Source organism: Rhizobium sp. 32-5/1 (assembly GCF_029537235.1).
GTDB lineage: Bacteria > Pseudomonadota > Alphaproteobacteria > Rhizobiales > Rhizobiaceae > Pararhizobium.
On the sequence record NZ_CP120638.1, the window covers coordinates 1033797 to 1262840 of the forward strand.

A 229044-nucleotide genomic window follows, 5' to 3' on the forward strand; every position below is an offset into this window, starting at 1 on the left:
GTTTCTTTCACCGTGCCGACAGGCAATTTCGGCGACATCTTTGCCGGCTACGTCGCCAAGAAAATGGGCCTGCCGATCGATCGCCTCGTCGTTGCCACCAACGAAAACGACATCCTGGCGCGGGCTCTGAAGACCGGGCGCTACGAGATGCGCGGCGTCAAGGCCACGACCTCGCCCTCCATGGACATCCAGATCTCCTCGAATTTCGAACGTCTGCTGTTCGAGGCCAACGACCGCGACGCCTCCAAGGTGCGCGCCGCCATGGAAAGCCTGACGCAGTCGGGCGGTTTCGAACTGGGTGAAACGGCGCTGAAGGCAATCCGCAAGGAATTCCGCGCCGGTCGCGCTTCGGAAAAGGAAGTTGCCAGAACCATCAGGGAAACACTTGCCGCAACCGGCTATCTACTGGATCCCCATACGGCCATCGGCGTGTTCGTCGCGGCGAAACACGAAAAACCCACCTCGCCCATGGTGACGCTTGCCACCGCCCATCCGGCAAAATTCCCGGCTGCGGTAAAATCGGCCAGTGGTATTGACCCGGCGCTTCCAACGTGGCTTGCTGATCTGATGGATAGGGAGGAGCGTTTCGACATTCTGGAGCCAGAGCTTGAAGCCGTTGAAGACTATATCAACGCGCATGCTCGCATCCGGAAATAGGAATGCAGAAAGACGGATCATGAAAGTTGAATGCACCCGGCTCGCGTCGGGGTTGACGGTGGTGACCGAGACCATGCCGCATCTGGAGAGCGTTGCTCTTGGCGTCTGGATCAAGTCCGGCTCGAGGAACGAAACAGCCGACGAGCACGGGATCGCCCACCTTCTGGAGCACATGGCCTTCAAGGGCACCGCCAGGCGCAGCGCCCGGCAGATTGCCGAGCAGATCGAAAATGTCGGCGGCGAAGTCAATGCCGCGACATCGACCGAAACAACGTCCTATTATGCGCGCATTCTTCAGGACGATGTCCCGCTTGCGGTTGATATCCTCGCCGATATCCTGACGGAATCCTCCTTCGACGAGGAAGAACTGCAGCGCGAAAAACACGTCATCCTGCAGGAAATCGGCGCGGCCAACGACACGCCTGATGACGTCGTGTTCGACAAGTTCGCCGAAACCGCCTTTGCCGACCAGACGATCGGACGTCCGATCCTCGGCACGCCGGATACCGTCCTGTCGTTTACGCCGGACCAGATCCGCGCATATCTCGACCGCAACTACACCACCGATCGCATGTTTGTCGTCGGTGCCGGTGCGCTTGATCATGACAGCTTCGTGCGACAGGTTGAAGACAGGTTCTCCAGCCTGCCGCAGACGCCGGCCTCGCCGCCTGTTTCAGAGGTGGCCCAATATACCGGCGGCGATGTCCGCGAAGACCGCGACCTGATGGACGCGCAGGTGCTGCTCGGTTTCGAAGGCAAGGCCTATCACGCCCGTGATTTCTACTGTTCGCAGATTCTGGCCAATATTCTCGGCGGCGGCATGTCGTCCCGGTTGTTTCAGGAAGTGCGGGAACATCGCGGGCTTTGTTATTCGGTCTACGCATTCCACTGGGGCTTTTCCGATACCGGCATTTTCGGCGTGCATGCCGCGACCGGCGGCGAGAATCTGCCGGAACTGATGCCTGTTATTCTCGATGAACTGCGCAAGTCCTCGATGAAGATCGAACAGCAGGAAATCGACCGCGCCCGCGCCCAAATCCGCGCCCAGCTTCTGATGGGTCAGGAGAGCCCCGCCGCTCGCGCCGGACAGATTGCCCGGCAGATGATGCTCTATGGCCGCCCGATCCCCAACGAAGAACTGATGGAGCGGCTGTCCGGCATTACCGTCGAGCGCCTGACCGATCTCGCCGGCCGCCTGTTCTTCGACACGGTGCCGACGCTGTCGGCCATCGGTCCCGTCGAGAAGCTGGCGCCAATGCAGGACATTCTCTCGTCGCTGTCCAACAAGGCAACCCGGCCGCGCGCCGCCAACGGCTGAAGCAAGGCATCATAACTGCAGCAGGACTTGTCGACTGGCCCTGCTGCGAAAAACCTTAACGCTCGGGCTCGCCCGGCGTATTACGTAGTGGTCCGTTAATCCGAGATCCGGAGGCTCGCATGGCAAGATCGGTGTTTCGGTTCCTGTCGCGGCAGCCGGATCCGATGGAGATTGCCAGCGCCAACCATTTCCTGCGCCTTCCCCGCACATCCGATTATCGCCAGTGGTTCACCTTGCGAAGCGAAAGCCGGACGTTTCTGGAACCCTGGGAGCCGACATGGCAAAGCGGCGAGATGAGTGAAAGCGCCTTTCGCGCGCGGGTGATCCGCAACGAGCAGGAATTTTCTTCTGGACAGGCCGTGCCGCTGCTCCTCTTTTCTCGGACAGACGCCACGCTTCTGGGCGGGATCACCATTGGATATATCCGCCGCGGCTCCGCGCAATGCTGCATGATCGGCTACTGGATGGGCGAGCGTTTTTCCGGCCAAGGCCATATGGCGCAGGGTGTCAAGCTGGTCATCCCCTATATCTTTTCCAGCCTTCAGTTGCACCGTATCGAAGCAGCCTGTATTCCCGAGAACCAAAGAAGCATAAGACTCCTTGAAAAGGCCGGCTTTCAGCGTGAAGGCTACCTGCGGGAGTACCTGAAAATCAACGGGCAATGGCGCGATCACCTGATGTTCTCTCTGCTTTCGAAGGACATCACGCCAAACAGGAATTTGAGTATCTGATGTCTTTCACCCGAGGGTCGTTTCACTCGTCAGCAGCAGGCATGCTTGCCGTGTTGTTCGCCTTGACGGCCGCCCTTTTATCCCTTGTCGCGACGCCTGCGCAGGCGACCGAGCCAGTGAAAATCTCGCGCGAGGATACGGCACTCGACCTGACGGCCACCACCGAAATCTACACGGGACGCGGCGAAGCCTTCCAGGTTTCGACGGCACCTGGAACGGACGGCATCGTGCGGCGCATCGAGGTGCGCTCCAGCGCCGAAAACCACCAGGGCGACTGGGCCGTCTTCGCGCTCGCCAACGTCTCGGAAGAACAACTGGAGCGCGTCATCGTCGCCCCACACTTTCGCCTGGTGAATTCCAAGCTGTTCTGGCCGGACCTCGGCTCGCAGCGCATCTTGTCGATCACGCCGTCCGAAGGTTTCGCGCTCGACCGCCAGCCGAGCGAGGAAGCCGACGTCTTCCGCATCACGCTCAACCCCGGCTCCGTCATCACTTTCGTCGCAGAGCTTGCCACGCCCGACCTGCCGCAGATCTATCTCTGGGAACCGGACGCTTACAAGGACACGGTCAACGCCTTCACGCTCTATCGCGGCATCGTGCTCGGCATTGCCGGCCTGCTTGCGGTGTTCCTGACCATCCTTTTCGTGGTCAAGGGCACCTCGATGCTGCCAGCGACAGCCGCACTCGCCTGGGCGGTGCTGGCCTATATCTGCGTCGATTTCGGCTTCCTGTCGAAACTGATCGCGATCACCGCCGGCGACGAGCGAATATGGCGCGCGGGAACCGAGGTGTTCCTCGCGGCCGGTCTCGTCATCTTCCTGTTCACCTATCTCAACCTCAACCGCTGGCACCAGCACCTGTCTTATGCGACGCTGGCTTGGATTCTCGGCCTTGGCCTTTTGTTCGGCGTCGCCATCTACGATCCGGCGATTGCGGCGGGCATTGCCCGCCTGTCCTTTGCACTCACCGGCACTGCCGGCATCGTGCTGATCGCCTATCTCGGCTTCAACCGCTACGACCGCGCCATCCTTCTGGTGCCCGCCTGGCTGCTGATCCTCGTCTGGCTGTTCGGCGCCTGGCTGACCGTGACCGGACAGCTCGCCAACGACATCGTCCAGCCGGCGCTCGGCGGAGGCCTCGTACTCATCGTGCTTCTCATCGGCTTCACGGTTATGCAGCACGCCTTTTCCGGCGGCGCCTACAGCCAGGGCCTGTTTTCCGACCTCGAGCGCCAGTCGCTGGCGCTGACCGGTTCCGGCGATACCGTCTGGGACTGGGACGTGGCCCGCGACCGGGTGGTGACCATCCCTGATATCTCGGCGCAGCTCGGCCTTTCGCCCGGCACCATGCACGGTGCTGCCCGCAACTGGCTGCCGCGCCTGCATCCGGATGATCGCGACCGGTTCCGCGCGACGCTCGACGTGCTGCTCGAACATCGCCGCGGGCGGCTCAACCATGAATTCCGGGTTCGCGCCGAAGACGGCCACTATCACTGGCTCGCCATTCGCGCCCGTCCGGTCCTTGGGTCGAACGGCGAGATCATCCGTTGCGTCGGCACGATCGTCGATATCACCGAGCAGAAGAATTCCATCGACCGGCTGCTCCACGACGCGCTGCACGACAACCTGACCGGACTGCCGAACCGGCAGATCTTCCTCGACCGGCTGCAATCCATCCTGTCGCTGGCGCCCGGTTCGAACTCCGTGCGTCCGACCGTGATCGCCATCGATATCGACCGCTACCGGAGCGTAAACGAGAAGTTCGGCATCGCTGCCGGTGACAATATCCTGATCGCGCTGACCCGCCGCCTGCGCCGCCTGATGAAGCCGCAAGACACACTTGCACGCCTGGGCGGCGACCATTTCGGGTTGGTGCTGATGTCCGAGCGCGATCCGGCCAAAGTCGCCGACTTCGCCGATGCAGTCTCCAAGGCCATCATGGTGCCGCTCAATTTCGGCAAAAACGAAATCAACCTGACGGCCTCGATCGGTCTCGTCTCCTGGGTCGACCAGCAGGAAAATGCCATCGGCCTGCTCGGCGATGCGGAACTGGCGATGTTCCGCGCCAAGAAGGCCGGCGGCAACCGGGTCGAGCCGTTCCGTCCGGCCTTCCGTGCCTCGGGCACGGACCGCCTGCAACTGGAAAGTGACCTGCGCCGCGCCATCGAGCGCAAGGAACTCTCGCTCGTCTACCAGCCGATCGTGCGGCTTCATGATGCCGAAATCGCCGGCTTCGAGGCACTGATGCGCTGGGATCATCCCAAGCGCGGCAATATCTCGCCGACGGAATTCATCCCGATCGCCGAAAATTCCGATCTGATCAATCAGCTCGGCATGTTTGCGTTTGAAAAGGCGGCGAGCGACCTGACCGAATGGCAGATCCAGACCGGAGACCTGCCGATCTTCGTTTCGGTCAACCTGTCGAGCGCGCAACTGCTCAACAACGATCTCTACGACGACATTCGCGCCGTTCTGAACAAGAACCGCTGCGACCCGCAGAAGATCAAGATCGAAATCACCGAATCCGTCGTCATGGAAAATCCCGAACAGGCGCGGCTGGTGCTGGAAAAACTCAAGGAGGCCGGGCTAAAGCTGGCGCTGGACGATTTCGGGACAGGCTACTCGTCGCTCGCCTACCTGACCCGCTTCCCCTTCGATACGATCAAGATCGACAAGGCGCTGGTAAAGGATCCAAGCGACAAGCGCACGATCCTGTTGCGCTCAGTCATCACCATGGCCCGCGACCTCGACATGCAGGTGGTTGCCGAAGGCATCGAATCGGAAGAGGACGCCATCCAGCTCGCCCAGATGGGCTGCGACTTCGGCCAGAGCTTCCTCTTCGGCCCACCGATCGGCGCGGAATCGATCCAGCGCTTGCTGAAGGAACGGTTTCCGTTGATGAAGAGGGCGTGAGTTAGCGAATAGCGAATAGCGAATAGCGAATAGCGAATAGCGAATAGTTCGAAGTCCTCGACCCATGGTCAATTAGAAAGTGTGAATTCGAACTCGAAAGCCTTCGTATTCTTCGTTTTCCGATTCGCTATTCGCTATTCGCTATTCGCTCCCTTTCTACGGCCCATTCACCAGCTCCAGCACCAGCTGATGGACGTTGCCGCCGTCGTTAAGCTCGACCTGGTCGAAGTCCCGGCTTTTCTGACGTTGCGCCATGGAGAGAGCACCGAGACGCTTGGTCATCTCGGTCTTGATCGCCTGGCATTTCGGATCGCCGGGGATCGTCAGCCCCACGGTCGCCGCCTCGATCTTGCGCACCATGTCCTCGATGATATCGCCGTGCACGCGCTCATGAGCCTCCACACCGGTGATGAAGGTTTCCCAGCCTGCCTTGACGGCTTTCGGAAGCGTGCCCGTCACTTTCGGCAGGTGGTAGGTGACGATCAGCTTCGGCCGCGCCGAGACGAGCACGCAGGCATCCCCTGGCGCTCGTATTTCCGCGTCCAGGTCAGCTTGAAGTTTGTGTAGGCAATGACGCGCGCAAGGCCACCAATCTTCGGGCCGTTCTCACCGATCGATTGATAGAGTTCGGCGCCGGAATTTCCGCGCACGGCATAGGTCTTTACAGCTTCACTGCGCTTCCAGTCCGCCTGCGAGGGAATGGCCGACGACGCGAAAAGGGCGAGAGCCCAGATCAAATTTTTCGGCGCCGTCATTCCGCTTACCTATCTATCATTTTCGCAGCAAACTATCCGACACGCGTCAAGCTTCCTAGCGGGAAAGTTTTGCAGTGCGCTTGTGGCTAGTGTTTGGCGTTTCACTTGACGTCATATCAGACTCACTCTCTAGCTGTAATGGCGTCGGCGAGGAGACCTATTTGGCAAACGTTCCGCTCTACTGCCCCCATTGCGGCGCTGTGTCGTCTGGACGTGGCGGGATCAATATCAGCAACTCTACAGGTATTACCGTTGTCGGTGGTGGGATGCCGTGTCCGCGGTGCGGACGAATGGCGCAGTTTGCAGAGGGTCGGTTCAGAGAGAGAGGTCGGGGACTTGAACTGGAGGCAGGCCCACCGTTAACAAAAGCAATCCTAGAACGCCTGCAGACGATTGCCGAACGGGCCGCTGCGAAAGAAATTAGTGTCCAGCAAGCGATACGAGAGATCAAGGAAGTAAACCCCGAGCTTGGTAAGACACTTTACTCGTTCGGTAACCTTCTCACTGCTCTGACCATTTTGTTAATGGTCGTGCAAATGTACATGCAATACCAGGATTCAAAAACGACTGCCGAATTCAATAGTGACGTTAAAAAGTACCTCGAGCGGCAGACAGTTGCGACTGAACAGTTAGCCCGGCAGGACCAAATTCGTAGCGATGCTCAACGGAAGCGAACAGCAAAGCCCAAAGATGAAGCTAAGCCCGAAAAGGCAGTCGTCTTAAAGAAGTCCGATCGCCGTGCTGATGTAGGCAAAGCCCGGCGACGATCGCTTCTCGAATATCGGAAAAGCTTTAAGCCACGTCCAAAATGACTTCATTCATTTTCTGCTTATCTAGACCAGACAAGGCAAGCCCGATTTCCCAGTCTCCTCAGAATTTTGGCTATGAGCTACGGCTCTCTGATCGAATTTGAACGCCGATTGCATTTCCCGACCCCGCGTACTTTCGTGCACCCTTTACCCAGTCAATTCCCACCGGCGCGGCGGATCAGACGGTTGATAAAAACAAGCTTTTCGACCACCGGCGGCGAGAGCACGAAGGGGTAGCTGTCGGGCTGGCCCATGCTGCGCTGGATGCTGTTCATGGCAACGCTGAGCGGGATCCATGCGTCGGCGAGCACCTGTGCATCCCAGACGCGGTAGGGATCGAAATCGACCGCTGCCGCCATGGCGCTGTGGCGCCATGGGTCAGTCGACAGGCCGAAGGCGCGCGCTGTTTCGAGCACGTCGACGATGTGAAAATAATGCGCCCAGCATTCAGCGAAATCTTCCGCAGGATGACTGCTGGCATAGGTGGATATAAAGCGGCTCTGCCAGTCGGCGGGTGGCCCCTGCTCGTAATTGCGCTTGAGGGCTTCCTCATAGTCCTCGCGCTCGTCGCCAAAATAGGAGCGCGCTTCGGCAAGCGTCGCCTCGTCGCGACATAGCTGGGCAAAATAGAAATGTCCGATCTCGTGGCGGAAGTGGCCGAGCAGCGTCCGGTAGGGTTCGCCCATCGATACGCGCACACTCTCGCGGGTGGCGTCGTTTGCCTCGGCCGCGCGCAGGCTAATCAGCCCGTCCTCGTGCCCGGTCATCGCCGGCACGACCGAACCATCGGCCTTGACTTCGTCTGCCAGGAAATCGAAAACCAGTCCGCCTTCGGGATCGACGTCACGCCCCGGGCGAGGCAGGTTCCAGCGGATCAGCGAGTAAAACAGGTAACGCTGGGCCCGGCCGATGTTCTGCCAGCGTGAGAGGCCCTCCGGATTGTTGGTCACCGGCACGATGCGATTGTAGCGGCAGGCCTGGCAATAGATGTTGCTGTCTGCCTCGGTGATCAGCCAGTTGCAGATGTCCTCGGCAGCATTGGCGCAGAAGCGCAAGGTTCCAAGCGACCAGGACGAAGTCTGCCATTGCAGATCCCCAGCCGGTGTGAGCGCGTGAACCGCTGCCGTTTCCGGGAGAAAGCCAAGCTGCGAACCGCAACTGATGCAGACGCGATTGTCGAAATGCACGGGCTGGCCGCAATTATCGCATTGGTAGAGTTTCATGAAGGGTAGCCCATGGTGATAGTCGATTAAAAAGGAATTGTCTCATAACAGAGAAATGCCCGCCGGTGCGAAGCACACAGCGGGCATCGGCGCGAACTTCTACCCCGTTGAACCCGTCGGAGCCGAAGCGCTGCGCACTGCGTGGCCCGGACATGCCTCAGCGTGCCCGGACAATCGCTAAATTACATGCGGTCAACAGCACCCTTGACGGCATCCTTGGCCTTGCCAGTGGCGGACTGCACCTTGCCCTTGACTTCCTGACCCTTGCCTTCAGCGCGCAGCTTGTCGTTGTCAGTCGCCTTGCCTGCGGCCTGCTTTGCCTTGCCGGCAACCTGATTTGCGGCGCCAGAAATCTTGTCAGATGTGCTACCCATGTTCAGTCTCCTTGAGATGTTTGGGACACGATCTTTTTTCGTCGTGGCCTTGCGACTTGAAAACGGCGATAGACCGAAAAGGTTCCAGCAGCTGGAATGAATTTGGAGATTTCGCTTTCGGCGGGGCAACAGGTCAGGCGCGCTCAGGCGTGACCGGCATCCATGGACAGCATGGCAGGCGTGACGCCCATCAGGGCCAAGGCCCGGTCATATTTGTCGCCGAGACTGCGATCGAAGATCAGATCCTCCGAGGCGGGGCAGTTGAGCCAGCCATTGTTGGCAATCTCGTTTTCGAGCTGGCCTGCGCCCCAGCCTGCATAACCCAGCATCATCATCGCCTTGTTCGGCCCGTCGCCGCGCGAGATTGCGCGTACGATGTCGAGCGTCGCCGTAAGGCAGATATCGTCGCTGACGGGGATGCTCGATTCGCTCAGATAATCATCCGAATGCAGCACGAAGCCACGGCCGGTCTCGACGGGACCACCGGTCTGGATCTGAAAATCGCGGGCCGTCGAAGGCAGGCGGATGACCTGGTTCTTGTCGATGATGTTGAGATGCAGGAGCACGTCGGGAAAGGTCAACTGCTGCGGGCGGTTGAGCACAAAGCCCATCGCGCCATCGCCGGAATGGGCGCAGACATAGATAACGGTGCGGGAAAAATTGCTGTCGAACATGCCCGGCATGGCGATCAGGAACTGACCGTCAAGCAATCCGCGCTCACGTTTCTTCTGGAACGTCGCCATCGTCACCATGCCAACAGCCTATCAATTCGCGGCCAAATGAAAAGCGTCTCTCCTGATCTTTTCCGATTTTTTCGCAATTGCGTGATCAGCGCCGATCACGATCCATCAAGCGGATATGATGGCGTGCGGATCGCGTGGCTCTGGCAGAACAGAGCCAGACAGGTTATTTCTCGTATCATGGAACACCCTTGCCTCCTCCCCGCTTTTCGTCGCGCCGCCGGCCTGCTGGTCACTGTCCTGTGTCTGGCTCTTCTGGCCGCCATGCCGCGGGAGGCACAGGCCGGCGCAAGCGAATGGGTGCAGGTGGAGGGCGGCGAAGTGCGGATCGTCGCGGCGCGGCCGCTTTCGGATGGCACCATTCCGGCGATCCTCGATATAAGGCTGAAGCCCGGCTGGAAAACCTACTGGCGCGAGCCGGGTGCAAGCGGCATTCCACCGCAAGTCACCGTCAATCCGCTGTCGGGCATCATCTTCACCGGCCTGCTTTTCCCAGCACCGAAGACCTTCGACGATGGCGTGGTGCATTACACTGGCTATGACCGCTCCGTGGCACTGCCGATGCAGTTGCAACAGCTCAAGCCGGGCAGCGCCGTTGATCTCAAGGCCTCGGTATTTTTGGGGATCTGCAAGGATATCTGTATTCCGGTGCAGGCTGAGCTTGCAGTTTCGCTTCCAGCCGGAGCCGCTGGCAACCCGCTGGAGCAGGCGCGCATCGACGATGCGAAAGCCGCCCTGCCCGGCGCGCCGGCTGCCGATTTTAAGGTGACGGAGACCATTGTTGATACTGCGGCAAAGACTCTGCAGATCCGTTTTATGGTGCCAGACGGGACGCAGGACGTACCGGAGATTTTCCTCGCCGGCCCCGCCGGATTTTCCTTCGGCAAGCCACTCGTCAAGGTCGCGTCCGGTGGCGGCTTCACTGCCGATATCCCGTATCGTTCATCTAAAAAGGGCGGAAACCTGACGGGCAGGACGGCCGTTCTTGTCCTGCGGGCTGGTCCGCGAAGCATCGAAACGTCGCTTGCCTTTGAGTGAGCGAAATCTATATTTCCACCCGACGTCGAAAGACCTTTCGATCTCATCTGTGCATCCCGCGCCCGCCACCCATATCGAGGAGCCACCATGACAATTGCCGTCGGAGACAAGCTGCCGTCCGCCACCTTCAAGGAAAAATCTGCTGCCGGCCCGGTGGAAGTGACCACCGAAGAGCTGTTTGCCGGCAAGAAGGTCGTTCTCTTTGCCGTTCCAGGCGCGTTTACGCCAACCTGCTCGCTGAACCACCTGCCGGGCTATCTCGAAAATCGCGACGCGATTCTGTCGCGCGGGGTGGATGACATCGCCGTTGTCGCGGTCAACGATCTGCATGTCATGGGCGCCTGGGCAACTGCATCAGGCGGAATGGGCAAGATCCACTTCCTCTCCGACTGGGATGCCGCCTTCACCAAGGCACTCGGCCTCGACATCGACCTGTCCGCAGGCACCCTTGGCGTGCGCTCGAAGCGCTATTCGATGCTGGTCGAGGACGGCGTGGTAAAGACACTGAACATCGAGGACAGCCCCGGTCAGGCCACGGTATCTGCCGCAGCAGCCATGCTGGACCAGCTCTGATTGTTTGATCAGAATTTGCATCGGGTCGGTAACCGGCCCGGTGCAAACAATAAGAGTGCGATCGCAGCCCTTTTATTCAGGATGACCGCTCGACGAGGCCGGCAAGCTGCCCGATGGCGGTGCCCCAGCCGTCGTAGAAGCCCATTTCATCATGCTTGGCCCGCTCAGTGCTGGTCCGGTGCATGACATGGGCCGCATAGTCGGTGCCATCGGCATGATCACGCAGCGTGATGATCGCGGTGATGAAGGGCTTTTCGGCGGGCCGCCAGCCGCCCAGGAGCGCATTGGTGAAGACGATGCGCTCCATCGGATCGACAGCGAGGAAACAGCCGCTGACATGCGGACCAAATTCACCGCCATTCTCGCTCATCCGGGTGATGAAGGCGCCGCCTGGACTAAGGTCCATCTGCTCGACCTGGCAGCGTGCCGGCGCGGGGATCCACCATTGTTCAAAGCGCGACGGCGTCGTCCACGCGCTCCAGACGGCGGCGCGCGGTGCCTTGATGATGCGCGCGATCTTGAGGTCGAGGTCAGGGTTGAAAGCTTCGGTCATTTCGAGATCTCCATGTTTCTATCCTTGTCCTTGTCCTTCTCGAGGTCGGCGATGACGAACTGCTCCAGCCGATCGGTCCGCGCTTCCCACAGCGCCCGCTGCTCCGACAGCCAGTCATCGACGGCCGCAAGCCGCGCTTTTTCGAGCGTGCAGGTGCGCACCCGGCCATGCTTGCGGGTGCGGATCAGACCATTGTGCTCAAGAAGGTGGATGTGCTTCATGAACGACGGCAAGGCCATCGCGAACGGCTGCGCGAGTTCACCGATGCTGGCCGACCCCCGCCCCAATTGCCGCAGCACCGCCCGACGCGTCGGGTCCGCAAGGGCCTGAAAGATACCGTTTAACTGATCCGAATAGTGTTCCATAAGGCTAAGTATCAACATTGAATACTTAGTGCAATGGCTAACTAAATGAATTCCAATTCGTCCTGCCGGTAGAACTGACTATCTTGCCGACAGATGGGTTTCAGGCCATTTTCATCTATGGGGGGCTGTGATGGACGATCGTAATCATGTCTGGAAAAGTCGGGGCACGGGCAAGATTGCGCCGGCACTGGTCGATGACATCCGTGCCCTCGCGCTCGCCGCCCATCGCAAGCAACTGGACGCGCAACGGTTGCGCCTCTTGCTTGCCCGCGTGGATGCCGAACCGGTCGGCAATGCGCCGGCGATTGCCCGTGTGATCGGCCGGGCGCTCAACACGGCGCGCTGGACAACGGCGCCGACGCCCACAGGCCTTATCGAGAGAGTGAAAACGATCTGGCAAACGCCCGAACCGACGCTGCCGACGCCGGAGGATTTTGTCTGGTTCTGCCTTTGCGATACCGACGGTTTTGCGCGGGAGCGGGCACTGCGTGGCATAACCATGCCGCCGCCAAGCGCCATGCGGCTCGCTTTGCTGATGATCCGGCTGAACGACTGGGTGCCGCAGGTGCGCGCCGCGGCACAAGACTGCCTACGCCGCGTCGAAGCCGGGATCACCCCGGCGGTGTTCGTCGATGCCCTGCCCTACTGCCTGCAGGCCCTGCCGCTTGCCAGCCGCATGGACGATGGCGGCGCGGCCTTGATCGCGCTCGTCAGCCGCCCGGATATCCACGCCCTCATTGCCGAGCGGCTGATGCACGGCGAAGGCGGGGCGATCGTCCGGATTTTCCGTGACCTGATGTCGACGGATCTATTTGATGCGCATCTGCCGGCGCTCGCCATTTCAGCCCGTGACACGACCATCCGCGCCAGGGCGCTGCGCATCCTGCTGGATGGCGCGGTTGAGGATATCCCGGTGATCCGCGAGTTCTGGATCAGCCGGAAGCTCGGGATCAAGCGCCCGGTGGCAGGCACCGCATCAAGACCCATTGCCCATGTTCCGGCGGCGCAAGCACTGATAACGCGCGCCGCCCGCGACCGGACCGTTGCCGTGCGCAAGGCGGCCGCCCAGGGCCTGGTGCGCCATCGCGACGACATCGATGACCTCGACGCGCTGGTCGCTCTTTTCAAGCATGAAACGAATGCAGCCGTCCTCGATCGCATCGCCTTCGTGAAAAAACACCGTCCTGCCTGAGGCCTGTTCCATCGGAAACAGCGCGGTTGTGAAGCACATGGCATTGTCGGGTCACTGGATGAGACGAACTCATCCGCAACCCGGATCAAAGGATAGACCCATGCGCAAGTTCATCATCTCCGCCATCGTCGCCGCTGTCGCCGCCGTCTCGTTCGCCGCCCCTTCGCAGGCCGGCGGTTATGGCTACAAGTCCTACGGCTATTCCAAGAGCTACGGCCACAAGTCCTACGGCTACAAGAAGAGCTACGGTCACAAGCAGTACGGCTACAAGAGCCATGGCTACGGCCACAAAAAGCACTACTTCGTCAAGAAGAGCTACAACAGCCATAACAGCTACGGCTACTGAGCCGCCGCCCACGACCAGCTGACCTCCCCCGAAACCCGGTCGTCCCTGCGGCCGGTTTTTTGGTCGTGGAATGCTCTTTTTGGTTCCCCCTTTAACCGTTGATCGGCAGGGTGAAAGCCCGGCCTGCTCATTAACATAGGAAAGAGCGACAATGCCCGCACAGCATGTCGCAAACGACCGTATTCGCCCCTAGAAGTCCGTTGCGTCTTCAACCCAATTCAAATTCGGCATGTAGCTGCGCCAGATTGATAAAAGACTGTCGCTCACCGCTCGGTCGCTAACACGTTTGACTATAAGCGCAGGGCGTTTCTCCTTGCGGGACCAATTCTCTGGCTTGTCGTTCACTTCAAGTTTAAACGCCTTCGACAACTTATGTTTGTGACCAGGGGTAAAAAGGTCCTCGTATTCAATCTTAAGCAAGAGGTAATATTCGGTGGCTCCGCTCGTTATACTTTCCAGAGCATCTTGTTCCAAGGACCCGGAAAATCGCCCAATTTTTTCTGAAGCACCAACGCTGAACATATTTAGACGGTGCCCATCAGAGCTGTAAAAAAGTCCGTCGCTATTTCGTGCCGCAGTCATCCACTCAAACGTACACTTTGCTGCGGGTGTGGCACCCTGATTTTTAATTGATGCCTCAATAGAGATGCTCTTCAAGACTGACTGAGCATCCGGGTCCCATTGACGGGAGTAATCCAAGTCAAGCGCTAGGAATGCCCTCTGCCCTAATTCTAGTCCCTTCTCGGATGCAACCGCAGCGCGTGTCGCAGCCTTAGTTGCCTTGACGCCTATGAGTATAGTCCAAACAAGCAGCAGGTTGCCCATTAGGGCCACTAGTACCGCTGACCAACCGGACGGATTCTCCCAAAACCAACTCATTCAGATCCCCAAGGTTCGCCGACGCCAGTTCTGAAGAACGCATGGCTGAAGATGTTCACCCGCAATCTGCAATAATGCAAGCCGGATTCGTCGTCCGCGCGCAAGCACATCGACGGTGCCAATTGCTCCACCTAAATATTAGACCTGATAGCCGCTGCTGTCTTGGGCGATGCCCGCAAGCGAGACAAACCTTGCGCCGATAATCTAACCTTGGGCCCCTTAATAGGAAGCGTCCAGATATAACTCACCGCCCCTTCTTGAACGGCTCCATGCCCTTGCGCGCCAGTTCATCGGCGCGTTCATTTTCCGGGTGGCCGGCGTGGCCTTTGACCCAGTGCCAGGTGACCTTGTGGCGCTGGTTGGCGGCGTCCAGCGCCTGCCAGAGTTCGCCATTCTTCACCGGCTTCTTGTCGGCGGTCTTCCAGCCGTTTTTCTTCCAGCCGAAGATCCATTTGCCGATGCCGTCCATGACATATTTGGAATCGGTGTGGAGATCGACCTCGCACGGGGTCTTCAGGCTGTTGAGCGCGGTGATGGCGGCCAAGAGTTCCATGCGGTTGTTGGTGGTATCGGCCTCGCCGCCGCAGAGGTCCTTTTCGACCTCGCCGTAGCGCAATACCGCGCCCCAGCCGCCCGGCCCCGGATTGCCCGAGCAGGCGCCATCGGTGAAGATATCGACATGTTTCATGGAACCAAGCTTTCACGCACGAGACCGTATTCGGCGGCCGTTGCCACCGAGCGGTGGAATTGCAGTTTTTTCAGGTATTCGAGCGGGTCCTTCTTCATGACAAGGGCGCCGGCCGGCGTCATCAGCCAGTCGTAGAGCCGGGTCAGGAAGAAGCGCATGGCCGAGCCGCGCGACAGGAGCGGCAGCGTCTCGACCTCCGCATCGCTGAGCTTCCGCACGCTTTGATAGCCTGAAAGCAGCGCCATGCCCTTGGTGATGTTGAAGGCGCCGTCCTTCTCGAAGCACCAGGCATTCAGGCAGATCGAGACGTCATAGGCGAAGAAATCATTGCAGGCGAAATAGAAGTCGATCAGCCCGGAGAGGTCGTCGCCGAGGAAGAAGACATTGTCGGGAAACAGATCGGCATGGATGACGCCGGACGGCAGCGCCTTTGGCCAACCTGCCTCGAGATGATCGAGTTCCGCGGCGATCTCGTCAGCCAGACCCGGCTGGACCTCGTCGGCGCGCGCCACCGAATTGTTCCAGAGCGGCCGCCAGCCGGAAACAGACAGCGCGTTGCGGCGCGTCAGTTCAAACCCTTCGCCGGCCACATGCATGGCGGCCAGCGCCTTGCCGACCTCCCGGCAATGATTGGCATCGGGCTTGCGCAGCCAGACGCCGTTGAGGAAGGAAATGACCGCAGCCGGCCGGCCGGAGAGTTCGCCGAGCAGCGCGCCGTCGAAACGCGGGATCGGCAGCGGGCAGGAAAGGCCGTTTCCGGCCAGATGGTGCATCAGCCCGAGGAAAAACGGCAGGTCGTTCTGGTCCACCCGCTTTTCATAGAGCGTCAGGATGTAGGCGCCCTTGGTGGTCTGCAGCAGGAAGTTTGTGTTTTCGACGCCCTCGGCAATGCCCTTGTAGGCGGTGAGCGTGCCGACGTCATATTGCGTGAGGAAGCCGCTGAGATCGTCTTCGGTGATGTCGGTGTAAACGGCCAAGGTTTGTTCTCTCGGTTAACAGTGGCGAACAGATTCTGCTTGAGTATGGATCCTCTGGTCAGACCCGAGGATATCTATCCTGGATTTTGTAGCATTGAGAAACAGAGCATCTTGGCTGAGAGCGCCCTCCCCAAGGTCATCCTAGGGCTTGACCCGAGGATCCATGCCACCCAAGCCCTTGATTATTCCCCGTTCACAAACGCCATATCCGCCGCTGTCAAAGGCACGTGGCGCAGTTCGCGGTTGACAAGGAAATTCTCGGTTTCCTCAACGGTATCGGCAAGCTCGACGCGCGCATCATAGCGCTCGCGGAACGCCTCGATGATCTCATCGACGATCACTTCGGGCGCCGACGCGCCGGCCGACAGGCCGACGATAGAGAGATCGCCGACATTTTCCCAGTCGATTTCCGACGCGCGCTGGACAAGCACGGATTTTTTCGCACCGGCCCGCAAAGCGACCTCGACGAGGCGCTTGGAATTGGAGGAATTCGGCGCACCGACAATCAGGAACAGATCGCAGCCGGGGGCTGCCTGCTTGACGGCTTCCTGCCGGTTGGTCGTGGCATAGCAGATCGAATCGGCGGCGGGCGCCGTGAGGTTCGGGAAGCGCTCGTGCAGCCGCTTGATGACGCCGGCCGTGTCATCGACCGAGAGCGTCGTCTGGGTGACGAAACCGAGATTGTCCGGGTCAGGCGGCATATAGACGTCGGCATCCTCGATCGTCTCGATCAGCGAGACGGCGCCATCAGGCAATTGCCCCATGGTGCCGATGACCTCAGGATGTCCGGCATGACCGATCAGGACCACGTGGCGGTCGAGCTTCTGGTGGCGCATGGCCTGTTTGTGAACCTTGGAGACCAGCGGACACGTTGCATCGAGATAGAACAGGTTGCGGCTTTGCGCATCCGCCGGAACCGACTTAGGCACGCCATGGGCAGAGAAGACCACCGGCTGCTTGCGATGCTCCGGCGGGATTTCGTCCAGTTCCTCGACGAAGATCGCGCCCTTGGCCTCCAGCCCTTCCACGACGAAGCGGTTGTGGACGATCTCGTGGCGAACATAGACGGGGGCGCCGAATTCCTTCAGCGCCAGAACGACGATCTGGATGGCGCGATCGACGCCGGCGCAGAAGCCGCGCGGCCCGCAAAGCCGGATGGTGATAGGCGTTTTTACCGGAAGCAAGGAAGCCATTGATCAGGAAGCCAGAAGCAGGAACAAAAGGGCGGCGATGGCCGGGCCGCCCTGGATGAGCAGGATGCGCGGCTTGACCGACCATGCGCCATATATAGCCGCTACGATGACGCATACAAGAAAGAACAGCTTCAGCTGGAAGGCAAAATCGGGCTGCGGGTGGATGAGCGACCAGACGAGGCCGGCAGCGAGAAAACCGTTGTAGAGCCCCTGATTGGCCGCCAGCACCTTCGTCGTTTCCGCCTGTTCCGGCGTCATGCGAAACACCTTGCGCCCCTGCGGCTTTGTCCAGAGAAACATCTCCAGCACAAGGAACCCGATATGGGCAAGCGCCGTCAGGGCGATGAGGGTGTTGGCTATGATGGTCATGGCTGGAGCTCCTATGAACTTTTCCCGATATGGGCGAGCAAAGGCGTTCCGGTCAACAGGTCGCGATCGCAGATTTCATTTCTGGCTTTTCTTCCGGAACACGAAAACACCGCTGATCACCACGAGTGCCGCGGCCAGCCCATACCAGGTGACGGCATATTGCAGGTGGTTGTTGGGCAGTTCGAACTGGGTGACACCGCCCAGAGGCAGCGTGCCGGGATTGGGCGTGGCGTCGGCATCGACAAAGAAGGGCAAGACCTTGTCTTTCGGCAGGCCATCCGTCTCGGCCATCGCGTCTAGGTCTTTCCAGTAGAAGATGTTCTTGGCGAGGTCGTTGTCCGGCACCACCCAGGAGGGCTTTTCGGCGAGGCGCGCGCGGGCAAGGCCGTTGACGGTCTGTTGCCCCGTCAACTGCCCAAGCTTGCGCATCTCCGGCTCCTTCGCATCGAAAGGCGCAAAACCTCTGTTGACGAAGAGGTAACGCCCGTCGGCAAGCTGAAGCGGCGTATAGATGTAATATCCGGTTCGCCCCTGATGGGTAGCAAAGAAGTGCCGTTCCCTGTTGTTGAGGAAACGGCCGGAGACGGTGACGGTCCGGTATTCGATATCGCCGCCGGACGAAACGAGCGCTTCGATGGCTGCGAGATCCACCGGCGGCGCGTTGCGGCGCTCGGCGATGGCGGACAGCAGGCTTTCCTTCCAGGCAAGTCTCTGCATCTGCCAGGTGCCGAGCGAAACCAGCGCCGCAAAGGTCGCGAGGACCACGGCGATACCGGCCAGACGGGCAAGGCTTGCGCCAGTCGACAAACGCACACGTTCAGCCACGATCGATCTCGCCTGAGCGCGCATTGTTGCGGAACTGCAGGTTGATCAGGACGCCTTTCAACATGCGCATGGTGACCAGCGTCAGCACAGTCGCCAGCGGAATCCACAACAGGAAATGGAGCCAGAGCGGCGGATTGACATTGACCTCCATCCACAGTGCCGAACCAACGACGATGAAGCCGACGATCAGGATGACGAAGACCACCGGCCCGTCGCCGCTGTCGGCAAAGCCGTAGTCGAGCTCGCAATTGCTGCAGGCCGGCTTCAGCTTGATGAAGCCGTCGAACAGCTTTCCCTGGCCGCAGCGCGGGCAATGCCCCTTGAGGCCGCTCGCTACCGGATCGACAGGGGGATAATGGGCGCGGTCTTCGGTCATGGTCTTCACTTGTTATCTGGCACCGACGACTGTCTTGGGGTCACAACGGTGCGGTTTCGCTTGCGCGTTGTATGGTCAGTTTCAAGCCGAGAGTACCGACGATCTTCTGCATTGTTTCGAAGCGAAGTTTCGATCCCGGTCGCAACGACTTGTAGAGGCTTTCACGGCCCAGTCCAGTTGCGCGCGCGATATCGGCAACACCGCGCGCCTTTGCCACATCGCCCAGCGCGGCGAGAAAGACGTCCGGGTTCTCGTCTTCGATGGCGGCGGCAAGATATTCGATCATCAACTCCTCGCTATCAAGGAAGAGCGAAGCATCAAATTTAGTCGTTTTCATCGCTTCACCTCAAAGGTTTTTCGACATTTCAATCGCCTGCGCGATATCGCGCCGCTGTGTTGACTTGTCTCCTCAAACCAGCAGCAAAGACACGACCTCACCAGATCGCTTGAAGTAGAGCCTATATCCCGGCCCCACATGGATTCTCATCTCTGAAACGCCCGCACCGACCGGTGCGCAATCTCCGAAATTGCCGAATTCGGCCGATCGTATATGTGCAAGGATCCGCGCCTTGCCCGTGTTGTCCTTCAATGCTCGAAGCCAAGCATCGAATGTTTCTGTCATTTCGAAACGGTTCGCCATTTGTATCCTTCTGGATACTCCTTGTAAAGCACAGACGTCTACTCAAACAAAAAAGCGGGTGCACTACACCCGCCTTTCTCAATGTCAGATGACCAACCGTCTCAGTGGGCGATCGGGGCGCCCCAGCTTCCCCAGATGTAGATCGAGAAGAACAGGAAGAGCCAGACGACGTCGACGAAGTGCCAGTACCAGGCAGCCGCCTCGAAGCCGAAATGCTGCTTCGGGGTAAAGTCGCCCTTCAGCGCGCGGATCAGGCAGATTGCCAGGAAGATCGTGCCGACGAGAACATGGAAGCCGTGGAAACCGGTCGCCATGAAGAAGGTCGCGCCGTAGATAGAATCCTTGAAGGCAAACGGTGCGTGGGCATATTCATAGGCCTGCACGAAGGAGAACAGCACGCCCAGAGCCACCGTCAGCGTCAGGCCGTTGATCAGGCCCTTTCTGTCGTTGTGCAGAAGCGCGTGGTGCGCCCAGGTCACGGTCGTGCCAGACAGAAGCAGGATGACCGTGTTATAAAGCGGCAGGTGCCAGGGATCGAGAACTTCGATGCCCTTCGGCGGCCAGATCCCGCCGGTATAGGCGGCACGCGCGGCCTGGATCGGCTCGGCGGCAAACAGGCTGGCATCGAAGAAGGCCCAGAACCAGGCGACGAAGAACATCACCTCGGAGGCGATGAACATGATCATGCCGTAGCGCAGGTGCAAGGAGACGACGCGGGTATGATGGCCCTCATGCGCTTCCTTGATCGTATCCGCCCACCAGCCGTACATGGTGTAAAGAACCAGAGCGAGGCCGATATAGAACATCCATGGGGTGGCAAGTTCGAGGCCGAACATCTTGAACGAGCCGCCGGCAACGTAGCGCATGTAGGCAACACCGCCGAATGCCATGACGAAGGCGCCGATCGAGGCGAGCAAAGGCCAGGGGCTCGGGTCGATGATGTGGTAGTCGTGGTTTTTCTGGTGCGCATCGGCCATGTTGGTCAATCCCCGGATATGTCTGCTCTTGTCGTCATTTCCGGCATAGCCGAAAACAGTGATGAATCAAAGTCTCTTGTCGGTCTCGTCTGCCGTGGTCTTCAACGAGACCAAAGGCTTGGACGGTTCGCGGGCGTAGAAGGTGTAGGACAGGGTCAGTGTGCGAATGTCCTTGGTCTCGACCGATTTGACGATCTCCGGATCGACGAAGAAGATGACCGGCATCTTCAGTTCCTCGCCCGGCTTCAGCGTTGTTTCGGTGAAGCAGAAGCACTCGACCTTGTTAAAATAGGCGGCCGCCGCCATCGGCGTGACGTTAAACACCGCCTGCCCTGTGGTCGGCTTGCTCGCGAGGTTCTTTGCTGTGAAATCCACCTGCACGGTTTCGCCGATCCTGATCTCGATCTGCCGCTGCACCGGTTTGAAATCCCAGGGAAGATCGGACGCAGTGTTGGCGTCGAACGTCACCTTGATGGTCTTGTCGAGAATGACGTCGGAGGCCTGCTCCACGCGTTTCGTCGTGCCGTTATAGCCGGTGACCCTGCAGAACATGTCGTAAAGCGGAACGGCGGCATAGGCCATGCCGGTCATCGCCACGACAAAGGTCAGGCAGGCTGCGACGACCGCGCCATTCGACCTGTCCTTGTTGTGCAGCGTCGGCTGTGTCACGTCCGCCCCTCCGCTCTCAGTTGGCCATGCCGTTGCTGAACTTCACCAGCGTCACGACGTAAAAGGCGGCGACGAGGCCGAACAGCACCAGCCCGAGCGCGATGTTGCGGCCGCGGCGGGATTTCTTCTGGGCTTCGCTGAGTGTGATCATGTCCATCAGGCAGCGCCTCCGGTGGTAAGCCACAGCGTGGCGACAAGGTGATCGATCATCAAGGCCGAGAAGATCGCAAACAGGTAGAGGATGGAAAAAGCAAAGAGCTTTTTGGCCGGCAGCATCTTTTCGTCACCCTCAGGCATGCGCCAGACGCCAACCGAATACCAGATGAACCCGACCCCCAGTGCTGCGGCAAAAGCGCCGTAGACCGCACTCGAAAAGCCAAGCGTGGTCGGCACGACGCCGATGATTGCGGTCAGCACCGCATAGATGACGATCTGGTTCTTCGTGGTCGCCTCGCCGCTGACATTGGGCAGCATCGGCACGCCGACGGCACCATAGTCACGCATCTTGAAGAGAGCGAGCGCCCAGAAATGCGAAGGGGTCCAAAGGAAGGTGATGAGGAAGAGGACGATGCTTTCGATGGCCACGCCACTGGTAACGCAGGCCCAGCCGATCATCGGCGGAAAAGCGCCGGCAGCGCCGCCAATGACGATATTCTGCGGCGTCGAGCGCTTCAGCCACATCGTATAGACGACGGCATAAAAGAAGATCGTAAACGCCAGTAGCCCGGCCGACAGCCAGTTGACGACAACACCGAGAATGCAGACCGAAAAGGCCGACAGCGTCAGACCGAAGGCCAGCGCCTCTTCCGGACGGATCTTGCCCGCAGGGATCGGCCGCGAGGCGGTGCGGGTCATGACCGCATCGATATCCGCGTCATACCACATGTTCAGCGCGCCGGACGCTCCCGCGCCGACGGCAATACAGAGGATGGCGATGAAGCCGATGAAGGGATGGATATGACCGGGGGCCAGCACCATGCCGGCCAGCGCCGTGAAGACGACGAGCGACATGACGCGCGGTTTCAGCAGCTCAAAGAAATCCCGCGCAGAGGCTTCCGAGAGCCGCACTGCAGCCTCCGGGCCATTTGCTTCGTGATGGTCGATGATCGTCATCCGTTTCCGTACCGTTTCAGACGCGACGGTCGCCCGCGCGCCTCTGTTGCTCCGTCATCCTCGGGCCTGTCCCGAGGATGACGCAGGTCCAAAGCTTACTTACTTGATGCGCGGCAGCTGTTCCCACTGGTGGAACGGAGGCGGCGACGGCAGCGTCCATTCCAGCGTGTTGGCGCCTTCACCCCACGGATTGTCGCCAGCAACGCGCTTCTTGGAGAAGGCTTCGAAGACGCCGAAGAGGAAGATCAGAACGGCAACGGCCGAGAGGTAAGAGCCGTAGGACGAAACCGCGTTCCAGCCGGCATAGGCATCCGGATAGTCGATATAGCGGCGCGGCATGCCGGCGAGGCCGAGGAAATGCTGCGGGAAGAACACCAGGTTGACGCCAACGAACATGACCCAGAAGTGCAGCTTGCCGATGAATTCCGAATACATGTAGCCGGTCATCTTCGGGAACCAGTAGTACCATGCGGCGAAGATCGCAAAGACGGCACCAAGCGACAGGACGTAGTGGAAGTGGGCAACCACGTAGTAGGTGTCGTGCATCGAGCGGTCGAGGCCGGCATTGGCGAGCTGGACGCCGGTGACGCCGCCGACCGTGAACAGGAAGATGAAGCCGATCGCCCAGACCATCGGCGTGGTGAAGCGGATCGAACCGCCCCACATCGTCGCGATCCAGGAGAAAATCTTCACGCCGGTCGGAACCGCAATGACCATCGTCGCGAAGACGAAGTAGCGCTGCGTGTCGAGCGACATGCCGACGGTATACATGTGGTGCGCCCAGACGATGAAGCCGACGGCGCCGATTGCGACCATGGCATAGGCCATGCCGAGGTAGCCGAAGATCGGCTTGCGCGAGAAGGTCGAGACGATATGGCTGACGATGCCGAAGCCGGGCAGGATCAGGATGTAGACTTCCGGGTGACCGAAGAACCAGAACAGATGCTGGAACAGGATCGGATCGCCGCCGCCTTCAGGCGCGAAGAAGGCCGTACCGAAATTGCGGTCGGTGAGCAGCATCGTGATGCCGCCGGCCAGAACCGGCAGGGACAGAAGCAGAAGGAAGGCGGTGATCAGCACCGACCAGGCAAACAGCGGCATCTTGTGCAGCGTCATGCCGGGAGCACGCATGTTGAGGATGGTGGTGATGAAGTTGATCGCGCCGAGGATCGAGGACGCGCCGGCAATGTGCAGGCCGAGGATCACGAGATCCATGGCTGGTCCAGGCTGTCCCGACGTCGAGAACGGTGGATAGATCGTCCAGCCGCCCCCTGCCCCGTAACCGCCAGCCGGGCCTTCGACGAACATCGAGAGAAGCACCAGCAGGAAGGCCGGAATGATCAGCCAGAAGGAGATGTTGTTCATGCGCGGAAACGCCATGTCAGGCGCGCCGATCATGATCGGCACCATCCAGTTGGCGAAGCCGCCGATCAGCGCCGGCATGACCATGAAGAAGATCATGATGAGCGCGTGCGCGGTCGTGAACACGTTGTACATGTGCTTGCCGCCGTCGATGGCAGCGTCGCCCTCGAAGCCGTAGACCATGGACGCCAGTCCGTGGAAGATCTGGATGCCCGGCTCCTGCAGCTCCATGCGCATGACCACCGACAGCGTACCGCCGATGATGCCGGCGAAGATCGCAAAGATCAGGTAGAGCGTGCCGATGTCCTTGTGGTTGGTCGACAGGAACCAGCGCTGGAAAAAGGACAGCGGCTTGTGGGCGTGGTCGTGATCATGGTCGTGCGCGTGGTCATGCGCATGATCATGAAGGTGATCGGTATGAGCGGGTGTTCCGGCCATTGTTATAGCTCCCCTTCGAATTCTTTAGGGCGAATTACTGTGCGGCGTTTGCAGCGACGTCGACGGTCTTTGCCGCGCCGTCGGTTGCAGCCATGAGCGCCTTGTTCGCGTCACCGATATTGGTCGCGGCAGCAGCAAGCCAGGTGGCGTACTTATCTTCGCTGACGACCCGGATGGCGATCGGCATATAGGCATGATCCTTGCCGCAAAGCTCGGAACACTGGCCGTAGTAGAGACCTTCGCGGTCCGCCTTGAACCATGTTTCGTTCAGGCGACCGGGCACGGCATCGATCTTGACGCCGAAGGCCGGCATGGCGAAGGCGTGAATGACGTCTGCGGCAGTGACGAGCAGGCGAACCGTCTTGCCGACCGGGACGACGACTTCGTTATCGACGGCCAGCAGGCGCGGATAGGCACCCACGTCAGCCTTGCCCAGCGACGCACGGTCCTCGTCCTTCAGCAGCAGACTGTCGAAGGACAGCGGGCTTTCGCCGACTTCATATTCATAGGACCAGTACCACTGGTTGCCCGTTGCCTTGACCGTCAGGTCCGGATTCTGCGGCGGCGTCAGCTGCGCGGTCAGGAGCTGGAAGGACGGAATGGCCAGGAAAAGCAGGATAATGACCGGACCCAGCGTCCAGGCGATCTCGATGCCGGTGTGGTGGCTTGTCTTCGACGGCACCGGGTTTGCGCTTTCGCGAAATTTCACAACGACGATAACCAGAAGAAGCAACACGAACAGCGTGATCGGCACGATGAACCAGAGAGTATAATGCTCGAACCAGGTGATTTCTTCCATGATCGCCGTCGCGGCAGGCTGGAAATTTGTCTGCCAGTCCACCGGCTTGTCAGCCAGCGCGCTCGAAGCAAAAAGCAGACAGGCAATCGCCGCCAGAACTGCATAAGCCTTGTTTTTCACGATAGTGTCTCCCACATGCGCTTGATCAGGATCAAACCAAAACGCAGAATCCCTGCGATACTGAAGCGCTTCAAACCACAGTTTGATGGCCGCCGCAACATCTGTCCATGGAAGCCCGTGCGGCATTTTTGCGCAAAATGCGCATTCTCCACCGGCCATCATGGCCGGCCGCTTTTTTGTAGCATGAAAAGCGCGGTTTGCGTCAACGGCATTCGCCCATTTTCCGCCAGAAAGTCGTTTGCCGTAAAGGTGATAGGTTCGACGAATATCCGGAAGTGAATGTGGGAATTTGGCTGCTTCTATTGTCACACGATCGGCTTCGTGCACGCAGACGTCTCCCGTTGTATTTCGGCCTCTCGGCCCGCACGAGGACACGCCTGAAGATTATAAGGACGCCGTTTCGATTGCAACTCGCTTTCCAATAGGAGAGCACATCGTTCAATGCTATTCCGGAACTGTTGTACGGCCCAATTTCGGCCATACCCGACTGAAAGGACACTCGGGGCTTTTCATTTCGGCGCATGCGCTTCAAGAATAGCCGCACTGATTCTTACGTATTGAGGTTTTCATGGGCCTGCCCCTCGTTTCCCGTCTGACGGCTTTGGCGCTTTTGTCGATTGCCGCGCTCGGACTGTCGGCTGCCGCATTTCCGCAGCAAGCTCTGGCCCAGCAGCAACCGGGCACGCCGGGAACAGTAAAATCCAATCACGGCGCCTGGTCGATCGTCTGCGACCAGCCAGCAGGGGCCACGGCGGAACAATGCGCCCTGATGCAGAACGTGATTGCCGAGGATCGGCCAGAGGTCGGGCTTTCCGTGGTTGTGTTGAAGACCGCCGACCGCAAGGCGAAGATTCTGCGTGTTCTCGCACCGCTCGGCGTGCTTCTGCCCAACGGGCTGGGGCTGAATGTTGACGGCAAGGATATCGGCCGCGCCTATTTCGTCCGTTGTTTCTCCGACGGTTGTTATGCCGAGGTGGTTCTCGAGGAAGAGCTACTGAAAACCTTCCGCAGCGGCACGACGGCCACCTTCATCGTCTTCCAGTCGCCGGAAGAAGGCATCGGTATACCGGTCGATCTCAAGGGTTTTGGCGAAGGTTACGACACGCTACCCTGATTTGGGCGCGCAAACTGGCCGGATAATCAAGGTTAGAGCCCGCGCAGTGTAACGCACTGGTGTTGAGAGCCGTGCTTGCCCAAGGCTGAACCTGTCCCTACATCATGCATCATCTCTGCAGCATCTGGAGCCACGTCCATGAACACTGATCTGATCAAACTCTTCGACAGCGACGAAGATGCGGTGCGGCGGGTTCTGGCAGATACGCTCCAAGGTGCCGACGACGGTGAATTATTCATTGAGCATGGCCAGTCGGAATCGCTTTCCTTCGATAACGGCCGGCTGAAAGGCGGTAGTTTCAACACCGACCAGGGTTTTGGCCTGCGCGCCGTTGCCGGCGAAGCGGTGGGTTACGCGCATGCGGGCGAGCTTTCGCTTTCGGCGCTGAAGCGCGCGTCGGATGCCGTCGGCGCTGTCACGCGCGGTTATTCCGGCTCCTATGCCGCCGCGCCCCAGGGTACCAACAAGAAGCTGTACGGCGACGAAAACCCAATCGGCGAACCGAGCTTTGAGGCAAAGGTTGCGCTGCTGTCGGAGATCGACGCCTATCTGCGCGGCAAGGATGCAAAGGTCCGCCAGGTCTCGGCCTCGATTGCCGCAAGCTGGCAAGTTGTCGATATCCTGCGCGCCGACGGTCACCGAATGCACGACGTGCGGCCGATGACGCGGCTCAATATTTCCGTCGTTGTCGGTGATGGCGACAGGCAGGAATCCGGCTCCTACGGTGTCGGTGGGCGGCGCGGGTTTGGTGATTTCATTGCCGCCGACAATTGGCGCCATGGCGCCGACGAGGCGTTGCGACAGGCGCTGGTCAATCTCGAGGCGATCGACGCGCCGGCCGGTACAATGGACGTCGTACTCTCCTCCGGCTGGCCGGGCGTGATGCTGCACGAAGCGGTCGGGCATGGCCTGGAAGGCGACTTCAACCGAAAGAAGACGTCGGCCTTTGCCGGCCTGCTCGGCAGCCAGGTCGCTGCCAAGGGTGTCACCGTCGTTGATGACGGCACGATTGAATCGCGCCGGGGATCGCTGACTATCGACGACGAAGGCACGCCCTCCGCCTACAATGTTTTGATCGACGACGGCAAACTCGTCGGCTACATGCAGGACCGTCAGAACGCCCGCCTGATGGGCATGAAGCCAACCGGCAACGGCAGGCGCGAATCCTACGCGCATGTGCCGATGCCGCGTATGACCAACACCTACATGCTCTCCGGGGGCAAGACGCCGGACGAGATCATTGCCTCGGTGAAGAAGGGCATCTATGCCGTCTCGTTCGGCGGCGGACAGGTGGACATCACCTCCGGCAAGTTCGTCTTCGGCTGCACCGAGGCCTATCTGATCGAGGACGGCAAGATCGGCGCGCCCGTCAAGGGCGCGATGCTGATCGGCAACGGCCCGGAGGCGATGCAGCGCATCTCGATGATCGGCAACGACATGAAGCTCGACACCGGCATGGGCAACTGCGGCAAGGGCGGCCAATGGGTTCCCGTCGGCGTCGGCCAGCCGCATCTGCGCATGAACGACATGACAGTCGGCGGCACCCGGGCTTGAGCCAACGCGTAGTGCAACACTTCGGCGGCCCTGCACTCTCTGGCCAGTCACTTCTGAAATATTGATTATCGTTCCCGCGCCCTGTGCGCATGTCCTGCCTTACGCAAAACTCTCCTCTGGAACCAAACGTCTCGACCAGAGTTCTCCTCCCGAGCTGCAAATCAGTGAAATCGCAGCCGGTTATTCCAAAGGAGAGACATCATGGGACGTGGAATTCTACTCTGGCTGATCGGTGTTCCGATCCCCATCATCATCCTTCTCGCCCTCTTTTTCCGATAGGGGGAACGCATGACAATGCCGGTTTCCACAGGGCACGTCTCCTCATACGCGCCAGCCGTTGAATCTTCGCGCTCAGCTGTCAGCTGGGGCGCGATCATCGCCGGGGCGGTTGCCGCCGCGGCCCTTACTTTACTTTTGACCCTTCTCGGTTCCGGCCTCGGTCTTACAATGGTATCGCCCTGGTCATCGGAAGGCGTTTCCGCCACGACCTTCGCGGTCTCGACGGCAATCTGGATCGTCATCGTTCAGTGGCTTGCTTCCGGCATGGGTGGCTATATCACCGGTAGGCTCCGGACGCGCTGGACGGGGACGCAAACGGATGAAGTCTTCTTCCGTGATACAGCGCACGGCATTCTTGCCTGGGCGCTTGCCACGTTGATTGTTGCGGGAACGCTGACGTCTGCCATCACCTCGACCATCAACAGCGGCGTGCAGGCGGCTTCAACCGTGACATCCGGCGCAGCGTTGGCGACCGCATCAGCCACGACCAACGCTGAGGGCGGGCCGATGGCCTATTTCGTCGATTCGCTTCTGCGTCCGGCCGATCCGGGTGCGAGCACAGCCGAAACGAATGCACAGGATGCGGCGCAGGTGTCGCGTATCCTGATCAACGGCGCTACGGCTGGCGAAATTCCGGCAGACGACCGGGCCTATCTCGGGCGCCTCGTCGCCGTGCGCACCGGCCTGTCGGAAGCCGAGGCCAATGCCCGGGTCGATACCGTGCTGAAAAGCATCGAGGATGCCAAGGTTGCGGCGCAGGAAGCAGCCGACACCGCTCGCAAGGCCGGCGCGACACTAGCCCTGCTGACCGCGCTTTCCTTCTGATCGGTGCCTTCATCGCCGGCGTAAGTGCTGCCCTTGGCGGTCGTGAACGCGACGCAATCGACGAAGCCTTCATCAAGGGTTAGTCTGGTCGATAGAAGCAGGCAAACGGCGGTTCGCGAATGTGAGCCGCCGTTTCCGTTCAAGAAGGCTTAACACCCCGCCCCCTAAAGTCCCATTGAGCAGCCTCGCCACCGCGAGGCGAGAAATTCACAGGTCGGGAACATGGTTGCCAGGATCGTCAAGCGCGCAGTCATCACCGGGGGCCTTGGGGCTGCGGGCCTGCTGAGCGCCGCCGGACTGATGCGTTCGGCCCGCGGTCGCGGGGCCATCTTCACCCTCCATCATGTACGCCCGAAGCAGACCCGCATCTTTGACCGTAATGCGCATCTCGAGATCGCGCCGACTTTTCTCGATGCCGCCATCCGTCGCATGAAGCACGATGGTTACCGCTTCCTTGCCCTCGATGCCGTCCCTGAACATCTTGTCTCGGACGACCCTCGGCCTGTCGCTGTTTTTACACTCGACGATGGCTATCGCAACAATTTGGACTATGCCGCCCCGGTCTTTACCCGGCACGACGTTCCCTTCACCGTCTTCGTTACCAGCGGCTTTATAGACCGCACCCATACGCTTTGGTGGGAAACGCTCACAGACCTGCTGGAGGCCCGGCAGAGCCTTGCCTTCGATTTCGGCTGCGGCGTCGAGACTCTCCCGCTTTCGGGTTTTTCGGAAAAAGACGTGGCTTTCGACCGCATCGCTGCATTCATCCGTAACGGCAACGAAGCATCCGCTGTGGAAGTGTTGAATACGGTTGCGTCAGGCGAGGGTATCAATCCACTGCGCATAACCGAACGGCTGACTCTCGGTGAAGCGGGGCTAAAGACGCTGGTGCAAAACCCGCTGGCGAGCCTTGGCGTGCATACGATCAGCCATCGCGCGCTGGCCCGGCTGACGCAGGAGGAGGCCCATCTGGAACTTGCCGCTTCCGCCGAACGGATCCGGACGATCACCGGCACCCGGCCAACAACGCTTGCCTACCCTTACGGCGATCCGGCCGCGGTTTCGCCGCGGGACTATAGCCTGGCCGCAGACCTCGGGCTTACCATCGCGGTTACGACGCGGCCGGGCACGCTGACATCCAAGGCGCCGCTCACCGCCCTGCCCCGCATCTCGCTGAACGGCTACTACCAGAAGCCGGAATATGTCAGCGCGCTCGCATCGGGCATCCCTTTCCGGCTGATGGGCCGGGGCTGATTTCAAACAGCATTACGGATACATCCGCACCTTTTCCCAATCGGCGTCACCGTCCTTGCGCCGGAACTCTATGCGGTCGTGCAGTCGGAAGGCGCCGTCCTTCCAGAACTCGATCGAGGTCGGCCTGATACGGAAACCGGACCAATGGTCGGGGCGCGGAATGTCGCCGATGGCATACCGCAGGCCGTATTCAGCCACGGCCTTTTCCAGCGCGAAACGGCTTTCCAGCGGGCGGGACTGTTTCGAGGCCCAGGCGCCGATACGGCTGCCGCGCGGCCGGGTCTTGTAGTATTCATCGGCTTCCGCGTCCGTGACGATCTCGACGGGACCGCGCAGGCGCACCTGCCGCCGCAATGATTTCCAGTGGAAGCACAGCGCGGCCTTCATGCTGCCCAGGATTTCTTGGCCCTTCTGGCTTTCGAAATTCGTGTAGAACACGAAACCGCGCTCGTCGAAGTCCTTGAGCAGCACCATTCGGACATTCGGCAAGCCATCCGCATCTACCGTTGCCAGCGCTACCCCGTTGGGATCGTTGATTTCACTGGCCTTGGCCTCTTCAAGCCAAGCGCCGAAAAGCGAAAACGGTTCGCTTTCCTGGGTGAAGTCACCAGTTGTTAACCCAGTCTCGCTCATATTGTCTTCCAATGCAGTGATGTGTTGCGCAGTTTGCAATCCATAAGGACGGGTTGTCCGGCAGCACGTGAACAGTAAAGACCCGCAGATCACATCCCGACCGGATGTTTGCGACCTTCGTCTCCGAGTCTGACAGGTATGCCGTGCAAGACATAGCAAAGTGCATTGATGACACAAAGAGGTTATCCCGTCGCAGGGCGGGGCTAGGCGCGCTGTGTCTCATCACGCTTTCGCTCTCGGGCTGCATGAGCGCGGGGCTCGATCTCGCCGATACGGCCAATGTCGACAAGTCGCTTTCCACGGGCTCCGTCCCGGGGCGATCAACGGGGATAGCCTTTCCGACGAAGTGACGGTCCGCAATGCCGTTTCGTCGGCCGATGTTGCAAAGACGAGCGGCAATCCAATTCCCTGGGCCAATTCGAGCTCCGGCAGCGCCGGCGTGATCAGCAGCATCGAGGAGGACCGCTCGAACGGGCAGATTTGCCGGCGTTTCACCACGACGCGCCACTCCTACCAGGGCATCGCCAAGTTCGACGGTAATACCTGCCTGCTCGGCAACGGTGAATGGTATCTGACGAGCTTTGGACCGCGCAGCTGAAACCGGGCATTAACCACAGTTTCGCAAACATCAACCGGATTGCCGTTCCCGATCACATCCGGCACGCCCAAGCACCTGTGGCTAACTGATATTTAGCAACTCCTTTGCATCATCGCCTTTCGAGAAACGGAACGCTGGAAAGCTATTCCGCTTCTTTCAACAGGCTGAAACGGTCGCTGGATGCGGCTGTCGGGAGCTCTAAAACAATGACAACGATGCGCGACCCCTATTCGATCCTCGGCGTCCGGCGAAATGCCGCTCCAGACGAGATCAAGGCCGCCTGGCGCGCCGTGGCCAAGGCCGTGCACCCCGATCAGAATCGCGACGACCCGCTGGCCACTGCCAGATTTGCCGAAGCGGGCCGCGCCTATGAGGTGCTGAAAAATCCCAAACTCCGGAGCCGCTACGACGATGCGCGCCGCGAGGCCGAGTTGCGCCGCATGGAAGAAATGCACCGTAAGACCCGCGAACCGGAACAACCGATCGGCGACGTCGATCCGGAGACGGCAGAGGAAATGGTCTCGCGCATCTTCGGAAGCGAAACGAAGCCCCGAAAGGCCGAACCGGCGGCAACCAGCACCACGCCACCGCGCCCGAAACCCACGGTGAAGCCGGAGGTCAAGTCGGAGCCGAAGGCCGAAGCAAAGCCCGAAACGGCAGCCGACGCCCGACCTGAACCGGCGCCGGAAGCAAAAACCGACACGACGGAGAGACCGATACCCTTCGCAATCTTTCCGCGTTCGGCGGCCCCGGCTGCTGAACTCGTCTCGGCCATCGTGCGCCGCATTCGCGGCACCGCGAGCAAGGCGATCGAAAAGGTTCCGGACATTGCCTGCGAAGTGACGGTTTCGGTGGAGGACCTGTTCAACCGCGCCAAGGCGACGGCGACATTGCCTGACGGCCAGACACTGAAGGTCGCCCTGCCCGCAGGCACGACCGATGGCAGCATTATTCGCATGAAGGAACTGGGCTATCGGCTGAACGGCATGCTGCGCGGCGATATCGTCGTTACCGTGCGTGTTCGTCAGGACAGCACACTGCGCACCGATGGGCTAGATCTGCGCACGACGCTATCTATCGATATCCAGAATGCCGTCCTTGGCTGCGAGACCAAGGTGATGACCCTGACTGGCCCTGTCGATGTTGCCGTGCCGGCATGGTCCGGTTCAGACAAAATCATCCGGCTGGCCGGTCATGGCCTTGCCGATGCAGACGGTAGACGCGCTGATCTGCTCGTTGAGCTTCGGCTGATGCTCTGGGAGACCCCGGATGAGAGGATCACCGACCTTATGCGCAGTCGCCAGCAGGGCCTGTTCCTCTGATGCCGGGATTATCGGTTCCGGTGACGGTTTCATGAAGTTCTGACCCATTATTACGGGGACTAACAGTTCCTGATCCGCACCGTGCTTGAACCACCGGAGTGGCTATGTCATAGGCAATGCTCAAAAAGACGGGCCGCCGGGATTTGACGGGCAGCACGCAGCAAGTTCAACACATGCGGACTTTCCGATCGGCAGTGGCTGAGGAAAGAACAGGCATAAGCAGGGGCATAACCATGTCGCAAACATCCGGATTGATGAAGGGTAAGCGCGGCCTCATCATGGGCGTCGCAAACAACCGTTCGATTGCTTGGGGCATCGCCAAGGCGATCCATGCACAGGGCGGCGAGATCGCCTTCACCTATCAGGGCGAAGCATTGAAGAAGCGGGTCGAGCCTCTCGTCGCGGAAGTCGGGGGCTTCCTTGCCGGACACTGCGACGTCAGCGATGAATCCACCATCGACGCGGTCTTTGAGGAACTGGAGAAGACCTGGGGCAAGATCGACTTCATCGTGCATGCCATCGGCTTCTCCGACAAGGACGAACTGACCGGCCGTTATGTCGACACATCGGCGAACAATTTCGCCAAGACCATGCAGATTTCGGTCTACTCCTTCACCTCGGTCGCACGGCGCGCAGAAAAGCTGATGACGGACGGCGGCTCGATGTTGACGCTGACCTATTACGGCGCTGAAAAGGTGATGCCGAATTACAACGTCATGGGCGTTGCAAAGGCAGCCCTGGAAGCGAGCGTGAAGTATCTGGCGGTCGATCTCGGCCCGAAGAACATTCGCGTCAACGCCATCTCAGCCGGCCCGATCAAGACACTGGCAGCCTCCGGCATTGGCGACTTCCGCTATATCCTCAAGTGGAATGAATACAACGCGCCGCTGCGCCGCACTGTCACCATTGAGGAAGTCGGCGATGTCGGCCTCTATATGCTCTCGGACCTTTCCCGTTCCGTGACCGGCGAGATCCACCATGCCGACAGCGGCTATCACGTCATCGGCATGAAGGCCGTAGACGCGCCTGATATCTCCGTCGTCAAGGACTGATACGGCTTTTAAGGGTTTTCCCGTGCTCATCTATATGATCCGCCACGGCCAGACCGATTGGAATGCCGAAATCCGCCTGCAGGGGCAAAAGGACATTCCGCTCAACGAAACCGGTCGCCAGCAGGCGACCGAGAACGGCCGGTCACTGGCCGCACTCCTGGGCAAACAGGCCGGGGGTTTCCATTTCGTCTCCAGCCCGCTCCATCGCACGCGCGAAACCATGGAGCGCATGCGTCTCGTCATGGCACTCGACCCGACGGATTACCGGACGGACGAGCGGCTGCGCGAAGTCTCCTTCGGCGATTGGGAAGGTTACACCATGGCCGAGCTTGAGCGAGAGGTCCCGGAACGGGTGGCGGAACGAGAGATTTCGAAATGGGATTTCATTCCACCTGGTGACGAAGCGGAAAGCTACGAAATCCTCTCCTGGCGGGTCGGGGCATGGCTTAAGGATGTCACGGCACCCACGGTCTGCGTCGCACATGGCGGTGTCATCCGTGTCCTTTTCAAGATTTGTGGTGCGATGGCGCAGGAAGCGGCTGCAATCGGCGCGATCCCGCAGGACCGCATTCTGAAGATCGAGAATGGCGCAATAGGCTGGATTTGATCGGCTGCGAGCAACCGTAGACGGCCATCAGTATGCGTGTGGCAACCCTGAATTACTGAACGATCTCGAGATCATTGATGACGCGCTTGCCATCGATTTCCGTGTAGAAAACCAGAACCTTGACGCCTTCCTTGAGGCCATCGAAGTTGAATTCCTCGGGTGCCTGATAGCTCTTTCCATCATCAAGGGAAAGACTCAACCCCGCAGTGTCGACACTCGTGATCACGGCCTCGACATCCGCGCTCTCAGCAAAGGCATTCAACGGCGAAAACAACCCAGCAGCGGCCAAAAGTGCCACAACGACGAAACGCATCTGTCTTGCCCTCTTCAACGACTCTATAAATTTTGTTGTTCCCATCATCTGATACCCGATTGTGGCAAAAATTGCCCATAGTTGCGTCATTTCAAAAAATCGCGAACGAAACAGCCCTTGGTTGTTTCTAATTCTGAAATGCAAGTAAACGCTTCAAAACTCTGATTTTCATAACAGGAACAGGCCCTAAAGCCAATATTAAGACTCCGCACCTAAGTTGGATCAGGGGACTTTGGGGTGCATGAGCAGTGAGTATGATCGTCAAAATCCGCCGCCATGCCGGCACCGTTGCACGGCTGGCGAAACCGTCCCTCGTGCCGGCCTTCATTGCGGCCACGGTTGTGTTCGCGGGAGGCTATCTCTTTGAGCAGCAGAATCGCGAGAATTTCGGCAACGAACTGAAGATCAATGTTCAAAACGAACTCAATCTGATCTCAACGCGGCTGCAGGGCGAAATCAACACGAACATCGCCGCGCTACGCGGACTTGCCAACAGTGTATCCGTCACCCCTGACATGAGCGTCGAATATTTCGACCGCTTGGCCGCCAAGACGATGCTGCAGAACCCGCCGATGGTGCGGGTCAGTGTGGCCCCCGACGCCGTGGTCAAGATGACCTATCCGCTTCAGGGCAATGAGCGCATGATCGGTACCGATTTCAAGCGGTTCGGATCCTCGCGACTGGCAACGGACCGGGCCAAGTCGAAGGCCAAGCCGATCATAGCCGGTCCGGTTCGGCTTCCCAGCGGCAAGACCGGTTTCAACCTGTTTTTCCCGGTATTTTCCAGGATTGATGGCCATCCGGGTTTCTGGGGCTTTCTCGAGGCGATCGTTGACGAGAAGGAACTGTACGTCAATGCCAGCCTGATAGACAGGCCCGATGGTGCAGGCGAGAGCACCGATGGCCACCGCCAGATCGACCTCCAGCTCGCCATCCGTGATATTTCGGTCCACGATAATATCCAGGATCCCTTTTTGGTGATTCCGAAATTTTCAGGAAGACGCCCGTTATCCGCAAATTGCAACTTCCCGGCGGTGTCTGGGAACTGGCGGCAATCCCGGCCGAAGGCTGGGAGCAGGAACCGGGCAATACCAGCAGTCTGCGCATTACCATCCTGGTTGCCGCAGCCGTAGTCATTATCCCGATCTTCCTCACCGGAGGCCTTGTCAGCGAGCGCCAGCGCAACCGGGCCAAGATTCGTGCCCGCGAAAGCGAACTGCTTACTGTCTCACACCGGCTTAATCTTGCGCTGGAATCGTCCAAGATCGGCATCTGGGAGATCGATCTCGAAACACAGGGCAGGACCTGGGACGAACGCATGTACCATCTGCATGGCATGCCGGCGGAGACCGTTGAGCCGACCTATGAGGCGTGGCGCCGGACAGTGCATGTCGATGACATCAAGGCTGCCTCTCTTTCGCTTTTCAGAACACTGGACGAAGGTCTGGAGTATCGCTCGCAGTACCGCGTCATCCTACCCGACAGCAGCGTCCGGCATATCCGCAATGTCGGCTCCACCCATGAAGGCCCAGACGGCAAGGCAAAGATCACAGGCATCAGCTGGGATGTGACCGACGACGTTCTAATGACCGAGCAACTGCGGGCCGCGAAAGCGATGGCCGACCTCAAGAATGAGGAGCTGGCCCAGGCAAAAGACCGTATCGAGCACAATGCGCTTCATGATCCGCTGACCGGACTTGGCAACCGCCGCATGCTCGACAAGGAACTTCAGATGCTATCCGGAAGAAACGGTCTCGTCGATGTGGCCATCCTGCATATCGATCTTGACCGCTTCAAGCAGATCAACGACACGCTCGGCCATGCGGCCGGCGACGCGATGCTGGTTCATGCCTCGGAAATCCTGCGCTCCAACATCCGCAAGAACGACATCGTCGCACGCATCGGCGGCGACGAGTTTGTCATCGTCGTTAGCGACCCGCCGAGCGATATCTACCTCTCGCAATTGTGCGAGCGCATCATCAGCCAGATGCGCCAGCCCGTCGACTATAACGGCTTTCCCTGCCGCTTCGGCGTCAGCATCGGTATCGCCGTTGCCCGCGAGACTGCGGTCGACGAGCGCAAGCTCCTGGTCAACGCCGACATCGCGCTCTACCGCGCCAAGGAAAACGGCCGAAACAGGCACGAATTTTTCACCGAGGTTCTTCAGGCCGAGATCATTACCACCAAGCGGATTGCCGACGAAATTCTTGAAGGAATCGAAAGAAACGAATTCGTCGCCTGGTACCAGCCACAGCTGGAGGCCAGCTCGCTCAAGCTGGCGGGTGTCGAAGCGCTGATCCGCTGGAATCATCCGCGCGAGGGCCTTCTGACGCCAGACAAGTTCCTGAAGATCGCCGAGGAAATGAACGCCATGGCGACGCTCGACCGCATCGTGCTCGACCGCGCGCTGATCGACGGCATGCGCTGGGCCGCCGAAGGCATCGATGTGCCGAAGATTTCCGTCAACGTCTCGGCCAAGCGCCTGCGGGACGAAACGCTGGTCAATTCGCTGAAGGGTCTCAGCCTGCGGCCCGGACAGATTTCCTTCGAACTGGTGGAATCGATCTTCCTGGATGAAAGCGACGATGTCGTGCTGGCCAATATCGAGGGCATCAAAAAGCTCGGCATCGACATTGAAATCGATGATTTCGGCACCGGCCACACCTCGATCGTCAGTCTCCTGAAGATCAAGCCGAAGCGCCTGAAGATCGACCGGCAGCTCGTCGCACCGATTTTGCGCGAGCGCAGCGAACAGGCGCTGATCCGCTCGATCATCGAGATCGGCCGTTCGCTCGGCATCGAAACGGTTGCCGAAGGCGTGGAAACCATGGAGCACGCCGAGATGCTCGGTCTGCTCGGTTGCGACCTTTTGCAGGGCTATGCCTTTGCCAAGCCGCTCAGCGCTGACGATTTCTCTCGCTTCGCCCGCAACCAGCTGCTGCAGCTCGCCTCCTGAAACGCGCCGGTTGTCGCAACGGATAAACACACTGTTGCGGCAAAACCGGCTTTCCCTTGCCGCGCGCGCTCTAATAGTCACGGCCAAAGGTGAAAGTGGCTTGCCGCCATTCGCCGCAGTGTTTCAACAGCCGGTCCTGCTCGCCATGTCGCACAATACCTTCGGTCATCTTTTCCGCGTTACCACCTGGGGCGAAAGCCACGGGGTTGCGCTCGGCTGCGTCGTCGATGGCTGCCCTCCCGGCATTCGTTTCACGCTTGCCGAATTGCAGGCCTGGCTCGACAAGCGCAAGCCCGGCCAATCGCGTTTCGTGACGCAGCGCCGCGAGGACGATCTGGTCAAAATTCTCTCCGGCGTTATGCTGGACGAGGACGGAGAGACGATGATCTCGACTGGGACGCCGATCTCGATGATGATCGAGAATACCGACCAGCGCTCCAAGGATTATGGCGAAATCGCCAAACGATATCGTCCGGGCCATGCCGACTATACCTACGACGTCAAATACGGAATCCGCGACTATCGTGGCGGCGGCCGGTCGTCGGCCCGCGAAACGGCAGCCCGCGTTGCGGCCGGGGGCCTTGCCCGTAAGGTCGTGCCCGGCCTTCTGGTGCGCGGCGCTCTGGTGCAGATTGGCAAGCATAAAATCAACCGCGACAACTGGGACTGGAACGAAGTCGGCAACAACCCGTTCTTCTGTCCTGATCCTAAAATGGTGCCCGTCTGGGAAGACTATCTCGACGGCATCCGCAAGGCCGGCTCCTCCGTCGGCGCGGTCGTCGAAGTGGTGGCCGAAGGGGTTCCGGCCGGAATCGGCGCACCTGTTTATGCCAAGCTCGACCAGGACATCGCCTCCAACCTGATGTCGATCAATGCCGTCAAGGGTGTGGAGATCGGCAACGGCTTTGCCGCGGCCGAAATCACCGGCGAAGAGAATGCCGACGAAATGCGCGTCAGCGCGTCCGGCGATCCGATCTTCCTGTCCAACAATGCCGGCGGCATTCTTGGCGGCATCGCCACCGGCCAGCCGGTTGTTGCCCGCTTTGCGATCAAGCCGACCTCCTCGATCCTCACGGAACGCCGCTCGATCGACAGTGATGGTAACGAGGTGGATGTGCGCACCAAGGGCCGTCACGACCCTTGCGTCGGCATCCGCGCCGTGCCGATCGGCGAGGCCATGCTTGCCTGCGCCATTGCCGACCATTACCTCCGCGACCGTGGCCAAACCGGCCGCCTGAAGTGAATGGCGCCTGAAATAATTGAGGAAACACCCCAATGTCCTATGACCAGAAGCGCGTCGCCGATGCCATCCGGGCTTTCGAAGCCGGCGAAATCGTCGTTGTCACCGATGATGACGGCCGCGAAAACGAAGGCGACCTGATCGTCGCGGCGGTGCATTGCACCGCGGAAAAAATGGCCTTCATCGTGCGCCATACCTCCGGCATCGTCTGCACGCCCATGCCGAGGGAAGAGGCCAAGCGCCTCAACCTCAACGCCATGGTGGCCGAAAACGATTCGGCCCACACGACCGCCTTTACCGTCACCGTCGATTTCAAGCACGGCACGACCACAGGCATTTCTGCCGAAGACCGGACGCTGACGGTGCGCAATCTCGCCAATCCGAATGTCGGTGCTGCCGACTTCACCCGTCCTGGCCATATCTTTCCGCTGGTCGCCCGCGAAGGCGGCGTGCTCATGCGGTCCGGCCACACGGAAGCGGCCGTCGATCTCTGCCGGCTCGCCAGCCTGCCGCCGATCGGCGTGATCTGCGAGCTGGTCAACGATAACGGCACTGTCATGCGCGGGCCGCAGGTGGCAAGCTTTGCCGAAACACACGGGCTGAAGCAGGTCTCGGTCGCCGACCTCATCGCCTATCGCCAGCGCAAGGACAAACTGATCGAGCTGGAAAACAGCTTCGACATCGAAACGCCCTATGGCAAGGCCAAAGGCCATGCCTATTCCCTGCCCTGGGACCCGATGCAGCATCTGGCCGTCGTCTTCGGCGACATCCGCGACGGCGTCGATATTCCAGTGCGCCTGCATCTGGAAAATGTCGGTGCTGATGTCTTCGGCAAGGACTGCCAGCTCGACCAGATCATGAAGCGCATTGCCGAGCAGGGCCGCGGCGTCATCGTTTACCTGCGCGAAGGTTCTGTCGGCGTCGGCGTCTCCACGACAGCACGCACGGCAAAACATGAGCGCGAAGGCCATGATGAGGCACAGGCCCGCGAAAGCGAGTGGCTGGAAATCGGTCTCGGCGCCCAGATCCTCAAGGACCTCGGCATCAGCTCGATCAAGCTCATCGCCTCGCGCGAGCGCCACTATGTCGGCCTGGAAGGTTTTGGGATCGAGATTTCGGCGACGGATATCCTGTAGCAAAAAGTTCTGTCCCGGACCCGCGAATAGCCCTGCCCCTCCGCCCGTCACCAATGGACAGGCGGCGGACCATGATTATCATGGCAGCCTGGGGCAAAGGGGGACGGTCGGCATGTGGGATTTCGAAATCGGCAGGACCATCGGCATTCTGCTACGGACCATGCCGTTCATCCTGATGCGCATGGCGATCTATTTCGGGATCACCATGGCCTTCATCCTGACGACCGGAATGGGTGCCGGAATCGGCTACGGACTGGGTGCCTGGAGCGGTGATCCGGAATCCTTCACTGTCTGGGGCGGCATTTTCGGCTTCGGCCTCGTTGCCGGCGCGATCTACTGGGTGCGCGAATGGTTGCTCTACATGGTCAAGGCTGCGCACATCGCCGTCATGGTGCGGCTGATCGATGGCCAGCCGATGCCTGATGGCAAGAGCCAGATCGGCTATGCACAGGAGACAGTGACGGCACGCTTCGGGGAGGCCAACGTGCTGTTTGTGCTGGACCAATTGATCAAGGGCGTGATCTCCGTCATCACCGGTCTGATCGGCGGCATCGCCGCTTTCCTGCCGATCCCGGGGCTGAACACCCTCGCAAGCTTCGTCAACACGGTGATCCGCATCTCGCTGACCTATGTCGATGAAATAATCCTCGGCTACAACATCCGCATCGACAGCAAAAACCCCTGGGAAACGTCGCGGCAGGGGCTGGTCCTCTACGCGCAGAACGGCAAGACAATGATCCGCAATGCCGTCTGGCTGTCGATCTTCCTCTACATACTGGCGATAATCGTGTTCGTGCTGGCGCTCGCGCCGGCCGCCGCCATTCTCTACGTCTTTCCCGGCGAATGGGCCGGCTACGCCTTTGTGCTCGCCATCGTCTTTGCCTGGTCGTTCAAGGCGGCCGTGCTCGAGCCTTTCGCGATTGCCGCGCTGATGAGCGTCTATTTCAAGGTCATCGAGGGACAGGTTCCCAATCCTGAATGGGACACGAAACTGTCGTCTGCCTCCAACAAGTTCCGCGAGATCAAGGACAAGGCTTTTGCTGGCGGCGGTGTGACTGCGTCCTCGTAGTTATGAAGCTGCTGCGGTCACCGCAAGTTCCGCCATGGCAAGGATCGCCTCACGGGTCCGGGCGGCGGCAACGAAGCGGCCATTGTGGCAGAAGCTCGCCCCTTCGACGCCGCAGACCGCTTCCAGATCAGCGCCCGTCAGGCCGGCCCAAGCCGCAGGCAGATCGGCCCGCACCTCGAACCCTTCGTCGGCACGGCGGATAGTTGTCAGGCACCAGTCCTTGTCGCGTGGATGAACGACGAACAGGAGATGATCGGCGCCCGCTTTCATGATAGCGGGCCGGAAGGGCATGCCCATCGGCAATTCCAGAATACGCGCTTCGCCGGCGTCTACGATCGCCTGATGAACCAGGCCTTCGGCCCGCAATTTCGCAGCACTCTGGGAGATCCTTGCCTCGACGAAACTGCGCGCGATGGCAAGCGCATTATGGAAGGCACGGTTCTCGGCCTCGGGATCAGTCTCGTCGAAAACAGGTTTTAGCGTTTCCAGGAGAACCGGCAAGGTCAACCCGGCCAGCTGACCTGCGGTGGCGGGGTTGAGCGCCCCATTGTCCATCAGATCGACCGGCAACACGAAACTCGCATCGAAGGAGGCATGCAGCGCATCGACATGGGCGGCCGGAAGACCAAGATTTGCAAGGTAGTCCAGGCCGTAGTGTTTCCAGATCAATCCGAACGAACTGTAAGGCTGACCGTCGTCGCGCAAAGGCGCGCCGCGCTGATGATGATCGAAAATCTGTGCTGCGGCGTCATAGGCGCCGCCGACATCGTAAATAATGCGGTCGGCACCAGGCGTGATCCATTCCGGTGCCCGACTGCGCATGATGCGCGCTTGCGGAAAAAGCCTCGTCAGGATGACGCTGGACAGCAACTCGTCGGCATGGAAGCCACCGGAATGGGTGACAAGAAAATCAGGATTCATTCCGGTATAAACCTCGTTGTTCGCGAACGGCTTGCTTGCGGTTGGTCCAGATAGCCTTTGCAGGGCGGCATCTCAACCCGGCAGAAGCATATTCCCCTTGATCAACCGCGCCTGCTTCACTTTCGCGTGTCGTACCCTAGGAAATCTTGACGATTTCGAGCTCTTGGCCACCGGCCTCCACGATATCTCCAGAGGACTTGCCCATCATGACACGCGCCACCGGGGACATATGAGAAATAGTGCCAATCCTGGGATCTGCCTCGTCCTCTCCGACAATGCGGTATGTCTGCACCCGTCCGTCGTCGCGGCTGAAGGTAACGGTGCCACCAAAGCCGACGATATCGGTCGAGGTCGGGTCCGGGACAAGCTGGGCGCTTGCAACCCGTGCCGCGAAATACCGCACATCCCGCAAGGGGCCTGCGGCCTGTCGACGTCGCTCATTGACGTCATCGAGCGTCGTCGTCGCCTCATATGCTTCGCGTGCCTCCTGAAGCTGCCGTTCCAGCGCCTGCAGCCCCGCCTCCGTTACGAGGTTCAGATGCGGCGAAACAGGGCGGTCCGGCAACAGCGTTTCCGCGGCCGTTTCGGAACTTTCTTCCTTGGTGAAAGCGACACTCACTGCAAACTCCGTTCAGGCCTTTTGCGCCGGTAAAAAAGCCGGACGCTCTTACCTTCTATATAGGGCCGCGCCGGCGGAAGCTGCAACGGCATGGGATCAGCCGTGGCGGCTATGCCGGCGTGAAGAGAGCCAAGGGCAATATTTCCGGCCAGACAGCTCCTCAAAATTCACATATTGCAATGCCGAAAAATGCAAATATTTTACGCGCTGTGGTTTCACAAGGGGGTGGGGACATGTTCGACTTTCTTGATTCGGCGGATATGGAAAAATTGGGTGGCGCCATTGAGGCTCGGTGCAAAGAACTCAAAATTGCTCCTGACAGCATAGAAGCGCAAATGATCGCAAGCCAGCTTCTGGATATGTTCCAAAATGGAGTGGCGGACGCCGAAGAGCTAGCAACCCGTCCTATAGCCCTGGCGATCATCCAAAGGCACGGCTGATTGCCTGCCAGTTCGCATGGGCTGACTTCGCCGACAGTGTCTCGCGAATGTAACCCGGATATGCTTGTCTTACCCCTGCCAGCCATCCAGCCAGCGCTGTCGTTCCACGCCGGTGAACCTCGCCAGTCGGCCAAGTTCGGCCTCCAGACGTTCGATGCGGCCCGATGAGCCGTTGACGCCGGGTTCCCACCAGAGGCGCTTGACATCGAGCGTGCCGGCCTTGCGGTCGGCCTTCATGTCGATGCGGCCAACGAGGCGGTCGCCTTCGAGGAGCGGAAAGACATAATAGCCGTATTCGCGCTTCGGCTCGGGCACGAAAACCTCGATACGATAGAAGAAGCCGAACAGGCGTTCGGTGCGATTTCGGTCGCGGATCAGCGGATCGAAGGGGAGAGAACGCGTATCCGCGCCGGCGGGTCGGACAGCACGCCGAGATTTTCCGGAAAGCCGGCAAAGGCAAAAGACGGGCGCGGCTTGCCGCCATCGGCCGACGCAATCAGCACTTCGCAGAGCTCGTCGCGATGGGCCATCACCCAGTCCTTGGCTTCCTCAGGCGAGATCAGCGCAAAAAAGGCGGCCAGTTCGCCGTGGGTCGCAAAGCCGAGACGCGTCAAGGCCTGCCGACAGCACCAGTCGACAAACGCCTCTTCGCTCACTTCCGGCGCATAGTGCTGCGCGGGTATGACGCGCTCGGTCAGATCATAGACCTTCTGAAAATTGCGGCGGCCGGCGATGGCAAGCTTGCCGGTGTGCCAGTAATATTCGAGCGCGGTCTTGTTGGGATGCCAGTTCCACCAGCCACCGGATTTATGGTCAGCGACCTTGATGTCGCGCGACATTGTGGGGCCGTTTTCCGTGATGCGCTGCAAGGTTTCCTCGAAGGCGGCATCAAAACCCTCCCCGTGCCACTTGCGCCAGCGTTCGCGCAGGACCAGTTCCCTCCGTGCGAAACGGTGTTTCCAATAGGGGAAAAACGCGCTCGGGATGATCGAGGCATCGTGCGTCCAGTGCTCGAACAGCGCGCCATCCTTTTCCAGAAGCGTGCTCAGATGTTCGCGCCGGTAGGTCTGGTTGCGGGAAAACAGGATCTGCTGATGGGCCCGCTCGACGGTCTGAATGCTATCGACCTGCACGAAGCCGAGATCGTGGATCAGCGCGAGCAAGCCTTCCTTGCCAAGCGCACGGTTGGGCGCCGCCGCAAGCCCCTGGCGGTTGAGGAAAATCAGACGCGCATCGCGATTGGAAACGAGAATCGACATGGGTCTATCTATTCAGATGTTCACTCTTTGTTCAAGCCCCGACGTTTTCGTCCATTTCCTTTCCTTAGAATCCATCCTATAGAGCGCCGATAGGGCGCAGGAGATCACGGGTTGGACATATGCTTTGCCGATTGCACGGTTAGATTCGGCGACCGAATTGCGCTACATCCGCTGACGCTGACGCTTCGCGAGCGGCGCATCGGCATCATCGGTCTGAATGGTTCCGGCAAGACGACCTTCGCCCGGCTGATCAACGGTCTCGTCAAGCCAACCTCGGGCTCGGTGAGCGTCAACGGGCTGGATACCGTCCGCGATGAAAAGGCCGTGCTAGGGCAAGCCGGCTTCATCTTCCAGAACCCGCAGAACCAATTGATCATGCCGATCGTGGGTGACGATATCGCCTTCGGGCTGAAGAACCGCGGGCTTTCGAAAGCCGAGATCGAGGCGCGGACGCAAGGCGTGCTTCACCGTTTCGGCATTCCCCACCTCGCCCGCCGCCGCGTGCACGAACTCTCGGGCGGCGAGACGCAGCTGGTGGCGATGGCAAGCGTCGTGGTGACGGGACCCGACATTCTCATTCTTGACGAACCGACCAATCAGCTCGACCTGAAGAACCGCAGGATGGTGTGCGACACCATCGCCTCGCTGGAACAGCAGACACTGGTCATCAGCCACGACCTGCCGCTGCTCGGTGATTTCGAGCGTGTGCTTTTGTTCCACGAGGGGCGTCTTGTCGCCGATGGCATGCCGGAAGAGACGATCCGCCGCTACCATCAGGTGGCGCATGCTGACTAGTCTCTACATCGAAGGACACACGCCGTTCCACAGGCTGCCGGTACGGGTGAAGCTTGCTGCGCTGTTGGCGCTCAGCCTCGGTCTGTTTGCAGTCTCGTCGCTCTGGGTGCTGGTTCCAGCTCTCCTCATAACGACCGGACTCTATGCGACGACGGGGCTGAGCTTTCGCGAGGGTTTTCCCGCATCGGCCTGGTCTTTTTCACCATCCTGTTTCTGGGTGTCGTCAATCTCTTCCTGATACCGCCGCAGGAAGTTCTCATTGTCGTTGTCCGGCTGATGACGCTGGTGCTGTTTGCAGCCACGGTGACAGCCACGACGACCATCGACGCATTCATGGACGAAATCACCATTCTGCTCGGCCCGCTGGAGCGCATCGGCCTGCTGCGGGCCGCGGATGTCAGCCTGGCGCTTGGCCTTGTGCTGCGTTTCGTACCGGAAATCTTTGCCCGCTATCAGGCAATCCGCGAAGGGCACCGGGCACGCGGGCTGCCGCTTCGTCCGTTGACGATCATCGGTCCACTGATCATCCTGACATTAAAAGATGCGGATATGATCGCCTTGGCCATTGACGCCCGGGGATTTCGCCGCCAATGAATGCGTGCATTCTAATAAACGTTCCGATCCATATGGGAAGACACATGACCACCAGAGATCTCGTGCTTATCGCCCTTTTTGCCGCCATCATCGTTGTGCTCGGCATCATCCCGCCGGTCACGCTCGGCTTCATTCCCGTGCCGATCACGGCGCAATCGATGGGAGTCATGCTCGCCGGCTGCATCATCGGCGCAAAGCGCGGGGCACTTGCCTATGTGCTGGTGATCCTGATGGTCGCCATCGGCCTGCCGGTGCTGGCTGGCGGCAACGGCGGTCTCGCGGTACTGGTCGGCCCGACCGGCGGCTTCATCTTCGGCTGGGCGATTGCCACCTATGTCACCGGGCTGATTGCCGAGCGGACCATCCGCGACGGCCAGAGCGAAGCGCGCCAGTTCGCGGGCTTTTTCATCGCCTCCGTGGTCGGCGGCATCGTCGTGCTTTATGCCATCGGCATGCCCTGGGTCTCCGTCGTCACGGGCACGCCGCTGATGGCCGTCATCACAGGGTCCATGGCGTTCATTCCGGGCGACCTGCTGAAAGCCGTGATCGCAACCCTTGCAGCACGCGCAGTTCTCTCCGGCTACCCGCTTTTGCCGCAGCGCGCCTGATTGCCGATGTCGGACTGACGAACCCTCCCGTGGCGACACGGGAGGGTTTTGCATGTCTGCCCTGTTGAAAACAGCCAGCCCGCCTACCTTATGCCATGGACCTCGAAACGCTGAACTCCTAGGGTCAGACCATGACAACCATCCTCTACGAAAACCCGATCTTTCTGGAACACAAGGTTCCGGAGGGCCATCCGGAGCGGCCGGATAGGCTCAAGGCGCTCAATCTTGCGCTGGAACACGAGAATTTTCAGCGGCTGACGCGGCTGGAGGCACCGCAGGCCAACGAGGATTATGTACTGCTTGCCCATCCGGAGGAGCATCTGCGCGCCGTGATGTCGGTTATTCCAGAGGACGGAATCAACTCCTTCGAGGCCGACACCCATGCGAGCCCCGCCAGCCTGCAAGCTGCGCTGACCGGGATCGGCGGCGCGGTCGCAGCCGTCGATGCGGTGTTTTCCCGCAAGGCTGACAATGCCTTCGTCGCTTCCCGCCCGCCTGGCCACCATGCCGAGAAGAACAAGGCCATGGGCTTCTGCTTTTTCAACAATGTGGCGATTGCCGCGCGCCATGCGCAGCAGAAACACGGCGCCGAGCGCGTCGCGATCGTCGACTGGGACGTGCACCATGGCAACGGCACGCAGGACATCTTCTGGGACGATCCGTCGGTGCTGTTCTGCTCGACGCACCAGATGCCGCTCTATCCCGGCACCGGCGCAAAACATGAGACAGGCGCCGGCAACATCGTCAACGCACCGCTCTCGCCCGATACCGGCAGCGACCATTTCCGCGAGGCCTTCACGTCGCGCGTCTTGTTCGCGGTCTCCGATTTCAAACCGGACTTCATCCTGATCTCGGCCGGCTTCGACGCGCATCACCGCGATCCGCTGGCGCAGATCAACCTTGTCGCCGAGGACTTCGACTGGGCGACCGCCCGCCTGATGGAACTGGCAGACCGGACCGCCGGCAACCGGGTCGTCAGCCTGCTCGAAGGCGGCTATGACCTTCAGGGACTGGCCGAGTCGGCCGCCATGCACATCCTGCGTCTGATGAGAGGCTAACCATGACCACAGCACCGCCAATCGATGTTTCCACCCTGTCCTTCGAAAAGGCAGTCGAAGAACTCGAAGCCATCGTCTCCGCGCTGGAGCGTGGCGATGTCGCGCTCGACAAGTCGATCGAGATCTACGAGCGCGGCGAGGCGCTGAAGAAACATTGCGAGGCGTTGCTCAACGCCGCCGAAAATCGCATCGAGAAGATCCGGCTCGACCGCGCCGGAAAGCCGGCCGGTGTTGAACCGCTCGACGGGGCGTGAGGGTCTCCCACGGAAATTCCTGCATCTCCGTTTGAAAGCAACCTTCACTTTGCATTTCAAAAGGCTAGTTCGCTTCAGGTGAGCAGCCGTGCCGGTCAAGATCGGCATGCGAAGGGAGATGCAGATGGCAACGACGGAAACAGGTACATCAGGGAAACAACCTGAGCTGAAACGGGTGATGGGACCGGGGCTGCTGCTTCTGTTCATCATCGGCGACATTCTGGGCACCGGCATCTATGCGCTGACCGGCCAGGTCGCGGCAGAGGTTGGCGGCGTGGTCTGGCTGCCGTTTCTTATCGCTTTCTGTGTCGCCCTTCTGACAGCCTTCAGCTATCTCGAACTCGTGACGAAATACCCGCAGGCCGCGGGTGCGGCACTCTATACGCACAAGGCCTTCGGCATTCATTTCCTAACCTTCATCGTCGCCTTCGCCGTGATGTCTTCAGGCATTACCTCGGCGGCGACCGCATCGCGCGCTTTTGCCGCCAATTTTTCCGGCGGCCTCGGGATCGACATGGGCGAAGCCGGTGTCATCGGGGTGGCGGTGCTGTTCATCGCGCTGGTTGCGGCGATCAATTTTCGCGGTGTCGGCGAGAGCGTCAAGCTCAACGTCGTGCTGACCGTCATCGAACTCAGCGGACTCCTGCTGATCATCGCCATCGGCATCTGGGCCATCGGCAACGGACAGGGCGATGTCTCGCGCATCTGGACCTTCGTGCCGCCGGAGGGCAGCAGCGGTGTGTTCTGGCCGGTGATTGCGGCAACCACGCTCGCCTTCTTCGCCATGGTGGGGTTCGAGGATTCCGTCAACATGGCGGAGGAGTGCAAGAAGCCGAGCGATATATTTCCCAAGGTGCTTCTGGGCGGGCTGTTGATTACAGGCGCGATCTACATGCTCGTATCGATCTCGGCGATCACGCTCGTTTCGGCAGAAGACCTCGGCGAAGGCGAAACGCCGTTGCTGAAGGTGGTACAGGCCGGCGCACCCGGTTTTCCTATCAGCATTTTCGGCCTGATCACCATGCTCGCCGTTGCCAATTCTGCGCTCATCAACATGATGATGGCCAGCCGCCTGCTCTACGGCATGGGCCGCGAGGGCGTGATCCCCGCGATCTTGGGTAAGGTGCACAGCAGCAGGCAGACGCCCTATATCGCGATCATATTCACCACTGTGCTGGCGATTGCGCTCATCACCCTTGCCGGCGGTGTGCCGGAACTTGGGGGCACGACAGCGCTGTTGCTGCTCTGCGTCTTCGCCGTTGTCAATATTGCCGTACTCGTGCTGCGCAAGGACACGGTCGAACACAAGCATTTCCGCACGCCGACGATCGTGCCAATTCTCGGCGCGATCACCTGCGCCTTTCTCGCCGGCCCGTGGACAGGCCGCGAGCCCGTGCAATATTTCATCGCCGCCTGCCTGATCGGCCTTGGCGTCGTCCTTTGGCTGGCGACGCTTGGCATCATGCGGCGGACGGAAAAGGCGGCGGATTGAGGCGGGAGCGCAATCTCGACGGCGTCATGAAAGCGGTGTAAAATCATCGCATGACCAAGGAAGAGATCATCACCCGACTGCTGCAACACAGGGCCGAGTTGGAGGCATATGGTGTAGAGCACCTGTCCCTGTTCGGCTCCGTCGCGCGCGACGAGGCTACGGCGGACTCCGATATCGATGTGGTGGTGAAGCTGGAGGACGCCATCATGCAGTCGGGGCTTGGATATGTCGGTGCCTTGATGGATCTGAAGGAGCGACTGGAGGACATCACCGGCAAAAGCGTCGATATCGTTTCCGAGCCTCTTCGCAAGGAACGCTTTCGTCAAAATGTAGAGCGAGACCGAGTCGTTGCCTTCTAAAAGACCCAAAACACGCTTCCAGGATATCGCCGATAATATCAACCTGATCGGCACATATACAGATGAGTTCAAATTCAGCGTTTACGACAACAGCCAACTTGTTCGCGATGGCGTGGCACGTTGCTTGTCGCGGATATCGGAAGCAGCGGTCAAGTTAGGATCGACGGCTCAGGATCTGCTTCCAGATCATGACTGGAGACGTATTCGCAGCATCGGCAATATCTTGCGACACGAATATGATAACATTCAAGATGAGACGATATGGGCGATTGTGTCTAAACACCTACTGCCACTGTTGGCCGATATCCAGAACGTTATCCCACAGCTGCCCGACGAGAAATAGGTTTCCTCCATGTCCTTCTTCCCCGGAAATGACCCTGTTGCCGGTGATGCGCCGGCCTGCGATGCGATTGAGCATCTGATCATTCCGCGCACCAGCGACATCGGCAATCTGCTGGTGCGCCGGGCGCTGCCGACGGCGAAGCGGCGGTTGGTCGGGCCATTCATCTTTTTCGATCGTATGGGTCCCGCACTGCTCAAGGCAGGCGAAGCGCTGGACGTAAGGCCGCATCCGCATATCGGGCTTTCGACCGTCACCTATCTGTTCGATGGCGAGATCAAGCATCGCGACAGCCTTGGCACGGAAATGGTGATCGCGCCGGGGGATCTCAACCTGATGACGGCGGGGCGCGGCATCGTGCATTCGGAGCGTTCTCCGGAGAACCTGCGTGGAAAGCCGCAATCGATTTCCGGCCTGCAGACCTGGCTTGCTTTGCCCGACGCGCAGGAAGAGATCGACCCCATCTTTGCCCACACCGAAAAACGCGATCTTCCAGCCTTTTCCGACAAAGGTCTTCAGGGTCGCGTGGTGATCGGCGCGTTCGAGGGCATGGTCTCGCCGGTAAAAGTGTTTTCCGATACGATTTACGTCGATCTGACAATCGAGGCGGGCAAAAGCGCGCCCTTTGCGGCCGAATGGGAGGAGCGCGCACTCTACATCCTCGAAGGCGAGGCGATCATTGCCGGCGACCATTTCGCCAGCAACCAGTTGCTGGTTTTCCGGCCGGGCGACGAGATCACCGTTACGGCCGGTCCGCGGGGCTGTCACATCATGCTGTTCGGCGGGGCGGCGATGGGCTCGGCGCGGCATGTCTGGTGGAATTTCGTTTCCTCCTCCAAGGAGCGGATCGAGCAGGCCAAGGAAGAGTGGCGCACCGGTCGATTCGACATCGTGCCCGGCGACGAAGATGAGTTTATCCCTTTGCCGGAACGGTGATATTCGTTAAACTCTTTGTTCGCGCCGCGAAAAACCGGCTTTGCACTCCACACGGAATGCGTCTAGAAGCCGACCTGCGGACATAACTTTCTGAAATCGCGCCCGATTGGCTGACGGCGCGATCGTGAGGCCTCTTAGCGTGACACAACTGCCAGTCCATCCGATGCCGGCGACCCCTCTCCTTGATCAGGTGGTTTTTCCTGACGATCTGAAGAAGATCGACGACAAGGATCTGCCGCAACTGGCAACGGAATTGCGCGCCGAAATGGTCGATGCGGTCTCGCGCACCGGCGGGCATCTGGGCGCCGGGCTTGGTGTCGTCGAATTGACGATTGCCATCCACAAGGTGTTCAACACGCCGCACGACCGGCTGATTTTCGACGTCGGCCACCAGTGTTATCCGCACAAGATCCTCACCGGCCGCCGTGACCGCATCCGCACGCTGCGCCAGGAAAACGGCCTGTCCGGCTTCACCCGCCGTGCCGAGAGCAAATACGATCCCTTTGGCGCCGCCCATTCCTCGACTTCGATTTCCGCCGGCCTCGGCATGGCGGTGGCGGCCGATCTTTCGGGCGAGCACCGCAATGTGATTGCCGTGATCGGCGACGGGGCGATGTCTGCGGGCATGGCCTATGAGGCATTGAACAATGCCGGCGCGCTCGATGCGCGGCTGATCGTCATTCTCAACGACAACGACATGTCGATCGCCCCGCCGACGGGCGCCATGAGCGCCTATCTGGCGCGGCTTGCCTCCGGGCGCACCTATATGGGCTTCCGCGACCTCGGCAAGAAACTGACGGCCTATCTCGGCAAGACGGTCGATCGGGCGATTACCCGGGCTGTCGAGCACGCGCGCGGCTATGTCACCGGCGGCACGCTGTTCGAGGAAATGGGCTTTTATCATATCGGCCCGATCGACGGACACTCCTTCGAGCATCTTCTGCCCGTACTGCGCAATGTGCGCGACAATTCCAAGGGGCCCGTGCTGATCCATGTGGTGACGCAGAAGGGCAAGGGCTATCCGCCTGCAGAAGCTGCCGCCGACAAGTATCACGGCGTCAACACGTTCGATGTCATCACGGGCGCACAGGCGAAGGCCAAACCAAACGCGCCCGCCTATACCTCTGTCTTCGCCGAGGCGCTGACACAGGAAGGCGGCTTCGACGACAAGATCGTCGCCGTTACCGCCGCAATGCCGTCCGGCACTGGGCTCGACAAGTTTGCGCTCGCACATCCCTCGCGCTGCTTCGATGTCGGCATTGCCGAGCAGCATGCGGTGACCTTTGCCGCCGGCCTTGCCTCGGAAGGCTACAAGCCGTTCTGCGCGCTCTATTCGACCTTCCTGCAGCGCGGGTATGACCAGGTGGTGCATGACGTGGCGATCCAGGGATTGCCGGTGCGCTTCCCGATCGACCGCGCCGGGTTCGTGGGTGCGGACGGACCGACGCATGCGGGCTCCTTCGACACGACCTATCTCGCCACCCTGCCCGGCTTCGTGGTCATGGCCGCCGCCGACGAGGCGGAACTGAAGCATATGGTGCGCACCGCCGCGGCTTACGACGATGGTCCGATCTCGTTCCGCTACCCGCGCGGCGAAGGTGTTGGCGTGGACATGCCCGAACGGGGCGAAATTCTGGAAATCGGCAAGGGCCGGATGATGAAGCAGGGCTCTAAGGTGGCGTTGCTATCCTTCGGCACACGGCTCGCCGATTGCCTGCTGGCGGCGGAAGACCTCGATGCTGCCGGGCTTTCCACCACGGTGGCCGATGCGCGTTTTGCCAAGCCGCTCGACCACGACCTGATATGAAAGCTTGCCCGCGACCATGAGGTGCTGATCACAATCGAGGAAGGCGCCATCGGCGGCTTCGGCAGCCATGTCATGCAGTTCCTTGCCCATGAAGGCCTGCTTGACAGCGGGCTGAAGGTTCGCCCGCTGGTCCTACCTGACGTCTGGATGGAACAGGCCAAGCCTGAGGTCATGTATGCCAAGGCCGGCCTCGACCGTGCCGGCATTGTCTCCACCGTGTTCAGGGCGCTCGGACAGAAACAGGTCGACGTCGGCGCCGCCGTATAGCGCAGACCTGGCGTCAGCCGGCGATGTGTGAGGATGGTGCCAACGGGCCTGTGCGCCGCGCGCTGGACTCACCCGTTTGCAGGCGTGAATGGGGCATGACGGACTTGCGGGCCTCCAGATACTGGCCGACGACCAGTTGCAGCAGAAGGCCGGTCGTCATCAACAGGATTTGCTCCGGGATAGTGAGCGAATGCTCGAGCGCCATGCTCACCGTCATCAGATCCGATAGCAACAGGCCGGTGACGAAGACAGCCATGCTATGCCGGCCGATCACGCAGATCGGCTGCAGCAGGGAAGCGTTCGCCATGCGCCTGATGGCATCGATGTTCCAAAGCACGTAGAGGATTGCCACCGCATTGACGAGCCGCAGGATGCCGTCATTCGTCTTGCTGGTCATCGCGCGATAGAGCCACTGCGATGGTGGCTCGACGAAATGAAAATGGAACAGGATATTGATCGGGATGGCCAGGAGACAGAATGCTGCCGCCGCAATGAAAAGCAAACGGTTATAGGGCAGCGGTGGCCTGCCGGTCTTGATGCGGACGCCGACGGTGAGACCGATCAGGAAGATCATCTGCCAGGAGAGCGGGTCGAAATACCAATGCCCCTCGGGAAGGGCCGTGTTGACGAAGTTGACATGACCGAAGCCGGCGCCAAGCCAGACCACTCCCGAAGCGCCAAAGAGCAACAACGGTCGGCGATCGTGAAAATAGAGGAAGAAGGGAACGCAGGCGATGAGGATCACATACATCGGCAGGATGTCGAAATTGCCGGGCATGTAACGCAGCAGGAAAATCGACGCGAGATTGCCCGAAGGGTCACTCCAGAAACTGGTCAGTTCCAGCGTTGCGCTCGCCTGCACGAAAAGCGGAAGGCCGGAGGCAAGCCCGATTGAGAAGAGGCCGACAAGCACCAGAATCAGGGCCACGTGAACGGCGTAGATCTTACGCGCACGCCGCAGCGGCTTGGCGAGCAATGACCGAAGATCGACAATGCCCGTGCGCGGATAATAGGCGAGCGCTGCGGAAATGCCGGCCATCAGCACAAACAGTTCGGATGCGTCGGAAAAGCCGCGGGAATGCTGCAATCCCTCTGAGAAGCTGAAATTCGCATGGCCGACGAAGATCAGGAGCAGCGACAGGCCCCGGATCAGATCTATTCTATTTTCCCGCTCTTTGACCATGCCGCACCGCAACTCTCGCTCTGACCGTTCATGCCAGTTTTGCGGGCATGTATCGAGCAGCGTTTGTTTTTCCGGTTAACGCAATCCAGATCGCCGTCTTGCCCCTTGCGGCGCCCGGTCAAAAACGACGAAGCCCCCGAACACCGGGAGCAACGATGGCAAACAGCGCCCGGTCGGCTGGCTTATGCCGCACGGCGGGGGCGCTGGAATAGGCGTTTGCAGAGGACCCCAACTGAAACTGCGAGATCAACTCGCGCAGCCGGTTGGATTCCATGGCGAGCGTGGCACTCGCCGCATTCGTCTCCTCGACCATGGCGGCATTCTGCTGGGTGACCTGATCCATCTGGTTGACGGCCGTGTTGACCTCGCCCAGACCGACCGACTGTTCACGCGAGGACGTGGCGATTGCATCCATATGTTGGTTGATGATGACGACGTATTGCTCGATCGTTTTCAAGGCCTCGCCGGTTTCCCGCACGAGTTTTACGCCGCCTTCGACCTCGGCGCTGGAATTGCGGATCAGGTCCTTGATCTCCTTGGCGGCCTTGGCCGAGCGCTGCGCCAGTTCGCGCACTTCCTGCGCCACGACGGCAAAGCCCTTGCCGGCATCACCGGCGCGGGCCGCCTCGACGCCGGCGTTCAGCGCCAGAAGGTTCGTCTGGAAGGCAATTTCGTCAATGACGCCGATAATGCTGGAAATCTGGCTGGACGACTGCTCGATCTTCTCCATGGCATCGACCGCATTGGCGACGACCTTGCCGGATTGGGCAGCGCTGGTATTGGCCTGGATGGCCACGGTGCGGGCCTCTTCGGCGCGCTTGGACGAATTCGAGACGTTGACCGTGATTTGGTCGAGAGCGGCAGCGGTTTCCTCGAGCGAGGCTGCCTGCTGCTCGGTGCGCTTCGACAGATCGTCGGCGCTGGTGCTGATTTCGCGGGTACCGTTGTCGATCGAGCCCGCCGAATGGGTGACGGCCGACAGGGTCTCGCCCAGTTGGGAGACGGCCGTGTTCAGGTCGTGACGCAGGGCTTCAAAATCCGGCGCAAAAGGTTCGCTCAACTGGAACGACAGGTCGCCGGCGGCGAGCCGCTTCAGCCCGGACGCCAGACCCGAGGTTGCCTGCACTAGACGCGCTTGGGCGGCGGCTTCCGCTTCCTCTGCGACCCGAATGTTTTCGGTGCGGGCGCGGGCGCGCTGTTCTTTTCCATCGGCTGCAAGACGGCGATTTTCAAGCGCGGCCTCGCGGAAGACCTCGACAGCGCCGGCCATTTCGCCGATTTCGTCCCGGCGACCGGCATAGGGCACGGCAGTATCGACGTCGCCGGCGGCCAGATGCGTCATCGAACCGGTGATCACCTGGATCGGACGGGCGATACCGCCGACGGCGAAGGAGACTGCGACGACAAGCACGAGGGCGGTCACACCGATCGTCACGACCACTTCCAGCAGGACGAAGTTGTAGGCGTCCGTACTGGCGGACTGCGCCGCTTCCGATCCGGAGACGTTGAGAGCGACCAGTTCTTCGATCGCATCATCAATCTTGGTGGCCGCAGCGCGCATCTCGCCATCGAACAGGACCTTTGCGAATTCCTTGTCATTGTCGCCGGACAATTCGAGCATTTCGATGCCAAGCTTGCGATAGGCTGAAAAACCCTCGCGAAGGGAGGTCATCAGCCCGCGCTGCTTGTCGTCGGAAACGAGCTTTTCATACTCGCCAAGCACCAGATCCGTGGCTGCGGTCTGATCGGCGACGACCTTGCTCGCCTCGGCCATCTGTTCCTTGTTGACGGCAAGCAGGTGTTTTGCATAGGCGAGACGCTCCCACAACAGCGCTGAATCCATCTTGCGCGCGGAGGAGACGCTGGGCAGCCATTTGTCTGCCAGTTCGTCGGTGTTGGCGTTGAGCGTCTGCATGCCGCTGATCGAGAACCAGGAAAGGGCGGCGACAACGATGGCGATGATCGAAAATATGCCGATCAGGGCTGTCTTGATCTTGGGACGACGCATCAATCACTCCGGCGCAACAATGGGAGCGTTGCGCTCCCGATTCCTTTGGACCGGAAAAGTCATCATGGCAGACCGGACAGTGGTCACCGGACCTCATGCCGGCGACATTCCTAACAAGAACTTGTAGAATATATTCACCCATCGTTAAAATTCGCTGAAATATATCCACCGACTGGCAACCATTGCTCGCCTTTCGGCTTGTAGATCACAATTTGGGATTTGCCGGGAGCAAGAGGGAATTCTGCACCTCCCGCCCCCCGCCATCTCGTGGGAGGGGCGCTGGCGTTCGACGAATTTGTCACGTTCTTTCAAAATTGGGCATGGTGCCTGCCGAAAGGCGGCATTATTCGGCTTTGAGACGGCAAACATCTTGCCATGGACGCCCTGAACAGCCATGAGAACCCATGTCAAACGAACCTAAAACCAGCATCCGCCTCGACCAGCTTCTCCTGAACCTCGGTCTCGTCGCCAGCCGCTCGCGCGCCCGCGACGCCATCCAGCGCGGCACCGTCAAGGTCAACGACCGCGTGGTCGTCAAGCCGTCCTCGACTTTTCCCGAGGATGTGACGATCACCATCGACGATCCGGTGCAGGCCTATGTCTCGCGCGCGGCGCTCAAGCTGAAGGCCGGGCTCGAGCATTTCGGCCTTTCTCCCGAAGGACAAGACTGCCTCGATATCGGCGCCTCGACCGGCGGTTTTACCGAAATCCTGCTGCATGCGGGTGCCGCCCACGTCATCTCGATCGACGTCGGCCACGGCCAGTTCCACCCGCGGCTCGATGCCGACGAGCGCGTCACCAATATCGAGGGGCTGAATGCTAGAGCCCTTGACGAGGACCATCTCGATGGCCGGGCGATCACCTTCATCGTCTCTGATGTCTCCTTCATTTCGCTGAAACTCGCCCTTCCCCCGGCGCTGGAGCTTGCCGAACCGGGCGCCCACTGCCTATTGCTCGTCAAGCCGCAATTCGAGGCGGGACGCGAAGCGATCAGCAAGGCGGGACTGCTCAAGGACCTGACGACGGCGCCAGCGGTTGCCGCCGAACTGGAGCGCTGGCTCACTGAGGACATGGGCTGGGAAAGCCTTGGCCTCATCCCCTCGCCGATTGCCGGCGGCGATGGCAACGAGGAATATCTGCTGGCTGGCCGCAAGCCGCTGGACGACGACCAAATGGACGAAGACGCGGCGGACGACAAATGAGCCTGGAAACGCTGACCATCGAGAAGATCGGCCTTTCGGGCGACGGCATAGCGCGCGGCCCCTTCGGCCCGGTCTATGTGCCCTTCACGCTGCCCGGCGAAACGGCGGCCCTTGCCGTCAACAAGGACAAGGGCACGGTGATGTCGCTCACCGATCTCTCAGCGGAACGCGTTGCGCCGAAATGTCGGCATTTCGGCCCGGAAGGCGAGAACGGCACCTGCGGCGGCTGCAGCCTGCAACACGCAAGCGACGGGTTCTATCATGGCTTCAAACGGCAGATCGTCATCGACGCGCTGAAATCAAAGGCACTGACCGCCGACGTCGCTCCCTTGGTGACGGCGCAGCCGGGCGAGCGCCGGCGCACGGTATTTACGGCACGCCGCACGGAGAAATCGCTGCTTCTCGGCTACAACCAGCCGGAAAGCCACAACATCGTTTCCATCGTCGAATGTCCCATCGCAAGTCCCGGCATCGTTTCGCAGCTTGCCACCCTGCGGACGATCGCCGCTGCGCTGGCGGTCGGCGCCGAGCCATTCCGCATGACGGTTCTTGAAACCCTGTCGGGCCTCGATATCTCGGTCGAGGGCATCAAGGCCCTGCCCGACCGGCAGCGGCGCATGGCCATCGAGACCATCCTGACGCAGCAGGGCATCGCCCGCGTTTCGCTCAACGCCGAAATCCTGATCGAGCCGCGCAAGCCGGTCATCGATTTTGGCGGCGTCTCGGTCTCGCCGCCAGCCGGTGGCTTCACCCAGGCCACCAAATCGGCCGAAGAGGCCATGGCCGCCCTGGTCATCGGTCATCTGGGCAAGGCCAAGCGCGTCGCCGACCTGTTTTCCGGCTCCGGCACCTTTGCGCTCAGGATTGCCCGGACGGCGCGTGTGCACGCCGTCGAGGGCGAGGACAAGGCGCTGAAGGCGTTGGACCACGCGGCCCGCAATACGCAGGGGCTGAAACCGGTCACGATCGAGAAACGCGACCTGTTTCGCCGCCCGCTGATGGCCTCGGAACTGAAGATCTACGACGCCGTCGTCTTCGACCCGCCGCGGGCCGGTGCCGAAGCGCAGGTCAAGGAACTCGCCCGATCCGGCGTGAAGAAGATCGTTGCCGTCTCCTGCAATCCGGTGACGCTGGTGCGCGACCTGCGCATCCTCGTCGACGTCGGCTACAGGATTACATCGGTTACGCCAATCGACCAGTTCCTATGGTCAAGCCACGTCGAGGTGGTGGCGACGCTGGAGAAGTGAGCTCCGAGTGTGCGGGTTGAAATTCGCTTTGCGAAACCTGCGATTACACGTTTTGCAAAAATCGGGTATCTCGCGGACATAAAGCACTTGCCAATCAAGGCGTTGGCGCTGGAAACGCGGCAATTGCTTCTTCTAGCCATTCGACAAAGTGTGTCGTTTTCCGCCGCACCGGCCGTTGAACCTTCACGACATATCGATAGTCGCTCTCGAGAAAACCATAGGGCGCGACGAGCCGGCCGCACGCCACCTCTTCTGAAACCAGATGCCATGGTGCTATTGCCGCACCGAGTCCGTTCAACGCCGCCTCGATCGTCAGGTGATAGTGATCGAAAATCCTGGTTGCCGTGGCGGTAACCTGGCCATCGTGGTTCGCGAGGCGCGACCACTCTCGCCATACGCGAGGCCGTGTCCGCGTTTCGAGCCGTGGCATTCTGGCCTCATCGCTCCCTATGCGGTTCGCTTCTCCTTTCACCAAAGACGGCGCAACAATCAGGCCTAGTTGCTCCGGGAACAGGAGCGAACAGTTTTCCGGGATGGGAACGTCCGGCGATAGGACCAAAATCTGGACATCGATGTGGGTACGGGGTGGCCGGTCGTCCGTTGCAAGACGCACGTCATAGTTCGGATTTTTCGCGGCGAAATCGTGAAGACGTGGAATAAGCCAGCGCATCGCGAAGGTGCTGAGGCAAGCCACATCCAAAATACTCTCATCGCCTTTCGCAACGAGTCGAAACGCATCCTCGATCTGGTCGAACGCTGCCGTGAGCGCGAAGCCGAACACCCGGCCCTCCGCCGTGAGCTTCGGGCGATTTCGAGCACCCTCGAAAAGCGGTGCACCGATGAATGCCTCAAGATGACTGACATGGCGACTGATTGCACCGTGCGTTACAGAGAGTTCCTCGGCCGCGGCCGTGAGCTGGCCATGGCGCGCTGCTGCTTCAAACGCGCGTAGCGCTGCGACGGGCAAGTTCTTTCGATTTCTCATGTGATCTAAAGTCACATTGAATCGGCCAACACGTCAATATAGCCCGCGATTCCTTTGTGATAATTGGCACCATCGCAACAACAATGAGGTGGAACCATGCCATTTGTGAGAACGGCCTTACCGTCAGGAACTGAAACCACGCGCAAACACGCCGTCGTCCAAAGTATCCACAATGCTCTGGTGGAAGGCATCGGCATGCCACAAGACGAATTGTTTAATCTGGTGAGCGAATATCGCGACGGCGAGTTCTACTTCGATAGGCGCTTCAACGGGATTGCGCGGTCCGACAACCTGATTGTCGTTGAGATCACGATGCGTCGGGGAAGAAGCGACGCGATGAAACGTGCGCTCTATGCAGCCATCACCAGGAATTTGGAAACGGACGCGGCAGTTTCTCCTAAAGACGTTTTCATTTTCATGCACGAGAACGACTATTCGGACTGGAGCGTTGGAAACGGTGTGTTCGCCATGGCCATAGCCCAGCAGCGCGGCACAGACGGTTAGACTGTATAAAGCTGCTTATCGGCAGGAGAGGCGGCAAGCTGTCGCAAAATCCAGATTTAACGCCCGGCGCCATGCAGACCGCGAAAATTGGCCGATTTCTGCTGGAGCAAGATGCTCCATGTTTCTGTCAGGGACCGGGCAAATAGCCCGGTCCCTTCCGACTTTGCCGACCGCCGGCTAATCAAGCCGCGCGGCGGCCGTAGTTTGACGCATGGGCGGTAGAGGACTGTGCGCCGCCCAGCTTGAACTGCGCCAGCAGTGTGTTCAGCGCTGCTGCTTCCGCGGCCAGGCCGTGGCTGGCGGCGGTCTGTTCCTCGACCATGGCGGCGTTCTGCTGTGTGCCCTGATCCATGGTATTGACGGCGGTGTTGATCTCCTGCAACCCGATCGACTGTTCGCGCGTCGCAGTGACGATTGCGCCGATATGCGCGTTGATCTCCTGGACTTCAGAGACGATGGCTTCCAGCGCCTTGCCGGTTTCGCCGACCAGCGTCACGCCGGAGCGGACCTGTTCGCCTGATGTGTTGATCAGAGCCTTGATCTCCTTGGCGGCCTTGGCCGAGCGCTGGGCGAGTTCGCGGACTTCCTGGGCGACGACGGCAAAACCCTTGCCGGCATCGCCGGCACGGGCTGCTTCGACGCCGGCATTCAGGGCAAGCAGGTTGGTCTGGAAGGCAATCTCATCAATCACGCTGATGATGTTGGAGATTTCGCCTGACGATTTTTCGATGCCCTGCATGGCGCTGACGGCACTGCGGACGACCTCGCCGGACTTTTCGGCACCGGCGCGGGTGCGGGCGACGAGCGCGCCGACTTCTTCGGCACGATGCGCCGAATCCTTGACTGTGGTCGTGATTTCCTCCAGGGCCGCCGCCGTTTCCTCGACGGAGGCCGCCTGCTGTTCGGTGCGGCGGGCAAGATCGTCGGCCGCATGGCGGATTTCGCTGGCGCCGGCATCGATGGCGCGGGCATTGGTGCCGACGGCCTGCAGTGCATGATGCAGCTTGGCGACGGAATTGTTGAAATCGGCGCGTAGGCGATCGAGATGCAGCACGAACGGCGTGTCGATCCGGTAACCGAGATCGCCTTCGGCAAGACGGCCGAGACCGGTTGCCAGCGCATCGACCGCATGCTGGATATCGGCGGTTTCCTTCGCCTTCAGGGCTTCGCGTTCCATCCGCTCGCGCTCCGACAGCGACCGGCCGGATTGCGCATCACGCTCGAGGCGGGCGCGTTCTACGGCATTTGTGCGGAACACGGCGACGGCCGCCGCCATGGACCCGATCTGGTCGCGGCGGTCCTGGCCGGGAATGTCAGCCTCCAGATTGCCGGCGGCGAGATTTTCCATCGCCGCGGTCATTTCGGTGACCGGACGGATAACGAGACGGCTGAGCAGCGTGGCGAGGAAGGCGATCATCACGCCGACAGCGAGTATGGTCGCGATCGCGGCGGCGATCCGGAATTTTCCGATCGCGGAATAGGCCATGTCGGCATCCACGGCAAAGCCGACATACCATTCGACCGAGGGAAGCCCTGCGACCGGCACGAAGGAGACCAGCATCGGCTTGCCGTCGAGTTCGGTCTGCATGACATCCGAGCCGATGGCCGGCGTCGCAGCCGGAAAGGCATCGGCGAGCGTCTTGGTGACGAGGACTGCATCCGGATGGACGAGGATCTGACCGCTCTTGTTGACGAGGAAGGCAAACCCCTGGCCGCCGAGATCGACCGACTTGATCATCTCGACCAGGGTTTTCAGCGAAAAGTCGCTGCCAGCAATGCCGAACAACTTGCCATCGCGCTTGACCGGAACGGCGGCGCTGATGATCAGGTCGCCACTCGAAGCATCAATATATGGATCGGTGAGGACCGGCGCATCGACTTTCGCCGCCTGCTGATACCACGGACGCTGGCGTGGATCGTAGCCCTCGGGCAGCGGCAGGTCGGGCCAGCTGGTGAACGTGCCGGCTTCGTCGCCAACATAGGTGCTGAGGAATTCTTTTTCGAGCACGCCGTTCTTCAGCGCGCCGACAAGGCCTGTCTGGTCGGTGGCATTGCCGGCGGCATTGGCGGCCATGGCGGTCAGCGTGACGCGGCCGTTCAGCCAGTTGGCGATGCTCTGGGCGGCCTGCTTGCCGGAGGAGGCGATGTTCTCCTCGACGGCGCGGGTCGTCGTGTCGTGCTGCAGCGTGTCGATATAGACGGAGAAGCCGCCAAGTGCGGCAACGACGACGAGCGACGCGGCAACGAGGATGCGCGTCATGAGGTTCGATCGTTTGGTGGACAAGGGAGATATTCCTTACAGCAGTCCGGCATTGTCTGCCGGGCGGGGCTCGATCTGTGGCTTCCACGCGAACAGGGTCGCTGGCGGCGGCCTGCGGTGACAGTTTGCGGGAAGAGCGGAACATGCCACGAGGGCGAAGAGCGGCCAGCATCATGCGACCGGTCAAGAACCCCTGCATTGCCGGGTCTTGCGATGCCACGAACAGTAGATCGACGTGTTTAAGACGGTGTTAAAATCAGGCGCCCCGAAATTCGTGGCCCCCGAGAGGCGAAAACCTTACGCCTTCGACTTCAGCACGGACAGAAGATCCGGCTTTTTCAGCCCCCAAGCCGTTGCCAGATGCATGGAGGACGAAATTCCGGCATCGAGCATGAACGGTCCGGGCGTATCTGCTTTCGGTCGCGAGGCCGGGCGGGGTTTGACCGGCGTTCCGTGCCCCATGCCCTCGATCGCGTAGAATTCGACCCTGATCTCGCCCGCCGCATTGCGCCAGACACGCCGCACATGACCATCGACGACGCTTTCCGCGAACGCGGCTTCGTCGAGCCCGTGCAGATGCAGCCACTGGGACAGCAGCGCATGGGCATTGGTGATCGACACCGTCGTGTCCTTCGTGCCGTGCCAGATCGAGACACGCGGCCAGGATTTCGTGAGGGTGCGGCGGCCTTGACCAGATCACCCCATTCGGCAGCCGAACGATCCGGCGCGCTGCGCATGGCATCCAGGGCCCGGCGAACGTCGCGCGCGGCGCCGAAAGGCAGCCCGGCGATGATGCCGCCACCGGCAAACACGTCAGGATAGGTGGCGAGCATCGCCGCCGTCATCGCACCACCGGCAGAAAGACCCGTCACATAGACCCGCTTCTTGTCGATGCCGTGTTGTGTGGCCATCTTGGCGATCATCTGCCGGATCGACACGACCTCGCCCCGGTCGCGCGTGACGCTGCTGGGGCGAAACCAATTGAAGCAACGATTGCCGTTGTTGCTGGTGGTCTGTTCGGCATAGACGACGGCAAAGCCGCGTTCGCGGGCGAGCGTCGACCAGCCGCTGCCGATATCATAGTCCTCCGCCGTCTGCCGGCAGCCATGCAGGACCACGACGAGCGGTGCCTTTTTCGGCAGGGCTGGCGGCACGTAGCGCAGCATGCGCAGGCGGCCGGGATTTGTGCCGAAGGACACGACCTCTTCAAGCCGCGAAGCCGGCGCAGATTTGGCACGCATGCGGGTTTTTGGCGTGGCGACAGTGCCGAGAACGGCACGCGACATGCGGGCGGCACTGAGAATGGTCTTTTCCCAGCGGCGGTGCTGTTTGAGCAGGCTGGAAAAGGGCAATTTGTACTTGGATCGCATGGGGCCTCATATTGTCTTCAATGCTGGCGCTTCCTCCGAAAACGCCGAACCCTCCACACTGACGAAGCATATGGGGCGCGATCGGCTTTGCGGCAAGTCGGAAACGCCGCAAGCCCCACACCGTTCCGCACCTGCGATCAATCAATCGACAAAATCGCGCAACGCCGAAACCAGGTGATCGAAGACTGTACGCATGCGCGGACTGCGGTTGAGATCGTCATGGGCGACGATCCAGACCGGAAACGCGGCAACGGCGATGTCCGGAAATACACGAACGAGGGACTGATCCCGCTCGCCGACCCTGATGGGTGCCGGCCCTATGCCGAGGCCAGCCCGCACGGCAGCAAGCTGACAAGGCATCGAGGCCGACCGGAAGCGGACGTCGCCCCTACCGATCGCGACGGAATGCTCGACACCGAAGGAAATCGCCCGCAGGGCATGCTCCTCGCCGATGATCAGATGGCCCTTCACCTGCTGCGGCGTCTGGGGAACTGCAAGGCCGGTGCGCTCGAAATAGGTACGGCTGGCGAACAGACCCATGGCGGTCGAGCCGATCTGCACGGCAATCAGGTCGTCCTGCGTCGGGCGGAAAAACCGCACGGCAATATCGGCCTCGCGCCGAAGCAGGTTGGCGACATCGTCGCGTACCGAGAGTTCGATCTCCAGACGTGGATGGTGATGCAGCAGGTCGCACAATATGGTCGGCATGACCTCGACACCGAACATGTGACTTGTCGTTATCCGCACCGGCCCGGCAAGGCCCGGGTTTTCGCCGCGCAGCGAACGACTGAAAGCGACGACGGCATCATCCAGCGTTTCGGCCTTCTCGAATAGCTCCGTGGCACGCTCGGTCGGACGAAACCCTCCCGGTATCCGGTCGAACAAAACCTCGCCGGTTAATTCCTCGAGCTTGCGGATGTGTCGCCCAACCGTTGGCTGGGTGATCTTCAGCAATTTTGCGGCCCGCGTCAGATTGCCGGTTCGCACCACAGCGGCAAACGAGCGGATCAAGGCCCAGTCGATGGCGGCGAGATCAAAAGCATCAGACAGGCGGCGGTTCTTTTCCATGCGTATACGCATGCAGTCCATGCAGAAACTGTCAAGTTCCAAACACAGAATATCGATCTATGTTTGGCAATCAGCCAAACCGGAGGAAGCAGGCCGATGAACACCGACATGCTGTTTTCCCTGAGTTCGACGCTGGCGCTTGCAGGCTGGGTCTGCTTGTCCGTTTCCGTCCTGACGGGCCGGCTCGATTTCCTGCGTGACATCATCGCCCGCCTTTTGATTCCCTTTGTCTTCGCAGGACTTTACACGGCGCTCATTGCCGGCTTCTTCATGGGCGCCAAGGAGGCTACAACAGCCTTTCGGAGGTCGCCGCGCTGTTCGAGAGCCGGGAAATGCTGCTGGCGGGCTGGATCCACTATCTTGCCTTCGATCTCTTCGTCGGCAGCTATCTGGCCGAGCGCGGGGCACGCGAGGGCATGCCACGGCTCGTCATGCTGCCGGTTCTCGGCGCCACCTTCCTGTTCGGACCGGCCGGATTCCTCGGCTACTTCGCGCTGCTGCCTCTCCTCCGGTCCTCCGGGATCAGAACCTACACAACCACCGGAACATCGGAGATCAGCCATGTCTGATGCAGTCCTGCAGCCCCTGCCAGCGTTCCGGCAAGGCACGACGGTCCGGCTCCTGTCGTTGACGGCCGAGCGCAACCTGATGGGCGGTGCGATCTTTCTCTTTCTGTTGAGCCTGCCGCTGGCGCTGCTGATCTATAGCGACACGCGTCTTGTCTATGGTGTCCCCGTCTGGATGAAGCCGTGGAAATTTTCGCTCTCGCTTGGCCTTCATCTGGCCAGCATCGCGGTCTTCTGGCGTTGGCTGTCGCCCGCTCTGCGCGACCGCTGGACCGGCGGTCTGCTGATCCGTCTGCTGCTGGCCATGAGTTTCTTCGAGCTCTTCTACATGGCGAGCCAGGCGGCGCTGGGACAAGGCTCGCACTACAATGTCTCGACGCCCTATACCCAGTTGATGTTCCAACTCATGGGCATCAGCGCGGTCATCCTGGTTGCGACGACCTTCATTTCAGGTGTTTCCGTGCTGCGTGCGCCTGCCGACGGCAATCCGGTGATGCGGCGCGCGATCGGGCTTGGCCTTGTTCTGTCCGGCAGCCTGGGCATGGTCACCGGGGCTGCATTGGGCGCAAATGACGGCCACCTGGTCGGTATAGCTGGCGACCCGGCCAATGTGGTGCCGCTTTTCGGCTGGTCGCGGGAGGTCGGTGATTTGCGGATCAGCCACTTCTTCGCGCTGCATGCGCTGCAACTTCTTCCTCTTGCCGGCTGGATCGCCGGACACCGCGCCACCGAGAAAAAGGCGACGACAGTGGTGCATGTGGTGGCCGTTCTCATCGCCCTCTTGTCCCTGGAGACGCTGGGCCTTGCGCTGTCCGGCAGGCCGCTGCTTTAGGGCAAGCCCTTATCGCCGCATGAAGGCCTCGAAGGCGGCGCGGGCCTCCGCGCTTTTCAGCTGGCTGGCGAAGTGTTTTGCTTCCTCGTCGATCCGGGCCAATACGTCCGACCGGTCGCCGCGGATGAGGTTTCGGGCGATGCGCAGCGCTTCCGGCGGCTTCTTCGCAAGGCTGGCGGCAAGCGACAGGGTTTCATCGTTGACCGCATCCTGGCCGACGATCTTCCAGATGAGGCCGGCATCCTGCGCTTCCGTCGCTGAAAACGGCTCGCCGGCTGCCAGCAGCGCAAAGGCGCGCTGGTGGCCCATCAGGCGTGGTACCAGCAGGCTGGACGCCGCCTCCGGCACGAGTGCGAGATCGACGAAGGGTGTCTTGAAGACGGAACGGGCAGAGGCCAGCGTCAGGTCGCAATGCAGGTGAATGGTCGTGCCGATGCCGATGGCCAGCCCGTCGACACCCGACACGATCGGCTTAGGCGCGGTCGCCAGCGCCTCGAGGAATTCGATGACCTCGTGCCCCATGGTTCCGCCCATGGCAAATGCCATGAAATCCGCCATGTCGTTGCCGGCGGAAAAGCAGCCATCGGTGCCGAGGAAGGCGGTCACGCGGACTGCCGGATCATCGGCGGCAACGGTCAGCGCATTGGTCATTTTGGCGTACATCGCCTTGGTGATAGCGTTCTTCTTTTCGGGCCGGTTGAACCGGATCACCTGTACGCCCGGATAGTTTTCGGGCCGCTCGATCGTCACATGGTCGGTCATCGGGTCGTCCTTCAATTCAGCGCGATCAGTTCAGGGCGATACGGGCGGCAGACAGGCTGGCCGCACCGTGGATCACTCGGTCCTTGAGCGTCGCTGTCTCTGAGATCAGGTTTTCCGCGGCAAAGCGGCAGAGCGCGATCCGCACCGGCTGCCGGTCATCGCCGCCATCAGCCAGACCGCCCTTCGCCAGATAGACGCCGGTCAATGCCAGCCCGAAAAGCCTGAGATAAGCGGTGGCACCGGCCAGCGCCTTGTCCACCCTGCCCTCGTCCAGCGCCTGAAGCAGCCATTGCGTGGTTGTTTCGAGATCGGCACGAGCAGCGTCCAGCCGCTCGCCCGTCTCGCCGAAGCCGTCGAGATTGGAGGCGCCAACCGCCTGCGCAACCTGCTTCATCTCCGCGATCAGGCCGCGCACCTGCGCACCGCCCGAGAGCGGCAGCTTGCGGCTGACAAGGTCGATTGCCTGGATGCCGTTGGTGCCTTCATAGATCGGTGCGATGCGGGCGTCGCGCAGAAGGCGGGCAGCGCCGGTTTCCTCGATGAAGCCCATGCCGCCATGCACCTGCACGCCCATCGAGGCAACATCGACGCCGACATCGGTGCCGAAGGCCTTGGCGATCGGAGTGAGCAGGCTGGAGCGCTCCTGCCAGTGGCGGGCGGCATCGCCCTCGGAGACATGGCCAAGATCGACCGCGTGGGCGCAGGCATAGGCTATGGCGCGCGACCCTTGCGTCAGCGCCTTCATGGTCAGAAGCGTGCGGGAAATATCGGGATGCTCGATGATCGGGCTCATGCCGGCGCCTGTCCAGCCCGGCGCCTTGCCCTGGGTGCGTTCCCTGGCAAACGCAATCGCCTTCTGGGTCGCGGCATCGGCCATGGCGACGCCCTGTACGCCAACCGTCAGCCGGGCATTGTTCATCATCGTGAACATGCAGGCGAGGCCGCGGTTTTCCTCGCCGATCAGATAACCGACAGCGCCCTTTTCCGAACCGTACCGGCCGTCGCCATAGATCATCGTGCAGGTTGGCGAAGCATGGATGCCGAGCTTATGTTCGAGCGCATGGCAGAAGAGATCGTTCCGCTCGCCGAGCGAACCATCCGCATTGACCAGGAATTTCGGCACGAGGAAGAGCGAGATGCCGCGCGTTCCGGCGGGCGCATCCGGCAGGCGGGCCAGAACCAGATGGATGATGTTGTCGGTGAAATCGTGCTCGCCCCAGGTGATGTAGATCTTCTGGCCGAAGATACGGTAGCTGCCGTCGTCACGGCGCTCGGCCCGCGCCTTCAACACTCCGAGATCGGAGCCGGCATGCGGCTCGGTAAGGTTCATCGTGCCGGTCCAGGTTCCGGCGATCATTTTTTCGAGAAAGACAGCCTTCAGCGCGTCGGAGCCGTGTTTTTCCAGCGCCTCGACCGCGCCCATCGTCAACATCGGGCCGAGCGCGAAGGCCATCGAGCCGGCATTCCACATTTCCATCGCCGCGACATGCAGCATATGCGGCAGGGCCTGGCCGCCGAACTCCTCCGGCGCGGTCAGGCTGTTCCAGCCGCCACCGATCCAGTCGTGGTAGAGGTCGCGCCAGCCATCGGGGGTCTGCACGACACCATCAACGAGCCGCGAGCCCTGCTTGTCGCCGACGGTCGCCAGCGGCGCGACCGCTTCGGATGCGAACCGCCCTGCCTCGCCGACGATCGCATCGACCAGATCGGCGCTGAGATCGCCAAAGCGGCCCTCCTCAAGCGAGGGTCCCATGCCCGCCACGTGTTTCAGCGTGAACAGGATGTCTTCCACCGGTGCCTTGTACATTGTCTATTCCTCCCGTCTTTACATGACAGCATCGCCGGTCCACCGTCCAGCAAGCGCCTGCGTGTTCGTCCAAAAATATTGATTTTTACGTAAACGTCAATTGGTGATCGCCACGATCGACTTGGAAACCATGCAAGCGCCAAGCAGGCACCTGTAACAAAACCGTCATGAAAACCCCATAGAGCGAAGGCTGGCCTTCTCCCGGGACCCTGCCGATGAACCTCGTCTCCCCTGAAATACCCGGCCTTGTCTGGGCCTATCGCTTCCTGCCCGGCGAAAGCCAGTGTGTGCGGATTGCCGCCGATTCGTCCATCGATTCCCTGACGGAGGGTGAAGGCTGGCTGTGGCTGCACTTGGCCTTGAGCGACGCCCGGACGCCGGGCTTGATCGAACGCATAACCGACCTGCCGCAAGTGGCGCTTTCAACGCTCTCCAGCCATGACACGCAGGCTGCCGTCACCGTGGCGGACGACATGGTCTACGGCACGCTGGTGGATTTCGAGCGCACCTTCGACGCCGTGACCAAGACCATCGGCTGGCTGCATTTCGCCGTCACCGAAAAGATCATCATCACGACGCGCTTGCACCCGCTGCGCAGCATCGACAGGGTAAAGACCGCAATCGAGAAGAATGCGCGCTGCACGCGGCCGATCGACCTGTTCGAAATGCTGGTCATGGAGTTCCAGCGCACGCTGATCACGCTGGTGCTGGAACTGACCGAGGAACTGAACGTCATCGAAGACGATGTCTATGGCGAGCAGGGGCACAATCACCAGCCGGGGCTGGCGCCGCTGCGACGCACTGCGGTGCGCCTGCACCGGCACCTGCGCACGCTCTTGGCGCTTCTGCGGCGGGCGGGGACTTCAGAGGAAGACGAAGTGCCTGTCGGCTTTCTCGACGTGGCGGAGCGCCTGTCCGACCGGCTGGAAGCAGTGGATCGCGATGTCTTCGCGCTGCAGGAGCGGGCAAGACTGCTGCATGAGGAAATCGACAGCAAGCTGTCATCCGAGACAAACCGGCATCTTTATATCCTGTCGCTGATGACGGCTTTCCTTTTGCCGCCGACGCTGGTCACCGGCTTTTTCGGCATGAACACCAGCAACCTGCCCTTTGCGGATGGAAGCCATGGAACGCTGGTCGCCTTCCTGTTCATCATGATCTCCATGGGTGCCGCCTGGTCGATCCTCAAACGCATCGGCATCATCTGACCGTTGCGCAAAAGCCGGACGCGAAAAAGGCCGGGATCGCTCCCGGCCTCGAATTTCCGTCAAGTGTCTGGCCGTTCAGTACGGCGAATTGCACGCACGGCGCGGGCCGTTGTTCGGCTGGTACGAGTTGTCATATGCGCGATACGAACGATAGCGGTCCTGGCACCATTCGACATGGCTGCCGCCGTAACGCACCGGACGGTCGGCAATCGCACCACCGATGATCGCGCCGGCGGCAAAAGCCCCAAGCGGGAACCAAACACCATTGTGTCGGCGATAACCCGGACGCCGTTCGCGATAGCCGCGGTGACCGTTGTAATAGGAATAGCCGCCTTGGCGATAGTAGCCACGCTTGCGCAGCCAGCGGCGATCGTCGCGGTTCATCATCCCGCCGCGGTCGCGCCACGACTCCTGAATCTTGACGATATCGGAGGTGCGCTCGATCGGCACAGGCACGATAGGAGCGGCCTGCACCGGCGCAACCGACGTCATCACGACGATGGCCGAAATCGCCATGGGAATAAAACTCTTCTTAAATGTAAACACGGGGCTTCTCCTCGGGAAAGCTGTTATCGGCAATGAAACGGTTGAGTGGCCCATTTGTTCCGCTGGCCTCCCTTTTGGGTCCGTAAAACTCGCGAGCGTCGCATTAACCGTTGGTTAACCATCTTTCCTGCACCCTTCATCCATGGAAAAACGCGGGATTTTCAGTCTTGGCAGGGTTCTCCAGGTGGTTTCAGCCTGTAGCATAGTGCTGCTGACCGCGCAGGCTCAGGCCCGCGATACCGCCCCTGGACCCTGCCCGATCACGCAATCGTCATCGACGCCTATGAGATGAACATCATCGACTGGGAAAAATGAACAGCGACAAGAAGATCGCCGGCTTTATTGCCAAAGCATCCGACGGCCTGCCCGAAAGTTTTGACTGCACGGGAGAGCATCGCGGCGATACTGTCGGCCATTGCAAAACCATGTGGCGCAAATATGCGGTGAGCCGGGAACTCTACCAGACACGCCGGCTGATCGCCCGTTCTCAGGGGCTTTTGTGGGGCGCGTACCATCTCGCCCGTCCCGGCAACCCGATCGATCAGGCCAATCATTTCCTCGAATACGCCGAACCGCGCGCCGATGAACTGATGGTTCTCGACATTGAGGGCATCGACGCGGAGAAGTACATGTCGCTGGAGGACGCCGCGATCTTCGCCGGGCACATCAAGGCCCGCACCGGACGCTACCCGATGCTCTACACCAACCATGCGACGGCAAAACATATCGCAGCGCACCGGGCAGACCACAGGCTGCTTTCGCGGCTACCGCTCTGGTACGCGCGCTACAAGCCCGGCATCCGTAATGTCTTTCCCATGGGCAACTGGGACGGTTATGCGCTCTGGCAATTCTCCTCCGGCTCCAATTGCGGCAAGCGCCGCTGCCCCTACCGCGTGCCCGGCACCTTGAGCGACATAGACGTCAACGTCGCCCCTTTCGATGCAAAGACCCTGGCAGGTGTCTGGGCCAAAGGCGAACTTCTGTCCGAAAAGCCGCTGGAGGAGCCGATGATGATGGCCAGCGGTCGCGCGCTGGTCTCCTCGGGAGCCGGCATCAGCCTCGACCTGACCATGACGGCGTCGATCCGCCGCCCGATAACCAGCAAGGGCACCGCTGCGCGCCACGCCGTTCCCGTCCGCTATGCGCCGTCGGCTACAGCGCGGCTACCATGGCGGGCAGAATATCGTCGGCCTTGATTGAATGGACTTCGGGTGGCGCATCTGGAACGACACTCCGCACATAAAACCACGGTCCCGCCCCTTTGAGGCGGAACCCAATTTTCCAAGAGACAATCAGTCCGATCGGTCAAGCCTCGATCTGCACGTCGCCGATGGGGCGGGAGCAGCAGGCGAGGATGTAGCCTTCGTCGATTTCGTCGTCGAGGATGCCGCCATTGTGGGTCATCTCGACCTCGCCCGAAATCTTCATCACCCGGCATGTGCCGCAAAGACCGCCTTCGCAGGCAGCACCGATGCGCACGCCGGCTGACCGTGCCGTCTGCAGGATCGTCTGGCCGGGCTGACACTTGGCCTGCTTGCCGGCCATGGCGAAGGTGACGTTGGACACGGAGGCCGGGTCGACGGTGGCCGCGGATCCGGCGCGGATTGCGAGTTCTGCCGGATCAGGCGCATTGGCTGGCTGAAAGCTTTCCTCGTGATACTGCGCCATGTCGAAACCGGCGGACTTCAGCGTCTCGCGCACGCCGCGCATGAAGGGTTCCGGCCCGCAGCAGAACACCGTACGCTCCAGGAAATCCGGCGCGAGCAGCGACAGCTTGGTGCCATCGACGCGGCCGCGCAGGCCATGCCAGCTGTCTTTCGGGGAATGTCCCTCGACAATAAAGCCGAGCGACATGTTCGGCATGTGCGCCGAAAGCACCTCAAGCTCGCCGCGGAACAGAAGATCGTCCGGGCGACGGGCGCAGGAGATGAAGGCGACATCGCCCTGCGGCGTGCAATCGGCCATCCAGCGCGTCATCGACATCATCGGCGTCACGCCGGACCCCGCCGAAATGAACAGGTATTTTTCCGCGGGGTAACGCACAAACGTGAAATCACCGAGTGCGCCGAAAGCCCGAAGCGTCATGCCGGGCTTCAGGTGATCGAACATCCAGCGCGTGCCGATCGAGTCCTTCTGCGCCTTGACCGTGACGGCGACGGAGAAGGGCCGCGACGGGCTGGAGGACAGCGTGTAGGTGCGCATGACGGGCTCTTCCGGCGTCACCGGCAGTTCGAGCGTCACGAACTGGCCCGGCAGGTAGCGGAACCAGCCGGGCTTGTTGGAGCGGAACGCAAAGGTCATCACATCCGGCGCCTCGGCGGTGACCGAGATGCACTCCAGGAGGTGCTGGCGGTCGTTCCATGGCTTCAGTTCGTCGAGATGCTGGAAGGATGCTGCAATCGTCATGTCAGGCCACCCGGACCAGAGACGGAGACGCGGTTGCGCCCTTCAGGCGGTCCTGCATGAAATTCGTGTACCATTCGACGAACTGCATGACGCCGCCTTCATGTTCCGGCGAATAGGGGCCGGGCTGATAGGCCGGTGAACGGATGCCGAAAGCATTTTCCTCGACGATCTGGCGGTCCTGGTCATTGGTCTCGGTCCAGACATGGGTGAGTTCGTCGATCGTGTAATCGACGCCCTCGACCGCATCTTTGTGCACCAGCCACTTGGTCGTGACCTGCGTCAGTTCGGGGCCGAGCGGAAGCACGCGGAAGGTGATGGCGTGGTCGGCGAGCACATGGTTCCATGTGGAAGGGTAATGGAAGAGCAGCAGCGTGCCGATATGGCTCTGGCTGACGTCGTCGGACAGCGGGCGCTTGACGGCGCGCGCGCCGGACAGGGTGTAGCTCTCGGCATCCTGGATCAGCGGCATGCGGGCAACGCGGAACTGGCCGGTATGATTGAGCTTGAACTCGCTCGGCAGGCCGGAGGATTCGCAATGTTCCCAATGGGCGGCAATGACGGGATCGTCCTTGGCACCCTGCACGCCGGTTGCCGTCGGGGCTTCCGGATAGGTGCGGCAGAGTTCCGGATGGTTGGCGGCGCAATGATAGCACTCGCGGTTGTTTTCCCAGACGAGCTTCCAGTTGCCCTTCTCGATGATCGTGCTTTCGAAGGCGACCTTGGTGTCCTTCAGATTGTGCGGCATGACATAGGATGAGACCATGTCGCGCACGGGCTGGAAGTCCATGGCTTCGTCGGCGAGGCAGATGAAGATGTAGCCGCCGATGGTTTCGCAGTGGATAGGCTTCAGGCCGTGCTCGTTCTTGTCGAAATCCTCGCCCATCTGGCGGGCAAAGAGCAGCTTGCCGTCGAGTTCATAGGTCCACTGGTGATAAGGACAGACGAGCTTCGCGGACGAGCCCTTGGCGCCGGCGCAAACGCGCGAACCGCGGTGACGGCAGGAATTGTGCAGGGCGCGAACGGTGCCCGTGCGGTCGCGCACGATGACGACAGGGTATTCACCGACCTGGACGGTGAAATAATTGCCGGACTTCGGGATTTCGCAGTCATGGCCGATGAACAGCCAGTCCTTGTACCAGATTTGCTCCATATCGATCTTGAACAGATCGGGATCGGTATAGAAGGCCTGCTCAAGGCTGTGGCCAGGGCGCCGGTTCTTGAGCTTGCGGAGAACTTCGCTGCGGAGATCCATGTTCATTTCCTTCTACCCGCTGACTTTGGGGCTCGCCACTTTTGCGATTGCGCCGGGCAGGAAAGGAACCACCGTCGCGGCACGAGCCGCTTCGGATACGAAGGTTCGCCTTCCGGTCGCCCGCCGCGACCAAGACATCATTTCGTGACAAGGCTGGTTTCCGGGCTCAGGAGCTGTCCTTGCAGACGACCGCGGCGCCTTCCCGGGGTCCTCGCCCCAGTGGCTTTTTGCCGAAGTGCTCACTCCACCACCGTTGCGGGGGCAGCGCCGGGATCTGACCGGCTTCCCAATTCTCCGCCCTCCCGTTCAGAGCGACACCTTGAGTGGTCCCATCTAACCTTTCGGCCCGGAAAAAGAGACGCCGGAAAACGACACGCGATTCCAGAATGGCGACACGACAACAGATCATCCACAAACAAGCACACAGGCTTATTTGGCAAGCATAAACAAGGTGATGGGCTGATTTTTCGGCAACGTGCACAAATTCGGGCAGCTTGCCTGAAAACGCAGCCGTGAACTGCCTTTTTGCGACATGACCTGAAAGCGGCCAGGATCAGCTGCGCAAGCCTCGCGTCATCACCGGCAGCTATAGCTTCTAAAGATTGCGTTAACCGTCCCGGTGTAGCCTCTGACGAAGAGGGTTTCGGCCTCTTGCGCACGTCTGCATCGATACGTCTTGCAACGCGACCATAGTGTAGGACAGGCCATGGCTAAACTCAGATATTACGATGCCGCCTCGGTCAAAAAACCGGAAGCACCGCCAAAGGCAGCGATCTATACCGAATTCCTGCGCACCGGGCGGATCAACCGCAGGGCTGCCGACTGGAACCCGGTCGAGAAACGCTACCTGACCTATGACGAGGTAGCCACGCGCACGGCGAAGAAACTCGAGACAGCCGGCGACACCACCCATTCGCGCATTAACGCCTTCCATCCGTCGATCCGCTTTCCAAAGCTGTTGTTCCAGCGTACGCTGAAGGGCAGCCCGCATCTCGGCTATTGCCATGTCACCGCGGCAAAGACCCAGTTCGCGCCACTGAAGGACATCAAGTGGTCCTTCTACATCGCCAACTTCTATGCCGACATCGGCGACGGCGAGCAGTTTTTCGAGCGGATCAATCTCGGCTATTCGCGCATGTATTTCGCGGTCGCGATCGACGAGGGCGAGGAGATCGGCCGCATGGTGATCAACCGCACCCTGCGCAGCGACGGGCTTTTGTTTCGCACCCATGACCCCAAGGTGGCGCTGAAAAACGTGCTGCAACTCGGCGCCCGCAACGAACAACTGCGCAAGATCATCCGCAGTCTCTGATCGCCGCGGATCGTCGCGGGCAGAAAAACATTCTGTTTTCCACCCGCCTGGTCTAAAGAGACGCTGATATAAAAGCGAAAGCTCATGGCATGGCCGAAATCATCGACACGGGAAAAGAGCCGGAGGCAGCCCTTGCGCGCGCCTGTGCGGTACTGGCCGATGGTTTGCCGGTCGCGATCCCGACGGAAACGGTCTATGGGCTTGCCGCCGATGCGACCAATCCGCAAGCCATTGCCCGCATCTATGAAATGAAGGGTCGTCCCAGGTTCAACCCGCTGATCTGCCATGTCAGCGATTTCGAGATGGCCGACCAGCATGTGGACTTTGACCCTTTGTCGCGCTGGCTGGCAGAGGCATTTTGGCCGGGGCCGCTGACGCTGATCCTGCCACTCAAGGCCGACAGCACCGTGCATGCTTTGGCCTCTGCCGGGCTCGACACGTTGGGTGTACGCATGCCCGACGGGTTTTCGCGCGGCGTCATTGCCCGCTTCGGCAGACCGCTGGCCGCGCCAAGTGCCAATACCTCCGGAAAGATCAGCCCGACCACGGCCGCCCATGTGGAGGCCGATCTAGGCGACAGACTCACCCTGATCCTCGACGCCGGACCGTCAGGGATCGGGCTTGAATCGACGATCATCAAGGTCGAGGGCGGCGAAATCCATCTGCTGCGGCCGGGCGGTCTCGATGTCGCTGCAATCGAGGGGCTGACCGGCAAGAAGGTACTACGGCCGGAAACCGCCGGCGCCATCATCGAGGCACCCGGCATGCTCGCCTCCCATTATGCGCCGGTCGCCGGTGTTCGCCTGAACGCAACAGAGGCCAGTCCAGACGAGGCGCTGATCCGCTTCGGCGGAGCGGCGCTTCCGGGAGAGGACGCGGCGGCGCTGGTGCTGGACCTCAGCGCGACAGGCGATCTGAGCGAGGCCGCCGCCAATCTCTTTGCTTTCATGAAGCAGGCCGACGCCTCTGGTGCGGCGACGATCGCATTCGGGTCGATTCCGATGGAAGGGCTCGGAGAGGCGATCAATGACCGGATCGAGCGGGCGGCGGCGCCACGCGGCGGAGCGAGCTCGTGAGCAGGCTTGAAAGCACTGGGTATGCGCTGGCTCCCCCTCTGTCGGCTACGCCGACATCTCCCCCACAAGGGGGAGATTGACCGCAAGCCTCTCAATAAACCAAATTTTCAAGGCAAGGAGTCTACGGCCGATCTCCCCTTGTGGGGGAGATGTCACGGAGTGACAGAGGGGGTCACCACACGCTCATTACCCTGGGAGCAATCGCCATGATCCCCTCGCCCGATCTGCTTGCCCGCTTCACCGCCATCGTCGGTCCGCAGCATGCCGTTACCGACATCGCCGAGCAGGCACCCTATCTGATCGAATCCCGCGGTCTCTATAGGGGCACGACACCGGTGGTTCTGAAGCCGGGCAGCGTCGAGGAAATCTCGGCGATCCTGAAGCTGGCGACCGAGACCGGCACGGCCATCGTGCCGCAGGGTGGCAATACCGGGCATGTGGCGGGGCAGATCCCGCGGCCGGATGCCGGGGATATCGTGCTCTCACTGGAGCGGCTGAACAAGGTCCGCGCCGTCGATCCCGTCGGCAATGTCATCGTCGCGGATGCCGGCTGCATCCTGGCCGACATCCAGCGGGTCGCGGAAGAGCATAATCGGCTGTTTCCTCTGTCGCTCGGCTCCGAAGGCTCCTGCCGGATCGGCGGTAATCTCTCGACCAATGCCGGCGGCACGGCGGTGCTGGCCTATGGCAATATGCGCCAGCTCTGCCTCGGTCTCGAAGTCGTGCTGCCGACCGGCGAGATCTGGGATGGATTGCGCAGCCTGAAAAAGGACAATACCGGCTACGACCTGCGCGACCTGTTCATCGGTGCCGAGGGAACGCTCGGCGTCATCACAGGGGCCGTGCTCAAACTCTATCCGCAACCGGTCGGCCATCAGGTGGCCTTTGCAGGCCTGAAGTCCGTTGGCGATGCGCTTGCCTTTTTCGATCTGGCGTCAAGCCTCTGTGGCCCGGCGCTGACGGGCTTCGAGCTGATGCCGCGGCTGGGCGTCGAATTCACCACCCGGCATATTCCCGGTGTCCGCGATCCTATGGACACGCTGCATTCCTGGTACGTGCTGATCGACATTTCGACCACGGACACGGCGGAACGCGCCGAGCAGATGATGCAGAGCTTGTTGGAACGTGGCATCGCCGACGGCCTGGTCGAAAACGCCATCATCGCCAGCAGCGAGGCGCAGCGCAAAAGCCTCTGGCATATGCGCGAAAGCATGTCACCGGCGCAAAAGCCGGAGGGTGGCTCGATCAAGCACGACGTGTCGGTTCCCGTTTCCAGCATTCCGGCCTTCATGAAGGAAGCCGATGCGGCGGTGATGGCGGCGATGTCAGGCGCACGCATCTGCGCCTTCGGGCACATGGGCGACGGCAATATCCACTATAACATTTCCCAGCCAGTCGGCGCCGATAAACAGGCCTTCATCGACCGCTGGCGCGAGATGAATGCGATCGTTCATGGCATCGTTCTGAAATACAACGGTTCGATCTCGGCCGAACATGGCATCGGCCAGTTGAAGCGGGATGAACTGGCCGAAGTCCGGTCGCCGATCGAAATCGACCTGATGCAGCGCATCAAACACGCCTTCGACCCGGCGGGGATCATGAATCCGGACAAGGTCTTAAATGCGACGAACACATCTACGGGCGACCGGGAACAAAAAGAAGTCGGCTTTCAAGGCTAGGTCCGAGGGTTAAGCGGTCGGAGTTATGCGAGCTTGCCGTTGTTTTGAGACCTGATTGATGACCTGGAAGATTTTAACATGAAACCCTGTCTGCACATCCTGATCGGTCTGCCGCTCCTGCTTATGGTAACGGCCTGCGTCGCCCAACCCTCCACGCCATCCGGCGAACAACGACCGATGGATGAGGTGCCAGTGCAGATGCGACTGCCAGACGGCAGTCGGCAGTACAGTTTCAGAAATGGCTGCATCATCGTGATCGAGGCAAAGCGAGCCATCGTGACATCGGAAGCGACTGTCTGCGAACTGTATCACCGCGATATCGCCCTGCTCTATGCGGCGGGAGACTGAGGCCGGCGCTACCAAACCCGCCTGAACGGCGCGGTGGCGGTAGCGCCGTTCAGGCGGGTTCGGTACGAAAGCGAAAGCTGATGCCTATCATGCGCCGCCGGCCCTGAGTTGCGTCAGGCTGAGCAGCGTGTCGGCGCTGATGCCTCCGCCGCCTCCGCCCGACAGGATGAGTTCGCCAGCGGAGACATCGACATTGTTCTCGATGTCGTACAGCGCGGTGAAGCGGGCCATCAGTTTTTCCAGAGCCTCCGGATCGTGCAGGTCCTCGATATCGAGGACGCGGTTGATGTAGTCATATTGCAGATCGACATCTGCACTCGACATCTCTTTCGGAATATTGAACGTCGTCTGGATGACCTGCAGCAGGGCGCTGTCGGCGAGAAGGTCATAGGCATTGCTGATACCGGAGGCCATGCGCTTGAAATAAAGCGCCAGGCGCACGCCGGCATTGTCCTCGCCTTCAGTCTCTTCCAGAGTCTGGTTGAGATAGAGGTCGTTCGTGTCGAGCAGACCGCGTCGAGACTGGATCTGGCCAGACTCAGGCCTTACGATCTCTCCTTCGAGATTGAAATTGAAGGAGGCGACGATCTCGCGGTAGCGCGTATCTGCCTGCGTATTGACCAAGCTGTCCGGATCGTTGAGATCCGATTCAAACATCTGGCGGACGTAGTCCGTCTCGACTTCTTTCGGATCAATGCCAGCGGCCACAAGGATGAAATCGACGAGCCGGCGATTGCCGAGGAGATCGTCGAGCGAGGCAAGCTTTTCGACCTCGGCGCTGTAATATTTCGATTCCGCGGTTGCTGCCGTCTTGTCCTCTTCGGTTCCAAACCGGCTTTTCTGCACCACATAGCCGGACGCCGTTTTAAGGATTTCGGATTCCGACTGGGCCAGAAGCGGCGTGCCAAGCGTACCATCGGCATTGAAATTGAACGCCTTGGCCAGTTCGACATAGCGGCTATCCTTCAGGCTGTTGGCATAGCTTTTGGGATCGTTCAGATCGCTGGTCAGCACTTTTTTCAGTTTGCGGGTGCTGTCTCCCTCATTTTCCAGCCCGAAAGCCTGGAGGACGAGCGCCATGATCTTTCTATCGTCCAGCATATCGTCAACGTCGACGACGAGGCCCATCAGCGTCTTATAGGAAGAAATGACCGCAGCGTCCGCTGCTTCGTAATTGTCGTTGTAGCGATCAATATAACCGCCGGAGGTCAGGGCCATCTGCGTCGCCGTCTGCGGCGTATCACCGGATGCCAACGTGCCGTCCGACTGGAAATTGAAGGCGCGGGCCATCTCCTTGAAGATTTCCTTGTTCGCGTCCGTCGATGTGTTGACGTAGCTTGCCGGATCGTCCGGGTCGCTGGTGAGTACATTTTCCAGTGTAGCCATCAGGGTCGTGGACGGCAGACCAAAAGCGACAACGACATAATTCAGCAGGCGGCTGTTGGCGAGGAGGTTATCAACGGTGGTGACCGTGTTGATCGTCGCCTCATAATACATCTTGTCCATCAGGGCAGCGGTGGTCGAAAGACGCGGCTGCTGGAATACGTAGGCTTCGTTTGTCAGCGCCTTCTGCGCGTCGGTCATCGGCTTGTCGCCGGCGGACAGTGTTCCGTCCAACTGGAAATTGAAGGCTGCGGCCAGCGGCGTGTAGTCCGGCGCATTGCTGATCATCGTCTGATAGTTGGTGATCAGCTTGAAGCTGCGCTGTTGGGATTGGCGAGATCCTCGGGCGTGGCGTTTGCCTGGACGTTCGCGATCTTGTCCTGCAGGCCCTGTTTATAAGCAGCGTCCTGCACATTCACGAAACTTGTGGGGTCATCGACATCGCTGGTGATAACGCCTTTGAACTGGGCGTAGGAGGTGTATTTCGGGTCCAGTCCAAAAGCCGTCATCACGTAGGTCTTAAGACGATCGTTCTGCCAGATCTGATCGGTATTGGTCACAAGGTCTATAGCTGCGTTAAAATAGGCCGAGTCCGTTTTGACGGCCGCGTCCTGGTTGACGTAACTCTGATTGTAGAGGCCGATGACGGCGTCTTCCTGTGCATCACTTTGAACCACCGAGGTGTCGCTCGAGAAGTTGAACGCTTCGGCGAATTTGCGATAGCGTTCGTCGGTGAGCATGTTGGCATAGCTCTCCTCGTCGCTCAGGTCGCTTTCCAGCACCTTGCGCATGAAGGCCTTGGCATAGGCCATGTCCTCCAGCCCATGCGCCTTCATCGCATAGTTGAACAGCCGGTAGTCATCCATGAACTCGTCGATGGTGGTGACATTGCCGATATTGGCCTTGTAATAATCCGCTTCGCGCTTGACCAGGGTCTGTTCGGACGTGCGCTGCAGGCTGAGCCGCATGTCGCGCGTGATGAGATTGTAGTCGATAAACGTCGATACCATGTCGCCCTGCCAGACTTTCCGAGAAGGCCCCGTCGGGCGCTTCCAGACCTTGTTTTGCATGCCTTTCAGCCGACCACAGATCGAATCCGGGCAGCGAAGGCGCTGGTGCGAGCATCGGCGTGTTTGCTTGCGCGTGGCTTTTGACTTTTCGCACCCGTCGGCAAGGTCTGCAAAATGCGGGCATTTTTCTTCACCAATGGGAAACCGTAGCCCGTCGGTTTTCGCTAACCATCAGGAACTGCAAAGTTTTTTTAACTGCGATTTTTAAGCGGTCTGGAAGGGGCGGCGCCTATCTTGAGGTCACAGAGGACGAAAAGTCCCAAGGAGAAGACCGGGAACCGGCTCTCAAGGAAAACAAGGGCGAAATGAAATGGCGAAGTCACTTTCTCAACCGGCATGGGTCGAAACCCCGCTCAGGTTGGATCCGAAACGCTTCCCCCAGCAGGCAAGCTATGCCTTGCACGGCGGAGCAAGCAATGTCACCATCAGCCTGGACGAACGCGGCGCGGTGATGCGCAAGGTGCTGCCATCGAGCGGCCTGCCATTGTCGATCGCCCTGCCGTCGCGGGCCTTCAAAGGGGTTGCTGCCCGGGCCATCGATCACGGAGACGGAGAGGTAACGGTGACGCTTGAACTGCACCACGAAGACCCGGATCTCTGCATCCCGCTGCTGGTCGCCCATGACCTGTCCGACATCGCCGCCGATTGGCGCTCATGGTCGGAAGCCTACCGTATCCCGATGCTGATGGTCGAGGCCGATGGCGTTGCCCGCCCGCTGGAACAGCATCTCGGCGACGTCCAAACACGCGATGTCAAGCCGCGGCGCCGCCACTCGCTTTTTGCCGACCGCCGTCCGCGTTTCCTCGTGCGCCGCGCGACCGGAAGCCTCGGCGTCCATATGAAGATCAACGGCCGGGAAATCATCGCCCGCAACTGATTTTCGACACAATCTGCAACCTGTTCTCCAGTGCAGAAAGCCGACCGTTCCCTGCGGTCGGTTTTTTGTTTTTGTTTTCCGGCGTTTACTCCTGTTCCCCGGAAACATTGGCCGTGCCTTCTTGGTGCCATATGCAGCGCACATCCTGCATCCCAGAGAAGGAGACAATCCGATGCGCAAAACCATCCTTGCCGCCCTCACCGTATTTTTCGCCAGAGCCGGGAAGATTACGACCGATCGCGACGACGATTTGAGCTGGGCCTGATTTCACAGTTCCCAGAACTTCGTTCCCCTGCCCTCCGGCCCGGCAGGAGGGTTTTTTCATAGAAGCCGCACGACCAGCGCCAAAAGCAGGCCCGTAAAGATGATCAGGCCGACCGTTCCATTGAACTTAAACAGCGCCAGGCATTGTGCTGCATCGCGGATATCGAGCACAAGGATCTGGTAGGCGAGCAGGATCGCGGCGACGAGCAGGCCGAGATAGGCAAGAAAGCCGACGCCGGCGGCCATAAAAGATATGAGCAGCAACAGCACCGTCAGGCCGTAAAGGCCGATCAGCCAGGGGCGCGGATTGTCGCCGAAACGCCGCGCGGTGGAGCGCACGCCGATCAGTTCGTCATCCTCCTTGTCCTGGTAGGCGTAGATCGTGTCATAGCCGACCGTCCAGGCGACGGCCGCGAGATAAAGCACCAGCGCCGAGACACTCAAGCCGCCGAATTCGGCAGACCAGCCCATCAGGGCACCCCAGGAAAAGGCAAGGCCAAGGAAAAACTGCGGCCAGTCGGTAAAGCGCTTGGCAAAGGGATAGATGGCGACCAGCGCCAGAGAGAGTACGCCGAGCACGATCGAAAAACCGTTGAACTGCAGAAGCACCGCCAGTCCGACCAAGGCCTGCACCACGGTGAATATCTTGGCCTGGAACCGGGAGACACGACCAGATGGCAGCGGCCGTGATCGGGTGCGGGCCACTTCCATGTCGATCTTGTGGTCCACGACGTCATTATAGGTGCAGCCCGCGCCGCGCATGGCGACGGAGCCGATGAAAAACAGCAGCAGATGGAGAACGAAGCGGAAAGGAGAAAAATTTCCGGAAAGGGCTGCCGCGTTGGCCGCCAGCCCGGCCGACCAGAAACACGGCCACATTAGGAGCTGCCAGCCGATCGGCCTGTCCCAGCGGGCAAGCTGGGCATAGGGCCAAAGCGCCCTTGGCAGGGCGCGGTAGACCCAGTTTCTGGATGGCGCATCGGCAACGCGCCCGGAATCGACGGGATAAATCTTGCTCATACCGCCTGTTTGCAGCCGGAAAAGGCAGCGGTCAAGCGGCCAGCGGTCTATGGCCGTCAACGCGTGGAGCTGGCTATTTCAAGGCTGTCAATCCAGCGTGAAATCGAAGCGGTAGGTCGCGGAAAGACCGACGAGGACCTGATTGCGCGTGCCGCGTTCCTTGACGAGGCTGGAATCGGCGGCCGACCCCATCAGCCGCTTGTATTCGGCAAAGGCACTGGCCTCGATCTTTTCCGTCGCCTGCCAGGTGATCGCGGTGCCGAGCCCGACCGATGCCAGACCGCCCGACGGTTTGTACTGGCTTAGGCCCGAGGCCGCGGCTTCTGTGGCATCGACGCCGTAATAGGCATCGAAATAGTCACTGGTCGCTGCCGTCACACGCGGCCCACCGGAAACCCGGATCGTGTCGGTGACATCAACGAAGGCGTCCGCCGCGAGGTCGCCGACAATGCCGTCATGGCTGCGGATGCCATGACGCAACTCGCCACGCAGGCGCAGCCAGTCGGTCGGATAGACCTCGGCAAAGGCGCCCAGTTCGCCGCCGAAGCGCACCGGGTCAAGCCCCTTCAGGTCATCGGAGGTATCCTGGTCGCGGGTGAAGATCAGCTTGCCGGAAAGACCGGCGCGGAAGGCGCCCGTATCGACGAAAGCAAAGGCCGGATTGTCGTTTCGCGACGAGAAGCGAACCGTGCTGCCGGCGCGACCGAGCGAAATCAACGGTGCCGCCTGGAACAGCCGCTTCGACGACCCGTCATATTTGGCCCCGAGAAATCCGGTTGCGCCGACTTTCAGATACCAGTCTCCCGACCAGAAGTGCCGCGCTTCCTGTGCCTGGACGGCATGTGTCGCAAAGGCGAGCAAGCTGGTTGAAAGAACGAGCAAAAAATGGTGGCGCAAGACATTACTCCAAATTTGGCAATACCGGACTGTCGCTCGTTTTCGCGAACACGATAGCGCGATCAGTAGCAGGTCCGTTTGGTGAGTTATAGGCAATAGCCTCCTACGATACCGTTAACCATCGGCATCCACGGTGCGTTTACCGCAATGGATTCTATTTTTAGATTGTACTTTTCTCGCAGCACAATCGCCCTATAACGGGAATTGAACGCCACTGGGTACCTTTGATTGCAATCGACGCAGAGAGTGACAAAACCCATTATATTATAGAGTTTTAAAATACCGCATTCGGAGTACACTGTTGACGTACAGACCTGATGAACGAACGCTTTTCAAGAAGCACAGGATGCAACTGCGCGACGTTGAAAAGACTCGTTCGGACACGACAATCGAATGTGTCCGTTGTCAGATCGAAGTCAAACCATGGCAGACCACGGCATATCAATACGGCCTGTGTGATGCGTGCCTTTGCGGAGGTTTCTCATGAACTACGCCATTCTCGGCTCCAGGCGAAAAGCCACCCGCCCGCCCGTGCCGACTGCTTTTCTGCCGATGGAGAGCGCGCCCCGCGACGGGACCAAGATCACGCTCCATCTGGTGCGGGAAACTGCAACGGGTAGCAGCGACATCTGTACCGAAGGCTATTACTGGCCAGTTCAGGCCAATGAATACGGCCATCACTGGTATCTGACGGAGTACACCCACGGTGGCTTCGCTGAGGATGATCTGAAGGGCTGGGCGCCGTAAAGCAGCGGTAGCCTTCTCCGAATCAGGCCGCACGCGATTTCAGATAGAGACTGGGTGCGTGTCCCAGCATGCGACGGAACATGGTCGTAAAGGCTGCGATGCTCTCGTAGCCTGCATCCAGCGCGACATTCGTTACCGGCTCGCCCTCTGCCAGACGCGGCAGGGAGGCGAAGATGCAGGCCTGCTGGCGCCAGGTGACGAAGCTGACCCCGGTTTCTGCCCGAAACAGCCGCGTGAAGGAGCGGCGGCTCATACCAAGTTCCCGCGCCCAGTCGTCGATACCTGCATTCGCGGCCGGTACCTTCAGAAATCTGCGGCAAAGCGAGGCAAGCCGGGCATGCGCTGGAAAGGGCAAACCGAGCGGACGTTCGGGCAGGTGGCCGATTTCATCGAGCAGCAGCTCCATGATGAGGCGCTTCCGCCGCGGGCCGGGTGGCGCCTCCTCGGCAAGAAGCAATTCTTCCATCAGGCTGCCGGCAAGCGGCGTCACCTCGAGAACCTTGGGCCGATCGGTGTCGATCACCGAACGCTCGGCATAGATCGAGTGCATTTCGACATCGCTGATCATCTCGCTGTAATGCTCCAGGCCGGCCGGGATCAGCAGCCCATGACCGGGGAATCATCCAGCGCCCACCGGCGGTATTGACCAGCACGACACCGCGCCTTGCGCACCATAGCTGCGTCTTGGCATGGCTGTGCAGCAGCCCGCGCGAGCCTGCGGGATAGAGCCGACCGAGCATGGCAATTGGTTCATCGGTGCTGTCGATCCAGGACAGGCTCTCGAAATGAAAGGTATCATTGCCGGGATCGTCTTTTTTCAGCTCGACTTTCCGCATTTGGCCCACTCTCGAAAGAATGCGACCACAGCACAAAAGCAGGCCAATTTCAAGCGCGGTAAGACACGACACAACTGAAAAGACCAGCATCCGCCCGGCAAGGACACCAGCATGGCAACCGTCTCCTCGATCACACCGGCAGACGCCGAAAAGACGGCCGTGTCCGTCATCGTCGCCGTCAGCTTCTGCCACATGCTGAACGACATCATGCAGTCGCTGCTGACGTCGCTCTATCCTTTGCTGAAGGAAAACTACGCGCTTGATTTCGTGCAGATCGGCCTCTTGACCTTTGCCTTCCAGGTGACGGCCTCCCTATTGCAGCCGGCCGTAGGCGTGGTCACCGATAAATGGCCGATGCCGTTTTCGCTGCCGGCAGCCATGCTGTCGACCTGCGCCGGGCTGATCACGCTTGCCAATGCGCATCATTTCTACGTTCTGGTCATCGGTGCCAGCCTCATCGGCATCGGTTCGGCGATCTTTCATCCGGAAGCATCGCGTGTCGCACGACTCGCCTCTGGCGGACGCCATGGCCTTGCCCAGTCGCTGTTCCAGGTGGGCGGCAATACCGGAACCGCGATCGGGCCGCTGCTCGCCGCCTTCATCGTCATCCCGCGCGGTCAGGAAAGCCTCAGCTGGTTTTCCATCCTTGCCCTTACCGGCTTCATGGTGCTGTCCTGGGTCAGCGTCTGGTACACCCGCCATCGCCGCAGTTCGGCCGGTCGCAAGCCGGTGAGCCGCACCCTGCCCTTGCCGCGCAACCATGTGATCTGGACGCTGATCGTGCTCGTCATCCTGACGGCAACGAAAAATGCCTATCTTTCCAGCCTCTCAAGCTATTTCACCTTCTTCACCATCGAGAAGTTCGGCGTCGGCGTGCAGGACGCACAGCTTTTGCTGTTCCTGTTTCTCGGCGCCTCCGCTGCCGGGGTCATCTTCGGCGGGCCGATCGGCGACCGGTTCGGCGCGCGCTTCGTTATCTGGTTCTCGATTCTCGGCGTCATCCCGTTCGCGCTGCTCCTGCCCTATGCCAATCTGTTCTGGACGGCGGCACTGGTCATCATCATCGGCTTCATCTTCTCCTCGGCCTTTTCCGCGATCGTGGTCTTTGCACAGGAACTTGTGCCGGGTAGGGTCGGGCTGATTGCGGGAATGTTCTTCGGCTTTGCTTTCGGCTTCGGCGGCATCGGTGCTGCGGTGCTCGGTGTCTTCGCAGACCGCAACGGCATCGAATTCGTCTTTACCGTCTGCTCCTACATGCCGCTGCTTGGCCTGCTGACCATCTTTCTGCCGAAGCTTCCCAGCCACCGATAGCTGCCACGTGCGCCAACTTTCACCCCGGAAATGGAGACTGCCCCACCGGGCATAGGGCTTTTGTTGCATGGTATTGTAAGTATTCATCAAGCATTGCGCGGTAAGGTTCCCCGGTGGGTTCTCCGGGGTATTGTAGATGCGCATCAGGACTTTGGCGGTTTCAGCGGCTCTGGCGGGATTTCTCGCATCAACGCCTGTTCATGCCGAAACGCTCAACTTGTTGATCTGGGAATCCTATATCGACCAGAAGATCCTTGATCGGTTCACGGAAAAGACCGGTGTCGCCGTCAACCAGATTTACTACGACAGCGGCGATGCCCGCGACGAAGTCCTTTCCGACCCCAACAGCAATATCGATATCGCGGTCATCGGCGAAAACGGTGCCGAACTGTTTGGCAAGCGTGGTATCCTCGAGCCTCTAACGGAGGCGAACACGCCATCGCTCAAGGGCTACAAGCCTGACTGGAACGCCCGCTGCGCCGGTTTTGCCCTCCCCTATCTCTGGGGCACGATGGGCATCGTCTACCGGTCGGACATGGTCAAGACGACCCCCACCTCGTGGAACGACCTGATGGCCCCGGCGCCCGCGCTGAAGAAGCATATCGCCATGTATGACGATCACAACGAGGCATTCATCGCGCCGCTCGTGCTGCTCGGAAAGTCCATCAACGCCAATGACAATGAAACGCTGAAGGCGGCCTTCGAGCTGATGAAGAAGCAGGCGCCCTTTGTCCTGACCTACGACTACGTGATCACCGCCATCCAGAACCCCGATATCGGCAAGGAAATCTACATGGCGATCGCCTATAGCGGCGACCAGCATGTTCTCAACGAGAAGGCCGGCACGCCCGGCGTCTGGCGCTACGCCGTGCCAAATGAAGGCACGCTGTCCTGGCTCGACTGCATGGCCGTGACGGCCGCTTCGCCGCGCAAGGCGCTGGCCTTGCAACTGCTCGATTATATCGGCTCGCCGGAAAGTGCTGCAGCCAACGCGCAGGCCCTGACGATGCCAACTGCCAATGAAGCCGCACTGCCGCTCATTCCCGAGGACATGCGCAACAATCCAGAAATCTATACGCCGGCGGACATCCTGGAAAAGAGCCAGTATCAGAAAGAACTCTCCGTTCAATCGATCCAGACCCGCAGGCGGATCATCAGCTCCATGGCAAACTTCCAGTGACACTTGGCAGACGCGCATTTTTCCTGATTTTTCCAGTCGTACTTGCAGGCTATCTGCTGGCTGCGCTCTCGGTTTATATCGCGCAGGGCAGCTCGATGCTGGCACTGGAGCGTGCGCGGCTGAGCCAGCGGCTGGATCACGCGGCAGCCCTTTTCCGCAATGAGGTCAGCCAGAGTAGGAGCTTTCTCTACTCGCTCCTCGAAGGCAATGCCGTGCGGCTTTTCGTGTCGGAAACCGATGCAAACTACCGCAGCAATGCACTTGGCCTGCGGCTCCAGCAGAGCATTCGCTCGCTCTCCGACGACCCAAAGAAGTTCATCGCCTTTGCCATCATCAATCCCGACCTGAGCCCCGGCTACTATTTCGAAAACAGCGACGATCCCTTCGCCGAGTTGAGCGCCCCGCAATTGCAATTGGCGCAGCGGCTGATCGGCGGAAGCCAGCTGCGGGACTGGACCTTCCTGCATGACGAGCAGGCACGGCCTCTGATCATCTATTCCGAATTCATCGACCCGGTGACATTCGCCAGACCGCTGCCGAGCGCCAAGAGCACGGCCCTTCTCGTGCAGGTCGCGATCGAGCCCACACAGTTTCTGGACATGCAGACAACGCTGCAGCAGGAATACGGTACCACGCTCACCTTCAACACCACCCCTGCAATTCAGGCAGAGGGCGAACTTGCCGCTTCCGTGCGCCTCGCGCCATCGCTGTTTGCGACGCTGAGCGTTGAGACTGCACAAGATGTCGGCAACATGGCGCGATTGAAGGTGCTGCTGGGCTTTGGCGCAGTAGCAATGAGCCTGTTTTCCGTCGGGCTAATGATCCTCCTGATCCGTCGGTACATCACCAATCCGATTTCCGCACTCGACCTGCAGGTGACCGCGGTCATGAGCGGGGAGAACGAGAACATTCAAGACACCGCCGTCGCCGGTGAAATCGGCCGTCTGACCGGCAACATCAGGCAATTGCACGACCAGTCCCGCACCGCGCTGCATCAGGTCCAGCACGCATCCTGGACCGACACGCTGACCGGTATCAGCAACCGCGCGCATTTCAACCTCGTCGCGGCCGGCATCGTCCAGAGCACGCAGGCCACGAACACACATTGCGCCCTGCTGTTCATCGACATCGACAACTTCAAGTTCGTTAACGACAAATATGGCCATGAAGTCGGCGACGAGCTCTTGAAGACGCTGGCCGCACGAATCGGTGCCGCCGTGCGCGAGATTACCTGGCGCCGCGAAATCCCTGATGCAATTCTTGCCCGGCTTTCCGGTGATGAATTTGCAGTGCTGGTCCAGTCCAAGCCTGGTGACGGCACGACGCGCGAAATCTGCGCGGCGATCATTGGCCTGTTCTCCAGCGGCTTCGAAGTGCGCGGCAAACATTATCCAGTGACAGCCAGCATCGGCGTTGCCATCTGCCCCGAGGATGCCAACAACCTGGCGGAATTGATCTCGAATGCCGATGCCGCAATGTATCAGGCTAAGACCAACGGCAAGAACCGTTCCTCGCGCTTTTCGCGTGCGCTACAGGACAAGCGCGACCGGGTTCGCCAGATCCAGGAAGAACTGCGCGGCATCAATGCCGACGAGCAATTCCATCTGGTCTACATGCCGATCGTTGATGCCCGCGGCCGCGTCACGGGTTGCGAAGCGCTGCTGCGCTGGCTTTCCCCGACGCTCGGCAATGTCACGCCGGATGAATTCGTGCCGATCGCCGAAAGCTCAGGCCTGTTCACCAAGATTGACTGGTGGGTAATCAACCGGGCGATGAGCGATCATCTCCGTCTGAAGGAACTCTTCGGCCCCGAGACGGTGCTCGCCATCAACATTTCGTCGGCGGAACTGCACTCCAAATCGATCAGCGATTATTTCTGCGATTGTCTCGACCGGCATGGACTGGATGCGAAATACATCGAGATCGAGCTGACCGAGACCTTCGCCGTCAAGCTCGGCGACCAGCTGCACCGGAACATCCAGTCCATGCGCGACAGGGGCTTCCGTATATCGATCGACGATTTCGGGGCTGGATATACCTCCGTACAGCAGATCATCGAATACACGGCCGATACCATCAAGCTCGACCGGGCGCTGGTCCAGAACCTGACGGGCGACCAGTCGCTGCCGGCGCTGAAGGCCGTGATCGCGCTGTGCCACGCGCAGAACATGGCGGTCGTCGGCGAAGGCGTGGATACGCCGCGGAAGATGGCCATGCTCACCGAAGCCGGCTGCGATCATTTCCAGGGTTACCTGATCAGCAAACCGCTTGGATTGCCCGATCTTTCGATCTGGGCGCTGAAGAACCTGGCGCTGCCTGTCACGGCCCATGTCGAGATCGACCATCAACCCTTGCGTCGTACCGGCACGGCAAAATTGCTCTGAGCCCCTTCCCGCATCGAAAACCGAGCTTTTTCCTTGACCTTGAACCGGCATCCGCTCTAGGGCAGCGCAACACTGCAGGAGTAGGCGATGAAAGTTCTTTTGATCGGTTCGGGTGGCCGCGAGCATGCGCTGGCCTGGAAACTGGCGCAGTCCCCGCGCCTGACCAAGCTCTACGCCGCGCCGGGAAATCCGGGCATTGGCGAGGAAGCCGAACTCGTCGCCATCAATACCGAAGATCAGCAGGCCGTGCTTGCCTTCTGCCAGGCAAACGCCATTGATTTCATCGTGGTCGGCCCAGAAGCGCCGCTGGTTGCCGGGCTTGCCGATACGCTGCGCGAGGCAGGATTTACCGTTTTCGGCCCATCGGCAGCGGCAGCCCAGCTCGAGGGCTCCAAGGGCTTTACCAAGGACATCTGCGCCAAATACTCGATCTCGACCGGCGCCTATCAGCGCTTCACGGCGGCCGAGCCGGCGAAAGCCTATATCCGCGAACAGGGTGCGCCGATCGTCATCAAGGCCGATGGCCTTGCCGCCGGCAAGGGCGTGACCGTGGCGATGATGGTCGACGAGGCGCTTGACGCCGTAGACAGCTGCTTTGACGGCGCCTTTGGCGCGGCCGGTGCGGAAGTGGTAGTCGAGGCCTATCTGGATGGCGAGGAAGCCAGCTTCTTCTGCCTTTGCGACGGCACGCATGCGCTGGCGCTCGCCTCGGCACAGGATCACAAGCGCGTCGGCGACGGCGATACCGGCCCGAACACCGGCGGCATGGGCGCCTATTCGCCGGCCCCGGTGATGACGCCAGACATGGTCGAGCGGACGATGAAGGAGATTATCGAGCCGACCATTCGCGGCATGACTGACAGCGGTCATCCCTTCTCGGGCGTGCTTTTTGCCGGCCTGATGATCACCAAGAAAGGCCCGGAACTGATCGAATACAATGTGCGTTTCGGCGATCCGGAAACGCAGGTGCTGATGATGCGGCTGAAGAGCGATCTTCTGACGCTCCTGCATGCGGCCGCGACCGGCACGCTCGATCAGATGGATGCGGAATGGCGCGACGAGGCGGCGCTGACCGTGGTCATGGCTTCGCGCGGATATCCCGGCACTTACGAGAAGAACACGCCGATCACCGCCCTTCCTGAAGCAGATGCCAACACCAAGGTTTTCCATGCCGGCACGGCCCTGAAAGACGGCCAATTGGTTGCCACCGGCGGCCGGGTGCTGAACGTTACCGCCATGGGCGACACCGTCGGCGCGGCCAAGGCGACAGCCTATGCGGCACTTGCAAAGGTAAAATGGGAGAACGGCTTCAGCCGCAGCGACATCGGCTGGCAGGCCGTCGCACGCGAAAAAGCGTAAACACCGCCTCTTCTGGAACCGGAAAAGTCATTCAATTTTTACCAACTCTCCTGACGGGAACGTAACGGAGATCGGATATTTTCGTCTGTGATATTCAGAGGAGAATGCCGATGCGCCACCTTGTGCTCACTGTCTCTTGCGTGTTTGCCGCAGGCTCCGCCTTCGCGTCGTCGATCGAGAGCGTGACGACCGGCACCGGTGACAACAACAGCATTGCGACTGTTTCCTGCGCAAGCTGCCCGCCGCTCATCGTCAAGAAGAAACTCAGCTATATCGTTCCTGAAGTCGCCAAGGGGACGGAGCGGGTGGAGTTGAAGGAACTGAACGGCAAGATGAAGCTGGTGCGCACCGAGGCCTGGCTTGGGGATCGCCGATCGTTTTCATCTCGACGGCTTCGGACGATGTCATCAAGGCCGCCCAGGCGAAAAGCCTACCGCAGCCAGCCGTGGCCGGCACTGTTGGTACCAACCCGGCGGATGCGCAGGCGGCGGCCGTGATTGCCGTCGATACCACCGCCAAGACCAGCGCACTCGGCACGATTTCGGCGGAAACAACCGAGTCGATAGCTGCTGATATAACGCCTTCACGAGAATTTGATCCGGCAGGTTTCGAACTTCGGTTAAACTAATCGGCATAAGCAGACCCCTGCCCCACCAGCCACGTTCAACAGGGCTGACCTGGGCATTCGCCTGATGGCGACGAAATGCGCCCCTGAGAGAAGCAGGGGCGCATTTTGTTTTAGCGGGTTCTTTTACAGACTGCTGTTATCCCGAAATCTTCGAGAAATCAGCAACCGTTCCCGTCGCAGCACGAATCTGGCCGAGCAGGGCCAGGCGGTTGGCGCGGATATCAGGGTTTTCGTCATTGACGAGCACATCGACAAAGAACTGATCGACCGGGCCGCGCAGCGAGGACAGCGCCTCCATGGCGGACCGGAAATCTTCCGCCTGAACTGCAGCTGCCGCATCGGAAGAGGCCTTGGTGACGGCCGCATGGAGCGCCTTTTCGGCATCGAGCACGAACAGATCAGGATCGACGGTAGCCGAGACCTGCGTCCCCTTCTTTTCCTCCGCCGCCAGAAGCTGCGTCGCCCGCTTGGTGCCGGCGAGCAGGTTGAGGCCCTCCTGCGAGGTGATGAAGGCCGTCAGCGCTTCGACGCGACGGGCAACCATAAGGAGGTCGTCAGCGTCGGGCGTGAGAACGGCGTCGATCAGGTCGTGGCGGGCGCCGAGATCGCGGAGGTAGACTTTGAGGCGGTCGTGGAAGAAGGAGAGGAGGTTTGACCAAATTGAATTTGCAGTACAAATACAATACATTGGCATAAATCCGCCATAACCAACGGCAATTACTTCGTCCACCGGAACGCCAGCTTCAAGTGCAAATTTCGTTCGAAAATCAATGGCTTCATACTGGTATTTGGGCAGCGAATTTAAAAGTAGCCCGCCGCCAATATTCAGGAGTCCCTTTATGTCGATCCACTTTTTTATTTGGAACAATAGACGAAGCACGCCCAGCGCCGCGCGGCGCAGCGCATAAGGGTCTTTAGATCCCGTTGGCTTGTCATTGATCATCCAGAAATCAAATAGCGTATCTAGCTTGTCGGCGAGCGCCACCGTAAGGCCGACGGCATCGGCGGGCAGTTGATCGGACGGGCCTTGCGGCTTCCAGTGATCTTCGACGGCCGCGGCGACGGAGGCATCCTCCCCTGCAGCAACGCATATTTGCGGCCCATCAGGCCCTGGAGCTCGGGGAATTCACCGACGGCTTCGGTGCGCAGATCGGCCTTGGCCAGCACGACGGCGCGATCGACCAAACCCGGATCGGCGCCGGTGGACTTGGCCAGTTCCGCAGCCAGCGCCCGAATACGCGCAACGCGCTCGCCCTGCGTGCCCAGCTTGGCATGGAAGGTCACGTTCAGCGCATCAAGCTTGGCCATGCGCTGGTCGAGCGGTTTGGCAAGATCGAGGTTAAACTTGGCAGCCGAGGCTTCGAGTGTTGCGAGATCCGGCAGGTTGCCCTGGTCGCGGGTCCAGAAATGCTTGGCGTCGGATAGACGCGCGCGCACGACCTTGCCGTTGCCGTGGACGATTTCCGCGCCGCCGTCGCTGGCCTCGATATTGGCGACGAGGATGAACTTGTTGGACAGGCCTTCACCGCCAACCGGGCGCGTCACGAAACACTTCTGGTTGGTCTTGATCGTCAGGCGGATGATTTCGGCCGGAATCGCCAGATAGTCCTCCTCGAAGGTGCCCATCAGCACCTGCGGCCATTCGACGAGGCCGGAGACTTCCTCCAGCAGCGCCTCGTCCTCGACCAGTTCCAGCCCGTTGGCAAAGGCAACATTGGCGGCATCGGCGGCGATGATCTGCTTGCGGCGTTCGCCGTCGAGGATGACCTTGGCTCTCTCCAGCTTTTCGACGTAATCGGCAAAGCGGCGCACGGTGATCGCATCAGGCGCGTGAAAACGGTGGCCATAGGTGACGTTGGAGGCGACGATGCCATCAACCTCGAACGGAATGACCTGCGTTTCCTCGTTTTCCGGGCCGAACGTGCAGACGATCGACTGCAACGGGCGCACCCAGCGCAGCGAGCCGGGTTTTGCCGAGGCAACACCGGAGCGCATCGGCTTCGGCCAGGGAAATTACGGATAATGCCGGGCATCACGTCGGCGACGATCTCTTCCGTCGGGCGGCCCGGCTTGACGATATGGGCGACGTAGAAATCGCCCTTCTTCGGATCGCTGTGCACATGCGCCTGGGCGATATCGGTGAGGCCGGCGCTGCGCAAAAGCCTTCGATCGCCTTTTCATTGGCGCTCGTGCTCGGGCCCTTGCGGTCCTCGCGCACATCGGCCGAGCGCGTGTTGAGACCGCGGATGTCCAGCGTCAGGCGGCGCGGCGTCCAATATTCGCGGGCACCCTCATAGGTCAGCCCCGCCTCGACCAGTGCATCGGTCAGAAGCTTCTTCAGATCGCCGGCAGCCTTGCGCTGCAAACGGGCCGGGATTTCCTCGGAGCGGAGTTCAAGCAGAAGATCGGGCATGGACGGATGCTTTTCTATGGGACCAATGGACTGCGGCGGACTTAGCAAGCCCGGCAGCAAAAGTCATCCGGTGAATGGCGGAAAGTCCTCATTCACGCAGCGTTGCGGACGGGGATTCGCTCAATCTCCGCACGATTTCGCTCGGCTTCGATTTTCAAGTCGTAGCGCACCTGCAGATTCATCCAGAGTTCCGGTGTGGTGTTAAAAAACGAGCGAGGCGCAACGCCGTATCCGAGGTCATCGCGGTCTTGCCCGAAACGATACGTTCGATTCGAGTCCTCGGGACATTCAGTTTCTTGGCAAGCATTCCGGCGCTCATCTTCAACGGATCGAGATAAAGCTCCTTGAGAATTTCGCCCGGATGGATTGGGGGAAGTACGTCAATCATGGAAACTCCAATTCGACCGCGATTGGTCAGTGATAGTCGACGATCTCGACATCATCAGCACCGCCTTCCGACCACGAAAAACAGATGCGCCATTGCTGGTTGATGCGGACCGAATATTGCCCCTCACGGTCGCCCGACAGTTTCTCGAGGCGATTACCGGGTGGTGACATCATGTCCTTCAGATCCGTCGTCGTATGCAACAGAGCCAGCAACTGCTGTGCACGCCGCACGAGATCCGCAGGAAAACCTTTCTTCACGCTCCCGTTCGCCACGGATAGAGACAGTTTGTCCTTGAACGAACGGATCATCCGCGCCTCCGAATTGTATCAAAGAATGATACACAAAGACAAATGGGTCAAGTATCACTGACACGATACAAAAGCATTGACTGTCTTTTGGCCCTACCAGCCCCCGCCGCCACCACCGCCACCCCCGCCACCCGAGGAGCCGCCGCCGGAGGAAAAACCGGAGGATGAACTGCTGGGCGGCGCTGGCAGGGACGAGGACATGGTGCTGGCCATGGAGCCGGCAAAGCCACCCATGCGATCGCCGAACGCGCCGGCCGTGAAACTGTCGCCATGGTACCAGCCAGGATGATAGGCTACGGCACCGGCGGATGCGGCGAGCAGCCAGCGATCGAAGGTCTGCGACCAGGGCTTTTCAACGCCGAGCGCCACCGCATAGGGCAGCAGCCGTTCGAAATGCTGGGGCGACATCTCGGGTGCGCCCGCCATGTTCATACGGTCTTTTTCGGCGAGCGTCAGATATTGCCGCAGGCCGTCAATGCCATCCATCATCTTCGAGCCGAGCGGCGTCGGCGCACCCATCAGGTAGAAGAACAGGAGATTGACCAGCACGATGCCGCCGACCGAAATCAGCAGCGGAATCTGATGAGCTTCGAGCGCCGTGGTCACCACCACGGCCAGGACCGTCAGCGCGGTGGAAAACAGGATGAAGCCGAAGACGGCAGCAAACAGGACGGCGACGATGCGAGAAAACAGGCTGCCGCCCCTCCTGAACATGCGGCCGATGCCGACGGCAAACAGGGTGACGAATACCGAGGCGATCACCGGCAGGATCACGACCAGAATGGTGACCTCGTCGAGCGAGCCAAACACAAGGATGGCCAGCAGGAACAGCACGGACAGGACGATGCCGCCGACGACATAGGCGGTGTTGGCCTGGTAGTATTTGTTTCGGTGTTCCTTTTCCATCGCCGAGCGGAAATCGGAGCCGACCTTCTTGACCGCCTCGCCATTTGCCTTGTCGATCTTGAGCACGCCACCGGCGGCGTGGACGGCTTTGATCAACGTCATCTCGCCGGTGGGCAGCGTCCCCGGCAGGCTTTTTCCGTCGATCGCAGGATGAGCGCGGTCTTCAGGTCCTCCAGCACGACATAGCCACCTACGGCCAGATTGAGCGCCGCAGCGGACAAAGAGCTCCAGCCCTGGCCGGAAAAGCCCTTATTGTCGATATAGTTGACCAGCGCCGGCGATATGCCGTCCGGCGCATCCCAGCGCGGCACCATGACGCCGCGGGCGGGATCGCGGCCGACCTTCCACCACATGCGCGAATAATAGAGCCCGACGATGACGAGGCAGGCGATCGCCAGCATCGGCGCAAGATTGTCGCGGAACCACCAGAGCTTTTCCTGCGCGGCCGATGGCGGGTCGATGCTGCCCTTCGGCATCTTCACGGCGATCGTCAGCCCCTCGCCGGGCTCGAGCCGCCGAGTGGTTCGGAAATCCAGCCGGTCGCCGTCCTCGAGGGCACGGGCATTCTTGTCGGTCGCGCCGAAACTCCCGGTAAAGACATCCAGCGCCTCGGCCCTGACGGCATCGGGAAGCGTGACGGTCGCCGACGCCTCCTCGATCGCAAAAGCCCATTCGGTACCGGTGACATTCCAGTACAGTTCGTCATGATCGGCAAAGAATCGGATCTGGCGAGCGGTTTCATAGGTCAGCGCGAAGGTGTGTTCGCCGGGGGTCAGCAAGACATCGGCCTCGCCGGTATAGATGCGGACGCCGCCACTGATCGACTCTGTGCGATCCGGCTCGGCGCGGCCGTCGCGGGTGACGGAGATCAGCTTGAAATCGACCTTGACCGTGCGGCCGCTGCCATCGGTGAAGGTCAGCGGAAAATCGCGGTAGATGCCGCGCTTGATCCTGACGCCCTCGACCGTCGCGACAATCGTCTCGGTAACGGTCAGAACGCCCGATTTCGCAAGCGTGATATCGGAATGATAGGAGCTTAAGACCTCCTCCGCCCTTGCTGCACCGGCAGCGATGAAAAGCAGGGCGATCATGCCGACGAGGCCAAGGAGGCGGTTCATGCGATCATTCCTTCGGCTTGTCCAGTCGGTGAAATCCACGTTTCGTCAGGGCTTGTCGCCGGTGAAATTCACACCGAGCGAGGCCAGTTCGTCCCAGTAGCGCGGATAGGTCTTGGCCACGCAGGCCGGATCAAGAATGGTGATGCCGTTGATCTTGAGGCCCGCCAGCGCAAAGCTCATGGCGATGCGATGATCCGCGAACGTATCGATATCCGCCGGCAGCGTCTGGCCGGCGAGCGACGGGTCGGATGCGATGACGAGATCGTCGCCTTCCTCGACCGCAAGGCCGGCACGGATGTTCGTCAACCCTGTGGACAGCGCCCGGATGCGGTCGCATTCCTTGACGCGCAGGTTCTCGATGCCAACGAAGCGCACGGGCGTCTCGTTGAAGGCGGCGAGTACCGCAAGCGTCGGCACGGCATCCTGCATCTGCGATCCGTCGATGACATCTGGCATGTTCGGGAAGCTTGCGATGACCTCATAGGCCTTGGCGTCCGGCTGGGAGAAGGCCTCAGCCGCGACGCCGAGATCGATCCTGCCGCCGGTTAGCACTTCCGCCGCCCAGAGATAGGTCGCAGCCGAGGCGTCCGGCTCGATGACGTAGTCGGTTGCCGTATAGCATGTCGGCGCGATCTGCCAGACGGAGGGGCTGGCCTGCGTGACCCTGGCACCGAAAGCCTGCATGGCGGCGACCGTCAGGTCGATATAACCGCGTGCGCCGATTTCGTCCCCGGCCAGTTCGATGCTGACGGCCCGCGAACCACCGGCAGCCGCCATCAGAAGCGCCGAAACATACTGGCTGGAAAGGCCGGCATCGATCGTCACATGATCGCGCGCGAAATCGCCTGTACCGGAAATCGTCACCGGCGGACATCCGGTCTCTGCCTCGATGCTGACGCCGAGCGAGCGTAGCGCGGTTACCAGCGGCGCGATCGGCCGCTTGCGCATATGCTGGTCGCCATCGACGACAACGGTGCCTTCGACCAGAGCGGCAGCCGCCGTCAGGAAGCGCGTGGCTGTGCCGGCATTGCCGAGGAACAGCGGCTTTTCGGGGGACAGAAGCTTGCCGCTGCCGGTAACGATGAAGGTCGTATCGTCGGGCTCGGAAATCTCGACGCCCATGGCCCGCAGCGCATCCGCCATATACCGGGTGTCGTCGCTTTTCAGCGCACCCGTCAGGTGGCTGGTCCCCTTGGCGAGGCCGGCCAGCAGCAGCGCGCGGTTGGTGATCGACTTCGAGCCGGGGGCTGACGCGGCCTTGAAGCGGGTGGCCGGGCGGCAGGATGGTCAGCTTCTGGTCTGCGTTGCTCATGCTCATGTCTCTTGATGCCTTCACCGCCGCCTGTTCACGGCTGCGCGTCCTCAATCTGTCATGGAAAGCCGTCTACGACGGAACGTCGTTTCGAGCTAGATCAAAACTTCACCACCGGCACAGCACGATCGGCTTCATTGGCGATTTCGAAATAGGCGGCCTTGGAAAAGCCGAAGGGGCCGGCGATGAAGTTGGAGGAAAGCTCTCGACCTTGACGTTGAGGTCGCGGGCGGCGCCATTGTAGTAGCGCCGGGCCATCTGCACTTCGCTTTCGATCCCTTCCAGCGACTGCTGAAGCTCGGAAAAGTTCTGATTGGCCTTTAGGTCCGGATAGGCTTCCGCCAGCGCAAAGACTTTGCCGAGCGCCTGGCTGAGCAGGCCTTCGGCGGCAGCGCGGCCGGCAACGTCGCCACCCGGCACCGCCTGGGCGCGGCTGCGTAGGCCGACGACCTCTTCGAGCGTGCCCTTTTCATGAGCGGCGTAACCCTTGACCGTCTCGATCAGATTGGGGATCAGGTCGGCGCGACGCTTCAACTGGACGTCAATGCCGGACCACGCCTCTTCCTTCACCTGCCGTGCCTTGACCAGGCTGTTATAGACGAAAATCAGGTACACGATCAACGCGGCGCCGATAGCCAGACCAATCATCAAAAATCCCCTCAAGCCCATATTTTCACGCAGTGAATGCGCCTCCGGCACAGGCTTTAGCATATCGGATCTGCGCGTGCACCCACCGCGCAATCGATCTCCTTCCCCTGCCCGCCCTGTCCGAAAATCACGTGTTCCTTGCGGAACCGCAGGGCGACGGCCGATCGGCGATAGTCGGTTCATCAGAGCAACACGAACCGACAAAGACCAGTCCGATGAAAACCCTTGCAACCCTCGTCAACGTCATCGCCTTCACGGCCCTTTTCGTTGCCTATTCTGCCGGTGGTTCCATCGAAAAACCGACCGGTGTGCGCCGCGCGCTTCAGACCTATGCCGGCCAGCTTTCGACCGGCGCCTTCCCGACCCTGAAGCCCGTCTGGCAGATTGGCGTCGAGGCCAGCGACCTGATCTGAGCCTCGCCCACAAACCTCTTAACCGCTGGTAAACGAATAAGGCCGTCAGCGCGGTCCATCGCTAATCTTACCTAAGCAGGGGTCGCGATTCCGCATAAAGTCCGCTGAAGCTATTCTCTCCTCACGTTTTTCGTTTGCCGCGGTCAGTGTTGGACCGGAGTTTGGTGGCCATGAAAGCTGCTCGCAAACCAGCATAAACCCGAGTGCGAGACGCTCCCATGACCGTTACTCTGATCAACACGCTTGTCTTCGCTGCGCTTTTCATTTTTCACATCACCGCGATGCCGGCGCAACGTCCCGTTGGACTACGCCGGGCGCTTCAGACCTATGCCGGTCAGTTCCCAACCGGCGGCAGCATGGCAAGACCTGTGTGGCAGATCGGCGTCGATGCCAGCGACATGATTTGACGGACTGGCAGCAACCGCCGGGTAGCTAGAACTGGCGATTGCGGTGGAACAGGCAAGGCGTATCCTTTTCCCATGTTCTGAGCACCGTGCGGCCATGGAAGACCGCAGACCCTGCCATGAAGGCCACTTCGAAACCGAAGGCGAGACGCAGACTGTTGCCTCGCCCAACCATCAGTGAAGTGCGAACATTGACCCATGACCATCATCTCCATGATCACCCTTTCGGCCATGATCCTCGTCTGCGCGAGCCACGTGGCGGCGATCCGCGCGCAAAGGCAGGAACCGCGCCGGAAAACCATGGTTCCGGTGCGCGTGAACCGTCCCGGCAGCCGTTGACGGGACAGCGGCCATCCGCCCATGGCGGCTTGGCACGTCCCGGATCGTTCGGCATTTCGCGCAGGCCCGGCCGAGCCTGTTGCTGAAGCGAAAGGGCTTTTACGGAATGGAATAGCTTCTTCCGCTTGCGACAAGCCATCGGGCAAATCGCAAGGGAAGCAAGCGGAGCAGGTGACAATCCGGGATGCGACCGACAGGGAGCCGTCTTACCCGAGCCCTGTTACGCTGCGCGCTCGGAAAGGTTGGCACCGCCGGCGTCCGTCAGCAGAAACGCCTCGCCACAGGCCTTGGCGAGCGTGCGGACACGCAGGATATAGCTCTGCCGTTCCGTCACCGAAATTACGCCCCGCGCATCGAGAAGGTTGAACACGTGACTAGCCTTGATGCACTGGTCGTAGGCCGGGAAAACGCATTTGTGCAGCGTTGCGTTTGCCCCCGGCTGCGGCGCGCCGGCAGAAAGCAGCGCCAGGCACTCGGTTTCCGCATCGATGAAATGCTGGTGCAGCATCGCGGTGTTGGCATATTCGAAATTGTGCCGCGAATATTCCTGCTCGGCCTGCAGGAAGACGTCGCCATAGCTGATCTTTTCCGCGCCTTCGCGACCGTTGAAGTTCAGGTCGTAGACATTGTCGACGCCCTGGACATACATGGCGAGACGCTCGAGACCATAGGTCAGTTCGCCCGAGACCGGCGAACATTCGAGGCCGCAGACCTGCTGGAAATAAGTGAACTGCGAGACTTCCATGCCATCGCACCAGCACTCCCAGCCGAGACCCCAGGCGCCCAGCGTCGGGCTTTCCCAGTCGTCCTCGACAAAGCGGATATCGTGCAGCAACGGATCGAGCCCGATCGCCTCCAGCGAACCGAGATAGAGCTCCTGCAAATTGGACGGGTTCGGCTTCAGGATGACCTGATACTGATAATAATGCTGCAGCCGGTTCGGGTTTTCGCCGTAACGCCCGTCGGTCGGGCGGCGCGAAGGCTGCACATAGGCCGCACGCCATGGCTTCGGACCGAGCGCCCTCAGCGTTGTTGCCGGATGGAACGTGCCGGCGCCGACCTCCATGTCATAGGGCTGCAGCACGGCGCAGCCCTTGTCGGCCCAATAGGCATGCAGCGTCAGGATCAGCGCCTGGAAGGAGCGCTTCGGGTTCATGTGATCCGGCAGGGGAGCGGTTGTCATGAGCGATACCTGTTACCTAATTTTGCGGCGACAGGTGCCATGGGAGAGGACAAGGGTCAATACATATCGTAGTATTGGGGGACCGTTTTGCGATCGGAGACGAAGCATGAACATCAAGACCACAGTCACGCTTTCCGAGCGCAATCTGCGCTATGCGGAAAAGATGGTCGAAGAGGGAGCCTTTCCGTCGGTATCCGATGTGATCGAGGCCAGCATCGAACAGATGATGTTGAATAGCCAGTCTTCGGATGATCCTTTGGCCGGCATGGCCGATGAGATCAGACGACGCATGGAATTGCCGCGAGATCAGTGGATTTCTATGAAAGACGATGACGTATTTGAAAATGTTCGCGCGCGCATCAGGGCAAGATCGAAAGAATGACGTCGGCCTACGAACTCCAATACCATCCTGAGATCGGCGATGACCTGTTCGATATTTTCACGCTGATCGAGGGCTATTCTGGATCAGAGGTTGCTCACCGTAAACTGAACGAGCTTGAGCGCTTCATGAAAGCATTGACCGATTTCCCACACACCGGATCACTGCGGGAGGACTTCGGACAGAACATCCGTGCTATCCCGGCAGGTAAAAGGGTGTCATTTGCTTTTCGATCAAAGAGGACGAACGCGTCGTTTTCATCCTGTCGGTTACCTATGCAGGCGCTGATTGGATGTCGCGGATCGGAAGCCGATTGTAAGCTCACTCCTCCGGCTTCTTCAGCCGATACTCGCCGGTCTCGGGATCCTTTACCAGCGTGCCCTGCGAGCCGGTTTCCTGCTGGCGGCGGGCTTCCTGGCGGCGGCGGGTGAGTTTTTCGGCATCTGTCACGAACTTGCGGTAACCGAACCAGAGCGCGCCGGCAAACAGCAGCAGGAAAATGATTTGCATAACGCCCCCGATCCCTTTGTAAGTCTACAGCCCGAACCGGCCCCACAATGCCTTTTCTTCCGCCACATCCGCAAGGCCTGAGATTGCGGAAGCGGTGATCCGCTCCGCCATGTCGCCCGAAATCGTCGCGCCCGGCTGGCGACGGCCGAACAGACCCCGCGCGCCGGAAATCAGCTGCAGCGTCGTCTTGTCGCCAAAACGTTTCTTCAATTCGCCGCGCATGTCACCAAGCCCGTCGATAAGGCCCAGATCCTTTGCCCGATTTCCCGTCCAGAACAGGCCTGAGAAAATTTCGAGATTGTCTGCGAGCAAATGGCCGCGGCGCGCCTTGACCATGCCGATGAAGATTTCGTGGATTTCGAGCTGCAGGCCTTTCAGGAACTCGATGTCCTTTTCCTTCTCCGGCTGGAAAGGATCAAGCATGACCTTGTTCTGGCCAGCCGTATAGACGCGGCGCTCGACACCGATCTTCTTCAACAGCTCGGGAAAACCGAAACCGCCCGAGACGACGCCGATCGAACCGACGATCGAGGTCGGATCGGCGATGATCTCGTCACCGGCAAGCGCGATCATGTAGCCGCCGGAGGCTGCCACATCCTCGACGAAGACGATGACACGCTTGTTCTTCTCTGCCGCAAGATCGCGGATGCGCTGATAGATCAGGCGCGACTGTACCGGCGAGCCGCCGGGCGAATTGATCGAAATCGCGACGGCCGGTGCATCCTTCATCGAAAAGGCTTTTTCAAGAACCGTCGATGCGCTGGCCAGATTGAGCGCTGGCCGGAACTGGCTTCCGCCCGCCATGATGGCACCGTGCAACCGGACGACCGGAATGGTGACGCCGTCTTTGCGAAAACGTTTCGGCATCCACTTCTTCAAGAATCCGGTCATCTGATCTCCCGCTGGTCTTTCATCATCATGCACCGGATGTATGCACTGGACCGCCAAACGCAATGGCCGCCCTGGAAATTCATTTGCGTCGATAGGCTATCCGACCATTACTCAGGTCGTCGACATCAGGCGCGAATCTGTGGCTTTCCGTCTCGTGCATAATGAGCGGTGCCCGCAGGATAAGCCGCGCGCGGCTTTGCTTGATCGCGGTGACAAGAATGCGCACGGCGTTTTCGCCCGGCCTTGGATGCAGCGGCGTGATCTCGATGCCGCCGAAGCGGCGGCCGCAGGCGGCGATTATGTCGGCGATCGACTGAGGCCGGGCGATCAGCGACATCTGCCCGCCGGGCCGCAGGATTGCGCCGGCCGTGCGGATCCAGGTCTCGAACAGGCCCTCGACCATGGCATGGGCTTCCGCCTTCAGCGCATCCGGGGTCTTGCGGTCGGAGCCATCGTTGAAGGGCGGGTTCATGATCACATGATCGAAGCTGTTGTCCGCAAGCCCGGCAGCGACGCGCGCCCGTCCGGTCAAGGCAACATCAGCCTCCAGCACCGAGACACGGGCAGCAAGCGGTTGGTTTTCCGCAAGGGCGATACTCCGGCGCGCAAACTCCGCCATCAGGGACGAACGTTCGACTAGCATCACCTCCGCATCCTCCAGACGCGAGGCGACCGCCATGCCCGCAGCACCCGCACCGGCGCCAAGATCCGCAACCCGACACGGCCGCTCAGCAGCGACCAGAGAGGCAAGCAGCATCGCATCCATGCCGGATCGATGCCCCTGCCCCAGAGGCTGGACAAGACGGAACCGTCCACGATGGAAGCTGTCGATGGTTTCGGTCATCACTGAACTGCTCATCCGGCGACGCTACTCCCGCAATTCCGATTCGAGCCCGGCATCGACAAGGATGCGGCGTGCCTCGATGGCATCATCTTCGGCAACGAGGAAACGGCGCGGCAGAAGGCCCAGCGAGCCTTCGAGAATGCTCATGCCCTGATCCGCAATGAAACACGGGATTTCCGCATCCTTCATCAGGCTTTCCGCGAAGGAGAGGACAACGGCGTCATTCGTGCGGATCAATTCCTTCATATCGTATGGTTTTCCTCGCTTAATTTAAGCAATCGGGACAATTCGCCTCTTGCCGCCACCAGCCCCCTTTCTATTGTCGAACCCGAAATGGAACAGGAGTGCCTTGTGTTGGGCGTAGTGATACCGCTGGAAGACGGCAAAAACAAACAGGCTTCGGTCAAGCCGCTCGTCGATCTGACCAGAGCCGACATGGAGCGGGTCAACCAACTCATCCTGTCGAAAGCCGGTTCCGACGTACAGATGATTCCGGAAGTGGCCAACCACCTGATCTCGTCGGGCGGAAAGCGTCTGCGGCCGATGCTGACGCTGGCTTCGGCCTCCATGTTCGGCTTCACCGGCGACGCGCATATCAAGCTGGCGACCAGCGTCGAATTCATGCACACGGCAACGCTGCTGCACGACGATGTCGTTGACGAGAGCGACCTGCGCCGCGGCAAATCGACCGCGCGGATGATCTGGGGCAACCAGGCGAGCGTTCTGGTCGGCGATTTCCTGCTGGGCCAGGCCTTCCGCATGATGGTCGATGTCGGCTCGCTCGATGCGCTGGACGTGCTGTCGACCGCTGCCTCGGTGATTGCTGAGGGCGAAGTGCTGCAGCTTTCCGTCGCCAAGAACATGGAAACGACGGAAGACGACTATCTCTCGGTGATTCGGGCCAAGACGGCAGCGCTGTTTGCCGCGGCAGCCGAAGTCGGCCCGATCGTCGCCAAGACCGACAAGGCGAGCCGCAATGCGCTGAAATCCTACGGCATGAACCTCGGTCTTGCCTTCCAGCTGGTGGATGATGTGCTCGACTATGGCGGCAAGGCAGCCGATCTCGGCAAGAACACCGGCGACGATTTCCGCGAGGGCAAGATCACGCTTCCGGTGATCCTCTCCTATCGCCGCGGCACGCAGGAAGAGCGCACCTTCTGGCGCGACGCCATAGAAGCCGGTAATTCCACCGACCAGAATCTGGAAAAGGCACTTGGCTTGATCACGCGCTATGGCGGCCTGACAGACACTATCGCGCGCGCGCAGCACTACGGAACGATTGCCCGCGATGCGCTGGCCCCGCTCCCGGAATCGCCGTGGAAATCGGCGCTGCTTGAGGTCATCGATTTCTGCATCGATCGGGTTAGCTGATCACGCTGTCGCGAGCAGACGGGTTCGCACGAGGATTTTCTTGCCGCATTGCGCCAAAAAGCCATTCTGTTCGCCAACACTCACGTCCTGTGATTTGGACTGATTCCGGTTGGAACCGGCAGCGGCGCGGCGGCGTCCGTCTGCAACGAAAGGCTTGTTATGCGGCAAAAACACATTCTTCGCCTCCTCTGCGGCGTGGCTCTTCTCGTTGCGGCCTCTCTTTCGGCCGTGCCGCAGAGCTTTGCCGAAGACAAGCCGGCAGTCGAGGAAGCCAAGCCCTTCGATCCCAATTCGGTCAGCAGCTTCTCCGGCGCCTTTCTTGCCGCCCGTACGGCTGATGTGGACAAGGACCTCGACAACGCGACGAAGCTCTACAGGATTGCGCTCGATTTCGAACCGGACAATGTCGACGTCAAGCAGCGGCTGATGATTACCATGCTGATGAACGGCGACCTCGACGGCGGCGTGAAGCTGGCCGAAGAGCTCAAATCCGATTCATCCGTCGAACGGATCACGACGATTGCCCGCGCCGTCGAAGCGATCCGCAAGGGGCAGTATCGTTCAGCGCAGAAAATCCTGAACTACGACGGTCCCAACGATCTCGACCGCCTGATGAACAGCCTCCTGCTCAGTTGGGCGAAGGCCGGCGAAGGCAACCCGAAGGATGCCATTGCCTCCATTGATGCGATGGAAGGGCCGGAATGGTTCGGTATCTTCAAGAACTATCACGCCGGGGCAATCGCGATTGCAGCCGGCGACAAGGCAACGGCCCGCAAGCACCTCAATGATGCTGTGCTCGACCGCAACGGTGGTTCGGCGGCACCCGATACGTTCATGCGCTCCGTCATGGCGCTTGCGCGTCTTGAGGCTCGCGACGGCAACAAGCAGAAGGCGCTCGATACGATTGCTGCCGGCGAAACGCTCATCAGCAGCTACACCCCGCTGGAAGCCCTGCGCAAAAGCATCGAAGACGGCAAGCCGCAGGAGCAGCAGGTCCGCAATGCAACGCAGGGTGCCGCAGCCGTTCTGTTTTCGATCGGCGCCGCGCTCAATCGTGATGGGGCCGAGGATATCGTTTCGCTCTATCTGCAATCGGCGCGGGCGCTCGATCCCGACAGCGCTGACATCCTCGTCATGCTCGGCGGCATTGCCGAAAACCTGAAAAAGACCGATCGGGCGATCGAGCTCTACAAGAGCGTCCCAGAAAACTCGCCCATGCGCCGTCTGTCGGAGCTGCAACTGGGCCTGAGCCTTGCTTCCGTTGGCAGGGTCGATGAAGCCAAGAAGCACCTCAAGGGACTGATCGCTCTCGACCCCAAGGATATCCGCAGCTACCTCGCCTATGGCAGCGTGCTTTCGGATGCCAAGGACTACAAAGAAATGGCCGTGGTCTACGATCAAGCCGTTGATGCGATCGGTGCGGTACCGAAACGGGGTGACTGGACGATCTTCTTCCAGCGCGGCATCGCCTATGAACGCCTGAAGATCTGGGACAAGGCGGAACCCAGCTTCCGCAAGGCGCTGGAGCTCAACCCCGACCAGCCGCAAGTGCTGAATTATCTCGGCTATTCCTGGGTCGACATGAGCATCAATCTGGAGGAAGGCCTCGGCATGATCCGCAAGGCAGTGGATCTGAAGCCTGACGACGGGTATATCGTCGATTCGCTCGGCTGGGCCTATTTCCGCTTGAACCGTTTCGATGACGCCGTGACCGAACTGGAGCGTGCCGCCGAACTGATGGCGGGTGACGCGACGATCAACGATCATCTGGGCGACGCCTATTGGCGCGTCGGGCGCAAGCTGGAAGCCGTCTTCCAGTGGAACCAGGCGCTGGAACTGAAGCCGGAAGAGGCGGATATCCCGAAGATCAAGGCGAAGATCGAGAGCGGCCTGCCGCCCGTCGAGGAAAAAGTTCCGGCTGCGGCGGATGCCACCAAGGAGACGAAGCCGAAAAAGTCGGGCCGGAAACGGCCGTTCCAGGCAAGAAATCCTGATCGCCATCCGCCATGACAGCAGATCCTGGACTGGACGGCTTTGCGCTGACGCGCATGGCGCCCGCAAAGATTAATCTGGCGCTGCATGTCGTCGGGCAGAGGCCTGACGGGCATCATTTGCTGGAAAGTCTCGTGACCTTTGCCGATGCGGGAGATCGCATCGGCATTTCACCGGCGAGCGAAGATCGTTTCACCGTCTCCGGACCGTCTGCCGAGGACATGCCGCTTTCCGGAGACAATCTGGTGCTGCAGGCACGCGATCTTTGCGCGCGCATCAACTGGCTTCAGGCCTCGACGCACCGCCCGTGCATATTCATCTGGAAAAAACCTGCCGGTCGCCTCCGGCATCGGCGGCGGATCGGCGGATGCCGCGGCCACACTTCTTGGCCTCGTAGACATCTGGGACGCATCACCTGAGCCGGGCGAGCGACTGTCGATCGCGCTGAAACTCGGCGCCGACGTTCCCATGTGTCTTGCCGGCAAGCCGCTGATCGCGCGCGGCATCGGCGAAAACCTGGAGATGATCGATGGGTTTCCCGCCATGCCCCTACTGCTGGTCAATCCGCGTATGGCGGTATCGACGCCGGTCATCTTCCGAACGCTTGCCAACAAAATCAACCCGCACCTGCCCTCGATGAGCCACACAGATACGGCGGCGGACTGGATTGCGGCAATGCTGACCATGCGCAACGATCTGGAGCCGCCGGCGCGCAGCATCGAGCCGAGCATTGCAGCCGTTTCCGATGCGCTGTCCGGAACAGGGGCTGGTCTCGTGCGCATGTCGGGTTCCGGGGCCACCTGCTTTGGCATCTATGCGGAAGACGGGGAGCGGGATGCGGCAGCCGCTTTCCTTTCACAGCGCCATCCGAACTGGTACCTTCTGCCTTGCCACAGCGTAGCGAGCGCCCCGATCAAGGGGCAAGGATGAGATGATGGAAACGACCCACGAGAGAACCTTCATACCCGTCGGCATTGCTGTTCTCACCGTTTCGGATACGAGGACGAGCGCCGACGACAAATCCGGTGACACGCTCGTAGCACGCATCAGCGACGCCGGGCACCGCCTGGAAGCACGGGCGATTGTCCCTGATGACAAGGCAGCCATTTTCGCGCAGGTCAGGACCTGGACCCTCGACCCGACAATCGACGTGGTGATCACCACCGGGGGCACCGGCTTCACCGGCCGCGACGTGACACCGGAGGCCCTGGAGCCATTGTTCGAAAAGCGCATGGACGGTTTTTCCGAGGTCTTCCACCGGATTTCCTACGACAAGATCGGCACCTCGACCATCCAGTCGCGCGCGACCGGCGGCGTTGCCAACGCTACCTTCATCTTCGTGCTTCCGGGTTCTCCGGGCGCCTGCCGGGACGCATGGGACAGCATTTTGAAACAGCAGCTCGATTACCGCCACAAGCCCTGCAATTTCGTGGAGATCATGCCCCGTCTCGCCGAGCACCTGAAACGCGGCTGACGGTTCAGATGTCTTCCGGGCGCGGACGGTTGCCGACGGCGACCCAGGCAGGGATGATCTCCGTCGAAAGCTTGCGCACGGAATGTCCCTTGGCGAAATCGGCGAGCAGCATTCCGGTCTTGGCTGACGCAATCGCCTGCCGCTTCGACAGGAGAAAACCGTTTTCGAGCGCCGCCGGCCGACGACCGATGCGCTTGAAGAAGGGCTTGCGATGCAGCCGCGACGGCGAAAACCGCGTTGGCGCCTTGTTCAGCCCGATATATTCCGCGACATCGTCGATCCAGCGACCGGACGGGCGGGCGCCCGCCTCAAGCAGCATCAGCCATTCGCCCCGCGCTGATCGAACGACGTCCTTGATGTCCCAACTGACGAGAAACCTGCAGCCGGCCGCATCCGCGACCCGCGAGCAGCCATCGCGCGAGCCGTGATCGAGAATGATGACATCGCTGACGAGCCCTTCGACAGCGCCGGACACCAGCGCTGACAGCGTCTGCGCCAGTTCTGCCTCATGGTCGTGGGTTTCCAGGATGATCGTCAACATGCCCGTCCTTACCGCATTGCCCACGCAATTGCCACAATCTGTTCGTTTGGGGACATTCGCTCTTCACTCATGATGAATCCGCACCTGACGAACCCCATCGTGACAATTGCCATGCGCCCAAAATTCCCGAAAAATCGCGCCACGCCGTCTTTTGTTCTTGCATTGTTCTCTTTTTCACGATAGGAAAATAATCAGAAAACAACGGATCCGGACAGACCGGGCCCCGCGGAGACATCCAATGAACGAGCTGGCTCATATCCGGCGGGACGCTTTTGCGCCCGTCCATACGGCAGACGTGGCAGACGCGATCATGACCGGATCAGGTCTGCGCATCGAGATCGACCGCCGGCGCGGACGCGGGGCGGCGCTCAACACATCAGGGCGTTTCGAACCCATTTCCCGTGAACTGGTCGATGATGGCTGGGAGACGCTTGAAGATCTGCCCCCGTTTCGCACCGAGGTCCAAATCGAGAAGCCACGCAGCGTCATCAGCCGAAATGATTCGCCTGACATCCCGTTCGATCGTTCGATCAACCCTTATCGCGGCTGCGAGCATGGCTGCATCTACTGCTTCGCACGGCCGACGCATGCCTATATGGGCCTCTCTCCGGGGCTGGATTTCGAAGCGAAGCTGTTTGCCAAGCCGGATGCAGCCAAGCTGCTGGAGCGCGAGCTGGCGAAGCCCGGCTACAAGGTGCGGCCGATTGCGATCGGTACCAATACCGACCCTTACCAGCCGGTCGAAAAGGAATGGCGGATCATGCGTCAGATCCTCGAGGTGCTCGCCAAGGCCGACCATCCGGTGATGATCGTGACAAAGTCTGCCATGGTGATGCGCGACATCGATATCCTGGCGCCGATGGCAGCAAAAGGGCTGGCGAAGGTCGGTATTTCGGTGACGACGCTTGATCGCAAGCTGGCGCGTTCGATGGAGCCCCGGGCCTCGACGCCGAGCAAACGTCTGGAGGCAGTGCGTGCCCTGTCGGATGCCGGGATCCCGACCTCGGTGCTGATGGCGCCGATCATTCCGGCGCTCAACGACCACGAGATCGAACGCGTGCTCGATTCGGCCAAGGCAGCCGGTGCGTCCGAGGCGAGCTATGTGCTCCTGCGCCTGCCGCTGGAGGTCAGCCCGCTGTTTCGCGATTGGCTATTGCGCAGCTATCCGGGCCGCTACCAGCACGTCATGTCGTTGGTCCGCTCGATGCGCGGCGGTAAGGATTACGACGCCGAGTTCGGCAAGCGGATGAAGGGAGCCGGACCCTATGCCTGGCAGATCGGCCGACGCTTCGAGCTCGCGGCCAAGCGGCTCGGGCTCAACCTTGCCCGCCGGCAGCTGAATTCCGATCTCTTCGTTCCGCCGCTTGGAACCGGAGTGCAGTTGTCGCTGCTCTGACGAGCACTTTACCGGCGGTCAGCGCCGGTCTTGAATTCCGCCTCGGTTCCGCCCCGAGCCTTGGCGGCTTCCTCCGGCTGTCGCCTCATGCCGGAGGACTTGCAGGAATCGGGCTTGTGTGCGAGTTTCGCCGCATGTCACGACGCATACCGCCCGATTCCCTTTTCTTTTCGAAACGCTCGTCGCTCCGGATTTCAGCCTGGAGATGGCGGCCCGCCGCGAAGGCTTCTGGCCGGTTGCTGGAACCGATGAAGCCGGCCGCGGACCCTTGGCGGGGCCGGTAGTGGCGGCGGCTGTCATTCTCGATCCCGACTGTATTCCGGATGGCCTGAACGACAGTAAGCAACTAACCGCTGCCCAGAGAGAAAGCCTGTTCGAACAGATCATGGTGACCGCAACCGTTTCCATCGCCTCCACGGGTGCGGCCACGATCGATGCGACGGATATCCGCAAGGCGAGCCTCGATGCCATGCGGCGGGCCGTGTATGGATTGACGATACGGCCGCAAATGGTTCTGGCTGACGGCCGCGATATTCCGCCGGGACTGATCTGCGCCGGCAAGGCCGTCATCAAGGGCGATGCACGCTCGGTCTCGATCGCCGCCGCCTCGATCATCGCCAAGGTCACCCGCGACCGGATGATGGCGCGCGCCCATCTACCCTTCCCTGCCTATGGGTTTGGGTTTCACGCAGGCTATGCAACGGCAAAACACCGCGCAGCCATCGACGTCCATGGCCCCTGCCCGCTGCACCGCATGAGCTTCCGGCCGCTGCGGAAGGAGTGATCGCCCGCCCAACCAAGCGCGCGCCAATCCATAAAAAAGCCGGCAAAAGCCGGCCTCTTTCAAATCTATGTGCCGAACAGCTTAGTTCAGGCGCGCCTTGACGTCGCTGATTGCCTGGCTGAACAGCTTTCCCTGCACGGCGGCATCCGACTTGGCGGCAATGACGCTTTCGGCGGCAGCAACGGCCAGATCAACGGCGGCTGAACGAACGGCGGTGATTGCGTCGGATTCGGCCTGGGCGATCTTCTGCTCGGACAACGCCGTGCGGCGGGCGACGAATTCCTCGGTCTTCAGCTTGGCTTCCGCGGTCAGCATTTCCGCTTCGCGCTCCGCAGCCGCAACGATCTGGGCGGCTTCCGTTTCGGCATCCTTGCGTTTGCGCTGGTACTCGACCAGCAGAGCCTGGGCTTCTTCGCGCAGGCGCTTGGCCTCGTCCAGTTCATTGGTGATCTTGTTGGCGCGTTCGTCGAGCGCCTTGGCCAGCATAGCCGGAACCTTGAGGTAGGCCGCAAGCGCCAGGAACAGGACCAGGCCGACTGTGGCCCAGAATGTGGCCAGTGATGTCAAATCCATGATGCGCTCCCTTACTTGGCCGATGCCTTGACCGCAGTAGCGATCTCGGCCTTGGAAACCTTGCCACCGATCAACAGTTCGACGACGGCGCCGGCTGTTTCTTCAGCGATCGAACCGACATCGGCCAATGCCTTGGTCTTGATGTCGGCAATGCGGACTTCAGCCGCGGAAATCTTGTCGTTGAGGCTTGCCTCGATCGCGGCGCGCTCGGCGGCGGCCTTCACCTTGGCAGCTTCGCGGGCACTGGAGGCAATTGCGTTGCCCTTGACCTTGGCAGCGGCCAGTTCCTGCTCGTAAGCAGCGACGGCAGCATCGGCCTCCGCCTTGGAGCGCGACGCTTCGTCCAGATCCTGGGCAATCTTGTCGTGGCGGGTCTCGAGAATGCCGCTGATCCGCGGCATGATAACCTTGGCCATCAGAATGTAGAACAGACCAAAGGTAATCGCCAGCCAGAGAAGCTGCGATGCGAATGTAGACGAATCGAAGGGCGGGAACACGCCAGAGCCATGTCCGCCTTCGTGGGCTACACCGGTCTCGGTGTGAACCTCGCCGGCAGCGGCGTCGTGGGTCTCTGCGCCCTCAGTGGTGGTCGACTGGGCGTAGGCCGCGGTCACAAACATGCTCACCCTCCAGGTGCATTCAGAAGTAGACTGGCAGAAAGAAGAGGGCCGCGGCTGATGCCGCGACCCAACCTTCAAGCCGGTATTAGACGGCGAAAAGGAGAAGAAGAGCGACGAGCAGCGAGAAGATGCCCAGAGCTTCCGTAACGGCGAAGCCGAATACGAGGCGGCCGAACTGGCTGTCGGCTGCCGAAGGGTTGCGCAGCGCGCCCGAGAGGTAGCTGCCGAAGATGTTGCCGAGGCCGAGAGCCGTGCCGGCCATGCCGAGGCAGGCGAGGCCTGCGCCGATGTACTTTGCTGCTTCCGCTTCCATGATAATCTCCTTGAAATGGTTGTTGCGGCTAACTTTAGCGCTTCCAGCGACCCATCAGGACCTGAGGAAGCGCCACGACTTTATTCCTTAGTGGCCACCCGGATGCACTGCGTCGTTGAGGTACATGCAAGTCAGCACCGCAAAGACATAGGCCTGAAGGAAGGCGACGAGGAATTCGAGGCCCGTGAGGGCAACGGTCATGATGAGCGGCAGGACCGCCCCGCCAATGCCCAGCGCGCCGAGGGTTCCGAGCGAGGCAACGAAGCCTGCGAACACTTTCAGCGTGATGTGGCCAGCCAGCATGTTCGCGAACAGGCGAACCGACAGGCTGATTGGACGGGAAAGGAAGGAGATGATTTCAATGGAAACCACCAGTGGCAAGAGAATGCCGGGTACGCCAGAAGGCACGAACACATTGAGGAAGCCAAGGCCGTGCTTGTAAAAACCGTAGAACAACACCGTGCCGATCACGAACAGCGCAAGCGCAAATGTGACGATGATCTGGCTGGTGATTGTGAAAAAGTAGGGAACCATGCCGAGCATGTTGGCCGTCAGGATGAACATGAACAGCGAGAACACCATCGGGAAGAATTTCATGCCATGCGAGCCGGCGCCTTCGCGCAGCATCGAGGCAATGAATTCATAGGAAATTTCGGAGACGGACTGCATGCGGCCTGGAACCAGGCTGCGCTTCGACGTCGTGAAATAGAGGAAACCGGCTGCAACGGCGAGCGTTGCCACCATGAACAGCGATGCGTTGGTGAACGAGAAATCAATCCCGCCGATATGGATCGGAACGATCGTGTTGACCACAAACTGGTGTACCGGATCTACCTTATCGCCTGCCACAGCCGCTCTCTCTCGTTCTGGACCACCTGACGGCGGCCATCTTCACTTTTTACGACACAGCCCTCAGGCGTCGTCGCGATCATTTTTGCTCTTGCCGACACGATCGGCGGGATGGGGCGCCGCCACCATGCCCGCTGCCCGCATCACGTTCAGCACGCCGGCACAAAAACCAAGAAGAAGGAGAATGATCATTCCCCACGGCCCTGTACCCGCAAAATGGTCCAAAAGATAGCCCAGAAGTGCGCCGACGATGACCGCCGCGATGAATTCGCTCGAGAGCTTCACGGCCACCGCATAGCCCTTGCGGTTTTCGATCGCCCGGTTCTCGTCGGCTGCTTCGCGCGTATCCGTTGCGCGCCGCGCCGCAAGCTCCGTATCGAGGCGCTTTCGTCGTTCTTCCAGACTTTCTCGGCCGTTATCCGTCATGTGGCGCCTCCCTTTTGCCTGTCCGAAGCGGCGCAAAGCCGACAGCCGGTCACACAAACGGCCAGATCGCCAGCCACTTTCGGCCCGTTTGAAGTCGGCCGCAACATAGTTTTCAAGGCCTGCATAGTCAAGCGCGGGAACGCGCTTGTTACGGCACTATATTCTCGATAAAAATCAATGATTTACAAATTTTCCGGTGCAGATTTTCGGAATCGGCGGGAATCAATGCCCCTCTGTCGCCGCGACATACGCAAAGCCCCGCTGTTTGGGCGGGGACTTTGTTGTCATGCATTCCTGAGGCTAGCTCCAGCCGCCGCCATAGGTGCGATAGAAGATGTGCTTGCCGATCTTCGTCAGCCGTTTCATCGTCGGGCCCCAGTCCGGGCGCACATAGGTGGCGTGGTAGTGTGTGGCAGAGCCGACCTCCGGAAACCAGATCTTGCCGGCCGTCACCGCTTGCGCGACTTCCTTGGCCGTCTGCCAGCTTGCGCGCGACCATATGATGTCGGGGATGCGGTCGCAGGCGAAGGAAAACTGACAGCGATTGTACCAGCCCTTGTTCTGATAGACGACGCCACAGATTGTGTTCGGATAGGTCGGATTGCGAACGCGGTTGAGGATGACCTGCGCGACCGCCGCCTGCCCCTTCACCGATTCGCCACGCGATTCGAAATAGATGCCGTCAGCCAGGCATTTCTGCTCGGCAGCGCTGAATACATCAATCGGCAGCGGCGTCGCTGCCCAGGCATGATCCTCGGGCGCGATCTGCGGGATGAATCGGCCGCTCGCCGTATCCTTGTTGAGGATCGAATCGAAAGGCGATTCGCGGGAATAGTCGGGCTGGGCGGGTGCATAGGCAGTCGCGAGAATATCGGCTGACCGGTTTGTGACCAAGCTAGCCAGCATCGGCGAAACGCCTGAATCTTCAATGACCGGCTTCTTCTTGTAGAATGCGGTCGCGATCGAGATTTCCTTGCCCTTGATCTTCGGCTTGCCGAAGACCATGCGCTCCTCATTGTCGAAGAGCGGGCGCGTCAGCGAACTCGTGCGCTGCAAGATGGAGCCTGCGGAAAAATCCTTGGGCGGGGTGACCGGAGCGACCGCGACGATGCGGCCCTTCTTCAGCTTGCGGGTGACGCGGTCCTCGTCCGGCAGCGGATCGGACTGTTTGTTGGCAGCACTGAGCGAGACCTTGCCTCCGCCGGGCAGATCGAGCCCCGCGCCGTCGCCGATCGCGCCGGTGGTGATCGGATCGTTGAAGACCATCTCGACATCGTGCAGCGATCCGGCCGGCGACCGGGTCATGTACATCCGCCAGCGTTCGCCGCCGCGATTGACGCCCGAGATGAAGGTTGCCAGATCGGCATGGGCCGAAACGGTGGGGAAGCCGGTGAAGAGACCGATACCAAGGAGCAAAGGCGCTGCCCATTTGCCCAGCGAAAACGGCCGCCTGGGCGAAAACCGGACTTTCCGGCCGAACTGTTTACTCTGACGCACCACAATACCCCACGCACTCACAAGACGCAGTTGTCCGCCCGGCAGCCAGGGCCGGCACGCACGTTCCACGCAGATGTAAACAACAGAAGCCTGGTCGCGCTGCTTGGCCGACGGCGCTTCAATCGAAGCCCGACAATGAAGCATTAACCTTGATGCTTGGTTAACGGTCCTCGGGGAAATGGGGAACTGCAACCAGCGGCTCCGTCCCTTTTAGCCGGCCGTCAAATGATAACGTGCGATCCCAATTCGACGACACGGTTGGTTGGCAGGCGGAAGTAATCCGAGGGATCGATCGCAGCGTTTGCGAGCGCGATGAACAGCCGGTCCTGCCAGTAGGGCATGCCGGACTGCGCATCCGGCACCAGCTTGCGCCGTCCGAGATAGAAGGAGGTCGACATGATGTCGAACTTCAGGCCGGTTTTGCGGAACAATCCCAGCGCCTGCGAGACATTCTGCGTCTCCATATAGCCGAAATTCATCTCGAGCAGACTGAACCGCTCGGAGATCACGCGGGCGCTGACACGCTCTTCCTTCGGCACGACAGGCGTGTTGGCGGTGCGGATCGTCAGGATGAAGTTCTGCGCATGCAGGACATGATTGTGCTTGATGTTGTGCAGGAGGGCTGCCGGCGTCGATTCCGGATCGCTGGTCAGGAAGATCGCCGTTCCCGGCACCTCCACGGGCGCATGCGCGCTCTTGCGCTCGATCGATTTCACGAAAGACGGCAGCGGAATGTCGGTATGCCTGGTCTTATCGTGCAGGATTTTCGTTCCGCGCCGCCACGTCCACATGATGACGACGATGGTCACCGCAATCAGCACCGGCACATAACCGCCGTCATGGATCTTGAGGAGGTTGGCGCCAAGGAACACCATTTCCAGCAAAAGCAGCGGGAGAAGAAGACCGACTGCCGCATAAAGCGGCCATTTCCAGCGTCCACGGACGAATTCGAAGGCGAGCAGCGTATCAACCACCATCGCACCGGTGACGGAAATGCCATAAGCGGTGGCCAGCGATTCAGACGAGCCGAAGACGAAGACCAGGACCATGACGCCAAACATCAAAAGGATGTTGACATTGGGCAGGTAAATCTGGCCGGTCTGGGTCTCCGACGTGTGGAAGATCGCCATACGCGGCAGGAAGCCGAGATGGATCGCCTGGCGGGTGAGCGAGAATGCCCCGGTGATGACCGCCTGGCTCGCGATGATGGTCGCGGCCGTCGCGAGGATAACGACGGGCAAAAGCGCCCATTCCGGGAACATCAGGTAGAAGGGATCTGACATGGCCTCCGGATGTTTCAGAACCATGGCTCCCTGCCCGAGATAGTTGAGCGCGAGCGACGGGAAGACGAGGCAGATCCATGCCCACTGGATCGGCTTGCGGCCAAAATGCCCGAGATCGGCGTAGAGCGCCTCTGCCCCCGTCACCGTCAGGAAGACTGCGCCCAGCACCACGATGCCGACAAAGCCGGCATGGAAGAGGAAATAGACCGCATACCAGGGATTGAAGGCTGCCAGAATGCCTAGATCATCGGAAATGTGGCTGATGCCGGCAATGCCGAGCACGAGAAACCAGATGGCGGTTATGGGGCCGAAGAATTTGGAGACAGCCGCCGTGCCGCGCGACTGCACGGCAAACAGCGCAAGCAGGATCACCACGGAAATCGGCACAACATAGTCGCTCAGCGCCGGCGTCACCAGTTTCAAGCCCTCGACCGCAGAAAGCACCGACAGGGCCGGCGCGATCATCGCATCGCCGATGAACAGGGCGGCACCGGCAATGCCCATGAAGAACAGGCGGTTGGCGTGGCCATTAGCGAATTTCATCAACAGCGCCAAAAGGGACAGCGTGCCACCCTCGCCATTGTTGTCGGCGCGCAACAGGAACAGCACGTATTTCAGCGTGACGATGATCGTCAGCGTCCAGATCATCAGGGAAATCAGCCCGATGATTTCGAAGCGCGAGACACCGTCGGCCGCAACAGGACGCAAGGCTTCCCGGAAGGCGTAAAGCGGGCTGGTTCCGATATCGCCATAGACCACGCCGACGGAGCCGAGCGCGAGCCCGAGAAATTTGGTCAGTTCCTTCTTGCGGGAACCGTCCGTCTTTTCGACCGAATGGGACATCTGCTTACAGCCAGCCTTTCCAGCGGAAAAGAAGAAGGGAACGATACCGGCAACGATCATGGCGAGGATCGCCATCGGGTAGCCATAGGTCCATTCCAGCTCAGGCATGATTCGAAAATTCATACCGTACATCGACGCGACCAGCGTCGGCGGCAGAAAGACGACGGCCGCGATTGAGAATATCTTGATGATGGCGTTCTGTTCGACACCGATCAGGCCAAGCGACGCATCGAGCAGGAAGGTGATATTTCCCGAAATGAACGAGGCGTGTTCCGACAGGGACTGGATATCGAGCGAAATGGTCCGGCAGAGTTCGCGCACCTCGCGATCCTCCTGCACACGATGAATCGTGTAGAGGAAGGTCATGGCGCGCGACATCGAAGCGAGGCTGTCGCGGACCTTCGCCACGAGGCGGTGGGATGCCGCGATATCCAACAACCGGTCCTCGAGATATTGCGGTGGCCGCCTCTTACCCGGCACCCGTCCCTCGAAGACTTCCAGCGACAGCGCGTCAAGCTTGGCGACGGCGTGTTCCAGCACTTCCGCCGTGCGATCGATGATCGTCTCCATCAGGCGGACGAGAAGCACGGTGCCCGTCGAGCAACCGCCCTCGATGCGGTGCATGGCCGCCTTGAACAGCAGGAAGGATTTCGGAGCACCATAGCGGATGGTGACGAGGCGCTGTCCTGTGAGAACAAAGGCTACATCGGTCAGTTCCGGCCGAGCACTATCGGCGCGATTCAGCAAGGATGCGGTGACGAAGACGGAATCGTTTTCCGTGTAGAGGCGGCTCGAAGGCTCGATGTCCTTCATGTCCTCACGTGTCGGAATGGAAATGCCGAGCAGGCGCTCGACGAGCAGGTCCTCGGCCTTGTCCGGGCTCTCAAGATCAATCCAGACGACTTCCTCAGGCAGAGATGAGGGCGGCTCATGCGTGGTGATGACGACGGATTCGCCGCTTGCGCGATAGGCAGTGATCATTCCGCACCCTTGGTCGACTGGCGACGCGCCGCCATCCCGATTCTGCCGCGCCCGGTCCCATGACATGCGGGCGAAAATGAGAGGACAGGCCAATCCAATGAAAACCGGCCGGACGTCGAAAAAACCGCAGGCTTCAGGTCCCTATGGAGACGTCCGTCAGTCAAGACACTTCCTAAACTCGGTCATTACGCGGGCGCTGGCGAAGCGAAAACGCCACGTCACCCTTCCGCCTTCGCAGATGCGGGACGGCATATGGCGCAACGCAGCGCCAAAATCAATGGCGAAAGTGGTGTCGCGCCACAATCTCGCCCGATGAGTTAACGCCGGACCGGTTGTCGTCGTCAATCGGCAATGGCGAAAAGCCTATTCGAAAACGATGTTGGGCATGCTGCGCGAGGCGTTGCCCTGCGCCGCCGCCACCTGCTCCCAGACCTTGGCTGCGATTTCCCGATAGACCTTTGCCACCGCACCATCAGGATCGGACGCAACGACGGGGGTTCCGGCATCGGATGTCTCGCGGATATTGATGGTCAGCGGCACTTCGCCGAGGAAGGGAACGCCGATGCGCTCGGCCTCCTTGCGCGCGCCGCCATGGCCGAAGATGTCGTAGCGGTTGCCGGTATCGGGCGCGATGAAATAGCTCATATTCTCAACGATGCCGAGAACCGGCACCTCGACCTTGCGGAACATGGCGAGCCCCTTGCGGGCATCGATCAACGCCAGATCCTGCGGCGTCGAGACGATGACGGCGCCGGCAAGCGGCACCTGCTGCGCCATGGTCAATTGCGCATCGCCGGTGCCCGGCGGCATATCGACCACCAGCACGTCAAGATCGCCCCAGGCAACCTCGCGCAGCATCTGCAAGAGCGCCGACTGGATCATCGGCCCGCGCCAGATCATCGCCACTTCCTCATCGACGAGGAAGCCCATGGACATGACCTTCAGACCGTAATTTTCCATCGGCCGGATCATCCGGCCTTCGATCTGCTGCGGACGTCCGGAAATCTTCAGGAGCCGCGGCATGGAGGGGCCGTATATATCCGCATCGAGAATGCCGACCTTGAGGCCATTGGCCTGCAGCGCCAGAGCAAGGTTGACGGATGTGGTGGATTTGCCGACGCCGCCCTTGCCCGAGGCGACGGCGATGATGGCGCCGACGCCGGGAATGCCGGCTTTCTGCCGGGCCGTCGGGGTCGGGCGCGCAGGCGCTGCATGGGAATGACCCGCATGGTCGTGGGCTGCTTGGGAATGGGGGCGTGATCATGGCCGGTATGGGAATGGGTCGCCGGCTGCGCCGGATGCTTGACCGGAGCGGCATTCGCCGAGCCCTTCTTGTCCGCCGTCAGCGCGACCATTGCCCCTTTGACGCCGGGGATCTCCTTGACCACCCGCTCTGCGGCGGCGCGCAACGGATCGAGTTCGCGGGCCCGCTCGGCGGGTACCGTGATGGAGAAATAGACCTTGCCGTCGGAAATGAAGACATCGGACACAAGGCCCATATCGACGATGTTGCCTTCCATGTCCGGCCCGCGCACGCCCTTGAGCTTGTCGAGAACCTGCGCGCTGCTTACTTCCGTCATCACTTCACATCCCTGTCCGCCGGCGCATGTCCGGACCCATCGTCCGCTCGATACATACGCGCATTCTCAGTTGATGCTTAGATAATCGAGGCGAAGGGCTTCGCCAATGCGACATTCGTGAAAAAAGCGGCACGGAAAAGAGAAAGGCTGCTTCCCGTTCGCTGGTGTCCGTTCATCCGGGATCACCTGCGGTGGGAAACAGCCTTTTGGATCGCGACCTTCTTGGGGCGCAGTGTTATTTGGTCCCCTCTGGACCTTGCCTATAACGAAGCAGGAAGCGTGCCAGATTGAGAAATAAAGATATTCCATATTTAAAACAAAAGGATAATCAGAAACGCCTTGAGCGCCGGTCCGGAAACCGACGCTCAATTTTTAGGCATAACAATGAAAGTTCACAGGCAGCGCGATCAGAATTCGTCCCAGCCGTCATTGGACGCAATCGGCCTTGACGATCCGCCGCCCTTAAAAGCGCCGGCCAGTTTCTGGCTGAGCGCACGCGCCGGCGAACTAACCGCTGGTGTCGTCACTGATGCAGGCTTCAAGGTCGGCTGCGTCCGGATCGGCTGTGCCGAATAGGATGGCGTGACAGGTCGCGATACGTTGGCGGCCGGCGACCGGTGCGTATTGGGTTGATGAGCCTGTTCCGACGGATTGCCGAGCCGGAAATTGGCAAGCAGCTCATTGAGCGCCGAAGCTTCAGACGCAAGACTGTGGCTGGCCGCCGTCTGCTCCTCGACCATGGCGGCATTCTGCTGCGTGCCCTGGTCCATGATGTTGACGGCGCGATTGATGTCGTTCAACCCGATCGACTGCTCGCGCGCCGCCTCGACGATCGAAATGACGCGCATATTGATCTCGTCGACCTCGTGCACGATGACCTCAAGCGCCTTTCCGGCCTCACCGACAAGCGACACGCCGGTCTTCACCTGATCACCGGATTTCGAGATCAGCGCCTTGATTTCCTTGGCTGCGGTGGCGGAACGCTGGGCAAGCTCGCGCACCTCCTGGGCAACGACGGCAAAACCCTTTCCGGCATCGCCGGCCCGAGCGGCCTCGACACCAGCATTCAGCGCCAGCAGATTGGTCTGGAAGGCGATCTCGTCGATCACCCCGATAATGCTGGAAATTTCCTGGGAGGAGCTTGCAATCTGGCCGACGGCCTCGATTGCATTGCGAACGACACCGCTCGACGTCTGTGCGCCGGCCCGCGCCTTGGCGACGAGTTGGCTGGCCTCTTCGGCGCGCAGGGTCAGAATCCTTGACCGATGCCGTGATTTCCTCAAGCGCGGCAGCCGTCTGCTCTACAGAAGCAGCCTGCTGTTCCGTGCGCTTGGCGAGATCGTCGGCTGCGGAGCGGATTTCCGCGGAGCCCGCCTGGATACCCATCGCATTGCTGCCGACCGACTGCAGCGCCTGCTGCAGCTTGCTGACCGAGGTGTTGAAATCTTCGCGCAGCGCATCGAGCGTACCAATGAACGGAGTCGTCAGCCGGAAGGTCACGTCGCCCTCCGCAAGACGCTGCAGGCCGGAGCCGAGTTCGCTGACAGCAAGCCGCATCTGGCGCTCGTTTTCAGCACTTTCCGCGGCACGACGCTGGCGTTCTTCCTCGCTTAGCGTCCGGTTCTGCGCGGCTTCGACTTCGAGGCGCTGCTTGCTGATCGTCGCGTCGCGAAGAACGGCGAGCGAGCGGGCCATGTCGCCGATCTCATCCTTACGATCGGCATCGGCAAGGACAATTTCGGTATTGCCGCGGGCAATTTCGCCGGTTGCCTTGACGACAGCCTCGATACGCATGCGGAAGCGTCTGGAAATCAGAACGCCGAGCAGGACGAGAAGCAGGGAGGCAATGGCGATAATGACGACGGAGATCCATGCCATCTGTGTCAGATAGGCGAAGACGGTGGCTTGCGGAACCGAGACGACAGCATACCAGGACGTGCCAGCCAGAAGCGGCACTGGGACGGCGATGGAAAGGAAGCTTGTCCCGTCCGTAGCGACGGTTTCAACCGGCTGGCCGGGATTGTTGATCAGCGTCTGCCAGGCTTCGGCGTCGACATCGCTGTCCTTGAGCGCCTTGCCGAGATTCTCGGTATTGACATGGCTGATGAAATTTCCGCCCTGCGAAATCAAAGCGACATTGCCGTCGCCAAGCGGTTTCACGGACGCCAGACCGGCCGTCAGGCTGTCGAGCGCGATGTCGATGCCGGTGACGCCCAGCTGCTTGCCGTTCACCGTCACCGGGCCGACCAGCGTCGTCATCAGCACGTCCTTGCCATCGACATTATATTTGTAAGGCTCGATTACCACTGTCTTCTGCTGCGTGAATGGTAGCTGGTAATAATCGCCCGGCCCCGGCGTGTCGTAATCGACCAGCGGCGCAACGATAATATTTGGACCGGAACGCACCCAATAGGGCACGTAGCGACCGGTCGCGTCATGTCCCGGCTTGTTGAGGAAGTCTGCGTCCTTGCCATCAAAGGCATTCGGCTGCCAACCACTCCAGACGCCGAGCGCGTTGGGATTATCCTCGAGATTTTTCTTGAGCAGCACATCAGCAACTGTACGATCGGCCGCGCCGGAAATCTGCATCGCCGCAAACGTGCTCTGCAGCCCCTGCACAAGCTGAAGACCCTTGGACATCTGCGTCTTAATATCGGCAGCCGTAATCTCGGCCGCGGCGGTCATTTCGCCGACACTGCGACGCTTCACCTCGGAATAGGAGATCCAGAAAAGCGTCCCGGCGGTAACTACGGTGGCAAAAAGCCCCGTTGCGACAACGGCGAATATATTGCGGGAGGTCGCGGTCTTGAACAGCATGCTCTATTCCTCGAAAGGCGCGCCGGCGACCGAAGGCAGCCTTGAGGTCGCGGCTCGGATGACTTCATACAGGGAAGCGAAGGGCCCGGGCGCATCTCAAGAGCACGCTCGCTGACCTTCCAATGAACTCATTTCACCGCGAGCTAAGCTGGACTTAAATCCTTAATGTTCGTCTAAAAACTGCTGCCGACCAGCCAATTCGCGGGACGAAAAGGCTCTATTGCAAGGTTTTCCACGGTCGTCAGGTGATGTAGCCTTTTTTCATCGCCTTCACGACGGCTTGCGTGCGATTTACCGCATCGAGCTTCTTCGTCACATGGTTCAGATAGTGATTGACTGTGTGCTCCGACAGGCCAAGGATTCCGGCAATTTCGGAACTGGTTTTGCCGGCGGCTGTCCAGCTGAGGCATTGGATCTCGCGTTCGGACAGGATTGTTGTCGTATCCTTCCAGAACGCGCCGATCTCCGTCAGGCGGTTGTAGACATGGATGGCGATCATTTGCAGCTCCATCGTCGCACTCATCGGCACTTCGACTTCATCGCCCATGAGGATGACGGCGGCACGACTGCCGTCGGCGTCATGGACCGGAAAATAGTTGGCCTGCAAAAAGCCGTTCTCGCGTAGCATCGCTATGTATTCATTCGATTGTGCGGGCCGTGTAGTTTGCTTCTCCCAATCCTCAATCGAGAGTTGAAAAGGCGTCGTCGTTTCGCGTAAGCGGCGAATACCAGTTGAGTGTTTCAGAAGCGACATGCTATCATATTTGTTGATCAGTTCGCCCGGCATGTTCGAGATGATCGACATGCTGGCCAGCTTGTCAGCATCAAAACCGGGCACGGTGCAGATCATGAATGTCTTGAAGCCGAAAGACTGCGTCACTCTTTTCATATAGCGGACGACGTCGAATTGCGTTTCCAGTGTTGCTATCTCAGAAGCGAAATCGCCGCCGCGGGTTTGCACAGTATCCATCGGCCCGATCGTCATTGCTTCCCGCATTCAAAAATCCCGTCTTCGGTGTCAACGCCTGATACGCTTCCAGGCGCGATGCCTAGCCAGTCGCATGCCATTTCCATAAGGCCGGACGACATCGATCCCGATACACCGTCACCCGTCCTCGTATTCAATCTACAGTTCCGCATCATTCAACTCATACCTATTTAATTGATCAATCCTGCACGGATCGCTTTTACGACCGTCTGCACCCGGTTTACGGAATCCAGTTTGCGGGTCGCCCGGTTCAGATAATGATTGACCGTATAGTCGGAGAGGAAGAGAATTTTAGCCATTTCGCTGGTCGTCTTCCCGGCAGCCGCCCAATACAGGCATTCGAGCTCCCGCTTCGAAAGTTTTGCGCCCTTCACGTTCTTTTGGGCACGCAGTTCACTCAAGCGATTGAAAAGTCCGCCTGCGACAAAATTCAGTTCCCTCATCTCTTCGGCAGACACCATTTCGCGGTCGCCACCGAACGCAACGGCGCCACAATTTCCGGAGGTATCGTGAACCGGGACGTAGATACCGCGCTTCATATTGACCTGTTCGAAAAGGCTGATGACAACAGCCCCCTTGCCATCCAATCGGCGACGCGAATCGACCTGGGTATCGTAAGTAAAAGGTATGGTGCTGCGGCGCAGCCGGTCGATGATCGGGCTTCCGGCCATGAGGCATGCATCGTCATAGCCTGTCAGGAATTCGCGCGGCCAATTGGTCAAAAGCGTCGATTCGGCAAGGCGATGGGTGTCGCGACCAGGAACGCACATGACCATGAAACCTTTAAAGCCATAAGCCTGCGCCAAGCCCTCTAGGCCTCGCCGAATATCCGCTTCTTCGGTCATTTCCTCAGCTATGCGGTGACCATCCGGCGGCGTAATTGCGAGTGCCGTCTGGTTGAAGTCAAAAAAGCGGCCGCCCCTTCGGCTATTGACGGGCCGATCCGGTGTTTCAGAAACACACAAGCGCCACATCTCGTTTCCAATCCTTCGCTATTGCCATCTTAGAGAGCATCCGGCGCGGTATATCTCTGCCCATGCCCATTTGAATTGTATGATATATCAAAGCTACAGGCATCATTCCGCCACGTCCAGTCGAGATACCTAATTTACCGTAAAGCCATTCTGTTATCCCATGTACATCTAAGGTCCCGGCCCAAGCCGGACCTCAACATCCTGCTCGATTTCATGTGCAGCCTTCCTGACAGCAACTGCCCAGCCTTCCAGCTGTTCCATGGAGACACGATATGCAGGCCCGGTCACGGAAACCCCGGCGACAATGCCGTGCCGGGGAGCCTGGACCGGGGCTGCGACACAACGGATGCCGCTCTCATGCTCTTCCCTGTCGAATGCGTGACCGACCCGGCGCACGACGGCCAGTTCGGTCAGGAGGGATCCGGCGGAGAGATGCGTGTTCGGCGTATAGGCTTGAAAAGAAAAACGATCCACCAGATCGATCAAGCGAGCCTCCGGCAGAACCGACAATGCGGCCTTGCCGACACCGGTGCAATAAACAGGAGATGCGTTCCCGATTTGCGAGTTCATGCGAACCGCCTGACGGCTCTCGACCTTGTCGAGATAAATGATCTCCTGTCCGTGCAGAATGCCGAGATGCACCGTTTCACCGGTTTGCTCGTGCAGATTCTTCAGGTGCGGTTCCGCCACCGTGCGAAATTGGTTTTTGGCCCAGGTGTTTGAGGCGAGCTTTAACAGACGCATTCCTAGTGCGTAGCGCAGATCCCCTCCCATACTGAGCAGCCCCTCCTCGACCAGATGCGAGAGCTGGCGATGCAGCGTGCCACGCGGCTGGTCGCTGAGAGCCAGAATTTCCGTGAAGCGCAGTGGTGTCTCAGAAGTCGCAACAAGTTCGAGAACCGCAATCGACTTGCCCAGCGTCCCGGTCCCAGCCGACTGCGAGGCCTTAAGATCAGTCTCCGTAGCGATCCGGTTTTCTACCATTGAACCCTCGATCTCCAGCGGCACGCATAGCTAAGCTTGACAAGACCATCAGCCTACCGCGATAATTCCAAATAATCAAATCGAGTTCCATATATCGGAATCTATAAATGACTATCTGCCGCGGCAGGGAGAGGAACGAACGTGGTAATGCCCTCCGCCCATTTCCCGGACTTGAAAGACAGCGCCGTCCTAATCACCGGTGGTAGCTCCGGTATCGGCGCAGCTCTTGTCGAAGGCTTTCTCAAGCAGGGTGCGCGCGTCGCATTTCTGGATATCGATCGGAAAGCCGGCAATGCCCTCGTTGGACGGCTTAGCCAGGAAACTGAGACCGCTCCGGTCTTTATCCCAGCCGACCTGCGGGACGTCGAGGCCTTGCACCGCGCCGTCGAGCAAGCCGCGGCAGCCATCGGCCCCATCGGCGTTCTCATCAACAATGCGGCGCGCGATGATCGCAACCTCCTCGAAGAGGTGACGCAGGAAACGTGGGACGAGAGCCAGGCGGTCAATCTGCGCCCGCATTTCTTCATGGCCCAGGCGGTAGCACCCTATATGCGTACACTGGGCAAGGGATCCATCATCAATTTCTCGTCGATAGCCTTCATGCTCAATATGGGCGACCTGCCGGTCTATGCAACGGCAAAGGCCGGGATCATCGGCCTGACGAAATCGCTGGCCGGACATCTTGGCCCAGCCAATATCCGGGTCAACGCCGTTCTACCGGGCATGGTGGTGACGGAGCGCCAGAAGCAACTATGGCTCACCGAGGAGTCGATTAAGGCAATGATCGAGAAACAATGCCTGAAGCGCACGCTTCTGGCGGACGACATGGTCGGTCCCTGCCTTTATTTGGCATCCGACTGTTCCGCGGGCGTAACGGCCCAGACAATGATCGTGGATGGAGGCGTTTTCTGATGGTGACGACAAAGGATACGGCAGACTATGTCGCCGTAGACTGGGGAACGTCGAGCTTCCGGCTCTGGCTGATCGGCCGGGATGGCCGGGTGCTGGCCGAGCGCCGCAGCGCCGAAGGCATGACGACAGCCGCAAAGACCGGCTTCGAAGCCGTGCTGCAATCGCATCTCGACGCCATCTCCGCACCGGCGAACCTGCCGGTGATCGTCTGCGGCATGGCTGGAGCCCGACAGGGCTGGGTCGAGGCCGGATATCTCAATACGCCGGCTGCCCTTGCCGATATCGTCACGGCCGCGGTTCCGGTTCCCGGAATTGACCGTGACGTGCGCATCCTCCCCGGCCTTGCCCAGCGCGACGCGACTGCGGCCGACGTCATGCGCGGCGAGGAAACACAGTTGGTCGGCGCCGGCGCAATTCTCTCATCTGGCGAGCATCTCGTCTGCATGCCCGGAACCCACAGCAAGTGGGTCCGCGTCAGCCAAAGTACGGTGACTGGTTTTTCCACCTTCATGACCGGTGAACTGTTCGATGCGATATCCAAGCACACGATCCTCAGCCATACGGTCGGCGACGGCGGCGCCTTCGACGGCACGCATCCGGCCTTCATCGAGGCCGTGAAACAGATCCGGGACAATCCGGCGCTTGCCACCAACCGGCTGTTTTCGGTGCGCGCCGGGCAATTGTTGCATGCCCTACCCGCGACCGATGGCAAGGCCCGGCTGTCGGGAACGCTGATCGGCGTCGAGATTGCAGGCGCGCTCAGCACCGTTGCCGCCGGGGGTATCTGCCTTGTCGTCTCGGGTTCGCTCGGGGCGCTCTACCAGGCGGCCTTTACCGCCTTCGACCTCGATCCCATCCTGATCGATGCCGACGATGCCGTACGGCAGGGTCTGGCATCGGCCGCGCGTGCCCTCTGGCCGCTTTGAAGAAAGACGAAACATCATGGCCCGCATTGCCTTTCCCACGATGAAATATCCGCTGATCGCCATTCTGCGTGGTTTGAAACCCGCAGAGACGGAGGGCGTGGTCGGCGCGCTGATCGAGGCCGGCTTTACCGCGATCGAAATCCCGTTGAATTCGCCGGACCCGTTTCGCTCGATCGAAACGGCCGTTAAGATGGCGCCCGCCGGCTGCCTGATCGGCGCCGGTACGGTTCTGACCACCGAGCAGGTCGAACAGCTCGATGGCGTCGGCGGCAAATTGATGGTCAGCCCGAATGTCGAGCCGTCCGTCATTTCGCTTGCTGCCGCCAAGGGCATGATCACCATGCCCGGCGTGTTCACGCCAACGGAGGCGCTTGCCGCCGCCAAGGCCGGCGCAACGGGCCTGAAATTCTTCCCGGCCAGCGTGCTCGGGCCCTCGGGTATCTCCGCCATCCGCGCCGTGCTGCCACCGGAACTGGAAATCGCCGCTGTTGGCGGTGTCTCGGAGAGCAATTTTGCCGACTATGCCAAGATCGGCGTCAAGAGCTTCGGCCTCGGCTCCAGCCTCTACAAGGCGGGCATGGACGCATCCGAGGTTGCAAAGCGCGCCCGCGTGACGATCGCGGCCTATGATGCAGTTTATGGAGCCTGACATGGCAGAGATCATCCCGTTTGCAGGCACGACCCTGTGCAATTCCCCTCCGAACTCGGCGAAGGTCCGAGCTTCGATCCGGCGACCGGCACGGCCTGGTGGTTCAACATCAAGGGCAAGGCATTGCACGAGCTGCACCTTGAGAGCGGCCGCAAGCAGGTTCACCCCTGCCCTTTCTCGGCAGCGTGCTTGCAGCGATCGATGCCACCCGGCAGCTGATCGCCTCGGATCAGGGCCTGTTCATCCGTGAAATCACGACCGGCAAACTGAGCCCCCATGCGACGCTCGAAGACAAACCCGGCAACCGCTCCAATGACGGGCGCATGCACGCATCCGGAAGTCTCTGGGTGAGCACCATGGGCCGCAAGGCGGAAAAACAGGCGGGGGCGATCTATCATGTCGCCAAAGGTACTGTGACCAAACTCTTCGGCAACATCTCGATCCCAAACGGCATCTGCTTTTCGCCGGACGGAACAACCGGCTACTTCGTCGATTCCGCCGTCAACCATATCATGCAGGTGCCGCTCGACCCGGAAACCGGCCTGCCGACGGGCGAGGCAACGCTGTTCAGCGACCAGAGCGGCGAGCCGGGCGATGTCGATGGCTCGGTCTGCGATGCGGAAGGGCTGATCTGGAATGCGCGCTGGGGCCAAGGTGCCGTCGATGTCTATGCCCCGGACGGAACCCGACTGCGCCGCTATGTGGTGCCGGCCACGCAATCCAGTTGCCCGGCCTTCATAGGCGCCAGGGCCGACCGGTTGATGGTGACCTCTGCCTGGCAGGACATGGACGGTGCCGCCCGCGCCGCCGATCCGCTTGCCGGCCAAACCTTCGATCTCGGCATTGCAGTCAACGGCCGGTTCGAGCCGGCATACAGGCTGTAAATGCCCTTGAAACGGATGCTGGCGGGAACACGCCAGTGTCCGCTTCCTCTGTCAAAAACAGCATTTCTCCGATTTTGCCCGCACTAAAACGCTAAAAAGTTCCAAAATTTTTGATTTAGTTTTTCGGAACCGATCCGGTCCTCTCACGTTGTTTGGGCATCACCGGTGCAGCACTGGACCACAAAATCACGCTGCGCCTGATCGATAAACAATTTGAAAGGTAGTTTGACATGACCAAGAAACTCGTAGCTTCCGTTGCCGCTGGTGCTCTTTTCGCAGGCATGACTGCCTTCGCACCGATGAGCTTTGCGCAGGAAACCACCCAGCCGCAGACAATGGAAACCCAGCCTTCGACGACCACGGGCGAAACGCCTGCTGTCGTTCCGGAAGCAATCGGTGAAGCCGCACAGGCGGCACCTGCCACCGGCTCCAATTACCTGACCGAGCAGGCCGACGACCAGATCGCCGCCAGCACCTATATCGGCCAGTCCGTCTATAACTCGGCTGATGAAAGCATCGGCGAGATCAACGACGTGATCTTCACCAAGGATGGCTCGGTTGAAGCAGCTGTCATTGGCGTCGGCGGCTTCCTCGGCATCGGTGAAAAGAACGTTGCCGTTCCGCTCGACACGATCGCGGTTGCTGAAGTCCCGAACTCCGATGACCTGAAGCTGACGACGGCTGAAACCGCCGATACGCTGAAGGCAGCGCCGGAATTCAAGACCAAGGCTCAGCAGATGGCTGAAACCAACGCCAACACCCCGGTCGATACGTCGACCACATCGTCGACCTCGACAACGGGTGCTGCACCAGCTACCGGCGTACAGCCGGCACCGGCTGAATAATCTGCCAACGGCAGTTATATGAAAGGGCGGTGCTTCGGGGCCGCCCTTTTTGTTGTGCAAAGCCTAGACAGAACACCACAGCGTCGTGCGGGAGAGGTACCACCCGTCTCCCTCAGTACCAGGCATCCGCCGCGCTGCTCTTGCGTCGTTCCATATAGTCGGCCAAAGCGTCATCGATTGCCACATCCAGAGGCGGTGCTTCGTATTCGGCCAGCGTCTTTTTCCAGCGTTTATTGGCACGGGTCGCGATGTCGGTCGAACCGCCCTCCTCGCTCCATTTTTCGAACGGCTCGTTGTCCGACAGGTTCGAGTCCCAGAAGGCCGTCTGGTAGTTTTTCATCGTATGGTCGCAGCCGAGGAAATGGCTGCCCGGCCCAACCTGCAGGAAGGCGTCCATCGCCAGCGAATTGTCATCGACGACGACGCCAGCGAGATAGGAATGCAGAGCGCCGCAAAGATCGACGTCCATCATGAATTTCTCGTAGGACATGGCGAGCAGGCCGTCGAGAAAGCCAGCCGAATGCAGGATGAAATTGGCGCCGCAATGGACGGCCGACAGCATCGACATCGTGCCCTCGACCATGGCCTGCCCATCGGGCAGCTTGGAATTGGAGAAGTTTCCGGCGCAGCGTAGCGGCAGCTTCAGACGCCGCGCCAGTTGCCCGATCACCATAGAGCCGATCGCCGGTTCCGGCGTGCCGAAGGTCGGCGAGCCCGATCGCAGCGACATGGACGACAGGAAATTGCCGAAGATCACGGGAGCGCCGCGGCGCTCCAATTGGGTCAGCGCACAGCCGGCCAGTGTTTCGGCATAGGACTGTGCGATCGCGCCTGCATTGGTGACCGGCCCCATGGCTCCGCCGAGAATGAACGGCACGATGACCGCCGCCTGATTGGCCCGTGCATAGGCGCGCAACGACTTCGTCATCGTGCCATCCCAAACCAGCGGCGAATTGACGTTGACGTTACCGAGAATGACGCAGTTCTGGTCGACGAAATCGCGACCGAAGACGATGCGGGCCATGTCGATCGAATCCTCGGCGCGGTCCTCCGCTGTGATCGAACCCATGAAGGCGCGATCGGAATATTTGATGTGACTGTACACCATATCGAGATGGCGCTTGTTGACGGGAACATCGACCGGCTCGCAGATCGTTCCGCCGGAATGATGCAGGTACGGGCTCGACTGGGCGAGCTTGACGAAATTGCGGAAATCTTCCAGCGTGCCGTAGCGCCGGCCCTTGTCGAGATCCATGACGAAGGGCGAGCCGTAGGCTGGGGAGAACACCACATTCTTGCCGCCGATCTCGACATTGTGCGCGGGGTTTCGAGCATGCTGGGTAAATTGCTGAGGCGCTGTGGAGACAATTTCATTCAGCATGCCCGGCTCGAAGCGCACCAGCACGCCATCCACCTTGGCACCCGCCTTTTTCCAATAGTCCAAACAGATCGGATCGTCACGGAACTCGATGCCGACCTCTGACAGGATGCGATCAGCGACGCGCTCGATCTTCTGCAGGTTCTCCTCGTTCAGGATATCGTAGGGCGGAATGTTGCGGGCGATATAGGGAACGCCGATGATCTTCGCCGATCCGTCCCGGCGTGCCGGCCTTGATCCGCGCGTCCGTCGTCCTGTTTCGATGTCCGTCGCGGCAACTGCTTCCATCACTTCTCTCCCATGATTGAAACGGACGGTATTTTGGAAAGACCGCTTTGTAACGCTGGAAAAAATCGAGGCATGCTATAAACAAGGCTTATGCAAACCCTGCGCCGCCTCCTGCCGTCCGCCTCCAGCCTCATCGTCTTCGAGGCGGCCGGTCGGCACCAGAACTTCACCCGCGCCGCCAACGAGCTTGGCATGACGCAGGCTGCGGTGTCCTACGCGGTGCGCGGCCTGGAGGACCAACTTGGTGTGCCGTTGTTTCACCGGGTGCACCGCGCCGTCGAACTCACCGAAGCCGGTGAGAAATTTCACGCGGACGTATCAATCGGCCTGTCGCGCATCCAGAAATCGGCAGAGGACATCCGCGCCAAGGGCCGTGAGACCAATGTGACGCTGGCTGCCTCCACCGCTTTCGCCTCAATGTGGATGCTGCCGCGACTGACCCGGTTGCGCGAGGACTTACCGGAGATCGACCTTCGCATCCAGACCAGCGTGCGCGATCTTGATCTCGACGATGAGCCGATCCCGCTTGGCGTGCGCGGCGGCGATCCGGCCAACTGGCCGCAATATCACGCCGCTCTGCTTGCGCCCGAGGTGATCAGCGCGGTTGCAAGTCCGGCGTTCCTTGACGCCAACGGCATGCCGCACAGTCCTGAAGACCTTCTGCGCCATCGTCTTATCCATCTGGAAGAACCGGTGCGGCAAGCCTGCGACTGGCCCGAATGGTTTGCCAGCGCCGGTCTCAATTATCCCCCGCAATCGCGACGGCTGGCGATCAATGACTACGTCCTAGTGGTCCAGGCCGTGCTGGCGGGAGACGGAATCGCGCTTGGGTGGCAACATCTGATCGAGCGGCAGGTGCAATCGGGCGCCCTGGTTTCGGTCGCCGACCATGTCCTGGAGACCGGATTGGCTTTCTATGTTGTCTGGCCACGCTCACGCGAACTCAACATTCAGGCCCAGCGCGTGCGGGACTGGCTTTTGGAAGAAGGACGGAAAACGCGAGAAAAGCGATAGCCTCAGCCTGCGGCGGCAACGGCGTCGATGCTGTCATATTTGGTCGCGAGGTAACGCAGAGTAGCCACGGCATCAACCGGTTTTCCGTAAAAATAGCCTTGCCCCATGCCGCAGCCGAGGGCCTTCAACTTCAGTGCTTCAGAAAATTCCTCGATGCCTTCGGCGACGACTTCGAGATTGAGACCCTCGCACATGGCAACGATTGCCTTGACGATATGCTCGGAAGCACGATCCTGCGAAATGCGGGACACGAAGGCACGATCCACCTTCACCTTGTCGAAGGAGAAATCGCGCAGGCGCCCAAGGCTGGACTGGCCGGTGCCGAAATCATCCAGCGAAATGCGCACACCAGCAGCCCTAAGTTCCGTAACGATCTTCTGCGCGACGTTTTCATCGGTCATGACGGCCGTCTCGGTGATTTCCAGCTCGAGACGCCGTGGATCGAGCCCGGCTCGGCCGATAATCGAGAGGACATTGGCACTGGTGGATGGATCCATCAGCTGTGCCGAAGAAAGATTGAAGGACAGGAAAAGTTCTTTCGGCCAGGCCAGCGCAGCTTCCGCCGCCTTGCGTAGAAGCGCTTCCGACAGCATGTCGATAAAGCCGCGCTCCTCGGCGAGGGGCACGAAAACGGCAGGGGAGACATAACCGAGATCGGCATCACACCAGCGTGCCAGTGCTTCGAAACCGACGACGCTGTCATCCTTGAGATTGACGATCGGCTGGAAATGCACATCGACCTCATCGGCTATGATCGCGTTACGCAGAGCCTGCTCAAGTTGCGTTGCCCGTTTCATTTCCTGGGCAATTTCGCGAGAATAGACCGTAATCTGGCCACGACCGCGCCGCTTGGACCGATAGAGGGCCGTATCGGCGCTTTTCAGCAGGTCCACAAAATCTTCGCCGGCAAAGGGATAGACGGCGAAACCGAAAGACGCGGAGAGACGCACGTTGCGCTCGCCGAGATCGAACGGTGCAGACAGCACTTCCTTCAGCATGCTTCCGATTTTTTCGGCGGCCTTTCGCTCGAAAACCAAGGGAAATACGAAGGCAAATTCATCGCCGCCGTGGCGGATGACCGTTGCTCCATCGGGGACGCAGGCCAAAAGCCGGTTGGCGACCTGACAGAGAATGGCATCGCCGGCTTCCGGACCGAAAAGATCGTTGATAGGCTTGAAGCCGTCAAGATTGGCAAGTCCAATGGTGAAGGGTGCCGGGTCGCTGGCGCGCTCGGTCGCAATCTCGCGCACCTTGTCGCGCAAGCTATATGAATTGCCGAGGCCGGTTAGCGGATCCGTATAGGCCATGACCTGGAGATCGCTTCGGCTGAGGTGCTGAGACAGCGTATCAGCAGTATTCATCGCGCATTCCCGCATTGGACACATGTGGTCTTTTCGGTTCCGACGATGCACTTTCGGAGGTTAACATTTCCTCAGCATTACGCCCCCACTTCCGGTAGCAGCCTCCCCAATTCTCGGGGTTGACACTCCATGCCATGAACGGTTCTTCCAAGAATTCCCTTCACGCCGAAACGGCCACCCGTTGCTGCAATACAGGTACAAAGGTGCGGTAGACTGTTTCGATCATGTCAGGGCTAATCGGCTTGGTGATGTAGTCGTCCATACCGGCGGCCCGGCTGCCCTCGATATCAATCTCCAGCGCCTGTGCTGTAACAGCAACAATGGGCGTCCGGGTGCCGGAAGCCTTTTCGGCCTCGCGGATCGTGCGGGCGGCATCGAAGCCATTCATGACAGGCATCGCGACATCCATCAAAATGAGGCTCGGCTTGTGCTTCTGCCATAGGGCAACAGCTTCCTCGCCATTGGCCGCGATGCGGTACGATATGCCGAGACCTTCCAGAATCTGGGCGAAGACGAACTGGTTGATCTCGTTGTCCTCGGCCACGACGACCTCGACATCGGAATGTTGTTTTTCAGGCGATGTTTCAGGACTCACCACGATATCCCAGTCTTCTGCCGCGAGCGGCGCGGCATCGGCTGCATCGGAGGCCATGTCGCTGATGCACAGGATATCCGCATGAAGCTGCGCTTCCGTCCAGTCCGTTGGCAACAACAAGGACGGCAGTGTATCCCAACCGGTTTCAATCTCCTTCGCACCGGCCATGCCGGCGTCGATCAGCAGAAGATCGACCGTCAGATCCGTTGCGGCGACGGCTTCCTTCAGCGCGACGAGTTCGCCGAGGTTCGAAATCGCTCCGGCATCGAACTGCCATTCCCGCAGCTTCGACAGCAATCGTTTTTCCAAAGAGGGATCGGAAGTGGCGACCAACACGTGGCGCAGGGCCTGAGGGCGCTCCTCGAGCATCGGTCCCGCCTCGACCAGATGCTGCATATCCAGCGCCCGAAACGGGTCATAGCAATTCTGCCCCGGCTCGAAGACGTCGTAGTCCTTGACCTTCAAGCCAATCTTGCGCGGCGGCGCGCTTTGGACATCGTCGTGCCAGACCACGATATCGGTGACGTCGCTCATGCAGGTGACAAGCAGATGTTTTCCCGCTTCACCAACGCGGTACTTGCGGGTGACAACCCAGATGTCTTCGCCGTCAGCGCGCACGAGTTGTTCCGGAAGCGAAAAGCTCACGCCGGTCTCGATCACGGCGCGATCGCTTTGTTCAAATTTTTCGGCAAGCGCCGGCTCCAACAAATCCCAGACGGAGCGCCCCAGAATGGTTTCGGCACTCATCCCATGGAGAGAACAAAACGCCTTGTTGACGGCGATATAATTGAGGTTCCGATCCTTGACGCACATCGGATTGGGCATGCAGTCGAGGATGCCTTCCGTGAGTTCGACACGCTCGAGATCAGTCTGCACCTGTTCTTCGCGCTTCTTCTGCTCGGAAATATCAGTGATGGCAACGATGCCCAGACCGCTCGAAACACGCCGCTTGCGCACGCTGATCCAGCGCTGGCGACCGATCCGCTCAACGGTCTCGTAACGCTCGCGCCAATGGAAGGAAATGTGCTCGGAAATCCACTCATCGCGATTGGATCGCCGGCGGCTGCTTTCGGGGACCGTGCCGTTGCGCACGCCTGAATCAAACACAGCGCCAAGGAAATCCCTGAGCCGTGTGCCGGGCTGAAGAAGTGCTGGGGAAACAGGATAGAATTGCAGCAGGTGACGGCTGGCAAAGACGATCTCGTCATTCTTGTCACAGACAAGAATGGCAAGGCCCAACGCGTCCGAAGCCACGTCGAGTACCGTTTTCTGGATGTGCGCGCCGGTCGACGCTACATCGCTCATACCATGACCCTCATATCGCCCCCGCGGAGCCGCTCATAGGAAACATGCTGGTCATATTGCCGAAACGGCACCTTCGGGGCTCAAACCTGACGACGGCCAGCAGCGTCGTCCTTCCCGATGGACAAAACCCGTGTTCATTCAGGTTCTTACGGAACGTCGCAGTTTTGTGTTAAAGGCTGATTAAATTCCGGCGACTTTGTTAGCACGGACTGAATTGCAGCATGCACCCGGAAAGTGTAGGGAGAGAAGCGGGGATAGAGGCGCTCGCCTGCTTTTCATGGAGCTGCGAATCCCCGAGAATGCGACCCATGCCCATCAAGCAACTCTCCGAAACCCTGATCAACCAGATTGCCGCCGGCGAGGTCATCGAGCGGGCGGCCAGTGCCGCCAAGGAACTGATCGAGAATGCGCTGGACGCTGGGGCGACGCGCATCGAGATCGCCACGGCCGGCGGCGGCAAGACGCTCTTGCGCGTTACCGATAATGGCTCGGGCATGGACGCCACCGATCTTGAACTCGCTGTGCGCCGCCATTGCACCTCCAAGCTCGACGGCAACCTGCTCGACATCCGCACACTCGGTTTTCGCGGCGAGGCCCTGCCCTCGATCGGCTCCGTCGCGCGGCTGACGATTTCCAGTCGCCCGGCCGGCGCCGGTCACGGCGCGGAAATCAGCGTCGATGGCGGCAAGGTTCAGCCGGTGCGGCCGGTGGCGGCCAACCAGGGAACCACCGTCGAGGTCCGCGACCTGTTTTTGCGACACCCGCCCGGCTGAATTTCATGAAGACCGAGCGGGCCGAGGCCTCGGCCATCTCCGAAGTTGTGCGGCGCATGGCCATCGCCTTCCCGCAGGTGCGCTTCGTGCTGTCAGGCTCGGATCGAACGACGCTCGAATTCGCCGCCACCGGCGACGACCGGCTGGCGCGGATTGCGCAGGTGCTTGGCAAGGATTTCCGCGACAATGCGATCGAGATCGATGCGGAGCGCGAAGGCGTGCGGCTGTCCGGCTTTGCCGGAGTGCCGACCTTCAATCGCGGCAATTCCCTGCAGCAATATGCCTTCGTCAATGGGCGTCCGGTACAGGACAAGCTGATCTGGTCAGCGCTTCGCGCGGCCTATGCCGAAACCATCCCGCAGGGGCGCTACCCGGTTGCAGTGCTGGCCATCGACATCGACCCGGAACTGGTCGACGTCAACGTGCATCCCGCCAAGTCCGATGTGCGCTTCCGCGATCCCGGACTGGTGCGCGGCCTGATTGTCGGCGCAATCCGCCAGGCGATGGCACTGGAGGGTGACCGCGCCTCGACCACCGGTGCCAGCGGCCTGATGCGGGCCTTTCGTCCGGAGCAGGCAACACAAAACGCCGCACGCCCCTGGAGCGCCGATACCTCGCCTTATCGCCCGATGGATTCCACCGCCTCGCAATCCGGATTTCGAGAGGCACCGCAGGCAGCCTTTGCGGAGATGACGACCCCGTCCGCGCGGGCGGCTGCCGCCGAATTTTCCGCGACACAGACCGCGGAACAGGTGCAGCATCCGCTGGGTGCTGCACGCGCGCAGCTGCACGAAAACTATATCGTTGCGCAGACGGCCGACGGTCTGGTCATCGTCGACCAGCATGCCGCGCATGAGCGGCTTGTGTTTGAGGCGCTGCGCAAGGGGCTGAACGAACGGCCCGTTGCGGCGCAAGTGCTGCTGATCCCTGATATCGTCGATCTGCCCGAGGACGATTGCGACCGGCTGATCGGCCATGCCGCGGATTTTTCAAGGCTAGGGCTCGGCATCGAGCGCTTCGGGCCGGGTGCCATCGCCGTCCGCGAGACCCCGGCCATGCTCGGCGAGATCGATGCGGCGGGTCTCGTTCGGCAACTGGCCGACGAACTGGCCGAATGGGATACGGCAAACGGGCTCGCCGGCCGGCTCGACTATTTGGCCGCGACCATGGCCTGCCACGGCTCGGTGCGCTCCGGACGACGGCTGCGGCCGGAGGAGATGAACGCCTTGCTGCGGCAGATGGAGGCAACGCCGGGGTCCGGCCAATGCAATCACGGCCGGCCGACCTATATCGAGATCAAGCTTTCCGATATCGAGCGGCTGTTCGGGCGCAGTTGACCGAGGGATCACGGCCCCTTCGATTGCGCTGGAATTTTCACTGCCGACACGCTATGCGGTTCTTCGGGAGCAGGTGGACAGGATGCGGGGACGAAGAATGATGAACCGGTTTGAAGGCAGCGGCAATCGCGAGGCGAAGATCCGCTATCTCGATGGCGATTTCCAGATCGTTCTTCCCGGCTCGCACGTCACCTGCGCCGTGACCGGCAAGCAAATTCCAGTCGATGAACTGCGCTATTGGAGCGTGGCCCGCCAGGAACCCTATGCCGACGCCGAAGCCTCCTTCGAGGCCAACAAGCGCGCCGGCATCCTTCCGAACCAGAAGAAGGCTTGAGGCTTCAGCGTGATCGCAACAGCCGCGCCTTTGCCGCCTTCAGCGCGGCGTCAATGATCTTGCTCGGTGATGTCGGGTCATCGAAACGGATTTCGACCTCGATCACGCGGCTTTTTTCCGCGAGTTCCCCGCCCCGCCCGTGACCAGGCTCCAGGCGCACCCTGTCCTTCGCCGTCGTGACCAGCAGGCATCCGTTCGCCGCCGCACGATCCAGCAGATCGGCAATCTCATCCTCGGAAAAATGATGGTGATCGGGAAATGTGCGCGTTTCCACAAGGGTGGCGCCCGTTTCGCGAACGGTACGGAAGAATTTTTCCGGGTCGGCGATGCCGCACCAGGCCAGCACGGGTACATCCTTCAGGCTGCCGTCATCGAGCGCCTCGACATTGGCGGAATAGATCTGCTTTCCGGCACGGGCGGCACGGCGCACCAGCGCATCGGCGCGGTCGCCGTGACCGATCTTCAGCAAGGCGGACGCATGGCGGATCTGCTGGGGAATCGGCGCCCGCACCGGCCCCGATGGGATCAGATAACCGTTGCCGATGCCGCGCCGGCTGTCGATCACCAGCAGCGAAAAATCGAAGGTCAGCCGCGCACTCTGGAAACCGTCATCCATGATGATCAGGTCTGCGCCCTCGGCCACCAGCCGGCGTGCGCCCTCGACGCGCTTGCGGCAGATGACGGTCAGCGCCTCGCGCGCCAGAAGCAGCGGCTCGTCGCCGACATCGCGGGCCCGGTGATGGGCCGGATCGACCACGGTCGTCACATCCAGCGAACCGCCATAACCTCGGCTGAGAAAACCCGGTTTCAGCCCCTGGCTTTGGCGGCGCGTGCCAGCGCGATTGCGGTCGGTGTCTTGCCGGCACCGCCAACGGTAAAATTGCCGACACAAAGAACAGGCACCGCGATGGACGTGCGTTTGCCCCGGTCCATGCGGCTGCCGGAGATTCGCCCGTAAATCCATGAGACGGGAGAGAGCGCGTAGGCGCGCCAGTCCGCCTTGGTCCACCAGAACGGCGGTGCATCCGAAACCATGCGTCTTCCTAAAGCCTCCCCGGCCTTGCCGGCACCGCAAAGCTGGCCATGCAAGACGTCAAAAAATATTTTTCTTTTCAACGGCGATTACCCGCCATGCTGCCCTGACGGACCGACGTCACAAAACGTCAGATCGCCGGGAATTGCAAGCATTCCAGCGTTGCTGGCGCGTTGATTGGACGACTGAAACATTGCACACCGGGCCAGACAGACCATCGAAAGACGACACTCCGCTCGCGGCGATATACCGAGTTTTAACCAATCTCGGCGACTGTCGGTTAACCAAGTTTCGTGCCTTCCGTCTTCTTGTATTGCGTAGCGGACCCTTAAAATGACCACCATGAGCTTCAACTCGGCAGCCACCGCTGCCTTGGCGATTTTGCGCCATAATGATGCGCGGCATGAAAAGCTGCAGAATATCGTGACCACCGGGATGGCGGTCGGTGAAGCCGCCGACAATGCGGCCTACTGGTCGATTGCGACCGACATGCGCAACACCCACAAAGCAACCGGCGCCGTTATCGACGCGCTGGAATTGGGTGCTGCAGTGGTCGATATCGCCTATGAAGCGATGGAAAACCTCATCGACATCACCTCCGAGATCAAGGCCAAGGTTATGATGATGAAGGGGATGGGGGTTGATCGCTACAAAGTCAGTTCGGAAATTTACGAACTGGAAAAGCAATTCATCTCGGTAACAGAATCCGCCTCCTTCAATGGCCGCAATCTGTTGGCGCCCGGCAAACTCAACTATACCGAACAGTCCTATGTCGATGGCAATGGCCGCACCCTGAAGTACATGGAGATGACACCGCCCGATGCAAATACGGTGTTTGGCGGTATTGTTTCCAGCTACACCAAGGGCAGGATCGGTCTGATCAACATCTATGGCGACAGCAACCTCAACCTGTTCGGCCCCGCCAGCTATAAAAACGCCGACGGGACGATTTCAAACCAGAACGGACTTATCGGCAATCCGCAGGCGGATGGCGAGACCGACGGCGTGCCGCACGAAGACCCGCTGAAGACCACTGCCTGGCTTCCGGCCTTCAACGGTCGCACCCAGATCGCCTTTGCCAACGGCGCGCAGACCGACGACATGTTCAGTGCCTCGCATATGGGAGAGGTGCCGGATGATCTTGTGACCTACGCGACCGACATGCTTCTGACGCGCTACGACAATATAGAGAAAACCCTCACCGACCGCGCCGCCACGCTTGGTTCGCTGAGCATGCGCATCGACATGCAGACCGACTACAACAGGACGCTGTCGGCGACGATTCAAAAAGGCGTGGGCCGGCTGGTCGATGCCGATATGAACGATGCCTCGACCAAGCTGAAGGCCATCCAAGCGCAAGTGCAACTGGCTGTGCAGGCGCTCAACATCGCCAACAATGCGCCTTCACTTCTGGTGCAACTGTTCCAGAACTGATGCTTCCACAGGCTGCAAACACAATAAACCCGAAAGCGGTCAGCTTTCGGGTTTATTGTGACTGGAGGTATGTCTGGTCAGTTCTCGATCAACGAAGTCCGAAGAACGAAAGAACGGCGAGAACGACGACGACCAGTCCTACGATATAGATAATGCGGCTCATGATGGGTTCCTTTCATGTTCGAGGAAGGAACGCGCGATCAGCCCATTGGTTCCTTGGCGGCCTTTCGTTTTCCCTTTGCCGTCATCAGGAGATCAAGCTCTATCTCGGAAGGGCCAAAACGCGTGAAAAGGTCCAGCGCCTCTTCGTCGCCAAGATTGTACCGCTGCTTGAATTCCGCCAGGGTGCATGGCGCGCCCCTTTGCTGACGTGCCCTTGTCGGTCTGTCATGTGTCGGTCTGTCCTGCATGGGCATCACCAATATCGGCGCCGCGGCGGCTGCGGCGGTGTCAACTGACGCTCTGCAGCGCGGAAGCCGGTAAAATGCCCGATCATATAGCCTGCCACGCCCGCCAGCGCCAAGACCATCGTCAGGCTGTGCGGGTGTTCGACCGCCGCATCCTTCACCGACAAGGCCTGCTCTTTCACAGAATGGGCCGCCTCTGTCGCACGGGCGGATATCGTGTCCGGATCTCGGGGGCGCCGGTGAAGCCGGCTCGAAGTTCGGATTCTGCCATGGGTCGTCTCCTTCAGATCAATGCCTATTAACTGGCAGCGATCAGCAAGGTTCCGCCCGCAGGCCCACTTTCACGGAAAGGACAGTTGCAGCAGCGGTTATCTCGACGTCCGTTCACCCAGAATCGCTTCCAGCCCGGTGATATCGGCGATGCAGTGATCGGATGCTGCAGAGAGCGACTCCGGTGAGCCGGTTCCGGTCAGAACGGCAACGGTGAGGCCCGCGCCGGCATTGCGGCCCATATGCAGGTCATGGTTGTTGTCGCCGACAACGGCAATCTGATGCGGTTCGAGGCCAGTTGCTGCGCAAAAGCCAAGTACCATGCCCGGTTCCGGCTTGGTGCCGAAGCCGCTGTCGTAGCCCGCGACGTAGTCCAGATAGCCATCGAACCCGAAACGTTTGGCCGTCTCGCGGATCGAGCGTTCGTTGTCGCTGGAAGCAACACCCAGACGATACCCCTTGACATGCAGGCCGGCGAAGAAGGTGGCGAGATCGGTGACCGGCACCGCCAGGGCGGCCGAATTGGCAAACAGGTAATCGAGCTTTTCGCGCAACGCTTCGACCGTATAGGGGCCCCGGCCTCGACCATGCCCGTGGCGATCTCGACCGTATTGCCTGCGGCCAGCAGGCTGTCGGGCGTGACGTAGCCGCTGTCCGGATCCATGCCGCCGGCGACCAGCAGCCTGCGCGCCAATGCCTCGTCGCCATTTGCGGCGATGCGGGCCAGTTCGTAGTTCACCGGCACCCAGCTCTTGGCGTAGTCGAGCAGGGTTCCGTCCTTGTCGAACAGGATGCCTGCAATGGTCGTTTCAGGGGTCATTGGCGTCTCGGCAGGTGTTCGACCGATCAGGCATCGCTGCGCGGCTGCAGCCTGGCTTTCACGGTCAGCGGGTTGATATAGGGTTCAAGCCCCTTGATCGTCGCCGTCAGGGCTCCGCGCATTTCATGCACGGTTTCGACCCCGGCATCGATCATCGAGCGACGCATGTCGTCGTTGACGAGTAGATAGTTGACCCCCTTGGCCAGCATCTCGACATCGCGGATGATCTTGGCGCTGCCATTCTTGGCGAGCATCTGGTAGGTCTCGCGGAAATTCTGGACATTGCCGCCGGACAGGATGGCGCAGCCGAGCATGGCCGGCTCCAACGGGTTCTGGCCACCTTCGGCAAACAGCGAGCGACCGACAAAGGCCACCTCGGTCAATCGTAGATAGAGCCCCATCTCGCCGATCGTGTCGCCGAGGAAAACATCGGTTTCCGGTGTCAGCGGATCGTTGCGGGTGCGCCGTGCCACCGTCAGCCCCTTGGCATTCAGCATGGCCTCGATGGCATCGGCCCGCTCGGGATGCCGGGGCACGATGATCGTCAGCAGGCCGGTACGTTCTTTAAGGGCGCGGTGAACGACGCCGGCGGCGGCCTCCTCGCCTTCGAAGGTCGAGATCGCTGCCCAGGTCTTTCGGGTGCCGATCTGCTGCTGGTAGTGCTTCAGCGCTTGCGCATCATGCGGCGGCGCGTCGGTATCGACCTTCAGATTGCCCGAAACCATGACCGGCAGAGCGCCCAGTGTCCGGAACCGTTCGGCATCAACTTCGGACTGGGCAATGACCAGCGCGAGATTTTCAAACAGCGCGTCGGCCAGCGATGGCCGTTTTTTCCAGCGGGCAAAGGTTCGGTCCGAGAGCCGGCCATTGACCAGAACTTGAGGAATATGGCGCCTACCAAGCTCAAGGATGGTCATCGGCCAGATTTCAGATTCCGCGATGATTGCCAGATCCGGCTCCCAGTAATCGAGGAAACGGCTAACCGAGGGCTTGAAATCGAGGGGTACGTATTGGTGGATAACCGAGGAATCGAGCCGCTCGGCAACCACTTTCGCCGAGGTCCGGGTGCCGGTGGTCAGGACGACGGAAATACCGCGGCGGCGGACTTCCTTGATCAAGGGTATCACGGCCATGGTCTCGCCGACGCTTGCCGCATGAAACCAGACCAGTGGTCCGTGTGGGCGCGCAGCACTTGCAAAACCGTAACGCTCGCGGCGGCGGGCGGAATCCTCCTTGCCCTTGGCAACGCGAACGGCCAGATAAGGCCCGATCAGCGGATAGATCGCCGTGCCGATCCAGCGATACCCGCCCAGCGCCAGGCGCGCAAACAGATTGGTCATGGAAAGACCTTTCGGATGCGAACAGGAGGAGCGCAAGTCACCGCTCCGGAAAGCGGCCCCGATGCCGGAGAGCCAACCGGCATGATCATCAATCGTTTTCCGGATCGAGCATCCGGTGCATGTGGACGATGAAATAGCGCATATGGGCGTTGTCCACCGTCATCTGCGCCTTGGACTTCCAGGCGGTCAGCGCTGTTTCGTAGTCGGGGAAGATGCCGACAATATCGAGCTTGCTCAGGTCGCGGAACTCGACGCTTGTCAGCGTCGTCAGTTCGCCGCCGAACACAAGATGCAGCCGCTGTTTTTTCTCTTGGGTCTCAGCCATCTGACTTTCCGTTTTCTTGACGTGTTTGCTGTGGTTTGCGGCATTCGACCGGAAAGGTCAATGGCCCTCAAGCCCCTGCGCCGCCGCGACCAGCGCCGGGAGCAGAGGGTTGGCGGCGGCACACAGGACGGTATGGCGAACATTGGGGCGATTGTAGGAAAGCGGCTCGCCATCAAGGCTTGCAAGCGTGCCGCCTGCCCTTGAAAGGATCAGATCAGCAGCCGCGAGGTCCCAGTCATGGGAATTGGTCTTGACCACCGTTCCATCGATCCGGCCATCGGCGATCATCGCGATCCGATAGGCAAGAGACGGCACGTGCGAGATGCGGGAAACGCCTGTGCGGTAGCCGCCCTCAAGCCGGACGATGGTATCTTCGGCGAGCGCGATCTTCAGGGTTTCGCCTGCCGGTGGTGCGCGAACGACGATTTCGACAGCATTCTTGACGGCCGGACCGCCTTCACGTGCCTGGAACAACTCATCGAGCGCCGGCGCAAAAAGCACGCCGGCCACCGGGCGGCCGCGATGGACCACCGCGACGCTGACGCACCAAACATCCTTTCCGGCGATGAAGGCACGCGTGCCGTCGATCGGATCGACGACGAAGACCGTTTCGCATCCCAGACGCGCCTCGTCATCGTCGGTTTCCTCCGACAACCAGCCATAATTCGGACGCGCTGTAAGCAGCCGTTCCTTGAGAATATCATTGGCGGCATAATCCGCCTCGCTCACCGGTGATCGCCCGCCATTCTTCCACTGGACGTCCGGATCCCTGCGGAAATAGGTCATGGCCTTTTCACCGGCGGCGATTGCAGCAGTCGTGATCAATTCCAGATCCCTGGCCCATTGATCCGGCGAGGGGTGAACGGCATTCATGTTGCGGTCCCATTCCCGCGGCAGGTCATGCCGCGTTTGACGTCAAATTCATGTGTGCACCATCCTGTCAGGTGCCGGCCAGCGTCATACCCTCGATCGCCAGCGTTGGTGCAGCAACGCCGTACTTGCGGTCGATATCATCTGCCAGCGTCAAGGCCATGAACATCTGTTTGAGGTTGGAGGCAATGGTCACTTCTGACACTGGGAAGGCCAGTTCGCCGTTTTCGATCCAGAAACCGGACGCGCCGCGGCTGTATTCGCCGGTGATCATATTGACGCCCTGGCCGATTAGTTCCGTGACGTAGAAACCGGTACCGACGCTGCGGATCAGGTCTTCGCGCGAGACATCGCCCGGCTCGATGGCAAAATTGGTCGATCCCGGATTGACAGCCGGACCACCGCGCACGCCGCGCCCATTGGTCTGAAGGCCGAGTTCGCGGGCGGTCGATGTCGACAGGAACCAGTGATGCAGCACGCCGTCCTCGATCATCGACAGCTTTTCGCCGCTGATGCCCTCCCCGTCGAAGGGGCGCGAGGACGACCCGCGAACCACGAGAGGATCGTCCGTGACATGGATACCGGCTTTCAACACCGGCTTGTCCATCATGTCACGCAAAAAGCTGGTCTTGCGGGCAACGGAGGCGCCGTTGATGGCACCGGCAATATGGCCGGCGAAGCCGCGCGCCATGCGCGGGTCGAAGACGACGGTCAGGTTCTTCTGGGTCGGCATCTGCCGGGCGCCGATGCGGGAAACCGCCTTTTCGCCAGCGGTGCGGCCGATGTCGACCGGATCTTTCAGATCGGCGAAAAACAGGCGGCTGTCGAAATCATAGTCGCGCTCCATCTTCGTGCCGTCGCCGGCAATCGCACTGACGGAACGACCGAAACGCGTGCCCATATAGGAGCCGGAAAAACCGGCCGACGTGACGAGCACCAGACCACCCATGCCGGCAGAGGTTCCGGCGCCGCTCGAATTGGTCACGCCCGGAACGGCGAGCGCCGCCTCTTCGGCTGCAAGTGCTGCTTGCGTCAGCGCCTCGGTCGAGACCTCTGTCGGGTCGAAAAGATCAAGGTCCGGATAGGAGCGGGCGAGCCGATCGCTGTCGGCAAGGCTCGCATATGGGTCTTCCGGCGAGGCCTTGGCCATGGCCACCGCGCGCTCGGCCAAGACCTTGAGGTCAAAGCCCGGATTGGCCGAAACACTGGCGACACGACGGCCGACGAAGACGCGCAACGAGAAATCGTCGCTCTCGGACGCTTCGGTCGCCTCGACCTTGCCCAGCCGAACGGACACGGAGCGCGAACGGCCGCGGACAACCACGGCATCAGCCTCAGTCGCGCCGGCCTTGAGCGCAAGATCGATCAGCTCGGCCGCCCGCGTCTGGAGCGCTGCGGAATCGATTGTGTTTGACATGATTTGGCCTTTCATTCCTGTCCCATTTATTGTGCAGTACAGGAAGCATCAAGGGCATCCGATGATTCTTGTGCGCTATCCCTGCCATAGATGTCACGTGACGGTGCGAAAAACACCGGGAACCTTGGAATCCAGAAGAAAGACCTGCCGCATGTCGACGACGCCAGCCATTTATTCACAGGCCCTGCTGCTGCTCGGCGGCGCTGTGATCGCGGCACCGATCTTCAAGAAGCTGGGTCTGGGCACGGTTCTCGGCTATCTTGCCGCCGGCGTCGTCATAGGTCCGCTGCTCCAGCAGATCACCGAGGGCGAGCAGATCCTCGGCTTTGCCGAACTCGGCATCGTCTTCCTGCTCTTCGTCATCGGGCTGGAACTGAAACCATCGCGGCTGTGGCAGATGCGGCGCGATATTTTCGGCCTCGGCTCGGCGCAGGTGCTTCTCACCGGCGGCATCGTCTCGGGGATCGTCTACGAGGTCGGCATTCTCGACTGGGCCGGCAGCGTGGTCACCGGCTTCGGCCTCGCCCTGTCCTCGACGGCTTTCGCCCTGCAGATCCTCGATGAAAAGAACGACACCAATACGCGCTACGGCCAACGCACCTTTTCGCTGCTGCTGTTGCAGGATCTTGCCATCGTGCCGCTATTGGCGCTGATCCCGCTGATCGCCCTGCAGGCGCCGGAGGATACGACATCGCCGCTCTATGATTTCGGCGTCGCCGTTGCAGCGGTCCTCGCCTTCATCGTCGCCGGCCGCTATTTGCTGAATCCCCTATTCCAGGTCATTGCCCGCACAGGAGCCCGGGAGGTAATGATCGCAGCGGCACTCTTGATCGTCATGGGCGCTGCGACGGTCATGCAACTGGCCGGCCTCTCCATGGCCATGGGTGCCTTCCTGGCCGGCGTCATGCTGGCTGAATCCTCCTACCGGCATGAGCTGGAGGCGGATATCGAGCCGTTCCGCGGTCTTCTGCTCGCTTTGTTCTTCATGGCGGTCGGCCTGTCCCTGCAGATCGACGTCATTCTTGAGAACTACCTTCTGATCCTGATCGCCGTGCCGGTCCTGATGGCGATCAAGGCGCTGGTCATCTATGGCCTCTGCCGCGTCACCGGCTCGCCACACAATGACGCCGTGCGCATCGGGCTGCTTTTGCCGCAGGGCGGCGAGTTCGGCTTCGTGCTGTTCAGTGCCGCTGCCGCGGCGGGGTCTTTTCGTCAGGCACCGCGTCGCTTTTGATCGTCATCGTCACGCTTTCCATGGCGCTCACGCCGGCTGCCTCGGCGCTTGCATCGCTGCTGATGCAGGAACAGGACGAAGTGGCGGAGGAGATGGAGGAGGATTTCGAAGGGGCCGGCGCCGACGTTCTGATGATCGGCTTTTCGCGTTTCGGACAGATCGCTTCCCAGATCCTGCTGGCCGGCGGCCGCGAGGTGACGATCATCGACCATTCCGCCGCCCGTGTCCGGCAGGCCGCGACCTTCGGATTCCGGATCTATTTCGGCGATGGCACGCGTCTCGACGTGCTGCGGGCCGCAGGCATCGAGCGTGCCAAGATCGTCGCCATCTGCACGCACCAGAAGGAAATAACCGACCGGATCGTCGATATGGTCCAGGCGGAATATCCGAATGCGCGCATCTTTGCCCGCGCCTATGACCGGCTGCACACGCTGACGCTGCGCGCCCGAGGCGTCGATTACGAATTGCGCGAGACCTTCGAGTCCGGTCTGCTGTTCGGACGCCGGACGCTGGAATCGCTTGGCGTGGGGGACGACGAGGCGCTGGCGATCACCGACGACATCCGCCGCCGCGACGAGGCACGGCTTGCCCTGCAGGAAGCCGAAGGCATCAGCGCCGGCCGCGACATGCTGCACTTCCAGCCAGTGCGGCCGGAGCCGACGCCGCTGGTCAAGCCGAAACGCGAGGTTCATCACACCGCGGACAATGACGACACGATCCTGTCCAACACGCCAAGTGACGGCGAGGCTGGCGCAAAGATCGTCGGCGCAGAGTAAAGATCAGTTGCCCGTTTTGGCCGCGAAGGCTGCGTCGAGTGCGATCTTGACCTGATCTTTGATGCCGGCGGTTGCCGCCAGCACGTCTTGGGCTTTCAGGAAATCCATCACCCGGAAGCGGCTGACCTCGGGGCGCAGCAGGATATCCGGCGGATGGGCCTTCACCTTCATGGCGATGATCGATTGCATCATCAGCTGGCTGGCGCCGAACAGGCTGTCGATCCGGGTCGGCATGGCCTCGCCGTCGCCTTCGGGACCGCCCACGACATCGACGCCGATGACGATATCGGCAAGGCCGACAAGGTGATCGAAGGGGACCGGATTGTAGATGCCGCCATCGATCATCACCCGGCCATCGATGCGCACCGGCATGAACATGGCAGGCAAGGCGGAGGATGCGGCCAGGGCCTGATAGAGATCGCCGCTTTCGCAGACCCGTTCGCTCTGGCCGTAATAATCGGTCACGACCACTTTCAGGGGAATGCTGAGATCCGCGAAATCAGCTGGTATACCCTCGGGCAGGAAGGCCTTCAGCAGCCGTTCGAGATTGAACTGGCCGACGCGAAAACCGCCGGCCACCGCCGAGGCGAGGTTTGTCGGCCGCAGGCTCCAGATCCTGTTCATCACCTCGCGGCGCCGGCCGATGGTAGAAAGCACATGCTCGCGGATCTCGGTGCCGCGCATGCCGGCCGCCATGCCAGCACCCATGATGGAGCCGATCGAGGAACCGGCAATCACCACCGGGCGAATACCGAGTTCGTCCAGCGCTTCGATCACATGGATATGGGCAAGCCCACGCGCGCCGCCGCCGCCAAAGGCGATGGCAACCGTCGGACCAGATTTTTTCGCAACAGGAATGGGCGCTGGCGTATCGTTCATCATGCGCTCCTTTGTCTTTGGATCAGAGTCTTTCGATCAGACCGCGCGAAACCGGAAGAAGTGCATCCGGGTGTCCCCGAAAACCCTGTCCTCGACGAATTCGAAGCCATCCTGCAAAACAGGGCGGACATCGCCGCGCTCTTCCAGGATGACGAGTGCATCCGGCAGAAGCCAGCCGCCGTTTGCGGCCGATGCCAGGGCCTTTTCGCCGAACCCCTTGCCATAGGGCGGATCGGCGAAGACGAAGTGAAACGGATCGACGGTCGAAACCGGCCCGAGATCGGTTGCGTCACGGCGAAACACCTTCGCCCTGCCCTGCAGACCGAAGGCCTCGATATTGGTGCGCAGCAGGCCACGGCCTTCCGCGCTCGTCTCGACGAACAGCGCCTGCCGGCAGCCGCGTGACAGGGCTTCAAGCCCCACGGCGCCGGTGCCGGCAAAGAGATCAAGCACGCGCGTGTCGTCTAGAGCCTCCGGATAAGCATGGCTCAGAATGTTGAACAGGCTTTCGCGTGTCCGGTCCGTCGTCGGCCGGATATCACTGGAATTGGGAGACGCGAGCGAGCGCCCGCGAAATTCACCACCGACGATACGCACCGCCGGTCAGTTTCCCCGACCGCGCGGTTTGCCGCCACCGACCGGGCGTCCACCGGCAGGCTTGCCGCCGCTTGGCCGGCCACCAGGACGACCGCCCGAACCACCGGTCTTTGCGCCAAAGGGCTTTGCTCCGCCCGGTTTCCCGCCGAAGGATTTTCCGCCAGCAGGCCTGTCGCCGGAGGGCTTGCCACCGAACGGACGATCACCGTCACGACGCGGTGGTCGATCACCCTGTGGACGATCGCCCTGCGGGCGGTCGCTGCGTGGAGCGCGATCACCGAAATCACGCGGCTTGCGATCACCAAACGGTTTGTCGCCGGCTGGGCGATCGCTTCTCGGCCTGTCGGAAAAGGGACGGGCACCTTCGGCACGCGGCTTGCGGTCGCCGAACGGTTTGTCGCCACCTTCGCGGCGCGGTGGCCTTGCACCTTGTGGACGATCGCCCTGCGGGCGGTCACCACGGGGACGATCGCCCTGCGGGCGGTCGCTACGGGGCGCGCGGTCGCTACGGGGCGCGCGGTCGCCAAAGCTGCGGGCGCCACGGTCATCGCCGCCACCGCGCTTGCGGTCGCCACCACGGGCGTCATCGCGGCTCGGTTCTTCCGTTGCGCGTATCCAGTCCTTGTCGTCGTCGTCACGGGTGACCACGACCCGTGGGCCGCGATCCGGGCGATCATAGACGCTGGCCTTCTTGCGGTCCGGATCGAACTTGCGTGCCGACTTGATCGGCGCGCCGTCCCTGGTCTTGCCGTAACGCTTGACGTTGGGTGCGCCTTCCGGACGCTCGCGGCGAACCGGCTTCTCGCTGGTGGCCGCAGCACCCTCTTCCTTCGGTTTTCTCTCGGCCACCGGACGGGCGCCAGGCGCCATCCAGACATTGGCCTTGCGGGCGCGGAAACCGGGCTCGCGCTTGGGCTGATCGTCAAATCTTGCGGGCGGTGCATCGCGTCCACCGCGTTCTTTACGGTCTGGCCGATCCGGACGCTCCGGACGACCACCGCGACTGTCATCGCGCTTGGTGTCGAGACGCGACAAAGCGCGCTCGCGCTTGTCCTCGGGTTTCTCGCGGAAGGCGCGGTCCGGCCTGTCGGCCTTGGACGACCATTCGCTCTTTACCGGCTTTTCTTCTTCTGCCGGCGCATTGTCGAACAGCGGCGCGTCGAAATTCGCCTTGGCATCCTCGATCAGGCGCGGACCGAGCTGGTCGCGCAGCGTGCGGCCACGGATTTCCTGCGCCTTGCCTTCGGCAAGTTCGCCAAGCTGGAAGGGACCATAGGAAATGCGGATCAGGCGGTTCACGTCAAGGCCAAGGGCGCCCATGACGTTCTTGATCTCGCGGTTCTTGCCTTCGCGCAGGCCCATGGTGATCCAGACATTGGCGCCCTGCACTTTGTCCAGCGTCGCTTCGATAGAGCCGTAGAGCACGCCATCGACGGCGATGCCGTCCTTCAGCTTGTCGAGTTCGGCCTGCTCGATCGTGCCATGGGCGCGGACGCGATAGCGGCGCAGCCAGCCGGTCGAGGGCAGTTCGAGAACCCGGGCCAGACCGCCGTCATTGGTGAGCAGCAACAGGCCTTCGGTGTTGATGTCGAGACGACCGATGGACAGAACGCGCGGCAGGTCTTCTGGCAGATTGTCGAAGACCGTCGGGCGGCCTTCCGGATCGGAATTGGTGGTCACCAGGCCGGTCGGCTTGTGATAGAGCCAGAGGCGGGTGCGCTCGATGCCGCGGATCGGTTCGCCGTCCACTTCAATATGGTCGGACAGCGTCGCGTTGACGACCGGGCTGTCGAGCAGCTTGCCGTTCAGCCTGACGCGGCCTTCCATGATCATCCGCTCGATATCGCGGCGCGAGGCCACGCCGGCGCGGGCCATGATCTTGGAGATGCGCTGCGGCTCGTCACCTGACGTAGCAGAGGCCGAGACCCGCGGCTTGCGGGGCTTCTCCACGCCGGAATCGGACGCATCGGGCTTGCGTGCTTCGGAATAGGGTTTCTTGTCAGCAGCGCGCGGCTTGCCGCCGGGCCGCTGGGGCTTGTCTTTAAATGTCATTTGTGTTGCCTGCCTTTTGCGGCTGTCCTATCAGGTCGGGGCGGATGCGTTAAGAGAAATTATCACGGGGTCGTCAAATGGCCGAGACAAACCGTTTCATGGACCTCGCCCTTGAGGAGGCCCGGCTTGCGGCGGGGCGCGGCGAGGTACCGGTCGGGGCTGTCCTCGTGCTCAATCGCGAGATTATCGCAAGCGCCGGAAACCGCACCCGCGAGCGCAACGACGTCACCGCCCATGCCGAAATCGAGGTGATCCGGGAGGCTGCCGCGTCCATCGGTGCGGAGCGACTGTCGGGGGCCGATCTCTACGTGACGCTCGAACCCTGCACCATGTGCGCAACCGCGATTTCCTTCGCGCGCATCCGTCGTCTCTATTATGGCACTGATGACCCGAAGGGCGGCGGCGTCGAAAGCGGCGTGCGGTTTTTCGCACAACCGACCTGCCATCATGCCCCGGAGGTCTATTCGGGCCTTTCGGCCACGGCTTCGGCCGCCATTCTCAAGGATTTCTTTTCGCGCAAGCGCTGAGGCTTTTCAGCCGGCGGCAAAATCGGAAAGCGCCTTGCCGTCGAGACGGTAACGGATCCACTCCGTCTGCGGCGCTGCACCGATCGCATCATAGGCGCGGATTGCCGGTTCGTTCCAGTCGAGCACGCTCCATTCGAAACGGGCACAGCCCTTTTCGACGGCGACGCGCGCCAGATAGCGCAGCATCAGGCGCCCGGCACCGCTGCCGCGCTGTTCCGGGGTGATGTAGAGATCTTCGAGATAGAGCCCGTTGCGGGCCTTCCAGGTCGAGTAGCTGTAGAACCACACGGCGAACCCGACCGGCTGCCCATCGCGTTCGCAGATGGCTGCCTCGCAGACGGAGGACGGTCCGAAGAGGGAGGAGCCGACAGTCTCAACCGTCGCATCCACCTCGTGGCCGGCTTTTTCGTAAACGGCCAGTTCGGTGATGAAGCGCAGGATGGTTGCCGCGTCGTCTGTCGTCGCCTTGCGGATATTAAACATCGTGGCTTAGAAAATATCCCACCACTTGGAACCGCTGCCCTTGATCTGCGCTTCCTTCTTGCGGCGGCGCTGCTTGACCATTTCGTCTTCGCCGAGATCGGCCTTGGCCTCTTCCGGAAGCGCACGATAGGCGAGCGGCGGATCGCTGAGGAAGCGGCGCTTGTCAGCATAGGCACCCATCTGGATCTTGCGCGCCTCACGATAGGCGGCCTGCTGTTCCTTGGCGGTCAAGCGGCGGCCATTGGCATTGGACTTGGCGAGCGGCGAGACGTAACCGATCTCGCCGCTGTTCGCGTCAGCTTCGGCGACGAGCCGCAGGCGCGTTTCTTCCGGCGATTCGAGCCATTGCGGATTGTCCTTCGATGCAACCGATTGCTGCGGTTGGACCAGAGTAGCCTGCTCCTGCGACGGCGGCAGGACGAGCGATGGACGCGGCTGATACTTGACGTTGCTCTTTGGGGCCGACTGGAAGGAAACCGCGCTGCCGAGATCATCCATCAGATGCTCGCCGGCGGTCTTATCGGTTCCATAGGTTGGACCGCCGATGCAGCCCGTCAGAACAAAGCTGCCGGCTATAACGCCACAGATACCGGCCAGCACTCGAAACTCTCGCGTCACGCTCATGAAAACCCTTCCAGCAATGCCAGCACGAACACCAGTCCACACAGCACTCTGCGCCTCGTGACGGATAAATCCGCCAAATTTCAGGCAGGTTTTACCGGATGAGATCGCAAAGCGCAATTCACCCGGTAAATTATCGGTTAAGAAGCAAACCCCAGCTCTTTCAGTGCCGCCGCATCGCGGGCAGACACGTCAGGGAAATCCGGGTCGGAGCCGACATCGGCCGTGTAACGCCAGGAGCGGGCGCACTTGGTGCCCTCGGCCAGCACCGGCTCGACGCTGACGGTCGCGACATCATCAAGACGGAAGGCATCCGCCGGACCCGACGCGCCAAGGATGGTGATCGCCGAGGTGATGCAGATTTCGGCGAAATCCAGACCTTCCAGCGCCTTGAGCAGTTCCGGATCGGCGACATGAACGACCGGGGCCGCTTCCAGAGACGAGCCGATGCGCTTGTTCTTGCGCTCGATTTCCAGCGCACCGCTGACGGCACGACGGACGGTGCGGACCTTTTTCCACTTTTCGGCCAGCGCCTCGTTCGACCATTCCGCCGGGACGACCGGGAACTGTTCGAGATGCACCGACACGGCATTCGGGTCACGCGACAGCCAGGCTTCCTCGGTGGTGAACGGCATCATCGGCGCGAACCACAGCACGAGACTGTCGAACAGCTTGCGGATGACATGCAGAGCCGAACGGCGCTTCAGGCTCGACGGCGCGTCGCAATAGAGCGTGTCCTTGCGGATGTCGAAATAGAAGGCCGACAGCTCGACATTGGCGAAATCGGTCAAGGCGCGGGTGATGCGCTTGAAGTCGAATTCGTCATAAGCCTTGCGCACCAGTTGGTCGAGTTCGAACAGCCGGTGCAGCATCAGCTTTTCAAGTTCCGGCAGATCGGCATAGGAAATCTCTTTGCCCTTGTCGTGGGCGAGCGTGCCGAGCATCCAGCGGATCGTGTTGCGGATCTTGCGGTAGGCGTCGATATTGGTCTGGATGATCGTCTTGCCGACGCGCAGGTCTTCGGCGTAGTCCGACGACATCACCCAGAGGCGCAGGATATCGGCGCCGGCGTCGTTCATGACCGTCTGCGGGGCGGTGACATTGCCCTTGGACTTCGACATCTTCTCGCCCTTCTCATCCATGATGAAACCATGGGTGACGACGGCGTCGTAAGGCGCGCGGCCACGCGTCGCGCAGCTTTCGAGCAGCGACGAATGGAACCAGCCGCGATGCTGGTCGGAGCCTTCGAGATAGACATCGGCCGGCCATTTCAGGTCGGGGCGGTCTTCGAGCGTGAACGTGTGGGTCGAGCCACTGTCAAACCAGACGTCGAGGATGTCGGTGACCATCTGCCACTTTTCGGCATCATTGCTATTGCCGAGGAAACGTTCCTTGGCGCCTGCGGCAAACCAGGCATCGGCGCCTTCCTTTTCGAAGGCTTCGAGGATACGGGCGTTCACCTCTTCATCCTTCAGCACATTGCCTTCGACATCAGCGAAAACGCAGATCGGCACGCCCCAGGCGCGCTGGCGCGACAGCACCCAGTCCGGGCGGCCTTCGATCATGGCGCGCAGCCGGTTCTGGCCGGCAGCCGGCACGAAGCGTGTGTCGTCGATGGCCGAGAGCGCCCGCGAACGCAGGGTCGTGCCGTCGCCGAAGTCCTTGTCCATATGGACGAACCACTGCGGCGTGTTGCGGAAAATGACCGGCTTCTTCGAGCGCCAGGAATGCGGGTATTCATGCTTGATGCGGCCGCGGGCAAAGAGATTGCCGGCAGCAATCAGCGCATCCATGACCCGCTTGTTGGCGTCGCCCTTCTTGCCGTTGTCATCGAGAACACGGGCGGCGCCACCTTCAGCCGACGGGCCGAAACCGGGGGCGTCCTCGGTGTAATAACCGGCGTCATCGACCGGGAACGGGATCTTCGACGAGATGCCGCGGGCTTCAAGATCACGGGCATTGGCCGTCCAGGCTTCAAAGTCTTCGCGACCATGCGACGGGGCGGTGTGCACGAAGCCGGTACCGGCGTCGTCGGTAACGTGGTCGCCATCGAGGAGTGGGACGGGGAAGTCGTAGCCGAGATCCTTAAGCGGGTGGGCGCAAACGATGGAAGAAAGCGTGCGAGCCGGCACGTCGCAGATGCGCTTGTACTGAAGCTTGGCTTTGGAAAAGCTCTCTTCCGCCAGCTTATCCGCAAAGATCAGCCGTTCGCCGGACCGAGGCCCAAATTCATTCTCAGATGCTGTTACCTCATAAAGCCCGTATGCGACACGCGCCGAGAACGAGATAGCCCGATTGCCGGGTATCGTCCAAGGTGTCGTGGTCCAGATTACCACTGACGCGGGGGATTGAAGATATTGCCCAGCGAGTAAAGATGTGCCTCGGCAGCGTCCGCGCCATCGGGAAAAGTGGTGTCAGCCACCAGCTTGACCGGAAACTTCACCCAGATCGTATCGCTCTCGACCTCGTGATATTCCACCTCGGCTTCGGCCAGCGCCGTGCGCTCGACGACCGACCACATGATCGGCTTCGATCCACGATAAAGCTGGCCGGACAGCGCGATCTTCAGCAGTTCGCCGGCAATGCGGGCTTCGGAGTGGAAATTCATTGTGGTGTAGGGTCGATCGAAATCGCCCTCGATGCCCAGCCGACGGAATTCTTCCGACTGGATGTCGATCCACCCTTGCGCGAATTCGCGGCATTCGCGGCGGAATTCGTTGACCGGGACTTCGTTCTTGTCCTTGCCCTTTTCGCGGTATTTTTCCTCGATCTTCCACTCGATCGGCAGGCCGTGGCAATCCCAGCCGGGCACGTAATTGGCATCATAGCCGCGCATCTGGAACGAGCGGGTGATGACGTCCTTCAGCACCTTGTTCAGCGCGTGGCCGATATGGATATTGCCGTTGGCATAGGGCGGGCCGTCATGCAGCACGAATTTTTCGCGGCCGGCGGCAGAGGCGCGCAGCTTTTTATAGAGGTCCATCTGGCGCCATTTGGCCGCCATTTCCGGCTCCTTCTGCGGCAGGCCGGCGCGCATCGGAAATTCGGTTTCGGGCAGGTAGAGCGTCTTGGAATAGTCGAGCTTTTCGGAAGTCACGGTCATGGTTCTTGCAATCGTCTCTGGGCGCGTTTCGTCGCGCATGCGAACGGGAAATAGGGAAGTGACGAGAGGGGCGCTGAGGGCCAACGCCAAAAACCCGGACCTCCCGGCAGCAGTCAAAGTGCGCGGAAGGCCGGGCCTGTAATTCGCAGATCAATCATCAATTGACGACGCGGGCTCATGGGCCGGTTCTTTAAGGGGTTTTCCGGCGAAAAGGAAGAGGAAACTCGGCAGGACCGGAGGTGTGAAAAGGCATCGTTGCACTCTGTGCCAGATGCGCGTATATTAATGGGCAAGTGGCATGGGGAGATAATCCGATGGACGCACAACTTCAGGAAACCATCGAGACGAGCGACATTCGCGAACGTCTGGACATTGCCTCGAAAGGCCAGATGAAGCATTTCGACGGTTGGACGGTTTCGAGCCTGACTGCGCTCGGCTTCACCATGGACGAACTCTACCGTTTCATTGCCCCGCGCCGGACGCTGGCGCGGCGCATTGCCAAGGGAGAGCGGCTCACCGTTGCGGAGAACGACAGCGCTATCAGGCTCATGCGCGTCGTCGAGATGGCCGACCGCGTTTTTGAGAATCCCGAAAAGGCGCGGCGCTGGCTGCGCAAGCCCAATCGCGGCCTTGACGGGATCGTGCCACTGGACCTGCTCGAATCCGAGACCGGCGCCCGGCTTGTGGAAGACGTGCTGCACCGAATCGACCACGGGATTTTTGCCTGAGCCATGATCCTCTGGCGGATTTCCAACTATGCCAACCTTTCCGGCACTGGCGGACTTGTTTCGGCGGGCCGCTGGCACGAGCAAGGCATCCCGGTGGTCTATTGCTGCGATCACCCCTCGACATGCCTTCTCGAAATTCTCGTCCATGTCGATATCGAAGACCTGCCGGACGATTATCAGCTTTTGAAGATCGATTGCCCTGATGACGTCGCCGTGACGACGATCCCTATCGATCAAGCACACGTCGAGGATCTGGACTGGACCCGGCGCGAAGGCAGCCGCCTGCTTGGCGAAAATAGCGGCTGCCTGATCCGCGTCCCCTCGGCCGTCATGCCGGAAGCGACCAATTTCCTGATCAATCCCCGCCATCCCGATGCGGGCAGGCTGACGATCGCGAAAGCCATCCGCTACCCCTTCGACAGCCGCCTGCTGCGTTGAACAGGGCAACATGGACATTTCATTGCCCATGTAATATAACTGACTATCTGACCAGTTGAGAAGCCAATGTCCGGAAAACCTATCGCCTCGCCCAATAGCTGGAAACTGGAAGACGCCAAGGCGCAGTTCAGCGAGGTCGTGCGGCGTGCCCACAGCCAGGGGCCGCAGCGGGTGACCATACGGGGCCGTGAAAGTGTGGTGGTGATCAGCGTGGAAGAACTCGATCGGCTGACCCGGCCGGCCCCAAAGGAACCTTTCCTCGATTTCATGGAGGGCTTGGCGCTGAGCGAGATAAGACTTGAGCGCGAGGACGACCGCGGCCGGGATCCAGACCTTTGATCGGCTGGCTTCTCGATACGAATGTCATTTCCGCCCTGATCAATCCGAACGGTGCGCCTTCAGTCAAGACATGGGCCAAGGCAAATGACGAGAATACATTTTTCATCAACATCCTCACTCTTGCGGAATATGACAAGGGTATAGAAAATTTGCCGTCCGACGACGTCAACCGGTATCGCTATATGGAATCGCGGGATGCGCTGGAGCAGCGGTTTTCCGGCCGAATCCTTCCGGTCAGCGATGCAGTTGTGCGGCGTTGGGGGGCCTTGTCGGGTCGCGTGAAGCGCGAAAGTGGTCAAGCGCCACCCGTCATTGATACGCTTCTGGCGGCGACGGCGCTGGAGCACAAGCTCTTTCTGGTGACGCGTAACATCAAGGACATGCGCCTGTCTGGCGCAGCTGTGTTCGACCCGTGGAACGACGACGTCAAAAACTTTCCGCTCAGCCGGAAATGATCAGAATGCCACCTTGCGGTCGATCTCGCTGAGCGGGTTCACGCCGGAAAGCAGCGCGCGGGCTTCCGCGTCGTCCTGCTTCATCTGCACGACCAGCGGGTCGAGACCGTCGAATTTCAGTTCGTCGCGCAGATGGCCGAAGAACGAGACGGCACAGGTTTCGCCGTAGAGATCGGCGCTGAAATCGAAGACGAAAGTTTCGAGCAGCGCGATGCCGTTGCTGTCGACCGTCGGGCGCTTGCCGAAGCTTGCGACCCCGTCATAGATGCTGCCATCGGCGCGGCGGAAGCGGACGGCATAGATGCCGTTGCGCAGTTCGACCTCGGGCGGCAATTGCATATTGGCGGTCGGATAGCCAAGCGTGCGGCCGAGTTGCTTGCCGCCGATCACCTCGGCCTCGACCGTATAGTGATAACCGAGCAGGCCCGCCGCCTGGGAGACATCGCCTTCGCCGAGCAGGCCGCGAATGTGGCTGGAGGAAATCACCGAAGCATTCTCGTCGCGGAAAGCATCGACGAGCGTGACGCCGAAGTCGTTTTCGCCGCCGGCCGCCATCAGGAAGGCCGGGCCGCCTTCCCTGCCCTTGCCGAAATGAAAATCGAAACCGGTGACGACATGGCTGGCATGCAGCCAATCCATCAAGACCTGGCCGATGAAGTCGGAAGCGGAAAGCTCGGAGAAGGTGCGGTCGAACGGATATTCGATGACGGCCGCAAAACCCATGCTTTCGAGGATGCGCGCTTTCAGCGGCGCCGGCGTCAGGCGGAAGACAGGGCGATCCGGGCGAAACACCGTGCGCGGATGCGGCTCGAAGGTCAGCACCAGCGCCGGCACGCCACGGGCGCGCGCTTCTTCCAGGGCCCGGCGCAGCACAGATTGATGACCGCGATGCACGCCATCGAAATTGCCGATGGCGACGACGCCGCCCCGGAGACTGTCCGGCAGGGGCTCGCGCGTTTCGTTGCGATGAAAAACCGTCATGTCAGTCGCATCCGTCATGCAAGGATCAGCCCATCAGGCAAGGCGTGGCATCCACCATTTTGGCGTCGCGCCCTCGCTCTTGAGGAAGGCCGCCAGCTTTGCCTCGTCCGTTTTCGTCTCGACCATGTATTCGCGGGCATGGATGCCGGCGCTGATATAAAGCAGGTCGAGGCCGAAGTCCTGCGCGCCCTTGACGTCGGTCGGCATGCCATCACCAACCGCGATGACGCGCGACAGATCGAAGCCGCCGCGCACAGCCTTGGCCTCGGACAGCGAGGCGCGATAGATCGGAATATAGGGTTTTCCGGAAATCCGCGTCTCGCCGCCCAGTTCCTCATAGACCTTGGCGATGGCGCCGGCGCACGGGATGAGCCGATGGCCCCGCTCGACGACAAGATCGGGATTGGCGCAGATAAACGGGATCTTGCGTTTTGCAAGGCCCGAAAGCGTGGCGCGGTAATCTTCAGCAGTTTCGCTTTCGTCATCGAAGAAGCCGGCGCAGACGACTATCTGCGCATCTTCGGAGGAGACGAGATCGACGCCCAGCCCTTCGAGCAGCGGCAGGTCGCGCTCGGCGCCAATGAAATAGATTTTCTTCGGGCCGGCCGAGATCAGCGCGCGGGTGACGTCGCCCGACGTGACCATCCGGTCATAGGCGCTGTCTGGAACGCCAAGACTGCGGATCTGGACGATGACGCCTGGATGCGGGCGGGGCGAATTGGTGATCAAAACGACAGTCACGCCCTTGGCGCGGGCTTCCGTCAGCGCCTCGCAAGCCTCCCGGAAGGCCGCGACGCCATTGTGGAGCACGCCCCAGACATCGCACAGCACGACATCGTAGCGGCTGGCGATATCGCGAAAACTGTTGATCCGAACGGCCATGCTGGCTTCCCGCAGAAGAAATGTCCGGCTGACATCGCAAGGAAGTGCCGAAAAGACAAGACTCAATCCTGAAAATCACGCGCGAATACCAAGCTTTCCTGGCCGACACCGCGGCCTTTTCCGTCAAATAGACTGCAACAGGAAACCGGCCGCCGCGCAGACGGCCAGCGTCGTGACCACGCCGCGCTTCAAGGTAAAGAGCAACAAGGCCGCCAGCAGCGAGAGGCCAAGTGCCGCCGGCTGCAGCGTCGATGGATCCGGAAGGGGCATGGATAGCGGCCACGCCTCAAGGCGGCCGACCTCCGCAAACAGCACATGCAGACCGAACCAGAGCGCCAGATTGAGGATGACCCCGGTCACCGCCGCCGAGATCGCCGACAGGGCAGCCGACAGCGCCCGGTTGCTGCGCAGCGTCTCGACATAAGGCGCACCGAGGAAAATCCACAGGAAACACGGAATGAAGGTCACCCAGGTCGCGAGCGTGGCGCCGATGAAGCCGGAAAGCAGCGGATCGATGCCGACAGGCGCGCGAAACGCCCCCATGAAACCGACGAAGGTCAGGACCAGAACGAGGGGGCCTGGCGTCGTCTCAGCCAGCGCCAGCCCGTCGAGCATCTCCCCGGCTTCAGCCAGTAATAGGTTTCGACCGCCTGCTGGGCGACATAGGCGAGAACCGCATAGGCCCCGCCGAAGGTGACGACAGCCATCTTGGAGAAGAACAGGCCGATCGCCGTGAAGGTATTGTCGAAGCCGATTGCGGCGCCAATCAAAAGGAACGGCGCCAGCCAGAGACTGAGCCAGATGCCGAGAACCCGGATGGTGCGCCCCAAGGACGCTGAACCCTGCGCAAAATCCGACCCGATCACCGACGGCTTGTCGTCCAGGGATTCCCGTGCCGCGGCGGCTGCGGCCTTCGCCTCGCTCGCCGGCTGAAACCGCGCCATGAGATAACCGGCAAGGCCCGCGGCAAGCACGACAAGCGGAAACGGCACGGCAAAGAAAAACAGCGCCGCAAAGGCAAGCCCCGCAATGACCAGCGCCAACCGGGTTTTCAGCGCCCGGCGCCCGACGCGGATCACCGCCTCGACGACGATGGCGAGCACGGCGGCTTTCAGACCGAAGAACAGGCTTGTCAGCCAATGCGTGTCCTGGAACAGCGCATAGGCCGACGACAGGCCGAGGATCACGAAAAAACCGGGCAGAATGAACAAGGTACCGGCGATGACGCCGCCGCGCGTTCCGTGCAGCAGCCAGCCGATATAGGTCGCCAGCTGCTGCGCCTCAGGGCCTGGCAACAGCATGCAGTAGTTCAGGGCATGCAGGAACCGGCTCTCCGAAATCCAGCGCCGCTCATCCACCAGTTCGCGGTGCATCAGCGCAATCTGGCCCGCGGGTCCACCGAAACTTAGGAAGCCGATCCTAGCCCAGACACGAGCGGCCTCGGGCAGGGATGGGTGTGAAGGCGCCTCACTGAGGTCTTGTTCTCGTGCGATGTGCATGCCTCGCCAGTAACCGTGTTTCGCGAAATATTTTTGACGGTGCGGTTCTTGACTCACGCTCCCGCCATCCTTATCTCCAAGCCGCTAGCACTCGTGATCAATGAGTGCTAATCCATCCATCGGGTCGCATCTGACGATCCGTGAAGTCATTTGATCGAGGGATTAGACAATGACAAGCACCAATTTCCGCCCCCTGCACGACCGCGTCGTCGTCCGCCGTATCGAGGCTGAAGCCAAGACCAAGGGCGGCATCATCATTCCGGATACCGCCAAGGAAAAGCCGCAGGAAGGCGAAATCGTCGCCGTCGGCACCGGCACACGTGACGACAAGGGCGCCCTCATCGCGCTCGACGTCAAGGCTGGCGACCGCATCCTGTTCGGCAAGTGGTCGGGCACCGAAGTCAAGCTCAACGGCGAAGACCTTCTGATCATGAAGGAAGCCGACATCATGGGCGTTATCGGCTGATTTGAGCCGCTGACCTTCATCCTCAATTCCAGAAAACCAATTGGGCATCAGCCCGGGAGTTTTTAACATGGCAGCCAAAGAAATTAAGTTCGGCCGCACCGCGCGCGAAAAGATGCTGCGCGGCGTCGACATCCTCGCAGACGCAGTCAAGGTCACGCTCGGCCCCAAGGGTCGTAACGTCATCATCGACAAGTCCTTCGGCGCACCGCGCATCACCAAGGACGGCGTTTCCGTCGCCAAGGAAATCGAACTCGAAGACAAGTTCGAAAACATGGGCGCCCAGATGGTCCGCGAAGTTGCTTCGAAGACCAACGACATCGCCGGTGACGGCACCACGACCGCGACCGTTCTCGCCCAGGCGATCGTTCGCGAAGGCGGCAAGGCCGTTGCAGCCGGCATGAACCCGATGGACCTGAAGCGCGGCATCGACCTCGCCGTCGCAGCCGTCGTCAAGGACCTCGTTGCCAAGGCCAAGAAGATCAACACTTCGGAAGAAGTGGCCCAGGTCGGCACGATCTCTGCCAACGGCGAAAAGGAAATCGGCGCCTACATCGCTGAAGCGATGCAGAAGGTCGGCAATGAAGGCGTCATCACGGTTGAAGAAGCCAAGACCGCCGAAACCGAACTCGAAGTCGTCGAAGGCATGCAGTTCGACCGCGGCTACCTCTCGCCTTACTTCGTAACCAACCCTGAAAAGATGGTTGCCGAGCTGGAAGACGCTTACATCCTTCTCCATGAGAAGAAGCTTTCCAACCTGCAGGCAATGCTTCCGGTTCTGGAAGCCGTCGTTCAGACCGGCAAGCCGCTCCTGATCATCTCGGAAGACGTCGAAGGCGAAGCGCTTGCTACGCTCGTCGTCAACAAGCTGCGTGGCGGCCTGAAGATCGCTGCCGTCAAGGCTCCGGGCTTCGGCGATCGCCGCAAGGCCATGCTGGAAGACATCGCTGTCCTGACCGGCGGCCAGGTCATTTCCGAAGACATCGGCATCAAGCTGGAAAACGTCACGCTCGAAATGCTCGGCCGTGCGAAGAAGGTTTCGATCTCCAAGGAAAACACCACCATCGTTGACGGTGCTGGCGCCAAGAACGAGATCGAAGGCCGCGTTGCCCAGATCAAGGGCCAGATCGAAGAAACCACATCCGACTACGATCGCGAGAAGCTGCAGGAACGTCTTGCCAAGCTCGCTGGCGGCGTTGCCGTCATCCGCGTCGGCGGTGCAACTGAAATCGAAGTCAAGGAAAAGAAAGACCGTATCGACGACGCGCTCAACGCAACGCGCGCTGCCGTTCAGGAAGGTATCGTTCCAGGCGGTGGTACTGCCCTGCTTCGCGCTTCCGTCGTCCTCGACATCAAGGGCGCCAACGACGATCAGAACGCCGGTATCAACATCATCCGCAAGTCGCTTCAGTCGCTGGTTCGCCAGATCGCTGAAAACGCAGGCGACGAAGGTTCGATCATCGTCGGCAAGATCCTCGAAAGCGACACCGACAACTTCGGCTACAACGCCCAGACCGGCGAATATGGCGACATGATCGCCATGGGTATCGTCGATCCGGTCAAGGTCGTTCGCACGGCTCTGCAGAACGCAGCTTCGGTTGCTTCGCTGCTGATCACGACCGAAGCCATGATTGCCGAAGCCCCGAAGAAGGACTCCGCCGGCGGCGGCATGCCTGACATGGGCGGCATGGGCGGCATGGGCGGCATGATGTAATAAGGCTTTCGCCTTATTACTGAAGGACGACCATCCAGCTTCGCCCATGTAAAAGTGTTTCAGCGCGTCAAGCGCGCTGAAATGGCGGCATGGGCGGCATGATGTAATAAGGCTTTCGCCTTAGTACGAATGACGATCATTCGATCTATCTGGAAGAGGCGGGCCGCGAGGTCCGCCTTTTTCTTTGCGACTGCTCGGGTTATTGCGCGGTATTGCTTTTCCCAAGTCTGCAATGACAACCACCCAAGAATAGTTCGACACCTACGTCATTCGGCCCATTGTCGGGTCACCGTCCGCGCATACTCTTGCTGCGTCGCAATAAAACCAAATCAACCTGCGAAGAGTGGGTGCCTCCGCAACAACGCATGACAGGCCCCAATAAGATATTTTTCAAAAACAATTGTCTGCTGGAAAAAGCAACGATAACAAGAACACCGTAGCCGAAAGCTCAAGTCGACTGGCAAAATCGAGAGCAACATTTCGTGCTTATTCAAATTATCTGTATTAACTGTGTATGAATCTTCCCTTTGATCTCGAACACGCAAAACATATACGCCTTCATAAGCAAACAAGTGATTTTGCCCGGACATCCTTAGCCATAGCATGAAGAAAATATCTCATTTTCATTCTTGCCGAAATTGGATCGTACGCGTTATTTGCAGCCTATTCGGCGATGCTTGCATCTCAAGCCACTGCATTCGCTGCAGAACCCTGACGGAAAAGTCGATGATGTTCAGACAGAATGAATATGCCGGGGTCAATCGTGTTTAAAATTGCCCGTACTGGCCTTTCCCAATCTGCGACACCTCCCTTTGCTCTGGGTGAAATGGACCGTGAGATGCTTGGCCAGTTTTGTGTGTCCGAAGGCTGGGCAGGCGATCTTTCCAACGGCCTCTTCAAGCTCGGCGAAAAGGCGAAGGCGACCCACGGCCTGCAGCATGCCGAATGCGGTCTGCTGAACCTCGTACGCTGTTACGATTCAGGGGATCGAAACCATGTTCTAGCGCTGTTCGAGCAGGCGGCAACGACCTCCTGTTCCTTCTGCTTTTCCACCACGATCATCATGGCTGGCGGCCAGAAGCAGCCATTGTTCTGCATCGGCGAATCTTCGGGTCTGGAACATCGCTATTCCGGATCGATGCTCGGCGTATTCTTCTTCCCCGATTCCAGGTGGAGCCGAGGAACCAGATCCTCAACCGCCAATAAGAAACAGGCACCGATCCCTTTTGGATCAGCTGCCGAGCTCTCCTCTCTGTTCTTACGCAAGGATCAGGCGCTACGCTTCAGCCTACTGGTGCCGCGCACTTCCATCGGCTGTGGTCGTCCGAGGAAGTAGCCTTGTGCTTCGTCGCAACCCTCCGACTGAAGAATATCCAATTGGCTCTGCGTCTCCACGCCCTCGGCCAGAACAGGCACCGCGAGGCTCTGGCCGAGCGCAAGTATGGCCCGCACGATCGCCTTCGCCTGCGGGCTGTTCTCGACCTCAAGCATGAAACTGCGATCAAGCTTGATCTTGTCGAAGGGAAGGCACGCAATGTTTCAAGCGAGGAATAGCCGGTTCCGAAGTCATCAATGGCGATGGTCACGCCGAGTGCCTTGATCTGGCGCAGTGTCAGAAGGGCACGGTCCTTGTCCTGGATGATGGTTGATTCGGTGATTTCGAGTTCCAGCCGATTGGCAGAAAGCCCGGTTTCCAGCAGAACCTCGTGAACAAGCGCGACGATATCACTATTGCTCAATTGAACTGGTGAAAGATTGACGGCGATCTTATAGCCTTCGTCCCAGCCGGCGGCCTCGCGGCAGGCCTCGCGCAGAACCCATTCGCCGATCGGCAGAATGGCGCCGCACTCCTCGGCAATCGGAATGAACTCGCTCGGAGGCACCATGCCGCGTTCTGGATGGTTCCAGCGCAGCAGCACCTCATAGCCGATGATTTCGCCGCTCAGTACAGACTTCTGCACCTGGTAATGCAGGCTGAGCTGGCTCTTCGGAATGGCATTCCAGAGATCGTTGGCGAGGCTGCGGCGACCGCGAGCGGCCTCATCCATGGAAACCTCATAGAAGCAGACAGCCCGGTTGAGCGCCGCTTTGGCACGGTACATCGCCAGGTCGGCATTGTTGACCAGAACTTCGGCATTGGCTGCATCCTGCGGAAAGACGGCAACACCCATGCTTGCGCCCGGCTTGATCTCGAAATCCTGATAGCTCAATTCGCCGAAAAGGCATTTTTCGAGACGGGACAGGAAATCATTGAGTTCCGCCAGTTCCGAGAACCGCTTGACAGCCGCAAACTCGTCTCCGCCGACACGGGCCACGAACTCGCCTTCCAAGCCGGCCGACTTCATACGGGTGGCCAATGTCGAGAGAACGTAGTCGCCGGCGGCGTGGCCATGCAGGTCGTTAATCTCCTTGAACTTGTCGAGGTCGATGCCAACAACGGCAACCTTGCGGTTGAACCATGTCGCCGCGTCGATTTCCTCCTCCAGATGGAGATTGAATTGCAGGCGGTTCGGCAGGCCGGTGAGACTATCGTGGCGGGCGAGGAATGAGATATGCTCCTCCGAATCCAGTCTCGCCGTAATGTCCTCATAGGTTGCGACCCATCCACCCTCCGCAAGCGTCCGGTATTTGATCAAAACGGACCGACCGTTGGAGAGCTTTTCAATCAGGTCGCCGCCGCCCTTTCTGACGACATCTGTAACGTGTCGCTCATAGGCATCGCCGACCCTCGCGTTGAAGGCCACAGGTTCGTTGACGAGCCGCTGATAGGCCGCTTCCAGCATCTCGCGAAATGTCATGCCGACCTGCTGGATTTCCTCGGGCAGGCCGAAGATTTCCCAGAATCGCTGGTTTGCGAGAAGCAGGTGCTCGTCATGGCTGAACAGGCAGATGCCCTGCGACATGTTTTGCAGCGCAACGTCGAGATTCGCAGTGACCGCGGCGAGCCGATCCGCCGCTGCCTTTTCCTGGGTGACGTCCTTGGTGATCTTGGCGAAACCGATCAGTGTTCCCATCTCGTCATGGATCGCATCAATGACAACATGGGCCCAAAAGCAGGTACCATCCTTGCGGTAGCGCCAGCCGCGCGTTTCGAACTTGCCTTCGCTGCGGGCTGTCGCCAGCGCTTTTCCCGGCTCGTTGTTGGCCTGGTCGGTGACGGAATAGAAGCACGAGAAATGTTTGCCGACGATTTCCGCCTCGACATAACCCTTGGCGCGCGCGGCGCCCGCATTCCAGTTGGCGACGCGACCGTCGACATCCAGCATGTAGATTGCATAATCCGTGACGCCGCGCACGAGAAGCGCAAGCTGCCGCTCGCTTTCGGCCGATGTCTTCTGCACATGGTTGGCGAAGGTCGAGATGGCGAGAGCAGCAAACAGCAGCGAGAAGGCAAGGGTCGCGATCAAGAACACCATCACATGCGGCGGCATGACCGAACCGGTCATCAGCGGCATCAGGCCCGGCGTGACGGTGACCGCGCCCATGGCGATGAAATGCAGGGAGACGACGCCCAGCGTCATCAGTGTCGCTGCCAGCAGGCGAGGCCCAATCTTGCCGCCACCGCGGCGGGAGGCTGAAAGTGCTGCCATGCTGAAAATCAACGCACCGGCCAGCGACGCCGCGACCAGAACTGGATCCCAGGTGATATCGGCGGGCATCTCGATGGCGTTCATACCGAGAAAGTGCATGGACGCGACGCCGATGCCGATCAGGCAGCCACCGATCATGTCCCCCGCGCGGCTTTCCTTGCTGGTGGCGAAGAACAGGCCGGCTGCCGTCATCAGCACGGCGATGGCCAGCGACAGCACCGTCAGCTTCACTTCGAAACCGATGACAACGCCGGGGTCGTAGGCGATCATGGCGATGAAGTGGGTGGCCCAGATACCGAAGCCGCTGGAGACGCCCGCTGCGGCCACCCAGGCGGCACGCGCGCGCCCCAACCCCAATCGTGCCCGTTGAAGCAAGGTGACTGCCCCATAGCTGGACAGCAAGCAGATCAGCCCCGCCAGAACCACGAGCCGCAGATCATGCTCAACCACCAGACACGTCAAAACCTTCAACATCGAACCGCCATACAATATGAGCCACCGGCGCGCCGTGCGCAAATCCCGGTTATTTCAGCATCATGCAATGGCGCGAGCACTTTAAGGAATGGTGAAATACTGCCTTGGAACGCCTGTTCCGGAACGGCACAATCTTATTGTCGTTAACAGCTGAACAACCGCCATATCATGCCGATTGCAGCAAGGATGAGAGCCGATTTTCCGGTTGCAGAAGTGCGCCGTTAAGCCAGAAGCGATTTCAGGTCTGTTGCCGGGTCTTCAAGCGCCTTGCGGTCCGGTGTGGCGCCGGTTTCGAGCAGTTTCTTGCCCGTCACATAAGCCTTGGCGTCGTTGATGGCATCGACGGCGATCAGCTTGCCCTGCCGGAAATACCAGACCGAAACGCTGCCCTCGCGCTGGCCGGCACGCACCACCGTCTCGTCATGGCCAAGGCCGAAACCGGCGATCTGCAGCTTGACGTCGTACTGATCCGACCAGAACCAAGGTTTTGGTTCATAGGGCGCCGATCCGCCCGAGAGAACCGCCGCCACGGCTTCCGCCTGATCGACGGCGTTCTGGACGGATTCGAGCCGGATGCGCAGGTCCTGGAACGGCAGGATGGCACAATCGCCCATGGCGAAGATGGCGGGATCGGAGGTACGGCCAAAACTGTCGACGACAATGCCGTTGGCGACCTCCAGCCCCGCATCATGCGCCAGTTGGTCATTGGCCGAAACGCCGATACCGACAATGACGAGATCAACCGGTAGCGTCGAGCCGTCGCTGAGTTCCGCCGCCGTGACACGACCATCGGTCCCGACGAGGCGCACGAGGCCGGTACCCTCGCGGATATCGACGCCGCGCGCGACATGGATGCCGCGCACCAGATGCGAGGTCGCGGCAGAGGCGACGCGCTGCAGGATGCGGTCGGCCATCTCGATGACGGTGACCTCGAGCCCGCAGGTGCGCGCAACGGCTGCCGCCTCCAGGCCAATATAGCCGCCGCCGATGATCAGCGCCCGGCGTCCGGGCTGCAACTCGCCGGCCAGCCTGTCGGCATCGGTGAAATCGCGCACCACGAAGACGCCATTGAGATCGCCGCCGACGGCTGCCGGCAGGCGGCGCGGTGTCGAACCGGTGGCAAGGGCGAGCGTGTCATAGGCAAGCGTCGACCCGTCGCTGAGCGTCACGGTCTTTGCCGCACGGTCGAGCCCGGTGACGGTGGTGGACAGGCGGATTTCGACCTTGTTGTCGGCATACCAGGGCTCGGGGCGATAGAGCAACCGGTCAAGGTCCATTTCACGCAGGAGGTATTTCTTCGACAGCGGCGGACGCTGATAGGGAAGGCTTGCCTCGGAAGCAATGATCGTCACCGGACGTTCGTCCTTCAGGGCCCGGAGTTTGGCCACCAGCGCGAAAGCCGCCTGGCCGCCGCCTGCAACAACAAGTCTTCCCGTCACGTCTGTTCCCGCCCGATGTCGTGCAATGTTCTTGGGCGCAAGACCTAGCCTGCCCGCCGCCGCCTCGTCAACACAGGGCTCGGCGACAAAGCCGATCCTGCAGCGAACCTTTGCGCCATCTGGCCGTTACCCCATAAGCAAGATACTGGGTGAAACAAGATACAGGAGACCGCCGACGCATGTTCCCGATTGCACGCTTTCTGGCACTGGGCGCCGGCCTGTTCGGCGGCATCGTTCTGTCGCAGGCACCGGAAATGACCCAGCAATATGGGCAGCGGATCGGCGGTGCGCTGGATGAGTTGCGCGTCATCGTCGAAAATTTCGATCAGCAGGCGGCACAGAACAAGATTGACCGGGATAAGGCGCTGACGCTCTACGGCGCGTCCGGGGAACCTTTCCTGCGGTCGCAGGGTGTTTCCATGCAAGAGACCATCACGCGCTTCGAGACGCTGGAGGCGCAGAACGAGGCCCTGTCCACCGCCCTGCCCGTGCTGAAACCCTTCGTGCTGATCCGCGACGCCGACAGTGCCATCCTTGCCAATGCCTGGCGCGACTTCATCCCCGCCGTGCCGATCAGCATTCCGGGGCTCGTCTGGGCCGCGATCGGCTTTGTCTGCGGCTGGACGCTGTTGCGGATTCTCGCCTTTCTGTCACGCGAGGCCTATCGGCTCGGCGCCGGGCGGCGCTACCGTCTGCTGCACTGATCAAGGCGCTTTCAGGCCCTTCAGCGCTTTGCGAAACCTTCATGGAAGCTTCAATATAGCATCACCGGCCCGTCATGATCGCCGCCTATCCGGTCGTTGCATCTGCCTATGCAACAAAGGATATACCATGACACGCACTCTTTTGGCCTCCGTCGCGCTTATCGCGCTGACATCGCTTACCGCCCATGCCGAGGAAAAGGAATTTCCGGCGAAACTCGTTCAGCACGCCATCCTTCCGGCCAACACGATGATCGCTGCACCGGCGGATGCGCCTGCGCATCTGAAGACCTCGGGCAAGTTCACCACGGCAGACCGCAAGCGCGCGGAAGGTCTGGGCACTGTCGTCGGCAATGACGGCGTGCGCAAGACCGATCTCTCCGTGCCGTTCGACGGCCAGCCGATGCAGGGTTTTTCCGGCATCAAGGCGATGGATGATGGTACATTCTGGTCGCTCTCGGACAATGGTTTCGGCTCAAAGGCCAATTCGAGCGATGCGATGCTGATGCTGCACCATATCCGCCTGAACTGGGATGCCGGCAAGGTCGAGCCTGTTGAAACCGTGTTCCTGTCCGATCCCGACAAGAAGGCCCCTTTCCCGATTGTCATGGAAGGTGCAGAGCAACGCTACCTCACTGGCGCCGATTTCGACGTCGAATCGATCCAGCCTGTCAGCGACGGCTTCTGGGTGGGCGAGGAATTCGGCCCGTACCTGCTGAAATTCACCCGAGATGGCAAGCTCACCGACGTGATCGCCACCAAGGTCGGCGAGACCGAGGTCAAATCGCCCGACAATCCGACGCTCGTTGTCCCGGCAAACCCAGCGGCGAAAATGCCGGTCTTCAACCTGAAGCGTTCGGGCGGCTATGAGGGCTTTGCCATGTCGAAGGACGGCACGAAACTTTACGGCATGCTGGAAGGCCCGCTGTTCAAGGATGACGGTTCTGTCGAGAAGGTCGGCGACCTGACGGCGCTCCGCGTCATCGAGTTCGACATCGCCTCCAAGGTCTGGACCGGCCGCAGCTGGCTTTATCCGCTCTCTGCCGGCGGCGAGGCGATCGGCGACTTCAACATGCTGGACGAGACGACGGCCCTGGTAATCGAGCGTGACAACGGCGCCGGCACCGGCCCGATCTGCGCCGACCCGAAGGCGCCGACACCGGATTGCTTTGCGGTTGCGGCCAAGCACAAGCGCATCTACAAGATCGAGATGACCGACGAAAACGTCGGCAAGGACGTGCGCAAGATCGGCTATATCGACCTGATGAAGATCGCCGATCCTGATAACCGCAAGCGCCAGGGCGGCGGCGACGGCTTCTACGACATGCCGTTCGTTACCATCGAGAATGTCGACCGCGTCGATGCCACCCACATCGTCGTCGGCAACGACAACAACCTGCCGTTTTCGGCAGCACGGGCTTTGAACAAGACGGATGACAATGAGTTCGTGCTGCTCGACGTCGCCGAATTCCTGGCCGCGAAGTAACAGCACTTTGGTGCATTGGGGTGTCCGGATCGTCCGGGCGCCTTTTTTACGCGAGCGCTCCGCGTACCCTTGCGATGATTTCAGCAACCCGCAGGTCGCCCTCATGTTCGGGCTTCCTAGCCCGCACGAGGCAGGCCTGCGATTTCAAGATGATGCCGTCGGAGAGGATCTTCAGGTGGTTGGCCTTGAGCGTCGATCCGGTCGAGGTGATGTCGACGATGATATCGGCAGAGCCGGAGGCCGGCGCGCCTTCCGTGGCGCCTAAGCTTTCTACGATCCGATAGAGCTGGATGCCGTGCTGGGCGGAGAAGAATTGTTGGGTCAGGCGCCAGTATTTGGTGGCGATCGCCAATCTTCGACCATGACGGGCGCGGAAATCGGAGGCAACGTCGCCGAGATCGGCCATGGTATCGACATCGAGCCAGATTTCCGGCACGGCGACGACGACATCGGCATGGCCGAAGCCGAGCCTCGCGCAGAATTCGACACGGGCATCGGCATCCGCCAACCCTTCGCGCACGAGGTCCTCGCCGGTCACGCCGAAATCGACGCCGCCATTGCCGATCTCGCGGGAGATTTCGGAGGCCGAGAGGAAGGCAATCTCGATATCGTCCATGCCCTCGACACGGCCACGATAGGAGCGCTCATTGCCGACGGCGGCGATCTTCATGCCTGCGCGTTCGAAAATCGCGGAGGCATCTTCCTTCATCCGTCCCTTGGAGGGCAGCGCGATGGTGATGGTCATCGGGCGGCCTCCCCTGCAACGGCTTTTCGATGCGGTCGAGCCAGAGCGCGAAGCCGACTGCCGGGATATGGGTGGTGGCGCCCAGCAGGGTCATCAGCCGGTCGAACCGGCCGCCGCCGGCCAGCACCGCCGTTTCGCCCGCAACCGTCACCTCGAAGACGAGACCGGTGTAATAATCGAGCGGGCGGCCGAAGGCGGCACGATAGGTAAGTGGCGACAGGTCGACGCCGGCATTGCCGAGCGCTGCGACCCGCGCATCGAAGCGCGACAGCGCGCCGTCGAGCTTCAGGCCGGATGTTTCGGCAAACCTGAAGAGGACCTTCGGCGCATCGGCCAGCGGTACGCTGAGCGACAGGAATTCGCGCAAGAGGTCAAGCGTGCGGCCATCGAGTGCGGTGCGGGCCAGCGCCCGCTTTTCCTTCAGCCGGGCAGCGATTTCCTTCGGGCTGCGGCTTGCATTGGTGGAATAGCCGGTCAGTTCCATGGTCTCGTCGAGATGGGCGATCAGCGTGTCGTCGTCGCCCGACGCCAGCAGCACCTCGATATCGGCGGTGAGGCCGGTGACCGGTTGCGGTGTGGCAAGACGTGTCAGCAGTGCGTCGATCTGCGCGATATTGCCGAAGGCATGGATCAGCCGCTTCTGCCAGCCGATCGGCAGGCCGCAGGCGGCGACGACCGCCTCGAACACCGCCTGGTCACCGAGCGTGACCGACAGGCTCACGCCGGGCAGCCGGTTGCGCAGGATGGCGATGGCATCACTGACCGCGCGCGCATCGGCGCCGGCGACATCGGTCTCGCCCAGATCCTCGATGCCCGCCTGATAGAACTCGTTGGCGCCCTCGCGGCGCTGGCGAAACACTTCGCCGAGATAGGCATAGCGCCGCGGCGTGCCGGTCGCGGTCTCGATGTGGCGCAGGCAGACGGGAATGGTGAATTCCGGGCGCAGGCACAGGCTCTTGCCCGTCTCGCTTTCCGTCATGAAGATCCGCCGCCGCAAGTCCTCGCCCGCCATATCAAGAAACGGCTCGGCGGGCTGAATGACAGGCGTATCGACGCGCAACGTTCCGAGCTTTTCGAAGTCGGCGAGCATGTCGGTGGCGAAGGTGGGGAGGTTGATCAGGGGCATGGGGTCGTGCTTTCGGAACAAGAACCCCTCCCCAACCCTCCCCACAAGGGGGAGGGAGCGGGCGCGGCGCATTTGGTGGGCCGAATGCCAAACATCGCAAGACTAGAACTGGAAGTTTGCGGATCGCTCAGGAGACCCCCTCCCCCTTGTGGGGAGGGTTGGGGAGGGAAAGCCGTTGGCAGTGGTGTTTGCTGAGGTGTGCGCCGAAACATACCCCCTCTGTCGGCGACGCCGACATCTCCCCCACAAGGGGGAGATCGGTCACAGCCCTTTTGCGCCCCTTACTCTGAAAAGTTGGCAAGCTGGGAAAATGAATGATCTCCCCCTTGTGGGGGAGATGTCACGCAGTGACAGAGGGGGCTTGGTGTCCGCACGCTCAGCCCTGCCCGTTCCGCGCCCGGTCTTCCGCCTGCGCGGCCAGGATCTCGCGGACCTTTTCTACCATGTCTTTTTCCGCGACGGCATATTGTGCCGAGCGGGCCTCGCGCCAGGCGGTGTTGTCGGTGATTTCGCCCGACAGGCGTTTGCCCTCGATCAGGTCCTTGATCTGAACCTCGCCGGCTGCGCGCTCGTCGCCACCCTGAATAATGGCGATGGGGGAGCCGCGGCGGTCGGCGTATTTCAGCTGGTCGCCGAAATTCTTCTTCTGGCCCTGGTACATTTCGGCGCGGATGCCCGCATTCCGCAGGTCCTGCGTCAGCTTCTGGTATCGCCCGAGGCTTTCCGTGTCGCGGTCCATGACGCAGACGACAACAGGGGCGATCACCTCGTCCTGCCCTAGCTTGCCGAGGTTCTTCAAGGCCGTCATCAGGCGCGAGACGCCGATGGAAAAGCCTGTGGCCGGCACCGGTTGGCCCATGAAGCGCGATACGAGACCATCATACCGCCCACCTCCGCCGACCGAGCCGAAGACGACCTTTTCGCCTTTTTCGTTGGTGACGGCAAACTGGAGTTCGGCTTCGTAAACGGGACCGGTGTAATATTCGAGGCCACGGACGACGGAGGGATCTATGCGAATATTGCCCTCGTCATAGCCGGCGGCTTTGCACAAACTCCAAATCTGCTCCAGTTCCTCCACGCCTTTGAATTCGAGCGAGAAATTGGAAACGACATTCTTCAAAGCAATAAATACGAACTCAGCTCGAATTCTCTCCTGCTCTCGCAAAGAAATCGAATTTGCGCTTTTGGTTTGAATATCGACCAAAGTGCTCTTCAGTTGTTCTTCAATTCTGAGCAAGCTAAGCACAGTTTCTATGCTCTTATGATCTAGTCCAGCACCCTTTGTTACGTCACCGCTTTCATCCTTGCGGCCCTCGCCAAGCAACTGCCGAACTCCATCAACGCCGAACTTATCGAACTTGTCCATTGCCCGCAGTACCGTGAGCCGACGCCCAGTATTCTCCTCACCACCAAGCCCGATCGCTTCCAGCACCCCATCCAGAACCTTCCGGTTGTTCACCCGGATCACATAATCCCCGCGCGCGATGCCGAGCGCTTCCATCGTATCGGCCATCATCATGCACATTTCGGCATCGGCCTGGACGCCAGCGGCGCCGACCGTGTCGGCGTCGAACTGCATGAACTGGCGGAAGCGGCCGGGGCCGGGTTTTTCGTTGCGGAAAACATAGCCGGCGCGGTAGGTGCGGTAGGGCAGCTGGATGTCATTGAAGTTTTCGGCGACATGGCGGGCGAGCGGAGCGGTCAGGTCATAGCGCGCGCTCATCCACTGCTCGTCATCGTCCTGCAGCGAAAACACGCCCTCGTTCGGGCGGTCGCTGTCGGGCAGGAACTTGCCGAGCGCATCGGTATATTCGAACAGTGGCGTCTCAACCGGATCGAAACCGTAGCGCTCGTAGACCTCGCGGATTTTCGCGGTCATCTCGTTGACGGCGCGGATATCGGCAGCCGAGCGATCGACGAAGCCGCGCGGCAGGCGGGCTTTCAGCTTTTGCGGTTTTTTCTTTTTGTCGTTCATGGAAAATGTCCGGACTTTAAGGCGCTGATCGGCCAGCATCGATTGGCGCTTTCCCTAGCCGATCAGGGCTGGTGCGGCAAGTGTCGCAAGCCCTCGAACCGGCCTAATGCGGCCGCGACAGCGCATCCCAGTTATAGACCACGGCCCCCACCATCATCGGCGCTTGCGCGACAGGAAGGAGCAGCGAGCGTGTATCGCAGCGAATGGCGCCGCGGATTTCGGACTGGAAGGTCATCGTCTTTTTCTGCACGAAACCCTCCGGAATGCTGGTCATCGACAGGGCAGCGCCGCTGTAGAAATCGACGCTGGCGATCTCTCCGGCCTTCATGCTCGAAACCATTGCCGGATTTTCAATATAGTCGTTATAAATGCCAGTCATGAAGCCGCGGATGCTGTGGCCGACCACGGCGCGCATTTGTGGCGTCTCAATATATTCGCCATGCGAGCCTGCGAGATAGCGAATGTCTTCTCCTCCCAGAGATTACGGCTGTCGCGTGCGCTCATCACGGCGCGGATCAGCGCTTTTTCCGTATGGGCATCGGCGCGGCGCAGGAAATCGACGATGGCGCCGATGGCCCGCAGATCCGGCGTGGCGACACCTCGCTCCCAGCGCGAAACGGTCGGCACGGAGAAGCCCAGCTTCCAGGCAATATCCGCCTGGCTGAGCCCGACCTTCAGCCGGTAGGTCTGCAACTGTCGGATGAGTTGGCTCTGCGGCACGGCAAGCAGCGTCATAGCGCACACAAATCACAACTAAATAGAGATTCGTATTTCATAACACCCGCAAAAGTAAAGTAAACGATCAGCGGGTGGCGTTCCCGCATTGACATTTGTGCTTTAGAATCCACGTGCATTCAATCGTATTTCCCGCGAAACGCAATCTCCACCCGACAGTAGATCAGGCCTTTTGAAGGTCCGGGTGAAGAATTTTTCGACGTTTTGCAGGAAATGTGGCCGGGATTGCTGCATTACAAAGAAGAAGGGGGCCGTGTTATCTCCACGCAGGACGCACATTGGAACACGGATTTCAGCGCCCTGGGCTTCATGATGCCCGGATACGCCGCCATCCAGGCCGAGGAAACACGCGCCCATGAACACTGGACGCAGGCGCTGGTCCAGGGCCGGCACCTCATGGAAAGCTGGACCTGCGACCTCTCGACCGGTCTCTTTGCAATCGGTGACAAGGCGCGGGCGCGCCATGGGCTGGGACCGAATGCTCGAGGTCTGCTCGACCTCGTGCGCAGCTATGCCAGGGAAGACCGGCAGACGGTCCTGAATGTCCTGGAAGAGGCCACCGCCCGATCCTCCTCCTTCTGCTACTGCACGACGATCGTGCTCGGTGACGGCCCCGCAAGCCGCGTCTTCTGCGTCGGCTCGTCGGAGATCATCGGTGGCCGGGGCCGCCTGCAGGGCATCTACGCCTTTCCGCCGCTGAACGGCTGAGAAAACGACACATCATCTTCCTTTTGCCGCGCTTGCATCCTAGATTTTCATCATGCGAATGACGAGCCTTGCCCTTTTGATCTTTTGCGCCGTGATTAGCGGCTGGACAGCCGCGCTTGCCCAAATTCAGGCCCATGACCCACAGGGCCTCGTCCATTCCGGACATAATCAGCACCATAGGGCAGTTTCAGCCCATGACACTGTCGCCGATGACCCGGCTTGCACTGGGAACCATAGCGATTGCCGACACAGCAAGAGCGTTCATCCCATACTCTGCGCGGCCTGTTTCGCCGTCGAAACGCAAGCCTTGGGCATCACGCCGCCGCAGGTAGCACTTTCGTCGCCCGATATGCTGCCGCAGGCTGCGATGATCGCCACGGACCACAAACCCCGCTACCCGCCGCCCAAGAGGATCTTTCAAAACTGAAGGGAGCGGCGATCCGCTCCGGCAACCACAATCAGATTTGAGAGAAAACCAATGACATCAAAACGCACAATCATCACGCTTGCGCTCACACTTGCCGTTTCGCTGAGCGGACCACTGACAGCCAGGGCACAGGAAACCATGGATCACAGCACCATGGATCATGGGGCCATGGAAACCGCCAAGCCCAAGGGCGACACCGGCCCATCGAGCATGGCCTTCGCCCAGGCCAATGCGAAAATGCACGCCGGCATGGATATCGAATTTTCCGGCAACACAGACGTGGACTTCGTCCGCGGCATGATCGCCCATCACCAGGGCGCCATAGACATGGCGCGGATCGAACTCGAATACGGCAAGGACGAAACCCTGCGCAAACTGGCGCAAGACATCATCGCCGCCCAGGAGGTGGAAATCACCATGATGAAGGACTGGCTGGCGAAGAACGGCGGCTGATCAAACCGCCTGAAAAGACCATGCCGGCAGCACGCGCCGGCATGGTCGACGCGAAAAGCCACAGGACGTTGACGACAATCGGCGTCGGTCGCATACTGGTCCTCGTGAACGTGGGAGGACGTCATGAAGACTTTCAAGAATATCGCCGGTATCGTCGTCATACTGCTCGGCGCGCTGTGGATGCTGCAGGGTGCCAACATCATTGCTGGCATGGCCATGTCCGACAACAAGGAATGGCTGGTGATCGGCGCAATCCTGGCGGCTTTCGGCCTCGGGCTTCTCTACGAGAACAACAGGCCGACGACACGCATTCACTGAGCGGCGCAGGTTTGGCGCTCATGCGTCGCCCGAGGCACCGGCCCGGGACGACAGATCACGGCCGCACGAAGGCTGCCCTCAGGTTTTCTACCCTTTCGCGACAAAAACACCCCTCGATATGGTCGTTGACCAGACCCATGGCCTGCATGAAGGCATAAACGGTCGTCGGCCCGACAAAGGTCCAGCCGCGTTTCTTCAGGTCCTTGGAAATGCGGATCGAAACAGCTGTCGTCGGGTTGGCCGAGATCACCTCGCGGGTAATTATGGCCGGCCGTTCCGAGGGCTTCGGCTCGAAACTCCAGAAATAGCGGGCAAGTGAGCCGAACTCGGCCCTCGTCGCCTGTGCTCGCCTTGCATTGTTGATCGTCGAGACGATCTTGCCGCGATGCCGCACGATGCCCGCGTCGGCGAGGCAGCGGGCGATGTCGTCCTCGCCGAAGTCCGCCACGACATCATAGTCGAACCCGGCAAAGGCGGCGCGAAAGGCCTCCCGCTTGCGCAGGATCGTCAGCCAGGACAGTCCGGACTGGAAGCCCTCGAGGCAGATCTTCTCGAAAAGCCTGATGTCGTCTGCCATCGGCAGGCCCCATTCCTCGTCATGATAGCGGCGGTAATCGTCGAGATTGCCATGCCAGGCGCAGCGATCGCGCCCGTCGTCTCCGGTGATGATGCCATTCGCCGTCACGCTCTTCCCCTCGTTAATCAATCTTTTGCCGGCTTTACCATTCGCCAACCATAGTCGGAAAGACGGCGATAACCCTACCCAAAGCTTTATGCCGTCCAAGGCTGTTTAATGAATGGCCGTTTACCATTCGGTGTTGGCGCGGTGCCACGATCCAGGACAAGGCGCCGGTTTTCAAGGCGCTAAAATTTCCCGTCGAGCTTTCGTCTCCCCGCTTTTTCGGGGCGGGCGGAGCTTTGGCAAAGTCCCGTCGAAAGGTTGCGAGTCCGCCCGATGCTCAAGAAATCCATTCTCCTTGCCACATCCCTCCTCATGGCCTTGACCTCTGCTGCCGAAGCCCAGGATCGTTACCAGAACCGCCCGCCTGTTATCATCAGCCCGGATCTGACGGCCCCCTGGGTCATGCAGCTTGGCGGCTCGGTCGATCCGGTCGTCTATCGCCAGCAGGTTCCGCGCGCCACCCGAAAACAGCTGGTGCGCCAGCGGATCCTGCGCCAGCGCTCGGGCGTCACGCTGGTACAGCCGGCCTCCGTCGTTCGCGCGGAGCGGCCGGCGAAGAAGCCATTCGATCCACAATACCTGCCGCAGACCGTCGCCTATGAAACACGGGAAAAGCCCGGCACGATCGTAATCGATACCAACAACCGTTTCCTCTATCTCGTGACCGGCAATGGCGAGGCGCGGCGCTACGGCGTCGGCGTCGGCAAGCCGGGCTTCGAATGGGCCGGTGCCCACAAGATCACCCGCAAGGCGGAATGGCCGACCTGGACGCCGCCATCCGAAATGCGCGCCCGCGAAGCCGCAAAGGGCCATTTCCTGCCCGTCAGCATGACCGGCGGCCCGGAAAATCCGCTTGGCGCGCGCGCCATGTATCTCGGTAGCACGCTCTACCGGATCCACGGCACCAATGCGCCGTGGACCATCGGCTACGCCGTTTCCTCCGGCTGTATCCGCATGCGCAACGAGGATGTCGTCGACCTCTATGAGCGCGTCAAAGTTGGCACGAAGGTCATCGTCATCTGAAAATCGGGTGAAAATTGGGTGGCAAAGTGTTTTTCGGGCAACAGATGTTTCCCGGGTGACAGGGCAAGCGATCACATTTTGGCTATTGCGGGCGGCGTCGGGTTGCGCCGCCCGCAATATTGAATAGCCTTGCGCGCATGAGGGTTAAGAGGAATCGTCCATGAATTTTGCACTGAAAAGCGCGGCAGCTCTATTGCTTGCGGCTGCCACTATGCTGCCGGCACCAGGCGCATTCGCGTTTACATCGGCGGAACGGCCTGCCGCCCACGCCGGCAATACGGATGTCGTCCAGGTCGCCCAGCAGAAAAAGCCCGACCGGAAGTTCTGGCGCACCAAGGTTCGGCTGCAGACGAACGAGGAACCCGGCACGATCATCGTCGATACCAACAACAAGTATCTCTACTACGTGCAGGGCAAGGACCGGGCGGTACGCTACGGCATCGGCGTCGGCCGCGAAGGCTTCGGCTGGTCAGGCGTCGTCAAGATTGGCCGCAAGGCCGAATGGCCGAGCTGGACGCCGCCGGCCGAAATGCGCGCCCGCGAGCGCCGCAAGGGTCGCATCCTGCCGGTCGTGCAGGAAGGCGGCCCGGACAATCCGCTCGGCGCGCGCGCCATGTATCTCTACAAGGGCGGCCGCGACACGATCTTCCGCATCCACGGCACGAACCAGCCGTGGACCATCGGCCAGAACATGTCGTCCGGCTGCATCCGCATGATGAACCAGGATGTCGAGCATCTTTACGACCAGGCTGGCGTCGGCACCAAGGTCATCGTCGTTGGGCCCGGCAACAGGCAGGGCGAAGTCAGCTTCGACGATCGCGGCGTCGATTTCCTGCGCACGCTCTTCGGCGGCTAAGGCAATCGGGGCCACTATTAACGACGCCCGTGCATCAAACGATGCGCGGGCGTTTTTTGTTGTCCGAGTTTACCCTGCAGAACAGGTGACCGTGCCGGTCCGGACGAGTTGCTGATCCGGCGAGCCGGCCGGTGGCTCGGCGTGATAGAGGCTGAGCCGGTAGGTGCCGCCATAGGCCGTTTCGTCATCTTCGTCCCGTTTCGTTTCGATGACGAGATCGACGGATGCGAAAGGCCCCTCCCCGGTTTCCGCATAGATCCGCAGCTTCAACACGTCATCATAAAGCCAGTGATGCGGCAAATGCGTCGCATCGAGCGCAATCTTCTGCAGGTTTTTAGAGGCGAAGGCGTCGCGGATATTGATTGTGCCGCGGAAGTTCAGGAGCGCGTCGCCAAGACCATGGCTGAAGCCGCTCTCGACCCCCAGGGCAAGAACAGGGTCATCGATCTGGCAGGAGAAGCCGCCGGTGGCCAAAGCCGGGCCGCAGGACAACAAGGAGAAAGCGGCAGCCAAAGACACAAAGCGCATGCGGGTCTCCTGGGACGATCATCTGGGCGAAAGAGTTTTAAGGATGTGAACTTATTCCCTCCGGCGCCTTCCCGCCATAGGCCCAATCAAGCAGTTCCACCGTGTGCAGGATCGGGATTGCCGTGCCGGTGGCGATCTGGGTGATACAGCCGATATTGCCTGTGGCGATGACGTCCGCCTTGGTCGCCTCAATGTTCTTCACCTTGCGGGCCTTCAGCGTCGCCGAAATCTCCGGCTGCAGGATGTTGTAGGTGCCGGCCGAGCCGCAGCAGAGATGGCCTTCCGCCGGATCGCGCACGGTAAAGCCGGCCGCCTTCAACAAAAGCTTCGGGGCCATGACAATCTTCTGCCCATGCTGCATCGAACAGGCGGAGTGATAGGCGACCGTCACCCGCTTCGGCTCCAGCCGCGGCAGATCGAGCGTCGAGAGATATTCGGTGATGTCCTTTGCGAGTGCCGACACCCTGGCCGCCTTTGCCGCATATTCAGGATCAAGTCGCAGCATGTGGCCGTAATCCTTGATCGTCGTGCCGCAGCCGGACGCAGTGATGATGATGGCATCGAGCCCGCCGCCATCGATCGCTTTCATCCAGATATCGACATTGCGCCGCGCCGCCGCAAGCGCCTGCTCTTCCCGACCCATGTGATGGACGAGCGCGCCGCAACAGCCCTCGCCGGCTGGCACCTCGACCTCGATCCCAAGGCGCGTCAGAAGCCGGATCGTCGCCTCGTTGATACCGGGCCGCAGCACCGGCTGGGCGCAACCGGTTAAAAGGGCAACGCGACCGCGCTTCTCATTTTCAGCAGGACGTTTTCCGGCACGGGTCGAATCCGAGGCCGGTGCGGCTTTCTCTGGTGCCAGATCGAGCATGATGCCGAAGGTTTTCAAGAGCGGGATGCGCTTCATCATTCCGGCGAACGGCCGGCCGAGACGGGCGGCGGAAAGCGCCAGCCGGAACCGCGATGGATAGGGCAGAACCGCCGCCAGCACGGAGCGCACCAAACGATCCTTCAGGGGCCGGCGATAGGTGTTTTCGATGTGGATGCGGGCATGGTCGATCAGGTGCATGTAATCGACGCCGGAGGGACAGGTCGTCGTGCAGGCAAGGCAGGAGAGGCACCGGTCGATATGGGTGACGACCTCCTCATCGGCGGCGCGCCCGTTTTCCAGCATGTCCTTGATCAGGTAGATGCGGCCGCGCGGGCTGTCGAGCTCATTGCCGAGCGTCAAATAGGTGGGACAGGTGGCGGTGCAGAAGCCGCAATGCACGCATTTGCGCAGGATCGCCTCGGATTCGGCAACATGCGGATCGGCCAGTTGGGCGGCGGTGAAGGTGGTTTGCAATCGATGGCTCCTGGCTTTGCCGCAATGTTCAGCGAAAACTCGCGCTTTTGCTCGCTGCGATGATGTAGGCCTTGTCCGCATCCGGAACCGCGACTTTTGCAAGGACGGATTTTGCCAATGGGGTGACCGTCAGTTTATTGTCACGCCGCGATGGCGATAACGCCATGTAGCTCGCGACGCGCTGCATTTTCAGATACCCCTTCGCCAACAGAACCCGCATGTCGGCTGTCAAGGGCGGTGCGCCGCGGCGGCCGATGTGAAGCGAACCGTTACAGTCCTTATCGATCCACCACAGCATGGCCATCTGCCGCCGCGCCGCGCCGGGGCTACACAAGGGTTGGGGTGTCGGCATGCCCCAATAGGCTTTTCGATCCCGGGTTTCCGCGACCCTTTCCTTCCACATCCGTCGCCGTATCGTCGCTATGGAATCTCCCGCAACTCTTCCCATCAAGGTCTCCCCGCCATTCCCCTGGGTGTTGCATGAGAAACGAATATGCCTGCCGGATCGAATTTCGACTTGATCCGGGCGCTGAGCGCCGCAATCGCTTCCGGCTGCGGCTCAAGGACCGGTGTTGTCGCAAGGAGCGCCGGCGTGGCGCGCACCAGCGTCGCATGTCCGCCGCCAAAGGCCTTGATGAAATGGCGCATCAGGCCGGCTTCGGCGTCGGCCTCCATCCGCAGCCAGACGAGACCGCCCTGCCAGTCGTAAAAGGCATCGACGCCGGTTTCGAGCCGCAGCGCGGCGATGAGCTGATGCCCTGCAGTCGGCGCGACGGAGACACGCCAGAGCGGGCGCAGGGTCTGGTCCGCATAGGGATAAACGTCGCGGATTTCGCGCCAGAGCGTGTCCGTTGCCTCAGGATCAATCGTGGACACTGCGCCGAAGGAGGCCAGGGCGGCCCGCAGTTTTTCCGCGCGGACAGTAACCGATGCGGACAGGCCTTCCAGCCGAAGCACCGTCGCCGGCTCCGGAGGCAAGGCCCCGCCCAGAAAACGGCCACGCACGGTTTCCGGCAGATGGGCGGCACCCGAGACCTCGACGCTCATCGACAGGGCCGTGGCCATGGCGGCTGTTGCCTGCGCATCGTCGAGGCCCGAAATCACGATGGTCGCGGACGTCTCCGGCACCGGCAGCAGGCGGAAGGTGACCTCCGTCAGGAAGGCGAGGTTGCCGCGCGAGCCCGAGAGAACCTTGGCGAGGTCGAGGCCGGTGACGTTTTTCATCACTCGGCCGCCGGCCTTGATGATCTCGCCATTGCCGTTGACGAAGCGGACGCCGAGCAGGCTGTCACGCGCGGCGCCGGCCACGAAACGACGGGGGCCCGAGGCGTTGGTGGCAAAGACGCCGCCGATCGTCGTGTTTCCCGTCGTGCCGAGAACCGGGCGCAGATCAAGCGGCTCGAAGGCCAGCATCTGGCGCTTCTGCGCGAGCGCGTCTTGAATGTCGGCGAGCGGCGTGCCGGCCTTCGCGGTCATCGTCATCTCGGCCGGATTGTAGCTCACGATGCCGGAGAGCCGCGCAGAGGAGAGAACATCGTGCCCATCTTCATTTGTCGCCAGGCTGCGCGTGCCGCCGCCGCGAGATCATAAGTGGCGCACCGACGGTAGCGGCCGTGTGGACGATGCGCGCGGCGGCGTCTTCGGAGACAGGTTCGTGCAGGTCGCTCATGCGGCAGGGCGTCCTTCCAGCGGAAAGACCTTGGACGGGTTCATGATCCATTGCGGATCGAAGGCGGCGCGGACAGCCATCTGCTGGTCGAGATCCACCTTAGCGAACTGGTGCAGCATCAGGTCGCGCTTTTCGATGCCGACACCGTGTTCGCCGGTCAGGCAGCCGCCGGCATCGACGCAGAGTTTTAGGATCTCGTTGCCGGCCTCCTCTGCACGGGCGGCGTCTTCGGGATCGTTGATATTGTAGAGGATCAGCGGGTGCATGTTGCCGTCGCCGGCATGAAAGACATTGGCGACCCGCAGGCCAAGCCGCGCGACGATCTCGCCGGTTTTCTTCAGCACATAGGGCAACTGGCTGAGCGGCACCGTGCCATCCATGCAGATATAATCGGCGATGCGGCCGGTGGCGCCAAAGGCGGACTTGCGCCCCTTCCAGATCAGGGCGGCCTCGGTGGCGGATTGGGATTCCTTGATGGTCGACACACCGTGGCGGCGAGCGATCGCGATGATGCTGGCAAGCATGGCATCCATCTCGGCCTCCGATCCCTCCACCTCGACGATCAGCAGAGCCTCGACATCCATGGGATAGCCGGCATGGGCAAAGGCCTCGCAGATCTCGATCGCCGGTCTGTCCATGAACTCGATCGCGACCGGAATGATGCCCATGCCGATGATTTCGGCGACGCAGGTTCCCGCTTCCTCCGAGGACTGGAAGCCGAAAAGCACGGGCCGTGCGCCCTCGGGTTTGGCGATCAACCGTACCGTCGCCTCCGCGACGATGCCGAGCTGGCCTTCCGAGCCACAGATCAGGCCCAGTAGATCGTAGCCGGCGCTGTCCAGCGCCTTGCCGCCCAGGTCGATGATCGTGCCATCGAACATCACCATCTTGACGCCGAGCAGGTTGTTGGTCGTGACACCGTATTTCAGACAATGCGCCCCGCCGGAATTCATGCCGATATTGCCGCCGATTGTGCAGGCCAGCTGCGAGCTCGGATCGGGCGCGTAGAAATAGCCGTCGGCAGAAACGGCCTCGGAAATATTGAGATTGGTGACGCCGGCCTGCACCGTGGCGGTGCGGTTGGCATAATCGATATCGAGGATGCGCGACAGCTTCGACAGGCCGATGACCACGGCATCGGATTGCGGGATCGCGCCGCCGGAAAGGGATGTGCCCGCGCCGCGTGGCACGACGGGAATGCCGTAGCGGCTGCAATATTTCAGGACCGCTGCCACCTGCGCCGTGGTTTCCGGAAGTGCTACGGCCAGCGGCACATTGCGATAGGCGATGAAGGCATCGGTCTCGAACGGCACGAGGCCACGCGGCTCGCTGACCAGGCAACCCTTCGGCAAAAGATCCGCGAGATCGGACACGATGATATCGCGGCGATCGAGCACGGATTTTTTCGGCGGCAGAAATGCGATCTTGTCCGGCATGTTTTCTTTCCCGTCCGCTCAACTGGTATTTTTCTTTACCACTTCCACCGATCCACCGCAAATGTTAAACAGTTTTTCCTTTTGAGCAAGAATGGCCGGCATTGATGACGAATCTGGGCGATCTCGAGATTTTCGCACGTGTGGTCTCGACCGGCAGCATGTCGGCCGCAGGCCGGACGCTCGGTTTTTCGCCGGCCGTCATCTCCAAGCGGATCAAGCGGCTGGAAGACCGTCTCGGCACGCGGCTTTTGCAGCGCACGACCCGGCAGATTTCGCTGACGGAAGCCGGCCAGGGCTTTTATGACCGGGTGCTCGGTGTGCTCGCCGGCATCGAGGATGCCGAAGCCTTTGTTGCCGGACGTTCCGGCCAGGCGCAGGGAACGCTCAGGATTTCTGCATCCACCTCCTTCGGCCGCATGCACATCGCGCCGCACCTGACGAGGTTCATGACGGCGCATCCCGGCCTCACCCTCAACCTCGTGCTGTCGGATGCCTTTACCGATATCGTCGCCGAAGGCTTCGATCTGGCGATCCGCATCGGGAGCTTAAGCGATTCGAGCCTTGTGGCACGCAAGCTGGCGCCGGTGCGCCGCGTGCTTTGCGCATCAAAAGACTATGTCGAGCGTCATGGCATGCCGCGCACACTCGGCGATCTCGAACGCCATATCTGCCTGCCGGCGCACAACCACGAAAGCTGGAAACTCGAAGGGCCGGATGGTCCGGTCAGCTACCGCCCTGAGGGACCGCTGATCACCAATTCATCGGAGGTCATCCGCGAGGCGGTTCTGTCAGGCGCCGGCATCGCCTTGCGTTCCACCTGGGATATCGGGCCGGAACTGCGGGCGGGCAAGCTCGTTCAGATGCTGCCGGAATGGGAGGGGTCGCGCAACCTCACGGTTTCAGCGCTCTATCCCAGCCGCCAGTTCCTGCCCGCCAAGGTCCGGCTGTTCATCGACTATCTCGCAGACCTCTATGGTCCGGAACCCTATTGGGAACGGTAGGCTTTCAGGAAACCTGATTCCAGAAACCGAACCGGCGACCGTGTTTCTGTCGCAGGCTCTCGACATAGGCGCCATGGGTCATCTGGCCTGTCTCGGTCTGGAATTGACCGGCAAGATCGGTCAACCGCGCGAGGTAGGCGGCAGCATCCGCATAGGCTTCCGACAGGCCGGCTCTCAGGATATGGTCCAGCATCGCCCGGTAGAGAATGGTGGCCGCCGCCGGATGATCGGCCTCCAGTGCTTCTGCGGCCGGCGACAGCGCGTCGGAAAAGCGGCCGTCCCAGATATCGGCGCGGCGGGTGACATAGCGGGCCGCAAGATCAAGCCTTGGCCATTCCAGGTAGAAGGCAAGCGCTGCATTCACATCCGGGTGGCGCTCGATGAAGGCGAACGCCTTGTCCAGCGCTTCGAATTCCTCAAAATCGCCGGCCTTGGCGATGTACTCACGCAGCATGCCGGCATCCAGCCGTTCCTCGAAAACCGCCCAGCGCACCGCCTGCGAGGCCGTGCGGTCCTTGACGCCATCGAGAATGGCCGCCTCCAGCCGCCTGGCATCCGGCGGTACCGGAATGGAGCCGGCATAGAGTTCCGCGCGCCTGGCAAAACCGAGACGGGCCTTGCGCGGACGGCGCACCCAGACGAGGGCTTCGGCAAACCGGCCGGCTTCGTAAAGGCGGGCGGCCAGCAGTTTCGGCTCGCGCAATTCCTCCGGCAGGCTCTCCTCGATGGCGATATGGCTATCGACATCGTTCCTCGCATCGGCAATGGCGCGGCGGACAAAGACGAAGGCCGGGAGATAGGGGCTGCCGGCGGGGACTTTCTTGCCGGCCAGCATCTCGTCCCAGGCCTTCAGCACATCGTCGGACAAGCCAGCGGCAATGCGCATGGCAAGCAAGGTATCGAAGCCGTAGTAGTCCGCGCCCTTCAGCCGCGGCGTCAAAAGGGCCGTGATGCGGGCGGCATCCTCTGGCTTCAGTGCCTTGGCCAAGTCGCCCGCGGCCTCGCAAGCCTGCCCGTAGATCTTGGCGATCCGCCCGCTGGCATCATTGGCTCGGTCAGTGATGGTCTCGTAGCCGAAAACGAAACGGGCGAGCCGCTCCAGCGCCATGCTAGGGGCGACCGGGCCGAACTCCTTGACGATGGTCGCCAACAGGCTTTCGAGTTCCTTGCCGAATAGCCGTTCCCTTTGGCCCTTGATGCGGGTGCGCGCCTTTTCCAGCGTATCGAGGCGACTGTCGACCAGTTTCGCCACCGCATCGCCGCCGCTGATGCCGGCCAGTGCAGCGCTCACGCGCTTCTTGAAGGCGACGTTCAGCGCGGACTCGTCGAGCGCGATATCGATCAACCTTTCGAGGCCGAGGACTGTCAGGCCCGCCTTATCAAGTTTAGGTTTTTTCGCTGCTTTTGCCATGGACTTAAACTGCGCAAATCCGAGCAGAAAACAAGAAGCCTAGCCATATGCTCACTTCACTTTGTCCACAGGGCTTTGCCGGTCTTCATCCTCGTGATGGCGGCGGATGGAGCGCACGACAAGCCAGATCACCAGAATGGCGACCGGCACGAAAAAGCCGGTCAGGACGCTCGACTTGATCGGCAGGCCTTCGCTTTCCACTGCTTTTGCCAGATAGCCGAACAGGCCGACGACATAATAGGAGATTGCCGCCACAGACAGGCCTTCGACCGTCTGCTGCAGGCGAAGCTGCAGCTTGGCACGGCGGTCCATGGAATTGAGGAGCACACTGTTTTGCCGTTCCAGCTCGACATCGACCCAGCTGCGCAGAAGCGACGTCGCCCTTGCCAGCTTGCGTGAGAGGTTGGCCTGTCGTTCCTCGATCGATTGGCAGGTGCGCATGGCCGGGGCCAGTCGGCGTTCAAGGAAGGTGCCCATGGATTCATAACCCGGCATGCCGGTCTCGGCGAGCGTGCGGATGCGCTCCTGCACGATGCCGTAATAGGCGCGGCTGGCGCCGAACCGGTAGAGACTGAGCGCTGCACCCGCCTCAAGCTCGGCGGCGAGACGGGTAATTTCCGCCAGCATATCGTCGGCTTCATCGCGCACATTGCCGCGCATGCGCTGCGTCACTGCAGTCAGCCCGTCCTCGATCCGGCGGATATCGGGTGACAGGGATTGAGCCAGCGGCAGGCCGATCATCGCCAGCGTCCGGTAGGTCTCGATATCGAGCAGGCGCTGCACCAGCGCACCGGTGCCGGCTTCCGTCATGCCGCGATCAAGCACAAGGATCTGGGTCAGACCGTCACCGTTCTGGCGAAAGTCGGTGAGGATCGTCGCCTGGCCGTTCTTTATCTCGCTGTGACAGAGGCTGGTCGGATCGAACAGCGCAATCGCCGCGCGGGTTTCCGGCGTATCCGGGCGAATTTCGAGGCGGATGCCTGATATTAGCGAGCCGGGTGGCGAAAAGCCGTCGCCAAAAGGATGGATCGCGACTTCGCCGCCAAACTGCTCGGGCGCTGCCGCATCCCAGAAATAGGTCGAAAATTCCGTGTGCCGCTCCCAGCGCAGCGTGCCCTGCCCCCAAGGCATGGCGTGATGATTGGCCTCCCGGACCGGAGGGGAAATGCCGCGGGCCCGCGAAAGTTCTGATAGAACCGCATGATCGACGATCGATCCGCCATCCGTCATGAAGGCAAGCTGGAAGATGACGCGCGGCGACGTGACCAGCGCATAGGGTCGCGCATGGATTTCACCCAGCGCCTGCGCCCTTACGGGTGCGGCCGGAAATGCAAAACTGCCTTTTGCCATGAAGCGATCGTCCCCTCTCACGCGTCAATCCAGTTCCTCTTATCAAGAGAAAACCACAAAAGGAAACGACGCTTTGACGCAGCTCACTATAATCTCAAGCCGCAAGATACGAACAACTGGATAATATAATTGACCAATTTTCCCCGGAACTCTAAATTGTCCATCAAGGAGACACAGCCTTGATGGACGATCCGATCGATCTTTACGCCCGCATTCGCCACAGCCGGACCGCCGACGAGGTGATCAATCAGATCGAGCTTCTGGTGCTGGAGGAATCTTACGCGATGGCGACCGGCTGCCGGGCGAGCGCGACCTGTCGAAGCGTTTCGACGTTTCGCGGCCGATCCTGCGGGAAGCCTTGAAGGAGCTGGAAAACCGCGGACTTCTCATCAGCCATCATGGTGGCGGAACCTTTGTTGCAGACGTCATCGGGCAAATCTTTTCAAAGCCGGTGATCGAACTGATCGCCCGCCATCCGCAGGCGACGCAGGATTACCTCGAATATCGCCGCGAACTCGAGGGGCTGACCGCCGAACTCGCCGCCCGGCGGGCGACGGCATTTGATCGGGATATCCTGACGCGGATCATGACGCAGATGCGCGCCGCCCACGGCAATGGCCCCTTCGAAACCGAACTGGCGGCGGATATCGACCTGCACAATGCGATTGGCGAGAGTGCCCACAACATCATCCTGCTGCACACGCTGCGGGCCTGTTACCGGCTGCTGAGCAACGGCATCTTCTTCCATCGCTCCATCGTCTTTTCAGCCCCCGGCGCCAGCGACAAACTGCTTGCCCAGCACGAGGCAATTTTCGACGCGATCATGGCCGCCGACCCTGAGCGCGCCCGCGCCGCCGCGCAGGCACATATCGACTTCATCATCACCGCGACGCGCGAAGCTGAACGATCAGGAGAATGGACGCGGATTTCGCAGTTGCGCATTCAGCAACGCGACCAGCAGGGCGCTCCACAGACCGCAAAGCCTCTGCCCGATGAAACAAAAACGTCCTGATCGGCTCGCCAGCGCCGCATGCGGCGCAAATACGATTTCGAATGGCGCATTCGACACACTGCGGTCACGCATTCCGCCTAAATTGCTTCGATAGCCTTTGCGTTGCCCTTTTTCAGGGGCCGCAGCGCCCTATATCTACTTCACGACATCTGTGCGTTTACAGCCCTGCCAAAGCGGGCATAGTGAAGCAATATTGCAGATGCGTGATTCTCTACAATTTTGAAAGGATGCCCGAACGTTGAAAATCTTGAATCGTATTGCCGATGACGTGCGCCTGATGTTCCGCCGGCCTGTCCGGGTGCAGTGCGCCGCCTTGTGCTATCGGTTCAAGAAGAAGAGCGCGCAGCCGGAGATGCTCGTCATCACCAGCCGCGATACCGGGCGCTGGGTCATTCCGAAGGGCTGGCCGATGGAAGGAAAGACGCTCAATCAGGTCGCGGCGCGCGAAGCCTACGAGGAGGCGGGCGTCAAGGGTGAGCCCGGCGCTGACACCATCGGTTTCTATACCTACGAAAAAGGCATGGACCACGGGATGAAGATTCCCTGCCGGGTGCAGGTCTATCCGGTCGTCGTCTTCGACATGGCCAAGCGGTTCCCGGAAAAAGGCAGCCGCACGATCGAATGGGTCAGTTTCGAGGAAGGCTCGGCGCGGGTCGCCGAGCCTTTGCTGAAAGACCTGATCCTGGCGTTCGAGAAACGCCTGCTTTCGACCATGAACGCGGACGCGCTGGCCGCCGCACAAAAAACAGCCTGACACAGGAAACCCGCAATCACGACAGGGCGGCGCGAGCTTCGCCGGCTAAACTTTGTCGTCGCCATCGCGGAATATCTTGAAATCGGACATGGTTTCGGGCCAAGAATCGGACAAGAGATCACAACGCGTCTAGGGGACCTTACACATCAGGAAATGTGCGGCGCCTGAAGGCGTATGGCACATCGATTGGAGACGAAACGGTGGGAAAACCAGTTCCCTATCTGGAAAAACCGACCCTCGATAAGGATTTGGACAAGGTAACCTTCACCGAGGAAGCCTCCCACTATGTGCTGAAGCCCTGGGCCGGCCTCGGGCTTGGGCTGCTGTTCGTCTGCCTCAGCATGCTGTTTGCCGCTGCTTACGTTTCCGAACAGCCGGCCTTTCTCATGGTCATCGCCGCGGCAGCGCTTGCCGGCTACATGGCCATGAACATCGGCGCCAATGATGTAACCAACAATGTCGGTGCGGCGGTGGGCTCAAGGGCCATCACCATGACCACGGCGCTGGTCATCGCAGCAGTTTTCGAGGTTGCCGGCGCCGTCTTTGCCGGCGGGCGGGTGGTCTCGACCATCGAAGCCGGCATTATCGATACTGCTCTCATGCCGACAGGCCCCGCCTTTGCCTGGGTGATGATGGCAGCGCTGCTTTCGGCCGCCGTCTGGATCAATATCGCCACCTGGTCCGGGGCGCCAATCTCGACGACGCACTCGATCATCGGCGGCATCCTCGGCGCCGGCATCGCCGCTGCCGGTTTTTCAGCGGTTCAGTGGTGGGCACTGGCGGGGATCACCGCAAGCTGGGTGGCTTCGCCCCTGCTTGGCGGCGGGATCGCCGCTGCACTGCTTGCCTTCATCAAGATCTTCATCATCTATCGCGAAGACAAGATTACCGGCGCCGTCTTCTGGATGCCGATCCTGATCTCGGTCATGACCGGCGCCTTCGCCGCCTATTTTGCTCTGGTCGGCCTTGAAAAGATCATCGATCTGGATGTCTCGAACGGCCTTGCCATCGGCCTTGGCGTGGCATTCCTCACCATCCTGGTCAGCCGTCCCTGGATCATGCGCCAGGCGCGCGATCTGGACGATCGCAACCAGTCGCTGCGCAAGCTTTTCCGGGTCCCGCTGATCCTGTCTGCCGCCCTGCTCTCCTTTGCCCACGGCGCCAATGACGTTTCCAATGTCGTCGGGCCGCTCTCGGCCATCGTCACCCATGTCAACGGACTGGCAGTGAGCGACACCAGCGAAGTTCCCCTGTGGGTGATGCTGATCGGGGCGCTCGGCATTTCCTGCGGGTTGTTGCTGTTCGGCCCGAAACTCATCAGGGTCGTGGGAGAGGAGATCACCAAGCTCAATCCGATGCGCGCCTTCTGCGTGGCGCTGGCCACCGCCATCACCGTGCTGATCGCGACCGCGCTCGGGCTGCCTGTATCGACGACCCATACCGCCGTCGGCGCCGTCTTCGGTATCGGCTTCTTCCGCGAGTGGTTCACCCGCAACTCCAAGCGCCGGCTTGAATATGTGCGCAACAAGACAGGCCAGACGGATTTCCAGCGCCGGGTCGAGCAAAGCCCGGACGAGCGGCACCTGCGCCAGCTCGTACGCCGTTCGCATTTCATGACGATCATCGCCGCATGGGTGATCACCGTTCCGATATCGGCCTTGCTTTCGGCCGGTGTTTACGCCTTATTCGCGGCGATTTTCATCTGACCATCCTTCACGGAAGGAAAAACCATGCGCGCCAATTTCCGAATGCAGCGCCTTTTCGTCGATGCGCCGCTGTCAGCGGGTATCGCCCATGAGGTCGGCAAGGAACAGTTCAACTACCTCATCAACGTGCTGCGCTACGGCGACGGCAGCGAGGTCCTCGTCTTCAATGGACGGGACGGCGAATGGCGCGCGACGCTGTCCCTGCCGACAAAGAAGCGGCTGTTTCTAACCCCGTCGAGCAGACCCGCCCGCAGCCGAAACCATGCGATCTGCACTATCTGTTTGCTCCGCTGAAGGTCGGTCGGCTCGACTATCTCGTCCAGAAGGCGGTCGAGATGGGCGCCGGCCTGCTGCAGCCGGTGATGACCCAGCATGTGCAGGGCAAGATCACCAGCATGGAGCGCCTGCAGGCCAATGTCATCGAGGCGGCCGAACAATGCGGCGTGCTCGGTATTCCGCAGGTGGAAGCGCCCAAGCGACTTGCCGACGTTCTCGACACCTGGCCTGGAGAGCGGCGGATCATCTTTTGCGACGAAGGCGATTCCGGGCAGAATCCGCTGCCGATCCTTGCAGAGATCAAGGAAAGCAAACTGGCCCTGCTGATCGGGCCTGAAGGCGGGTTTTCGGACGAAGAACGCACGCGGCTGCGCAGCCTCGATTTCGTCACTGCCATTCCGCTGGGACCACGCATCCTGCGGGCCGATACGGCGGCTGTCGCGGCCATGGCCGTCATTCAGGCCGCAATCGGCGACTGGCGATAGATCGCTGCCTTATTGTGAAATCCATGTGTTGAAAATTTGAACCGGGCTTGAAACAATTTCACTTGCACCACACTTCAATCCGGTTCAAGCACCCTCCTCATGGTCTGTTTTCCTGCGGGCCGATCCATTCAAAAGAAGACGCCCATGGCCAGAGATACCACCGACCAGACACCGGTCACCTCGCTTGCTGACCTGACCGAATATCTGGCTGAGGGCAACAAGCCGAAGGACAGGTTCCGCATCGGGACGGAGCACGAGAAGTTCGCCTTCTTCAAGGCGGACAACAGCCCGGTTCCCTATTTCGGCGAGGCCAGCATCTCGGCCCTTTTGAACGGCATGGCGCAGAAAAGCGGCTGGGAGCCGATCATCGACGCCGGCAACATCATCGGTCTTGCCGAACATTCCGGACAGGGCGCCATCTCGCTGGAGCCGGGCGGACAGTTTGAACTTTCCGGCGCGCCGCTCGAAAACCTGCATCAAACCTGCAAGGAATCCAATCGGCATCTGGCCGATCTGCGCGAGATCGCCGAACCGCTCGGCATCCGCTTTCTCGGCATCGGCGGCTCGCCGAAATGGACGCTCGCCGAAACACCGCGCATGCCAAAATCCCGCTATGACATCATGAGCCGCTACATGCCGAAGGTCGGCACCCAGGGCCTCGACATGATGTACCGCACCTGCACGATTCAGGTGAACCTCGACTTCTCCTCGGAAGAGGACATGCGCCGCAAGATGCAGGTGTCCCTGAAGCTGCAACCGCTGTCGACGGCGCTGTTTGCAAGCTCGCCCTTTACCGATGGCAAGCCGAACGGCCTGCTCTCCTGGCGCGGCGATATCTGGCGCGATACCGACAACCAGCGCGCCGGCGTGTTGCCTGCCATCTTCAACGCCGATTTCGGCTTCGAGGACTACGTCAAATGGGCGCTCGACGTGCCGATGTATTTCGTCGTGCGCGACGGCAAGTACCACGACTGCACCCATGTCACCTTCCGCCAGTTTATGAACGGCGCGCTGAAGGGCGAGCTTGCCGACTGGGAACCCAATATGGGCGACTGGACCAACCATCTCTCGACGCTGTTTCCCGATGTCCGCCTGAAGCGATTCCTCGAAATGCGCGGCGCCGATGGCGGCCCGTGGCGCCGGATCTGTGCGCTTCCCGCCTTCTGGGTAGGCCTGCTCTATGACGACGCGGCGCTGGATGCTGCCGAGGCCCTGACGCGCGACTGGACCTACGAGGAAACGCTCGCCATGCGCAACGCCGTACCGGTGCAAGGGCTTAGCGCCACGCACCGCGGTATCTCGCTGTTCGACATCGCCCGCGAAGTGATCAACATTTCGCGTCTCGGCCTGAAGAACCGCAACCGGCTGAACGGCGACGAAGTGGATGAGAGCATCTTCCTTGCGCCGCTGGACGAGGTGTTGGCCAAGAAGGCAACGCTCGCCGAAGACTTGCTGGCCCGCTACAACGGCCGCTGGAACGGCTCGGTCGAACCGGTCTTCGCTGACTATCAATATTGAAGGCTGGAGCGTCTAGAACCGTTTCTTCAGGAAATAGCGAGGAATGGCGTTTGGCCCGCCCTCAAGCGCGCCAAACACCTCGTAGCCGAGCTTTTCGTAGAAGGGCTTGGCCTGAAACTCGAACGTATCGAGCCAGACGCCGATATAGCCGCGCGCACGGGCAATCGTCTCGGCTTCGTGGATGAGGCGGCTTCCGAGCCCCTGACCGCGATACTGATCCGGGATTGCCAGATACTTTACGAAGGCCCAGCCGAAACCGTCCATTCCATAGAGCCCGCCCATGACTTCAAGCGTGTCGGGATCGCGGAGCAGGACGGCAAAATCCGTCTTGTCCATAGTCGGGCCGATATGGCCGGCGGCGTGCTTCTGGAGGACAGACACGATCGCCGTGCCGTCTTCCGGGCTGGCGTTTTCAAGGATGACGTCGATGATCGGAGGCTTCATTCAAATCCGCTTTTGATTCAGACTTGATCGACGATAGGCAATCATCTGGACCTTGTGGAGTGAGAAAATGCGCTCGGTCCCTAAAAGGCTTTATGCGGCTCACAGAAAGCAGTTTTCCTCCGTCATATTCCCGTTATAGTGCAAGGCCTTGGGGACGCTGCCTGCCGGGAGAGGATTGGCCATGATTCCGCTTTTTGACATGATGATGCAGGCGCAGAACGGCAATGCCATGGAGGTCATGGCCAAGCAGTTCGGCCTTGCCCAGGAACAGATGGCCAAGGCCACCGCCGCGCTGATGCCGGCCTTTTCGACAGCGCTGAAGCGCAACACCACCAACCCTTACGATTTCGGCGCGCTGATGACGGCGATGACCAGCGGCAACCACGCACAATATTTCGAGGATATGAGCAAGGCCTTCACGCCGCAGGGCATGAACGACGGCAACGGCGTTCTCGGCCAGCTTTTCGGATCCAAGGAGATGTCGCGGGCGATTGCCGCGCAGGCCGCCCAGATGACCGGCATCGGCCAGGAAATCTACAAGCAGATGCTGCCCGTCATGGCGAGTGCCATCATGGGCGGGCTATTCAAGCAGGCGACCGGCCAGATGGGTGGCGGCCAGTTCGGTGGCCCAATGGGCAATATGCAGAATCCGTTTGCCAACACGCCGATGGAAGCGGTGATGAAGCCATGGATGGAAGCCTCGGGTTTTGCCAAGAAGCCGGAGCCGGCAGCCAACCCTTTCGACAATCCCTTCACCCAGGCGATGCAGGGCTTTTTCAACGGCGGCAAGACGGACGAAAAACCCGCAGGCGCACCCGACATGTTTGCCGGCAACCCCTTCGTCAAGGCCTTCCAGGACATGATGGCCACCTCAGACACAGCCGCGCCCACTGCCGCCAAGCCCACCGAAAAACGCCACTCGCCCCCTTCGCCGAGATGTTCTCCAGCATGTTCGACAGCGGACTGGAAGCCCAGAAGGAATATCAGAAGAGCATCGACGGGCTGTTCGAGACGTATCGGAAGAATACGGGGGTGATCAGCGCCTACCCATGATGGTGACTTCATGCCAAGAGGCGGTTCCTTATCGATGGCAGCCAATCGGAGGTCATGGCGGGTTTGGTGCCGACATGGGCAGCTGCACAGCCTCATCCGCCCCTCTGCAACGGAACGCCTGTGCTGATCGGCGTTTACAAAGCCGAGACCCGGTTGCGACCAGCCCGCTTCGATAGATACAATCCCTCGTCAGCGCGTTTGAGAATATCGCTGGAATAGCGATCCGGCTGACTGAATTCGCTAACACCACCACTGATCGTCGCGTCGTAACGCAAGGTTTCCCTAAGGCTGATCGGAACATGTTCGCGCAGTTGCTCTGCAAGTTCCAGCGCATCGCGACGATGGGTACCAGGCATCACAACCACGAATTCGTCGCCCCCAAAACGGGCGATAACATCGGTCTGGCGCAGATGCTGCCGACATAGGCGGGCAATTTCCACGAGGGCGGCGTCGCCCGCCTGATGTCCCATATCGTCGTTGAGCCGTTTGAAATTATCGAGATCGAAAACGAGAACCGATGTCTGGGCTTTCTCGCGCTCAAAGATCGCCAACCGCTGATCCAGGGTCTCGATCAGCTTGCGCCGGTTGTATAGCCCGGTCAGGGCGTCCGTTTCGCTCAGTTGGCGCAGCCTTTGCTGAACCTCATTCTTCTCGGTGATATTGCTCGCCACCCAGACGACAGCATCCTCGCCCTCCACCTGAAAACTCAGCGCCTGAACGCGGCCTTCAAACCATATGGAATAACTGGGGCCATCGCCCGCTCCCTTGACGTCACTGCCGCTGAGTTCGTATTCGACGATGTGAAGGACACCGCTTTCCAACGCCTTTTCAATTTCGTGAGCGAACCACTGTGCCTTCTCCTCCTTCAACACTTCAAACATGCTGCGTCCGACAAGACCGCTGCCGTCGTGATAGTGTCTGAGGTCTTTCCCTCCGAATATAGCTGCATACCTGCCACTGCGCGTCAGGATGAAGGCGGGATCTGGAAGGGAGGAAAGAATGGAATTCAATTGCTGCTGCGTAAACAAGGCGTCACTTTCCCAAGTTGCTTGACGACATGGCTCTGTTAAAAAATATTCGCATGTTCACTCGCTCACGGCACAAATTTGATCTAAAAATCAGCCCTCTACTTGCTCCACCTTGCCATAACAGCATTTCCTTTTTCTAAATGCGCAATTGCGGGGGAAGAAAAAGACCCTCTCGACGGAAATGCCCAGTGCCTCGACCTCGATTGGCACGTCTCCTCACAGCAGCTTTATGGCCATGCCGCCCATTGCACACGAATGCAGACCACAACTTTTCCTTGTGCAAATCGACAGTTACCATGATTCCCCCAAAACAAAAAAGCCCGGTGCCGGTCCTTGGACCATGCACCGGGCAAGCAGCAGGGCAATTGGCTCTAAACCCTGCGGGGAACGGTAACGCGCAGAGGCGGCTGCGCGTCCCTGTTGCGTGGTCGTCTTTCGACGTTTGGGGCACGCAACAAAACTTTTGAGCCGCCGCATGCCAGACCGGCCGGATGCAGCGGATGGGCCGGTCAGTCGCGGCGCGCGTTCCTGTAGAACGCGTTTGTGCGGTTGCGCGCGGACTGCGTGAGGTGACGGCCTGGATCATCGAAGAAGGACGAGGTCAGGGCCTCGCGGACTTCGTGACGGCAGAGCCCCATATCGAGCAGCTGGTGGTCGTCGAGATCGTGCAGGCTGCCGATCGCATTGCGGTTCAGCATTCGGCGCCAGACCGATTTCAGCACGGCCACGATCCCCGTCTGGCGGGACGTCGCGGACTGCCTCCCGGTCAGGGTGAGGTCGAGGGTGTGATCGGTCGTGCGCATGGTGCCTGCTCCTGGTTTTGGGCACGAAACAACGCCTCCTGCCGCAGGGAGGTCAGTGCGGCAGGCGGGTCGAAACTCTGATGGTGATCCGGTCTGCCAAAGACGTTCCGGAGCGTTTTTGATGCGTTTTTGCAGCATCAGGGTCGCAAATCGGCATTGATCAGTCCAACGAATGTTTCTAATGATATTCATCAAACTAATTTATGAGACCTGTTTTTCTTCCGGAAAACACCCTTGAGGATCGGGACCATGTCTGCACCGCTCGACATCGACCAGCTGCAAACCTTCGTTGCCATTGCCGATACCGGCAGTTTTACCAAGGCGGCCGATCGCGTCTTCAAGACGCAGTCCGCGGTCTCGATGCAGATGCGACGGCTTGAGGAACGCATCGGCAAGCAGCTCTTCGCCAAGGACGGGCGCGGCAACCGGCTGACGACCGAAGGCGACCGGCTGTTGAATTTTGCCCGCCGCATGCTGCGGCTGAACAACGAGGCGATCGCCTCCTTCGACGACAACCGGCTGGAAGGCACGCTGCGCATCGGCACGCCGGACGATTATGCCGACCGTTATATGCCTGAGATCATCGTGCGCTTCGCCAAGACACATCCGAATGTCGAGCTCTATATCATCTGCGAGCCTTCGGTGGATCTGGCCGAGAAAATGGCCAAGGGCGACCTCGATATCGCACTGGTGACCCACAATCCGCGCGCACGCTCCTCCGATGTGGTGCGCACCGAACCGCTCTGCTGGGTCAGCTCAATCAACCATCCGCTGCCGGAAAATGCGCCGGTGCCGCTGGCCGTTGGAAAGCGCGACTGCCAGTGGCGTCAGGCCGCCTGCTCGGCGCTGGACGCTACCGGGAAGGAATACAACATCCTGTTCACCAGCTGGTCCTCGACCGTCGTGGCGGCGGCAGTGCTGGCCGGTATGGCGGTCGCGGTTCTGCCGGAATCGGCGCTTCGCACCGGCATGAAGGTGCTGACGCTGGCCGACGGTTTCCCGGCGTTGGCGCCGGTTCAGATCGGCATCATGAAGCGGCCGGGTCTTTCTCCCTCGCTTTGCAACGCCATCACCAACCATATCACCGCCTGCCTCGACAACATTACGCCGACTGCGGTGAACGACGATCTCGATGGCGACCTGAAGAGTTTTTCGCGTTATCCGCGGCTTCGCCAGAGCCACATGCTGCCGGGTTGGTAATGAAAAACCGCGCTCCTTGCGGAAGCGCGGCGGCAATTTATTACAATCAATAAGCCTGTGCAGTCCTCAAGGACCAAAATCAGTGTTTGCGATAGAAACTCGTCATTGTCGTCTTGGGCAAGCCCGGACCGTAACGACCCGCGCCAGTTATCTTTAATCCAAGACGCGCTCGGGCCAAAGAGGCACCGCTGTGCCATTTTTGGTCCGTTCGCAGAATGCCGCACCGAAGCTAAACCAAAACGGGCCCATTGCCGGGCCCGTCTGTATGGTTTCTTGGTGGTGCCGGCTCTGAGGTCGACACCGTTTCAGATTACGGCTCAGACCAGATCGAAACGGTCTGCGTTCATTACCTTGTTCCAGGCGGCAACGAAGTCGCCGACGAACTTTGCCTGCATGTCGCTCTGGGCGTAGACTTCTGCCAGAGCCCGTAGCTGCGAGTTCGAGCCGAAGACCAGATCGACGCGGGTCGCGGTCCACTTCAGCTCGCCGGTCGTCCGGTCGCGGCCCTCAAAGACTTCCTCATCCGGCGAAACTGATTTCCAGACCGTGCCCATGTCGAGCAGGTTGACGAAGAAGTCGTTGGTCAGCGTTTCCGAGCGCCTGGTGAAGACGCCGTGCTGCGACTGGCCATGATTGGCATTCAGCGCACGCAGGCCGCCGACGAGAACGGTCATTTCCGGAGCGGTCAGCGTCAGCAGCTGGGCCTTGTCGATCAAAAGTTCCTCGGCCGAAACCGTGAAGCTCGTCTTCTGATAGTTGCGGAACCCTTCCGAAAGCGGCTCAAGCACATCGAAGGATTCAACATCTGTCTGTTCCTGCGTTGCGTCTGTCCGGCCCGGCGTGAAGGGCACCGAAACGTCGTGGCCGGCAGCCTTGGCCGCCTTTTCGACGGCAGCGGCACCAGCGAGCACGATCAGATCGGCCAGTGACACCTTCTTGATGCTGGTCTGCGCATCGTTGAAGGCCTTCTGGATGCCTTCCAGCGTTTCCAGAACCTTGGCGAGCTGGGCCGGCTGGTTGGCTTCCCAATCCTTCTGCGGGGCAAGGCGAATACGGGCACCATTGGCACCGCCGCGCTTGTCGGACCCGCGGTAGGTCGAGGCCGATGCCCAGGCGGTCGAAACCAGCTGGGAGACCGACAGGCCGGAGGCAAGGATCTTCTCCTTGAGGGCGGCGATGTCGTCAGCGTCAACAAGCGGATGATCGACGGCCGGCACCGGATCCTGCCAGATCAGTTCTTCGCTCGGCACTTCTGGGCCGAGATAAAGAACGCGCGGACCCATGTCGCGATGGGTCAGCTTGAACCAGGCGCGGGCGAAGGCATCGGCAAACTGATCCGGGTTTTCGAGGAAGCGGCGGGAAATCGCCTCGTAGGCAGGGTCGGCACGCAAAGCCAGGTCGCTGGTCAGCATGGTTGGGGCGTGACGCTTGTTCGGATCGTGTGCATCCGGAACCGAGCCTGCCCCTGCACCATCCTTCGGCTGCCACTGGTGGGCACCGGCCGGGCTCTTCGTCAGTTCCCATTCGAAGCCAAGCAGGTTTTCGAAGAAATAGTTGCTCCACTGCGTCGGGGTCTGCGACCAGGTGACTTCCAGACCGCTGGAAATCGTATCACCGCCCTTGCCGCTGCCATGGGTGCTGGCCCAGCCGAAGCCCTGCGCTTCGATACCCGCTGCTTCCGGCTCGCGACCGACATGGGCAGCATCACCGGCACCATGGGTCTTGCCGAAAGTGTGGCCGCCGGCGATGAGGGCGACGGTTTCCTCGTCGTTCATAGCCATGCGGCCGAATGTTTCGCGGATATCGCGGGCTGAGGCCAGCGGATCGGGCGTGCCGTTCGGGCCTTCCGGATTGACGTAGATCAGGCCCATCTGGACGGCTGCCAGCGGGTTTTCCAGATCGCGGTCGCCGCTATAGCGCTTGTCGTCGAGCCAGGTGCTTTCCGCACCCCAGTAGATGTCCTCTTCCGGCTCCCAGACGTCGGCACGGCCGCCGGCGAAGCCGAAAGTCTTGAAGCCCATGGATTCCAAAGCGACGTTGCCGGTGAGCACCATCAGGTCGGCCCAGGAAATCTTGTTGCCGTATTTCTGCTTGATCGGCCAGAGAAGGCGGCGGGCCTTGTCGAGATTGACGTTGTCAGGCCAGCTGTTGAGCGGCGCGAAACGCTGGGTGCCCGAGGTTGCGCCGCCGCGGCCGTCGCCGGTGCGGTAGGTGCCGGCGCTGTGCCAGGCCATGCGGATCATGAAGGGGCCGTAATGACCGAAGTCGGCCGGCCACCATTCCTGAGAATCCGTCATCAGGGCGACGAGATCCTTCTTGATCTCGGCGAGATCAAGCTTCTTGAATTCTTCGGCATAGCTGAAGCCGGTTCCCATCGGATCTGATAGCGCCGAGTTCTGGTGGAGAATCCTGAGGTTCAGCTGATTGGGCCACCATTCGCGGTTCGACGTGCCCTTGCCGGAGCTCGTGGTCAGCGATCCGTGCATGATGGGACATTTGCCCGTTTTTTCGACTTTGGCGTCCATGTTTGGCTCCTTTAGGAAACGCAATTTCGTTGGTTCGACCGCACAATCGTCCAGAAGGTCCATAATTTCCAATTGTATTTAATGCTATTATCGATAAGATAAAACTATCATGCTCACTCTCCGTCAAATGCGCTATTTCGATGCTCTCGCCACGGCACTCCATTTCGGCCGCGCGGCGAAAATGACCAATGTCAGCCAGCCGGCCCTCTCGGCGCAGATCATGGAGATGGAAGCCGATCTCGGCATCCGCCTTGTCGAGCGTGGTCGCGCCGGCGTGATCCTGACGCAGCAGGGCGAGGCTCTGCTGCCGGAAATCCGGGCCATTCTTCTTTCTGTCGATGGTCTGTACGACAGGGCGCGGCAAGTCGCCGGCGTGCTGGAAGGCAAGCTGCGGCTCGGCATCATCCCGACAGTGGCACCCTATCTGGTGCCGGTGCTCATTCCGATGCTGCGCAGCCGCTATCCGAAGCTCGATGTCGAGCTGCGCGAACTGCTGACGACGGGCTGTGTCGAAGACGTCAAGCACGGCAAGCTGGACTGCGCCATCATCGCCCTGCCGCACAATGACGACAGCCTGCGATCCAGCGTCCTGTTCGAGGATCGTTTCCTGATCGCCAGCGCCGATGACGAGGAGACCGTTCTGCTCTCGCCGATGACGGAAGCGCAGGTCGACATGGACAGATTGCTTCTCCTGGAGGAAGGCCACTGCCTGCGCGAGCAGGCACTCGCCGTCTGCGGCTCGAACGCCGGCCGTCGCGTCGCCAATTACGGCGCGACCTCGATGGCGACGCTGTTGCAGATGGTCAGCCACGGCATGGGCATCACGCTCATCCCCGAAATCGCCGTCAAGGACGAGCGCTCGCGCAACCGCATGCGCATCGTGCCTTTTGCAGAGCCCCAGCCCTCCCGTAGCATCGGCCTCGTCTGGCGCCCGAGGAGCGGCCGCAACAACGACCAGGAGGCGCTGGCAGCGCTGATTTCAGACGCTGCCGCGCAGTTGCTGGGCGAGACCGCCTAAAGCCTCAGACGACCTTCGCCTTCAGAAATTCCACCGTCCGGCTCCAGGCCAAATCAGCGGCGGTCTTGTCGTAGCGGGCGGACGAGGTGTCGTTGTTGAAGGCGTGGTTGACGCCATCATAGATCTCGATGGTGAAATCCTTGCCGGCGTCGGTCAGGGCTTTTTGTAGGCATCAATGCCGGCATTGATGCGATCGTCGAGGCCGGCGTAATGCAGGAGGAGTGCTGCCTTGATCTGCGGCACATCTTCCGCCGGCGCTTGCGAACCATAATAGGCGACACCGGCCTTGAGGTCGGGGAAGCGACGGCGAGCTTGTTGACCATGCCGCCGCCCCAGCAGAAGCCGATGGCCCCTGCCTTGCCCGTGGTCGCTTCATGGCTTCCAAGGAAAGCAACTGTCGCGACGGCATTACCGACTGTCTGCTTGCCGTCGAGAGCACCGATCATTTCGCGGGCCTTGTCCTCGTCGGCAGGCGTTCCTCCCGAGGGCGACAGGAAATCCGGAGCAAGGGCGACGAAACCTTCGAGCGCCATTCGGCGGGCGACGTCCTTGATATGCGGGTTGAGGCCGCGATTTTCATGAATGACGATAACGGCCGGAAGCTTGCCGGCTGCATCGGCCGGCACGGCGAGATAGCCCTTCATCTCTCCGCCTTCGCCCGGATAGGTGATATCCTGAGCCTTCACGCGGGCATCGGTCTCGGCGATGATCTCCGCCTGCGCGCTGTTGGCGGCAAGCAGCGGCGCAATGACTGCGGCACCGGCGGCGGAACCAGTCAGCGCCGTCAGCTTGCGCATGAACGCCCGGCGGTCGAGGCTCAGATGGGTGTATTCGTCATAGGCATTGATCATGTCCTGTGTGATAACCGGCTTGTCCATGCGTATTCCTCCTGTTGGCATGCAGCCAGTACGGAGCAACCACGCCGTCGGTTCAAGGGCATGAAGAGAGATTGACGAGAAAGTGATTGGCCGCGGCAGCCCCGGCCAATCGATTCAGCATGCGTTACCGGACGACCAGCGCGTCTCCTAGCTCAGATCGAGGACGATGCGGCCGTCGATCGCGCCTTTTTCCATGCGCTCGAAGATGGCGTTGATATTTTCGAGCTTGTCCCAGCTGAAGTGAGCCGCGACCTTGCCTTGGCCCGCAAATTCCAGGGCCTCTTCGAGATCCTGCCTTGTGCCGACAATCGAACCGCGGATCGTGATGCGCTTCAGCACCGTTTCAAACACGGGCAGCGAGATATAGCCCGGCGGCAGGCCGACCAGCGCCATGGTGCCCTTGGACCGCAGGAAACCGAAAGCCTGCTCCATCGCCTTCGGCGATACGGCCGTCACGAGGGCGCCATGCACGCCGCCCGTAGCCTGCTGGAGGCGTTCGACAGCATCCGCCTGGCGTGCATCGATCACCAGATCCGCGCCCATCTCCTTGGCGAGTTCCAGTTTATCCTCGAAGATATCGACTGCCGCGACTTGCATGCCCATGGCTTTGGCATACTGCACAGCCATATGCCCGAGACCACCGATGCCTGATATGGCGACCCATTCGCCCGGCCGCACTTCGGTTTCCTTCAAGCCCTTGTAGACCGTGACGCCGGCGCACAGCACCGGCGCTGCAGGGCCAAACGCAAGGTTGTCCGGCAGGCGCCCGACAAAATCGGGATCGGCGAGACCGTATTCGGCAAAGGTGCCGTTGACGGAATAACCGGTGTTCTGCTGTTGACCGCACAGGGTCTCCCAGCCGGTCCGGCAGGGACTGCAGCAGCCGCAGGCCGTATGCAGCCACGGCACGCCGACCCGGTCGCCTTCCTTGATGCGCTTGACGTTCGCACCGACCTTGGCGACGAAGCCGGTTCCCTCATGACCAGGAATGAAGGGCGGGCTCGGCTTGACTGGCCAGTCCCCTTTCACGGCATGCAGATCGGTATGGCAGACGCCGGTTGCGTGGTAGCGAACCAGAATCTGATCCGGGCCGGGTTCGGGGATGGGAAGCTCTTCTATGGACAGAGGCTTGCCAAATTCCCTGACCACTGCCGCTTTCATCATTGCCGTCATGCACGGATCCTCCTGTTCGCCGCAAGGGCGCTAAAGGCATCTGCATAAGCTGCAGATACAGGGCGACAGTGGATGGGAACAGGCAACGAAACGTTGATATGGATCAACCAACGAGAAATGCGCGCGTGGTTGCACCTTCAAAGTGCACCAGAACTGCGGTAGGCCGGAAACGCCGCGGGCGCGGCGTTTCCGCTATCAGGTCTTACTGCATGTACCAGCCGTGGCTGACGACCAGAGACTGGCCGGTGAGCGCGTTTGTCTCGAAGCCGGCAAACAGCAATGCCACTTCCGCGACATCCTCGACGGTGGTGAATTCGGTATCGACGGTTCCGCCGAGCATCATCTTCTTGACGACCTCTTCTTCGGAGATGCCGAGCCTTAGGGCCTGCTCCGGAATCTGTTTTTCCACCAGCGGCGTCTTGACGAAGCCGGGGCAGATGACGTTTGCGCGCACGCCGTCCGGGCCGCCTTCCTTGGCAACGACACGGGCAAGACCGAGCAGGCCGTGTTTTGCGGTGACATAGGCCGATTTTAGCGGCGAGGCTTCGTGTGAATGCACCGAGCCCATGTAGATGATCGCCCCGCCCTTCTGCGCCTTCATGTGCGGAATGCAGGCCTTGGTGGTCAGGAAGGCGCCGTCGAGATGGATGGACAGCATCTTCTTCCAGTCGGAAAAGGCGTAATCCTCGATCTTGTTGACGATCTGGATGCCGGCATTGGAGACGAGCACGTCCACCCTGCCCCACTTTGCAACGACGGCGGCGACGCCGGTGTTGACAGCCTCTTCGCTTGTCACGTCCATGGCAAGGCCGATCGCTTCGCCGGGGCCTATGGCGGTCAGGTCCTTGGCTGTCGTCTCGGCGGCTTCGAGCTTCAGGTCGGCGATGACGACCTTGGCACCTTCCGACACGTATTTCTTCGCGATCGCCAGGCCGATGCCGCTGGCCGAGCCGGTGACGATGCACACCTTGTCTTTGAGTTTCATGGTTTTAACTCCCTATTTTGCAAGATAATCATGGACCACTTCGCCGAGGCCCAGCGTCAGGTCGGACAGAATTTGGACGGCGGATTTGACTTCAAGCACCGGCAGGTTGGCCACAGGCGCCAGCGCATGCGAAAACAGCTGCAGAGCCCCCGGCCCCTCCCAGGCACCCTTCACGGTCAGATCTTCCAGATAATAGCGCACAAGTTCGCAGATACGCGGTGTGCAATCCACATGCGGAATGATCTTGAGCATGAAATTCGGCTGTTTCAGACTTTCCAGCACCTTGTCCTTGTCGAGCGCGCGATGCTTGAATCCCATCGTCGCTGTCGCGACGCGCTGGCCGCCATAATCGAGCGTGCCGACCAGCGCATCCTTCACAGCATGCAAGGACGGGTCGGCGAGCTTCTTGGGAAGCCCCATATCTCGCGGCCGCCGGCGATAGGCGCGTCATCGTTCAGGTACATCGAATGCACGTAACCGCCATGCACGCCCTCATAGGTGACTGGGATCACCTGGCCCGACTCGGTGTAGTCGCCAAAACCCGTCGAATCCGGCATGCGGATGAACTCGTATTTCACCAGCGGCTCATCGAATTGCAGCGGCTCCGGCACGACGCGGCGCAATGCTTCCGGATCGGTGCGGTAGGTGATGATCATGTATTCGCGATTGACGAAACGGTAGGGTCCCGGCGGATAGGACGGGCTGGTCAGCGGCATGGCGAAAGCATTGCGGATCACATCGTCTATTTTCACGACTTTTTCTCGCTTCCGTGTTTTTCGCAAAGGTCGAAGATTCGAATTCCGTTGGTGGGCCGAGTGCGGCTCTGCCAATCGGGGTGATTGAGCGTCCTGACAACATCGTCATGCCCGGCCTTCCAGTGTTCCTCGACCGAAAGCCGTGAAAACTCGTAGTCCTTGGAATGGCTCTCATAGGTCGCCTGCCGATAGATCAGGTGCACCATGGTGACGGCGCTGTCATTGCCGATCTTTTCGAGCAAACGCGCATCCGGGTCGTCCTTCAACTCATCCGGAAGCTTCTCCATCAGCCGCTTGGCCGCCATGCGAATGGTCTGGAGCTTGCGGAACTGGTCGGTGTTCAGACGCGTGCGGCTGGAAAAGCGGATTTCCTTTTCGCGCGCCTCAACGTCGAACAGATCCTTGGGCAGAGCGCCGCGGGCGCTGAACAGATCGACCTGGAAGATGCAGAGGTCGCTTTCCAGCTCCTCGCCACCAAGCACGCGCTGCAACGGCGTATTCGAGACGATGCCGCCGTCCCAATAGTAGCGGCCGTCGATCTCGATCGGCGCAAAGCCCGGCGGCAGCGCACCCGATGCGGCAACGTGTTTGGCGGAAAAATCCTGATGCCGGTTGTCGAAATAGTTGAAATTGCCGCTCATGACATCGACCGCGCCGAGGCTCAGCCGGATGGCGCCGGAATTGATCAGGTCGAAATCGACCAGTTCGGCCAGCGTCTCCTGCAGTGGCAAGGTGTCATAGAGGCTGATCTGCGCCATCGGGTCGCCCGGAATGGCCCAGGGTGCAAAGGCGCGCGGCTTGAAGAAACCGGGTGCGCCCGTCAGGGAGCCGAGAAAGGCGGAGGCTTCGTTGAACCACTTGCGCATCATGTCGCCTGGCCCGACGGTCTGACCGGCGAGCCCTGACGAGACGCGGTGCCAGAAGGTGCGCAGGTTGTCGATGCGCTTGTCCACCTGGCTGCCGGCGATGATCGCCGAATTGATCGAGCCGATCGAGATGCCGGCCAGCCAGTCCGGCCGGATCCCTGCTTCGTGCAAGGCCTCATAGGCACCGGCCTGATAGGCGCCGAGCGCGCCTCCGCCCTGGAATACGAGAACGGTCTTTTCTTCGGATTTGGTCAAGGCAAGTGCCTTTCCTAGAATACTGCAACTGCGAACAGAAGCGGACGGTACGCCCCTTATGCGGGGTGTGCAAATTAACTTTCAGCAATGTCGAAAAGACCAGCGATTTCAATCGAAACCGGCTGATCAAGTGACAATTCCGCTCACGGTCGAGGGGTGCGACGAAACCCAATAGTAAGAAGCAGCCTATCGTCACAGGACAATGACGCCGAAATTACTGCGATGCAATGTGCACGGCCAGGAGGACCCAAAGGGCGATCGTCGCAAGCACGCCAATGCTGAACAGGCGCTGGCGCAGCATCAGCCTGTTCGACGTGACATGCACATAGGCGTGTAGGAGCCGGCTGACGACGAAGATCCAGGCAAAGACGATTGACACCATGCCGGCGCCACCGGTGACGAAGAGCGCGATGCAGATGACGTAGAAGAGAACCGGCAATTCGAACTGGTTGATCAGGTTGCGGGCAACAGTGGCGCTGGGCGCGGGCTCGATGGTCGGGATCTTGTAATCATGCGCTTTCGCCGTCCCTGCACGCACCGCGCCGAAGCGGCGTTTTGCCATCAGAATATAAACACAGAGCGTCAGCAGGATTTGGACCATGACGGGCCAAAAGATCGCGGTGGATGCGGGCATTGAAACTCCGTGTGGTTGATCGAACTGATCTATAGCGGTAGCCGTCGAAATCCAGAACAACAACTGCGCAGTGTTGCTACAACAAATGTGCTTCCGCTTGACATGGCTTTTGCGCATGGGGAATGTCGGGACAAGCCATCCGAAGACGCATTCAAACACGGTGCCCATGTCCGAACATCCTCCCGGCGCCAGTGCGCTGCCCACCCACCATTTTTCCTCCATGCGCGGGCGTGATCCGCACGAGCATCACCGCACGGCGACACCGCTCGAGCTTCTGTTCGACCTGACCTTTGTCATCGCGTTCGGCCTTGCCGCCTCGCAGCTCGCGCATCTGCTCGCAGAGGGCCACTATATGGCCGGGCTCGCCGGTTTCGGCTTTGCCATGTTTGCCGTCTGCTGGGCCTGGATCAATTTCTCCTGGTTTGCCTCGGCCTTCGATACCGACGACTGGATCTACCGGCTGACGACCATGGTGCAGATGGTCGGGGTGCTGATTCTCGCTCTCGGGCTGCCGCGGATGTTCGCATCGATCGACCAGGGCGTAGAGGTGGACAACGACATCATGGTCCTTGGCTATGTGGTGATGCGCGGCGCCATGCTGTTCCAGTGGCTGCGTGCAGCGCGGCAATATCCGGATGGGCGCAAGGCCTGCCTGACTTATGCCACCACCATCCTCCTTGCCCAGATCGGCTGGGTCGTCCTGATTTTCATCGACATGCCGCTGCTGGCAACCGCCGCCAGCGGCCTCGCGCTCGTTCTCGTGGAAATGACCGGGCCGGTGCTGGCCGAGCGATGGGCGGGAGGCACGCCCTGGCATGCGCACCATATTGCCGAACGCTACGGGCTGCTGGCCATCATCACGCTCGGCGAAGGCGTCGTCGGCACGGTTGCCTCGATCAGCGCCATCGTTGATGCCCAGGGGTGGAACCTCGATGCCGTACTGATCTGCGTCGCCGGGACCGGCCTCACATTCGGCATGTGGTGGCTCTATTTCCTGCTGCCATCAGGCGCGATCCTGCATCGCTTCCGCGAGCGGTCCTTCGTCTGGGGCTATGGCCAGATGATCGTGTTCGGCGCAATTGCAGCAACCGGCGCCGGCCTGCATGTCGCGGCCTACTATATCGAGCACAAGGCGCATATCGGTGCCGCCGCCACGGTGCTGACCGTTGCCGTCCCGGTTTTCGTCTATGTGCTGACGATCTTCCTGCTCTATGGCTACCTGCTGCAGCGACTGGATGCGTTCTACATCCTGCTGATGGCCGGAACGACAGCGCTTGTCATCCTTCCGGTTGGGCTTGCCGCGGTTGGACTGGACATGACCATCTGCCTTGTCGTGCTGATGCTGGCGCCCCTTGTCCCGGTCCTCGGTTATGAGCTGAAAGGCCATCGCTACGGAACCGACGCCCTGCGGCAAGCGCTGGGGACCTGAACGAAAAAAGCGGCGAGATCACCCGCCGCTTTCCAATCGAATCTTCCCGAACGAATTTACATCGCGCCCGGATAGTTCGGGCTTTCGCGGGTGATCGTCACGTCATGGGCGTGGCTTTCGCGCAGGCCCGCGCCGGAGATGCGCACGAAGGTCGCGCGCTCCTGGAAGTCCTTGATGGTCTTGCCGCCGACATAACCCATCGACGCCCGGAGACCGCCGGCCAGTTGATGCAACACGCCGGATACCGGCCCCTTGTAGGGAACCTGGCCTTCGATGCCTTCCGGAACGAGCTTCAGCGTGTCGCGCACTTCCGCCTGGAAATAGCGGTCCGCGGAGCCACGCGCCATAGCGCCGACCGAACCCATGCCGCGATAGGCCTTGAACGAGCGGCCCTGATACAGGAACACTTCACCCGGGCTTTCATCCGTACCGGCGAGCAGCGAGCCGATCATGCAGGCGGATGCGCCGGCGGCAATCGCCTTGGCAAGATCGCCCGAGAACTTGATACCGCCATCGGCGATAACAGGGATGCCGGCCGCCTGAGCGGCTTCGACAGCCGACATGATGGCCGCCAGCTGCGGCACGCCGACACCGGCCACGATGCGGGTGGTGCAGATCGAGCCCGGACCAATACCGACCTTGACGGAATCCGCACCCGCATCGATCAGCGCCTTGGTGCCATCGCCCGTCGCGACGTTGCCTGCCATGATGCGCACCGAGTTCGACATCTTCTTGACCGCGGCAACCGCATCGAGGACGCGCTGCGAATGGCCATGCGCGGTATCGACGACGATCAGGTCGACCCCGGCGTCGATCAGGCGCTCGGCCCGCTCGATGCCGTCATCGCCGACGCTGATGGCGGCGGCGGCCCGCAGGCGGCCCTGCGCATCCTTCGAAGCATTCGGGTTGAGCTGCGACTTTTCGATATCCTTGACCGTGATCAGGCCAACGCAGCGACGATCCGCATCAATCACCAGCAGCTTTTCGATGCGGTGCGTGTGAAGAAGACGCTTGGCTTCCTTCTGATCGACATTCTCGGTGACCGTGATCAGGTTTTCCCGCGTCATCAGTTCGTAGATCTTCTGGCTCGGATCCGAGGCAAACCGAACGTCGCGGTTGGTCAATATGCCGACCAGACGACCCGGCACCGAACCGCTGGCATTTTCGACGACGGGGATGCCTGATATCGAATACATCTTCATCAGGGCCAGCGCGTCGGCGAGCGTGGCATCAGGGCCGATGGTCACCGGGTTGACGACCATGCCGCTTTCAAACTTCTTGACCTGACGGACCTGTTCGGCCTGTTCGATCGGGGTCAGGTTGCGATGGATGACGCCGATGCCGCCGGCCTGCGCCATGGCGATCGCGAGACGCCCCTCAGTGACGGTGTCCATCGCGGACGAGAGGATCGGCAGGTTGAGGTCGATGTCCTGGGCGATGCGGGTGGCGATGTTGGTCTGCCCCGGCATGACTTCGGAATGCCCGGGTTGCAGAAGAACGTCGTCGAAGGTCAGAGCCTCCAAACCGGTTGCCGTTTCGATGATGCGCGCCATGGCCAAATCCCTTCAGTAAATGGAATTCTCCCCGCACAATCGGATAACCGTGCGGTGGGAGACTCGCCGTGCTTGACGGGCGAGAGTTTCTTGGAAGTTGGCGAGGGCTGGTAACATGGATATGAAGGGTTGGAAAGTGCAAAGGCCCGGCGAAAACGCCGGGCCTGCCAAGATCTTTTGCAATGCGGCAAAGGCCGCGGTTCAGAGTTCGAACTGGTAGGTTTCCGGCACGAAACGGTAACCCTGATCCAGCTTTTCGACGAAACCGACCGCCGGGAAAGGCATGTGATAGCCGACGAAGGGCAGACGGTCGGTCGCGATCATGTCGAAAACCTTTTTCCGGGTCGCTGCGGCTGCCGTCTTGTCCATGTCGAAGCGCACCTCCCAATCCGGCCGCTGCAGCGACAGGACGAAGTGATTGGCGGTATCGGCCGTCAGGATCAGCGCCTTGCCGTCCGATTCGATGCGATAGATCATGTGGCCCGGCGAATGGCCAAACGCCGCCATGCCCGTGATGCCGGAGACGACGTCGCCGCCATCAGCCACGAAGGTCATCTTCTCGGCCAGTGGAACCACCTTTTCCAGAACGCCCTTGTGACCGTTCTCCGCCGGTGTTCCAGCGCGGGCCGGATCCTTCCAGAAATCGAATTCCGTCTGGCCGGCGACGTAGCGCGCATTCTTGAAGGTTGGCTGGCCGCCTTCCATCAGGCCGCCGATATGGTCGCCGTGCATGTGGGTGATCACGACGACGGTCACCTGGTCCGGCGTATAACCGGCCGCCTGCATGCCGGCGACGAGTTGGCCTGCGCCCGCTGTGCGGCCGCCCTCGCCCATGCCGGTATCGAACAGGATCACGTCGGTGCCGATATCGACCAGTGTCGGCGAGAAGCCGTTGACGAATTTTTCTGTCGGCAGGAAATTTGCCTGCAAGAGTTCAGCCACCGCCTCGGGCGACTGGTTGGTGCCGAAGGTTTCCTGCGGTTTTTCGGAAACGCGCAGTCCATCGCTGATGACGGTGACGGTGTAGGAGCCCATCTTGAAGCTGTTGGTCTTTACAGCAGGCGACATCGTTACGTCCGTCTTGGTTTCAGTCTGGGCAAAGGCTGCCCGGTTCATAAGGAACGGCATGGCGAGCGCGCCGGCCGCAGTCGCGCCGAACAGGGCACGGCGGCCAAGGGGAAGGTATCGGTCATGGAAGCCTCCAGCGGAATATCGGGTTCAAACAGATGGGCGTCGTGGGACGCAAGGCCACATCTAGCGTCTTGACAGGCAATGGCACTGCCCCTCACAGGGATGTGATTGCAATTTGAGTTCGAAGCGACGCTTTTTCCCGACAAAGCTCTAATTACGCGTCTGTCGTCGCATATCCTCTTTCGTCGCATCGCCAAGGCCTTCCCACATGAACCGCATTGTCCCGATGATCCTGGCTGTCGCCCTGTTCATGGAGCAGATGGACTCAACCGTCATCGCAACCTCCCTGCCCGCCATCGCCCATGATCTCGGCGTCGGGCCGATCACGCTCAAGCTAGCGCTCACCTCCTACATGGTCTCGCTGGCGATTTTCATCCCGCTCAGCGGCTGGATGGCGGATCGCTTCGGGGCGAAACGCATCTTCCGGTCCGCGATCTTGGTTTTTGTCGCCGGCTCGATCCTCTGTGCCTTTTCCGGCGACCTGATCTCCTTCGTCTTCTCGCGCTTCCTGCAGGGCATGGGTGGGGCGATGATGACCCCGGTCGCAAGGCTCGTCCTGGTGCGCTCGACGCAGCGCAGCGAACTGGTCGGCGCCATGGCGCTCCTGACCATTCCGGCCCTGGTCGGGCCACTGGCAGGGCCGCCGCTCGGCGGTTTCATCACCACCTATTTCTCCTGGCACTGGATCTTCCTGATCAACGTGCCGATCGGCATTGCAGGCTATTTCCTCTCAGGCGCCTATCTGCCAGAGATCGAAAGTGCTGCACCGCCGCCGATCGATATCAAGGGTTTCTTTCTCAGCGCCATTGCCGCATCAGGCACGATGTTCGGCCTCTCCGTCATGAGCCTGCCCGCCCTGCCGCCCATCATCGGCGCCGTTGCCGTCGTCATCGGCATCACCTGCGGATTTCTCTATGTCCGCCACGCACGCCGCCATCCGGCGCCGCTGCTTGATCTCAACCTGTTCAAGGACAGCGCCTTTCGCGCCGCCTCCATCGGCGGATCCCTGTTCCGCATCTCCATCGGCGCCATTCCGTTTTTGATGCCGCTGATGCTGCAGGTGGGTTTCGGCCTCAGCCCGTTCCAGTCCGGGATGATCACCTTCGTCGGAGCGATCGGGGCGCTCACGACGAAATTCTTTGCCAAGCGCGTGCTGGTCTTTGCCGGTTTTCGCACCACGCTGATCATCGCCGCGCTTGCGGGAGCGGCCCTCACCTTCGTCAACGGACTTTTCACGCCGGCCACGCCCTATCTGGTCATGGCTTTCCTGCTGCTTCTGGCGGGCTTTGCCCGTTCCTTCTTCTTCACCAGCGTCAACGCGCTGTCTTTCGCCGATATCGACGATGCCGATGCCAGCAAGGCAACCTCGATGAGCGCCGTTCTGCAGCAGATCAGCCTTGCCATGGGCGTGGCGGTCGCCGGCGCCATTCTCGAGATCGAAACGACGCTGACCGGATCGCCGCTGGAGCTGCGGGATTTCCAGATCGCGTTCATGATCATCGCCGTCTTTACGCTGACGGCGATCATCCCCTTCATCACCATGGCCAAGAACGCAGGCGCCTCCGTCTCGGGCCATCGGCTGGCAACGCCGGATAGCGAGACGATCACCGGCGTGAAATGAGGAATGGCTGTCTCGAGCCCGCCATGCGGCACTGAATGAACGGGCTAGAGATCAGGCCCTAATTGAGAAGCGCCCGTCGGGCGCAGCCAGCATTATACCGGCGCGGTCTCGCATACAGCTGAAATCTTGTTGCCATCTGGATCGCGGACATAGGCGGCGTAGAAATCCGCATGATAGGGTCGAAGACCAGGCTTGCCTTCATCGGTGCCGCCATTGGCGAGCGCCGCCTCATAGAAGGCATCGACCTTTGCCCTGCTTTCCGCCTCCAGCGCCACCATCGAGCCATTGCCTGTTGTCGCCGGCTTTTCGTCGTAGGGCGTCACGACCCAGAGACGGGTCCGGCTATCCGTCGGCGCCCCATAGCCGATCTCGACGTCTTCAGTAACCCGGCGCACCATGCCGAGGGGAGCAAGGGCCGCATCGTAGAATATTTTCGCCTTGGACAGATCGTTGCTGCCAAGCGTGATGTAGAGAAGCATCGCTCAATCCTCGTCGCGCGGCGTCTGTTCGCGTTCGTCATACATGTCGCCATCGCCTTCGGCGTCGAAGTCGGGCCGTGTCGGGCGGCTTGGATCGCGGCCCTTGAAACCCTTGGCGAGCAGGAACATTTCCACCGATTCCGCGCGTGATGCGGCCGGTTTCACATGGATGACCTGCTTGAAATTCTGCTTGAGCAGGGTCAGCAATTCGCGCTCGGCGCCACCCTGGAAGGTTTTTGCCAGGAAATGTCCGCCCTCGGCCAGAACATCGATGGCAAAATATGCTGCTACTTCGCACAGGTGCATGGTGCGGATGTGGTCTGTCTGCCGGTGGCCCGTCGTCGGTGCCGCCATATCGGACAGGACGACGTCCGGCGTGCCGCCAAGGGCAGTCATGAGCTTTTCCGGCGCCGTCGGATCGAGGAAGTCGAGCAAAAGGATATGCACGCCGGCCAGCGGATCAAGCTCGAGAAAGTCGATCGCCACGACCTTAGGGTCGGCATCTGTCGAATTGGTCACCTTGGCAGCGATCTGCGACCAACTGCCGGGTGCCGCACCAAGGTCGATAATGCGCTTGGCGCCCGACAGGATCTTGTGTTTCTCGTCGATTTCCAGAAGCTTGAAGGCGGCGCGCGCGCGGTAGCCTTCAAGCTGCGCCCGCTGGACATAGGGGTCGTTGATATGGCGCTCGATCCAGCGCCGCGACGACGCCTTCAGCTTGCCCTTCTTGACCTTCTGGCCGAGCTTGCGGCCGGTGCGGTTTCCACCGATCGGAGGTTTCGTCATGAATTGTTTCCTTCGTGGGAACCGTGCGGTGCCTGCTGGCTGCGCGGGAACCGGCGCGGACGCCCCCGCCGCCAGGCGCCGTCATCGGCCATCATATCGGTGAGCAGGCCTTCGCGCAGGCCGCGATCGGCAACGCGCATGCGCTCCGATGGCCAGCGGCGGCGAATGGCTTCGAGAATGGCGCAGCCGGCCAGAACCAGATCCGCCCGATCCGGGCCGATGCAGGGTTTGCCGCCCGCGCCGTAAAATCCCAGGACAGGAGCCGCGCCTGCATCGCCGTCACTTCGTCATCCGAAAGCCAGAGGCCATCGACCTTGCGCCGGTCGTAGCGCGGCAGATCGAGATGCACCCCGGCCAGCGTCGTCACCGTTCCCGATGTGCCGATCAGGTGAAAGCCAGCTTCTGGACTATTGTCGAGCAGATCGATGGCCGGGCAATCGAAATTGGCCAGCATGCCCTCGACCTCCTGCACCATCGCCTCGAACCCGTCAGGCGTGACATCCTGGCCGCCATGGCGCTCGGACAGCGTCACGACGCCGACCGGCAGCGAGGTCCAGTGGGTGATGTGATTGGCAAGCCGGCTGGAGCGGTTTTCGCCGATCTTGATCACGGCGATCTCCGAGGATCCACCGCCGATATCGAAGAGCACGACCGATTTCGTATCACGCCCGACCAGCGACGAGCACCCGGAGACCGCAAGGCGCGCCTCCGTCTCGCGGTTGATGATCTCCAGTTCCAGACCCGTTTCGCTGAGCACGCGTTCCAGAAAGTCCTCGCCATTGACGGCGGCACGCGCAGCTTCGGTGGCGATCAGCCGGCTGCGGCGGATATCGCGCATCTTGAGCTTGGCGGCGCAGATCTTCAGCGCCTCGATCGAGCGATCCATCGCTTCCGGCGACAGCCGCCCGGATGCACCGAGCCCCTCGCCGAGCCGCACGATCCGCGAGAACGCATCGACGACGCGGAATTGCCCCGGCCGGGTCGGCTGGGCGATCAGAAGTCGGCAATTGTTGGTGCCAAGATCAAGCGCTGCATAAAGGGGGCGGAGACATCGGCAGACTGATGGGAAACATGCGGCGACGCAGGAGACACAGCCTGCGACACCACGTTGCGCCAGCCTTCGAAACCGTGATGGGCACTGTGGCCATGCTGCGGCTTGCGCTCGTCCGCAAGGATCGCCGTCGGCACGGCCTTTGGCCGCTCGGACGAAAGCGTTGTCTGCGGCTTCTCGCCGTTCGCAAGCGGCCGGCCCTGCAGGCCGCGACGGTTGCGCTTCTTCTTGCCCTGGTGTGCAGCACTGCCCGCACCGGAATTGCCAGAACCGGAATTCGGACGCTGGTTTCCTGCCTGCCGCTGCGCGCCGGAATCCAAGGCGTTGCCGGACGCAGTTGCGCCGAACGCCTGCGCGTTGGCCAAGGGAGGTGTGCCATGCCCGGATTTGGACCGGCGGCGACGCTTGCGCTTGCGCAGCTGTTCGCCGTTATCTTTTACTTCGGGACGCCCTGCCTCACCGGCTAAGCCGGCGGGGCTGACATTCGCAGAAGGCTTGCGCGACGGATTGTGCCGTCTGCGTTTGCCCTTGCCGGAACGGGGCATAGTCTGCCCGTCGCTTCGGCCTGCTGCCGACGCCCCGGAAACGGACGGCTGTTCGCCGCTGTCGGGGTCTTTCACGTTTCTGTCCATTGCGCCGCGCGGAACTGTATGCCGCTCAAGGCGCTCTCTTGATTTTCGTTGGGCCGACTTTATCAGCGCTCCCCGATTTCGCCAAATTCTTTTTGCGCAAGGCGAAGACCGCGAAAACCCGATAAAACCATACCCTCAAAAGCTTTTCAGACCGCACCGAACTTTTTCCCAGAATCTATTTGCATCCGCCGCTGTTTTGTTTATAAGCCCGGCACACCGGCTGGGCGCCACGATTGCCCACGCAGCGTTGGGGAATAGGTTAACGGTAGACCCACGGACTCTGACTCCGTTAGTCCTGGTTCGAATCCAGGTTCCCCAGCCAATTCTCCCCAAAAGCCCTTAATTCCTTGATTTTCCAGTCGTGCCGGATATCGTTTTGGCATCATTGGCGACCTGATGCCCAGAGGTGATGCCCACGACGCTTGAGCGCGGTGGAGAAACCCTGGGCAAAAGACAGGGCATTCGTCATGGCCGTGCGCCACGAGGTCGAGAATCTGATCCGCCGCGGAAACATCTTCTATTAGCGGGCACGCGTCCCGGCCGCCTTCATCCACTGTCGGCCAGGCAGCCGCCTTTCACTCAGCCTTCATTGTTCAGACCATGGAAAGGCTCAGATCATTGGCCGCAAGCTCAACACGCGGCTGGCTGAATTGAAGATGCATTCGAAGGACATGATGACGACCAGGCAGCAGCTACAACTTCTGTTCGAACACGTGCGAGACAGAGAACTCGAGAGACTCGATGACATCAGCACCATGGCCAAGCGGAACGGGCGGCGACGTCCTCCAAATCACGGCAATGCCTGGAGCTCTGTAAAAAGACGGCTGGGGACCCACTCCTGCAAGACAATTCTTGTTGTCGATGACTCGAATGAGCCAAAAGCGGAGCCGCTTCCGGGGCGCCAAAGCACCAATCACTGCGTCAGCCCCAACCGATCATACCAGTTCGTGCGTCATGCTACCGAACGAATGTCTGTCTCCGTGAAGTCGTTGCCCTTGAATAGCAACGGCTCGTCAAAATCTCTGGCGAGAGCGTAAGCAAAACAGTCACCGAAATTCAGTCCAGCTTTGTGTCTGCCCTTTCCGAAATCGAGGAATGCTTGTCGGGCCAGATGGCCCTGCTCGACGGTCACTGGCTCGATATCAATCGCCGCGCGGCGGAAGAAGGCATCGGCCTGCCTCATGCCTTCCAACCCGCGCTGCTTTTCGATCACCATGGACAATTCCAAATAGCTTGCCACGCTGATCCGGCTGGTTGCGGAATCATGGATCAGTTGCGTGAAGGCAGCAGCCTCCGGCTCACCATAGAGGATCGCCAGCATGGCGGAGGTGTCGATAATCATTTCGGCAGGCCGTTCTCGTCATAGAGAAGCTCGGCGTGATCGGCATAAGGTCGCTTCAGATGGGCTGCGGCCCGGTCGGCGATTGCCAGAAGTTCTTCGACAGACGCCCTGCCTCTCTGTTTTCAATTTGCGCATATCGCTCCCGCAGAGCGTCGGTCACGACGCGGCTCATACTCAGCCCGGTCGCATGAGCAATCGCCTGAGCAAGGCGATGCGCTTCAGGATCTTTCACGTTCAGGCTCATGTGGAGACTCCATTCTACCTAGTCAGCCAATTTTCTACCATTCCACCCCATTGTCCCACAGTGTCCAAGTGACATGCCGCATCAAAACAACTTCATTCATTCGCCCTGTTTGGACTAACGTTGTGAATTAACCGATTTCCGGGCGGCTCGGCGGCTCCGCATATTTCCTGGTGGAAGGGCGGCCAAGTCCATTTTGGGGCCGCGAGAGGACAGTCCGATGTTGGGGTACCAAAAGGCGAGATCCGACATCCAAACATCTGGCGACGTGGTCCGGGTTTGGCCCGAAGCAGCCTTATGCGACCGAGACCATCCCCAAGTCACGGTCGCACAAGGATGTTTCGGTTGGCCAGCTTAGTGAGCGGCGCCAGCAACCTCAGTCATTTGAAGGAAGCATCTCGGGATTCCAGACAATGTCCCATAGATGCCCGTCCGGATCACGGAAATAGCCTGCGTAGCCGCCGTAGAAGGTGGCAGTCGGGCTTTTAACGATCTCGGCTCCGGCGCGCTCTGCGGCATTCATCACCGCGTCGACCTCTTCCCTGGTCGAGACATTGTGGCCAATGGTGAACGCCGTGGGACTCGTCGGCTGTAGAGGCAACCCAGTGTCGTGAGAGACATCGCGCTGCGACCAAACCGCCAGCTTTAGGCCGCCAGCCAAATCGAAGAACGCGACTGCGCCATGTTCGAACTCTCGTCCTATAATCCCTTTGGTCGGCAAGCCGAGGCCATCGCGATAGAAGGTGACGGATTTTTCAAGATCAGCAACGCCAAGCGTCAAGACCGATATTCTAGCTTTCATGCCCATGCTCCTACTATCGGCCTGCACACCATGCACAGGCCATCGTAGTCTTGGGCCGCCAGATAACAGCGGAAGGACCCACACTCGTGGGGGCCGGGCCAACCTTCCCGTGCCTAACCTGTTTTAGACGGTATCAGGCTAGCTTGTGAGGCCGCCATCGTCAAGAACATCGCCTGTGGCGGGCAGGCGACGTGACGCGGCCACGGAGCTATGTCCGCTTTCGGGGCTGAGCGATGACGCCCTTTACGACCGAATTGAAAGGGCTAAGCGGAAGGTGGCTATCAAACCTTGCCTGTTGGCAGCAATTGGGCTCTTTAAGCATAACCATTTTACGAAAGATGCGGCTGAGCAAGTCCGCCGGTTGTCATAGGAGCCGCTGTTGCAGAGTCTCAAAAATGGACGGTGGATCAATAAGCCCACGAAAGCGAAAGCGTCGGATATCGACCTTTCCGTAACGACCGACCCCAACACCGATTTCTGGCGAGAGACACATTATGGCTTTGTCCGCGACAACGGCCACTTCTACGCATTCCAGACCGAAGGTGATTTCACCGCCCAGGTTCGAGTCCAGGCACATTTCGAACATCTTTACGATCAGGCTGGCCTCATGGTCAGACTCGACGAAAGACGGTGGGTTAAGACCGGGATCGAGTTCTCGGACGGATATGGCTTGCTCGGCAGTGTGCTGACGGATGAAGCCTCTGATTGGGCCACGGGGCGATATGACGGCGATCCATCAGATTTTTGGATAAGAGTAACCGTCCAGTGCGGCGTTTTAAGAATACAAGCGTCAGACGATGGGCAGACTTGGCCACTGGTCCGCCTCTGCCCATTCCCAAAAGCGGACCATTATTTTGTCGGCCCTATGTGCTGCACTCCCGAACGTGCAGGCTTGGATGTAAGGTTTAGTGAGTGGCAATTGGGGCGGGCCTTGGGCAAAGACCTCCATGACCTGACGTAGCCGCCGGAGCGCTTTGTTTAGAAGCCGCAGCGTCTACCTCGGGAGCGCAAAGCGGAAGTCATTCCACTTTTTGGTGAGGTGTTGAGTTTCAGCAGGATTTCAGCCGCTTTCCTTTTCACGTTAGCCCACCAGATCAGCGTAGCGAATTGTCCGACAATAATTTTATTCAGCGCAGGTGGATCACGGCGAAACGGAAAGATGGATCAAACTCTCACGAAAAGTAACATCCAGTCTCTCAATGCAGACCAAACAATCCCAGCAGTTCCTCTCGCTGCCGGACGAAGCCGGGAGCGCTGCGGTCGCGTGGACGTGGTAGGTCGATGTCGATCAGCCTTGGCTCGCCGCCCTTTTCCCGTGGCAGGATCAGGATCCGGTCAGCGAGAAAGATCGCTTCTTCGAGATCGTGCGTGACCAGCACCGTCGTCACGTCCTCGTCTTTCCATATCCGCGCCAGCTCCTGCTGCATGCCTATCTTGGTCATGGCGTCGAGGGCCCCGAGGGGCTCATCAAGCAAGAGGATTTCCGGCTGGACAGCGAGCGCGCGGGCAATGCCGACGCGTTGCGCCATGCCGCCCGAAAGTTGCCGGGGATAGGCGATCTCGAAGCCGTTGAGCCCGACCAGATCGACATATCGTTGCGCGACAAGCCGAGCGTCGTCACGCGAAAGTCCTCTGGTCTCCAGACCGAAACCGATATTATCGATCACCGTCAGCCACGGCAGGAGCCGTGGTTCCTGAAAGATGACCGCACGCTCTGTGCCCACACCACGGACGCGTCTTCCGTCGATCAGCACATCGCCGCCGTCAGCCTCTTCCAAACCAGCAAGGATACGGAGAAGCGTTGTCTTTCCGGAACCACTCGCGCCTACGATCGCGAGGCTCTCGCCAGATCGGATGGTGAGATTAAAGTCCTTGAGGATCGGCAGTGGTTGACCGTTCAGGGTGAAGGTCTTGGAGAGATGACGAACCGTCACCTCTCCACGGATGCTGTTTGAAAGGGTCATCACCACACCTCAGTTGCTGGCCGTATCGGCGGAGTAGAGAATATCCTTGGCGGCCAGTTGCCCTTCCTTCAGCTTGCCTTCGCGCACCAGGACATCGATCCAGAACTGCAGATCACGATCCACAGCCTGGCCACCAGGGCGCACGCCATAACCACGGAAGAACTTGGCGATCTCGGGATTTTCTCCGCGCTCAGCCAGCGCCTTGGCAAAAATCGCCTTGGTCTCCTCCGGATGCTCGCGCGCATAGTCGAGTGCGCGCTGTGACTGCTCGACAAAAACCTTGGCAGCGTCAGGATGTTTGGCGATGAAGTCTCGGCGCAGAACGATGAAGCCGCCGGCGATCTCGCCTAAAACATCAGTGTCATCGAAGATGGCCCGCAAACCGCCATTCTGCTTTGCAACGCCCTCGAAGGTCGTCTGCCAGTAACCGAAGGCCGAGACGTCAACCTGACCCGAGCGAAGGACCTGCTCGAGCTGCGGCCCCGGTACGACAATCTGGTTGGCGGCGTCGGTCGGAAGGCCGACGGAATGGAGCGCCTCACGGATGGTGTAGTCGAGATGGGCTCCGAGTGTGTTTACGGCGATGCTCTTGCCGGCGATATCCTTGATCTCCCTAATCGGGCTGTCTTCCAGCACATAGAATATGGATTGCACCTCGTCGTTGATGCCATTCGAGGGATAGGCGGCGACGAAGTCGTTTCCGCCCACGATCGAGTTCAAGACCGCCGATGTCGCGGCACTGCCGATCTCGACATCGCCAGATGCGAGCGCAATCAGAGATGCCGGACCGCCTGTCGCGTAGCCGACATTTTCGACCGTGATGCCGGTGCCGTCGAAATAGCCGAGTTCAGCGGCGAGTTCGTAGGCGGACAACCCGCCCTGACTGGCGAGGTAGCGGAAATTAATGTCCTCGGCGGCAAATGCGGAACCGGGCAAGCCGATGGCAATGGCAGCCGAAAGGAGAAGTTTGCGGGGAAGAAATGTCATGGAATTTATCCTTTTCAGGTTGATGTTGTGTCGGGATGCGGTCGTTACTGGGGCAACGCCCAGCGGCAAAGCTTGCGCTGCAGGAGCACGAGGGCGGCGTTGGCGGCGAGCCCCATCAGTGCCAGGAGTAGGATGGCGGCAAACATCAGGGGTATCTGGAAGTTGTATTGAGCGTTCATCACCTGGAAGCCGATACCCTTGTTGGCGCCGATCATCTCGGCGGCAATCAGCAGCAGCAGCGCGGTAGTCGCCGACAGCCTCAAGCCAACGAAGATTGCTGGAACGGAGGCTGGCAGAACGACACGGCGAAAAATCGCGAGGGAGCCCGCGCCATAGGTGCGCGCCATCTCGATGAGCTTGGCATCGACTTCCTTCACACCGCCGATCGTTGACAGGAGAATAGGGAAGAGCGTCGCCCAGAAGATCACGAAAACCTTCGAGGCCTCGCCGAGACCCAGCAAGAGAATGAAGACGGGGTAGAGGGCGAGCGCCGAGGTCTGGCGGAAGAACTGCAGCAGAGGGTCAAGCGCCTGCTCGATGGCGCGCACCTGCCCCATGAACAGTCCAAGCGGGATGCCAAGGGCGACAGCGGCAAGGAAAGCGATCCCTGACCTTTGCAAGCTGATCGCAATGTCGTCGATCAGCGCGCCTGACGAGATGCCCTTCCACAGGGCACCGATAATCTGGTCAAGTGGCGGAAAGACCGACGCATTGATCCAACCCACGTTGGTTGACACCTGCCAGAAGACCAGGAAGCCGATCACGAGACCATAGCGCGACAGGATCGGAGCGGCGACCGCGGCGGTCTGTGCCAGCCATCGTGATGCATGGCCTTCCGGGTGGGAGACGCCGATCCCGTAGGCGCGGCCATGGTGGATATCCTCATAGGACATGGCGGATCCTCACTCTGCGGCCTGGACGACCGACGCTTCGGCCGTCCAACGGTTGACGGGGAAAGGCAGGCCGAGGTTCTCGCGTAGTGTGCGGCCTTCGTAGACGGTACGGAACAGACCGCGACGCTGCAGCTCCGGAATGACAAGGTCTACGAAGTCGTTCAGGCCGGTAGGCAGCCATGGCGGGAGGATGTTGAAGCCGTCAGCCGCCTCGTTCTCAAACCAATCCTGAAGGGTGTCGACGATGTGCTCTGCGGTACCAACTATCGTGAAGTGACCGCGGGCCGAGGCGACCCATTGGTAGAGCTGGCGGATGGAGAAATTGTTCTCGTCCGCGATCTGGCGGATCAGCGCCTGTCGGCTCTTCATACCTTCGGTTGGCGGAGCCGGCGGCAGTGGACCGTCGAGATCATAGCCGCGCAGGTCGAGTGTTCCGCCAGTCAGGCCATTGAGGAGCCCGATGCCGTCTTCTTCGACAATCAGCGAGGTCAGGCGATCATACTTCTCGCGCGCTTCGGCTTCGGTGCGACCGACAAAGGGGAAACTCCAGGCATTACGAGAACATGATCGGGGTTGCGACCAAGACCACGCGCGCGGTTCTTGATATCGCGATAGAATTCCTGCGCCGTTTCGATGTGCTGATGCGCGGTGAAGATCACTTCTGCCGTCGCCGCCGCCAGCCCGCGTCCGTCGTCGGACTGGCCCGCCTGGACGATCACCGGATGCCCCTGACGCGAGCGTGACACGTTCAAGGGGCCCTTGACCTTGAAATGCTCGCCTTTGTGGCCGGCGTCGTGCAGTTTCGCCGGATCGAAGAAGACGCCGCTCTCCCTGTCCCGGATGAACGCGTCGTCTTCAAAGCTCTCCCACAGTTTTTTCACCACCTCGACATGCTCCGCCGCACGCCTGTAGCGATCGGCATGTGGCAACTGGGTGTCACGATTGAAATTCTGAGCTGTGGCATCGCCCGTGGTGGTGACCACATTCCAGCCCGCGCGACCATCGGATATCAGGTCGAGCGACGCAAACTTGCGAGCGGTATTGTAGGGCTCTTCATAGGTCGTCGACGCTGTCGCGATGAAGCCGAGATGCGTGGTGAAAGGTGCAAGGGCTGAGAACAGCGTTACAGGCTCGAATCCAGCAACGCGTGCATTACCGCCTTCCCGCGCACCGCCGTACCCGACGGCCAGATTGTCAGCCAGGAAGTATGCGTCGAATAGACCGCGCTCTGCTGTTTGCGCCAACTGCTTGTGAAACTCCAAGCTCAAGGCTCCGTCGACCGGCTGATCGGGATGTCGCCAGGAGGCGATGTGCTGTCCGCCGCCGGGCAGGAATGCTCCAAGTCTGATCTTGCGTGTCATGGCTGATCCTCTCTCAGTCAGGTGGTCGAATGAGAACAGCCTATATTGTCTATAATTTTTATGTAGAAATAGAATTGCAAAAATCTCTGCTGCTGGCGAATTGATTTCCGGCGAGAGCGTTCAATGCGAACAAGCCTGCTGCACAATTCGAAACGGCGTAAATCCACGATCAGAACAGGCGAACAGGGCTTGAATGATTAATTTATAAAAAATCTGGCATAAACACATCCGGTGGCAGACGGCCGGAACTCCCAGCGATGCTCACGAGAACATTATCCGGTGAAACCGGCGGTGCTATCGGCAGACCGTCGCCACCCGGAAGCTGTCGATCCTCATATGAAGAATGGGCCGCGAACTCGCCCGTGCCGGCTGCCGCAGCGACCAGGATATGCCAGTCAACGCCTTGCAGCGGCGGCATTGAAGGCGCAGGCTCGACTACGAAAGAGAGGCCTGACCGTGCCAGGCGAGGCATTGGGTAAACAGCAGGGTCGACCGGGAAATGAAACACCTCGCCGAGAAGAATCCGACTTTAGACGGCTCTTCGCTGTTCGTCGGTCCCGCTGTTGCGCAGAAGTTCCAGGGCCGTGAGATGCTGGACGAGTAGTTCGGCTGTTCTCTTGTCCCAGATCGCCAGCCGGCTGATTGCCTCAGTGACCACGATGTTGGAAATGTCTGCACCGCCCAAAGCCGCCGGAATCGAGATAGCGAGGAGGCCAGACTGAACTACGGCGGCAGCCATACCCTGTCCATGTGATACCGGACTTTGAACAATCGATTCGACCGCGGCGAGAACCTGTCCTTCGGTCGGTAGGGTCGTGGGGTTCAGTTTCTCCGGACAGCAGATAGGTTCTCATCAATCGACAGAATGGTATCTCCCGTTTTGGTAGAGCAAGGAATTTCCATGGCCGAGCCGGATAGTAAGCACTCTGCCAATGATGATTACATGGCTGTGCCTCTCGATCGCCTCCTCGACTTCACAGTCCAGAGCCGCAACGGCATCTTCCAGCACCGGTGCACCGCTCGCAAGTCTGGTCCATTCCGTACCAAGATAGCGCTCCACTCCCTTGACGCCACCGATACCGGCAAAGCGGTTTGCAAGACCCTGGTGTTCTGAGCCTACGACATTGACGGCAAAATGGCGAAAGCGCTCCACGACAGGCCATGTGGAAGATGTCCTATTGAGGGACACAAGCATGCGCGGTGGGTCTACCGATAATGCTGTCGCAGACGTGACCGTTGCTCCCGACCGCACATCACCTTCGCCTGCCGTCACAATGCTGACCCCGCCACCCAGTCTTCTCAGAGCTTGCTTCAGATTATCGGCATCGGCGGGCGTGTCAAACATGGGAAGAACACGTGGCTTGGCAAACTCTGCGGCGGTAAAATTGCTCATTATTCCACTCCGTTAGGGGCACATCTAAGCCAAAAGTTATCAGCCCGGGAACCGTTCCAGTAGACAAGCATTTCTATTCTCTATAGAGTTTATAGAAATTATACCCAACGCTGCAATCGCTCATCGGAAGGAAGGCTGCAATGTTGAAAATCAGGATATCCTCGCCGCAGGCAAAGCGTACCGACTATGTATCGGGCCCGAGTATCGTGATCATCGGCGGCGGCTACACGGGAGCCACAGTCGCCAAGCTTCTTGTCGAACGTGGCCTCCGGCATGTCGAAAACGTCACCGTCTTTGAACCGCGTGCGCAACTCGGCAGTGGTCTCGCTTATGACACGGGCGACCCCGATGTTCGGCTCAATGTGGCGGCCCATCGTATGCGCGCCATCCCAGGTTCGCCATCGGCCTTCCTACAATGGCTGCACACAAGCGGCACATTGACCGCCGATCCAGCGGCCGTCACATCTGAAGGGATTTTTGCCAGGCGCCGCGATTTCGGTCGCTTCATGCAGCAGCAACTGGCCCCTCTGGTCGAGGCGGGAGTCATCCGGCACCTTCCCGAAAAGGTATCGACAGCCTCCCGCGTGAACGGCCGTTGGCACGTGACGGGTGCTGGCGGCACGACGGTCGCCGCCGATATGCTGATTATCGCGACCGGACACCCAACAGCGGCAAGACCGCAGGCTCTGGAGAACGTGGATAGACGGACGGCCCGGATGGTCACGGATGCCATGGCGCCAGACGCACTGAAGGATATCCATGCCGACAGCAATGTCCTGATTGTCGGATCGGGACTGACCGCCCTCGATGCACTCATGCGGTTGAAGGCGTATGGGCATCGTGGGACGATTTCGCTTCTCTCCCGCTCTGGCCTTCTGCCCAGACCGCACGCAGGCGGTGGTTTTTCGCCATATGGGGATTTCAAAGACGAGACTTTGATCACCGCCCGGCAAGTTTTGCAAAAAGTTCGGGCAACGATCGCTGATGCTGCACAGCATGACATTCCCTGGCAGCCCGTGTTCGACGCATTGCGGCAGCACGCCCAAACTCTGTGGCGACAACTTCCGAAGACTGAGCGACACAAACTGCTTCGTCGTCTGCGCCGGTGGTACGACGTTCATCGCTACCGGATGCCGCCACAGGTATCGGCCGCCCTTGTGGAGGGAATGGCTACCGGTCAAGTCGAAGCGATGGTCGGTGACCTGGCTTGCCTTCGACAGGATGGGCAAGACCTCATTGCAACGATTGCGACGCGAGAGGACCGCGTGCGGGACTATCGCTGCCACCACATCCTGCTCGCAACAGGCCCCGATTTCCGCGACTACGGTACGCACCAGAAATTCCTGCTCGCCCTCCATCGAGACGGGATCGTTCAGTCTGACCCTTTGGGTTTAGGCCTGTCGTGCGATCAAGAAGGCCGCATCCTCTCAGCCGAAGGCTCCCCGAACACCAATCTCTTCGTGGCTGGTCCTCCCGCGCGCCCTGCATTTGGCGAGTTGACGGGGGTGCCTGAAATTGCTGATCAGGCGGTGAACCTAGTCGATCTAGTGCTGC

At 60.5% G+C, this 229044-nt stretch carries 194 protein-coding genes, 1 tRNA gene, 36 pseudogenes and 1 riboswitch (2 of these 232 running past the window's edge); of the genes and pseudogenes, 103 read left to right on the forward strand and 128 right to left on the reverse strand.

Going from position 1 to position 229044, the window contains the following annotated elements:
* From thrC to P6U16_RS05425, 4 genes and pseudogenes are all read left to right on the forward strand, one after another.
* Positions 1-657, forward strand: a pseudogene (thrC, locus tag P6U16_RS05410) (threonine synthase); it begins 740 nt to the left of the window's first position.
* Positions 658-673: 16 nt separating this feature from the next.
* Positions 674-1975, forward strand: coding sequence for a pitrilysin family protein (locus P6U16_RS05415; RefSeq protein WP_277704019.1), 1302 nt, complete (start codon positions 674-676; stop codon positions 1973-1975).
* Positions 1976-2094: 119 nt separating this feature from the next.
* On the forward strand, positions 2095-2706 hold the full coding sequence (locus P6U16_RS05420) for a GNAT family protein (protein WP_277702903.1): 612 nt from the start codon (positions 2095-2097) through the stop codon (positions 2704-2706).
* On the forward strand, positions 2706-5618 hold the full coding sequence (locus P6U16_RS05425; protein ID WP_277702904.1) for a sensor domain-containing phosphodiesterase: 2913 nt from the start codon (positions 2706-2708) through the stop codon (positions 5616-5618). Before P6U16_RS05420 ends, P6U16_RS05425 begins: the two co-directional genes overlap by 1 nt.
* A gap of 156 nt (positions 5619-5774) precedes the next feature.
* Here the strand turns inward: P6U16_RS05425 and P6U16_RS05430 are convergent.
* Positions 5775-6373, reverse strand: a pseudogene (locus tag P6U16_RS05430) (DUF922 domain-containing protein).
* 290 nt (positions 6374-6663) lie between these two features.
* Between P6U16_RS05430 and P6U16_RS05435 the strand changes: the two are divergent.
* Positions 6664-7185: a hypothetical protein gene (locus P6U16_RS05435; RefSeq protein ID WP_277702905.1), complete on the forward strand. Its 522-nt coding sequence runs from the start codon at positions 6664-6666 to the stop codon at positions 7183-7185.
* A 152-nt stretch (positions 7186-7337) separates the two neighbouring features.
* Here the strand turns inward: P6U16_RS05435 and P6U16_RS05440 are convergent, their stop codons facing one another.
* The 3 genes from P6U16_RS05440 to P6U16_RS05450 form a co-directional block, all read right to left on the reverse strand.
* A complete protein-coding gene (locus tag P6U16_RS05440) occupies positions 7338-8405 on the reverse strand; it encodes a putative zinc-binding peptidase (protein ID WP_277702906.1) in 1068 nt (355 codons plus the stop codon).
* A 182-nt stretch (positions 8406-8587) separates the two neighbouring features.
* Positions 8588-8779 (reverse strand): CsbD family protein, encoded by a 192-nt coding sequence (locus P6U16_RS05445; protein ID WP_277702907.1) that lies wholly within the window; start codon positions 8777-8779, stop codon positions 8588-8590.
* A 143-nt stretch (positions 8780-8922) separates the two neighbouring features.
* Positions 8923-9531, reverse strand: a complete 609-nt coding sequence (locus tag P6U16_RS05450; protein WP_277702908.1) for a YqgE/AlgH family protein — start codon at positions 9529-9531, stop codon at positions 8923-8925.
* Positions 9532-9699: 168 nt separating this feature from the next.
* On the opposite strand from P6U16_RS05450, the gene P6U16_RS05455 reads away from it, so the two are divergent.
* Together P6U16_RS05455 and P6U16_RS05460 are read left to right on the forward strand one after the other, a co-directional pair.
* Positions 9700-10557 (forward strand): protein-disulfide reductase DsbD domain-containing protein, encoded by an 858-nt coding sequence (locus P6U16_RS05455; protein WP_277702909.1) that lies wholly within the window; start codon positions 9700-9702, stop codon positions 10555-10557.
* Between the two features lie 87 nt (positions 10558-10644).
* Positions 10645-11130: a peroxiredoxin gene (locus tag P6U16_RS05460; protein ID WP_277702910.1), complete on the forward strand. Its 486-nt coding sequence runs from the start codon at positions 10645-10647 to the stop codon at positions 11128-11130.
* A 76-nt stretch (positions 11131-11206) separates the two neighbouring features.
* On the opposite strand, the gene P6U16_RS05465 is transcribed toward P6U16_RS05460, so the two are convergent.
* Positions 11207-11683: an SRPBCC family protein gene (locus P6U16_RS05465; protein WP_277702911.1), complete on the reverse strand. Its 477-nt coding sequence runs from the start codon at positions 11681-11683 to the stop codon at positions 11207-11209.
* Entirely contained in the window at positions 11680-12048 is a 369-nt protein-coding gene (locus tag P6U16_RS05470) for a metalloregulator ArsR/SmtB family transcription factor (RefSeq protein WP_277702912.1), read from the reverse strand. The genes P6U16_RS05465 and P6U16_RS05470 overlap by 4 nt, the downstream gene beginning before the upstream one ends.
* A gap of 130 nt (positions 12049-12178) precedes the next feature.
* On the opposite strand from P6U16_RS05470, the gene P6U16_RS05475 reads away from it, so the two are divergent.
* Positions 12179-13240 carry a hypothetical protein gene (locus P6U16_RS05475; protein WP_277702913.1) on the forward strand — a complete coding sequence of 354 codons (1062 nt, stop codon included), beginning with the start codon at positions 12179-12181 and terminating at the stop codon, positions 13238-13240.
* A gap of 100 nt (positions 13241-13340) precedes the next feature.
* Positions 13341-13586 (forward strand): hypothetical protein, encoded by a 246-nt coding sequence (locus tag P6U16_RS05480; RefSeq protein ID WP_277702914.1) that lies wholly within the window; start codon positions 13341-13343, stop codon positions 13584-13586.
* Between the two features lie 189 nt (positions 13587-13775).
* On the opposite strand, the gene P6U16_RS05485 is transcribed toward P6U16_RS05480, so the two are convergent.
* The 15 genes from P6U16_RS05485 to coxB form a co-directional block, all read right to left on the reverse strand.
* Positions 13776-14411 carry a hypothetical protein gene (locus P6U16_RS05485; RefSeq protein ID WP_277702915.1) on the reverse strand — a complete coding sequence of 212 codons (636 nt, stop codon included), beginning with the start codon at positions 14409-14411 and terminating at the stop codon, positions 13776-13778.
* A 298-nt stretch (positions 14412-14709) separates the two neighbouring features.
* Positions 14710-15153 (reverse strand): ribonuclease HI, encoded by a 444-nt coding sequence (gene rnhA / locus P6U16_RS05490; protein ID WP_277702916.1) that lies wholly within the window; start codon positions 15151-15153, stop codon positions 14710-14712.
* Positions 15150-16130 carry a homoserine kinase gene (locus P6U16_RS05495; RefSeq protein WP_277702917.1) on the reverse strand — a complete coding sequence of 327 codons (981 nt, stop codon included), beginning with the start codon at positions 16128-16130 and terminating at the stop codon, positions 15150-15152. Before P6U16_RS05495 ends, rnhA begins: the two co-directional genes overlap by 4 nt.
* Positions 16131-16312: 182 nt before the next feature.
* A complete protein-coding gene (gene ispH / locus P6U16_RS05500) occupies positions 16313-17323 on the reverse strand; it encodes a 4-hydroxy-3-methylbut-2-enyl diphosphate reductase (protein WP_277702918.1) in 1011 nt (336 codons plus the stop codon).
* A 3-nt stretch (positions 17324-17326) separates the two neighbouring features.
* Entirely contained in the window at positions 17327-17692 is a 366-nt protein-coding gene (locus P6U16_RS05505) for a DUF1304 domain-containing protein (protein ID WP_277702919.1), read from the reverse strand.
* A 75-nt stretch (positions 17693-17767) separates the two neighbouring features.
* Positions 17768-18541, reverse strand: coding sequence for an SURF1 family protein (locus P6U16_RS05510; protein WP_277702920.1), 774 nt, complete (start codon positions 18539-18541; stop codon positions 17768-17770).
* The gene (locus tag P6U16_RS05515) at positions 18510-18893 is read right to left on the reverse strand and encodes a DUF983 domain-containing protein (protein ID WP_277702921.1); all 384 of its coding nucleotides are present in this window, start codon (positions 18891-18893) and stop codon (positions 18510-18512) included. The genes P6U16_RS05510 and P6U16_RS05515 overlap by 32 nt, the downstream gene beginning before the upstream one ends.
* Positions 18894-18933: 40 nt before the next feature.
* Positions 18934-19230 (reverse strand): addiction module antidote protein, encoded by a 297-nt coding sequence (locus P6U16_RS05520; protein ID WP_277702922.1) that lies wholly within the window; start codon positions 19228-19230, stop codon positions 18934-18936.
* Between the two features lie 72 nt (positions 19231-19302).
* Positions 19303-19533, reverse strand: coding sequence for a type II toxin-antitoxin system RelE/ParE family toxin (locus tag P6U16_RS05525; RefSeq protein ID WP_349017676.1), 231 nt, complete (start codon positions 19531-19533; stop codon positions 19303-19305).
* Positions 19534-19634: 101 nt separating this feature from the next.
* On the reverse strand, positions 19635-20510 hold the full coding sequence (locus P6U16_RS05530; RefSeq protein ID WP_277702923.1) for a cytochrome c oxidase subunit 3: 876 nt from the start codon (positions 20508-20510) through the stop codon (positions 19635-19637).
* Between the two features lie 66 nt (positions 20511-20576).
* Positions 20577-21179 (reverse strand): cytochrome c oxidase assembly protein, encoded by a 603-nt coding sequence (locus P6U16_RS05535; RefSeq protein WP_277702924.1) that lies wholly within the window; start codon positions 21177-21179, stop codon positions 20577-20579.
* A gap of 16 nt (positions 21180-21195) precedes the next feature.
* Positions 21196-21336 carry a hypothetical protein gene (locus P6U16_RS05540; protein ID WP_277702925.1) on the reverse strand — a complete coding sequence of 47 codons (141 nt, stop codon included), beginning with the start codon at positions 21334-21336 and terminating at the stop codon, positions 21196-21198.
* Positions 21336-22292: a heme o synthase gene (locus P6U16_RS05545; RefSeq protein WP_277702926.1), complete on the reverse strand. Its 957-nt coding sequence runs from the start codon at positions 22290-22292 to the stop codon at positions 21336-21338. The genes P6U16_RS05540 and P6U16_RS05545 overlap by 1 nt, the downstream gene beginning before the upstream one ends.
* A 99-nt stretch (positions 22293-22391) precedes the next feature.
* Positions 22392-24092 (reverse strand): cytochrome c oxidase subunit I, encoded by a 1701-nt coding sequence (gene ctaD, locus P6U16_RS05550; RefSeq protein ID WP_277702927.1) that lies wholly within the window; start codon positions 24090-24092, stop codon positions 22392-22394.
* Between the two features lie 34 nt (positions 24093-24126).
* Positions 24127-25011, reverse strand: coding sequence for a cytochrome c oxidase subunit II (gene coxB, locus P6U16_RS05555; protein WP_277702928.1), 885 nt, complete (start codon positions 25009-25011; stop codon positions 24127-24129).
* A gap of 568 nt (positions 25012-25579) precedes the next feature.
* Between coxB and P6U16_RS05560 the strand changes: the two genes are divergently transcribed.
* The 4 genes and pseudogenes from P6U16_RS05560 to P6U16_RS05575 all read left to right on the forward strand — a co-directional run bounded on the left by P6U16_RS05560 (position 25580) and on the right by P6U16_RS05575 (position 30037).
* Entirely contained in the window at positions 25580-26125 is a 546-nt protein-coding gene (locus P6U16_RS05560; protein ID WP_277702929.1) for an invasion associated locus B family protein, read from the forward strand.
* A 138-nt stretch (positions 26126-26263) separates the two neighbouring features.
* Positions 26264-27679, forward strand: coding sequence for a metalloprotease TldD (gene tldD / locus P6U16_RS05565; RefSeq protein WP_277702930.1), 1416 nt, complete (start codon positions 26264-26266; stop codon positions 27677-27679).
* A gap of 294 nt (positions 27680-27973) precedes the next feature.
* Positions 27974-28866 (forward strand): annotated as a pseudogene (locus tag P6U16_RS05570) (hypothetical protein).
* A 139-nt stretch (positions 28867-29005) separates the two neighbouring features.
* Entirely contained in the window at positions 29006-30037 is a 1032-nt protein-coding gene (locus tag P6U16_RS05575; protein ID WP_277702931.1) for a polysaccharide deacetylase family protein, read from the forward strand.
* 12 nt (positions 30038-30049) lie between these two features.
* On the opposite strand, the gene pdxH is transcribed toward P6U16_RS05575, so the two are convergent.
* Positions 30050-30670: a pyridoxamine 5'-phosphate oxidase gene (gene pdxH, locus P6U16_RS05580; protein ID WP_277702933.1), complete on the reverse strand. Its 621-nt coding sequence runs from the start codon at positions 30668-30670 to the stop codon at positions 30050-30052.
* Between the two features lie 104 nt (positions 30671-30774).
* Here pdxH and P6U16_RS05585 point away from each other — a divergent pair.
* The 4 genes and pseudogenes from P6U16_RS05585 to P6U16_RS05600 all read left to right on the forward strand — a co-directional run bounded on the left by P6U16_RS05585 (position 30775) and on the right by P6U16_RS05600 (position 34249).
* Positions 30775-31268: pseudogene (locus P6U16_RS05585) on the forward strand (RT0821/Lpp0805 family surface protein).
* A 215-nt stretch (positions 31269-31483) separates the two neighbouring features.
* Complete coding sequence (locus tag P6U16_RS05590) at positions 31484-32590, forward strand: DnaJ C-terminal domain-containing protein (protein ID WP_277704020.1); 1107 nt, start codon at positions 31484-31486, stop codon at positions 32588-32590.
* A 233-nt stretch (positions 32591-32823) separates the two neighbouring features.
* Complete coding sequence (gene fabI / locus P6U16_RS05595) at positions 32824-33642, forward strand: enoyl-ACP reductase FabI (RefSeq protein ID WP_277702934.1); 819 nt, start codon at positions 32824-32826, stop codon at positions 33640-33642.
* Between the two features lie 22 nt (positions 33643-33664).
* The gene (locus P6U16_RS05600; RefSeq protein ID WP_277702935.1) at positions 33665-34249 is read left to right on the forward strand and encodes a histidine phosphatase family protein; all 585 of its coding nucleotides are present in this window, start codon (positions 33665-33667) and stop codon (positions 34247-34249) included.
* Between the two features lie 52 nt (positions 34250-34301).
* Here P6U16_RS05600 and P6U16_RS05605 read toward each other — a convergent pair whose 3' ends face one another.
* Positions 34302-34562: a DUF1344 domain-containing protein gene (locus tag P6U16_RS05605; RefSeq protein WP_277702936.1), complete on the reverse strand. Its 261-nt coding sequence runs from the start codon at positions 34560-34562 to the stop codon at positions 34302-34304.
* Positions 34563-34816: 254 nt separating this feature from the next.
* On the opposite strand from P6U16_RS05605, the gene P6U16_RS05610 reads away from it, so the two are divergent.
* The 5 genes from P6U16_RS05610 (at position 34817) to P6U16_RS05630 (ending at position 40963) form a co-directional block, all read left to right on the forward strand.
* Entirely contained in the window at positions 34817-35695 is an 879-nt protein-coding gene (locus tag P6U16_RS05610) for a CHASE domain-containing protein (protein WP_277702937.1), read from the forward strand.
* Positions 35581-37518 (forward strand): EAL domain-containing protein, encoded by a 1938-nt coding sequence (locus P6U16_RS05615; RefSeq protein WP_277702938.1) that lies wholly within the window; start codon positions 35581-35583, stop codon positions 37516-37518. Before P6U16_RS05610 ends, P6U16_RS05615 begins: the two co-directional genes overlap by 115 nt.
* A 145-nt stretch (positions 37519-37663) precedes the next feature.
* Positions 37664-38761, forward strand: a complete 1098-nt coding sequence (aroC, locus tag P6U16_RS05620) for a chorismate synthase (protein WP_277704021.1) — start codon at positions 37664-37666, stop codon at positions 38759-38761.
* 32 nt (positions 38762-38793) lie between these two features.
* On the forward strand, positions 38794-39894 hold the full coding sequence (gene ribB / locus P6U16_RS05625; RefSeq protein WP_277702939.1) for a 3,4-dihydroxy-2-butanone-4-phosphate synthase: 1101 nt from the start codon (positions 38794-38796) through the stop codon (positions 39892-39894).
* A gap of 112 nt (positions 39895-40006) precedes the next feature.
* Complete coding sequence (locus P6U16_RS05630) at positions 40007-40963, forward strand: hypothetical protein (RefSeq protein WP_277702940.1); 957 nt, start codon at positions 40007-40009, stop codon at positions 40961-40963.
* Here the strand turns inward: P6U16_RS05630 and P6U16_RS05635 are convergent, their stop codons facing one another.
* Complete coding sequence (locus P6U16_RS05635) at positions 40964-41884, reverse strand: MYG1 family protein (RefSeq protein ID WP_277702941.1); 921 nt, start codon at positions 41882-41884, stop codon at positions 40964-40966. It lies immediately after the preceding gene.
* Positions 41885-42020: 136 nt separating this feature from the next.
* Positions 42021-42503 carry a transcription elongation factor GreA gene (greA, locus tag P6U16_RS05640; protein ID WP_277702942.1) on the reverse strand — a complete coding sequence of 161 codons (483 nt, stop codon included), beginning with the start codon at positions 42501-42503 and terminating at the stop codon, positions 42021-42023.
* Between the two features lie 119 nt (positions 42504-42622).
* Between greA and P6U16_RS05645 the strand changes: the two genes are divergently transcribed.
* Positions 42623-42943: a hypothetical protein gene (locus P6U16_RS05645; protein WP_277702943.1), complete on the forward strand. Its 321-nt coding sequence runs from the start codon at positions 42623-42625 to the stop codon at positions 42941-42943.
* A gap of 69 nt (positions 42944-43012) precedes the next feature.
* Here the strand turns inward: P6U16_RS05645 and P6U16_RS05650 are convergent.
* A pseudogene (locus P6U16_RS05650) lies at positions 43013-44202 on the reverse strand (winged helix-turn-helix domain-containing protein).
* Between the two features lie 111 nt (positions 44203-44313).
* Between P6U16_RS05650 and P6U16_RS05655 the strand changes: the two are divergent.
* The 10 genes and pseudogenes from P6U16_RS05655 (at position 44314) to dxs (ending at position 52712) form a co-directional block, all read left to right on the forward strand.
* Positions 44314-44997: an energy-coupling factor ABC transporter ATP-binding protein gene (locus P6U16_RS05655; protein ID WP_277702944.1), complete on the forward strand. Its 684-nt coding sequence runs from the start codon at positions 44314-44316 to the stop codon at positions 44995-44997.
* Positions 44987-45591, forward strand: a pseudogene (locus P6U16_RS05660) (energy-coupling factor transporter transmembrane protein EcfT). Before P6U16_RS05655 ends, P6U16_RS05660 begins: the two are co-directional and overlap by 11 nt.
* A gap of 44 nt (positions 45592-45635) precedes the next feature.
* Entirely contained in the window at positions 45636-46199 is a 564-nt protein-coding gene (locus tag P6U16_RS05665) for a biotin transporter BioY (RefSeq protein ID WP_277702945.1), read from the forward strand.
* Between the two features lie 131 nt (positions 46200-46330).
* Positions 46331-47257 (forward strand): histone deacetylase family protein, encoded by a 927-nt coding sequence (locus P6U16_RS05670; protein WP_277702946.1) that lies wholly within the window; start codon positions 46331-46333, stop codon positions 47255-47257.
* Positions 47258-47259: 2 nt separating this feature from the next.
* On the forward strand, positions 47260-47511 hold the full coding sequence (locus P6U16_RS05675) for an exodeoxyribonuclease VII small subunit (protein WP_277702947.1): 252 nt from the start codon (positions 47260-47262) through the stop codon (positions 47509-47511).
* Between the two features lie 124 nt (positions 47512-47635).
* Complete coding sequence (locus P6U16_RS05680; protein ID WP_277702948.1) at positions 47636-49003, forward strand: APC family permease; 1368 nt, start codon at positions 47636-47638, stop codon at positions 49001-49003.
* Between the two features lie 50 nt (positions 49004-49053).
* The gene (locus P6U16_RS05685) at positions 49054-49362 is read left to right on the forward strand and encodes a nucleotidyltransferase domain-containing protein (protein ID WP_277702949.1); all 309 of its coding nucleotides are present in this window, start codon (positions 49054-49056) and stop codon (positions 49360-49362) included.
* Positions 49352-49705 (forward strand): HepT-like ribonuclease domain-containing protein, encoded by a 354-nt coding sequence (locus tag P6U16_RS05690; protein WP_277702950.1) that lies wholly within the window; start codon positions 49352-49354, stop codon positions 49703-49705. Before P6U16_RS05685 ends, P6U16_RS05690 begins: the two co-directional genes overlap by 11 nt.
* Positions 49706-49714: 9 nt before the next feature.
* Entirely contained in the window at positions 49715-50638 is a 924-nt protein-coding gene (locus tag P6U16_RS05695) for a pirin family protein (protein ID WP_277702951.1), read from the forward strand.
* Between the two features lie 163 nt (positions 50639-50801).
* Positions 50802-52712, forward strand: a pseudogene (gene dxs, locus P6U16_RS05700) (1-deoxy-D-xylulose-5-phosphate synthase).
* Between the two features lie 13 nt (positions 52713-52725).
* Here the strand turns inward: dxs and opgC are convergent.
* Both opgC and P6U16_RS05710 read right to left on the reverse strand, forming a co-directional pair.
* The gene (opgC, locus tag P6U16_RS05705) at positions 52726-53895 is read right to left on the reverse strand and encodes an OpgC domain-containing protein (RefSeq protein ID WP_277702952.1); all 1170 of its coding nucleotides are present in this window, start codon (positions 53893-53895) and stop codon (positions 52726-52728) included.
* 118 nt (positions 53896-54013) lie between these two features.
* On the reverse strand, positions 54014-55903 hold the full coding sequence (locus P6U16_RS05710) for a methyl-accepting chemotaxis protein (RefSeq protein WP_277702953.1): 1890 nt from the start codon (positions 55901-55903) through the stop codon (positions 54014-54016).
* Between the two features lie 404 nt (positions 55904-56307).
* On the opposite strand from P6U16_RS05710, the gene P6U16_RS05715 reads away from it, so the two are divergent.
* Together P6U16_RS05715 and P6U16_RS05720 are read left to right on the forward strand one after the other, a co-directional pair.
* A complete protein-coding gene (locus P6U16_RS05715) occupies positions 56308-57105 on the forward strand; it encodes a TlyA family RNA methyltransferase (protein ID WP_277702954.1) in 798 nt (265 codons plus the stop codon).
* Positions 57102-58352, forward strand: a complete 1251-nt coding sequence (locus P6U16_RS05720; protein WP_277702955.1) for a class I SAM-dependent RNA methyltransferase — start codon at positions 57102-57104, stop codon at positions 58350-58352. The genes P6U16_RS05715 and P6U16_RS05720 overlap by 4 nt, the downstream gene beginning before the upstream one ends.
* Positions 58353-58446: 94 nt before the next feature.
* Here P6U16_RS05720 and P6U16_RS05725 read toward each other — a convergent pair whose 3' ends face one another.
* On the reverse strand, positions 58447-59319 hold the full coding sequence (locus P6U16_RS05725) for a LysR substrate-binding domain-containing protein (RefSeq protein ID WP_277702956.1): 873 nt from the start codon (positions 59317-59319) through the stop codon (positions 58447-58449).
* Positions 59320-59433: 114 nt separating this feature from the next.
* Here P6U16_RS05725 and P6U16_RS05730 point away from each other — a divergent pair, with 114 nt between their 5' ends.
* Positions 59434-59841 carry a tautomerase family protein gene (locus P6U16_RS05730; RefSeq protein ID WP_277702957.1) on the forward strand — a complete coding sequence of 136 codons (408 nt, stop codon included), beginning with the start codon at positions 59434-59436 and terminating at the stop codon, positions 59839-59841.
* A gap of 181 nt (positions 59842-60022) precedes the next feature.
* Here P6U16_RS05730 and P6U16_RS05735 read toward each other — a convergent pair whose 3' ends face one another.
* From P6U16_RS05735 to P6U16_RS05745, 3 genes are all read right to left on the reverse strand, one after another.
* A complete protein-coding gene (locus tag P6U16_RS05735) occupies positions 60023-62101 on the reverse strand; it encodes a methyl-accepting chemotaxis protein (RefSeq protein ID WP_277704022.1) in 2079 nt (692 codons plus the stop codon).
* Positions 62102-62439: 338 nt separating this feature from the next.
* A complete protein-coding gene (locus P6U16_RS05740) occupies positions 62440-63471 on the reverse strand; it encodes a PHB depolymerase family esterase (protein ID WP_277702958.1) in 1032 nt (343 codons plus the stop codon).
* Positions 63472-63612: 141 nt separating this feature from the next.
* A complete protein-coding gene (locus tag P6U16_RS05745) occupies positions 63613-64539 on the reverse strand; it encodes a LysR family transcriptional regulator (protein WP_277702959.1) in 927 nt (308 codons plus the stop codon).
* A gap of 332 nt (positions 64540-64871) precedes the next feature.
* On the opposite strand from P6U16_RS05745, the gene P6U16_RS05750 reads away from it, so the two are divergent.
* The gene (locus tag P6U16_RS05750; RefSeq protein WP_277702960.1) at positions 64872-65108 is read left to right on the forward strand and encodes an abscisic acid-deficient protein Aba4 family protein; all 237 of its coding nucleotides are present in this window, start codon (positions 64872-64874) and stop codon (positions 65106-65108) included.
* Positions 65101-65937 (forward strand): hypothetical protein, encoded by an 837-nt coding sequence (locus tag P6U16_RS05755; RefSeq protein ID WP_277702961.1) that lies wholly within the window; start codon positions 65101-65103, stop codon positions 65935-65937. Before P6U16_RS05750 ends, P6U16_RS05755 begins: the two co-directional genes overlap by 8 nt.
* Before the next feature lie 9 nt (positions 65938-65946).
* On the opposite strand, the gene P6U16_RS05760 is transcribed toward P6U16_RS05755, so the two are convergent.
* Together P6U16_RS05760 and P6U16_RS05765 are read right to left on the reverse strand one after the other, a co-directional pair.
* The gene (locus tag P6U16_RS05760) at positions 65947-66699 is read right to left on the reverse strand and encodes a crotonase/enoyl-CoA hydratase family protein (RefSeq protein ID WP_277702962.1); all 753 of its coding nucleotides are present in this window, start codon (positions 66697-66699) and stop codon (positions 65947-65949) included.
* Between the two features lie 25 nt (positions 66700-66724).
* Positions 66725-68506: an acyl-CoA dehydrogenase gene (locus P6U16_RS05765; RefSeq protein ID WP_277702963.1), complete on the reverse strand. Its 1782-nt coding sequence runs from the start codon at positions 68504-68506 to the stop codon at positions 66725-66727.
* 215 nt (positions 68507-68721) lie between these two features.
* Between P6U16_RS05765 and P6U16_RS05770 the strand changes: the two genes are divergently transcribed.
* Positions 68722-69714 (forward strand): transporter, encoded by a 993-nt coding sequence (locus P6U16_RS05770; RefSeq protein WP_277702964.1) that lies wholly within the window; start codon positions 68722-68724, stop codon positions 69712-69714.
* Between the two features lie 75 nt (positions 69715-69789).
* Here the strand turns inward: P6U16_RS05770 and P6U16_RS05775 are convergent, their stop codons facing one another.
* A complete protein-coding gene (locus tag P6U16_RS05775) occupies positions 69790-70230 on the reverse strand; it encodes a BA14K family protein (RefSeq protein WP_277702965.1) in 441 nt (146 codons plus the stop codon).
* Positions 70231-70402: 172 nt separating this feature from the next.
* Between P6U16_RS05775 and P6U16_RS05780 the strand changes: the two are divergent.
* Positions 70403-71456 (forward strand): annotated as a pseudogene (locus tag P6U16_RS05780) (GH25 family lysozyme).
* Positions 71457-71565: 109 nt separating this feature from the next.
* Here the strand turns inward: P6U16_RS05780 and P6U16_RS05785 are convergent.
* On the reverse strand, positions 71566-72666 hold the full coding sequence (locus tag P6U16_RS05785) for a hybrid-cluster NAD(P)-dependent oxidoreductase (protein ID WP_277702966.1): 1101 nt from the start codon (positions 72664-72666) through the stop codon (positions 71566-71568).
* Position 72667: 1 nt separating this feature from the next.
* Positions 72668-73918, reverse strand: a complete 1251-nt coding sequence (locus P6U16_RS05790) for an aromatic ring-hydroxylating dioxygenase subunit alpha (protein ID WP_277702967.1) — start codon at positions 73916-73918, stop codon at positions 72668-72670.
* Between P6U16_RS05790 and P6U16_RS05795 the strand changes: the two genes are divergently transcribed.
* From P6U16_RS05795 to P6U16_RS05815, 5 genes are all read left to right on the forward strand, one after another.
* Positions 73917-74066 carry a hypothetical protein gene (locus P6U16_RS05795; protein ID WP_277702968.1) on the forward strand — a complete coding sequence of 50 codons (150 nt, stop codon included), beginning with the start codon at positions 73917-73919 and terminating at the stop codon, positions 74064-74066. The genes P6U16_RS05790 and P6U16_RS05795 overlap by 2 nt on opposite strands.
* A riboswitch (cobalamin riboswitch) is annotated at positions 74052-74255 on the reverse strand. It overlaps the preceding gene by 15 nt.
* A 369-nt stretch (positions 74256-74624) precedes the next feature.
* Positions 74625-75230: a DUF6656 family protein gene (locus P6U16_RS05800; protein ID WP_277702969.1), complete on the forward strand. Its 606-nt coding sequence runs from the start codon at positions 74625-74627 to the stop codon at positions 75228-75230.
* 89 nt (positions 75231-75319) lie between these two features.
* Positions 75320-76306 (forward strand): L-threonylcarbamoyladenylate synthase, encoded by a 987-nt coding sequence (locus tag P6U16_RS05805; RefSeq protein WP_277702970.1) that lies wholly within the window; start codon positions 75320-75322, stop codon positions 76304-76306.
* A gap of 206 nt (positions 76307-76512) precedes the next feature.
* Positions 76513-77985 carry an FAD-binding oxidoreductase gene (locus tag P6U16_RS05810; RefSeq protein WP_277702971.1) on the forward strand — a complete coding sequence of 491 codons (1473 nt, stop codon included), beginning with the start codon at positions 76513-76515 and terminating at the stop codon, positions 77983-77985.
* 78 nt (positions 77986-78063) lie between these two features.
* Positions 78064-78333, forward strand: a complete 270-nt coding sequence (locus P6U16_RS05815; RefSeq protein ID WP_277702972.1) for a hypothetical protein — start codon at positions 78064-78066, stop codon at positions 78331-78333.
* An 87-nt stretch (positions 78334-78420) separates the two neighbouring features.
* Here P6U16_RS05815 and P6U16_RS05820 read toward each other — a convergent pair whose 3' ends face one another.
* Together P6U16_RS05820 and P6U16_RS05825 are read right to left on the reverse strand one after the other, a co-directional pair.
* Positions 78421-80004, reverse strand: coding sequence for a DUF1217 domain-containing protein (locus P6U16_RS05820; RefSeq protein WP_277702973.1), 1584 nt, complete (start codon positions 80002-80004; stop codon positions 78421-78423).
* A gap of 17 nt (positions 80005-80021) precedes the next feature.
* A complete protein-coding gene (locus tag P6U16_RS05825) occupies positions 80022-80786 on the reverse strand; it encodes a DUF1217 domain-containing protein (RefSeq protein ID WP_277702974.1) in 765 nt (254 codons plus the stop codon).
* Positions 80787-81096: 310 nt separating this feature from the next.
* On the opposite strand from P6U16_RS05825, the gene P6U16_RS05830 reads away from it, so the two are divergent.
* Positions 81097-81663 (forward strand): DUF6101 family protein, encoded by a 567-nt coding sequence (locus tag P6U16_RS05830; protein ID WP_277702975.1) that lies wholly within the window; start codon positions 81097-81099, stop codon positions 81661-81663.
* 321 nt (positions 81664-81984) lie between these two features.
* On the opposite strand, the gene ubiA is transcribed toward P6U16_RS05830, so the two are convergent.
* Both ubiA and P6U16_RS05840 read right to left on the reverse strand, forming a co-directional pair.
* A complete protein-coding gene (ubiA, locus tag P6U16_RS05835) occupies positions 81985-82947 on the reverse strand; it encodes a 4-hydroxybenzoate octaprenyltransferase (protein ID WP_277702976.1) in 963 nt (320 codons plus the stop codon).
* Positions 82948-83034: 87 nt separating this feature from the next.
* Positions 83035-83829 carry a MipA/OmpV family protein gene (locus P6U16_RS05840; RefSeq protein ID WP_277703761.1) on the reverse strand — a complete coding sequence of 265 codons (795 nt, stop codon included), beginning with the start codon at positions 83827-83829 and terminating at the stop codon, positions 83035-83037.
* Between the two features lie 498 nt (positions 83830-84327).
* Between P6U16_RS05840 and P6U16_RS05845 the strand changes: the two genes are divergently transcribed.
* Positions 84328-84591 carry a hypothetical protein gene (locus tag P6U16_RS05845; RefSeq protein WP_277702977.1) on the forward strand — a complete coding sequence of 88 codons (264 nt, stop codon included), beginning with the start codon at positions 84328-84330 and terminating at the stop codon, positions 84589-84591.
* Positions 84592-84613: 22 nt separating this feature from the next.
* Here the strand turns inward: P6U16_RS05845 and P6U16_RS05850 are convergent.
* Positions 84614-85367 (reverse strand): annotated as a pseudogene (locus P6U16_RS05850) (helix-turn-helix transcriptional regulator).
* Here P6U16_RS05850 and P6U16_RS05855 point away from each other — a divergent pair.
* The 7 genes from P6U16_RS05855 to P6U16_RS05885 all read left to right on the forward strand — a co-directional run bounded on the left by P6U16_RS05855 (position 85281) and on the right by P6U16_RS05885 (position 92289).
* Positions 85281-85505, forward strand: coding sequence for a hypothetical protein (locus P6U16_RS05855; RefSeq protein ID WP_277704033.1), 225 nt, complete (start codon positions 85281-85283; stop codon positions 85503-85505). The pseudogene P6U16_RS05850 and the gene P6U16_RS05855 sit on opposite strands and share 87 nt — an antisense overlap.
* A 33-nt stretch (positions 85506-85538) precedes the next feature.
* Positions 85539-86738, forward strand: coding sequence for an MFS transporter (locus P6U16_RS05860; protein ID WP_277702978.1), 1200 nt, complete (start codon positions 85539-85541; stop codon positions 86736-86738).
* Positions 86739-86874: 136 nt separating this feature from the next.
* Positions 86875-87918: a spermidine/putrescine ABC transporter substrate-binding protein gene (locus tag P6U16_RS05865; protein ID WP_277702979.1), complete on the forward strand. Its 1044-nt coding sequence runs from the start codon at positions 86875-86877 to the stop codon at positions 87916-87918.
* Positions 87915-90302 carry an EAL domain-containing protein gene (locus P6U16_RS05870; RefSeq protein WP_277702980.1) on the forward strand — a complete coding sequence of 796 codons (2388 nt, stop codon included), beginning with the start codon at positions 87915-87917 and terminating at the stop codon, positions 90300-90302. The genes P6U16_RS05865 and P6U16_RS05870 overlap by 4 nt, the downstream gene beginning before the upstream one ends.
* Before the next feature lie 87 nt (positions 90303-90389).
* Entirely contained in the window at positions 90390-91661 is a 1272-nt protein-coding gene (purD, locus tag P6U16_RS05875; protein WP_277702981.1) for a phosphoribosylamine--glycine ligase, read from the forward strand.
* Positions 91662-91771: 110 nt separating this feature from the next.
* Positions 91772-92158: a plant virulence effector HPE1-like domain-containing protein gene (locus tag P6U16_RS05880; RefSeq protein WP_277702982.1), complete on the forward strand. Its 387-nt coding sequence runs from the start codon at positions 91772-91774 to the stop codon at positions 92156-92158.
* Complete coding sequence (locus P6U16_RS05885) at positions 92155-92289, forward strand: hypothetical protein (protein WP_277702983.1); 135 nt, start codon at positions 92155-92157, stop codon at positions 92287-92289. The genes P6U16_RS05880 and P6U16_RS05885 overlap by 4 nt, the downstream gene beginning before the upstream one ends.
* A 136-nt stretch (positions 92290-92425) precedes the next feature.
* Here P6U16_RS05885 and glyS read toward each other — a convergent pair.
* The 6 genes and pseudogenes from glyS to P6U16_RS05915 all read right to left on the reverse strand — a co-directional run bounded on the left by glyS (position 92426) and on the right by P6U16_RS05915 (position 99382).
* A pseudogene (glyS, locus tag P6U16_RS05890) lies at positions 92426-94702 on the reverse strand (glycine--tRNA ligase subunit beta).
* 92 nt (positions 94703-94794) lie between these two features.
* A pseudogene (locus P6U16_RS05895) lies at positions 94795-95090 on the reverse strand (HigA family addiction module antitoxin).
* Between the two features lie 26 nt (positions 95091-95116).
* Positions 95117-95398, reverse strand: coding sequence for a type II toxin-antitoxin system RelE/ParE family toxin (locus tag P6U16_RS05900; RefSeq protein WP_277702984.1), 282 nt, complete (start codon positions 95396-95398; stop codon positions 95117-95119).
* Between the two features lie 93 nt (positions 95399-95491).
* Positions 95492-97422 (reverse strand): annotated as a pseudogene (locus tag P6U16_RS05905) (DUF2207 domain-containing protein).
* Between the two features lie 45 nt (positions 97423-97467).
* Positions 97468-98740 (reverse strand): annotated as a pseudogene (locus tag P6U16_RS05910) (3-phosphoshikimate 1-carboxyvinyltransferase).
* A gap of 94 nt (positions 98741-98834) precedes the next feature.
* Positions 98835-99382: pseudogene (locus P6U16_RS05915) on the reverse strand (LemA family protein).
* Between the two features lie 215 nt (positions 99383-99597).
* Between P6U16_RS05915 and P6U16_RS05920 the strand changes: the two are divergent.
* Complete coding sequence (locus P6U16_RS05920) at positions 99598-99795, forward strand: hypothetical protein (RefSeq protein WP_277702985.1); 198 nt, start codon at positions 99598-99600, stop codon at positions 99793-99795.
* Between the two features lie 218 nt (positions 99796-100013).
* Positions 100014-100202 (forward strand): hypothetical protein, encoded by a 189-nt coding sequence (locus P6U16_RS05925; RefSeq protein ID WP_277702986.1) that lies wholly within the window; start codon positions 100014-100016, stop codon positions 100200-100202.
* A gap of 25 nt (positions 100203-100227) precedes the next feature.
* On the opposite strand, the gene P6U16_RS05930 is transcribed toward P6U16_RS05925, so the two are convergent.
* Positions 100228-100374 (reverse strand): hypothetical protein, encoded by a 147-nt coding sequence (locus P6U16_RS05930; RefSeq protein WP_277702987.1) that lies wholly within the window; start codon positions 100372-100374, stop codon positions 100228-100230.
* A 23-nt stretch (positions 100375-100397) separates the two neighbouring features.
* Between P6U16_RS05930 and P6U16_RS05935 the strand changes: the two genes are divergently transcribed.
* A complete protein-coding gene (locus P6U16_RS05935) occupies positions 100398-100538 on the forward strand; it encodes a hypothetical protein (protein WP_277702988.1) in 141 nt (46 codons plus the stop codon).
* A 220-nt stretch (positions 100539-100758) separates the two neighbouring features.
* Here the strand turns inward: P6U16_RS05935 and P6U16_RS05940 are convergent, their stop codons facing one another.
* Positions 100759-101721: a glycine--tRNA ligase subunit alpha gene (locus P6U16_RS05940; RefSeq protein ID WP_277702989.1), complete on the reverse strand. Its 963-nt coding sequence runs from the start codon at positions 101719-101721 to the stop codon at positions 100759-100761.
* A 106-nt stretch (positions 101722-101827) separates the two neighbouring features.
* Here P6U16_RS05940 and P6U16_RS05945 point away from each other — a divergent pair, with 106 nt between their 5' ends.
* Positions 101828-102103, forward strand: coding sequence for a hypothetical protein (locus P6U16_RS05945; RefSeq protein ID WP_277702990.1), 276 nt, complete (start codon positions 101828-101830; stop codon positions 102101-102103).
* A 318-nt stretch (positions 102104-102421) separates the two neighbouring features.
* On the opposite strand, the gene P6U16_RS05950 is transcribed toward P6U16_RS05945, so the two are convergent.
* From P6U16_RS05950 to P6U16_RS05965, 4 genes are all read right to left on the reverse strand, one after another.
* Positions 102422-102610, reverse strand: coding sequence for a hypothetical protein (locus P6U16_RS05950; protein WP_277702991.1), 189 nt, complete (start codon positions 102608-102610; stop codon positions 102422-102424).
* Positions 102611-102634: 24 nt separating this feature from the next.
* Positions 102635-103501, reverse strand: a complete 867-nt coding sequence (locus P6U16_RS05955; RefSeq protein ID WP_277702992.1) for a S49 family peptidase — start codon at positions 103499-103501, stop codon at positions 102635-102637.
* 79 nt (positions 103502-103580) lie between these two features.
* A complete protein-coding gene (locus tag P6U16_RS05960) occupies positions 103581-104360 on the reverse strand; it encodes a tRNA1(Val) (adenine(37)-N6)-methyltransferase (RefSeq protein WP_277702993.1) in 780 nt (259 codons plus the stop codon).
* Positions 104361-104369: 9 nt separating this feature from the next.
* The gene (locus P6U16_RS05965) at positions 104370-104591 is read right to left on the reverse strand and encodes a DUF2007 domain-containing protein (RefSeq protein ID WP_277702994.1); all 222 of its coding nucleotides are present in this window, start codon (positions 104589-104591) and stop codon (positions 104370-104372) included.
* 108 nt (positions 104592-104699) lie between these two features.
* On the opposite strand from P6U16_RS05965, the gene P6U16_RS05970 reads away from it, so the two are divergent.
* The 4 genes and pseudogenes from P6U16_RS05970 (at position 104700) to moaB (ending at position 109182) form a co-directional block, all read left to right on the forward strand.
* Positions 104700-105716: a polyprenyl synthetase family protein gene (locus P6U16_RS05970; protein ID WP_277703762.1), complete on the forward strand. Its 1017-nt coding sequence runs from the start codon at positions 104700-104702 to the stop codon at positions 105714-105716.
* 159 nt (positions 105717-105875) lie between these two features.
* Positions 105876-107726 (forward strand): tetratricopeptide repeat protein, encoded by a 1851-nt coding sequence (locus P6U16_RS05975; protein WP_277702995.1) that lies wholly within the window; start codon positions 105876-105878, stop codon positions 107724-107726.
* A pseudogene (locus P6U16_RS05980) lies at positions 107723-108638 on the forward strand (4-(cytidine 5'-diphospho)-2-C-methyl-D-erythritol kinase). Before P6U16_RS05975 ends, P6U16_RS05980 begins: the two are co-directional and overlap by 4 nt.
* A gap of 1 nt (position 108639) precedes the next feature.
* Positions 108640-109182 carry a molybdenum cofactor biosynthesis protein B gene (gene moaB, locus P6U16_RS05985; protein ID WP_277702996.1) on the forward strand — a complete coding sequence of 181 codons (543 nt, stop codon included), beginning with the start codon at positions 108640-108642 and terminating at the stop codon, positions 109180-109182.
* Positions 109183-109186: 4 nt separating this feature from the next.
* On the opposite strand, the gene P6U16_RS05990 is transcribed toward moaB, so the two are convergent.
* Positions 109187-109723: a glycosyl transferase gene (locus P6U16_RS05990; protein WP_277702997.1), complete on the reverse strand. Its 537-nt coding sequence runs from the start codon at positions 109721-109723 to the stop codon at positions 109187-109189.
* A gap of 238 nt (positions 109724-109961) precedes the next feature.
* Between P6U16_RS05990 and P6U16_RS05995 the strand changes: the two genes are divergently transcribed.
* Positions 109962-111119 (forward strand): PA0069 family radical SAM protein, encoded by a 1158-nt coding sequence (locus P6U16_RS05995; protein ID WP_277702998.1) that lies wholly within the window; start codon positions 109962-109964, stop codon positions 111117-111119.
* A gap of 134 nt (positions 111120-111253) precedes the next feature.
* A pseudogene (locus P6U16_RS06000) lies at positions 111254-111903 on the forward strand (ribonuclease HII).
* Positions 111904-111984: 81 nt separating this feature from the next.
* Here P6U16_RS06000 and P6U16_RS06005 read toward each other — a convergent pair.
* The 13 genes and pseudogenes from P6U16_RS06005 to P6U16_RS06065 all read right to left on the reverse strand — a co-directional run bounded on the left by P6U16_RS06005 (position 111985) and on the right by P6U16_RS06065 (position 126631).
* On the reverse strand, positions 111985-112470 hold the full coding sequence (locus P6U16_RS06005) for a F0F1 ATP synthase subunit B (protein ID WP_277703763.1): 486 nt from the start codon (positions 112468-112470) through the stop codon (positions 111985-111987).
* A 17-nt stretch (positions 112471-112487) separates the two neighbouring features.
* Positions 112488-113096: a F0F1 ATP synthase subunit B gene (locus tag P6U16_RS06010; RefSeq protein WP_277702999.1), complete on the reverse strand. Its 609-nt coding sequence runs from the start codon at positions 113094-113096 to the stop codon at positions 112488-112490.
* A gap of 85 nt (positions 113097-113181) precedes the next feature.
* Positions 113182-113409, reverse strand: a complete 228-nt coding sequence (locus P6U16_RS06015; RefSeq protein ID WP_056332699.1) for a F0F1 ATP synthase subunit C — start codon at positions 113407-113409, stop codon at positions 113182-113184.
* Positions 113410-113496: 87 nt separating this feature from the next.
* A complete protein-coding gene (locus tag P6U16_RS06020) occupies positions 113497-114258 on the reverse strand; it encodes a F0F1 ATP synthase subunit A (RefSeq protein ID WP_277703000.1) in 762 nt (253 codons plus the stop codon).
* Between the two features lie 63 nt (positions 114259-114321).
* Entirely contained in the window at positions 114322-114684 is a 363-nt protein-coding gene (locus P6U16_RS06025; RefSeq protein ID WP_277703764.1) for an AtpZ/AtpI family protein, read from the reverse strand.
* A gap of 300 nt (positions 114685-114984) precedes the next feature.
* Positions 114985-116121: a cell wall hydrolase gene (locus P6U16_RS06030; RefSeq protein ID WP_277703765.1), complete on the reverse strand. Its 1137-nt coding sequence runs from the start codon at positions 116119-116121 to the stop codon at positions 114985-114987.
* A gap of 281 nt (positions 116122-116402) precedes the next feature.
* Complete coding sequence (locus P6U16_RS06035) at positions 116403-118307, reverse strand: potassium transporter Kup (protein ID WP_277703766.1); 1905 nt, start codon at positions 118305-118307, stop codon at positions 116403-116405.
* A gap of 87 nt (positions 118308-118394) precedes the next feature.
* Positions 118395-119354: pseudogene (locus P6U16_RS06040) on the reverse strand (magnesium transporter CorA family protein); the annotation flags it as partial.
* A gap of 297 nt (positions 119355-119651) precedes the next feature.
* Positions 119652-120868 (reverse strand): annotated as a pseudogene (gene apbC, locus P6U16_RS06045) (iron-sulfur cluster carrier protein ApbC).
* Positions 120869-121275: 407 nt separating this feature from the next.
* Positions 121276-123685: pseudogene (locus tag P6U16_RS06050) on the reverse strand (methyl-accepting chemotaxis protein).
* A 241-nt stretch (positions 123686-123926) separates the two neighbouring features.
* Positions 123927-124682: a LuxR family transcriptional regulator gene (locus P6U16_RS06055; RefSeq protein ID WP_277703001.1), complete on the reverse strand. Its 756-nt coding sequence runs from the start codon at positions 124680-124682 to the stop codon at positions 123927-123929.
* 161 nt (positions 124683-124843) lie between these two features.
* On the reverse strand, positions 124844-125518 hold the full coding sequence (locus P6U16_RS06060; RefSeq protein WP_277703002.1) for an autoinducer binding domain-containing protein: 675 nt from the start codon (positions 125516-125518) through the stop codon (positions 124844-124846).
* Between the two features lie 297 nt (positions 125519-125815).
* The gene (locus P6U16_RS06065) at positions 125816-126631 is read right to left on the reverse strand and encodes an IclR family transcriptional regulator (RefSeq protein ID WP_277703003.1); all 816 of its coding nucleotides are present in this window, start codon (positions 126629-126631) and stop codon (positions 125816-125818) included.
* Between the two features lie 141 nt (positions 126632-126772).
* Between P6U16_RS06065 and P6U16_RS06070 the strand changes: the two genes are divergently transcribed.
* From P6U16_RS06070 to P6U16_RS06090, 5 genes and pseudogenes are all read left to right on the forward strand, one after another.
* Positions 126773-127543: an SDR family oxidoreductase gene (locus P6U16_RS06070; RefSeq protein WP_277703004.1), complete on the forward strand. Its 771-nt coding sequence runs from the start codon at positions 126773-126775 to the stop codon at positions 127541-127543.
* A complete protein-coding gene (locus P6U16_RS06075; protein WP_277703005.1) occupies positions 127543-128469 on the forward strand; it encodes a 2-dehydro-3-deoxygalactonokinase in 927 nt (308 codons plus the stop codon). The genes P6U16_RS06070 and P6U16_RS06075 overlap by 1 nt, the downstream gene beginning before the upstream one ends.
* 16 nt (positions 128470-128485) lie before the next feature.
* Positions 128486-129118: a 2-dehydro-3-deoxy-6-phosphogalactonate aldolase gene (locus tag P6U16_RS06080; protein ID WP_277703007.1), complete on the forward strand. Its 633-nt coding sequence runs from the start codon at positions 128486-128488 to the stop codon at positions 129116-129118.
* A gap of 1 nt (position 129119) precedes the next feature.
* Positions 129120-130002: pseudogene (locus P6U16_RS06085) on the forward strand (SMP-30/gluconolactonase/LRE family protein).
* Between the two features lie 230 nt (positions 130003-130232).
* A complete protein-coding gene (locus P6U16_RS06090; protein ID WP_277703008.1) occupies positions 130233-130847 on the forward strand; it encodes a PRC-barrel domain-containing protein in 615 nt (204 codons plus the stop codon).
* Between the two features lie 112 nt (positions 130848-130959).
* Here P6U16_RS06090 and P6U16_RS06095 read toward each other — a convergent pair whose 3' ends face one another.
* The gene (locus P6U16_RS06095) at positions 130960-132513 is read right to left on the reverse strand and encodes a trimethylamine methyltransferase family protein (protein WP_277703009.1); all 1554 of its coding nucleotides are present in this window, start codon (positions 132511-132513) and stop codon (positions 130960-130962) included.
* Between the two features lie 90 nt (positions 132514-132603).
* Between P6U16_RS06095 and P6U16_RS06100 the strand changes: the two genes are divergently transcribed.
* On the forward strand, positions 132604-133527 hold the full coding sequence (locus P6U16_RS06100) for a LysR substrate-binding domain-containing protein (RefSeq protein WP_277703010.1): 924 nt from the start codon (positions 132604-132606) through the stop codon (positions 133525-133527).
* A 2-nt stretch (positions 133528-133529) separates the two neighbouring features.
* On the opposite strand, the gene P6U16_RS06105 is transcribed toward P6U16_RS06100, so the two are convergent.
* A complete protein-coding gene (locus tag P6U16_RS06105; RefSeq protein ID WP_277703012.1) occupies positions 133530-134888 on the reverse strand; it encodes an EAL domain-containing protein in 1359 nt (452 codons plus the stop codon).
* A 160-nt stretch (positions 134889-135048) separates the two neighbouring features.
* On the reverse strand, positions 135049-136788 hold the full coding sequence (locus tag P6U16_RS06110) for a response regulator (protein WP_277703013.1): 1740 nt from the start codon (positions 136786-136788) through the stop codon (positions 135049-135051).
* A 308-nt stretch (positions 136789-137096) separates the two neighbouring features.
* Here P6U16_RS06110 and mutL point away from each other — a divergent pair.
* Positions 137097-138898: pseudogene (gene mutL, locus P6U16_RS06115) on the forward strand (DNA mismatch repair endonuclease MutL).
* A gap of 100 nt (positions 138899-138998) precedes the next feature.
* Positions 138999-139232, forward strand: coding sequence for a DUF2093 domain-containing protein (locus P6U16_RS06120; protein ID WP_277703767.1), 234 nt, complete (start codon positions 138999-139001; stop codon positions 139230-139232).
* A 4-nt stretch (positions 139233-139236) separates the two neighbouring features.
* Here the strand turns inward: P6U16_RS06120 and lpxK are convergent.
* Positions 139237-140267, reverse strand: a pseudogene (gene lpxK / locus P6U16_RS06125) (tetraacyldisaccharide 4'-kinase).
* Positions 140268-140598: 331 nt separating this feature from the next.
* Here lpxK and P6U16_RS06130 point away from each other — a divergent pair.
* On the forward strand, positions 140599-141699 hold the full coding sequence (locus P6U16_RS06130) for a flagellin (RefSeq protein WP_277703014.1): 1101 nt from the start codon (positions 140599-140601) through the stop codon (positions 141697-141699).
* A gap of 200 nt (positions 141700-141899) precedes the next feature.
* Here the strand turns inward: P6U16_RS06130 and P6U16_RS06135 are convergent, their stop codons facing one another.
* From P6U16_RS06135 to P6U16_RS06165, 7 genes and pseudogenes are all read right to left on the reverse strand, one after another.
* Positions 141900-142109: a hypothetical protein gene (locus tag P6U16_RS06135; RefSeq protein ID WP_277703015.1), complete on the reverse strand. Its 210-nt coding sequence runs from the start codon at positions 142107-142109 to the stop codon at positions 141900-141902.
* 5 nt (positions 142110-142114) lie between these two features.
* The gene (locus P6U16_RS06140; protein ID WP_277703017.1) at positions 142115-142288 is read right to left on the reverse strand and encodes a hypothetical protein; all 174 of its coding nucleotides are present in this window, start codon (positions 142286-142288) and stop codon (positions 142115-142117) included.
* Between the two features lie 186 nt (positions 142289-142474).
* Positions 142475-143196, reverse strand: a pseudogene (locus P6U16_RS06145) (HAD family hydrolase).
* A 26-nt stretch (positions 143197-143222) separates the two neighbouring features.
* Positions 143223-144536 (reverse strand): lipid IV(A) 3-deoxy-D-manno-octulosonic acid transferase, encoded by a 1314-nt coding sequence (gene waaA, locus P6U16_RS06150; protein ID WP_277703018.1) that lies wholly within the window; start codon positions 144534-144536, stop codon positions 143223-143225.
* A gap of 88 nt (positions 144537-144624) precedes the next feature.
* Positions 144625-144861 carry a DUF4170 domain-containing protein gene (locus P6U16_RS06155; RefSeq protein WP_277703019.1) on the reverse strand — a complete coding sequence of 79 codons (237 nt, stop codon included), beginning with the start codon at positions 144859-144861 and terminating at the stop codon, positions 144625-144627.
* A gap of 57 nt (positions 144862-144918) precedes the next feature.
* The gene (locus P6U16_RS06160; protein ID WP_277703020.1) at positions 144919-145734 is read right to left on the reverse strand and encodes a 3'(2'),5'-bisphosphate nucleotidase CysQ; all 816 of its coding nucleotides are present in this window, start codon (positions 145732-145734) and stop codon (positions 144919-144921) included.
* A 67-nt stretch (positions 145735-145801) separates the two neighbouring features.
* Complete coding sequence (locus tag P6U16_RS06165) at positions 145802-147148, reverse strand: TldD/PmbA family protein (RefSeq protein ID WP_277703021.1); 1347 nt, start codon at positions 147146-147148, stop codon at positions 145802-145804.
* Positions 147149-147299: 151 nt separating this feature from the next.
* Here P6U16_RS06165 and P6U16_RS06170 point away from each other — a divergent pair.
* Positions 147300-149158 (forward strand): annotated as a pseudogene (locus tag P6U16_RS06170) (monovalent cation:proton antiporter-2 (CPA2) family protein).
* A gap of 3 nt (positions 149159-149161) precedes the next feature.
* Here the strand turns inward: P6U16_RS06170 and P6U16_RS06175 are convergent.
* The 3 genes from P6U16_RS06175 to P6U16_RS06185 are packed head-to-tail and all read right to left on the reverse strand — an operon-like array spanning position 149162 to position 152686.
* Positions 149162-150040 (reverse strand): patatin-like phospholipase family protein, encoded by an 879-nt coding sequence (locus P6U16_RS06175; RefSeq protein ID WP_277703022.1) that lies wholly within the window; start codon positions 150038-150040, stop codon positions 149162-149164.
* A gap of 33 nt (positions 150041-150073) precedes the next feature.
* The gene (rsmD, locus tag P6U16_RS06180; RefSeq protein WP_277703023.1) at positions 150074-150634 is read right to left on the reverse strand and encodes a 16S rRNA (guanine(966)-N(2))-methyltransferase RsmD; all 561 of its coding nucleotides are present in this window, start codon (positions 150632-150634) and stop codon (positions 150074-150076) included.
* 6 nt (positions 150635-150640) lie between these two features.
* Positions 150641-152686, reverse strand: a complete 2046-nt coding sequence (locus P6U16_RS06185) for a pseudouridine synthase (protein ID WP_277703024.1) — start codon at positions 152684-152686, stop codon at positions 150641-150643.
* 77 nt (positions 152687-152763) lie between these two features.
* Between P6U16_RS06185 and P6U16_RS06190 the strand changes: the two genes are divergently transcribed.
* A complete protein-coding gene (locus tag P6U16_RS06190) occupies positions 152764-153213 on the forward strand; it encodes a nucleoside deaminase (protein ID WP_277703025.1) in 450 nt (149 codons plus the stop codon).
* 6 nt (positions 153214-153219) lie between these two features.
* Here P6U16_RS06190 and P6U16_RS06195 read toward each other — a convergent pair whose 3' ends face one another.
* From P6U16_RS06195 to ileS, 3 genes and pseudogenes are all read right to left on the reverse strand, one after another.
* Positions 153220-153696, reverse strand: a complete 477-nt coding sequence (locus tag P6U16_RS06195) for a GNAT family N-acetyltransferase (protein ID WP_277703026.1) — start codon at positions 153694-153696, stop codon at positions 153220-153222.
* 6 nt (positions 153697-153702) lie between these two features.
* Complete coding sequence (locus tag P6U16_RS06200; RefSeq protein ID WP_277703027.1) at positions 153703-154320, reverse strand: hypothetical protein; 618 nt, start codon at positions 154318-154320, stop codon at positions 153703-153705.
* 137 nt (positions 154321-154457) lie between these two features.
* Positions 154458-157420 (reverse strand): annotated as a pseudogene (ileS, locus tag P6U16_RS06205) (isoleucine--tRNA ligase).
* A 314-nt stretch (positions 157421-157734) separates the two neighbouring features.
* On the opposite strand from ileS, the gene P6U16_RS06210 reads away from it, so the two are divergent.
* The 4 genes from P6U16_RS06210 to P6U16_RS06225 all read left to right on the forward strand — a co-directional run bounded on the left by P6U16_RS06210 (position 157735) and on the right by P6U16_RS06225 (position 159380).
* On the forward strand, positions 157735-158148 hold the full coding sequence (locus tag P6U16_RS06210) for an antitoxin Xre/MbcA/ParS toxin-binding domain-containing protein (RefSeq protein ID WP_277703028.1): 414 nt from the start codon (positions 157735-157737) through the stop codon (positions 158146-158148).
* 3 nt (positions 158149-158151) lie between these two features.
* A complete protein-coding gene (locus P6U16_RS06215; protein WP_277703029.1) occupies positions 158152-158586 on the forward strand; it encodes an RES family NAD+ phosphorylase in 435 nt (144 codons plus the stop codon).
* Positions 158587-158652: 66 nt separating this feature from the next.
* Positions 158653-158925, forward strand: a complete 273-nt coding sequence (locus P6U16_RS06220; RefSeq protein WP_277703030.1) for a type II toxin-antitoxin system Phd/YefM family antitoxin — start codon at positions 158653-158655, stop codon at positions 158923-158925.
* Positions 158922-159380, forward strand: coding sequence for a type II toxin-antitoxin system VapC family toxin (locus P6U16_RS06225; protein ID WP_277703031.1), 459 nt, complete (start codon positions 158922-158924; stop codon positions 159378-159380). Before P6U16_RS06220 ends, P6U16_RS06225 begins: the two co-directional genes overlap by 4 nt.
* Here P6U16_RS06225 and P6U16_RS06230 read toward each other — a convergent pair whose 3' ends face one another.
* The 3 genes and pseudogenes from P6U16_RS06230 to chrA form a co-directional block, all read right to left on the reverse strand.
* Positions 159381-160361, reverse strand: coding sequence for a bifunctional riboflavin kinase/FAD synthetase (locus P6U16_RS06230; protein ID WP_277703032.1), 981 nt, complete (start codon positions 160359-160361; stop codon positions 159381-159383).
* Positions 160362-160394: 33 nt separating this feature from the next.
* The gene (locus P6U16_RS06235; protein ID WP_277703033.1) at positions 160395-161243 is read right to left on the reverse strand and encodes a TIGR01459 family HAD-type hydrolase; all 849 of its coding nucleotides are present in this window, start codon (positions 161241-161243) and stop codon (positions 160395-160397) included.
* A gap of 123 nt (positions 161244-161366) precedes the next feature.
* Positions 161367-162742 (reverse strand): annotated as a pseudogene (chrA, locus tag P6U16_RS06240) (chromate efflux transporter).
* A gap of 169 nt (positions 162743-162911) precedes the next feature.
* On the opposite strand from chrA, the gene groES reads away from it, so the two are divergent.
* The 3 genes and pseudogenes from groES to P6U16_RS28320 form a co-directional block, all read left to right on the forward strand.
* Positions 162912-163208, forward strand: a complete 297-nt coding sequence (gene groES / locus P6U16_RS06245; RefSeq protein ID WP_275789194.1) for a co-chaperone GroES — start codon at positions 162912-162914, stop codon at positions 163206-163208.
* A 67-nt stretch (positions 163209-163275) separates the two neighbouring features.
* Complete coding sequence (gene groL / locus P6U16_RS06250; RefSeq protein ID WP_277703034.1) at positions 163276-164919, forward strand: chaperonin GroEL; 1644 nt, start codon at positions 163276-163278, stop codon at positions 164917-164919.
* A gap of 817 nt (positions 164920-165736) precedes the next feature.
* Positions 165737-166081: pseudogene (locus P6U16_RS28320) on the forward strand (hypothetical protein); the annotation flags it as partial.
* A gap of 107 nt (positions 166082-166188) precedes the next feature.
* Here P6U16_RS28320 and P6U16_RS06260 read toward each other — a convergent pair.
* Both P6U16_RS06260 and P6U16_RS06265 read right to left on the reverse strand, forming a co-directional pair.
* Positions 166189-168983: pseudogene (locus tag P6U16_RS06260) on the reverse strand (EAL domain-containing protein).
* A 221-nt stretch (positions 168984-169204) separates the two neighbouring features.
* Complete coding sequence (locus P6U16_RS06265) at positions 169205-170422, reverse strand: FAD-dependent oxidoreductase (RefSeq protein ID WP_277703036.1); 1218 nt, start codon at positions 170420-170422, stop codon at positions 169205-169207.
* Between the two features lie 179 nt (positions 170423-170601).
* Here P6U16_RS06265 and P6U16_RS06270 point away from each other — a divergent pair, with 179 nt between their 5' ends.
* Together P6U16_RS06270 and P6U16_RS06275 are read left to right on the forward strand one after the other, a co-directional pair.
* Positions 170602-171126: a DUF2937 family protein gene (locus P6U16_RS06270; RefSeq protein WP_277703037.1), complete on the forward strand. Its 525-nt coding sequence runs from the start codon at positions 170602-170604 to the stop codon at positions 171124-171126.
* Between the two features lie 127 nt (positions 171127-171253).
* Positions 171254-172609: an esterase-like activity of phytase family protein gene (locus P6U16_RS06275; RefSeq protein WP_277703038.1), complete on the forward strand. Its 1356-nt coding sequence runs from the start codon at positions 171254-171256 to the stop codon at positions 172607-172609.
* Between the two features lie 46 nt (positions 172610-172655).
* On the opposite strand, the gene hisG is transcribed toward P6U16_RS06275, so the two are convergent.
* The 5 genes from hisG to P6U16_RS06300 form a co-directional block, all read right to left on the reverse strand.
* On the reverse strand, positions 172656-173354 hold the full coding sequence (gene hisG, locus P6U16_RS06280) for an ATP phosphoribosyltransferase (RefSeq protein ID WP_277703039.1): 699 nt from the start codon (positions 173352-173354) through the stop codon (positions 172656-172658).
* Positions 173254-174480 (reverse strand): ATP phosphoribosyltransferase regulatory subunit, encoded by a 1227-nt coding sequence (locus tag P6U16_RS06285; RefSeq protein ID WP_277703040.1) that lies wholly within the window; start codon positions 174478-174480, stop codon positions 173254-173256. Before P6U16_RS06285 ends, hisG begins: the two co-directional genes overlap by 101 nt.
* Before the next feature lie 376 nt (positions 174481-174856).
* Entirely contained in the window at positions 174857-176455 is a 1599-nt protein-coding gene (gene hisS, locus P6U16_RS06290; protein WP_277703041.1) for a histidine--tRNA ligase, read from the reverse strand.
* A 103-nt stretch (positions 176456-176558) separates the two neighbouring features.
* Positions 176559-176834 carry a hypothetical protein gene (locus tag P6U16_RS06295; RefSeq protein ID WP_277703042.1) on the reverse strand — a complete coding sequence of 92 codons (276 nt, stop codon included), beginning with the start codon at positions 176832-176834 and terminating at the stop codon, positions 176559-176561.
* A complete protein-coding gene (locus P6U16_RS06300) occupies positions 176831-177190 on the reverse strand; it encodes a helix-turn-helix transcriptional regulator (protein ID WP_277703043.1) in 360 nt (119 codons plus the stop codon). Before P6U16_RS06300 ends, P6U16_RS06295 begins: the two co-directional genes overlap by 4 nt.
* Before the next feature lie 225 nt (positions 177191-177415).
* Here P6U16_RS06300 and P6U16_RS06305 point away from each other — a divergent pair, with 225 nt between their 5' ends.
* The 3 genes from P6U16_RS06305 to P6U16_RS06315 all read left to right on the forward strand — a co-directional run bounded on the left by P6U16_RS06305 (position 177416) and on the right by P6U16_RS06315 (position 179096).
* Complete coding sequence (locus tag P6U16_RS06305; RefSeq protein WP_277703044.1) at positions 177416-177898, forward strand: hypothetical protein; 483 nt, start codon at positions 177416-177418, stop codon at positions 177896-177898.
* Positions 177899-178463: 565 nt separating this feature from the next.
* A complete protein-coding gene (locus P6U16_RS06310; RefSeq protein WP_277703768.1) occupies positions 178464-178778 on the forward strand; it encodes a DUF305 domain-containing protein in 315 nt (104 codons plus the stop codon).
* A gap of 123 nt (positions 178779-178901) precedes the next feature.
* Positions 178902-179096, forward strand: coding sequence for a hypothetical protein (locus P6U16_RS06315; protein WP_277703045.1), 195 nt, complete (start codon positions 178902-178904; stop codon positions 179094-179096).
* A gap of 55 nt (positions 179097-179151) precedes the next feature.
* Here P6U16_RS06315 and P6U16_RS06320 read toward each other — a convergent pair whose 3' ends face one another.
* The gene (locus P6U16_RS06320; RefSeq protein ID WP_277703046.1) at positions 179152-179781 is read right to left on the reverse strand and encodes a DNA-3-methyladenine glycosylase I; all 630 of its coding nucleotides are present in this window, start codon (positions 179779-179781) and stop codon (positions 179152-179154) included.
* Between the two features lie 270 nt (positions 179782-180051).
* Between P6U16_RS06320 and P6U16_RS06325 the strand changes: the two genes are divergently transcribed.
* Entirely contained in the window at positions 180052-180801 is a 750-nt protein-coding gene (locus P6U16_RS06325) for a L,D-transpeptidase (RefSeq protein ID WP_277703047.1), read from the forward strand.
* Positions 180802-180961: 160 nt separating this feature from the next.
* Entirely contained in the window at positions 180962-181657 is a 696-nt protein-coding gene (locus P6U16_RS06330) for a L,D-transpeptidase (RefSeq protein ID WP_277703048.1), read from the forward strand.
* Positions 181658-181726: 69 nt separating this feature from the next.
* Here P6U16_RS06330 and P6U16_RS06335 read toward each other — a convergent pair whose 3' ends face one another.
* The 5 genes and pseudogenes from P6U16_RS06335 to P6U16_RS06355 all read right to left on the reverse strand — a co-directional run bounded on the left by P6U16_RS06335 (position 181727) and on the right by P6U16_RS06355 (position 186635).
* Positions 181727-182185, reverse strand: coding sequence for a hypothetical protein (locus tag P6U16_RS06335; RefSeq protein ID WP_277703049.1), 459 nt, complete (start codon positions 182183-182185; stop codon positions 181727-181729).
* A 37-nt stretch (positions 182186-182222) separates the two neighbouring features.
* Positions 182223-183530 carry a glycolate oxidase subunit GlcF gene (gene glcF, locus P6U16_RS06340; protein WP_277703050.1) on the reverse strand — a complete coding sequence of 436 codons (1308 nt, stop codon included), beginning with the start codon at positions 183528-183530 and terminating at the stop codon, positions 182223-182225.
* A 28-nt stretch (positions 183531-183558) separates the two neighbouring features.
* Entirely contained in the window at positions 183559-183834 is a 276-nt protein-coding gene (locus P6U16_RS06345; RefSeq protein WP_277703051.1) for a hypothetical protein, read from the reverse strand.
* 143 nt (positions 183835-183977) lie between these two features.
* A pseudogene (locus tag P6U16_RS06350) lies at positions 183978-185199 on the reverse strand (FAD-binding protein).
* Positions 185196-186635 carry an FAD-linked oxidase C-terminal domain-containing protein gene (locus P6U16_RS06355; RefSeq protein ID WP_277703052.1) on the reverse strand — a complete coding sequence of 480 codons (1440 nt, stop codon included), beginning with the start codon at positions 186633-186635 and terminating at the stop codon, positions 185196-185198. Before P6U16_RS06355 ends, P6U16_RS06350 begins: the two are co-directional and overlap by 4 nt.
* Positions 186636-186739: 104 nt before the next feature.
* On the opposite strand from P6U16_RS06355, the gene P6U16_RS06360 reads away from it, so the two are divergent.
* Positions 186740-187636: a LysR family transcriptional regulator gene (locus P6U16_RS06360; protein WP_277703053.1), complete on the forward strand. Its 897-nt coding sequence runs from the start codon at positions 186740-186742 to the stop codon at positions 187634-187636.
* Between the two features lie 4 nt (positions 187637-187640).
* Here P6U16_RS06360 and P6U16_RS06365 read toward each other — a convergent pair whose 3' ends face one another.
* Positions 187641-189047, reverse strand: a complete 1407-nt coding sequence (locus P6U16_RS06365; protein WP_277703054.1) for a DUF6880 family protein — start codon at positions 189045-189047, stop codon at positions 187641-187643.
* 51 nt (positions 189048-189098) lie between these two features.
* On the reverse strand, positions 189099-190397 hold the full coding sequence (locus tag P6U16_RS06370) for a DUF3422 family protein (RefSeq protein ID WP_277703769.1): 1299 nt from the start codon (positions 190395-190397) through the stop codon (positions 189099-189101).
* Positions 190398-190579: 182 nt separating this feature from the next.
* Between P6U16_RS06370 and P6U16_RS06375 the strand changes: the two are divergent.
* The 5 genes and pseudogenes from P6U16_RS06375 to P6U16_RS06395 all read left to right on the forward strand — a co-directional run bounded on the left by P6U16_RS06375 (position 190580) and on the right by P6U16_RS06395 (position 196148).
* A pseudogene (locus P6U16_RS06375) lies at positions 190580-191409 on the forward strand (FadR/GntR family transcriptional regulator).
* Positions 191410-191647: 238 nt separating this feature from the next.
* Entirely contained in the window at positions 191648-192163 is a 516-nt protein-coding gene (locus tag P6U16_RS06380) for an NUDIX hydrolase (RefSeq protein WP_277703055.1), read from the forward strand.
* 200 nt (positions 192164-192363) lie between these two features.
* Complete coding sequence (locus tag P6U16_RS06385) at positions 192364-193869, forward strand: inorganic phosphate transporter (protein ID WP_277703056.1); 1506 nt, start codon at positions 192364-192366, stop codon at positions 193867-193869.
* A 24-nt stretch (positions 193870-193893) separates the two neighbouring features.
* Positions 193894-194630, forward strand: a pseudogene (locus P6U16_RS06390) (16S rRNA (uracil(1498)-N(3))-methyltransferase).
* A gap of 144 nt (positions 194631-194774) precedes the next feature.
* On the forward strand, positions 194775-196148 hold the full coding sequence (locus P6U16_RS06395; RefSeq protein ID WP_277703057.1) for a glutamate--cysteine ligase: 1374 nt from the start codon (positions 194775-194777) through the stop codon (positions 196146-196148).
* A 12-nt stretch (positions 196149-196160) separates the two neighbouring features.
* Here P6U16_RS06395 and P6U16_RS06400 read toward each other — a convergent pair whose 3' ends face one another.
* The gene (locus tag P6U16_RS06400) at positions 196161-196592 is read right to left on the reverse strand and encodes a GNAT family N-acetyltransferase (protein ID WP_277703058.1); all 432 of its coding nucleotides are present in this window, start codon (positions 196590-196592) and stop codon (positions 196161-196163) included.
* Positions 196593-196773: 181 nt separating this feature from the next.
* Here P6U16_RS06400 and P6U16_RS06405 point away from each other — a divergent pair.
* Positions 196774-197645 (forward strand): annotated as a pseudogene (locus P6U16_RS06405) (DUF937 domain-containing protein).
* A 134-nt stretch (positions 197646-197779) separates the two neighbouring features.
* Here the strand turns inward: P6U16_RS06405 and P6U16_RS06410 are convergent.
* A complete protein-coding gene (locus P6U16_RS06410; protein ID WP_277703059.1) occupies positions 197780-198673 on the reverse strand; it encodes a sensor domain-containing diguanylate cyclase in 894 nt (297 codons plus the stop codon).
* A gap of 509 nt (positions 198674-199182) precedes the next feature.
* Entirely contained in the window at positions 199183-199476 is a 294-nt protein-coding gene (locus tag P6U16_RS06415) for a DUF1127 domain-containing protein (protein WP_277703060.1), read from the reverse strand.
* 249 nt (positions 199477-199725) lie between these two features.
* Between P6U16_RS06415 and P6U16_RS06420 the strand changes: the two genes are divergently transcribed.
* Positions 199726-200676: a LysR substrate-binding domain-containing protein gene (locus tag P6U16_RS06420; RefSeq protein WP_277703061.1), complete on the forward strand. Its 951-nt coding sequence runs from the start codon at positions 199726-199728 to the stop codon at positions 200674-200676.
* 317 nt (positions 200677-200993) lie between these two features.
* Here P6U16_RS06420 and katG read toward each other — a convergent pair whose 3' ends face one another.
* Positions 200994-203201 (reverse strand): catalase/peroxidase HPI, encoded by a 2208-nt coding sequence (gene katG, locus P6U16_RS06425; RefSeq protein ID WP_277703062.1) that lies wholly within the window; start codon positions 203199-203201, stop codon positions 200994-200996.
* Positions 203202-203310: 109 nt separating this feature from the next.
* On the opposite strand from katG, the gene P6U16_RS06430 reads away from it, so the two are divergent.
* The gene (locus P6U16_RS06430; RefSeq protein ID WP_277703063.1) at positions 203311-204219 is read left to right on the forward strand and encodes a hydrogen peroxide-inducible genes activator; all 909 of its coding nucleotides are present in this window, start codon (positions 203311-203313) and stop codon (positions 204217-204219) included.
* Positions 204220-204223: 4 nt separating this feature from the next.
* Here the strand turns inward: P6U16_RS06430 and P6U16_RS06435 are convergent.
* The 6 genes and pseudogenes from P6U16_RS06435 to P6U16_RS06460 form a co-directional block, all read right to left on the reverse strand.
* A pseudogene (locus P6U16_RS06435) lies at positions 204224-205097 on the reverse strand (dienelactone hydrolase family protein).
* Positions 205098-205244: 147 nt separating this feature from the next.
* Complete coding sequence (adhP, locus tag P6U16_RS06440; protein WP_277703064.1) at positions 205245-206270, reverse strand: alcohol dehydrogenase AdhP; 1026 nt, start codon at positions 206268-206270, stop codon at positions 205245-205247.
* Positions 206271-206472: 202 nt separating this feature from the next.
* Positions 206473-207255 (reverse strand): 3-hydroxybutyrate dehydrogenase, encoded by a 783-nt coding sequence (locus P6U16_RS06445; protein ID WP_277703065.1) that lies wholly within the window; start codon positions 207253-207255, stop codon positions 206473-206475.
* Positions 207256-207267: 12 nt separating this feature from the next.
* A pseudogene (locus P6U16_RS06450) lies at positions 207268-208007 on the reverse strand (acetoacetate decarboxylase).
* Positions 208004-209131: a patatin-like phospholipase family protein gene (locus P6U16_RS06455; RefSeq protein WP_277703066.1), complete on the reverse strand. Its 1128-nt coding sequence runs from the start codon at positions 209129-209131 to the stop codon at positions 208004-208006. Before P6U16_RS06455 ends, P6U16_RS06450 begins: the two are co-directional and overlap by 4 nt.
* 214 nt (positions 209132-209345) lie before the next feature.
* A complete protein-coding gene (locus P6U16_RS06460; RefSeq protein ID WP_277703067.1) occupies positions 209346-209765 on the reverse strand; it encodes an MAPEG family protein in 420 nt (139 codons plus the stop codon).
* 166 nt (positions 209766-209931) lie between these two features.
* Between P6U16_RS06460 and P6U16_RS06465 the strand changes: the two genes are divergently transcribed.
* Entirely contained in the window at positions 209932-211194 is a 1263-nt protein-coding gene (locus P6U16_RS06465) for a low temperature requirement protein A (protein ID WP_277703068.1), read from the forward strand.
* Positions 211195-211250: 56 nt separating this feature from the next.
* Here P6U16_RS06465 and guaB read toward each other — a convergent pair whose 3' ends face one another.
* Positions 211251-212747, reverse strand: coding sequence for an IMP dehydrogenase (gene guaB, locus P6U16_RS06470; RefSeq protein WP_277703069.1), 1497 nt, complete (start codon positions 212745-212747; stop codon positions 211251-211253).
* Between the two features lie 201 nt (positions 212748-212948).
* Entirely contained in the window at positions 212949-213875 is a 927-nt protein-coding gene (locus tag P6U16_RS06475) for an MBL fold metallo-hydrolase (protein ID WP_277703070.1), read from the reverse strand.
* A gap of 271 nt (positions 213876-214146) precedes the next feature.
* On the opposite strand from P6U16_RS06475, the gene P6U16_RS06480 reads away from it, so the two are divergent.
* Entirely contained in the window at positions 214147-215559 is a 1413-nt protein-coding gene (locus P6U16_RS06480) for an MFS transporter (RefSeq protein WP_277703071.1), read from the forward strand.
* Positions 215560-215651: 92 nt separating this feature from the next.
* On the opposite strand, the gene P6U16_RS06485 is transcribed toward P6U16_RS06480, so the two are convergent.
* The 3 genes and pseudogenes from P6U16_RS06485 to P6U16_RS06495 all read right to left on the reverse strand — a co-directional run bounded on the left by P6U16_RS06485 (position 215652) and on the right by P6U16_RS06495 (position 218495).
* Positions 215652-216038 carry a VOC family protein gene (locus tag P6U16_RS06485; protein ID WP_277703072.1) on the reverse strand — a complete coding sequence of 129 codons (387 nt, stop codon included), beginning with the start codon at positions 216036-216038 and terminating at the stop codon, positions 215652-215654.
* A 3-nt stretch (positions 216039-216041) separates the two neighbouring features.
* The gene (locus P6U16_RS06490) at positions 216042-216824 is read right to left on the reverse strand and encodes an RlmE family RNA methyltransferase (protein WP_277703073.1); all 783 of its coding nucleotides are present in this window, start codon (positions 216822-216824) and stop codon (positions 216042-216044) included.
* A pseudogene (locus P6U16_RS06495) lies at positions 216821-218495 on the reverse strand (Ppx/GppA phosphatase family protein). The gene P6U16_RS06490 and the pseudogene P6U16_RS06495 overlap by 4 nt, the downstream one beginning before the upstream one ends.
* Positions 218496-218755: 260 nt before the next feature.
* On the opposite strand from P6U16_RS06495, the gene P6U16_RS06500 reads away from it, so the two are divergent.
* Positions 218756-218829, forward strand: a tRNA-Gln gene (locus P6U16_RS06500).
* 630 nt (positions 218830-219459) lie between these two features.
* On the opposite strand, the gene P6U16_RS06505 is transcribed toward P6U16_RS06500, so the two are convergent.
* The 4 genes from P6U16_RS06505 to P6U16_RS06515 form a co-directional block, all read right to left on the reverse strand.
* Entirely contained in the window at positions 219460-219849 is a 390-nt protein-coding gene (locus tag P6U16_RS06505) for a type II toxin-antitoxin system VapC family toxin (RefSeq protein WP_277703074.1), read from the reverse strand.
* Positions 219846-219938: a hypothetical protein gene (locus tag P6U16_RS28325; protein WP_349017689.1), complete on the reverse strand. Its 93-nt coding sequence runs from the start codon at positions 219936-219938 to the stop codon at positions 219846-219848. The genes P6U16_RS06505 and P6U16_RS28325 overlap by 4 nt, the downstream gene beginning before the upstream one ends.
* Positions 219905-220093 carry a type II toxin-antitoxin system VapB family antitoxin gene (locus P6U16_RS06510; RefSeq protein ID WP_277703075.1) on the reverse strand — a complete coding sequence of 63 codons (189 nt, stop codon included), beginning with the start codon at positions 220091-220093 and terminating at the stop codon, positions 219905-219907. Before P6U16_RS06510 ends, P6U16_RS28325 begins: the two co-directional genes overlap by 34 nt.
* Positions 220094-220466: 373 nt before the next feature.
* A complete protein-coding gene (locus tag P6U16_RS06515) occupies positions 220467-220892 on the reverse strand; it encodes a VOC family protein (RefSeq protein ID WP_277703770.1) in 426 nt (141 codons plus the stop codon).
* A 376-nt stretch (positions 220893-221268) separates the two neighbouring features.
* Here P6U16_RS06515 and P6U16_RS06520 point away from each other — a divergent pair, with 376 nt between their 5' ends.
* On the forward strand, positions 221269-221853 hold the full coding sequence (locus tag P6U16_RS06520; RefSeq protein ID WP_277703771.1) for a DUF1349 domain-containing protein: 585 nt from the start codon (positions 221269-221271) through the stop codon (positions 221851-221853).
* 235 nt (positions 221854-222088) lie between these two features.
* Here P6U16_RS06520 and P6U16_RS06525 read toward each other — a convergent pair whose 3' ends face one another.
* From P6U16_RS06525 to P6U16_RS06550, 6 genes and pseudogenes are all read right to left on the reverse strand, one after another.
* Positions 222089-222856 (reverse strand): ABC transporter ATP-binding protein, encoded by a 768-nt coding sequence (locus P6U16_RS06525; protein ID WP_277703076.1) that lies wholly within the window; start codon positions 222854-222856, stop codon positions 222089-222091.
* 9 nt (positions 222857-222865) lie between these two features.
* Positions 222866-223843, reverse strand: a complete 978-nt coding sequence (locus tag P6U16_RS06530; RefSeq protein WP_277703077.1) for an ABC transporter substrate-binding protein — start codon at positions 223841-223843, stop codon at positions 222866-222868.
* Positions 223844-223887: 44 nt separating this feature from the next.
* Complete coding sequence (locus P6U16_RS06535) at positions 223888-224736, reverse strand: ABC transporter permease (protein ID WP_277703078.1); 849 nt, start codon at positions 224734-224736, stop codon at positions 223888-223890.
* A gap of 9 nt (positions 224737-224745) precedes the next feature.
* Positions 224746-226097: pseudogene (locus P6U16_RS06540) on the reverse strand (LLM class flavin-dependent oxidoreductase).
* A gap of 529 nt (positions 226098-226626) precedes the next feature.
* Positions 226627-226836, reverse strand: a complete 210-nt coding sequence (locus tag P6U16_RS06545) for an acyl-CoA dehydrogenase family protein (RefSeq protein ID WP_277703079.1) — start codon at positions 226834-226836, stop codon at positions 226627-226629.
* A gap of 114 nt (positions 226837-226950) precedes the next feature.
* The gene (locus tag P6U16_RS06550) at positions 226951-227442 is read right to left on the reverse strand and encodes a flavin reductase family protein (protein WP_277703772.1); all 492 of its coding nucleotides are present in this window, start codon (positions 227440-227442) and stop codon (positions 226951-226953) included.
* Between the two features lie 188 nt (positions 227443-227630).
* Here P6U16_RS06550 and P6U16_RS06555 point away from each other — a divergent pair, with 188 nt between their 5' ends.
* Positions 227631-229044, forward strand: partial view of an FAD/NAD(P)-binding protein gene (locus tag P6U16_RS06555; protein ID WP_277703080.1) — the 5' portion only. It continues 50 nt past the right edge of the window; 1414 of the gene's 1464 nt are visible here — the first part of the coding sequence; the start codon lies at positions 227631-227633; its stop codon lies off the right edge, out of view.

Excerpts from the sequence above, each read along its gene's own strand:
- P6U16_RS05420 (WP_277702903.1), top strand. The coding sequence starts at position 2,095 with ATGGCAAGATCGGTGTTTCGGTTCCTGTCGCGGCAGCCGGATCCGATG.
- P6U16_RS05425 (WP_277702904.1), top strand. The coding sequence starts at position 2,706 with ATGTCTTTCACCCGAGGGTCGTTTCACTCGTCAGCAGCAGGCATGCTT.
- P6U16_RS05435 (WP_277702905.1), top strand. The coding sequence starts at position 6,664 with ATGGCGCAGTTTGCAGAGGGTCGGTTCAGAGAGAGAGGTCGGGGACTT.
- P6U16_RS05440 (WP_277702906.1), bottom strand. The coding sequence starts at position 8,405 with ATGAAACTCTACCAATGCGATAATTGCGGCCAGCCCGTGCATTTCGAC.
- P6U16_RS05445 (WP_277702907.1), bottom strand. The coding sequence starts at position 8,779 with ATGGGTAGCACATCTGACAAGATTTCTGGCGCCGCAAATCAGGTTGCC.
- P6U16_RS05450 (WP_277702908.1), bottom strand. The coding sequence starts at position 9,531 with ATGGTGACGATGGCGACGTTCCAGAAGAAACGTGAGCGCGGATTGCTT.
- P6U16_RS05455 (WP_277702909.1), top strand. The coding sequence starts at position 9,700 with ATGGAACACCCTTGCCTCCTCCCCGCTTTTCGTCGCGCCGCCGGCCTG.
- P6U16_RS05460 (WP_277702910.1), top strand. The coding sequence starts at position 10,645 with ATGACAATTGCCGTCGGAGACAAGCTGCCGTCCGCCACCTTCAAGGAA.
- P6U16_RS05465 (WP_277702911.1), bottom strand. The coding sequence starts at position 11,683 with ATGACCGAAGCTTTCAACCCTGACCTCGACCTCAAGATCGCGCGCATC.
- P6U16_RS05470 (WP_277702912.1), bottom strand. The coding sequence starts at position 12,048 with ATGGAACACTATTCGGATCAGTTAAACGGTATCTTTCAGGCCCTTGCG.
- P6U16_RS05475 (WP_277702913.1), top strand. The coding sequence starts at position 12,179 with ATGGACGATCGTAATCATGTCTGGAAAAGTCGGGGCACGGGCAAGATT.
- P6U16_RS05480 (WP_277702914.1), top strand. The coding sequence starts at position 13,341 with ATGCGCAAGTTCATCATCTCCGCCATCGTCGCCGCTGTCGCCGCCGTC.
- P6U16_RS05485 (WP_277702915.1), bottom strand. The coding sequence starts at position 14,411 with ATGGGCAACCTGCTGCTTGTTTGGACTATACTCATAGGCGTCAAGGCA.
- rnhA (WP_277702916.1), bottom strand. The coding sequence starts at position 15,153 with ATGAAACATGTCGATATCTTCACCGATGGCGCCTGCTCGGGCAATCCG.
- ispH (WP_277702918.1), bottom strand. The coding sequence starts at position 17,323 with ATGGCTTCCTTGCTTCCGGTAAAAACGCCTATCACCATCCGGCTTTGC.
- P6U16_RS05505 (WP_277702919.1), bottom strand. The coding sequence starts at position 17,692 with ATGACCATCATAGCCAACACCCTCATCGCCCTGACGGCGCTTGCCCAT.
- P6U16_RS05510 (WP_277702920.1), bottom strand. The coding sequence starts at position 18,541 with ATGCGCGCTCAGGCGAGATCGATCGTGGCTGAACGTGTGCGTTTGTCG.
- P6U16_RS05515 (WP_277702921.1), bottom strand. The coding sequence starts at position 18,893 with ATGACCGAAGACCGCGCCCATTATCCCCCTGTCGATCCGGTAGCGAGC.
- P6U16_RS05520 (WP_277702922.1), bottom strand. The coding sequence starts at position 19,230 with ATGAAAACGACTAAATTTGATGCTTCGCTCTTCCTTGATAGCGAGGAG.
- P6U16_RS05525 (WP_349017676.1), bottom strand. The coding sequence starts at position 19,533 with ATGGCGAACCGTTTCGAAATGACAGAAACATTCGATGCTTGGCTTCGA.
- P6U16_RS05530 (WP_277702923.1), bottom strand. The coding sequence starts at position 20,510 with ATGGCCGATGCGCACCAGAAAAACCACGACTACCACATCATCGACCCG.
- P6U16_RS05540 (WP_277702925.1), bottom strand. The coding sequence starts at position 21,336 with ATGGACATGATCACACTCAGCGAAGCCCAGAAGAAATCCCGCCGCGGC.
- P6U16_RS05545 (WP_277702926.1), bottom strand. The coding sequence starts at position 22,292 with ATGACGATCATCGACCATCACGAAGCAAATGGCCCGGAGGCTGCAGTG.
- ctaD (WP_277702927.1), bottom strand. The coding sequence starts at position 24,092 with ATGGCCGGAACACCCGCTCATACCGATCACCTTCATGATCATGCGCAT.
- P6U16_RS05560 (WP_277702929.1), top strand. The coding sequence starts at position 25,580 with ATGGGCCTGCCCCTCGTTTCCCGTCTGACGGCTTTGGCGCTTTTGTCG.
- tldD (WP_277702930.1), top strand. The coding sequence starts at position 26,264 with ATGAACACTGATCTGATCAAACTCTTCGACAGCGACGAAGATGCGGTG.
- P6U16_RS05575 (WP_277702931.1), top strand. The coding sequence starts at position 29,006 with ATGGTTGCCAGGATCGTCAAGCGCGCAGTCATCACCGGGGGCCTTGGG.
- pdxH (WP_277702933.1), bottom strand. The coding sequence starts at position 30,670 with ATGAGCGAGACTGGGTTAACAACTGGTGACTTCACCCAGGAAAGCGAA.
- P6U16_RS05590 (WP_277704020.1), top strand. The coding sequence starts at position 31,484 with ATGCGCGACCCCTATTCGATCCTCGGCGTCCGGCGAAATGCCGCTCCA.
- fabI (WP_277702934.1), top strand. The coding sequence starts at position 32,824 with ATGTCGCAAACATCCGGATTGATGAAGGGTAAGCGCGGCCTCATCATG.
- P6U16_RS05605 (WP_277702936.1), bottom strand. The coding sequence starts at position 34,562 with ATGCGTTTCGTCGTTGTGGCACTTTTGGCCGCTGCTGGGTTGTTTTCG.
- P6U16_RS05610 (WP_277702937.1), top strand. The coding sequence starts at position 34,817 with ATGATCGTCAAAATCCGCCGCCATGCCGGCACCGTTGCACGGCTGGCG.
- aroC (WP_277704021.1), top strand. The coding sequence starts at position 37,664 with ATGTCGCACAATACCTTCGGTCATCTTTTCCGCGTTACCACCTGGGGC.
- ribB (WP_277702939.1), top strand. The coding sequence starts at position 38,794 with ATGTCCTATGACCAGAAGCGCGTCGCCGATGCCATCCGGGCTTTCGAA.
- P6U16_RS05630 (WP_277702940.1), top strand. The coding sequence starts at position 40,007 with ATGTGGGATTTCGAAATCGGCAGGACCATCGGCATTCTGCTACGGACC.
- P6U16_RS05635 (WP_277702941.1), bottom strand. The coding sequence starts at position 41,884 with ATGAATCCTGATTTTCTTGTCACCCATTCCGGTGGCTTCCATGCCGAC.
- P6U16_RS05665 (WP_277702945.1), top strand. The coding sequence starts at position 45,636 with ATGACCACCAGAGATCTCGTGCTTATCGCCCTTTTTGCCGCCATCATC.
- P6U16_RS05670 (WP_277702946.1), top strand. The coding sequence starts at position 46,331 with ATGACAACCATCCTCTACGAAAACCCGATCTTTCTGGAACACAAGGTT.
- P6U16_RS05675 (WP_277702947.1), top strand. The coding sequence starts at position 47,260 with ATGACCACAGCACCGCCAATCGATGTTTCCACCCTGTCCTTCGAAAAG.
- P6U16_RS05680 (WP_277702948.1), top strand. The coding sequence starts at position 47,636 with ATGGCAACGACGGAAACAGGTACATCAGGGAAACAACCTGAGCTGAAA.
- P6U16_RS05685 (WP_277702949.1), top strand. The coding sequence starts at position 49,054 with ATGACCAAGGAAGAGATCATCACCCGACTGCTGCAACACAGGGCCGAG.
- P6U16_RS05695 (WP_277702951.1), top strand. The coding sequence starts at position 49,715 with ATGTCCTTCTTCCCCGGAAATGACCCTGTTGCCGGTGATGCGCCGGCC.
- opgC (WP_277702952.1), bottom strand. The coding sequence starts at position 53,895 with ATGGTCAAAGAGCGGGAAAATAGAATAGATCTGATCCGGGGCCTGTCG.
- P6U16_RS05710 (WP_277702953.1), bottom strand. The coding sequence starts at position 55,903 with ATGCGTCGTCCCAAGATCAAGACAGCCCTGATCGGCATATTTTCGATC.
- P6U16_RS05715 (WP_277702954.1), top strand. The coding sequence starts at position 56,308 with ATGTCAAACGAACCTAAAACCAGCATCCGCCTCGACCAGCTTCTCCTG.
- P6U16_RS05720 (WP_277702955.1), top strand. The coding sequence starts at position 57,102 with ATGAGCCTGGAAACGCTGACCATCGAGAAGATCGGCCTTTCGGGCGAC.
- P6U16_RS05730 (WP_277702957.1), top strand. The coding sequence starts at position 59,434 with ATGCCATTTGTGAGAACGGCCTTACCGTCAGGAACTGAAACCACGCGC.
- P6U16_RS05735 (WP_277704022.1), bottom strand. The coding sequence starts at position 62,101 with ATGACGCGCATCCTCGTTGCCGCGTCGCTCGTCGTCGTTGCCGCACTT.
- P6U16_RS05740 (WP_277702958.1), bottom strand. The coding sequence starts at position 63,471 with ATGCGATCCAAGTACAAATTGCCCTTTTCCAGCCTGCTCAAACAGCAC.
- P6U16_RS05745 (WP_277702959.1), bottom strand. The coding sequence starts at position 64,539 with ATGGAAAAGAACCGCCGCCTGTCTGATGCTTTTGATCTCGCCGCCATC.
- P6U16_RS05750 (WP_277702960.1), top strand. The coding sequence starts at position 64,872 with ATGCTGCTGGCGGGCTGGATCCACTATCTTGCCTTCGATCTCTTCGTC.
- P6U16_RS05755 (WP_277702961.1), top strand. The coding sequence starts at position 65,101 with ATGTCTGATGCAGTCCTGCAGCCCCTGCCAGCGTTCCGGCAAGGCACG.
- P6U16_RS05760 (WP_277702962.1), bottom strand. The coding sequence starts at position 66,699 with ATGACCGACCATGTGACGATCGAGCGGCCCGAAAACTATCCGGGCGTA.
- P6U16_RS05765 (WP_277702963.1), bottom strand. The coding sequence starts at position 68,506 with ATGTACAAGGCACCGGTGGAAGACATCCTGTTCACGCTGAAACACGTG.
- P6U16_RS05770 (WP_277702964.1), top strand. The coding sequence starts at position 68,722 with ATGAACCTCGTCTCCCCTGAAATACCCGGCCTTGTCTGGGCCTATCGC.
- P6U16_RS05775 (WP_277702965.1), bottom strand. The coding sequence starts at position 70,230 with ATGGCGATTTCGGCCATCGTCGTGATGACGTCGGTTGCGCCGGTGCAG.
- P6U16_RS05785 (WP_277702966.1), bottom strand. The coding sequence starts at position 72,666 with ATGACGATTGCAGCATCCTTCCAGCATCTCGACGAACTGAAGCCATGG.
- P6U16_RS05795 (WP_277702968.1), top strand. The coding sequence starts at position 73,917 with ATGTTCATTTCCTTCTACCCGCTGACTTTGGGGCTCGCCACTTTTGCG.
- P6U16_RS05790 (WP_277702967.1), bottom strand. The coding sequence starts at position 73,918 with ATGGATCTCCGCAGCGAAGTTCTCCGCAAGCTCAAGAACCGGCGCCCT.
- P6U16_RS05800 (WP_277702969.1), top strand. The coding sequence starts at position 74,625 with ATGGCTAAACTCAGATATTACGATGCCGCCTCGGTCAAAAAACCGGAA.
- P6U16_RS05805 (WP_277702970.1), top strand. The coding sequence starts at position 75,320 with ATGGCCGAAATCATCGACACGGGAAAAGAGCCGGAGGCAGCCCTTGCG.
- P6U16_RS05810 (WP_277702971.1), top strand. The coding sequence starts at position 76,513 with ATGATCCCCTCGCCCGATCTGCTTGCCCGCTTCACCGCCATCGTCGGT.
- P6U16_RS05815 (WP_277702972.1), top strand. The coding sequence starts at position 78,064 with ATGAAACCCTGTCTGCACATCCTGATCGGTCTGCCGCTCCTGCTTATG.
- P6U16_RS05820 (WP_277702973.1), bottom strand. The coding sequence starts at position 80,004 with ATGATCAGCAATGCGCCGGACTACACGCCGCTGGCCGCAGCCTTCAAT.
- P6U16_RS05825 (WP_277702974.1), bottom strand. The coding sequence starts at position 80,786 with ATGCAAAACAAGGTCTGGAAGCGCCCGACGGGGCCTTCTCGGAAAGTC.
- P6U16_RS05830 (WP_277702975.1), top strand. The coding sequence starts at position 81,097 with ATGGCGAAGTCACTTTCTCAACCGGCATGGGTCGAAACCCCGCTCAGG.
- ubiA (WP_277702976.1), bottom strand. The coding sequence starts at position 82,947 with ATGAGCAAGATTTATCCCGTCGATTCCGGGCGCGTTGCCGATGCGCCA.
- P6U16_RS05845 (WP_277702977.1), top strand. The coding sequence starts at position 84,328 with ATGAACTACGCCATTCTCGGCTCCAGGCGAAAAGCCACCCGCCCGCCC.
- P6U16_RS05855 (WP_277704033.1), top strand. The coding sequence starts at position 85,281 with ATGGCTGTGCAGCAGCCCGCGCGAGCCTGCGGGATAGAGCCGACCGAG.
- P6U16_RS05860 (WP_277702978.1), top strand. The coding sequence starts at position 85,539 with ATGGCAACCGTCTCCTCGATCACACCGGCAGACGCCGAAAAGACGGCC.
- P6U16_RS05865 (WP_277702979.1), top strand. The coding sequence starts at position 86,875 with ATGCGCATCAGGACTTTGGCGGTTTCAGCGGCTCTGGCGGGATTTCTC.
- purD (WP_277702981.1), top strand. The coding sequence starts at position 90,390 with ATGAAAGTTCTTTTGATCGGTTCGGGTGGCCGCGAGCATGCGCTGGCC.
- P6U16_RS05880 (WP_277702982.1), top strand. The coding sequence starts at position 91,772 with ATGCGCCACCTTGTGCTCACTGTCTCTTGCGTGTTTGCCGCAGGCTCC.
- P6U16_RS05900 (WP_277702984.1), bottom strand. The coding sequence starts at position 95,398 with ATGATCCGTTCGTTCAAGGACAAACTGTCTCTATCCGTGGCGAACGGG.
- P6U16_RS05920 (WP_277702985.1), top strand. The coding sequence starts at position 99,598 with ATGAAAACCCTTGCAACCCTCGTCAACGTCATCGCCTTCACGGCCCTT.
- P6U16_RS05925 (WP_277702986.1), top strand. The coding sequence starts at position 100,014 with ATGACCGTTACTCTGATCAACACGCTTGTCTTCGCTGCGCTTTTCATT.
- P6U16_RS05930 (WP_277702987.1), bottom strand. The coding sequence starts at position 100,374 with ATGGTTGGGCGAGGCAACAGTCTGCGTCTCGCCTTCGGTTTCGAAGTG.
- P6U16_RS05935 (WP_277702988.1), top strand. The coding sequence starts at position 100,398 with ATGACCATCATCTCCATGATCACCCTTTCGGCCATGATCCTCGTCTGC.
- P6U16_RS05940 (WP_277702989.1), bottom strand. The coding sequence starts at position 101,721 with ATGACAACCGCTCCCCTGCCGGATCACATGAACCCGAAGCGCTCCTTC.
- P6U16_RS05945 (WP_277702990.1), top strand. The coding sequence starts at position 101,828 with ATGAACATCAAGACCACAGTCACGCTTTCCGAGCGCAATCTGCGCTAT.
- P6U16_RS05950 (WP_277702991.1), bottom strand. The coding sequence starts at position 102,610 with ATGCAAATCATTTTCCTGCTGCTGTTTGCCGGCGCGCTCTGGTTCGGT.
- P6U16_RS05955 (WP_277702992.1), bottom strand. The coding sequence starts at position 103,501 with ATGACCGGATTCTTGAAGAAGTGGATGCCGAAACGTTTTCGCAAAGAC.
- P6U16_RS05960 (WP_277702993.1), bottom strand. The coding sequence starts at position 104,360 with ATGAGCAGTTCAGTGATGACCGAAACCATCGACAGCTTCCATCGTGGA.
- P6U16_RS05965 (WP_277702994.1), bottom strand. The coding sequence starts at position 104,591 with ATGAAGGAATTGATCCGCACGAATGACGCCGTTGTCCTCTCCTTCGCG.
- P6U16_RS05975 (WP_277702995.1), top strand. The coding sequence starts at position 105,876 with ATGCGGCAAAAACACATTCTTCGCCTCCTCTGCGGCGTGGCTCTTCTC.
- moaB (WP_277702996.1), top strand. The coding sequence starts at position 108,640 with ATGATGGAAACGACCCACGAGAGAACCTTCATACCCGTCGGCATTGCT.
- P6U16_RS05990 (WP_277702997.1), bottom strand. The coding sequence starts at position 109,723 with ATGTTGACGATCATCCTGGAAACCCACGACCATGAGGCAGAACTGGCG.
- P6U16_RS05995 (WP_277702998.1), top strand. The coding sequence starts at position 109,962 with ATGAACGAGCTGGCTCATATCCGGCGGGACGCTTTTGCGCCCGTCCAT.
- P6U16_RS06010 (WP_277702999.1), bottom strand. The coding sequence starts at position 113,096 with ATGTTTGTGACCGCGGCCTACGCCCAGTCGACCACCACTGAGGGCGCA.
- P6U16_RS06015 (WP_056332699.1), bottom strand. The coding sequence starts at position 113,409 with ATGGAAGCGGAAGCAGCAAAGTACATCGGCGCAGGCCTCGCCTGCCTC.
- P6U16_RS06025 (WP_277703764.1), bottom strand. The coding sequence starts at position 114,684 with ATGACGGATAACGGCCGAGAAAGTCTGGAAGAACGACGAAAGCGCCTC.
- P6U16_RS06035 (WP_277703766.1), bottom strand. The coding sequence starts at position 118,307 with ATGTCCCATTCGGTCGAAAAGACGGACGGTTCCCGCAAGAAGGAACTG.
- P6U16_RS06055 (WP_277703001.1), bottom strand. The coding sequence starts at position 124,682 with ATGCGGGAAGCAATGACGATCGGGCCGATGGATACTGTGCAAACCCGC.
- P6U16_RS06060 (WP_277703002.1), bottom strand. The coding sequence starts at position 125,518 with ATGACCGAAGAAGCGGATATTCGGCGAGGCCTAGAGGGCTTGGCGCAG.
- P6U16_RS06065 (WP_277703003.1), bottom strand. The coding sequence starts at position 126,631 with ATGGTAGAAAACCGGATCGCTACGGAGACTGATCTTAAGGCCTCGCAG.
- P6U16_RS06075 (WP_277703005.1), top strand. The coding sequence starts at position 127,543 with ATGGTGACGACAAAGGATACGGCAGACTATGTCGCCGTAGACTGGGGA.
- P6U16_RS06080 (WP_277703007.1), top strand. The coding sequence starts at position 128,486 with ATGGCCCGCATTGCCTTTCCCACGATGAAATATCCGCTGATCGCCATT.
- P6U16_RS06090 (WP_277703008.1), top strand. The coding sequence starts at position 130,233 with ATGACCAAGAAACTCGTAGCTTCCGTTGCCGCTGGTGCTCTTTTCGCA.
- P6U16_RS06095 (WP_277703009.1), bottom strand. The coding sequence starts at position 132,513 with ATGGAAGCAGTTGCCGCGACGGACATCGAAACAGGACGACGGACGCGC.
- P6U16_RS06100 (WP_277703010.1), top strand. The coding sequence starts at position 132,604 with ATGCAAACCCTGCGCCGCCTCCTGCCGTCCGCCTCCAGCCTCATCGTC.
- P6U16_RS06105 (WP_277703012.1), bottom strand. The coding sequence starts at position 134,888 with ATGAATACTGCTGATACGCTGTCTCAGCACCTCAGCCGAAGCGATCTC.
- P6U16_RS06110 (WP_277703013.1), bottom strand. The coding sequence starts at position 136,788 with ATGAGCGATGTAGCGTCGACCGGCGCGCACATCCAGAAAACGGTACTC.
- P6U16_RS06120 (WP_277703767.1), top strand. The coding sequence starts at position 138,999 with ATGAACCGGTTTGAAGGCAGCGGCAATCGCGAGGCGAAGATCCGCTAT.
- P6U16_RS06130 (WP_277703014.1), top strand. The coding sequence starts at position 140,599 with ATGACCACCATGAGCTTCAACTCGGCAGCCACCGCTGCCTTGGCGATT.
- P6U16_RS06135 (WP_277703015.1), bottom strand. The coding sequence starts at position 142,109 with ATGCAGGACAGACCGACACATGACAGACCGACAAGGGCACGTCAGCAA.
- waaA (WP_277703018.1), bottom strand. The coding sequence starts at position 144,536 with ATGACCAATCTGTTTGCGCGCCTGGCGCTGGGCGGGTATCGCTGGATC.
- P6U16_RS06155 (WP_277703019.1), bottom strand. The coding sequence starts at position 144,861 with ATGGCTGAGACCCAAGAGAAAAAACAGCGGCTGCATCTTGTGTTCGGC.
- P6U16_RS06160 (WP_277703020.1), bottom strand. The coding sequence starts at position 145,734 with ATGAATGCCGTTCACCCCTCGCCGGATCAATGGGCCAGGGATCTGGAA.
- P6U16_RS06165 (WP_277703021.1), bottom strand. The coding sequence starts at position 147,148 with ATGTCAAACACAATCGATTCCGCAGCGCTCCAGACGCGGGCGGCCGAG.
- P6U16_RS06175 (WP_277703022.1), bottom strand. The coding sequence starts at position 150,040 with ATGATGAACGATACGCCAGCGCCCATTCCTGTTGCGAAAAAATCTGGT.
- P6U16_RS06185 (WP_277703024.1), bottom strand. The coding sequence starts at position 152,686 with ATGACATTTAAAGACAAGCCCCAGCGGCCCGGCGGCAAGCCGCGCGCT.
- P6U16_RS06190 (WP_277703025.1), top strand. The coding sequence starts at position 152,764 with ATGGCCGAGACAAACCGTTTCATGGACCTCGCCCTTGAGGAGGCCCGG.
- P6U16_RS06195 (WP_277703026.1), bottom strand. The coding sequence starts at position 153,696 with ATGTTTAATATCCGCAAGGCGACGACAGACGACGCGGCAACCATCCTG.
- P6U16_RS06200 (WP_277703027.1), bottom strand. The coding sequence starts at position 154,320 with ATGAGCGTGACGCGAGAGTTTCGAGTGCTGGCCGGTATCTGTGGCGTT.
- P6U16_RS06210 (WP_277703028.1), top strand. The coding sequence starts at position 157,735 with ATGGACGCACAACTTCAGGAAACCATCGAGACGAGCGACATTCGCGAA.
- P6U16_RS06215 (WP_277703029.1), top strand. The coding sequence starts at position 158,152 with ATGATCCTCTGGCGGATTTCCAACTATGCCAACCTTTCCGGCACTGGC.
- P6U16_RS06220 (WP_277703030.1), top strand. The coding sequence starts at position 158,653 with ATGTCCGGAAAACCTATCGCCTCGCCCAATAGCTGGAAACTGGAAGAC.
- P6U16_RS06230 (WP_277703032.1), bottom strand. The coding sequence starts at position 160,361 with ATGACGGTTTTTCATCGCAACGAAACGCGCGAGCCCCTGCCGGACAGT.
- P6U16_RS06235 (WP_277703033.1), bottom strand. The coding sequence starts at position 161,243 with ATGGCCGTTCGGATCAACAGTTTTCGCGATATCGCCAGCCGCTACGAT.
- groES (WP_275789194.1), top strand. The coding sequence starts at position 162,912 with ATGACAAGCACCAATTTCCGCCCCCTGCACGACCGCGTCGTCGTCCGC.
- groL (WP_277703034.1), top strand. The coding sequence starts at position 163,276 with ATGGCAGCCAAAGAAATTAAGTTCGGCCGCACCGCGCGCGAAAAGATG.
- P6U16_RS06270 (WP_277703037.1), top strand. The coding sequence starts at position 170,602 with ATGTTCCCGATTGCACGCTTTCTGGCACTGGGCGCCGGCCTGTTCGGC.
- P6U16_RS06275 (WP_277703038.1), top strand. The coding sequence starts at position 171,254 with ATGACACGCACTCTTTTGGCCTCCGTCGCGCTTATCGCGCTGACATCG.
- hisG (WP_277703039.1), bottom strand. The coding sequence starts at position 173,354 with ATGACCATCACCATCGCGCTGCCCTCCAAGGGACGGATGAAGGAAGAT.
- P6U16_RS06285 (WP_277703040.1), bottom strand. The coding sequence starts at position 174,480 with ATGCCCCTGATCAACCTCCCCACCTTCGCCACCGACATGCTCGCCGAC.
- hisS (WP_277703041.1), bottom strand. The coding sequence starts at position 176,455 with ATGAACGACAAAAAGAAAAAACCGCAAAAGCTGAAAGCCCGCCTGCCG.
- P6U16_RS06295 (WP_277703042.1), bottom strand. The coding sequence starts at position 176,834 with ATGACTGGCATTTATAACGACTATATTGAAAATCCGGCAATGGTTTCG.
- P6U16_RS06300 (WP_277703043.1), bottom strand. The coding sequence starts at position 177,190 with ATGACGCTGCTTGCCGTGCCGCAGAGCCAACTCATCCGACAGTTGCAG.
- P6U16_RS06310 (WP_277703768.1), top strand. The coding sequence starts at position 178,464 with ATGGATCACAGCACCATGGATCATGGGGCCATGGAAACCGCCAAGCCC.
- P6U16_RS06315 (WP_277703045.1), top strand. The coding sequence starts at position 178,902 with ATGAAGACTTTCAAGAATATCGCCGGTATCGTCGTCATACTGCTCGGC.
- P6U16_RS06325 (WP_277703047.1), top strand. The coding sequence starts at position 180,052 with ATGCTCAAGAAATCCATTCTCCTTGCCACATCCCTCCTCATGGCCTTG.
- P6U16_RS06330 (WP_277703048.1), top strand. The coding sequence starts at position 180,962 with ATGAATTTTGCACTGAAAAGCGCGGCAGCTCTATTGCTTGCGGCTGCC.
- P6U16_RS06335 (WP_277703049.1), bottom strand. The coding sequence starts at position 182,185 with ATGCGCTTTGTGTCTTTGGCTGCCGCTTTCTCCTTGTTGTCCTGCGGC.
- P6U16_RS06345 (WP_277703051.1), bottom strand. The coding sequence starts at position 183,834 with ATGGCCATGCTGTGGTGGATCGATAAGGACTGTAACGGTTCGCTTCAC.
- P6U16_RS06355 (WP_277703052.1), bottom strand. The coding sequence starts at position 186,635 with ATGCCGGACAAGATCGCATTTCTGCCGCCGAAAAAATCCGTGCTCGAT.
- P6U16_RS06360 (WP_277703053.1), top strand. The coding sequence starts at position 186,740 with ATGACGAATCTGGGCGATCTCGAGATTTTCGCACGTGTGGTCTCGACC.
- P6U16_RS06365 (WP_277703054.1), bottom strand. The coding sequence starts at position 189,047 with ATGGCAAAAGCAGCGAAAAAACCTAAACTTGATAAGGCGGGCCTGACA.
- P6U16_RS06370 (WP_277703769.1), bottom strand. The coding sequence starts at position 190,397 with ATGGCAAAAGGCAGTTTTGCATTTCCGGCCGCACCCGTAAGGGCGCAG.
- P6U16_RS06395 (WP_277703057.1), top strand. The coding sequence starts at position 194,775 with ATGGCCAGAGATACCACCGACCAGACACCGGTCACCTCGCTTGCTGAC.
- P6U16_RS06400 (WP_277703058.1), bottom strand. The coding sequence starts at position 196,592 with ATGAAGCCTCCGATCATCGACGTCATCCTTGAAAACGCCAGCCCGGAA.
- P6U16_RS06415 (WP_277703060.1), bottom strand. The coding sequence starts at position 199,476 with ATGCGCACGACCGATCACACCCTCGACCTCACCCTGACCGGGAGGCAG.
- P6U16_RS06420 (WP_277703061.1), top strand. The coding sequence starts at position 199,726 with ATGTCTGCACCGCTCGACATCGACCAGCTGCAAACCTTCGTTGCCATT.
- katG (WP_277703062.1), bottom strand. The coding sequence starts at position 203,201 with ATGGACGCCAAAGTCGAAAAAACGGGCAAATGTCCCATCATGCACGGA.
- P6U16_RS06430 (WP_277703063.1), top strand. The coding sequence starts at position 203,311 with ATGCTCACTCTCCGTCAAATGCGCTATTTCGATGCTCTCGCCACGGCA.
- adhP (WP_277703064.1), bottom strand. The coding sequence starts at position 206,270 with ATGACGGCAATGATGAAAGCGGCAGTGGTCAGGGAATTTGGCAAGCCT.
- P6U16_RS06445 (WP_277703065.1), bottom strand. The coding sequence starts at position 207,255 with ATGAAACTCAAAGACAAGGTGTGCATCGTCACCGGCTCGGCCAGCGGC.
- P6U16_RS06460 (WP_277703067.1), bottom strand. The coding sequence starts at position 209,765 with ATGCCCGCATCCACCGCGATCTTTTGGCCCGTCATGGTCCAAATCCTG.
- P6U16_RS06465 (WP_277703068.1), top strand. The coding sequence starts at position 209,932 with ATGTCCGAACATCCTCCCGGCGCCAGTGCGCTGCCCACCCACCATTTT.
- guaB (WP_277703069.1), bottom strand. The coding sequence starts at position 212,747 with ATGGCGCGCATCATCGAAACGGCAACCGGTTTGGAGGCTCTGACCTTC.
- P6U16_RS06475 (WP_277703070.1), bottom strand. The coding sequence starts at position 213,875 with ATGCCGTTCCTTATGAACCGGGCAGCCTTTGCCCAGACTGAAACCAAG.
- P6U16_RS06480 (WP_277703071.1), top strand. The coding sequence starts at position 214,147 with ATGAACCGCATTGTCCCGATGATCCTGGCTGTCGCCCTGTTCATGGAG.
- P6U16_RS06485 (WP_277703072.1), bottom strand. The coding sequence starts at position 216,038 with ATGCTTCTCTACATCACGCTTGGCAGCAACGATCTGTCCAAGGCGAAA.
- P6U16_RS06490 (WP_277703073.1), bottom strand. The coding sequence starts at position 216,824 with ATGACGAAACCTCCGATCGGTGGAAACCGCACCGGCCGCAAGCTCGGC.
- P6U16_RS06505 (WP_277703074.1), bottom strand. The coding sequence starts at position 219,849 with ATGATTATCGACACCTCCGCCATGCTGGCGATCCTCTATGGTGAGCCG.
- P6U16_RS06510 (WP_277703075.1), bottom strand. The coding sequence starts at position 220,093 with ATGAGCCTGAACGTGAAAGATCCTGAAGCGCATCGCCTTGCTCAGGCG.
- P6U16_RS06515 (WP_277703770.1), bottom strand. The coding sequence starts at position 220,892 with ATGAAAGCTAGAATATCGGTCTTGACGCTTGGCGTTGCTGATCTTGAA.
- P6U16_RS06525 (WP_277703076.1), bottom strand. The coding sequence starts at position 222,856 with ATGACCCTTTCAAACAGCATCCGTGGAGAGGTGACGGTTCGTCATCTC.
- P6U16_RS06530 (WP_277703077.1), bottom strand. The coding sequence starts at position 223,843 with ATGACATTTCTTCCCCGCAAACTTCTCCTTTCGGCTGCCATTGCCATC.
- P6U16_RS06535 (WP_277703078.1), bottom strand. The coding sequence starts at position 224,736 with ATGTCCTATGAGGATATCCACCATGGCCGCGCCTACGGGATCGGCGTC.
- P6U16_RS06545 (WP_277703079.1), bottom strand. The coding sequence starts at position 226,836 with ATGGCTGCCGCCGTAGTTCAGTCTGGCCTCCTCGCTATCTCGATTCCG.
- P6U16_RS06550 (WP_277703772.1), bottom strand. The coding sequence starts at position 227,442 with ATGTTTGACACGCCCGCCGATGCCGATAATCTGAAGCAAGCTCTGAGA.